This is a genomic window from Pseudomonas sp. NPDC089996, from assembly GCF_044748405.1.
Taxonomy (GTDB): domain Bacteria; phylum Pseudomonadota; class Gammaproteobacteria; order Pseudomonadales; family Pseudomonadaceae; genus Aquipseudomonas.
This window is the reverse complement of the sequence record NZ_JBIVGA010000006.1, coordinates 1-227,352: the sequence shown is the minus strand read 5'-3', so window position 1 is coordinate 227,352 and position 227,352 is coordinate 1. Positions and strand designations below refer to the sequence as shown.

The 227,352-nt window shown below is 62.6% G+C and carries 205 protein-coding genes and 6 tRNA genes (1 of these 211 only partly in view); 105 read left to right on the top strand and 106 right to left on the bottom strand.

The genetic code is table 11. The features are described 5' to 3' along the window. Window positions 1-351: the 5' portion of a LysR family transcriptional regulator gene (locus tag ACIPW4_RS12920; RefSeq protein ID WP_400658347.1), read on the bottom strand. Its footprint begins 561 nt before the window's first position; the window shows 351 of its 912 coding nt (coding positions 1-351); it begins with the start codon at window positions 349-351; the stop codon falls past the left edge of the window. Between the two features lie 101 nt (window positions 352-452). On the opposite strand from ACIPW4_RS12920, the gene ACIPW4_RS12915 reads away from it, so the two are divergent. Then, window positions 453-896 (top strand): cupin domain-containing protein, encoded by a 444-nt coding sequence (locus tag ACIPW4_RS12915; protein WP_400658345.1) that lies wholly within the window; start codon window positions 453-455, stop codon window positions 894-896. 256 nt (window positions 897-1,152) lie between these two features. On the opposite strand, the gene ACIPW4_RS12910 is transcribed toward ACIPW4_RS12915, so the two are convergent. From ACIPW4_RS12910 to ACIPW4_RS12895, 4 genes are all read right to left on the bottom strand, one after another. Then, on the bottom strand, window positions 1,153-2,550 hold the full coding sequence (locus ACIPW4_RS12910; RefSeq protein WP_400658343.1) for an MFS transporter: 1,398 nt from the start codon (window positions 2,548-2,550) through the stop codon (window positions 1,153-1,155). Window positions 2,551-2,830: 280 nt separating this feature from the next. Continuing rightward, window positions 2,831-3,808: a ketopantoate reductase family protein gene (locus ACIPW4_RS12905; protein ID WP_400658341.1), complete on the bottom strand. Its 978-nt coding sequence runs from the start codon at window positions 3,806-3,808 to the stop codon at window positions 2,831-2,833. A 74-nt stretch (window positions 3,809-3,882) separates the two neighbouring features. Continuing rightward, window positions 3,883-4,671, bottom strand: coding sequence for an HpcH/HpaI aldolase/citrate lyase family protein (locus tag ACIPW4_RS12900; protein ID WP_400658339.1), 789 nt, complete (start codon window positions 4,669-4,671; stop codon window positions 3,883-3,885). 452 nt (window positions 4,672-5,123) lie between these two features. Beyond that, window positions 5,124-5,966 carry an IclR family transcriptional regulator gene (locus ACIPW4_RS12895; RefSeq protein ID WP_400658337.1) on the bottom strand — a complete coding sequence of 281 codons (843 nt, stop codon included), beginning with the start codon at window positions 5,964-5,966 and terminating at the stop codon, window positions 5,124-5,126. A 436-nt stretch (window positions 5,967-6,402) separates the two neighbouring features. Here ACIPW4_RS12895 and ACIPW4_RS12890 point away from each other — a divergent pair, with 436 nt between their 5' ends. The 4 genes from ACIPW4_RS12890 to ACIPW4_RS12875 all read left to right on the top strand — a co-directional run bounded on the left by ACIPW4_RS12890 (window position 6,403) and on the right by ACIPW4_RS12875 (window position 11,606). Beyond that, window positions 6,403-7,431, top strand: coding sequence for a zinc-binding dehydrogenase (locus ACIPW4_RS12890; RefSeq protein WP_088512821.1), 1,029 nt, complete (start codon window positions 6,403-6,405; stop codon window positions 7,429-7,431). Window positions 7,432-7,520: 89 nt separating this feature from the next. Next, window positions 7,521-9,020 carry an aldehyde dehydrogenase family protein gene (locus ACIPW4_RS12885; protein WP_400658335.1) on the top strand — a complete coding sequence of 500 codons (1,500 nt, stop codon included), beginning with the start codon at window positions 7,521-7,523 and terminating at the stop codon, window positions 9,018-9,020. A gap of 182 nt (window positions 9,021-9,202) precedes the next feature. Beyond that, window positions 9,203-10,264, top strand: coding sequence for a tartrate dehydrogenase (locus ACIPW4_RS12880; RefSeq protein ID WP_400658333.1), 1,062 nt, complete (start codon window positions 9,203-9,205; stop codon window positions 10,262-10,264). An 88-nt stretch (window positions 10,265-10,352) separates the two neighbouring features. Further along, the gene (locus ACIPW4_RS12875) at window positions 10,353-11,606 is read left to right on the top strand and encodes an OprD family porin (protein WP_400658331.1); all 1,254 of its coding nucleotides are present in this window, start codon (window positions 10,353-10,355) and stop codon (window positions 11,604-11,606) included. Window positions 11,607-12,143: 537 nt separating this feature from the next. Here the strand turns inward: ACIPW4_RS12875 and ACIPW4_RS12870 are convergent. From ACIPW4_RS12870 to ACIPW4_RS12855, 4 genes are all read right to left on the bottom strand, one after another. Then, on the bottom strand, window positions 12,144-13,457 hold the full coding sequence (locus tag ACIPW4_RS12870) for an MFS transporter (protein WP_400658329.1): 1,314 nt from the start codon (window positions 13,455-13,457) through the stop codon (window positions 12,144-12,146). Window positions 13,458-13,597: 140 nt separating this feature from the next. After that, a complete protein-coding gene (locus ACIPW4_RS12865) occupies window positions 13,598-15,079 on the bottom strand; it encodes an aldehyde dehydrogenase (RefSeq protein ID WP_400658327.1) in 1,482 nt (493 codons plus the stop codon). 106 nt (window positions 15,080-15,185) lie between these two features. After that, entirely contained in the window at window positions 15,186-15,485 is a 300-nt protein-coding gene (locus tag ACIPW4_RS12860) for a YciI family protein (protein ID WP_400658325.1), read from the bottom strand. 114 nt (window positions 15,486-15,599) lie between these two features. Then, on the bottom strand, window positions 15,600-16,364 hold the full coding sequence (locus tag ACIPW4_RS12855; protein ID WP_400658323.1) for an SDR family NAD(P)-dependent oxidoreductase: 765 nt from the start codon (window positions 16,362-16,364) through the stop codon (window positions 15,600-15,602). Between the two features lie 203 nt (window positions 16,365-16,567). Between ACIPW4_RS12855 and ACIPW4_RS12850 the strand changes: the two genes are divergently transcribed. Then, the gene (locus ACIPW4_RS12850) at window positions 16,568-17,497 is read left to right on the top strand and encodes a LysR family transcriptional regulator (protein WP_400658321.1); all 930 of its coding nucleotides are present in this window, start codon (window positions 16,568-16,570) and stop codon (window positions 17,495-17,497) included. Between the two features lie 314 nt (window positions 17,498-17,811). Here ACIPW4_RS12850 and ACIPW4_RS12845 read toward each other — a convergent pair whose 3' ends face one another. Continuing rightward, window positions 17,812-18,153, bottom strand: coding sequence for a hypothetical protein (locus tag ACIPW4_RS12845; protein WP_400658319.1), 342 nt, complete (start codon window positions 18,151-18,153; stop codon window positions 17,812-17,814). A gap of 131 nt (window positions 18,154-18,284) precedes the next feature. Between ACIPW4_RS12845 and ACIPW4_RS12840 the strand changes: the two genes are divergently transcribed. Continuing rightward, a complete protein-coding gene (locus ACIPW4_RS12840) occupies window positions 18,285-18,563 on the top strand; it encodes a hypothetical protein (RefSeq protein ID WP_400658318.1) in 279 nt (92 codons plus the stop codon). Window positions 18,564-18,600: 37 nt separating this feature from the next. Here the strand turns inward: ACIPW4_RS12840 and ACIPW4_RS12835 are convergent, their stop codons facing one another. From ACIPW4_RS12835 to ACIPW4_RS12820, 4 genes are all read right to left on the bottom strand, one after another. After that, window positions 18,601-18,960, bottom strand: a complete 360-nt coding sequence (locus tag ACIPW4_RS12835; protein ID WP_400658317.1) for a hypothetical protein — start codon at window positions 18,958-18,960, stop codon at window positions 18,601-18,603. Window positions 18,961-19,023: 63 nt separating this feature from the next. After that, window positions 19,024-19,752 carry a metallophosphoesterase gene (locus ACIPW4_RS12830; protein WP_400658315.1) on the bottom strand — a complete coding sequence of 243 codons (729 nt, stop codon included), beginning with the start codon at window positions 19,750-19,752 and terminating at the stop codon, window positions 19,024-19,026. Between the two features lie 215 nt (window positions 19,753-19,967). Beyond that, window positions 19,968-20,207 carry a hypothetical protein gene (locus ACIPW4_RS12825; RefSeq protein ID WP_400658314.1) on the bottom strand — a complete coding sequence of 80 codons (240 nt, stop codon included), beginning with the start codon at window positions 20,205-20,207 and terminating at the stop codon, window positions 19,968-19,970. Between the two features lie 59 nt (window positions 20,208-20,266). Then, entirely contained in the window at window positions 20,267-20,797 is a 531-nt protein-coding gene (locus ACIPW4_RS12820; protein ID WP_400658312.1) for a hypothetical protein, read from the bottom strand. Between the two features lie 946 nt (window positions 20,798-21,743). Here ACIPW4_RS12820 and ACIPW4_RS12815 point away from each other — a divergent pair. Beyond that, window positions 21,744-22,208, top strand: coding sequence for a helix-turn-helix domain-containing protein (locus ACIPW4_RS12815; RefSeq protein ID WP_400658311.1), 465 nt, complete (start codon window positions 21,744-21,746; stop codon window positions 22,206-22,208). Between the two features lie 329 nt (window positions 22,209-22,537). On the opposite strand, the gene ACIPW4_RS12810 is transcribed toward ACIPW4_RS12815, so the two are convergent. After that, a tRNA-Ser gene (locus tag ACIPW4_RS12810) sits at window positions 22,538-22,627 on the bottom strand. Between the two features lie 254 nt (window positions 22,628-22,881). On the opposite strand from ACIPW4_RS12810, the gene ACIPW4_RS12805 reads away from it, so the two are divergent. The 8 genes from ACIPW4_RS12805 (at window position 22,882) to ACIPW4_RS12770 (ending at window position 28,818) form a co-directional block, all read left to right on the top strand. Next, window positions 22,882-23,553 carry a Bax inhibitor-1/YccA family protein gene (locus ACIPW4_RS12805; RefSeq protein WP_400658309.1) on the top strand — a complete coding sequence of 224 codons (672 nt, stop codon included), beginning with the start codon at window positions 22,882-22,884 and terminating at the stop codon, window positions 23,551-23,553. 277 nt (window positions 23,554-23,830) lie between these two features. After that, window positions 23,831-25,210: a nucleobase:cation symporter-2 family protein gene (locus tag ACIPW4_RS12800; protein WP_400658308.1), complete on the top strand. Its 1,380-nt coding sequence runs from the start codon at window positions 23,831-23,833 to the stop codon at window positions 25,208-25,210. Between the two features lie 173 nt (window positions 25,211-25,383). After that, window positions 25,384-25,776 (top strand): sulfurtransferase complex subunit TusD, encoded by a 393-nt coding sequence (tusD, locus tag ACIPW4_RS12795; protein WP_400658306.1) that lies wholly within the window; start codon window positions 25,384-25,386, stop codon window positions 25,774-25,776. Between the two features lies 1 nt (window position 25,777). Beyond that, complete coding sequence (gene tusC, locus ACIPW4_RS12790) at window positions 25,778-26,137, top strand: sulfurtransferase complex subunit TusC (RefSeq protein ID WP_400658304.1); 360 nt, start codon at window positions 25,778-25,780, stop codon at window positions 26,135-26,137. Beyond that, complete coding sequence (gene tusB, locus ACIPW4_RS12785) at window positions 26,137-26,433, top strand: sulfurtransferase complex subunit TusB (RefSeq protein WP_400658303.1); 297 nt, start codon at window positions 26,137-26,139, stop codon at window positions 26,431-26,433. Before tusC ends, tusB begins: the two co-directional genes overlap by 1 nt. Next, window positions 26,430-26,765, top strand: a complete 336-nt coding sequence (locus tag ACIPW4_RS12780; RefSeq protein WP_400658301.1) for a TusE/DsrC/DsvC family sulfur relay protein — start codon at window positions 26,430-26,432, stop codon at window positions 26,763-26,765. The genes tusB and ACIPW4_RS12780 overlap by 4 nt, the downstream gene beginning before the upstream one ends. Continuing rightward, window positions 26,762-27,766: a glycosyl transferase family protein gene (locus ACIPW4_RS12775; RefSeq protein ID WP_400658299.1), complete on the top strand. Its 1,005-nt coding sequence runs from the start codon at window positions 26,762-26,764 to the stop codon at window positions 27,764-27,766. Before ACIPW4_RS12780 ends, ACIPW4_RS12775 begins: the two co-directional genes overlap by 4 nt. Before the next feature lie 92 nt (window positions 27,767-27,858). Continuing rightward, a complete protein-coding gene (locus ACIPW4_RS12770) occupies window positions 27,859-28,818 on the top strand; it encodes a glutathione S-transferase family protein (RefSeq protein WP_400658297.1) in 960 nt (319 codons plus the stop codon). A gap of 118 nt (window positions 28,819-28,936) precedes the next feature. Here the strand turns inward: ACIPW4_RS12770 and cysG are convergent, their stop codons facing one another. The 6 genes from cysG to ACIPW4_RS12740 all read right to left on the bottom strand — a co-directional run bounded on the left by cysG (window position 28,937) and on the right by ACIPW4_RS12740 (window position 36,623). Then, a complete protein-coding gene (gene cysG, locus ACIPW4_RS12765; RefSeq protein WP_400658296.1) occupies window positions 28,937-30,328 on the bottom strand; it encodes a siroheme synthase CysG in 1,392 nt (463 codons plus the stop codon). Next, complete coding sequence (gene serS / locus ACIPW4_RS12760; protein ID WP_400658295.1) at window positions 30,329-31,609, bottom strand: serine--tRNA ligase; 1,281 nt, start codon at window positions 31,607-31,609, stop codon at window positions 30,329-30,331. 30 nt (window positions 31,610-31,639) lie between these two features. After that, on the bottom strand, window positions 31,640-32,014 hold the full coding sequence (crcB, locus tag ACIPW4_RS12755) for a fluoride efflux transporter CrcB (RefSeq protein ID WP_400658293.1): 375 nt from the start codon (window positions 32,012-32,014) through the stop codon (window positions 31,640-31,642). After that, a complete protein-coding gene (locus ACIPW4_RS12750; RefSeq protein ID WP_400658291.1) occupies window positions 32,011-33,336 on the bottom strand; it encodes a replication-associated recombination protein A in 1,326 nt (441 codons plus the stop codon). Before ACIPW4_RS12750 ends, crcB begins: the two co-directional genes overlap by 4 nt. Before the next feature lie 12 nt (window positions 33,337-33,348). Then, complete coding sequence (lolA, locus tag ACIPW4_RS12745) at window positions 33,349-33,972, bottom strand: outer membrane lipoprotein chaperone LolA (RefSeq protein WP_400658289.1); 624 nt, start codon at window positions 33,970-33,972, stop codon at window positions 33,349-33,351. Between the two features lie 62 nt (window positions 33,973-34,034). Then, a complete protein-coding gene (locus ACIPW4_RS12740) occupies window positions 34,035-36,623 on the bottom strand; it encodes a DNA translocase FtsK 4TM domain-containing protein (protein WP_400658628.1) in 2,589 nt (862 codons plus the stop codon). A gap of 303 nt (window positions 36,624-36,926) precedes the next feature. Between ACIPW4_RS12740 and aat the strand changes: the two genes are divergently transcribed. From aat to infA, 3 genes are all read left to right on the top strand, one after another. Further along, on the top strand, window positions 36,927-37,607 hold the full coding sequence (gene aat / locus ACIPW4_RS12735) for a leucyl/phenylalanyl-tRNA--protein transferase (RefSeq protein WP_400658288.1): 681 nt from the start codon (window positions 36,927-36,929) through the stop codon (window positions 37,605-37,607). A 55-nt stretch (window positions 37,608-37,662) separates the two neighbouring features. Next, window positions 37,663-38,370 carry an arginyltransferase gene (locus ACIPW4_RS12730; protein ID WP_400658286.1) on the top strand — a complete coding sequence of 236 codons (708 nt, stop codon included), beginning with the start codon at window positions 37,663-37,665 and terminating at the stop codon, window positions 38,368-38,370. A gap of 101 nt (window positions 38,371-38,471) precedes the next feature. Further along, on the top strand, window positions 38,472-38,690 hold the full coding sequence (gene infA / locus ACIPW4_RS12725; protein ID WP_002553999.1) for a translation initiation factor IF-1: 219 nt from the start codon (window positions 38,472-38,474) through the stop codon (window positions 38,688-38,690). A 166-nt stretch (window positions 38,691-38,856) separates the two neighbouring features. Here infA and clpA read toward each other — a convergent pair whose 3' ends face one another. Together clpA and clpS are read right to left on the bottom strand one after the other, a co-directional pair. Next, complete coding sequence (clpA, locus tag ACIPW4_RS12720; protein ID WP_400658284.1) at window positions 38,857-41,127, bottom strand: ATP-dependent Clp protease ATP-binding subunit ClpA; 2,271 nt, start codon at window positions 41,125-41,127, stop codon at window positions 38,857-38,859. A gap of 30 nt (window positions 41,128-41,157) precedes the next feature. After that, window positions 41,158-41,520, bottom strand: a complete 363-nt coding sequence (gene clpS / locus ACIPW4_RS12715) for an ATP-dependent Clp protease adapter ClpS (RefSeq protein ID WP_003251220.1) — start codon at window positions 41,518-41,520, stop codon at window positions 41,158-41,160. Window positions 41,521-41,750: 230 nt separating this feature from the next. On the opposite strand from clpS, the gene cspD reads away from it, so the two are divergent. Continuing rightward, window positions 41,751-42,005, top strand: coding sequence for a cold shock domain-containing protein CspD (cspD, locus tag ACIPW4_RS12710; RefSeq protein ID WP_400658283.1), 255 nt, complete (start codon window positions 41,751-41,753; stop codon window positions 42,003-42,005). Window positions 42,006-42,078: 73 nt separating this feature from the next. Here cspD and icd read toward each other — a convergent pair whose 3' ends face one another. Beyond that, window positions 42,079-43,335, bottom strand: coding sequence for an NADP-dependent isocitrate dehydrogenase (gene icd, locus ACIPW4_RS12705; RefSeq protein ID WP_400658282.1), 1,257 nt, complete (start codon window positions 43,333-43,335; stop codon window positions 42,079-42,081). 413 nt (window positions 43,336-43,748) lie between these two features. On the opposite strand from icd, the gene ACIPW4_RS12700 reads away from it, so the two are divergent. The 8 genes from ACIPW4_RS12700 (at window position 43,749) to ACIPW4_RS12665 (ending at window position 53,878) form a co-directional block, all read left to right on the top strand. Then, window positions 43,749-45,974, top strand: coding sequence for an NADP-dependent isocitrate dehydrogenase (locus ACIPW4_RS12700; protein WP_400658280.1), 2,226 nt, complete (start codon window positions 43,749-43,751; stop codon window positions 45,972-45,974). Window positions 45,975-46,163: 189 nt separating this feature from the next. Further along, window positions 46,164-46,604, top strand: coding sequence for an NUDIX hydrolase (locus tag ACIPW4_RS12695; RefSeq protein ID WP_400658279.1), 441 nt, complete (start codon window positions 46,164-46,166; stop codon window positions 46,602-46,604). A 59-nt stretch (window positions 46,605-46,663) separates the two neighbouring features. Next, window positions 46,664-47,788, top strand: coding sequence for a tRNA 2-thiouridine(34) synthase MnmA (gene mnmA, locus ACIPW4_RS12690; protein WP_400658277.1), 1,125 nt, complete (start codon window positions 46,664-46,666; stop codon window positions 47,786-47,788). After that, window positions 47,785-48,411 (top strand): high frequency lysogenization protein HflD, encoded by a 627-nt coding sequence (gene hflD, locus ACIPW4_RS12685; RefSeq protein ID WP_400658274.1) that lies wholly within the window; start codon window positions 47,785-47,787, stop codon window positions 48,409-48,411. The genes mnmA and hflD overlap by 4 nt, the downstream gene beginning before the upstream one ends. A 249-nt stretch (window positions 48,412-48,660) precedes the next feature. Continuing rightward, window positions 48,661-50,031, top strand: a complete 1,371-nt coding sequence (gene purB / locus ACIPW4_RS12680) for an adenylosuccinate lyase (RefSeq protein ID WP_400658272.1) — start codon at window positions 48,661-48,663, stop codon at window positions 50,029-50,031. A gap of 81 nt (window positions 50,032-50,112) precedes the next feature. Next, on the top strand, window positions 50,113-51,279 hold the full coding sequence (locus ACIPW4_RS12675) for a JmjC domain-containing protein (RefSeq protein ID WP_400658270.1): 1,167 nt from the start codon (window positions 50,113-50,115) through the stop codon (window positions 51,277-51,279). Then, complete coding sequence (locus tag ACIPW4_RS12670) at window positions 51,272-51,700, top strand: GNAT family N-acetyltransferase (RefSeq protein ID WP_085674417.1); 429 nt, start codon at window positions 51,272-51,274, stop codon at window positions 51,698-51,700. Before ACIPW4_RS12675 ends, ACIPW4_RS12670 begins: the two co-directional genes overlap by 8 nt. A 228-nt stretch (window positions 51,701-51,928) precedes the next feature. Further along, window positions 51,929-53,878: a DNA topoisomerase III gene (locus ACIPW4_RS12665; protein ID WP_400658268.1), complete on the top strand. Its 1,950-nt coding sequence runs from the start codon at window positions 51,929-51,931 to the stop codon at window positions 53,876-53,878. Between the two features lie 127 nt (window positions 53,879-54,005). Here the strand turns inward: ACIPW4_RS12665 and ACIPW4_RS12660 are convergent, their stop codons facing one another. The 3 genes from ACIPW4_RS12660 to ACIPW4_RS12650 form a co-directional block, all read right to left on the bottom strand. Next, window positions 54,006-55,103, bottom strand: coding sequence for an extracellular solute-binding protein (locus tag ACIPW4_RS12660; protein WP_400658266.1), 1,098 nt, complete (start codon window positions 55,101-55,103; stop codon window positions 54,006-54,008). Then, on the bottom strand, window positions 55,103-56,212 hold the full coding sequence (gene aguA / locus ACIPW4_RS12655) for an agmatine deiminase (RefSeq protein ID WP_400658264.1): 1,110 nt from the start codon (window positions 56,210-56,212) through the stop codon (window positions 55,103-55,105). Before aguA ends, ACIPW4_RS12660 begins: the two co-directional genes overlap by 1 nt. A 93-nt stretch (window positions 56,213-56,305) precedes the next feature. Then, entirely contained in the window at window positions 56,306-57,193 is an 888-nt protein-coding gene (locus ACIPW4_RS12650; RefSeq protein ID WP_400658262.1) for a LysR substrate-binding domain-containing protein, read from the bottom strand. A 232-nt stretch (window positions 57,194-57,425) separates the two neighbouring features. Here ACIPW4_RS12650 and ACIPW4_RS12645 point away from each other — a divergent pair, with 232 nt between their 5' ends. The 5 genes from ACIPW4_RS12645 (at window position 57,426) to ACIPW4_RS12625 (ending at window position 62,577) form a co-directional block, all read left to right on the top strand. Then, window positions 57,426-58,715: an NAD(P)/FAD-dependent oxidoreductase gene (locus tag ACIPW4_RS12645; RefSeq protein ID WP_400658261.1), complete on the top strand. Its 1,290-nt coding sequence runs from the start codon at window positions 57,426-57,428 to the stop codon at window positions 58,713-58,715. Then, a complete protein-coding gene (locus tag ACIPW4_RS12640; protein WP_400658259.1) occupies window positions 58,708-59,259 on the top strand; it encodes a helix-turn-helix domain-containing protein in 552 nt (183 codons plus the stop codon). The genes ACIPW4_RS12645 and ACIPW4_RS12640 overlap by 8 nt, the downstream gene beginning before the upstream one ends. A gap of 9 nt (window positions 59,260-59,268) precedes the next feature. Further along, on the top strand, window positions 59,269-60,621 hold the full coding sequence (locus tag ACIPW4_RS12635; RefSeq protein ID WP_400658258.1) for a glutamine synthetase family protein: 1,353 nt from the start codon (window positions 59,269-59,271) through the stop codon (window positions 60,619-60,621). A 206-nt stretch (window positions 60,622-60,827) separates the two neighbouring features. Next, window positions 60,828-61,658, top strand: a complete 831-nt coding sequence (locus ACIPW4_RS12630) for an alpha/beta fold hydrolase (RefSeq protein WP_400658256.1) — start codon at window positions 60,828-60,830, stop codon at window positions 61,656-61,658. A gap of 139 nt (window positions 61,659-61,797) precedes the next feature. Continuing rightward, window positions 61,798-62,577: a TSUP family transporter gene (locus ACIPW4_RS12625; protein ID WP_400658254.1), complete on the top strand. Its 780-nt coding sequence runs from the start codon at window positions 61,798-61,800 to the stop codon at window positions 62,575-62,577. Here ACIPW4_RS12625 and nudC read toward each other — a convergent pair. After that, a complete protein-coding gene (gene nudC / locus ACIPW4_RS12620) occupies window positions 62,545-63,375 on the bottom strand; it encodes an NAD(+) diphosphatase (protein WP_400658252.1) in 831 nt (276 codons plus the stop codon). The genes ACIPW4_RS12625 and nudC overlap by 33 nt on opposite strands. A gap of 33 nt (window positions 63,376-63,408) precedes the next feature. Next, window positions 63,409-64,221: a crotonase/enoyl-CoA hydratase family protein gene (locus ACIPW4_RS12615; protein ID WP_400658250.1), complete on the bottom strand. Its 813-nt coding sequence runs from the start codon at window positions 64,219-64,221 to the stop codon at window positions 63,409-63,411. Window positions 64,222-64,382: 161 nt separating this feature from the next. Between ACIPW4_RS12615 and ACIPW4_RS12610 the strand changes: the two genes are divergently transcribed. After that, window positions 64,383-65,018 (top strand): dihydrofolate reductase family protein, encoded by a 636-nt coding sequence (locus ACIPW4_RS12610; RefSeq protein ID WP_400658248.1) that lies wholly within the window; start codon window positions 64,383-64,385, stop codon window positions 65,016-65,018. Between the two features lie 73 nt (window positions 65,019-65,091). After that, window positions 65,092-65,646: a lipocalin family protein gene (locus ACIPW4_RS12605; protein ID WP_400658247.1), complete on the top strand. Its 555-nt coding sequence runs from the start codon at window positions 65,092-65,094 to the stop codon at window positions 65,644-65,646. Here the strand turns inward: ACIPW4_RS12605 and ACIPW4_RS12600 are convergent. Continuing rightward, the gene (locus ACIPW4_RS12600) at window positions 65,643-67,073 is read right to left on the bottom strand and encodes a hypothetical protein (RefSeq protein WP_400658245.1); all 1,431 of its coding nucleotides are present in this window, start codon (window positions 67,071-67,073) and stop codon (window positions 65,643-65,645) included. The genes ACIPW4_RS12605 and ACIPW4_RS12600 overlap by 4 nt on opposite strands. Here ACIPW4_RS12600 and ACIPW4_RS12595 point away from each other — a divergent pair. Next, window positions 67,051-67,971, top strand: coding sequence for an NIPSNAP family protein (locus tag ACIPW4_RS12595; RefSeq protein ID WP_400658244.1), 921 nt, complete (start codon window positions 67,051-67,053; stop codon window positions 67,969-67,971). The two genes, ACIPW4_RS12600 and ACIPW4_RS12595, sit on opposite strands and share 23 nt — an antisense overlap. Before the next feature lie 13 nt (window positions 67,972-67,984). Next, entirely contained in the window at window positions 67,985-68,947 is a 963-nt protein-coding gene (locus tag ACIPW4_RS12590; protein WP_400658243.1) for an MBL fold metallo-hydrolase, read from the top strand. Window positions 68,948-69,103: 156 nt separating this feature from the next. On the opposite strand, the gene ACIPW4_RS12585 is transcribed toward ACIPW4_RS12590, so the two are convergent. Next, window positions 69,104-70,387, bottom strand: a complete 1,284-nt coding sequence (locus tag ACIPW4_RS12585; protein ID WP_400658241.1) for a Zn-dependent hydrolase — start codon at window positions 70,385-70,387, stop codon at window positions 69,104-69,106. Window positions 70,388-70,398: 11 nt separating this feature from the next. Beyond that, entirely contained in the window at window positions 70,399-71,898 is a 1,500-nt protein-coding gene (locus ACIPW4_RS12580; RefSeq protein WP_400658239.1) for an NCS1 family nucleobase:cation symporter-1, read from the bottom strand. Window positions 71,899-72,253: 355 nt separating this feature from the next. Between ACIPW4_RS12580 and hydA the strand changes: the two genes are divergently transcribed. The 3 genes from hydA to preA all read left to right on the top strand — a co-directional run bounded on the left by hydA (window position 72,254) and on the right by preA (window position 76,484). Then, window positions 72,254-73,693, top strand: a complete 1,440-nt coding sequence (gene hydA, locus ACIPW4_RS12575; RefSeq protein WP_400658237.1) for a dihydropyrimidinase — start codon at window positions 72,254-72,256, stop codon at window positions 73,691-73,693. Between the two features lie 148 nt (window positions 73,694-73,841). Further along, entirely contained in the window at window positions 73,842-75,209 is a 1,368-nt protein-coding gene (locus ACIPW4_RS12570; protein ID WP_400658235.1) for an NAD(P)-dependent oxidoreductase, read from the top strand. Beyond that, the gene (gene preA, locus ACIPW4_RS12565; protein ID WP_400658233.1) at window positions 75,210-76,484 is read left to right on the top strand and encodes an NAD-dependent dihydropyrimidine dehydrogenase subunit PreA; all 1,275 of its coding nucleotides are present in this window, start codon (window positions 75,210-75,212) and stop codon (window positions 76,482-76,484) included. A gap of 164 nt (window positions 76,485-76,648) precedes the next feature. Here the strand turns inward: preA and ACIPW4_RS12560 are convergent, their stop codons facing one another. From ACIPW4_RS12560 to gnd, 6 genes are all read right to left on the bottom strand, one after another. Beyond that, on the bottom strand, window positions 76,649-77,269 hold the full coding sequence (locus tag ACIPW4_RS12560) for a TetR/AcrR family transcriptional regulator (RefSeq protein ID WP_400658231.1): 621 nt from the start codon (window positions 77,267-77,269) through the stop codon (window positions 76,649-76,651). Further along, on the bottom strand, window positions 77,269-77,556 hold the full coding sequence (locus tag ACIPW4_RS12555; RefSeq protein ID WP_400658230.1) for a HigA family addiction module antitoxin: 288 nt from the start codon (window positions 77,554-77,556) through the stop codon (window positions 77,269-77,271). Before ACIPW4_RS12555 ends, ACIPW4_RS12560 begins: the two co-directional genes overlap by 1 nt. 15 nt (window positions 77,557-77,571) lie before the next feature. Next, the gene (locus ACIPW4_RS12550) at window positions 77,572-77,850 is read right to left on the bottom strand and encodes a type II toxin-antitoxin system RelE/ParE family toxin (RefSeq protein ID WP_400658229.1); all 279 of its coding nucleotides are present in this window, start codon (window positions 77,848-77,850) and stop codon (window positions 77,572-77,574) included. A gap of 106 nt (window positions 77,851-77,956) precedes the next feature. Further along, window positions 77,957-79,753, bottom strand: a complete 1,797-nt coding sequence (locus tag ACIPW4_RS12545; protein ID WP_400658228.1) for a glycoside hydrolase family 15 protein — start codon at window positions 79,751-79,753, stop codon at window positions 77,957-77,959. A 143-nt stretch (window positions 79,754-79,896) separates the two neighbouring features. Next, entirely contained in the window at window positions 79,897-81,402 is a 1,506-nt protein-coding gene (zwf, locus tag ACIPW4_RS12540) for a glucose-6-phosphate dehydrogenase (protein WP_400658226.1), read from the bottom strand. After that, window positions 81,402-82,382 (bottom strand): phosphogluconate dehydrogenase (NAD(+)-dependent, decarboxylating), encoded by a 981-nt coding sequence (gene gnd, locus ACIPW4_RS12535; protein WP_400658225.1) that lies wholly within the window; start codon window positions 82,380-82,382, stop codon window positions 81,402-81,404. Before gnd ends, zwf begins: the two co-directional genes overlap by 1 nt. Before the next feature lie 203 nt (window positions 82,383-82,585). Here gnd and ACIPW4_RS12530 point away from each other — a divergent pair, with 203 nt between their 5' ends. From ACIPW4_RS12530 to ACIPW4_RS12470, 13 genes are all read left to right on the top strand, one after another. Further along, on the top strand, window positions 82,586-82,753 hold the full coding sequence (locus ACIPW4_RS12530) for a DUF6026 family protein (protein WP_400658223.1): 168 nt from the start codon (window positions 82,586-82,588) through the stop codon (window positions 82,751-82,753). A 132-nt stretch (window positions 82,754-82,885) separates the two neighbouring features. Next, the gene (locus ACIPW4_RS12525; protein WP_400658221.1) at window positions 82,886-83,395 is read left to right on the top strand and encodes a sigma-70 family RNA polymerase sigma factor; all 510 of its coding nucleotides are present in this window, start codon (window positions 82,886-82,888) and stop codon (window positions 83,393-83,395) included. Next, window positions 83,392-84,318 carry a DUF4880 domain-containing protein gene (locus ACIPW4_RS12520; RefSeq protein ID WP_400658220.1) on the top strand — a complete coding sequence of 309 codons (927 nt, stop codon included), beginning with the start codon at window positions 83,392-83,394 and terminating at the stop codon, window positions 84,316-84,318. The genes ACIPW4_RS12525 and ACIPW4_RS12520 overlap by 4 nt, the downstream gene beginning before the upstream one ends. 65 nt (window positions 84,319-84,383) lie before the next feature. After that, entirely contained in the window at window positions 84,384-86,711 is a 2,328-nt protein-coding gene (locus ACIPW4_RS12515) for a TonB-dependent siderophore receptor (protein WP_400658219.1), read from the top strand. Between the two features lie 10 nt (window positions 86,712-86,721). After that, window positions 86,722-87,552, top strand: coding sequence for an alpha/beta hydrolase (locus ACIPW4_RS12510; RefSeq protein ID WP_400658217.1), 831 nt, complete (start codon window positions 86,722-86,724; stop codon window positions 87,550-87,552). 585 nt (window positions 87,553-88,137) lie between these two features. Continuing rightward, complete coding sequence (gene glgA / locus ACIPW4_RS12505) at window positions 88,138-89,697, top strand: glycogen synthase GlgA (RefSeq protein WP_400658215.1); 1,560 nt, start codon at window positions 88,138-88,140, stop codon at window positions 89,695-89,697. A 13-nt stretch (window positions 89,698-89,710) separates the two neighbouring features. Beyond that, entirely contained in the window at window positions 89,711-91,453 is a 1,743-nt protein-coding gene (gene treZ, locus ACIPW4_RS12500; RefSeq protein WP_400658214.1) for a malto-oligosyltrehalose trehalohydrolase, read from the top strand. Further along, window positions 91,450-93,519, top strand: coding sequence for a 4-alpha-glucanotransferase (gene malQ / locus ACIPW4_RS12495; RefSeq protein WP_400658212.1), 2,070 nt, complete (start codon window positions 91,450-91,452; stop codon window positions 93,517-93,519). Before treZ ends, malQ begins: the two co-directional genes overlap by 4 nt. Continuing rightward, complete coding sequence (locus ACIPW4_RS12490; protein WP_400658211.1) at window positions 93,516-96,290, top strand: malto-oligosyltrehalose synthase; 2,775 nt, start codon at window positions 93,516-93,518, stop codon at window positions 96,288-96,290. Before malQ ends, ACIPW4_RS12490 begins: the two co-directional genes overlap by 4 nt. Before the next feature lie 14 nt (window positions 96,291-96,304). Further along, a complete protein-coding gene (locus tag ACIPW4_RS12485) occupies window positions 96,305-96,571 on the top strand; it encodes a DUF2934 domain-containing protein (RefSeq protein WP_400658209.1) in 267 nt (88 codons plus the stop codon). A gap of 152 nt (window positions 96,572-96,723) precedes the next feature. Beyond that, window positions 96,724-98,877, top strand: coding sequence for a glycogen debranching protein GlgX (gene glgX / locus ACIPW4_RS12480; protein ID WP_400658207.1), 2,154 nt, complete (start codon window positions 96,724-96,726; stop codon window positions 98,875-98,877). A 55-nt stretch (window positions 98,878-98,932) separates the two neighbouring features. Further along, window positions 98,933-99,727: an endonuclease/exonuclease/phosphatase family protein gene (locus ACIPW4_RS12475; protein ID WP_400658205.1), complete on the top strand. Its 795-nt coding sequence runs from the start codon at window positions 98,933-98,935 to the stop codon at window positions 99,725-99,727. A 320-nt stretch (window positions 99,728-100,047) separates the two neighbouring features. After that, on the top strand, window positions 100,048-101,127 hold the full coding sequence (locus ACIPW4_RS12470) for an autotransporter domain-containing protein (RefSeq protein ID WP_400658203.1): 1,080 nt from the start codon (window positions 100,048-100,050) through the stop codon (window positions 101,125-101,127). 124 nt (window positions 101,128-101,251) lie between these two features. Here the strand turns inward: ACIPW4_RS12470 and glgB are convergent, their stop codons facing one another. The 3 genes from glgB to ACIPW4_RS12455 all read right to left on the bottom strand — a co-directional run bounded on the left by glgB (window position 101,252) and on the right by ACIPW4_RS12455 (window position 108,968). Next, window positions 101,252-103,462 carry a 1,4-alpha-glucan branching protein GlgB gene (glgB, locus tag ACIPW4_RS12465; RefSeq protein ID WP_400658201.1) on the bottom strand — a complete coding sequence of 737 codons (2,211 nt, stop codon included), beginning with the start codon at window positions 103,460-103,462 and terminating at the stop codon, window positions 101,252-101,254. Further along, window positions 103,459-106,779, bottom strand: a complete 3,321-nt coding sequence (gene treS, locus ACIPW4_RS12460) for a maltose alpha-D-glucosyltransferase (protein ID WP_400658199.1) — start codon at window positions 106,777-106,779, stop codon at window positions 103,459-103,461. Before treS ends, glgB begins: the two co-directional genes overlap by 4 nt. 170 nt (window positions 106,780-106,949) lie before the next feature. Next, window positions 106,950-108,968 carry an alpha-1,4-glucan--maltose-1-phosphate maltosyltransferase gene (locus tag ACIPW4_RS12455; RefSeq protein WP_400658197.1) on the bottom strand — a complete coding sequence of 673 codons (2,019 nt, stop codon included), beginning with the start codon at window positions 108,966-108,968 and terminating at the stop codon, window positions 106,950-106,952. Window positions 108,969-109,109: 141 nt separating this feature from the next. On the opposite strand from ACIPW4_RS12455, the gene ACIPW4_RS12450 reads away from it, so the two are divergent. Continuing rightward, window positions 109,110-109,271, top strand: a complete 162-nt coding sequence (locus ACIPW4_RS12450; RefSeq protein WP_181004509.1) for a hypothetical protein — start codon at window positions 109,110-109,112, stop codon at window positions 109,269-109,271. 91 nt (window positions 109,272-109,362) lie between these two features. Beyond that, window positions 109,363-109,605, top strand: a complete 243-nt coding sequence (locus ACIPW4_RS12445; protein ID WP_400658195.1) for a hypothetical protein — start codon at window positions 109,363-109,365, stop codon at window positions 109,603-109,605. A gap of 130 nt (window positions 109,606-109,735) precedes the next feature. On the opposite strand, the gene ACIPW4_RS12440 is transcribed toward ACIPW4_RS12445, so the two are convergent. Further along, window positions 109,736-111,418 carry an AMP-binding protein gene (locus tag ACIPW4_RS12440; protein ID WP_400658194.1) on the bottom strand — a complete coding sequence of 561 codons (1,683 nt, stop codon included), beginning with the start codon at window positions 111,416-111,418 and terminating at the stop codon, window positions 109,736-109,738. 205 nt (window positions 111,419-111,623) lie between these two features. Between ACIPW4_RS12440 and ACIPW4_RS12435 the strand changes: the two genes are divergently transcribed. The 4 genes from ACIPW4_RS12435 to ACIPW4_RS12420 are packed head-to-tail and all read left to right on the top strand — an operon-like array spanning window position 111,624 to window position 117,182. After that, a complete protein-coding gene (locus ACIPW4_RS12435) occupies window positions 111,624-112,787 on the top strand; it encodes an isovaleryl-CoA dehydrogenase (RefSeq protein WP_400658192.1) in 1,164 nt (387 codons plus the stop codon). Window positions 112,788-112,806: 19 nt separating this feature from the next. Beyond that, on the top strand, window positions 112,807-114,414 hold the full coding sequence (locus ACIPW4_RS12430) for a carboxyl transferase domain-containing protein (RefSeq protein WP_400658190.1): 1,608 nt from the start codon (window positions 112,807-112,809) through the stop codon (window positions 114,412-114,414). A 3-nt stretch (window positions 114,415-114,417) separates the two neighbouring features. After that, a complete protein-coding gene (locus tag ACIPW4_RS12425) occupies window positions 114,418-115,233 on the top strand; it encodes a gamma-carboxygeranoyl-CoA hydratase (protein ID WP_400658188.1) in 816 nt (271 codons plus the stop codon). Then, window positions 115,230-117,182, top strand: coding sequence for an acetyl/propionyl/methylcrotonyl-CoA carboxylase subunit alpha (locus ACIPW4_RS12420; RefSeq protein WP_400658186.1), 1,953 nt, complete (start codon window positions 115,230-115,232; stop codon window positions 117,180-117,182). The genes ACIPW4_RS12425 and ACIPW4_RS12420 overlap by 4 nt, the downstream gene beginning before the upstream one ends. A gap of 133 nt (window positions 117,183-117,315) precedes the next feature. On the opposite strand, the gene ACIPW4_RS12415 is transcribed toward ACIPW4_RS12420, so the two are convergent. Beyond that, complete coding sequence (locus ACIPW4_RS12415; RefSeq protein WP_400658184.1) at window positions 117,316-118,023, bottom strand: LexA family transcriptional regulator; 708 nt, start codon at window positions 118,021-118,023, stop codon at window positions 117,316-117,318. A gap of 88 nt (window positions 118,024-118,111) precedes the next feature. On the opposite strand from ACIPW4_RS12415, the gene ACIPW4_RS12410 reads away from it, so the two are divergent. Continuing rightward, window positions 118,112-118,423, top strand: coding sequence for a DUF6124 family protein (locus ACIPW4_RS12410; protein WP_400658182.1), 312 nt, complete (start codon window positions 118,112-118,114; stop codon window positions 118,421-118,423). A gap of 445 nt (window positions 118,424-118,868) precedes the next feature. Next, window positions 118,869-119,384 carry a DUF4880 domain-containing protein gene (locus ACIPW4_RS12405; RefSeq protein WP_400658181.1) on the top strand — a complete coding sequence of 172 codons (516 nt, stop codon included), beginning with the start codon at window positions 118,869-118,871 and terminating at the stop codon, window positions 119,382-119,384. On the opposite strand, the gene ACIPW4_RS12400 is transcribed toward ACIPW4_RS12405, so the two are convergent. Next, window positions 119,364-119,681 carry a hypothetical protein gene (locus tag ACIPW4_RS12400; RefSeq protein ID WP_400658179.1) on the bottom strand — a complete coding sequence of 106 codons (318 nt, stop codon included), beginning with the start codon at window positions 119,679-119,681 and terminating at the stop codon, window positions 119,364-119,366. The genes ACIPW4_RS12405 and ACIPW4_RS12400 overlap by 21 nt on opposite strands. Before the next feature lie 228 nt (window positions 119,682-119,909). On the opposite strand from ACIPW4_RS12400, the gene ACIPW4_RS12395 reads away from it, so the two are divergent. Next, a complete protein-coding gene (locus ACIPW4_RS12395) occupies window positions 119,910-121,058 on the top strand; it encodes a M14-type cytosolic carboxypeptidase (protein ID WP_400658177.1) in 1,149 nt (382 codons plus the stop codon). A gap of 313 nt (window positions 121,059-121,371) precedes the next feature. Here ACIPW4_RS12395 and ACIPW4_RS12390 read toward each other — a convergent pair whose 3' ends face one another. Genes ACIPW4_RS12390 through ACIPW4_RS12360 form a run of 7 tightly spaced genes read right to left on the bottom strand, consistent with a single transcriptional unit; the run spans window position 121,372 to window position 127,704 of the window. Beyond that, the gene (locus tag ACIPW4_RS12390) at window positions 121,372-122,337 is read right to left on the bottom strand and encodes a spore coat protein U domain-containing protein (protein ID WP_400658175.1); all 966 of its coding nucleotides are present in this window, start codon (window positions 122,335-122,337) and stop codon (window positions 121,372-121,374) included. Continuing rightward, window positions 122,334-124,727: a fimbria/pilus outer membrane usher protein gene (locus tag ACIPW4_RS12385; protein ID WP_400658173.1), complete on the bottom strand. Its 2,394-nt coding sequence runs from the start codon at window positions 124,725-124,727 to the stop codon at window positions 122,334-122,336. The genes ACIPW4_RS12390 and ACIPW4_RS12385 overlap by 4 nt, the downstream gene beginning before the upstream one ends. Before the next feature lie 12 nt (window positions 124,728-124,739). Beyond that, window positions 124,740-125,510, bottom strand: a complete 771-nt coding sequence (locus ACIPW4_RS12380; RefSeq protein WP_400658171.1) for a molecular chaperone — start codon at window positions 125,508-125,510, stop codon at window positions 124,740-124,742. A gap of 39 nt (window positions 125,511-125,549) precedes the next feature. Beyond that, window positions 125,550-126,053 carry a spore coat U domain-containing protein gene (locus ACIPW4_RS12375; RefSeq protein WP_400658169.1) on the bottom strand — a complete coding sequence of 168 codons (504 nt, stop codon included), beginning with the start codon at window positions 126,051-126,053 and terminating at the stop codon, window positions 125,550-125,552. 3 nt (window positions 126,054-126,056) lie between these two features. Next, window positions 126,057-126,590: a spore coat protein U domain-containing protein gene (locus ACIPW4_RS12370; protein WP_400658167.1), complete on the bottom strand. Its 534-nt coding sequence runs from the start codon at window positions 126,588-126,590 to the stop codon at window positions 126,057-126,059. A gap of 19 nt (window positions 126,591-126,609) precedes the next feature. Then, window positions 126,610-127,146 carry a spore coat U domain-containing protein gene (locus ACIPW4_RS12365; protein ID WP_400658165.1) on the bottom strand — a complete coding sequence of 179 codons (537 nt, stop codon included), beginning with the start codon at window positions 127,144-127,146 and terminating at the stop codon, window positions 126,610-126,612. Between the two features lie 30 nt (window positions 127,147-127,176). Then, a complete protein-coding gene (locus ACIPW4_RS12360) occupies window positions 127,177-127,704 on the bottom strand; it encodes a spore coat U domain-containing protein (protein WP_400658163.1) in 528 nt (175 codons plus the stop codon). A gap of 282 nt (window positions 127,705-127,986) precedes the next feature. Between ACIPW4_RS12360 and ACIPW4_RS12355 the strand changes: the two genes are divergently transcribed. From ACIPW4_RS12355 to ACIPW4_RS12345, 3 genes are read left to right on the top strand one after another with little or no spacing between them, the layout of a single operon-like run. Continuing rightward, window positions 127,987-130,236 (top strand): ATP-binding protein, encoded by a 2,250-nt coding sequence (locus ACIPW4_RS12355; RefSeq protein WP_400658161.1) that lies wholly within the window; start codon window positions 127,987-127,989, stop codon window positions 130,234-130,236. A gap of 15 nt (window positions 130,237-130,251) precedes the next feature. Then, window positions 130,252-130,713 carry a response regulator gene (locus tag ACIPW4_RS12350; RefSeq protein WP_079227241.1) on the top strand — a complete coding sequence of 154 codons (462 nt, stop codon included), beginning with the start codon at window positions 130,252-130,254 and terminating at the stop codon, window positions 130,711-130,713. Between the two features lie 13 nt (window positions 130,714-130,726). Beyond that, a complete protein-coding gene (locus ACIPW4_RS12345) occupies window positions 130,727-133,114 on the top strand; it encodes a response regulator (protein ID WP_400658626.1) in 2,388 nt (795 codons plus the stop codon). 141 nt (window positions 133,115-133,255) lie between these two features. Here the strand turns inward: ACIPW4_RS12345 and ACIPW4_RS12340 are convergent. After that, window positions 133,256-133,330: transfer RNA gene (locus tag ACIPW4_RS12340), tRNA-Gln, on the bottom strand. Between the two features lie 269 nt (window positions 133,331-133,599). Between ACIPW4_RS12340 and ACIPW4_RS12335 the strand changes: the two genes are divergently transcribed. Both ACIPW4_RS12335 and zapE read left to right on the top strand, forming a co-directional pair. Further along, complete coding sequence (locus tag ACIPW4_RS12335) at window positions 133,600-133,842, top strand: hypothetical protein (RefSeq protein WP_400658159.1); 243 nt, start codon at window positions 133,600-133,602, stop codon at window positions 133,840-133,842. A 106-nt stretch (window positions 133,843-133,948) separates the two neighbouring features. Further along, a complete protein-coding gene (gene zapE / locus ACIPW4_RS12330) occupies window positions 133,949-135,034 on the top strand; it encodes a cell division protein ZapE (RefSeq protein ID WP_400658156.1) in 1,086 nt (361 codons plus the stop codon). A gap of 51 nt (window positions 135,035-135,085) precedes the next feature. On the opposite strand, the gene ACIPW4_RS12325 is transcribed toward zapE, so the two are convergent. Continuing rightward, window positions 135,086-136,975 carry a propionyl-CoA synthetase gene (locus ACIPW4_RS12325; RefSeq protein ID WP_400658153.1) on the bottom strand — a complete coding sequence of 630 codons (1,890 nt, stop codon included), beginning with the start codon at window positions 136,973-136,975 and terminating at the stop codon, window positions 135,086-135,088. A gap of 180 nt (window positions 136,976-137,155) precedes the next feature. On the opposite strand from ACIPW4_RS12325, the gene ACIPW4_RS12320 reads away from it, so the two are divergent. Beyond that, window positions 137,156-138,022 carry a LysR family transcriptional regulator gene (locus ACIPW4_RS12320; RefSeq protein WP_400658150.1) on the top strand — a complete coding sequence of 289 codons (867 nt, stop codon included), beginning with the start codon at window positions 137,156-137,158 and terminating at the stop codon, window positions 138,020-138,022. Here ACIPW4_RS12320 and ACIPW4_RS12315 read toward each other — a convergent pair. The 5 genes from ACIPW4_RS12315 to ACIPW4_RS12295 all read right to left on the bottom strand — a co-directional run bounded on the left by ACIPW4_RS12315 (window position 137,996) and on the right by ACIPW4_RS12295 (window position 142,001). Next, a complete protein-coding gene (locus ACIPW4_RS12315) occupies window positions 137,996-139,153 on the bottom strand; it encodes an HPP family protein (protein WP_400658147.1) in 1,158 nt (385 codons plus the stop codon). The two genes, ACIPW4_RS12320 and ACIPW4_RS12315, sit on opposite strands and share 27 nt — an antisense overlap. Window positions 139,154-139,392: 239 nt before the next feature. Next, window positions 139,393-140,712, bottom strand: coding sequence for a sensor histidine kinase (locus ACIPW4_RS12310; RefSeq protein WP_400658144.1), 1,320 nt, complete (start codon window positions 140,710-140,712; stop codon window positions 139,393-139,395). Continuing rightward, on the bottom strand, window positions 140,709-141,377 hold the full coding sequence (locus ACIPW4_RS12305; RefSeq protein ID WP_400658141.1) for a response regulator transcription factor: 669 nt from the start codon (window positions 141,375-141,377) through the stop codon (window positions 140,709-140,711). Before ACIPW4_RS12305 ends, ACIPW4_RS12310 begins: the two co-directional genes overlap by 4 nt. A 1-nt stretch (window position 141,378) precedes the next feature. Next, window positions 141,379-141,693, bottom strand: coding sequence for a PepSY domain-containing protein (locus tag ACIPW4_RS12300; RefSeq protein ID WP_400658138.1), 315 nt, complete (start codon window positions 141,691-141,693; stop codon window positions 141,379-141,381). Continuing rightward, the gene (locus ACIPW4_RS12295; RefSeq protein WP_400658135.1) at window positions 141,693-142,001 is read right to left on the bottom strand and encodes a PepSY domain-containing protein; all 309 of its coding nucleotides are present in this window, start codon (window positions 141,999-142,001) and stop codon (window positions 141,693-141,695) included. Before ACIPW4_RS12295 ends, ACIPW4_RS12300 begins: the two co-directional genes overlap by 1 nt. Before the next feature lie 152 nt (window positions 142,002-142,153). On the opposite strand from ACIPW4_RS12295, the gene ACIPW4_RS12290 reads away from it, so the two are divergent. Continuing rightward, complete coding sequence (locus ACIPW4_RS12290; RefSeq protein ID WP_400658132.1) at window positions 142,154-143,233, top strand: patatin-like phospholipase family protein; 1,080 nt, start codon at window positions 142,154-142,156, stop codon at window positions 143,231-143,233. 51 nt (window positions 143,234-143,284) lie between these two features. Continuing rightward, on the top strand, window positions 143,285-143,641 hold the full coding sequence (queD, locus tag ACIPW4_RS12285; RefSeq protein ID WP_012271598.1) for a 6-carboxytetrahydropterin synthase QueD: 357 nt from the start codon (window positions 143,285-143,287) through the stop codon (window positions 143,639-143,641). Between the two features lie 10 nt (window positions 143,642-143,651). Here the strand turns inward: queD and ACIPW4_RS12280 are convergent, their stop codons facing one another. Then, a complete protein-coding gene (locus ACIPW4_RS12280) occupies window positions 143,652-144,134 on the bottom strand; it encodes a DUF1289 domain-containing protein (RefSeq protein ID WP_400658624.1) in 483 nt (160 codons plus the stop codon). Window positions 144,135-144,539: 405 nt separating this feature from the next. On the opposite strand from ACIPW4_RS12280, the gene acnB reads away from it, so the two are divergent. Next, on the top strand, window positions 144,540-147,149 hold the full coding sequence (gene acnB / locus ACIPW4_RS12275; protein ID WP_400658622.1) for a bifunctional aconitate hydratase 2/2-methylisocitrate dehydratase: 2,610 nt from the start codon (window positions 144,540-144,542) through the stop codon (window positions 147,147-147,149). Window positions 147,150-147,256: 107 nt separating this feature from the next. Here acnB and prpD read toward each other — a convergent pair whose 3' ends face one another. From prpD to ACIPW4_RS12245, 6 genes are all read right to left on the bottom strand, one after another. Beyond that, on the bottom strand, window positions 147,257-148,741 hold the full coding sequence (prpD, locus tag ACIPW4_RS12270) for a 2-methylcitrate dehydratase (RefSeq protein WP_400658130.1): 1,485 nt from the start codon (window positions 148,739-148,741) through the stop codon (window positions 147,257-147,259). Between the two features lie 156 nt (window positions 148,742-148,897). Further along, entirely contained in the window at window positions 148,898-150,088 is a 1,191-nt protein-coding gene (gene prpF / locus ACIPW4_RS12265; protein WP_400658128.1) for a 2-methylaconitate cis-trans isomerase PrpF, read from the bottom strand. 13 nt (window positions 150,089-150,101) lie between these two features. Further along, entirely contained in the window at window positions 150,102-152,690 is a 2,589-nt protein-coding gene (gene acnD / locus ACIPW4_RS12260) for a Fe/S-dependent 2-methylisocitrate dehydratase AcnD (protein ID WP_400658126.1), read from the bottom strand. A gap of 124 nt (window positions 152,691-152,814) precedes the next feature. Further along, window positions 152,815-153,942 (bottom strand): 2-methylcitrate synthase, encoded by a 1,128-nt coding sequence (gene prpC, locus ACIPW4_RS12255; protein WP_400658123.1) that lies wholly within the window; start codon window positions 153,940-153,942, stop codon window positions 152,815-152,817. Between the two features lie 62 nt (window positions 153,943-154,004). Continuing rightward, window positions 154,005-154,895 (bottom strand): methylisocitrate lyase, encoded by an 891-nt coding sequence (prpB, locus tag ACIPW4_RS12250; RefSeq protein WP_400658121.1) that lies wholly within the window; start codon window positions 154,893-154,895, stop codon window positions 154,005-154,007. Next, window positions 154,892-155,608 (bottom strand): GntR family transcriptional regulator, encoded by a 717-nt coding sequence (locus tag ACIPW4_RS12245; RefSeq protein WP_400658119.1) that lies wholly within the window; start codon window positions 155,606-155,608, stop codon window positions 154,892-154,894. Before ACIPW4_RS12245 ends, prpB begins: the two co-directional genes overlap by 4 nt. A gap of 300 nt (window positions 155,609-155,908) precedes the next feature. On the opposite strand from ACIPW4_RS12245, the gene ACIPW4_RS12240 reads away from it, so the two are divergent. The 5 genes from ACIPW4_RS12240 (at window position 155,909) to ACIPW4_RS12220 (ending at window position 161,361) form a co-directional block, all read left to right on the top strand. Next, window positions 155,909-156,445, top strand: a complete 537-nt coding sequence (locus ACIPW4_RS12240; RefSeq protein ID WP_400658116.1) for an ATP-dependent zinc protease — start codon at window positions 155,909-155,911, stop codon at window positions 156,443-156,445. 5 nt (window positions 156,446-156,450) lie between these two features. Continuing rightward, window positions 156,451-157,986 carry an inactive transglutaminase family protein gene (locus tag ACIPW4_RS12235; RefSeq protein WP_400658113.1) on the top strand — a complete coding sequence of 512 codons (1,536 nt, stop codon included), beginning with the start codon at window positions 156,451-156,453 and terminating at the stop codon, window positions 157,984-157,986. Next, complete coding sequence (locus ACIPW4_RS12230; RefSeq protein WP_400658111.1) at window positions 157,986-158,966, top strand: alpha-L-glutamate ligase-like protein; 981 nt, start codon at window positions 157,986-157,988, stop codon at window positions 158,964-158,966. The genes ACIPW4_RS12235 and ACIPW4_RS12230 overlap by 1 nt, the downstream gene beginning before the upstream one ends. A gap of 226 nt (window positions 158,967-159,192) precedes the next feature. Next, complete coding sequence (gene pabB / locus ACIPW4_RS12225) at window positions 159,193-160,536, top strand: aminodeoxychorismate synthase component I (RefSeq protein WP_400658110.1); 1,344 nt, start codon at window positions 159,193-159,195, stop codon at window positions 160,534-160,536. A 90-nt stretch (window positions 160,537-160,626) separates the two neighbouring features. After that, on the top strand, window positions 160,627-161,361 hold the full coding sequence (locus tag ACIPW4_RS12220) for a phosphoadenylyl-sulfate reductase (protein WP_400658108.1): 735 nt from the start codon (window positions 160,627-160,629) through the stop codon (window positions 161,359-161,361). Between the two features lie 124 nt (window positions 161,362-161,485). Here ACIPW4_RS12220 and cysB read toward each other — a convergent pair whose 3' ends face one another. The 3 genes from cysB to ACIPW4_RS12205 all read right to left on the bottom strand — a co-directional run bounded on the left by cysB (window position 161,486) and on the right by ACIPW4_RS12205 (window position 164,138). Further along, on the bottom strand, window positions 161,486-162,460 hold the full coding sequence (gene cysB, locus ACIPW4_RS12215) for an HTH-type transcriptional regulator CysB (RefSeq protein WP_027919642.1): 975 nt from the start codon (window positions 162,458-162,460) through the stop codon (window positions 161,486-161,488). Between the two features lie 128 nt (window positions 162,461-162,588). Beyond that, on the bottom strand, window positions 162,589-163,086 hold the full coding sequence (locus ACIPW4_RS12210; RefSeq protein ID WP_400658105.1) for a universal stress protein: 498 nt from the start codon (window positions 163,084-163,086) through the stop codon (window positions 162,589-162,591). A 104-nt stretch (window positions 163,087-163,190) separates the two neighbouring features. Beyond that, entirely contained in the window at window positions 163,191-164,138 is a 948-nt protein-coding gene (locus ACIPW4_RS12205; RefSeq protein WP_400658103.1) for a putative 2-dehydropantoate 2-reductase, read from the bottom strand. A 234-nt stretch (window positions 164,139-164,372) separates the two neighbouring features. Between ACIPW4_RS12205 and ACIPW4_RS12200 the strand changes: the two genes are divergently transcribed. Next, the gene (locus ACIPW4_RS12200) at window positions 164,373-165,449 is read left to right on the top strand and encodes a 3-deoxy-7-phosphoheptulonate synthase (RefSeq protein ID WP_400658101.1); all 1,077 of its coding nucleotides are present in this window, start codon (window positions 164,373-164,375) and stop codon (window positions 165,447-165,449) included. A gap of 67 nt (window positions 165,450-165,516) precedes the next feature. Here ACIPW4_RS12200 and ACIPW4_RS12195 read toward each other — a convergent pair whose 3' ends face one another. Further along, window positions 165,517-165,798 (bottom strand): GNAT family N-acetyltransferase, encoded by a 282-nt coding sequence (locus ACIPW4_RS12195; protein ID WP_023379662.1) that lies wholly within the window; start codon window positions 165,796-165,798, stop codon window positions 165,517-165,519. 522 nt (window positions 165,799-166,320) lie between these two features. On the opposite strand from ACIPW4_RS12195, the gene oprI reads away from it, so the two are divergent. Beyond that, on the top strand, window positions 166,321-166,572 hold the full coding sequence (gene oprI / locus ACIPW4_RS12190) for an outer membrane lipoprotei OprI (RefSeq protein WP_003259780.1): 252 nt from the start codon (window positions 166,321-166,323) through the stop codon (window positions 166,570-166,572). 134 nt (window positions 166,573-166,706) lie between these two features. Here the strand turns inward: oprI and ACIPW4_RS12185 are convergent, their stop codons facing one another. From ACIPW4_RS12185 to ACIPW4_RS12175, 3 genes are all read right to left on the bottom strand, one after another. Continuing rightward, the gene (locus ACIPW4_RS12185) at window positions 166,707-167,684 is read right to left on the bottom strand and encodes a L,D-transpeptidase family protein (protein ID WP_400658095.1); all 978 of its coding nucleotides are present in this window, start codon (window positions 167,682-167,684) and stop codon (window positions 166,707-166,709) included. A 131-nt stretch (window positions 167,685-167,815) separates the two neighbouring features. Next, complete coding sequence (locus ACIPW4_RS12180) at window positions 167,816-168,097, bottom strand: hypothetical protein (RefSeq protein WP_027919636.1); 282 nt, start codon at window positions 168,095-168,097, stop codon at window positions 167,816-167,818. A gap of 58 nt (window positions 168,098-168,155) precedes the next feature. Next, on the bottom strand, window positions 168,156-168,761 hold the full coding sequence (locus ACIPW4_RS12175; RefSeq protein WP_400658093.1) for an arylesterase: 606 nt from the start codon (window positions 168,759-168,761) through the stop codon (window positions 168,156-168,158). A 10-nt stretch (window positions 168,762-168,771) separates the two neighbouring features. Between ACIPW4_RS12175 and ACIPW4_RS12170 the strand changes: the two genes are divergently transcribed. Then, the gene (locus ACIPW4_RS12170) at window positions 168,772-169,455 is read left to right on the top strand and encodes an ABC transporter ATP-binding protein (protein WP_400658091.1); all 684 of its coding nucleotides are present in this window, start codon (window positions 168,772-168,774) and stop codon (window positions 169,453-169,455) included. Next, on the top strand, window positions 169,455-171,962 hold the full coding sequence (locus tag ACIPW4_RS12165; RefSeq protein WP_400658090.1) for an ABC transporter permease: 2,508 nt from the start codon (window positions 169,455-169,457) through the stop codon (window positions 171,960-171,962). The genes ACIPW4_RS12170 and ACIPW4_RS12165 overlap by 1 nt, the downstream gene beginning before the upstream one ends. 125 nt (window positions 171,963-172,087) lie before the next feature. Here the strand turns inward: ACIPW4_RS12165 and greB are convergent, their stop codons facing one another. From greB to ACIPW4_RS12150, 3 genes are all read right to left on the bottom strand, one after another. Beyond that, complete coding sequence (greB, locus tag ACIPW4_RS12160; RefSeq protein ID WP_400658088.1) at window positions 172,088-172,561, bottom strand: transcription elongation factor GreB; 474 nt, start codon at window positions 172,559-172,561, stop codon at window positions 172,088-172,090. A gap of 11 nt (window positions 172,562-172,572) precedes the next feature. Continuing rightward, complete coding sequence (locus ACIPW4_RS12155) at window positions 172,573-172,881, bottom strand: hypothetical protein (RefSeq protein WP_400658086.1); 309 nt, start codon at window positions 172,879-172,881, stop codon at window positions 172,573-172,575. 189 nt (window positions 172,882-173,070) lie between these two features. Beyond that, window positions 173,071-174,477, bottom strand: coding sequence for a transglycosylase SLT domain-containing protein (locus ACIPW4_RS12150; protein ID WP_400658084.1), 1,407 nt, complete (start codon window positions 174,475-174,477; stop codon window positions 173,071-173,073). Window positions 174,478-174,635: 158 nt separating this feature from the next. On the opposite strand from ACIPW4_RS12150, the gene ACIPW4_RS12145 reads away from it, so the two are divergent. From ACIPW4_RS12145 to ACIPW4_RS12135, 3 genes are all read left to right on the top strand, one after another. Then, entirely contained in the window at window positions 174,636-175,433 is a 798-nt protein-coding gene (locus tag ACIPW4_RS12145) for a TatD family hydrolase (RefSeq protein ID WP_400658082.1), read from the top strand. An 88-nt stretch (window positions 175,434-175,521) separates the two neighbouring features. After that, the gene (locus ACIPW4_RS12140; protein WP_400658080.1) at window positions 175,522-176,850 is read left to right on the top strand and encodes a methyl-accepting chemotaxis protein; all 1,329 of its coding nucleotides are present in this window, start codon (window positions 175,522-175,524) and stop codon (window positions 176,848-176,850) included. A gap of 87 nt (window positions 176,851-176,937) precedes the next feature. Continuing rightward, window positions 176,938-177,306, top strand: coding sequence for an Mpo1-like protein (locus ACIPW4_RS12135; protein ID WP_400658077.1), 369 nt, complete (start codon window positions 176,938-176,940; stop codon window positions 177,304-177,306). Window positions 177,307-177,327: 21 nt separating this feature from the next. Here the strand turns inward: ACIPW4_RS12135 and ACIPW4_RS12130 are convergent, their stop codons facing one another. From ACIPW4_RS12130 to ACIPW4_RS12120, 3 genes are all read right to left on the bottom strand, one after another. Beyond that, window positions 177,328-178,125 carry an acyl-CoA thioesterase gene (locus tag ACIPW4_RS12130; RefSeq protein ID WP_400658075.1) on the bottom strand — a complete coding sequence of 266 codons (798 nt, stop codon included), beginning with the start codon at window positions 178,123-178,125 and terminating at the stop codon, window positions 177,328-177,330. 75 nt (window positions 178,126-178,200) lie between these two features. Next, a complete protein-coding gene (locus ACIPW4_RS12125; protein ID WP_400658072.1) occupies window positions 178,201-178,980 on the bottom strand; it encodes a CHAD domain-containing protein in 780 nt (259 codons plus the stop codon). A 14-nt stretch (window positions 178,981-178,994) separates the two neighbouring features. After that, window positions 178,995-179,273, bottom strand: coding sequence for a hypothetical protein (locus ACIPW4_RS12120; protein WP_400658069.1), 279 nt, complete (start codon window positions 179,271-179,273; stop codon window positions 178,995-178,997). Between the two features lie 153 nt (window positions 179,274-179,426). Between ACIPW4_RS12120 and ACIPW4_RS12115 the strand changes: the two genes are divergently transcribed. Then, complete coding sequence (locus ACIPW4_RS12115; protein WP_400658067.1) at window positions 179,427-180,467, top strand: patatin-like phospholipase family protein; 1,041 nt, start codon at window positions 179,427-179,429, stop codon at window positions 180,465-180,467. An 83-nt stretch (window positions 180,468-180,550) separates the two neighbouring features. Here the strand turns inward: ACIPW4_RS12115 and ACIPW4_RS12110 are convergent, their stop codons facing one another. The 7 genes from ACIPW4_RS12110 to ACIPW4_RS12080 form a co-directional block, all read right to left on the bottom strand. Further along, window positions 180,551-182,422: a SurA N-terminal domain-containing protein gene (locus ACIPW4_RS12110; protein ID WP_400658064.1), complete on the bottom strand. Its 1,872-nt coding sequence runs from the start codon at window positions 182,420-182,422 to the stop codon at window positions 180,551-180,553. A 183-nt stretch (window positions 182,423-182,605) separates the two neighbouring features. Further along, a complete protein-coding gene (gene hupB, locus ACIPW4_RS12105) occupies window positions 182,606-182,878 on the bottom strand; it encodes a nucleoid-associated protein HU-beta (RefSeq protein WP_060507983.1) in 273 nt (90 codons plus the stop codon). 151 nt (window positions 182,879-183,029) lie between these two features. Next, window positions 183,030-185,426 carry an endopeptidase La gene (lon, locus tag ACIPW4_RS12100; RefSeq protein ID WP_400658062.1) on the bottom strand — a complete coding sequence of 799 codons (2,397 nt, stop codon included), beginning with the start codon at window positions 185,424-185,426 and terminating at the stop codon, window positions 183,030-183,032. Between the two features lie 165 nt (window positions 185,427-185,591). Beyond that, the gene (gene clpX / locus ACIPW4_RS12095) at window positions 185,592-186,875 is read right to left on the bottom strand and encodes an ATP-dependent Clp protease ATP-binding subunit ClpX (RefSeq protein ID WP_400658060.1); all 1,284 of its coding nucleotides are present in this window, start codon (window positions 186,873-186,875) and stop codon (window positions 185,592-185,594) included. Window positions 186,876-186,983: 108 nt separating this feature from the next. Beyond that, complete coding sequence (gene clpP, locus ACIPW4_RS12090) at window positions 186,984-187,625, bottom strand: ATP-dependent Clp endopeptidase proteolytic subunit ClpP (protein WP_003259400.1); 642 nt, start codon at window positions 187,623-187,625, stop codon at window positions 186,984-186,986. A 91-nt stretch (window positions 187,626-187,716) separates the two neighbouring features. After that, window positions 187,717-189,030, bottom strand: a complete 1,314-nt coding sequence (tig, locus tag ACIPW4_RS12085; protein WP_400658055.1) for a trigger factor — start codon at window positions 189,028-189,030, stop codon at window positions 187,717-187,719. Window positions 189,031-189,280: 250 nt separating this feature from the next. Beyond that, entirely contained in the window at window positions 189,281-189,580 is a 300-nt protein-coding gene (locus tag ACIPW4_RS12080) for a DUF6388 family protein (protein WP_400658054.1), read from the bottom strand. Between the two features lie 191 nt (window positions 189,581-189,771). Between ACIPW4_RS12080 and ACIPW4_RS12075 the strand changes: the two genes are divergently transcribed. Both ACIPW4_RS12075 and ACIPW4_RS12070 read left to right on the top strand, forming a co-directional pair. Then, complete coding sequence (locus ACIPW4_RS12075) at window positions 189,772-190,140, top strand: type II toxin-antitoxin system RelE/ParE family toxin (RefSeq protein WP_400658052.1); 369 nt, start codon at window positions 189,772-189,774, stop codon at window positions 190,138-190,140. After that, entirely contained in the window at window positions 190,137-190,442 is a 306-nt protein-coding gene (locus tag ACIPW4_RS12070) for an XRE family transcriptional regulator (protein WP_400658050.1), read from the top strand. Before ACIPW4_RS12075 ends, ACIPW4_RS12070 begins: the two co-directional genes overlap by 4 nt. Before the next feature lie 61 nt (window positions 190,443-190,503). On the opposite strand, the gene ACIPW4_RS12065 is transcribed toward ACIPW4_RS12070, so the two are convergent. The 4 genes from ACIPW4_RS12065 to ACIPW4_RS12050 all read right to left on the bottom strand — a co-directional run bounded on the left by ACIPW4_RS12065 (window position 190,504) and on the right by ACIPW4_RS12050 (window position 190,961). Continuing rightward, window positions 190,504-190,579: transfer RNA gene (locus ACIPW4_RS12065), tRNA-His, on the bottom strand. Between the two features lie 45 nt (window positions 190,580-190,624). Then, window positions 190,625-190,709, bottom strand: a tRNA-Leu gene (locus tag ACIPW4_RS12060). Between the two features lie 56 nt (window positions 190,710-190,765). Next, a tRNA-His gene (locus ACIPW4_RS12055) sits at window positions 190,766-190,841 on the bottom strand. A gap of 43 nt (window positions 190,842-190,884) precedes the next feature. Next, window positions 190,885-190,961 (bottom strand) — tRNA-Arg (locus ACIPW4_RS12050). 270 nt (window positions 190,962-191,231) lie between these two features. On the opposite strand from ACIPW4_RS12050, the gene folD reads away from it, so the two are divergent. Next, window positions 191,232-192,086, top strand: a complete 855-nt coding sequence (gene folD, locus ACIPW4_RS12045) for a bifunctional methylenetetrahydrofolate dehydrogenase/methenyltetrahydrofolate cyclohydrolase FolD (protein ID WP_400658047.1) — start codon at window positions 191,232-191,234, stop codon at window positions 192,084-192,086. A 177-nt stretch (window positions 192,087-192,263) separates the two neighbouring features. On the opposite strand, the gene ACIPW4_RS12040 is transcribed toward folD, so the two are convergent. The 7 genes from ACIPW4_RS12040 to ACIPW4_RS12010 are packed head-to-tail and all read right to left on the bottom strand — an operon-like array spanning window position 192,264 to window position 198,400. Continuing rightward, the gene (locus ACIPW4_RS12040) at window positions 192,264-194,003 is read right to left on the bottom strand and encodes a carbohydrate ABC transporter substrate-binding protein (protein ID WP_400658044.1); all 1,740 of its coding nucleotides are present in this window, start codon (window positions 194,001-194,003) and stop codon (window positions 192,264-192,266) included. A 39-nt stretch (window positions 194,004-194,042) separates the two neighbouring features. Then, entirely contained in the window at window positions 194,043-194,315 is a 273-nt protein-coding gene (locus tag ACIPW4_RS12035; RefSeq protein WP_400658042.1) for a DUF2160 domain-containing protein, read from the bottom strand. Window positions 194,316-194,327: 12 nt separating this feature from the next. Continuing rightward, on the bottom strand, window positions 194,328-195,128 hold the full coding sequence (locus tag ACIPW4_RS12030) for a carbohydrate ABC transporter permease (RefSeq protein WP_400658040.1): 801 nt from the start codon (window positions 195,126-195,128) through the stop codon (window positions 194,328-194,330). 3 nt (window positions 195,129-195,131) lie between these two features. Beyond that, window positions 195,132-195,995: a carbohydrate ABC transporter permease gene (locus tag ACIPW4_RS12025; protein WP_400658037.1), complete on the bottom strand. Its 864-nt coding sequence runs from the start codon at window positions 195,993-195,995 to the stop codon at window positions 195,132-195,134. Continuing rightward, window positions 195,992-197,089, bottom strand: a complete 1,098-nt coding sequence (locus tag ACIPW4_RS12020) for an ABC transporter ATP-binding protein (RefSeq protein ID WP_400658034.1) — start codon at window positions 197,087-197,089, stop codon at window positions 195,992-195,994. Before ACIPW4_RS12020 ends, ACIPW4_RS12025 begins: the two co-directional genes overlap by 4 nt. Continuing rightward, window positions 197,089-198,183, bottom strand: coding sequence for an ABC transporter ATP-binding protein (locus ACIPW4_RS12015; protein ID WP_400658033.1), 1,095 nt, complete (start codon window positions 198,181-198,183; stop codon window positions 197,089-197,091). Before ACIPW4_RS12015 ends, ACIPW4_RS12020 begins: the two co-directional genes overlap by 1 nt. Before the next feature lie 10 nt (window positions 198,184-198,193). Further along, a complete protein-coding gene (locus ACIPW4_RS12010; RefSeq protein WP_400658031.1) occupies window positions 198,194-198,400 on the bottom strand; it encodes a hypothetical protein in 207 nt (68 codons plus the stop codon). Between ACIPW4_RS12010 and ACIPW4_RS12005 the strand changes: the two genes are divergently transcribed. From ACIPW4_RS12005 to ACIPW4_RS11975, 7 genes are all read left to right on the top strand, one after another. Next, on the top strand, window positions 198,399-200,174 hold the full coding sequence (locus tag ACIPW4_RS12005; protein WP_400658029.1) for a sigma-54-dependent Fis family transcriptional regulator: 1,776 nt from the start codon (window positions 198,399-198,401) through the stop codon (window positions 200,172-200,174). The genes ACIPW4_RS12010 and ACIPW4_RS12005 overlap by 2 nt on opposite strands. A gap of 199 nt (window positions 200,175-200,373) precedes the next feature. Further along, entirely contained in the window at window positions 200,374-201,438 is a 1,065-nt protein-coding gene (locus tag ACIPW4_RS12000) for an ornithine cyclodeaminase (protein WP_400658027.1), read from the top strand. 196 nt (window positions 201,439-201,634) lie between these two features. Next, entirely contained in the window at window positions 201,635-202,117 is a 483-nt protein-coding gene (locus ACIPW4_RS11995; protein ID WP_400658025.1) for an Lrp/AsnC family transcriptional regulator, read from the top strand. Between the two features lie 310 nt (window positions 202,118-202,427). Continuing rightward, entirely contained in the window at window positions 202,428-203,738 is a 1,311-nt protein-coding gene (locus ACIPW4_RS11990; protein WP_400658024.1) for a C4-dicarboxylate transporter DctA, read from the top strand. Between the two features lie 44 nt (window positions 203,739-203,782). Beyond that, entirely contained in the window at window positions 203,783-204,487 is a 705-nt protein-coding gene (locus tag ACIPW4_RS11985; protein WP_400658022.1) for a FadR/GntR family transcriptional regulator, read from the top strand. Window positions 204,488-204,503: 16 nt separating this feature from the next. Beyond that, window positions 204,504-205,184, top strand: coding sequence for a GntR family transcriptional regulator (locus tag ACIPW4_RS11980; RefSeq protein WP_400658020.1), 681 nt, complete (start codon window positions 204,504-204,506; stop codon window positions 205,182-205,184). Window positions 205,185-205,252: 68 nt separating this feature from the next. Next, window positions 205,253-206,317: a hypothetical protein gene (locus ACIPW4_RS11975; RefSeq protein ID WP_400658018.1), complete on the top strand. Its 1,065-nt coding sequence runs from the start codon at window positions 205,253-205,255 to the stop codon at window positions 206,315-206,317. Window positions 206,318-206,329: 12 nt separating this feature from the next. Here ACIPW4_RS11975 and ACIPW4_RS11970 read toward each other — a convergent pair whose 3' ends face one another. Next, on the bottom strand, window positions 206,330-206,758 hold the full coding sequence (locus ACIPW4_RS11970) for a PACE efflux transporter (protein ID WP_400658016.1): 429 nt from the start codon (window positions 206,756-206,758) through the stop codon (window positions 206,330-206,332). Window positions 206,759-206,859: 101 nt separating this feature from the next. Between ACIPW4_RS11970 and ACIPW4_RS11965 the strand changes: the two genes are divergently transcribed. From ACIPW4_RS11965 to ACIPW4_RS11955, 3 genes are all read left to right on the top strand, one after another. Then, window positions 206,860-207,738, top strand: a complete 879-nt coding sequence (locus ACIPW4_RS11965; protein WP_400658014.1) for a LysR family transcriptional regulator — start codon at window positions 206,860-206,862, stop codon at window positions 207,736-207,738. Window positions 207,739-207,878: 140 nt separating this feature from the next. Continuing rightward, complete coding sequence (mcpA, locus tag ACIPW4_RS11960) at window positions 207,879-209,765, top strand: methyl-accepting chemotaxis protein McpA (RefSeq protein WP_400658012.1); 1,887 nt, start codon at window positions 207,879-207,881, stop codon at window positions 209,763-209,765. Between the two features lie 213 nt (window positions 209,766-209,978). Continuing rightward, window positions 209,979-210,764, top strand: a complete 786-nt coding sequence (locus tag ACIPW4_RS11955; protein WP_400658010.1) for a sulfite exporter TauE/SafE family protein — start codon at window positions 209,979-209,981, stop codon at window positions 210,762-210,764. Between the two features lie 19 nt (window positions 210,765-210,783). Here ACIPW4_RS11955 and ACIPW4_RS11950 read toward each other — a convergent pair whose 3' ends face one another. Then, complete coding sequence (locus tag ACIPW4_RS11950) at window positions 210,784-211,323, bottom strand: histidine phosphatase family protein (RefSeq protein WP_400658620.1); 540 nt, start codon at window positions 211,321-211,323, stop codon at window positions 210,784-210,786. Between the two features lie 141 nt (window positions 211,324-211,464). On the opposite strand from ACIPW4_RS11950, the gene ACIPW4_RS11945 reads away from it, so the two are divergent. Further along, complete coding sequence (locus ACIPW4_RS11945; RefSeq protein WP_400658008.1) at window positions 211,465-212,052, top strand: biliverdin-producing heme oxygenase; 588 nt, start codon at window positions 211,465-211,467, stop codon at window positions 212,050-212,052. A gap of 97 nt (window positions 212,053-212,149) precedes the next feature. Next, the gene (locus tag ACIPW4_RS11940) at window positions 212,150-213,241 is read left to right on the top strand and encodes a pyridoxal phosphate-dependent aminotransferase (protein WP_400658006.1); all 1,092 of its coding nucleotides are present in this window, start codon (window positions 212,150-212,152) and stop codon (window positions 213,239-213,241) included. Between the two features lie 33 nt (window positions 213,242-213,274). On the opposite strand, the gene ACIPW4_RS11935 is transcribed toward ACIPW4_RS11940, so the two are convergent. The 4 genes from ACIPW4_RS11935 to ACIPW4_RS11920 are packed head-to-tail and all read right to left on the bottom strand — an operon-like array spanning window position 213,275 to window position 217,697. Next, on the bottom strand, window positions 213,275-213,604 hold the full coding sequence (locus ACIPW4_RS11935; RefSeq protein ID WP_400658004.1) for a DUF3325 domain-containing protein: 330 nt from the start codon (window positions 213,602-213,604) through the stop codon (window positions 213,275-213,277). Beyond that, on the bottom strand, window positions 213,601-215,115 hold the full coding sequence (locus ACIPW4_RS11930) for a PepSY-associated TM helix domain-containing protein (RefSeq protein WP_400658001.1): 1,515 nt from the start codon (window positions 215,113-215,115) through the stop codon (window positions 213,601-213,603). The genes ACIPW4_RS11935 and ACIPW4_RS11930 overlap by 4 nt, the downstream gene beginning before the upstream one ends. After that, window positions 215,112-215,399 carry an iron transporter gene (locus tag ACIPW4_RS11925; RefSeq protein ID WP_400658000.1) on the bottom strand — a complete coding sequence of 96 codons (288 nt, stop codon included), beginning with the start codon at window positions 215,397-215,399 and terminating at the stop codon, window positions 215,112-215,114. The genes ACIPW4_RS11930 and ACIPW4_RS11925 overlap by 4 nt, the downstream gene beginning before the upstream one ends. 57 nt (window positions 215,400-215,456) lie before the next feature. Continuing rightward, a complete protein-coding gene (locus ACIPW4_RS11920; RefSeq protein WP_400657997.1) occupies window positions 215,457-217,697 on the bottom strand; it encodes a TonB-dependent siderophore receptor in 2,241 nt (746 codons plus the stop codon). 229 nt (window positions 217,698-217,926) lie between these two features. Here ACIPW4_RS11920 and ACIPW4_RS11915 point away from each other — a divergent pair, with 229 nt between their 5' ends. The 4 genes from ACIPW4_RS11915 to ACIPW4_RS11900 all read left to right on the top strand — a co-directional run bounded on the left by ACIPW4_RS11915 (window position 217,927) and on the right by ACIPW4_RS11900 (window position 220,882). Next, window positions 217,927-218,391, top strand: a complete 465-nt coding sequence (locus ACIPW4_RS11915; protein ID WP_400657995.1) for an antitoxin Xre/MbcA/ParS toxin-binding domain-containing protein — start codon at window positions 217,927-217,929, stop codon at window positions 218,389-218,391. After that, window positions 218,373-218,867 (top strand): RES family NAD+ phosphorylase, encoded by a 495-nt coding sequence (locus ACIPW4_RS11910; RefSeq protein ID WP_400657993.1) that lies wholly within the window; start codon window positions 218,373-218,375, stop codon window positions 218,865-218,867. Before ACIPW4_RS11915 ends, ACIPW4_RS11910 begins: the two co-directional genes overlap by 19 nt. Window positions 218,868-218,877: 10 nt before the next feature. Further along, window positions 218,878-220,161 (top strand): arsenic transporter, encoded by a 1,284-nt coding sequence (locus ACIPW4_RS11905; protein ID WP_400657991.1) that lies wholly within the window; start codon window positions 218,878-218,880, stop codon window positions 220,159-220,161. A gap of 406 nt (window positions 220,162-220,567) precedes the next feature. Beyond that, window positions 220,568-220,882: a helix-turn-helix domain-containing protein gene (locus ACIPW4_RS11900; protein ID WP_400657989.1), complete on the top strand. Its 315-nt coding sequence runs from the start codon at window positions 220,568-220,570 to the stop codon at window positions 220,880-220,882. A 74-nt stretch (window positions 220,883-220,956) separates the two neighbouring features. On the opposite strand, the gene ACIPW4_RS11895 is transcribed toward ACIPW4_RS11900, so the two are convergent. Both ACIPW4_RS11895 and ACIPW4_RS11890 read right to left on the bottom strand, forming a co-directional pair. After that, window positions 220,957-221,160: a hypothetical protein gene (locus ACIPW4_RS11895; RefSeq protein WP_400657987.1), complete on the bottom strand. Its 204-nt coding sequence runs from the start codon at window positions 221,158-221,160 to the stop codon at window positions 220,957-220,959. Window positions 221,161-221,332: 172 nt separating this feature from the next. Further along, window positions 221,333-222,604 carry a Y-family DNA polymerase gene (locus ACIPW4_RS11890; RefSeq protein WP_400657985.1) on the bottom strand — a complete coding sequence of 424 codons (1,272 nt, stop codon included), beginning with the start codon at window positions 222,602-222,604 and terminating at the stop codon, window positions 221,333-221,335. A 138-nt stretch (window positions 222,605-222,742) separates the two neighbouring features. Between ACIPW4_RS11890 and ACIPW4_RS11885 the strand changes: the two genes are divergently transcribed. Next, the gene (locus ACIPW4_RS11885) at window positions 222,743-223,945 is read left to right on the top strand and encodes an MFS transporter (RefSeq protein WP_400657984.1); all 1,203 of its coding nucleotides are present in this window, start codon (window positions 222,743-222,745) and stop codon (window positions 223,943-223,945) included. 6 nt (window positions 223,946-223,951) lie between these two features. On the opposite strand, the gene ACIPW4_RS11880 is transcribed toward ACIPW4_RS11885, so the two are convergent. Continuing rightward, complete coding sequence (locus ACIPW4_RS11880) at window positions 223,952-224,383, bottom strand: LexA family protein (RefSeq protein WP_400657981.1); 432 nt, start codon at window positions 224,381-224,383, stop codon at window positions 223,952-223,954. A gap of 102 nt (window positions 224,384-224,485) precedes the next feature. Here ACIPW4_RS11880 and ACIPW4_RS11875 point away from each other — a divergent pair, with 102 nt between their 5' ends. After that, window positions 224,486-225,190 carry an SOS response-associated peptidase family protein gene (locus ACIPW4_RS11875; RefSeq protein WP_400657979.1) on the top strand — a complete coding sequence of 235 codons (705 nt, stop codon included), beginning with the start codon at window positions 224,486-224,488 and terminating at the stop codon, window positions 225,188-225,190. A gap of 138 nt (window positions 225,191-225,328) precedes the next feature. Here ACIPW4_RS11875 and ACIPW4_RS11870 read toward each other — a convergent pair whose 3' ends face one another. Continuing rightward, complete coding sequence (locus tag ACIPW4_RS11870) at window positions 225,329-227,134, bottom strand: ABC transporter ATP-binding protein/permease (protein WP_400657977.1); 1,806 nt, start codon at window positions 227,132-227,134, stop codon at window positions 225,329-225,331. Window positions 227,135-227,352 lie beyond the last annotated feature (218 nt).

The window sequence follows — 227,352 nt, the reverse complement described above, 5'->3', positions numbered from 1 at the left end:
AAGCACCGCTTTGAGTCGCGGCCAAATCACCTGGCGGGCTGCAAATTCATCAGCCGTTATGCGCACCGTCCCGGAAGGTCGCTGCCGATATTCAGCCAAAGCTCCAAGATGATTCTCGATTTGATCCAGCAGCGGAGAAATTTCTTGCAGCAGCTTCTCTCCGGCTTCAGTGCGGGTCACGCTGCGGGTGGTACGTGTCAACAGCCGAACACCCAGCCGCTCCTCAAGGCCGCGAATGGTCTGGCTCACGGCAGATGGTGATACCCCAAGATAAGCCGCAGCACGCGTGAAATTTTTTTCTCGCGCAACCGCAACGAAGACCACCAAATCACCCAAGCTATCTGTCAGCATTGTTAAGTATCACTTCAAACCGATTTAACCACTTTGCGGATTATCATATTAAAGCGCTGAAGCTAGAGTCTTGTCACTACAATCGCAATGAGGTGCCTGAGATGAGTGACATCGATTTGACCACCGCCGATATGCAAATCCAAAGGGCGGGTTCGAGCAAAGCGATCCCCGGCCCAGCCGAGTGGTTCACAGGTCGCGTCCGCATCGACCGAATTTTCACGGCCCCTGCGCCTGCACGGGTTGGCGTGGCAGTCGTCAACTTCGAGCCAGGTGCTCGCACGAATTGGCACACCCACCCTTTGGGCCAAACTCTGCTGGTGACCGATGGCGTGGGTTGGACTCAATGCGAAGATGGCCCAAGAACCGAGATACGGGCGGGAGACCTTATTTGGTGTAACTGCGGACGCCGGCATTGGCATGGTGCTACCGACACGACAGCAATGCAGCACGTAGCGATTAACGAATCGCTTGATGGTAAGCCAGTCGAGTGGCTTGAGGCAGTGACGGATGAAGTGTATCTGAGCGGGCCCGTTAAAAAGGATTGAGTAACGAGGCTGATTATCGGCACTCCGAGTCCGCCAGCGGCTTACTTCTTACAGAAGGCAATTAAACCGCACTCACAATTGATCTGAATCAGTCACTCGCCTCACCGACAACTGTACTCAGCAGCAACCTGTTGAACCCGGGAGGCTGATGAAAAATGTGTACCTTTTACTGATAGCTTGCAGCATCTAGTTCCGACAGTCAGGCTAAAGGCACTCACGCTAGCGCCAATAGCCTGACTTTACAAGGTCGAGACTATTACTTTAGAGATGTAGCAGGGGTATGACTCACCTTGGACTCATTATTTTCGTCATGCGGATCTTCGACTGGAATCGGTTTAGTGAGATTCCCAGCGAGAATCATTAGCAGCGTAACGAAAATGTACATGCCGGAAATGGCACCAATAACTCCACCAATTCCGTAATTATTGAAGAGCCCAAGCACCACGAACGGTGAAACGATCAGACCGAGTCGACCGCAGGTCTGAGCCACACCGCCGCCCCGGAAACGGTAGGCCGTAGGGAAGAACTCTGGAGTAGCACCCAGGCTGAGCACCAGGAACGAGGCCACCATTGCCACCAGGAAGAAACCACAAATCAGGACGAATGTCGGCGTGGCCATGAAGGGATAGATACCCGCCATGATCGCGCAAAGGGTACCAAACATCACGATGCCCCAACGCCGACCGATGCGGTCACCAATGAACATGCACAGCAGTGGCCCCGCGACATAACCTGCCATCATGGCCGCATTGAAGCCCAGAGACTTCGAGATGGTCATGCCTTGGCTGACAAAGAAGGTCGGCATCCAGCCGGTTACGCTGTACGAACCAAATAGGCATGTAACCGCCAAAATGATCGCCATCAAGGTACGTGGGAAGACCTTCCGGGTAAGCAATACAGTGATCGGCACCCACTTCGCCGGAGCTGCATAGCCAGGGGTTGCACTGGCACTGACCGGTACCGCATCAGGTGCCGGTGAGGTTACCCCAGCTTCCTTCTCGATCTTCTGCATTACCGCTTCGGCTTCATCGTAGCGACCGCGAGATTCAAGCCACCGCGGCGATTCTGGCAAGGAACGACGTAGCCACCAGACGATGAGGGTGCCAATACCAGCAATGATGAACATTGCACGCCAGCTGAAAGCGGGAATAACCCACATGCTGATCAGCGACGTCATGGACACCCCGGCACCGGCGAAGATACCGAGCATACCCAAGTAGCGGCCTCGCTTGTGAGGTGGGAAAAACTCGGTGATCAGGCCATAGCACATCACGTACTCAGCCCCCATGCCTACACCCTGCAGCCCTCGAATCGCAATCAACCATGGCATGGAAGGAGCAAGCGAACAACAGAGCGCCAAGATACCAAATAGCGCCAGGTTGAACTGGAAGGCGAAACCGCGTCCGAATCGATCACTCATCCAACCGGCAAGTGCCGCACCAATCGCCAGGCCTATAAAGGTTGCCGACAGGAACATGGAGTTGAGCTCGAGCGTGGAATAGCCAGATTGCAGCAAGGACGCCAATACGGAGCCAGCAAGGGTGTTGTCGAAGGAATCGAAGAACATTCCCAGACCAACGAGCCAAATCACTCGACGGTGGAATCGGCTGATCGGCAGGTTATCCAGTCGAGCAGCGGCGTTAACGATTTTCATGGACGACCTCCAAGGCTAACCACCACTTGAAACTCGCTGAGCTCATTTCGTCCAGTGCGGCTCTGCGCAGCGCATCGCTGCGAAGGGGGTTTGGAAGAAGAATACATTGTCATGCGTCTCTCCAGATTTTTTGTTGTTGTTGTGTAGGGCGGCATCCCTGCTGCAGCCGATTGATTTCAACTGCATTTACTTGCGATCTCTGCGACCGCTTTTCTGGACATACAAGGACTTATGGCACCGCCGGCAGAGCCGAGCAGCGCTTTCGCTTCATGCGATTTTTTCAACCTGAGTACAGACCGGCAGCCCTCGCGCGCTGAACCGCCAAGCCGATCACTAAATCCAACTTCGGGGTTTCAACACCTGCTAAGCGAGCAAGCTCCAAAGGCATCTGCAACATGGCATCGACCTCCATAGAGCGCCCAAGCTCCAGGTCTTGCAGGATGCTTTGCTTGTGTTTTGAAACAGAGAGCTTGGGCAAGCCAACGTATGGATCGCCAGGATCACAACCCAGCGCTCGCGCGATGGCTGCACCCTCCTCTGCCATTCCCCGAGCGAAGCCCGCCACAGCGTCGTTGCACAATGCATCCTTCATCGCCGACCCAGTCAGGATGCCCAACGATCCTCCGACCAAGTTCATCAAGAGCTTGGCCCATACGGCATCACGGATTTTCGGGGTTACTTCAGCGTCCATTCCTCCATCTCGAAGAACAGACGCAAGAGCCTCAAGCCGCTCATCTGCGACTCCGTCGGGACGGCCGAACACCAGACGATTTTGAGGGTTCTGCACGGTGATGTGCCCGGGGGCTGTAACCGTACAAGCCGTGTAGGCCACGGCTCCAACCGCCCGCTCTGGACGCACCGTATTCCAAAGCGCTGCATTGGGATCGATGCGTGGCAATTGAGTGCCATCCAGTGGCCCGCCGCTGCCATGGAAAAACCACCAAGGAATGCCATTCATCGCGAACAACACCAATGTGTGGTCACCCAGGAGAGGGGCAATGCCTTGAACCATTTGTTCGAGGGCTGGGGCCTTCACAGCCACGATTACCACGTCTTGCGGCCCTACATCAGTCGCCGACTCACTGGCGAATGGATGAACGTGAAGCAAACCTTCAGGAGTCTGTACACGAAGCCCATCGACTTTGATTGCAGACAACTGACTACCGCGGGCAATGACCGATACTTCAGCCCCACCTTTGACTAATCTCGCTGCCAGGTGACCGCCGACAGCGCCGGCGCCATAAACACAAACTTTCATAATTCCTCACCCTTTCGAAGAGCCTGCTTGAGCGTGCAGGAGCACATCAAACACGAGCAGAAAGCGTTACTGGGTCACGCAAACTGCATGCGTTTTTGAGTGGCCGCAGCCACGAGGAAAGTGATGTCATTACCCGTTGAGACATACTGGGCTCCCATCGCAAGCAGCTTCTTCATCTGCTCAGGATGATTACCAAGGCCACCCACACCAAGCACCTTCTTATGCGCACGGCAGGCCTCCAGGGTTCGCAAGAAAGCTTCTTGCACTTGGGGGTGGTCGACTTGCCCTGGCAAGCCCAACGCGGTACTCAAGTCACTTGCGCCAACCAGAAGGATGTCGATGCCCTCGACCGCCGCAATTTCGTCAACGGCGGCCAGGCCTTCTGGCGACTCGATCATCGCAATGATCAAGCTGGCATCGTCCAGCTGACGCGTTGTCTCTGCTGACGGCATGGAACGGTAATGCATTTGTGGTGGCGCACCGGCGACTGAGCGAAGCCCAAGCGGCGGATGCTTGGCAGCTCGAACCACCGCTTGAGCGTCTGCTGCCGACTGCACACTCGGTACAACAATGCCCATGGCACCCGCGTCCAGCACACGCGTGATGAAATGCGGGTCGACACCAGGTACACGAACTAAAGGTGTGACACCCAAGCCAATGCAAGCCATGCAGATATGGCCAGCGGCATCCAGAGGGAAACTGCTGTGCTCCATGTCGATGTAGATCGAGTCAAAACCAGCCGTGTAAGCAATGCTGGCAATGTCGACTGTGCGCACCAGCCGCACCGTCATCGAATAGACAGGTTCGCCGCGGGCGAGCTTTTCCTTCAGAGGATTGCGAAGGCGTTTGTCTGCTGAATTCATTTTTCTTGTTCCCGTCAGCAACGAAGATGAGAGCCACAAACACCCTGGGCTAGGTCGTGAGGTACGTAACCCAGGGGCCGTGGCGCGCGACTAGCCGGTAGCAGTAACCCGCTGAGAACGACTACCCGCCGCGCAAATTCAATATATCTCGCATAATGGGATTTAGTCAATTGCATGTGCGATCAAAAAATACCTTCATAGGCGCATATCCAATGCAAGACATTGAGTATCTAACTGTTTTTGTTGATTTTTTTGAAAGGTGCAGCTCGTCAGATCTGAAGGCAGACCAAAAAATCACATTATCTCTAATTGTGACATTGACAGAATTTCTCTGAACGAGAATCGGAGGGCGGCGTTAAGAATCACAGGTAGCCGCTAGCGGGCCGCTGCACGAACGCAGCGACCCAGGTAGGGAGAGGTGATGTCAGCTTTCGCCGACTCGACAGAAGTGATTAGAGAGTCGGCGAATCGGAGAGTAGATGTGGGTTTGCCTGTGCAAGCCGATTCGAGATCTCACGAGCTGCACGCTTCACTGAAAGCACTGCTCGCTTGAAGTCGACATCTCGGCGCTCGCGCTCATCCCAAGCTACGCCCAAGCTACCCAAAACTGCGTTGTGGTCATTAAAGATCGGGGCCGCTACCCCAAAGACGCCGGGATTGAACTCTCCCTTAGTAACCAGGTGACCATCCTTGCGGATTTTGCTCAGGCCGCTTCGAAACTCATCCCAGTTCTGCCCCAAGCCTGCTTCCATGATTTCAGCCTGGCTCCGGCTGAAAATGCTCTTCAACCGATGGTGCGGGAAATGCGCCAGGATGACTTTAGACACAGCTCCCTTGAACAGGGGACGACTCTGCCCCCTGCAGAACCTATTTTCTGGGCTGAGTGGAGCACGGTGCTCTCGAATGCACAGGACGGAGTCACGGAATACCGTGCAGAGCAGTGAAGAGTGGCCAATGGTATCGACCAGTTCTTCAAGAACCCCCTTGCTGGCTTGCAGGAGAGGGTCGGTGTTACGGATCTGTAGATCTAATTCAATGATCCGCGGGCCGAGGACGTAGTAGCCGTTCCCTGCGGCGCTCAGCAAACCCGCCGAATGCAGAGCTTTGATGTAGCGATAGCCGGTAGATCGCGAAGTCTCGAGGGCCTCGATGAGCTCAACTGTTGACCAGGCCGGCTTTGACTCGCTGAATAGGTCGAGGATGCTAAGCATCTTGGTAAGACTGCTTCCTCCATCTCGGCCATGATCGCCATTCTCAACCTCAAATTTCTCGTCTTGCACCGCTTCACTCTCCATCGCCACCCCCTCTAAATCGGCTCAGCCGCTCGGATCTTCACCGCACCGTCAGCCTTCAGTCACCGAAGCTAAATCGACCTGCAAGGCATTACCAATGCAGCCGTTTTTGTTGTAGGTAATGCTGCAATATAGGATTTGCACAAACTATAGTCAACGTAAGCTCCATGACCATCATCAGCATGAGCCCGACGTGTGGTTCAGCTGCCGCCATTACTGCCAGCAAAGCCAGTAAATACGGGCTATACAGCCGAGTTAATCACGATAATTAAGGTGGAATCTGCTGCCTTTCCCGGGCATCGTCCACCCGCGAAAAAACGTTTGATAAATCCCAAATGGTGAGTATTATTAAAAAACAGACGTGCCATAGGAAGGATGCTCGCAGCCCTTCACGGCGCATACTGCGAATAAGAACAATTTTTGACTGAAGGAAAACGCGATGAAAGCAGTTGTGTTTCTGGGTGAAGGCAAGCTTGAGATCCGCGAATACCCAGACCCGGTACCGGGCCCAGATGAGGTAGTCATTCGCATGAAGGCCTCTGGCATGTGCGGCAGCGACCTTCACCACCTCCACGGCCCCAAACGCAGCGAATCTCAGATCGTCATCGAAGGCCATGAGCCATGTGGCGTCGTCGAGATGGTCGGCAGCGCTGTTTCGCCAAAAGAAGCCAAAGTCGGCGATCGAGTCATGGTGCACCACTATGACGGCTGCCGCACCTGCCAATACTGCCGTTCCGGCTGGACACAATTCTGCCCCACTGACCGCACCGTTTTCGGCGGACTGGATGGCGATGGCGGTCATGCCGAGTTCATGAAGATCCCCGCCCACACCCTTATCAAACTGCCAGACGAGCTCTCCTTCAAAGCTGGTGCAGCCATCTCCTGCGGTAGCGGCACTGCCTTCGGGGCAATCAAGCGTGTCGGACTGAGCGCTGACGATACCATTGCTATTTATGGACAAGGCCCGGTCGGATTGAGCTGCACCCTCCTCGCAAAAGCTTTCGGTGCGCGCGTAATTGCCCTGGACGTTGAGCCATCTCGCCTGGAAATGGCAAAGAAGTTTGGCGCTGATTACGTCATCAACTCGCGTGAAGAAGACCCAGTGGCCGCAGTACGCGCCCTGACTCGAGGCGGCCAAGGTGCTGACAAGTCGATTGAATGCAGTGCTAATGAAACAGCTCGCCGGCACGCAGTGGAGTCAATCCGCCGCTGGGGCTCAGCCTGCCTGGTGGGTGTATTCGGCAAGTTTGAACTGGACAGTTCGGAAATCATTCTCCTGCAGAAGACTGTCCTGGGCTCGCTGACCTTCAGCAAAAACCTTCAAGAGGAATGCGCCCTGTTCGTTGCAGAGCGCGGCCTGGACGTCGACTCGCTATTCACCCACGAGTTCCGCTTGGAGCAAGCAGAGGAAGCTTACGACCTGTTCGACAAGCGCAAGATTGGTAAAGGCGTGTTCATGTTCGACTAACGCCTCGCTGTTGAAGGCGAGCCATTCCTTAATGGCATCGCCTCCAGAGGCCAAGCCCAAACGAAAAGATCTTGTGCAAGAGGCGAATCATGTCAGCAGACAACCAAACCGTAACGCTGTGCGCTGATGCTCAAGCGTTCCTCTCACGCGAACAGCATGGCTTGTTTATCGATGGCGCGTTTGTAGCCGCAGAGTCGGGCAAGACCATCAGCACAGTGAACCCTAGCAACGGCGAAGTCCTCGCTAAACTGGCCGCGGGGGATAAAGCAGATGTCGAGCATGCCGTAAAAGCAGCACGTCGCGCATTCGAGGGGCCCTGGAGCAACTGGAGCCCGTACCAACGCCAGGAATTGCTTTTCCGTTTACACCAGGTCTTGGATCAACGATTCGAAGAACTGGTGCAAATCGAATCCATGGACATGGGCGCGCCCATTGCGCGCCTGCGGAACACGAAGCCAGCCTTGCTGAAAATGCTTCTGTTCTTTGCAGCACAAGCTGCGAACATCAAGGGTGAAACCTTGATGAACGGCATCCCTGGGCAAGTTGCAACCATGTCGCTGAAAGCACCGGTCGGTGTAGTCGGCGGCATCATCCCGTGGAATGGCCCACTCAACAGCCAGTTCTGGGTTCTTGGAGCAGTATTGGCTACGGGCTGCACAGTCGTTTTGAAGCCTGCAGAAGACGCATCGCTATCCGTCTTGCGAGTAGCTGAAATCCTGCATGAAGCAGGTGTTCCGGCGGGTGTTGTCAACGTCGTAACCGGTTATGGAGCGGAAGCTGGGCATGCTCTCGCCAGCCATCCAGGTGTTGATCGCATAGCCTTCACCGGGTCGACTCAAACTGGCCGCAGCATCATCCAAGCCTCCACTGTGAACATCAAGAAATTGCAGCTGGAATTGGGCGGAAAATCAGCGGATATCATCTTCAAAGACGCCAACCTGGAAAAAGCAGTACCCGGCGCGGCTATGGGGGTTTTCGCTAACTCTGGGCAGATTTGCTTCGCTGGCACCAGGGTGTTGGTGCAACGATCTGTGGTGGACGAATTCTCAGAGCGGCTAATGGGGTTCATGGACACACTACGGGTTGGGCGTAGCTTGGACACTCAATCCAACATGGGGCCCATCATCTCGCAGCGGCAACTCGACAGCGTCATGTCCTACATCAAAATAGGTCAAGACGAAGGTGCCGAGCTGTTGTGTGGCGGCAAGCGCTTGGGCGGCAACCTTGAGGGTGGATACTTCGTGGAGCCAACCGTTTTCACGAATGTGAACAACCAAATGCGCATTGCCCGTGAGGAAATTTTTGGGCCAGTCCTTTCAATCTTGCCGTTTGATGATGAAGAAGAGGCGCTGACAATCGCGAATGACAGCGACTATGGCTTAGGTGGAGCCGTTTGGACTCAAGATATATCCAAAGCACTGCGAGTAGTAAACGGAGTAAAAACCGGAACTATGTGGGTCAACTGCTATGGCTATATCGACCCACTCGTCGGATTTGGCGGTACAAAGATGAGTGGCTATGGCGCCAAAGGAAGTGCGGCGCATCTCGACACCTACCTCTATAGCAAAACTGTTTATATCGAGCTTTAACTTCACAGCAAGACCAGTGCTGTAATTAACACTCTAGGCTCTGCGCATCAGGGCTTGGAGCGTTGATCCATAAGCAGTAAATGAGCAAGTGCACTTAGATCGGGAAAGCTAACCCAAGCTCCGGGGGTTACGCCTGCGTGCACTACTGAAACTTTCAAACAATTAAGTGAGCGAGAAGTAAAATGGCTAAGGTTAAAATCGCCGTAATCCCTGGCGACGGCATTGGTAAAGAAGTTATCCCCGAAGGCATCCTCGCACTGGAAGCGGCCGGCAGAAAATTCGGCGTTGAGTTTGAATGGACGGAATTCGACTGGTCGTGTGAAACCTACCACAAGACCGGGCGTATGATGCCCGAAGATGGCCTGGAGCAACTCAAAAAATTCGATGCAATTTATCTGGGCGCTGTCGGATTCCCTGGTGTTCCAGATCACATTTCGCTCTGGGGCTTGCTGCTTCCTATCCGCAGAGAGTTTTGCCAGTACGTGAACCTTCGCCCCGTGCGTTTGTTTGAAGGTGTTCCCTGCCCCCTCGCAGGCAAGAAACCAGGCGATATTGATTTTTACGTAGTACGTGAAAACGTAGAAGGCGAATACTCTGCCATCGGCGGCATTCAATATGAAGGAACCGAAGACGAGGTAGTTTCCCAGCAGAGCCTCTTCACCCGTAAGGGTACCGACCGCATTCTGCGCTATGCCTTTGAACTCGCACAGCAGCGCCCGAAAAAGCATCTGACATCCGCGACCAAGTCGAATGGCCTCTATCACTCGATGCCCTACTGGGATAAGCGTGTGGCAGAAATGGCTAAGAACTATCCGCAGGTCAATGTGGATCAGTACCACATCGACATCCTGACAGCTAACTTCGTACGCATGCCTGAGCATTACGACGTTGTAGTAGGTTCTAATCTGTTCGGCGACATCCTGTCAGACCTGGGGCCAGGCTGCACCGGTACTATTGCAATTGCACCATCTGCAAACATCAACCCTGACAAGCAATACCCGTCAATGTTCGAACCTGTTCATGGCTCTGCACCAGACATTGCCGGTCAAGGGATCGCCAACCCACTGGGAACCATCTGGGCAGGTGCGATGATGATGCAGCACCTCGGCCATCCGGAAGTTCATGACTGTTTGCTCAAAGCGATGGAAGACGTGTTGAAAGATGGTCGCTCGTTGACACGTGACATGGGCGGCACCGCCAGCACTCGCGAACTGGGCGCAGCTCTCGTAGACAAAATCATGTAAAGAAATCTGTTACTGCGGTGCAGGGGTAGCTTAAGCATAGAGCTACCCCTCGAACACTTTTCATAACAAAAATAAGATAGGTGTCACCATGCGTCCGACCTCCATGAAGTTCGTCCCTATTGTATGCCTTAGCACCCTGAGCATTGCAACGCTCGCAGAGGCCGACATTATAAAAGATAGCAAAGCCAAACTGGATTTGCGAAACTTTTATATGAACCGTGATTTACGTGACAAAAATGCGCCGCAAAGTAAATCCGAAGAGTGGGCGCAAGGGTTCCTTTTCCGGGCCGAGTCCGGCTATACCGAAGGCCCTGTAGGTTTTGGCTTGGACGTGATGGGCTTTATGGGGCTCAAACTGGATTCGAGCCCTGATAACTTTGGAACTGGGTTGCTAAAAGGTGACAAAAGTCGTCATGCCAAAGATGAGTATGGGGAAGCAGGTTTCCTAGCAAAGGCACGGTGGTCAAAAACCGATGTCAAAGTAGGTACGCAAGAGCCTCTTCTCCCTCCACTGGTTCGAAACGACACTCGCTTGCTACCTCAGACATTCCGCGGAGCATCGATCAATACCCGCGACATCGAAGACCTGAACTTGGATATCGCTCGATATGACCGAGTAAACTATCGCGACTCATCAAACAACGAAAAGATGACTGTAAAGCAAAGCGGTGGCAGAAACATTGTCTTGGGACAACAAAAGACAAGTGACGAATTTATCCTTGGCGGCGGTACCTACCAGCTAACCCCAGACCTAGCTGCAAGCTACTTCTACAGTGAGCTGGATGGCCTCTATAAGCAACATTATGGCAGCGTTGTACACACTCTACCGCTAGGGCCCGGACAGAATTTTAAAACGGACATCCGTTTCGCTCGATCGACCGATGACGGCAACAGCAACATCGACAACGATGTGTTTGGCGCACAGTTCAGCTATAAAACCGGCGGTAATATTTTCAGCGTCGCTTATCAACAGCTGAGTGGTGACACAGGCTTCGCTCAAGTCAACGGCACTGATAACAGCTTGGTCAACCAGTCCCAGCTTGGTGATTTTGGCGGCCAAAATGAACACTCCTGGCAATTCAGGCACGACTACAACTTTGCCGCTCTTGGAGTACCAGGCCTTACGTTAATGAACCGATACTTTATCGGCGATCATGCAACCCGTATTAGGCAAGGTGAAGGTAAAACCTGGGAACGAAACTTGATTCTCACTTATGTAGTTCAAAGCGGCCCCTTCAAGGACGTTGCTTTCTCCTGGAGAAACGGGATCACCAGAAGCAACTTCAACAGCGACGTCGACGAGAACCGCTTGATCATCACGTACAGCATCCCCCTGTGGTAACTCCGATATAATTCTGTCACTGTCGAATTAACAGTCTTTTCAATCGAAACCAACGGCTTGAGTCTATGCAAATCCGGACTCAAGCCGCCTGCCCGTTAAAGTCACAACCTCACAGAGACGCTAGATCCGGAAAGCTCGTATACCCTCCTCCTCCTCCTCCTCCTCCTCCTCCTCCTCTTCCTCTTCCTCTCCCGTTTCCTCTTTCCTACCCCTGACACCCAGCACCCGCAGGCGCAACCAGCGCCCCTCCGGCCGTCCAAAACGTCATACAGTCTCAACTAAAACTTGATCCTCATGGTAAATCCCAAAGAGGCTGAGCACTCCATCAACCTTTTCTCCTCTACCACAACCATCTTCAAAATAATTCATTACAAGAGCTAGTGAGGTTCGGTTCCCTCGCTATTGTTGAGAGCCTAGATCGCATACCATGCTAGATGCATGAATCGATTGTGGGCCTTCAGAATCCAAGACACACGAATTAAGAAAAAAAAAGCCGCGGAAGCGTTAACTTCCACGACCGAAAAAAATACCGCTGAATCATGTACCATTCAGCGAAGACTTATAGGTTTCTCGACTAGAGCCAATAGTAAGCGCAGCGACAACCGAGCAGACAGAGGATACAAGAGCAACTGGCCACCACGCATTATCATTCGCCGTCGACAACAACTGAGCAATCAAAGGGGAGAACCCAGTCAATATCAAGCCAATTTGAAGACCTACTGCGAACCCAGTAATACGAAAACGAGTACTGAACAACTCACTGTAAAAGATTGGATAAACGCCATTAATTAAGCCCCACGCTATAGAGAAGCTTAAAAACATTCCAAAATAAACCATTGGAATATTACCCGCAGCGACAGCCCAGAAGTATAGCCATACTGAGAGCGCGCCTATCAAATTCCCTGCTATCAAAATAGGCTTACGGCCTATTTTATCACTCAGGAAACCGCCTAGCGGCAAAAAGATCATCGCTGCAAAATAGCTTACCGCGACGATATTGAGCATTGTTGAGGATGCGATGCCTGCTATGTTGGTGGCGTAGGTTAGACCATACACCGGAACAATGACACTGAGAACAATTTGAAGGGAGCTTGCTATGACGCGCAGAAAGTCTACTGGCTGCTCTCGAAGCACTGAGATGAGAGGTGGCCGAGATACCTGGGCCTCACTTTTCTGTTTCAGAAAAATTTCGGGCTCCTTAATCCACCATCGGACGAAGACCCCCACCACTACCAAAATCAAACTGGAGAGAAATGGAATCCGCCACCCCCACGACAGCATATCTTCTTTGGGGAGAGCTGCTACTGCCATGAATGACAAAGTCGCAAGGAGATACCCGAACACGGCGCCGGTCGCAGATATTGAGGTATAGAACCCTCTATGGCCTTGGGGCGCGTGTTCAGCGGTGAATGAGCAAGAGCTTGCGAGCTCACCACCTGCTGATAATCCTTGAGCGATACGGAACAGCACCAGGAGAATAGGGGCCCATACGCCGATCGAGTCGTAACTCGGGAGGCAGCCGATAGCGAAAGTTGCGAATCCCATTACGAGTAAAATCGCAAGCAGTACCTTTCGCCTTCCAAACCTATCACCAAAATGGCCAGCAAGTACGCCGCCTAAAGGCCTAGCCAAATAAGCGACACCATAGCTGCTGAGCGCCAAGAGCAAACCAGTAGCTCCACTGCTAGGAAAGAATACCGTGCTGAATACAAGCGCTGAAGCAGTGGCGTAGATGTAGAGATCATAGTATTCCAGTGCCGTACCAACAAAGGACGCCACCGTTGCACGCTTCGCTTGATTGGGTTGCGGGTCGGTTTCAACCAATGGCCCGTAGTCGATCTGCGTCGTCATATTCTGTTCCTTGTTCTTATTTTGCACAGTTTTGGCGATTAGGCTGCGGCTCCCAGATGAAACCAGTGTAGGTAGGCGTCCATGCTGTGAGCAGCAGCCGATATTTGATTTTTGCGAGTATTATGCGCCTACCCGGCGCCTCAGCGCGGAACAAATATATTCAAAGGGTGCGATTGCGCAATTGAGATCATTAAGCTCTTGGTTTCCAGGTATTCGTTGATGGCTTCGACACCACTTTCCCTACCAATCCCCGATTGCTTCATTCCACCAAAAGGCATCATATAGCTGTAGGTACGATAGGTGTTGCCCCAGACAGTGCCAGCTTTCAACTCTTTAGAGACTCTAAAGAGTTTACCGACATCCCGCGTCCAGACCCCAGCTGCAAGACCATACAAGGTGTCATTAGCGATTTCGATAGCATGCGCCTCATCCTCGAAGCCGATGATAGATAGTACCGGCCCAAACACCTCTTCCTGAGCGATTTGCATATCATTCGAGACATTCGTGAATATGGTAGGCTCCACAAATTGTCCACCTTTGATGCCTGGCCCCTGGGCGGGCTTCCCGCCCAAAATGCATTTGGCTCCGTCCGAATGGGCAATCTGGATATACTCGAGAACCTTTTGATACTGTGGAGCGGTCGACATGGGGCCCATCTGCGTGGCTGAGTCCATCGGATCGCCGACCTTGACTGACCGGGCCGCTTCCACCAGTAGCTCAGTGAAATGATCCTTGATCGAGTTCTGCACTAGCAGACGTGAACCTGCAGTGCACATTTGGCCTCCACCACCGAAAATGCCAGAAATTGCTCCAGCAACCGCAAGCTCAAGATCTGCGTCCGCGAAAACAATATTCGGCGATTTACCGCCCAGCTCCATGGTGACACGCTTCATCTGGCGCGCTGCAGCTGCATACACATTGGCCCCTGTGATATCGGAACCCGTGAAGGTCACCATCGATACATCGGGATGTTCAACGAGCGGTGCGCCGATGTCTTGGCCCAGGCCGGTCACGACATTGAGCACCCCATCGGGAAGGCCAGCCAACTTTGTGAGTGCGGCAAACTCCAATGAGCTCACCGAGGAGAATTCGGAAGGTTTGATAACCACTGAGCAGCCGGCGGCCAGAGCTGGGGCACATTTCAGTGCTAAGAAATTTAGTGGGGCGTTCCAGGCAGTCAGTGCCAGAACCACGCCGATGGGCTCTCTGGAAGTCAGCCCCATCATTCCGGCTTTTTCTAACGGCATGACCGAGCCTTCAATCTTGTCGGCAAGGCCAGCGTAGTAGTACCAGATCTCAGCTACGTTCTTGACTGCTCCGGTCATTTCGGCCAGCAACTTACCGTTATCCCTTACCTCTAGCTGGGCAAGTCGATCAATGCTTTCGAGTGTAACGTCACCAATACGACGGAGGATTTTCCCTCGTGCGGTAGCGCTCATTGTTGCCCAAGGGCCGCTAACCATAGCTTTCTTAGCTGCGGCCACTGCGGCCGAGGCATCTGCGGTATTTCCGCGTGGGATTCTCGCCCAGGGCTCACCTTGATATGGATCTACGGTATCCAACCAGGCGCTGCTGGAAGGTTCTACGAACTGACCGTCAATCCAGTGTGAATATGTTTTCACCGTACCCACTCCTTACCACTGAGTTTTTTACAATATCGGCGATGAGCTCTATAGTTCTGCGCGCATTCGCCACTACCATCAACTAATTACTGGCAAACCCCATGACCTAAACAGTCACACGTTTATGGTCGAACACAAATTTTTTCCACCGATCAACCTTGTAATCCGAGAACACTCTATGGACAAAGAATGGATCATTCTCGATGTATTCCACCGCTTGCTGACGATTTTCAACGTCAAGGATTATCAACCCACCTACAGGAAAATCGTCCTCGTCTGGAAAGAACCCGCCACTTGCAATAATTTTACCAGCGTTGGCACTCACATATTCAAGATGAACTGCTCGCAGCTCTTTCTTCTTCTCAAAAACGTCTGGATCATCAAAAAAAGAGATCACGTAAGGCATAACACAACTCCTGAACCTGGTGACAAACTGAACACGGTATTTATGTACGCCCGAGTCCAGTGGTACATACCGTTGAAGGCGCCGAACCGACGATCTCGATTAGCACCTTCATGCTTATACCGACGGCAAACAGGCCGTCTGACCGCCATCAACTGCTACTACGGCACCTGTCATGAAGCTTGCATCATCGGTCAATAGGAAGGCGGCCACTGCAGCAACTTCTTCTGGCTGCCCAACGCGCCCAACAGCATGAGCTGCGCCAATACGGTTGGCTTTTTCAGGATCATCCAGCATATAGGCGGTGAATGGAGTCTGAATCATTCCAGGAGCAATGGCATTCACTCGGATTCCGTAAGCTCCAAGCTCTGCTCCCATAGTGCGGGTGATGCCTGAGACGGCAAATTTCGATGCAACATATGGAAGTCGGTTGGGAACGCCCATTACACCAGCGCCTGATGAAATATTCACGATTGCCCGCGAGGTTTCGTCAGATTGAACAGCTCTGGCAAATGCTTGGCACATGAGAAACGTGCCGTCCAGATTCACAGACATGACGTTTTTCCAGTTATCAGATTCACAATCCAAGACGTTCCCAACGCCCTTGATGCCTGCGCAATTGATCAGTCCGTGCAAATACCCAAATCTGCCTTTCGCGATTTCGACAAAAGCTGCCGTCTGTTGCTCGTCCGAGACATCCAGCGCTGACCCGTAAACCCGAGAGTCATCGTTAAGCTCAGCCATCAGGCGCTCGACCCCTGCTTGATCGCGATCAGCCAGCGCGAGTGAGGCGCCCTCTTCCCAAAGTCGTTTTACGCACGCCAGCCCGATACCACTGGCCGCACCGGTGATCACAATCACTTTACCTTCGAAACGTCGCATGTTCGTTATTCCTTGTTGTTGTAGAGTCGCCAAATTTCAGCGTGCATGGCTTATACGAAATTTACGGCCTTTGCATGCTTGTAGGTGATGCTAGGTCTTCAAGGATGCGGAGGCTCACTGCCAGTCTGATAAGGCAGTCGCGGATCGACAAGCGATGCTTTCTAACGTATTATTAAGAAAAACTTTACAATGCGGACTTTAATATGCCGACCCCGAAATTTACCACTCGACAACTATCTGCTTTTATGGCCGTCGCCGATCTGGGAAGTTTTGCAAAGGCGAGCCAGAAACTAAACTTATCCTCCTCAGCCATTAGCCAGTTAGTTAGTGAATTAGAGTCTGCCATTGGTTTTCGCGTGTTCGACAGAACAACTCGCAGCGTATCAATCACATCATCTGGCAGTGAGTTTTATAAGTCCGCAAAAAGCGTACTAACGCACATGGAACTTGCTCAGGCGGTTGCTGACAACGTTCGTGACTCCACGGCGGGAATTGTCAGAGTGGCCGCACCTTTAATTCTCGCTAGCACAGTCTTACCTGCGGTAGTAAAAGCCTTCACATCAGACAAACCGGAGGTGCTGATTCGAATAAAAGATGCCTACGTGGAAAATCTCGTTGAGCATGTTAGTGATGGAGCGGTCGAGTTGGCGATAGGCCCTGACTGGCCGGTTACTGACGATGTTGAACGCCATGATCTTTTTGAGAGTCAGTGGGTACTGTGGCTTTCACCTGATCATTTGCTTGCAAGCTCTAAAGAAATTCCATGGTCAGCGCTAAGAAACCAAGCACTAATTGTTGCAGGCCGCGATTATGAGCGCACAATCTCGCTGGTCTATGCGGACAGTGATAACAATCAAAACATTACTCCTGTGCACGTCGTCGAGCATATAACCACTGCATTCGGAATGGCTGCACAAGGCTTAGGGGTTTTGATAGCACCTGCTTACGTTGGCCTACTAGGCAGCAAATTTGGTTTAATCATGAAACCCATTGCACAACCTTATGTAGTGCGAAAAGTTTGTTTATATAATTCACGCACTCAAACGCTCACAACCGCTGCTCTAGACTTTAGTAAGTTTCTTACCAAGTGGCTAGATGGAAAGGATGACCTCGGAATCTCAGCCAGTGCATGAGCGCGCAAAGCATGGAGATTAGTGCCACTTGTTGAGAGCCTATTCACAGTAACGCAGGGTCTGATTCACGACAGCCACAGGTCATTCACTGCATTGGTGCAGCTCATACCTCACAGGAATGTGGGGAGCCCTTGCCCCATGACGCATGCATCGTCCCGAACTGCAGGTCTCCGGCCGCAACGCGTGTTGAGTCTCCACACATGCTGCAGATGACATATGTGACGGCACCTGGATCTACTTCGCTACCTTCATCTGCTATTCCCTTCCCCACCGTCATGTGGTGAATCACCGGATCAAATGCTCAACTAACAGCGTTAGTGCTGAGCCTTCGAGCCCCCTCTCGCACCATCTGCCGCCCAGTCGCAGATAACGTATACGCTGTTGAGGGTGCAGGCAATCACATAGCCCTGGAGCTCTTCGTAGGACACGATGTTGGAGGTGCGAATGGGATCACCATCATCAAAACGCCGCTCGCGGTCGCCGAAGACCACTCCTCTCAGGAAGAGCTCATGCGGCCCATACTCAACCGAAGACAGATACGCCGTAACCTCCAAATCGAAGTCGATCTGCATCGCCTTGGCGACCGTGCTGGGCATGGCTGATGGCGAGACATCAACAACCTTGGACGTGGAAAGCGGCGCTCGCCGTATAACCATTGTTTACCTCCTAAGCTGTGAAACCCTCGGAAGCTTTCACACGAGATGACCACCTATGGGCTGACCAGCAACCAGCGATTGGATGTGCGCATGCTAGCCTCGCAGCAGATTCAATTTAAGGAACGCTGCAATTGAGAAATCCACCTGTTGCTGGCTACTACGAAATTCTTCTCACTGCTCCTGATTTCTCTGAAGACCCTATTGGGGCTCGCCAGAGTCATCGCTGGCACCTGATCGTTGATGACATTCACCGCAGTACATCTGAAGGTGAACTACGCGAGGCCCGAGGCAAAGCCGAAGGCTACATTCGTGGTCTGGTTGATGCCGGTCATCTCTCCAACGACCGCATTCGTGATTACAAAATCCTGAGTAGTATCCACCGACGCCGAACCTTGCTGCCGGAAGCTTGATCGCAGCATTGTTCATCCAGCGCACGGAAGCGTCTGGCTATTGCGTTGGAATCATCCCCGCAATAAGCGCTCGTAAGCTCGCCCTTCCCATTCCCCGCTTGAAAGACGTCAGCACAAACCGCCCCTCCTCCGTGGTGACCACCCAGTAGCGCCCTACCTTCCTGAGATGCTCGATAGGAGAGGTCTGTAGGATGTGCCCATCCGAACGCTGCTCAAACTGCCCAGGATCGATGTGACCAAAGACGATCCCGACAGCGCACTCCGACGTGATGAAAACATCGCTCAGGTAGCCGGTAACAGGTGATGGGTACCTGAAAGCCATCACCCGTAAGATCCGCTTGAGCTGAAAATCCGAGAGCTCTTTAACGTGGTATTCCATGATGATTTCATCTGGCATTGGTTGTTCCTGCTCCTACTTCTAAGCCCATTGCTGGACGCTCAGCGACGCCTTCTTGGAATGTTATATCTCGATGGTAAAGTCCGGTGAAAATCCAGTCCGCTCACCCGGATAACCTCTTGGGTTGGATACCACCCGGCAGCCGGAAACAAGCGTGTCGACTGCGTGATGAGTGTGACCAAAGATCCAGACATCAGCCTGAGCGACCAGGTCATGCCACTGGTTGAAATACGCTGCGCCCAGATGGCCTTCATGACCATTGCCGGCGACATCCTGGATGGGGCAATGATGGGTGATCACCACGGTCTTGCCGTCGAAATCCTTTCTCAGCTCTGTCATCAAGAAGTTTCGAGTGGCTATGTTTCGAGCGATGAGATCCACGGGCCGAAGCTTGCTGTACCCCGCCCCGATCCGAATCCTCTTGAAGTCAGTCATCCACTCCGCACAAACCCTCATCGCAGCCTTGTAGTCGCCAGTGGCGGTGTAATCCGTCCAGGCTGTCGCGACCAGAAAGCGCGTATTACCGATGATGAGGATCTGGTTATCCAGGATGTGCACGTGCTCCGAAGCCGCGTCTCGCATTTTGGCGAGCGTTCGGTCGATGTGCCCCTTGTAGAACTCATGGTTCCCACAGACGTAGATCACAGGGCATTCGAAGGTGTCGTTCGCCCATGTCACTCCCCGCCCACGCACAGAGATGTCGCCGGCTAGGACAACCAGATCGGCATCTGTCGCAGGAGGCTGGAAGTCCGCGAACTCCACGTGCAGATCTGAATAGGTCAAAATTTTCATCGAGTCAGCAGAGTCCTATCCGAAGGCTGATCGTCTCTCCGGTGACTCCACAGAGACCCGGTTACTGATATTGCTTGAGGATTAAGTAAAGCGCTCGGTGAGCAGCGGCTGTGGCCAGACATCTGATCGGAGCTTCCAGATGAGAAGTCCATGTGGGGCCGCCGGAGAAATGCTCGCTCCTTCGGCTTTAGCCGGCTAGCGCTCGAAGATTCAAGTCACTCCGAGTCACCCCAGGCTCGGCGCATTTCGCCCTCGTCTGCGATGCCCCAGCTATCGTGTCGCATACGTTCAATTAGCTCTGCCCTGAGCTCTTCAAGGCTAACTTGACCGTCTACATACCTCTGCAATCGAGCCATGCGTTCAGCGGCAAGCTTCCCTCCATCCAGAGCTAGACAAGCGATTTCTGCTGCCACTGCTTCACGACGGCGTTCGCGCTCGATCTCATCAATCTCCATGGCACCTCCACATCGGTTAGCCAAAGCCTCCATCGGAATGGAAGCCTGGCAATCGAGCACTACTTGAGGGCTTTGCTGAAACGCTGAGAAAGCTCAGCAACTGCGATCGGTACCCAGCTCTCAACGTCGTTACTCTTCTTAATGAAGTTGATCGCACACCCGATCATGAACACGCCTGCAGCGATACCTTCCCAGAAAGCCCAGATGAAGGTGGTCGGCACCAGGTAGTCCGGATCCTCGCTGCCCGTTACCAGATAGATCAAATATGGAGACGCGAAGCAGCCAATTACGAAGGTGAGAATCATCAGAGGAATCGCTGAAACCATGATCAAGATAGGTACCTTGAACTGAAGCTCCTTTGCCGCAATGAGCAGCCCTCTTTCGCCTTTCATGGCGTAAATGGTGGCCTTGTTCTCCATCTTGTTCTTCTTTTTGGTGAAGAAGCCGTACAGCGTCACGCGCTGGCCTGGCTCCATCTCTTCGTAAACCTTCCCTGGCAAAAGCAGATTCGGCAGCACTTGGCCATCGATGGTCACGTGAGCAGTTACGGTACCCTGCTCGGTAGCGGTGACACGAACCTTGTCGATCACCCCAGTGACCTGCCTGCAATCAAATCTAATCAAAATATGCTCCTGCAATTATTGAGCGCGCAGCCAACCGTACCGCCTGAACGGCAGCGTGCTTGAAGGTGCTGTTTCAGCTACGCGCGAAACGAGAAAAGGTATTCAGTGCCGCTTGCTTACAGCATCGTCGCTGTTGATTTCAAACTTGCAATGGCGGTCATGCGATGAGGTACCAGGCGAAAGGAATACATGGGCTACCTTTGTCGACGAGACTGATCAATTCTTCGTAAGAACCACATCATTTAGGAATTTTCTCCCCTTGGGCCTAACCCCCGATAGCCGTCCCCACGAGCTCTACAGAGTGTGCTCTATGGGCTAGGCGAGCTCGTGTAAACGAGACCTGCACTGGTCACAAATTCGTACACAGGGTTTTCTGCTGTCCCGGCTTGAACGCGAATCTCTGAAAGCAGCTCCATTGCGTAAGCCCCTTGCTTCCTCTTTCCAGGCGACAGGATGATGTGAATATTACTCACGCTTAGGAAATTGCCTCGCTCCGCAGAGCGCATCATCTGGAGACTGGCAACGTCACTGACAACATGGGCAACCGGGCCAATACCTCCATCCTCCAACCCCATCCCCTCGATCAGAAACGAATATTCACACCGACTGATGTCAACCGAATTCCAGAACATCCGAGCACCATCTGGCGCCCTAAACTCGCCCCGCACATTGCTGCTGTAGGTCACAAACACTTTGGTAAAACCTTATTCCATCTCTAGCCCATCGCTAGACCGGCACAGCGCAATCGACCCACGTCGCAATCGAGAGCCTGTCCTGTCTCCATATGCCACCCGTGGGTCAGCATGCCGATCAATGAGATGCCAGCATAAGCAAGCAACCCACTAATAACAATAAATGATATTTATTGGGCCGAAGCATCTGTGGCTCTATCCTTCCTTTTGGAAAGCTGACCGTGAAGGAAGAGCTAGCTATCACTCTTCGGGCCATTCGACGTATGAAGGGAATGGGCTATGAGGCCCTCGCTGGGACTATTAGCCAAAGCAACCTGAGTTTGCTTGAGCAAGGAAAAGTCCAGGCGACGCTGCCGACCCTCCTCAAAATTGCCGACACGCTCGATGTCAGCCTTTTGACCATCATCGCATTGTGCTTGGCGATCCGTGACCACAAGACACCCGAGCGCGAACTGCTAGATGCGCAAGCTGAGCTTCGGAACTTCATAGAGTCAGGCGGCCTGGATCTCATGAAGGATCAAACCCAAGACGGCGTTCTGAAGAAGCGTGAGAGAGGCATTCGAGCGAATGCAGAGAGGATCAGCGCGGTGATTGACCTCAAGCGTCAAGGCATGACGCAAGCAGAAACTGCACGTGAGCTAGGCTTGCCTAAATCTACAGTTCAGCGCTACTGGCAAGAAGATTGAGGTTTCAAATTGACCTGACAGCCCACATAGATCCTCGAAAATAGTGGGCTATGAGGGTTAGGTCTGACGTGACCGGAACGGCTACAAACGCTCCACCCTTCGTCCCAGCCCCCCATTTTTTACAGGTGCTCTAGACGCCAGGGGCACACGGATCCTCATCAAGCATGCATTTGGCCTTCTCGCTCCACCAAGCGTGCATTAGCATGCAGTTGAGGGCAGCTCACGGGATGCATGCTGCGCCCATCGCTACTGCCGTCATCGCAAAAACGCATCAAGCAAGCACAAAAAAAGGGCTTAGATTATCTCTAAGCCCTTGTTTTTACTGATTCTGGCGGGGAACCAGGGATTCGAACCCTGGGAACGCTCTCACGTTCGCCGGTTTTCAAGACCGGTGCATTCAACCACTCTGCCAATTCCCCGATGCTATCGCTAAATTATCCTGAAGTGTGCATCTGGGGACTACCTGAGATAAGAACTCTAGGATAGTTGCCCATCGACGGTTTTCAAGACCGTTGCCTTAAACCACTCGGCCACGCTTCCAGCTCGTTTTGCGGCCGCCATAATACCGTAATGAAACACGCTGTCAAACTCTCTGTGTCGCGGGTTGCGGAGCGTCTGTTAGACTCCGTAGCATCTGAACGTCCAAAACCACGGATCCATAAGGAGTGTCGCCATGCGCGAACAGGATTATGCCGTACACAGCGGCCAGCAAGCCGAGCAGCAGGAGGTCAGCAAGGTCCTGCGCAACACGTACAGCCTGCTGGCGCTCACCCTCGCCTTCAGCGGTGTCATGGCCTTCGTCGCCCAGCAGATGCGGGTCGGTTACCCGAACGTGTTCGTCGTGCTGATTGGCTTCTACGGCCTGTTCTTCCTCACTGCCAAGCTGCGTGATTCGGTCTGGGGCCTGGTTTCCACCTTCGCCCTTACTGGTTTCATGGGCTTCATCCTCGGCCCGATCCTCAACCGTTACCTGGGCATGGCCGGTGGCGCCGAAGTGGTCAGCTCGGCCTTTGCCATGACTGCACTGGTATTTGGTGGTCTGTCGGCCTATGTGCTGATCACTCGCAAGGACATGAGCTTCCTCAGCGGCTTCATCACCGCGGGCTTCTTTGTTCTGCTGGGTGCCGTGGTTGCGAGCTTCTTCTTCCAGATCAGCGGCCTGCAACTGGCGATCAGCGCTGGCTTCGTGCTGTTCTCGTCGGTCTGCATTCTGTTCCAGACCAGCGCGATCATTCATGGGGGTGAGCGCAACTACATCATGGCGACCATCAGCCTGTATGTGTCGATCTACAACCTGTTTATCAGCCTGCTGCAGCTGTTCGGCATCATGGGTCGTGATGACTGATTGATTGCTGCTTGAGAAAGCCCGCTCCGGCGGGCTTTTTTGTGCGTGTTGATATGGCACGGGCTTCGCCCGTGTTCGCGGGCACGCCCGCTCCCACAGGGATCGCGCCAATCTCTGAACAATGTACAGGATGCAGAGAAACACATTCAAAGATTGACTTAAAAGTCAGAAAATCAGGCAAATGGTCGCCGATCATGCCGCCATCGTGCATTCCCCTACCCCAATCGCCTTTCTGCCCGTAGAATGCGCTCCTTTTTCTTCCGGGGCAGCGTCACCGATGAGCTCACACGAACACAGCCCGGGCGCGACAGCGCCTGCCAACGAACTGGTGCTTGGCCTCGAGGACAAGCCACGGCTGTTGATCGGCCTGCTGGCAGCGCTGCAGCACCTGCTGGCGATCATCGTGCCAATCGTCACCCCGGGCCTGCTGATCTGCCAGGCACTGGGCGTTTCGGCGCGTGATACCAACCTCATCGTCTCCATGTCGCTGGTAATCTCCGGTATCGCCACCTTCGTCCAGTGCAAACGTTTCGGCCCGTTCGGTGCCGGCCTGCTGATCGTGCAGGGCACCAGCTTCAATTTCGTCGGGCCGCTGATTGCCGGCGGGGCGCTGATGGTCAAGCAAGGCACGCCAGTTGAAAGCGTGATGGCAGCGATCTTCGGCGTGGTCATTGCCGGTTCGTTCGTCGAGATGGGCGTGTCGCGCATCCTGCCGTTCGTCAAACGCCTGATCACCCCGCTGGTGACCGGTATCGTCGTACTAATGATCGGCCTGACCCTGATCAAGGTCGGCCTGATCAGCATGGGCGGTGGCTTCGGCGCCATGGCCAACGGCACCTTCGCCAATGGCGAAAACCTGCTGCTGTCGGGTGCAGTACTGGCAGTGATCGTGATCCTCAACCGTATCCCGGTGGTGTGGATGCGCAGCTGCGCCATCGTCATCGCCCTGGCGGTCGGCTATGCCCTGGCCGGCTACCTCGGCCGCCTGGACTTCACCGGCATGCACGAGGCTGCGCTGTTCCAGGTTCCAATGCCGCTGCACTTCGGCCTGGGCTTCTCCTGGGCGCTGTTCATCCCGATGCTGGTGATCTACCTGGTGACTTCGCTGGAAGCCATCGGTGACGTCACCGCCACCAGCAAGGTCTCGCGCCAGCCGGTCGAAGGCCCGCTGTGGATGCAGCGGATCAAGGGCGGCGTGCTGGTCAATGGTGCCAACTCGCTGCTGGCTGGCCTGTTCAACACCTTCCCCAGCTCGATCTTTGCACAGAACAACGGCGTGATTCAGCTGACCGGTATCGCCAGCCGTCATATCGGTATCTGGATTGCCGTGATGCTGGTGCTGCTGGGGCTGTTCCCGAGCGTAGCCGGGGTGATTCAGGCAGTGCCCGAGCCGGTGCTGGGTGGGGCGGCCATGGTGATGTTCGGTGCGGTGGCGGCTTCGGGCATCAACATTCTGGCCAGCACTCGCCTGGACCGTCGCGCCCTGTTGATCATCGCTGTGTCGCTGGCGTTGGGCCTGGGTGTGGCGCAGGTACCGGAATTCCTGGCACACATGCCGGCGGCGATCCGCAATGTGTTGGAGTCGGGGGTGGCTACGGGGGGTATCTGCGCCCTGGTGTTGAACTGGTTCCTGCCGGAGAGCAAGGAGCAGGCTTGAGTCCTGTATTCGTCAGTTAGGACCATGGGGCCGCCAGGCGGCCCATCGCCGGCAAGCCTGCTCCCACAGGGATAGCGTCAACCTTTGGACAAGAGGAAGCCCGACCCGCCATGTACAAGCGGGATCGGGCTTTTTTGCTTTATCATGGCGGCATTCCTTTGCACGAGTTGCCCATGAAATTCGCTATCGCGGTTTTTTCCCCGGCCCATGCGCCCTCCTCGCGCCGCGCCCTGCGCTTCGCCGAGGCGGTGCTGGCTGGCGGGCATGAAATTGCCCGGCTGTTCTTCTATCAGGACGGGGTGCACAGCGCCTCGGCCAACGTGGTGGCGCCCCAGGACGAAGAAGACATTGCCGCCCAGTGGCGGGCCTTCATCGACATCAACCGGCTCGACGCGGTGGTGTGTATCGCCGCCGCCCTGCGCCGTGGCGTGCTCGATGAAGCCGAAGCCAGCCGCTACCAGCGCCCGGCTGTGAACCTCCCCAAGCCGTGGGAACTGTCCGGTCTCGGCCAGCTGCATGAGGCCGCACAAACCGCCGACCGCCTGGTCTGCTTCGGAGGCGACTGAAATGGCCAAATCCATGTTGATCATCAGCCGCCAGGCCCCGTGGAAAGGGCCGTCCGCCCGCGAGGCACTGGACATTGCCCTGGCTGGCGGCGCCTTCGACCTGCCGCTGGCGATGCTGTTCCTCGATGACGGCGTGTTCCAGCTGGCGCCTGGCCAGCAGCCCGCCGCCGTGCAACAGAAGAACCTTGCCGCCAACCTGCAGGCGCTACCCATGTTCGGCGTCGAAGAGCTGTTCGTCTGCCAGCGCAGCCTGACGCGCCGGGGCCTGGCCGCCGATGGCCTGGAGCTGCCGGTAGAAGTGCTGGACGATAGCGCCCTGCAAGCCTTGATTGCCCGTTTCGACCAAGTGGTGACGCTCTGATGCCAACCCTGCACGTGTTATCCCACTCCCCGTTCGGCGACGAGCGCCTGGACAGCTGCCTGCGCCTGCTAGGCGCCGCCGACGGCGTGCTGCTGTGCGGCGATGCGGTCTATGCCCTGCGCGACGGCAGTGACAGCCAGCGCCAGCTACAGGCTGCCAACCTGGCCCACCGCCTGTTCGCCCTCGACGAAGACTTGCAAGCCCGCGCCATCAGTAGCGGGCTGGCCAAGGCCGTGGACTACCAGGCCTTCGTCGAACTGTCGCTGCACTACGACAAGGTCAACAGCTGGCTATGAGTACGCTGAACGTTGGCGATCGCGCCATCGCCCTGGACAAGGACGGCTTCCTGGTCGACCTGCAAGACTGGTCGCACCCCGTCGCCGAGGCATTGGCCGAGCGCGAAAGCATTGCCCTGACCGCCGACCATTGGGAAATCCTCGACCTGCTGCGCCAGTTCTACGACGAATACCAGCTGTCGCCGGCCACCCGCCCGCTGATCAAGTACACCGCGCTCAAGCTGGGCACGGAAAAGGGCAACAGCCCGCACCTCAACCGCCTGTTCAATGGCACTCCCGCCAAACTTGCCGCCAAGCTGGCGGGCCTGCCCAAGCCGACCAACTGCATATGACCGACGCCCGCCCGCTGACCCTGGAAACCCCGGCCGAACACCCGTTCGCCGAATTCGTGCGCATCCTTGGCAAAGGCAAACGCGGCGCCCGCGGCCTGACCCGCGAGGAGGCCCGCGCCGCCATGACCCTGCTGCTCGAAGGCAAGGTCGAAGACACCCAGCTGGGTGCCTTCCTGATGCTGCTGCGGCACAAGGAAGAAAGCGCCGACGAGCTCGCCGGCTTCACCGAGGCCCTGCGCGCCCACCTGCAGGCGCCACCTATTGCCGTGGATATCGACTGGCCGACCTACGCCGGCAAGAAGCGCCACCTGCCTTGGTACCTGCTCAGCGCCAAGTGCCTGGCCAGCAATGGCGTACGCATCCTCATGCATGGGGGCGGCGCGCACACCGCAGGGCGCATGTACACCGAACAGTTGCTGGCGCTGCTGGAGATCCCGCTGTGCCGCGATTGGGCCGCGGTCAACCAGGCCCTCGACCAGCAGCGCCTGGCCTTTGCCCCGCTGCACGACTGGGCGCCGCAACTGCAGCGGATGATCGACCTGCGCAACACCCTCGGCCTGCGCTCGCCCATCCATTCGCTGGCGCGGGTACTGAACCCGCTCGGCGCACGCTGTGGCCTGCAAAGCATCTTCCACCCCGGCTACCAGGCAGTGCACCGCGAAGCTAGCCGCCTGCTCGGTGACCATGCCGTGGTGATCAAGGGTGATGGCGGCGAGATCGAGGTCAACCCCGATGTCGTCAGTCACCTGTACGGCACCACTGCGGGCGAGTCGTGGGACGAGGAATGGCCGGCGCTGAGCGAACGTCGCCACGTGAAACCGCCAAGCCTGCAACCCGAGCAACTGCTGGCGGTATGGCGTGGCGAGGCCGAGGACAGCTACGGCGAAATGGCCGTGGTCGCCACCATGGCCCTGGCGTTGCGCGGCCTGGGCCAGGATCGCGACCAGGCTTTCGCCACGGCACGCGGTTATTGGGGAACACGCAACCAATCGAATAAATAGATATTTTTGGGGCATTCTTTGCGCTAGTTGTTCGAACGATTTTCCCTAGACTGGGCTCCAACGACAAACAACTTTGTTCCGAGGAGCTCACCATGGGCCTTTTGATCGACGGCCGCTGGCATGATCAGTGGTATGAAAACGGCAAGGACGGCACCTTCAAACGCGAGAACGCCCAGCGCCGCAATCAGCTGCCCGCTCCCGAAGCCGGCCGTTACCACCTTTATGTCTCGCTGGCCTGCCCATGGGCCCACCGCACCTTGATCCTGCGTGCTCTCAAAGGCCTGGAACCGTTGATCGACGTGTCAGTGGTGAGCTGGCTGATGCAGGACCATGGCTGGACTTTCGACCAGCAGCAAGGCTCCAGCGGCGACCACCTCGACGCGCTGCAGTACCTGCACCAGCGCTACACCCAGGATGACCCGCACTACACCGGCCGGGTGACCGTACCCGTACTGTGGGACAAGCAGGAGAAGCGCATCGTCAACAACGAGTCGTCTGAGATCATCCGCATCTTCAACAGCGCGTTCAACGAGCTGACCGGCAATATGCTGGACCTTTACCCAGAGCCGCTGCGCCCGACCATCGAGGCGCTGAACGAGCGAATCTACCCGGCGGTGAACAACGGCGTATACCGCGCAGGTTTTGCCACCACGCAGGATGCCTATGAGGCGGCGTTCGATGAGGTGTTCAACGAGCTGGATCATCTGGAGGCACTGCTGGGCCGCAATCGCTACCTGGCTGGCGAGTACCTGACCGAGGCCGATGTGCGCCTGTTCACTACCCTGGTGCGCTTCGATGCGGTGTACCACGGGCACTTCAAGTGCAACCTGCGGCGCTTGAGCGACTACCACAACTTGTCCAACTGGCTGCGTGAGCTCTACCAGTGGCCGGGGGTGGCGGGCACGGTGGATATGGAGCATATCCAGAAGCATTACTACATGAGCCACAAGACCATCAACCCGAACGGGATCGTCCCCAAGGGGCCGCTGCAAGACTTCAACTTGCCGCATGATCGGGAGCGGTTGATGGGGAAAGGGATTTACCAGGGTTGAGATCGCCGGGGCTGCTTCGCAGCCCTTTCGCGACACAAGGCCGCTCCTACAGGAAATGCGTGATCCCTGTAGGAGCGGCCTTGTGTCGCGAAAGGGCCGCAAGGCGGCCCCAACGGCTTCAGCTGTTCTGCGCCCCTTCGAACCAGGCCAGCTTGTCGCGCAGTTGCACCACTTCCCCGACAATCACCAGGGTCGGCGCATGCACTTCATGCTCGGCCACCAGCTGCGGCAGGTCCGCCAGGGTGCCGGTGAACACCCGCTGATTACGCGTGGTCCCCTGCTGCACCAAGGCCGCCGGCGTACTGGCCGCCCGGCCATGACGAATCAATTCGGCACAAATGGTCGGCAACCCCACCAGCCCCATGTAGAACACCAGGGTCTGGGCAGGTGCCACCAGGTCATCCCAAGGCAGGTTGCTGGTGCCATCCTTCAGATGCCCGGTGACGAAGCGCACCGACTGGGCATAGTCCCGATGCGTGAGCGGAATTCCGCCATAGGCGGAACAACCACTGGCCGCAGTAATCCCTGGTACCACCTGGAACGGGATGCCCTGCTCGGCCAGTTCCTCGATCTCTTCGCCACCCCGGCCGAAGATGAACGGGTCACCGCCTTTGAGGCGCAACACACGCTTGCCCTGCTGGGCGAGGTCGACCAGCAGGCGGTTGATCTGGTCCTGCGGCACGGCATGGTCGGCGCGGCGCTTGCCAACATAGATACGCTCGGCATCACGCCGGCACATCTCGATGATGGCCGGGGCCACCAGGCGGTCGTACAGCACCACGTCAGCCTGCTGCATCAGGCGCAAGGCACGGAAGGTCAGCAAGTCCGGATCGCCCGGCCCCGCCCCCACCAGATACACCTCACCGCCCTGCTGCACCGGCGCACCGTCGACCATTGCCTGCAACAAGCGCTCGGCCTCGGCACCCTGGCCTGCCAGCTGGCGTTCGGCGATCGGCCCCTGGAACACGGTTTCCCAGAAGCCACGGCGCTGGTTGACGTCCGGGTACAGGGATTTGACCTTGTGCCGGAACCGCGCAGCCAGCCCGGCCAGTTCACCATAGGCCGAAGGAATCCAGGCCTCCAGCTTGGCGCGGATCAACCGCGCCAGCACCGGGGCATCACCGCCACTGGACACCGCGATGACCAACGGTGAACGGTCGACGATCGCTGGGAAGATCACCGTGCACAGGGCCGGGGCATCCACCACATTGACCGGCAGGTTCAGCGCCTGCGCATCGGCCGAAACCTGGGCGTTGAGCCCGGAGTCGTCGGTGGCCGCGATCACCAGCCGGCAGCCGGCCAGGTCGGCCGCCTGATAGCCACGCACCAGCACCTCGCCGCCACCTTCCCGGGCCAGCGCGGCCAGCTGGCCGTCGACATCCGGGGCCACCACGCGCAGCGCGGCGCCGGCATCCGCCAGCAGGCGCGCCTTGCGCAATGCGATCTCACCGCCGCCGACGACCAGTACCCGGCCACCCTGCAGCTTGTGGAACAGCGGCAGGTAATCCATTTAGCGGATGACCTCGACGCCGCCCATGTACGGCTTCAGCACTTCAGGTACGCGGATCGAACCGTCGGCCTGCTGGTAATTTTCCAGCACGGCCACCAGGGTACGGCCCACGGCCAGGCCGGAGCCGTTGAGGGTGTGCACCAGCTCAGGCTTGCCGGTTTCCGGGTTGCGCCAGCGGGCCTGCATGCGGCGCGCCTGGAAGTCACCGCAGTTGGAGCAGGAGCTGATTTCGCGGTACTTGTCCTGGCTCGGCACCCACACTTCCAGGTCGTAGGTCTTCACGGCGCCGAAGCCCATGTCGCCGGTGCACAGGGCCAGCACGCGGTACGGCAGCTCCAGCAGCTGCAGCACGCGCTCGGCGTTGGCGGTCAGGCCTTCCAGGGCTTCCATCGACTTGGACGGCTCGACCACCTGGACCATCTCGACCTTGTCGAACTGGTGCTGGCGGATCATGCCGCGGGTATCACGGCCCGAGGCACCGGCTTCGCTGCGGAAGCACGGAGTGTGGGCGACCAGTTTGAGCGGCAGCTGCTTGGCGTCGAGGATCTGCTCGGCGACCAGGTTGGTCAGCGACACTTCGGCCGTCGGGATCAGGTAGAAGTCGGCTTCGCCTTCGCGGGTGATCTTGAACAGGTCTTCCTCGAACTTCGGCAGCTGGCCGGTGCCCTGCAGGGCCGGGGCCTGCACCAGGTACGGGGTGTAGTGCTCCTCGTAGCCGTGCTCGCCGGTGTGCAGGTTGATCATGAACTGCGCCAGGGCGCGGTGCAGGCGGGCGATCGGGCCGCGCAGCACGGCAAAGCGTGCGCCGGACAGCTTGGCGGCGGCTTCGAAGTCCAGGCCACCGCTGACTTCGCCCAGGGCGACGTGGTCCTTGATCTCGAAATCGAAGGCGGTCGGCGTGCCCCAGCGGCGCACTTCGACGTTGTCGTCTTCGCTGGCACCGACTGGCACGCTGGCGTCTGGCAGGTTGGGGATGGTCAGCAGGATGCCGTCCAGTTCCGCCTGAATACCGTCCAGCTCGCTCTTGCCAGCCGCCAGCTCATTGGCCATGCGCTCGACGTCGGCCATCAGCGGGGCGATGTCCTCGCCCTTGGCCTTGGCCTGGCCGATCGACTTGGAACGGGCGTTACGCTCAGCCTGCAGCTGCTCGGTGCGGGTCTGCACCGCCTTGCGGCGCTCTTCCAGTGATTCGATGCGCGCGACATCCAGGCTGAAGCCACGGGAGGCCAGGCGTTGCGCCACTTCCTGAAGTTGGCCGCGTAACAGTTTGGAATCGAGCATATCGTTCTCTCGTTATAGGTAGGTGTTGGTTCAGAAACGGGTCAGGGACAGGCCGGCCCAGGTGGCCAGAAGCCCGCCCACCACGCTGATACTGGTATAGCCCACGGCAAGGGGCACTTGCCCACTTTCGATCAGGCGCACGGTATCGAGCGAGAAGGAGGAAAAAGTCGTCAGGCCGCCGAGAAAGCCGACGATCAGGCCGGCGCGCAGTTCGACCGGCGCCAGCGGCTTGTGCAGGAACAGGCCATAGAGCAGGCCGATCAGCAGGCAGCCGATCAGGTTGACCGCCAGCGTACCGAGATAGAAGTGCCGTGGCCAGTGGGCCGCGACCCAGTTCGCGGTGGCAAAACGCAACAAGGTCCCAACGGTACCGCCCGCGCTGACCGCGGCAATCAATGCAATCACGGTTTTCTCCGCTGGCGGGGGCTATTGCGGTCGAGGTCGGCCAGGTGGCGCAGCTTCTCGCCGATCTTCAATTCAAGGCCACGTGGCACAGGCTGGTAGTACTGGCGCGGTTCAAGCGCCTCGGGGAAGTAATCTTCGCCAGCGGCATAGGCATCGGGCTCGTCATGGGCGTAGCGGTACTCATCGCCGTAGCCGAGTTGCTTCATCAGCTTGGTCGGCGCATTGCGCAGGTGCAGGGGCACTTCCAGCGAGCCATGCTCGGCGGCCTCGCGCAACGCGGTCTTGAAGCCCATGTACACCGCATTGCTCTTCGGCGCGCAGGCAATGTAGGTGATCGCCTGAGCCACTGCCAGCTCGCCTTCCGGGCTGCCCAGGCGCTCCTGCACGTCCCAGGCCGCCAGGCACAGGCTCAAGGCGCGCGGGTCGGCATTGCCGATGTCTTCGCTGGCCATGCGCACCACGCGGCGGGCGATATACAGCGGGTCGCAGCCGCCGTCGAGCATGCGTGCGAACCAGTACAGGGCACCATCCGGGTTGGAGCCGCGCACCGACTTGTGCAGCGCGGAAATCTGGTCATAGAACGCCTCGCCGCCCTTGTCGAAGCGACGGCGGCTGTCGCCGAGCAGGCTTTGCAGCATCTCGACGTCGATCTCGCTGCCATCTTCGGCCAGATCCGAGGCGTTTTCGAGGAAGTTGAGCATGCGCCGGCCATCGCCATCGGCGGCAGCCATCAGCATCTTGAAGGCATCGTCACCGACGCGCAGGTTGCGCTTGCCCAGCCCGCGTTCTTCCGTCAGCGCACGGTCGACCAGCTTGCGCAGCGCCGCTTCGTCGAGACTCTTGAGCACGTACACCCGCGCCCGCGACAGCAGCGCGTTGTTCAGTTCGAACGACGGGTTCTCGGTGGTGGCACCGATGAACAGCAAGGTGCCGTCCTCCACGTAGGGCAGGAAGGCATCTTGCTGGGACTTGTTGAAGCGGTGCACTTCGTCGACGAACAGGATGGTGCGCCGACCGTACTGGCCGGCCTGCTGCTTGGCCACCTCGACCGCCTGGCGGATCTCCTTGACCCCGGCCAGCACCGCCGACACCGTCTCGAAGTGCGCATCGCAGAATTGCGCCAGCAGCCGCGCCAGGGTGGTCTTGCCCACCCCCGGCGGCCCCCAGAAAATCATCGAGTGCAGCGCACCCTGCTCCAGCGCCTCGCGCAGCGGCTTGCCACGCGCCAGCAGGTGCTCCTGGCCGACATACTCGTCCAGGTTGGACGGGCGCAGGCGGGCGGCCAGGGGCTGGGCGACGGGTTCACTTCGAAACAGGTCCATGACGGGCTCTGGTTACTCCTTGATCACGTCCGCGCCTTTGGGGATGTCGAACTTGAACGTGCTGTCCGGCACCGCCTGGTTGGCCTTGACGCCATTGAACAGGATGTTGGTGCGCTGGCCGACGCTGTCGATCAGCTGCATATCATTGATCAGGCCCTTGCGGAACGACACGCGCAGCGAGTCGAACAGGGTGTCCTTGGTTTTCGGCTTGAGGGTGAAGTCCATCACTTCGCCCTGTTCCTTCGAGGCGATGTCGAAGCTCTGGCTGATTTTCGACACATCACCGGACAGCAGCAGCGCCGGCGTCTGGTTCAGGCGCACGTCAAGCTTCTTGATGGTGGCCTGCTCCAGGTCCGGGTCCCACAGGGTGACGTTCTTGCCATCCGACACCACGACCTGCTCCTGCGGTGCATCGGTGTGCCAGTAGAACAGGCCTGGGCGCTTGACTGTCATCTTGCCCGAGGTTTCCTGCAGGCTGGTGCCGTCGGCGCCCAGGGTCAGCTGGGAGAAATTGGCCTGGATGGTCTGGGATTTTTCCAACAGCTGGGTCAGGCGCTGTACGTCTTGCTCACCGGCATAAGCAGTAACCGAGCCCAGGGTCAGGGCAGAAACCAACAGCATGCGAATCGCGCGCATGGGAATCCTCATTGAGCATTGAAAAGGCCGGGCGCCTCCGTTGGCGCCCGGCAAGGTGTTCATCAGTCGCGCGGGCCGCCCGGGGCAATCACTTCCCGCGAGCCGTTGCTGTTCATCGGGGTGACCACGCCGGCCATTTCCATCGACTCGATCATCCGCGCCGCGCGGTTGTAGCCGATCTTCAGCTTGCGCTGCACCGCCGAGATGGACGCGCGACGGCTTTCCAGCACGAACTGCACGGCCTCATCATACAGGGCATCGGTTTCGGCATCGTCGCCATCGCCACCGCCGCCGCCGCCGTCGAAGCCGCTGCCGGCCTCTTCCACGCCGTTGAGGATGTCGTCGTTGTAGTCCGGCGCGCCACGCAGCTTCCACGCCTCGACCGTGCGGTGCACTTCATCGTCGGACACGAAAGCACCGTGCACACGGATCGGCAGGCTGGTGCCCGGTGGCATATACAGCATGTCACCGTGGCCGAGCAGCTGTTCGGCGCCGCCCTGGTCGATGATGGTCCGCGAGTCGATCTTGCTCGACACCTGGAACGCCATGCGGGTCGGGATGTTGGCCTTGATAAGGCCGGTGATCACGTCCACCGATGGGCGCTGGGTGGCGAGGATCAGGTGGATACCGGCGGCACGCGCCTTCTGGGCGATACGGGCGATCAGCTCTTCGACCTTCTTGCCGACGATCATCATCATGTCGGCGAATTCGTCGACCACCACAACGATGGTCGGCAGGGTCTTCAGCGCTGGCGGCTCGTCGTCCATGCTCTCGCGGCGGTATAGCGGGTCATGGATGATCTCCCCGGCTTCCTGGGCGTCCTTGATCTTGCGGTTGAAGCCGGCCAGGTTACGCACACCCATGGCCGCCATCAGCTTGTAGCGCCGCTCCATCTCGGCCACGCTCCAGCGCAGGGCGTTGGCGGCGTCCTTCATGTCGGTGACCACTGGGCACAGCAGATGCGGAATGCCCTCGTAGATCGACAGTTCGAGCATTTTCGGGTCGATCATGATCAACCGCGCGTCTTCCGGGCTGGACTTGAACAGGATCGACAGGATCATCGCGTTGACACCCACCGACTTACCGGAACCGGTAGTACCGGCCACCAGCAGGTGCGGCATCTTGGCCAGGTCGGTGATCACCGGCTTACCGCCGATGTCGTGGCCCAGGGCCAGGGTGACCGGCGACTTCTGCTCGTCGTACTGCGGTGTGGCGAGCACTTCCGAGAAGCGCACCATCTGCCGGTTTTCGTTGGGAATTTCGATACCCACGGTGGTCTTGCCGGGGATCACTTCGACCACCCGAACGCTGGTCACTGCCAGCGATCGCGCCAGGTCCTTGGCCAGGTTGGCGATGCGGCTGACCTTGACGCCAGCGGCCGGCTGAATTTCGTAGCGGGTAATCACCGGGCCTGGGTGGATGGAGTCTACCGAGACTTCCACGCCGAACTCCTTGAGCTTGATTTCCAGCAATTGGCCGACACCGGCCAGGGACTCTGGCGAGTACTCGATCTTCTTCTGTTCGGCCGGGTCGAGGATGGAAATCGACGGCAAGGTGCCTTCCACGGCGCTGTCGATGAACAGCGGCGCCTGCTTTTCCTTCATCACCCGCTGGCTCGGTTCCGCCGCCTTGGCCGCGGCCGGTGGCACGATGGTCGGCGATGCAGCAGGCTGCACGCGAGGCACAACGGGCTCTCGTGGCACAAGGGGTTCGCGGGCGAGGGTCGGCTCGCGTGGTGCTGCAGGCTCGCGGGCGAGCGTCGGCTCACGGCCAAGGGTAGGCTCGCGGGGTTCAACTGGCTGGGCCGGCGCCTCTTCGCGCTTGAAAATGCGCTCGCGAAGGGCCGGTTTGGCCGGCTCGCGCTTGTCGGCGGCCTTCGGCGCAAGGTCGAATACCGGGTCGTCGACTTCACGCAGTTGCGCTTCTAGACGCTTGCGCTCGTTGCGCGCCTCCCACCAGCGGCTGGCCGCACCCTGCACCAGCTCGAACAGATCGAGGGTGATCTTGCCGGTCATGTCCATCACCTTAAACCACGACAGGTCGGTGAACACGGTCAGGCCGAACAGGAACAGGGCAATGAACATCAGCGTGCTGCCCTGCACGTTCAGCAGGCTGCGCGCGAGGTCGCCAAGGCTTTCGCCCAGCGCACCGCCTGCGGAAAACGGCAGGCTCGCCGGCGGGTGGAAATGGATATGCGCCAGGGCCGCGCCCGACAGCACCAGGAACACCAGGCCGATCAGCCGCCAGGAGAACAGCCAGCCGCTCCACTGCCACGGCTGGTGCCGTTCGCGGAAGATCTGCCAGGTCTTGATGGCCAGCAGCAGCGGGAAGATGTAGGCGAAGTAGCCCAGCACCATGAACAGGATGTCGGCGAAGTACGCACCGGCACGGCCAGCGGCATTCTGCACCTGGTCGATGTTGCTGGTGTGGCTGAAGCCCGGGTCGGAGGTGTCGTAGGTCAGCAGCGCCATCCACAGGTACAGGCACAGGGCGCCGACAGCAATCAACGCACCTTCCTTGAGGCGGTAATGCAGCTGCTGCCGCCACAGGGGCACGGGCAATGGAGCTGGAGTTGCGGTGGATTTCTTCAAAACGCGTCTATTCCTGCGCGTGCTGCGCGTCCAGTAGTGATCGGCAGGTGTCTGGCCAATGAACCACTACTTTTAACATTACTGCCCGCCAGCCGCCATGACGGCACGCCGTATGGCTCTTGCGTGGGGGCGACTTTCATATGGGATGCAATTTGAGCATGCATTTTCTTTCGTGACAAAGGCTTATGCTGTGTTTTTGCACAGGTGTGACAGCAAATGTAGCGGATGGTGCCTATGGTTTCATGAATGTGTAGGAAATTGCCTATTCTGCTGCCCGTCAATGACACCTGCCCCTGCCAGCATTGACCCCGCAAGCCCTGCGCGCCATGCTGCCCTCTCCCCTCCCCCACCGCACGATAGACCATGCTCACCTGGCTGACCCGCGACTCGCTGACCTTCCCGCCCCTGGAAAAGGCCCTGCACGACCCCAACGGTCTGCTCGCCGCTGGTGGCGACCTGAGCCCCGAACGCCTGGAGCAGGCCTATCGGCATGGCTGCTTTCCCTGGTACCAGGACGGCCAGCCGATCCTCTGGTGGTCGCCCGACCCGCGCACGGTGCTGTTCCCGGACGAACTGCATGTTTCGCGTTCGCTGGCCAAACTGATGCGCCAAGGCCGCTACCAGGTCACCTTCGACAGCGACTTCCCGGCAGTGATCGCCGCCTGCGCGGCCCCACGCGATTACGCTGACGGCACCTGGATCACCTACACCATGCGCAATGCCTACTGCGAACTGCATCGGCGCGGCATCGCCCATTCGGTGGAAGTGCGCGAGAACGGCGAGCTGGTCGGCGGCCTGTATGGCCTGGCCATCGGCCAGTTGTTTTTCGGCGAATCGATGTTCAGCCGCGCCGACAACGCCTCCAAGGTCGGCTTCGTGACACTGGTCGAGCATTTGCGCCAGGCCGGCTTCGTGCTGATCGACTGCCAGATGCCGACCAATCACCTGCACAGCCTTGGCGCCCGCGCCATCAGCCGTGCCCGTTTCGCCGATTACCTGGCACGCCACCTCGACCAGCCCAACAGCGCCACCTGGGTTTGCTAGGCGAGTTCTGCCAGCTGGCTTACACTTAAAGCAAAGTCTCACCGAGGGGTTGATCATGACAGAGTTGGCGCGGTTGAAGTTCTATGCCACTCAACCCCACTCCTGCAGCTACCTGCCGGACGAACAGGCCACCACGCTGTTCCTCGACCCCAGCCAGCCGATGGACGTGCACGTCTATGCCGACCTGTCGGAAATGGGCTTTCGCCGCAGTGGTGACCACCTGTACCGCCCGCACTGCCAGAACTGCAATGCCTGCGTGCCGGCACGCATCCCCGCTGCGCGCTTCATTCCCAACCGCCAGCAGCGGCGCATCCTAAAGCGCAACGCCGACCTGACCGTGACGGCCGCCCGGCCGGCTTTCAAAGAAGAGTATTTCGACCTTTACCGGCGCTACATCGAGACCCGCCACGCCGATGGCGACATGTACCCGCCGAGCCGTGACCAGTTTTCCACCTTCCTGGTTCGCGACCTGCCGTTCTGCTGGTTCTACGAGTTCCGCCTGAATGGCCGCCTGCTGGCAATCGCCGTCTGCGACCTGTTACCCAACGGTCTGTCGGCGGTATACACCTTCTACGAGCCTGAAGAAGAGCGCCGTAGCCTCGGGCGCTTTGCCATCCTCTGGCAGATCACCGAAGCCCTGCGACAGGACCTGGAGGCCGTCTACCTGGGTTACTGGATCAAGAACTGCAAGAAAATGAACTACAAGACGCAGTATCGGCCTATCGAGTTGTTGATAAACCAGCGCTGGGTCACCCTTAACTGAAAGCATTGGCTTGACACGCAGTTTTCGGGCATAATCCACGCCACTTTTTTGCCCGGTGCGGTTATGCGTCGGGCCAACACTGGATCCGAGGGTTCTACTGCATGTCGAAAGAAGACAGCTTCGAAATGGAAGGCACTGTCGTCGACACCCTGCCCAACACCATGTTCCGCGTGGAGTTGGAAAACGGGCACGTCGTAACCGCGCACATCTCCGGAAAGATGCGCAAAAACTACATTCGCATTCTCACTGGCGACAAGGTCCGCGTCGAACTGACGCCTTACGACCTGAGCAAGGGCCGCATCACCTACCGTGCGCGCTAAGCTCTAGCCATGAAAAAGCCCGGCAATGTGCCGGGCTTTTTTGTGCCTTCAAGGTTGTAGGGGGCTGCGTTGCAGCCCTTCGCGGGCACGCCCGCTCCCACAGGGGTTAGCTATTACCTGTGGGAGCGGGCGTGCCCGCGAAGGGCCGCAAAGCGGCCCCGTACAATCAGGCAACCTCAGCCGTGGTCTCGAAGTCGAACACCAGTTCGCCATCGCGCAGGTCGACGTGCACCACGCCACCATGCTCGGCCAGTTCGCCAAACAGGATCTCCTCGGCCAGCGGCCGCTTGATCTTGTCCTGGATAAGCCGTGCCATTGGCCGTGCCCCCATCTGCACGTCGTAGCCGGAAGCTGCCAGCCAGCCGCGAGCGGCATCGCTGACTTCCAGTAGCACACGCTTGTCTTCCAGCTGCGCCTGCAGTTCGATGAGGAACTTGTCGACGATGCTCTTGATCGTCTCGGTGCTCAGGCGGCCAAACTGGATGATGGTGTCCAGACGGTTGCGGAACTCCGGCGTGAAGCTCTTGCGGATGACTTCCATGGCATCGGACGCGTGGTCCTGATGGGTGAAGCCGATCGAGGCCCGCGCGGCGGTTTCGGCACCGGCGTTGGTGGTCATGATCAGGATCACGTTACGGAAGTCGGCCTTGCGCCCGTTGTTGTCGGTCAGGGTACCGTGATCCATTACCTGCAGCAGCAGATTGAAGACTTCCGGGTGAGCCTTCTCGATTTCATCGAGCAGCAGCACGCAGTGCGGTTGCTTGGTGATCGCTTCGGTCAGCAGGCCGCCCTGGTCGAACCCGACATAGCCTGGAGGTGCACCGATCAGGCGCGACACGGTGTGGCGCTCCATGTACTCGGACATGTCGAAACGTACCAGCTCGACGCCCAGCGCCTTGGCCAACTGCCGCGCCGCCTCGGTCTTGCCCACACCGGTAGGGCCGGCGAACAGGAACGAACCGACCGGCTTGTCTGGCGACTTGAGGCCGGCCCGGGACAGCTTGATGGCGGTGGCGAGCGAATCGATCGCCTGATCCTGGCCGAATACGGTCAGCTTCAGGTCACGCTCGAGGTTACGCAGCAGCTCCTTGTCGGAACTGCTGACGTGCTTCGGCGGAATCCGTGCGATCTTGGCAACGATGTCCTCGACCTGCGGCACGTCGATGCGCTTGACCCGATTGGCCTCAGGCTGCAGGCGCTGGTACGCACCCGCCTCGTCGATCACGTCGATGGCCTTGTCCGGCATGTGCCGGTCATTGATGTAGCGCGAGGCCAGTTCAGCGGCGGCGCGCAGGGCTTCGTCGCTGTACTCGATGTTGTGGTGGCTTTCGAAGCGGCCTTTCAGGCCACGCAGGATACCGACGGTGTCTTCGACCGATGGTTCGCTGACATCGACCTTCTGGAAGCGCCGCGCCAGGGCACGGTCCTTCTCGAAGATGCCGCGAAACTCCTGGAAGGTGGTAGAGCCGATGCAGCGGATTTCACCGGACGACAGCAGCGGCTTGAGCAGGTTGGACGCGTCCATCACCCCGCCCGACGCCGCACCGGCACCGATGATGGTGTGGATCTCGTCGATGAACAGAATCGCCTGCGGGCGTTTCTTCAGCTCACCCAGCAGCGCCTTGAAGCGCTTTTCGAAATCACCACGGTACTTGGTACCGGCCAGCAGCGCACCGAGGTCCAGCGAATAGACCACGCTCTGTGCCAGCAGGTCAGGGACCTGGCCGTCGACGATACGCTTGGCCAGGCCTTCGGCGATGGCGGTCTTGCCGACGCCAGCCTCACCTACCAGCAGCGGGTTGTTCTTGCGCCGGCGGGCGAGAATCTGCGCCACACGCTCGACTTCCTGCTCGCGCCCCACCAACGGATCGATACGGCCGGCACGGGCCAGCTCGTTCAGGTTGCTGGCGTAGGCGTCCAGCGGGTTGCTCGAAGAGGAGGTTTCGCCGCCCTCTTCGTCCTGCATTTCCTGATCGCTATCGGCGTGCGAACCATGGCCCGGCACTTTGGAGATACCGTGGGCGATGTAGTTGACCACGTCGATACGGGCCACGCTCTGCTGCTTGAGCAGGAACACGGCCTGGCTTTCCTGTTCGCTGAAGATCGCCACCAGCACATTGGCACCGGTGACTTCGCGCTTGCCGGAACTCTGCACATGGAACACGGCACGTTGCAGCACGCGCTGGAAGCCCAGGGTCGGCTGGGTTTCGCGGTCTTCGTCATTGACGGGGATCAGGGGTGTAGTGGAATCGATGAACTCTTGCAGGTCATGCTTGAGTTTGTCGAGATTGGCGCCACAGGCGCGCAGAACGGTCGCAGCAGCCTCATTGTCAAGGAGTGCCAGCAGCAGATGTTCGACGGTCATGAACTCATGACGCTTCGAACGGGCCTCCTTGAAGGCAAGATTGAGGGTGACTTCGAGCTCGCGGTTTAACATAGCTTCACCTCATACCCAAGTGGTCGGCGATTAACCGTCCTTCTCGATTTCACAGAGTAGCGGATGCTGGCTTTCCCTGGCGTATTGGTTGACCTGCATGGCCTTTGTTTCGGCGATGTCACGGGTAAACAATCCGCACACTGCCCGCCCTTCGGTATGGACGGTCAGCATGATCTTGGTCGCCAGCTCGCGGTTCAGACTGAAGAACGTTTCGAGCACTTCGACGACGAAATCCATCGGCGTGTAGTCATCGTTGAATAAAACCACCTTGTACATCGGTGGCGCCTGCAGGATCGGCTTGGCTTCCTGTACCGCAAGCCCTGAGCCGTCGTCCTCATTCGATTGCGGGCGATCCTGATTGAATGTTAGTCGAATCTCACTGGGTGCATGCATGGAAAGAAATTCATCATGATCGACAGGTTAAGGTTGTGGGTTGACTGCATTTGCGGCCGCTGGCGCACGCGCCACCTGACCTTGACTATCGGCAAAACGGTGTTACAACCAATAAGAACCCACCGTGGTCGATAAAGATCCGCGCAGTCAACCAGATTTTTCGCATGGTTCGTATGCGGATGAAGTGGATGATACTCCAGTGATGGAGTCCTTTGCAGAGGGACATAGGGATGGCAAGCGGTAAAGTCAAGTGGTTCAACAATGCCAAGGGCTACGGATTCATCAATGAAGACGGCAAAACCGAAGACCTGTTCGCCCACTATTCGGCGATCCAGATGGACGGTTACAAAACGCTGAAAGCCGGCCAGTCCGTGACATTCGACATCATTCAGGGCCCAAAGGGCTTGCATGCGGTCGCTATCAGCAGCGCCTCTGTCAGCACTTCAACTGGAGCAGGTCAATCGCCCACGACCGTTACAGCCTGAACCTGTGTTTTCTACCGGCATACGAAAAACCGGTCGCCCAATTTAGCCGGGCGACCGGTTTTACGTTACTGCGCTACATATGCTTGATCATCGCATCACCAAAGCCTGAACTACCCACCAGCGTGGCGCCATCCATCAAGCGCTCGAAGTCATAGGTCACGGTCTTGGCCGCAATCGCACCATTGGTGCCTTTGATGATCAGGTCGGCCGCTTCGGTCCAGCCCATGTGGCGCAGCATCATCTCTGCCGAGAGGATCACCGAACCCGGGTTGACCTTGTCCTGCCCGGCGTATTTCGGTGCAGTGCCGTGGGTGGCCTCGAACATGGCCACGGTATCCGACAGGTTGGCGCCTGGCGCGATGCCGATGCCGCCCACCTCCGCTGCCAGGGCGTCGGACAGATAGTCACCGTTGAGGTTCAGAGTGGCAATCACGTCATATTCGGCCGGACGCAGCAGGATCTGCTGGAGCATGGCGTCGGCAATGGCGTCCTTGACGATGACTTCACGGCCGGTCCTGGGGTTCTTGAACTTCATCCAGGGGCCGCCATCGAGCAGTTGGGCGCCGAACTCGTCGCGGGCCACCTCGTAGCCCCAGTCCTTGAAGGCACCCTCGGTGAACTTCATGATGTTGCCCTTGTGCACCAGGGTCAATGACTCGCGGTCGTTGTCCACCACGTACTGCAGGGCCTTGCGTACCAGGCGCCTGGTGCCCTCGCGGGAAACCGGCTTGACGCCAATGCCGCAGTCCTGGTCGAAGCGGATCTTGGTGACGCCCATTTCCTCCTTGAGGAACTTGATCACCTTGTTCGCCTCGGGCGAGCCGGCCTTCCACTCGATACCGGCATAGATGTCCTCGGAGTTTTCGCGGAAGATCACCATGTCGACATCACCCGGCTTTTTCACCGGGCTCGGCACGCCCTGGAACCACAACACCGGGCGCAGGCACACATACAGGTCGAGTTGCTGGCGCAGGGCCACGTTGAGCGAACGGATGCCGCCGCCGACCGGCGTGGTCAGCGGCCCCTTGATCGAAACCACGTAGTCTTTCACCGCATCCAGGGTTTCCTGGGGCAGCCAGGTGTCCTGGTCATACACCTGGGTGGCCTTCTCGCCGGCATACACCTCCATCCAGGCGATCTTGCGCTTGCCGCCATAGGCTTTTTGCACGGCGGCATCGACCACCTTGATCATGACCGGCGAAACATCGACGCCAATCCCGTCGCCTTCGATATAAGGAATGATCGGGTTGTCAGGCACGTTGAGCGAATGGTCTGCATTGACGGTGATCTTGGTGCCGTCGGTCGGAACCTTGATTTTCTGGTATCCCATGCTTGCACTACTCCGCTGTCGGGTGTGATTGGACATCATGCGATGCAATGAGCCTAAACCACATCTGCGGACCTGCAAGGCATGCGACATCGCGCCACATTGCCCCTACGTCTTTGGTCTTATAAATGGCAACGATGTCACTTGGCCTTGCTGATTAGCCCGAATGGTTTGGTATACTCCGCCGCGACCGAAGGGTCATCGGGGCGACTCCCAGGAAAATGCGGACCGCCCTTGGCCATGAATGGCCTAGAAGTCTGGGTTGTTACCGCAGCTCAGCATTGACGCTCGACTGATGCATCCACCATCACAGCTCGCAGCCTCTCGACTTTCCGCTCATGGCATTGCCAGGGCGATGCGCCTACCCTGCGCAACACGAGACTCGAGCACGCTCAGCACACAGAGAGTTAACCCGCATGCCCACCCGTTCCAAGATCATCTATACCTTCACCGACGAAGCCCCCGCCCTCGCCACCTACTCGCTGCTGCCGATCGTCGAAGCATTTACCGCTTCGGCTGACATCGCCGTCGAAACTCGCGACATCTCCCTGGCTGGCCGCATCCTCGCCGCCTTCCCGGAGCAACTGGGCGCAGAGAAGCAAGTAGGCGATCACCTGGCGGAACTGGGCCAGCTGGCTACCACCCCTGAAGCCAACATCATCAAGCTGCCGAACATCAGCGCCTCGGTACCGCAGCTCAAGGCCGCGATCAAGGAATTGCAAGGCAAGGGCTTCAACATCCCTGACTACGCCGACGAGCCGGCCACCGAGGCCGAGAAAGAATCCCGCGCCCGTTACGACCGCATCAAAGGTTCGGCCGTGAACCCGGTGCTGCGCGAAGGCAACTCCGACCGCCGCGCCCCGCTGTCGGTCAAGAACTACGCGCGCAAGCACCCGCACAAGATGGGCGCCTGGGCCGCCGACTCGCAGTCGCACGTTGCCCACATGAGCAACGGCGACTTCTACGGCAGCGAAAAAGCCGCACTGATCGAGGCTGACGACAGCCTGCGCATCGAACTGGTCGGCAAAGATGGCAGCACCACCGTGCTCAAAGCCAAGACCGCCGTCAAAGCCGCTGAAATCGTCGACTGCGCCACCATGAGCCGCAAGGCCCTGAAAGCCTTCATCGCCGAGCAGATCGCCGATGCCAAGGCCTCCGGCGTGCTGCTGTCGGTGCACCTGAAAGCCACCATGATGAAGGTCTCCGACCCGATCATGTTCGGTGTCATCGTCGAAGAATTCTACAACGACGTGCTGGCCAAGCACGCCGCTGCGCTGGCTGAAGTCGGCTTCAACGCCAACAACGGCATCGGCGACCTGTACGCCCGCATCAAGGACCTGCCAGCCGACAAGCAGGCCGAGATCGAAGCCGACATCCAGGCCCTGTACGCCGAGCGTCCGGCCCTGGCCATGGTCAACTCCGACAAGGGCATCACCAACCTGCACGTGCCGAGCGATGTCATCGTCGACGCCTCGATGCCAGCGATGATCCGCGACTCGGGCAAGATGTGGAACACCGCCGGTGAACTGCAGGATGCCAAGGCGATCATCCCGGATCGTTGCTACGCCGGCATCTACCAGGCCACCATCGAAGACTGCAAGGCCAACGGCGCCTTCGACCCGACCACCATGGGCAGCGTGCCGAACGTCGGCCTGATGGCACAGAAGGCCGAAGAGTACGGTTCCCACGACAAGACCTTCCAGATCCAGGCCGACGGCGTGGTGCGTGTGGTCGATGGCAAGGGCAAGGTCGTTCTGGAGCAGAACGTCGAAGCCGGTGACATCTTCCGCATGTGCCAGACCAAAGACGCGCCGATTCAGGACTGGGTCAAGCTGGCCGTCAACCGCGCCCGCCTGAGCGACACCCCGGCGGTGTTCTGGCTGGACCCGGCCCGCGCCCACGACGGCGTGATGATCGAGAAGGTGCAGCAGTACCTGAAGGATCACGACACCGCTGGCCTGGACATCCGTGTGCTTGCACCGGTCGACGCCATCAAGTTCTCCCTGGCCCGCATCCGCGAAGGCAAGGACACCATCTCGGTGACCGGCAACGTGCTGCGTGACTACCTGACCGACCTGTTCCCGATCATGGAACTGGGCACCAGCGCCAAGATGCTGTCGATCGTGCCGCTGATGAACGGCGGTGGCCTGTTCGAAACCGGCGCCGGCGGTTCGGCACCCAAGCACGTGCAGCAACTGGTGGAAGAGAACTTCCTGCGTTGGGACTCGCTGGGTGAATTCCTGGCCCTGGCCGCTTCCCTGGAGCACCTGGGCAACACCTACGACAACCCGCGCGCCAAGGTCCTGGCCAACACCCTGGATCAGGCTACCGGCAAGTTCCTCGACACCAACAAGTCGCCTTCGCGCAAAGTCGGTGGCATCGACAACCGCGGCAGCCACTTCTACCTGACCCTGTACTGGGCCCAGGCCCTGGCTGCCCAGAGCGACGACGCTGCCCTGCAGGCACGCTTCGCCCCACTGGCCAAGACCCTGACCGAGAACGAGGAGACCATCGTCGCCGAGCTCAACGCCGTCCAGGGCAAGCCGGCCGACATCGGTGGCTACTACGCCCCGGATGACGCGCTGACCGCCAAGGTGATGCGCCCGAGCCAGACCCTGAACAGCGCCATTGCCGCACTGTAAGGTTCGCTTGAAGTAACAGCACAAACCCCGGCCACGCACCGGGGTTTGTGCTTTCTGGACATTGGGGCTGCTTTGCAGCCCTTTCGCGACACAAGGCCGCTCCTACAAGAGATCGCGGCACCTGTAGGAGCGGACTTGTGTCGCGAAAGGACCGCAAAGCGGTCCCGGCAATCTCAAAGGACTCCGCAAATGACCTGGCAACCCCACATCACCGTCGCCACCGTCGTCGAACACGAAGGCAAATTTCTCTTCGTCGAAGAATTCAAAGCCGGCCAGCACGTCTTCAACCAGCCCGCCGGCCACCTCGAACCCAACGAAACCCTGCCCCAGGCCGCCCTGCGCGAAACCCTGGAAGAAACCGCCTGGGAAGTCGAACTCACCGGCGTGGTCGGCATCTACCTGTACACCGCCCCGAGCAACGGCGTGACCTACCAGCGCATCTGTTTCGCCGCCCGCCCCCTGCGCCACCACCAAGACCTCGCCCTGGACAGCGACATCGTCCGTGCCGTATGGCTGACCCGCGACGAACTGCTGGCCGACCCCACCCGCTGGCGCAGCGAACTCGTCCCACGGTGCCTCGACGACTACCTGAAAGGCCCGCTGCACAGCCTCGAACTGCTACGCGACTGACGCGCCGCGCCGGTTTTGATAGAATCGGCGTTTTTCCCCCTTGATACACACCGGTAAACATGACCAGCCCAGCACTCAAAGACCCCGCCAAGACCCGCGTCATCGTCGGCATGTCCGGCGGCGTGGACTCTTCCGTCTCCGCCCTTCTGCTCATCGAACAGGGCTACCAGGTGGAAGGGCTGTTCATGAAGAACTGGGAAGAAGACGACGGCACCGAGTACTGCACCGCCCGTGAAGACCTGGCCGACGCCCAGGCCGTGTGCGACCGCATCGGCATCAAGCTGCACACCGCCAACTTCGCCGCCGAATACTGGGACAACGTGTTCGAGCACTTCCTCGAGGAATACAAGGCCGGCCGCACGCCCAACCCGGACATCCTCTGCAACCGCGAAATCAAGTTCAAGGCCTTCCTCGACTACGCCCTGTCGCTGGGTGCCGACCTGATCGCCACCGGCCACTACGTGCGTCGCCGCGACACCGGCGCGCTCACCGAGCTGCTCAAGGGCCTGGACCCGAACAAGGACCAGAGCTACTTCCTGCACGCTGTCGGCGGCAAAGAGATTGCCCGCACCCTGTTCCCGGTCGGCGAGCTGGAAAAGCCGGAAGTGCGCGCCATCGCCGAAAAACACGGTCTGGCCACCGCCAAGAAGAAGGACTCTACCGGCATCTGCTTCATCGGCGAGCGCCGTTTCAGCGACTTCCTCAAGCAGTACCTGCCCGCCCAGCCGGGCGACATCGAGACCACTGATGGCGAGGTGATCGGCCGCCACCACGGCCTGATGTACCACACCATCGGCCAGCGCCAGGGCTTGGGGATTGGCGGCCTGAAGGACGCCGGTGACGAGCCGTGGTACGTGCTGCACAAGGACCTGACCCGCAACGTGCTGGTGGTCGGCCAGAGCAACGAACACCCGTGGCTGTTCTCCCGCGCCCTGCTCGCCTCGGAAATATTCTGGGTCAACCCGATCGACCTGAGCAGCCCACGCCAGCTGACGGCCAAGGTGCGCTACCGCCAGAGCGATCAGCAGTGCACCCTGGAGCTGACCGAAACCGGCTATCGCGCCGTGTTCGACGAGCCGCAGCGCGCCGTGACCCCTGGCCAGTCGGTGGTGTTCTATGACGGCGAGGTGTGCCTGGGCGGCGGCGTGATCGAAACTGCCGAGCCGTGGAGCCCGCGCACATGAGCAACCTGCAGGAGCAGCTGATTGCCCTGGGTGGCGTGTTCCAGGCCGCCGTGCTGGTCGACCGCATCGCCCGTACCGGCCAGGCCAGCGAAGCCAACATCGGCTGCATGCTCGGCAGCCTGCTGGTACGCGACCCCAAGGACACCCTGGAGGTGTTCGGCGGCGACGACCTCAACTTGCGTGATGGTTACCGCGCCCTGGTCGGCGCCCTGGAGCGCGACCCCAGCAGCCTGCAACGAGAGCCGCTGCGCTACGCGCTGTCGATGCTCGGCCTTGAGCGCCAGCTGAACAAGCGCGGCGACCTGCTCGACACCATTGGCAATCGCCTGCCGCAAATCCAGTCCCAGGCCGACCATTTCGGCCTGGTTCACGAAAACGTCATCGCTTCCAGTGGAGCCTTGTACCAGGACACGCTCAGCACCTTGCGCCAGCGGATCCAGGTGCATGGCGACATGCGCTTCCTGCAACAGCCCAACAACGCCTCGAAAATCCGTGCGCTGCTGCTGGCCGGCATCCGCGCCGCACGCCTGTGGCGCCAGCTGGGCGGGCATCGCTGGCAGCTGGTGTTCAGCCGGCGCAAGCTGCTCAACGAACTGTACGACATGATGCGTTCGCCTTCCTGATAGGCGACACCTGACCCTGTGTAGGAGCGGCCTTGTGTCGCGAAAGGGCCGCAGCGCGGCCCCGGGATTTCGAGCCGGACTCAAGATTGCCGGGGCTGCTGCGCAGCCCTTTCGCGACACAAGGCCGCTCCTACACAGGGACCGCGACATGCCTTTCAACGGCCGACCTTTGGTCAGCCACCCGACTCGGGCGCGAAATTCATGTATGATATGCGCCCTTCCAAAAGCCTGACTGTCCGAGAACACCCCATGCAGCTTTCTTCGCTCACTGCGGTTTCCCCTGTAGACGGCCGTTACGCCGGCAAAACCCAGGCCTTGCGCCCCATTTTCAGCGAATTCGGCCTGATCCGTTTCCGCGCCCTGGTCGAAGTGCGCTGGCTCCAGCGCCTGGCCGCCCACCCGCAGATCGGCGAAGTGCCGGCGTTCTCCGCCGAAGCCAACGCCCTGCTGGACAACCTGGCCACCGACTTCAAGCTCGAGCACGCCGAACGCGTCAAGGAAATCGAGCGCACCACCAACCACGACGTCAAGGCGATCGAATACCTCCTCAAGGAGCAGGCCGCCAAGCTGCCTGAGCTGGCCAAGGTCAGCGAGTTCATCCACTTCGCCTGCACCAGCGAGGACATCAACAACCTGTCCCACGCCCTGATGCTGCGTGCTGGCCGTGACGACGTGCTGCTGCCGCTGATGCGCCAGATCGCCGACGCCATCCGCTCCCTGGCCCACGCCCACGCCGACGTGCCGATGCTCTCGCGCACCCACGGCCAGCCGGCTTCGCCGACCACCCTGGGTAAAGAGCTGGCCAACGTCGTGTACCGCCTGGAGCGCCAGATCGCCCAGGTTGCCGCCGTGCCGCTGCTGGGCAAGATCAACGGCGCCGTGGGCAACTACAATGCCCACCTGTCGGCCTACTCGCAGATCGACTGGGAAGAAAACGCCCGCGCCTTCATCGAAGACGAACTGGGCCTGCAGTTCAACCCGTACACCACCCAGATCGAGCCGCACGACTACATCGCCGAGCTGTTCGACGCAATCGCCCGCTTCAACACCATCCTCATCGACTTCGACCGCGACGTCTGGGGCTACATCTCGCTGGGCTACTTCAAGCAGAAGACCGTTGCCGGCGAAATCGGCTCCTCGACCATGCCGCACAAGGTCAACCCGATCGACTTCGAAAACTCCGAAGGCAACCTGGGCATCGCCAATGCGCTGTTCCAGCACCTGGCCAGCAAGCTGCCGATCTCGCGCTGGCAGCGTGACCTGACCGACTCCACCGTGCTGCGCAACCTGGGCGTGGGCTTCGCCCACAGCGTCATCGCCTATGAAGCCAGCCTGAAAGGCATCGGCAAGCTGGAAGTCAACCAGGCTCGCATCGCCGCCGACCTGGACGCCTGCTGGGAAGTACTGGCCGAGCCAATCCAGACCGTGATGCGCCGTTTCAATATCGAGAACCCCTACGAGAAGCTCAAGGAGCTGACCCGTGGCAAGGGCATCACGCCAGAAGCGCTGCTGACCTTTATCGACGGCCTCGACATGCCTGCCGACGCCAAGGCCGAACTGAAGCTGCTGACCCCCGCTACCTACATTGGTAATGCGGCAGCCCAGGCCAAACGCATCTAAGCTGACCGTCGCGTTCAACGCCCGGCCTGGCCGGGCGTTTTTATTCCCGGACGAAAATTACGTTTTTTCAATAGGTTGAACATGAATCCTGATACTCCACTGCAGCTGCTCGGCGGCATCTCGGCCCGCGAATTCATGCGCGACTACTGGCAGAAGAAGCCACTGCTGGTGCGCCAGGCCTTCCCGGACTTCGAAAGCCCGATCGACCCCGACGAGCTGGCTGGCCTGGCCCTGGAAGAGGAAGTCGAGTCGCGCATCGTCCTTGAACACGGCGCCCACCCATGGGAGCTGCGCCGCGGCCCGTTCAGCGAAGACACCTTCGCCGAGCTGCCGGAGAAGGACTGGACCCTGCTGGTGCAGGCCGTCGACCAGTTCGTCCCGGAAGTCGCCGAGCTGCTGGAGCACTTCCGCTTCCTGCCAAGCTGGCGTATCGATGACGTGATGATCAGCTTTGCCACCCCGGGCGGCAGCGTCGGCCCGCACTTCGACAACTACGACGTGTTCCTGCTGCAGGGCCACGGCGAGCGCAACTGGAAGATCGGCCAGATGTGCAACAGCGACAGCCCGCTACTGGAACACGCCGACCTGCGCATCCTCGCCGAATTCGAGCAGAGCGCCGAATGGACCCTGGAACCGGGCGACATGCTCTACCTGCCGCCGCGCCTGGCCCATTACGGCGTGGCCGTGGACAACTGCCTGACCTATTCGGTCGGCTTCCGCGCCCCTAGCGCTGCCGAAGTGCTGACCCACTTCACCGACTTCCTCGGCCAGTTCCTGCCGGACGAAGAGCGTTACAGCGACGCCGACGCACTGCCTGCCAGTGACCCGCACCAGATCCAGCATGACGCTCTCGACCGCCTCAAGGCGCTGATCGACAAGCACACCAACGACAAGGACCTGCTGCTGACCTGGTTTGGCCAGTTCATGACCGAGCCGCGCTACCCGGAGCAGGTGGTCGGTGAAGAGATGGACGAAGACGAGCTGATCGAGGCCCTGGAAGACGGCGCCATCCTGATCCGCAACCCGAGCGCCCGCATGGCCTGGTCCGAGCTCAACGACGACCTGATGCTGTTTGCCAGCGGCCGCAGCTGCCCGCTGCCCGCCAAGCTGCGCGAACTGTTGAAGCTGGTCTGCTCGGCCGACGCGTTACACATCGACAACCTTGAGCAGTGGTTACAGGACGAAGATGGCCTTATGCTGGTACAGCAGCTGATCAAACAAGGAAGCCTGGGATTCGCCAATGAATAAGATTCGTGTGCGCCTTGCCGACTGGCACAAGGACAACGCCGATATCCGCCGTATCCGCGAAGCCGTGTTCATTGCCGAGCAGCATGTACCGCCAGAGCTGGAATGGGATTCGGACGATCCGGGCGCCGCGCACTTCCTGGCCCTGGAAGGCGACTACCCGATCGGCACCGCCCGCCTGCTGCCTGACGGCACCATCGGCCGGGTTTCGGTGCTCAAGGACTGGCGCGGCCTGAAAGTGGGCGATGCGCTGATGAATGCGGTGATCGTCGAAGCGCAGGACCGTGACCTGAAGCAGCAGATGCTCAGTGCCCAGGTGCATGCCACGCCGTTCTACGAGCGCCTGGGGTTTCGCGTAGTCAGCGAGGAGTTCCTCGAAGCCGGCATCCCCCACGTGGACATGGTGCGCGACTCGCGCGCCTGATCCCAACCTGCACTGGCCTCTTCGCGGGCACGCCCGCTCCCACAGGTACTGCACAGCTTGCAGAATTTGTGCGGTTCCTGTGGGAGCGGGCGTGCCCGCGAAGAGGCCAGCACAGGTAAAGACACTCCCCCTCACAAAAACCTGTACATCCATCCAGATAAAACTTGCCTCCGCGCCCCCGCTTGCGCATTCTAGTGCCCATCACTCCCCGACGAAGCGTTCCCGGCCATGCGCCTGTTCCTCTGCGAAAAACCTTCCCAGGCCAAAGACATCGCCAAGGTGCTCGGCGCCAACCGCAAGGCCGACGGCTGCTGGCAAGGCACCGACGTCTGCGTGACCTGGTGCATCGGCCACCTGCTGGAAACCGCCCCGCCCGACAGCTACGACGACCGCTACAAACGCTGGAACCTCACCGACCTGCCGATCATTCCGGAAAAGTGGAAGATGCTGGTCAAGCCCAAGACCGCCAGCCAGTTCAAGGCGGTCAAGCGCCTGCTCGGCGAAGCCCGCGAACTGGTGATCGCCACAGACGCCGACCGCGAAGGCGAGATGATCGCCCGCGAGCTGGTCGAACACTGCCGCTACCGCGGCCCGATCCAGCGCCTGTGGCTGTCGGCCCTGGACGACGCCTCCATCCGCAAGGCCCTGGCACGCCTGCTGCCCGGACAGGAAACCTTCAACCTCTACCACTCGGCCCTCGGCCGCTCCCGCGCCGACTGGCTGATCGGCATGAACATGAGCCGGCTGTTCACCTTGCTTGGCCGCCAGTCCGGTTACCAGGGCGTGCTGCCGGTCGGAAGGGTGCAGACCCCGACCCTGCGCCTGGTGGTGGACCGTGACCGCAGCATCGCCGACTTCGTGCCCGTGCCGTTCTGGGCCATCGACGTGCAGCTTGAACAGGCTGGCCAAACCTTCAATGCCCAGTGGCGCGCACCGGAAGACACCTGCGACGACCAGGGCCGCTGCCTCAACCAGGCACTCGCCCGGCAGGCCGCTGCCGATATGGACCATGCCGGTACGGCGCGGGCACTGAAGGTCGCCACCGAGCGCGTGCGCGAGGCCGCACCACTGCCCTTCGACCTCGGTACCCTGCAGGAACTGTGCTCGAAAAAATTTGGCCTCGGCGCCCAGGAAACCCTCGACATCGCACAGGCGCTATACGAAACCCACAAGCTGATCACCTACCCGCGCAGCGACTGCGGTTACCTGCCCATCAGCCAGCACGCCGAAGCGCCAGCCATCCTCGCGGCGCTGCAGCGGGCCGATGCCAGCCTGGCGCCGCTGCAAACACACCTGGAGCCGCAGCGCCGCTCACGCGCCTGGAACGACGCCAAGGTCAGCGCCCACCACGGCATCATCCCGACCGCCGCCGCCAGCGACCCTGCACGCCTGCCCGCCAAGCACAAGGCAGTCTACACACTGATCCGTGCACGCTACCTTGCGCAGTTTCTGCCCAACCATGAATACGACCGCACCCAGGCCGAGTTCGATTGCGCCGGGCATGCACTGCGCGCCGTCGGCAAACAGATCGTCGAACCCGGCTGGCGCCGCGCCCTGCCCGAGGCACTGACCCCGGCCAAGGGCCGCGAGGCTCAACCCGCCCAGGTGCTGCCGGCCCTGCGTGAAGGCCAGGACTGCAACGTGCACGCTGTTCAGTTGAAGGACCTGTGGACCCAGCCGCCCAAGCCTTTCACCGAAGGCGACCTGATCAAGGCGATGAAGAACGTCGCCAAGCTGGTGGACGACCCGCGGCTCAAGCAGAAGCTCAAGGAGACCACCGGCATCGGTACCGAGGCCACCCGCGCCAGCATTATCCAGGGCCTGCTCGACCGCGGCTACCTGGTGAAGAACGGCAAGGCCCTGTCTGCCACCCCGGCCGCTTTCAGCCTGATCGACGCCGTGCCCCGCGCCATTGCCGACCCCGGCACCACGGCAATCTGGGAGCAGGCGCTGGACATGGTGCAGAGTGGCGAGATGAGCCTGGAAGAATTCGTTGCCCGGCAATCGGCGTGGATGGGCAAGCTGGTGGAGCGTTGCCGCGGGATGCGCATGACCATTACCGGGCAGGCAGTGGGCAAGGCGGCGCCTTGGAAGAAAAAGCGGCGCGGTACCGGGAAAGGCAAGGTGGCTGATGGCAAGACGGCTGTCCGCAAGCCACGGCGCAAAGCTTCAAGTTGAGGGTTTGCCTGTACCGGCCCTTTCGCGGCTAAAGCCGCTCCTACAGGGACCGCGCCGCCCTCGGCCCTGTGCAATTCCTGTGGGAGCGGCTTTAGCCGCGAAGAGGCCGGTACAGTCACCACAAAAGCTAAGTACCACTCTTCAGTCGGCTGAATGCCCGGGTCAGCTCGCGGTTGAAGGCCTTGCCATTGTCATTCTTGCCATACAACCGCGCCCGCACTTCAGCCGGCGGATACGTCCCAGGCGCATTGCGGATCTGCGCATCCACCAGCCCATCCGCCGCCGTGATCGCATTGGCGTAATGAATGGTGTCGGTGATCGGTGCAATCACTTCCGGCCGCATCAGGTAATCCACCAGTTTCCATGCAGCCTCCGGATGCGGCGCGTCCTTGGGCACCACCAGCGCATCCAGCCAGATCAACGTGCCTTCCTTCGGGATGCTGTAGTCCAGCTTAAACGCCTTGCCCGCCTGCCGCGCCTGGCCCTCGGCGATGGCCACGTTGCCGTTCCATGACATCGCCACGCAGGTTTCGCCATTGGCCAGGTCATTGATGTTGCGGTCATTGTCAAAGTAGCGAATGTACGGGCGCACCTTGCGCAGCTGCGCCTCCGCCGCTTTCAGGTCCTCAAGGCGCTGCTGGTTGATGTCCAGGCCCATGTAGCGCATCACTGCGGCAAATACCTCGTTGGGGTCATTGAGCAGGCTGACCCCACAGTCGGCAAATTTTGCCACCACTTGCGGGTCGAACAGCATCGCCCAGCTGTCCAGCGGTGCATCGCCCATTCGCGCCGTCACGGCCTGCTGCTGGTAACCCACGCCCGTGGTGCCCCAGGCATAGGTCCCGGCATAGCGGTTGCCGGGGTCGAACACCGCCATGTGCTGGCGAAACTCCTCGCCGACACCCGCCAGGTGCGGCACCTGGGCCTTGTCCAGTGGCTGCAGGGCGCCGCTGGCAATGGCCCGGCTCAGGTGCTGGCCGGCGGTCAGCACCACGTCGTAACCACTGCCACCGGTCAACAACTTGGTCTCGGCGGTTTCCAGCGAGTCGAAGTGGTCTGCGACCACCTGAATACCCGTTTCCTTCTCGAAGTTCCTCAGGGTATCCGGGGCGATGTATTCGCCCCAGATATACAGGTTGACCGTCGGCTGTCGGGCGTCGGCCGCCTGAACTGCCGACGCCGTACAGCCCAGGGCGAGCGCAATTGCCAGCGCGCGCCGTTTCATCAGCGACGACCCCCGGCGTACTGAGGCATGGTGATGCAGGCAACATTGCCGCCACCGAGGAGAATCTCGCGGGAGTTCTCGACACCGATGATGCGGTGATCGGGGAACAGCTCTGCCAGGGTCGCCTGGGCAATGGCGTCATTGCGGTCGCCAAACAGCGGGACGACGATGGCCGTGTTGCCCGCGTAGTAGTTGATGTACGAGGCGCAGATGCGCGTACCGGCCTCGCGCAGGTGGGTACCGTCGACCTGATCCAGCCCGGCTGCTTCTTCGGCAGTCCACTCCAGCACATCAGGCTGCAGCAGCTTGTGCACCTTCAGTTCACGGCCGCGGGCATCGCGGGTGCTGCGCAGGATGTCATAGGCTTCCTGGTAGATTTCCCACTGCGGGTCGTCACGGTTGTCGGTCCATTGCAGCACCACTTCACCGGGGCGCACGAAGCAGGCCAGGTCGTCGACGTGGCCATCGGTCTCGTCGAACTTGCAGCCACGCGGCAGCCAGATCACCTGCTCGGCACCAAGGTAGTCTTCAAGGCGACGCGTGACCTCGGCCTTGCCCAGGTGCGCATTGCGGTTGCGGTTGAGCAGGCATTGCTCGGTGGTCAGCAGGCTGCCCTGGCCGTCACTCTGGATGCCGCCAAGCTCGGCGATCAGCGGGGCACGGTAGCGGTCCAGGCCTTCGATCTCGAGGATCTTCTGGGCGATCTGGTCGTCCTTGTCCCACGGGTAGTAGAGGCCGCCATCGAGGCCACCGTACGCGTTGAACTCGAAGTCGACGCCACGGACTTCACCACTGTCGTCATTGACCACGAAACAGGCGCCGCTGTCGCGGAACCAAGTGTCGTTGCAGGTCATTTCCACCACCCGCACCTGCGCCGGCAGCAGGCGCCGGGCGTTGGCATACTGGGCAGCAGAGGCGCAGACGGTGACCGGCTCGCTGGAGGCGATTGCAGTGACGATCTCGACCCAGACTTTCTGCGCGGGCTTGGCACCATTGCGCCAGACATCCGGGCGCTCTGGCCAGCCGAGCCAGCAGCCAGCCTTGCGCTCGAATTCGCCAGGCAGGCGGAAGCCATCGGCCTTGGGGGTGGTGCTGAGCGAACGTGCCATAGGTCAACCTCGTGTCGGTGAGTGATGACTGCACGCTACGCCGGCCCGCTTGCGGCATCCAACGATGAAAACTCAGCGATAGCTGAATTGAATTCAGCTATCGCCCAGCTGTTCGATGAACCATTCAATGAAGTCGGCCACCGGCGCCCGCTCCAGGCGCAGCCGTTCGCACACCAGTGCGTACTGCCCCTGAGCCGTCACGCTAGCGCTGAACGGGCGCACCAGCCGGCCGCTCAGCAGGTCGGCGTGGCAGGTCAGGTTGTCGCCCATCGCCACGCCCTGCCCCAGCAGCGCGGCCTCCAGCGCCAGCGCGGCGTGGGGGAAATACAGCTGGCGGGTGGGCAAGGCATCCTCGGCGTGGGTGGCCAGCCAGGTGGTCCAGGTACGGCCATCCTGGTCGTCGTGCAGCAGGCAGTGGCGCACCAGGTCGCGCGGGCGCTTGAGGCCGCCCTGGTTGAACAGGCCCGGGCTGCATACGGGGAAGAACTGCAGCAGCGGCAGCGGCCGGACGAAGTGGGTGCTGGCGTCCAGGGCGCTGGTGCCGTAGGTAATGGCCAGGTCGACGTCCAATGCCGGGGCGCCGGCATCGATCGGCTGATCGTGCAGGTGCAAGGTGATGTGCGGGTAACGGCTGCTGAAATCGGCCAAGCGCGCGACCAGCCATTTTTGCGCCAGCTCTGCCGTTACCGCCACGCGCAGCACCGCCTGGGAGGCCGGGTCACGCAGTTCGTCGCAGGCCTTGCCGATCAGTTCGAAGGCCTGTTGCAAGTGATGCAGCAGGCGTTCTGCTTCGGCAGTGGGGCGTACCTGACGGCCTGCGCGCTCGAACAGGGCGACACCGAGCTGATCCTCAAGCTGGCGAATCTGGTGGCTGATGGCGCTGTCGGTGACGCACAGCTCGGCGGCGGCACGGCCGAAATGGCCATGGCGGGCGGCACATTCGAAGGTGCGCAGGGCGGTCAGGGAAGGCAGGCGGCGCATGGGTTTTCCTGTTGGGGCCGAGGGGGCCGCTTTGCGGCCCTTTCGCGACGCAAGGCCGCTCCTACAGGCGTTCGCGTATCCCTGTAGGAGCGGCCTTGCGTCGCGAAAGGGCTGCGCAGCAGCCCCCGGATCATATAACCAACCCCCCAGGAAGACGAACGGCCTGACGTCATGAAAATTACCTGCTAAATTTTCATGAAAATAAGCACAATAAATTTCACGAGGCCAAGGCATGCTCAAGCAATCCGCCCAACACGTCGCCAGCTACTACGCCCGGACCTACCCCGCCAGCATCCCCTTGCGCCCTACCCTGCAAGGCCCGCACGACACCGATGTGCTGATCATCGGCGCCGGTTTCAGCGGCCTGCACACCGCCCTGCGACTGGCCTTGGCCGGCAAGCGCGTGACCCTGCTGGAAGCCAGCCGGGTCGCCTGGGCCGCCTCCGGGCGCAACGGCGGTCAGGCGCTACTGGGCTGGTCGTGCGACATGCCGCCCCTGGAAAAAGCGCTGGGTGTAGAGCGCACCCGTCGCCTGTGGGACAGCATGTGCTGGGCTGCCGACGAGATGCGTGAACTCCCCCTGCGCCATGGCTTCGACATCGACTATCGGCTCGGCAGCCTGTGGACGGCCGTGCTGCCCCGGCGGATAAAGATGCTCGAAGAAGCCCTGCACGACGCCGAACACAAGTGGGGCTACGACGCCCTGCGCCTGATCGGTCGCGACGAGCTGCCACAATGGATCGACAGCCCGCGCTACCAGGCCGCGCTGTACGACGCCAGGGGCGCGCACCTCAACCCGCTGAAACTGGCCCAGGGCCTGGCGGCCACGATCGAAGCCCATGGCGGACGTATCTTCGAGCAGAGCCAGGTGCTCGACTATCAGCCCAGCACCAACGGCTACGTGGCCCGCACCGAACACGGCGAGGTGCGCTGCGAAGTGCTGGTGCTGGCCTGTAACGCTTACATCGACCGCCTCGACCGCGGCCTGTCACGCCGCCTGCTGCCGGTCGGCTCGTACCAGGTGGCCACTGCACCGCTGGAAGCCGAGTTCGCCCGCTCGCTGCTGCCGCGCAACAGCTGTGTGATCGACAACCAGTTCGTGCCCGACTACTTCCGCCTCACCCCCGACCACCGCCTGCTGTTCGGCGGTGGTTGCACTTACCTGGGCGGCATCCCCAAGGACGTCGCCAGCGCTACCCGCCCCTACCTGGAACGGGTGTTCCCGCAACTGGCGGGTGTGGCCATCGACTATGCCTGGGGCGGCCACATCGACTGCAGCATCCAGCGCACCCCGGACGTCGGCCGCGCTGGCCAGCGCTACTGGCTGCAAGGTTTCTCCGGCCATGGCGTGCTGCCGACCCTGGCCGCGGCACGGGCGGTCAGCGATGCGATTCTTGGCGACGACGATCTGCTGGCGCTGTATCAGGGCATCGACAATGGCCGCTTCCCGGGCGGTGACCTGCTGGCCGCACCGCTGGAGGCAGCGGCAAAAGCCTGGTACCGGATGCGCGATCATGTCTGAAGACGCCCAGGGCCTGGCCCTGCTGATCCGCGACCTGCGCAAGCACCGCGGGCTGACCCTCGATGAACTGGCGGGCAAGGTCAAACGCTCGCTGGGCTTTCTGTCCCAGGTCGAACGCGGTCTGTCACAGCCGACCGTGGCCGACCTCACGGCCATCAGCGAAGCCCTGCAGGTGCCGACCACCTACTTTTACCAGGCTAGCCAGCCACCCGCGCTGGACTGGGTCACCCGCCCCGGCGAGCGGCGCACGATCTACTACGCCGAAGGCATCAGCGACGTGCTGGTGTCGCCAACGCTCAACGGCCGTTTCGCCATGCTCGAAAGCTACCTCGCACCCGGTGCCAGCAGTGGCGAGGGGCACCTGGACGACAGCTCCGAGCAAGGCGGCTTCGTCCTCGAAGGTGAACTGACCGTCTGGCTCGCAGACGATGAGCACGCCGTGACCCTGGCGCCCAACGACAGCTTCCAGCTGCCGCCCAACCGCCACTTCCGCTACGCCAACCTGACCGACCAGACGACCCGCGTCCTCTGGGTTTTCCGATGAGAGCACAGCATGACCCTAACAACAGGCTTTCCCGATCTGCTCAGTGAAGTCCGCGCGTTCCGTGCCCGCTACCCCGAGGTCAGCCATGTCGACCTGCTCAGCCTGGACATTCCCGGGCATTTCTACGGCAAGCGCTACCCCATCGACATGCTGGAAAAGGTCGCCGCCGGCAGCCCGCTGAAACTGCCGCAGAACTGCGTACTGCTGGGCGTACAAGGCGGGCTGTTTCCGATTGGCGACTACTGCTTCAACGACGGTGACCCCGATGCCATCCGTCGCCTGATCCCCGGTACGCTCAAACCAGTGACCTGGGAGCGCGAGCCACTGGGGCAGATGCTGATCAGCTCCGACGGCACTGCCGCGCCGATCGAGTTCGAACCCCGCGAAGTCCTCGCTCGTGTGCTGCAGCGCCTCGAGGGACGCGGCATACGCCCGGTGGTGGCATTCGAGCTGGAGTTCTATCTGTTCGACCGGGCGCTCAAGCAGGGCCTGCCACAGTTCCCCCGCGACCCGCTCAGCGATGACCCGGACGACCAGCCCAACATGCACATCGAACGGCTATCGCGCTTCAGCGATGTGCTGCACGACATGGTCAAGACGGCCAATGACCAAGGGGTCGATGCCAACGTCATCACGGCAGAGCTGGGCCCTGGCCAGTTCGAGATCAATTTCGGCCACTGCGACGATGGCCTGCAAGCCGCCGACTGGGCTGCCCTGTTCTGCCGCAGCACCCGGGGGGTGGCGCTCAAGCACGGGCTGCGCGCCTCGTTCATGAGCAAGCCCTACCTGCAAGCCCCCGGCAGCGGCATGCATGTGCATGTGAGCCTGTACGACCAGGCCGGCAACAACCTGCTGGCCGCCGACCAGCAGCGCCCACTGCGCCATGCCGTGGCCGGCTGCCTGGCACTGCTGCCACACTGCATGCCGATTTTTGCCGCCAACCACAACGCGTTCCGCCGCTATGGCGCCATGGTCAACGCCGCCAGCCGTGCGAGCTGGGGCTTCGAAGACCGTGATGCGTGCATTCGCATTCCTGAGTCGGATACACGCAACTTGCGTATCGAGCATCGGCTGGCGGGGGCGGATGCCAACCCTTACCTGGTGCTGGCGGCGATCCTGTGTGGCATGGAGCATGGGCTGGACGCCGGGCAGGAACCGATTGCGCCGCTGAATGAAGATCGCGGCAGTGGCATCGACTTCCCCATGGACATGCTCGGCGCAGTCACGGCCATGCGCAGCCACTCGGCGGTCAACGAGGGGTTGGGTGAGGAATTCGTGATGGTCTATTGCGAGAACAAGCGCCAGGACCATCTGGCGTTCATGCAGGAAGTCAGTGCGCGGGAATATCGCTGGTTCCTGTAACATCGGTGATGACCTCTTCGCGGGCACGCCCGCTCCCACAGGTACTGCGCTAGCCTCAAGGCGTGTGCAATACCTGTGGGAGCGGGCATGTCGGGGCGCCGAACCGCCGCGAAAAGGCCGGTACTGCCAACACATTTCCCGATGCCGAACGAAATCCCTCCTATCCTCATAGCTCACTTCGGTTCCTGCACTGAGGAGGCACGGTCATGAGCTACGTAACCACGAAGGATGGCGTTCAGATCTTTTACAAGGACTGGGGCCCGCGCGATGCGCCAGTCATCCACTTCCATCACGGCTGGCCGCTGAGCGCCGACGACTGGGACGCGCAGATGCTGTTCTTCCTCGCCAAGGGCTTTCGCGTGGTCGCCCACGACCGCCGTGGCCACGGGCGCTCCAGCCAGGTGTGGGACGGCCATGACATGGACCACTATGCCGACGACGTAGCCGCCGTGGTCGAACACCTCGGCACCCAGGGCGCGGTGCATGTCGGCCATTCAACCGGCGGTGGCGAAGTGGTGCGCTACATGGCACGCCACCCGGGTGACCCGGTGGCCAAGGCCGTGATGATCGCCGCCGTGCCGCCGCTGATGGTACAGACACCCGGCAACCCCGGCGGCCTGCCCAAGTCGGTGTTCGACGGGTTCCAGGCCCAGGTCGCCAGCAATCGTGCGCAGTTCTACCGCGATGTGCCGACGGGGCCTTTCTACGGCTACAACCGGCCGGGTGTGGAGGCGTCGGAAGGGATCATCGGCAACTGGTGGCGCCAAGGCATGATCGGCAGCGCCAAGGCGCATTTCGATGGCATCGTGGCGTTCTCGCAGACCGACTTCACCGAGGATCTAAAGGGCATCAAGCAGCCGGTGCTGGTGATGCATGGGGATGACGACCAGATCGTGCCCTACGCGAATTCCGGGCCGCTGTCGGCCGAGTTGCTGCCCAATGGCACCCTGAAGACCTACAAGGGCTACCCGCATGGCATGCCGACTACCCATGCCGATGTGATCAATGCGGATCTGCTGGCGTTCATACAGAGCTGATGGGGTTTGCCGTACCGGCCTCTTCGCGGGCAAGCCCCCACAGAGGCCGGCACTGGCAACCGTTTGCGCCCAGGCTTACCATGTCTCCCTTCCAGCGCGGCCATTTGCCGCATGCCCTGCCCTCTATCAGCCAGCCCCCATGCCCTTCGAACTCACCGTAGAACCCCTCACCCTGTTGATCCTCGCCCTGGTCGCCTTCGTCGCCGGGTTCATCGATGCCATCGCCGGTGGCGGCGGCCTGCTGACCACCCCGGCGCTGCTCACCGCCGGCATGCCACCGCACCTGGTACTTGGCACCAACAAGCTCAGCTCGACCTTCGGCTCGGCCACCGCCGGTTTCACCTACTACAAGCGCAAGCTGTTCCACCCGGCGCAATGGCGCCCGGCGTTGTTCGCCACACTGGTCGGTGCCTCGATCGGCGCGGTGGTGGCTCACTACATGCCGGCCGAATGGCTGAACAAGATGCTGCCGGTGATCGTCTTCGCCTGCGGCATCTACCTGCTGTTCGGTGGCACGCCCAAGGCACCGCTGGACGCCGATGCGCCGATCAGGAAGAAATGGCAGTTCCCGCAAGGCTTCACCCTGGGCTTCTACGACGGCGTGGCCGGCCCCGGCACCGGCGCGTTCTGGACCGTGAGCACGCTGCTGCTCTACCCCATCGACCTGGTCCGCGCCAGCGGCGTGGCGCGCAGCATGAACTTCGTCAGCAACATCGCGGCGCTGACGGTGTTCATCATTTCCGGGCAGGTGGATTACATCGTCGGCCTGTGCATGGGCCTGTCGGTGATGGTCGGCGCCTTCTTCGGCGCACGCACGGCGATCAGCGGCGGCAGCAAGTTCATCCGCCCGGTGTTCATCACCGTGGTGCTGGCGTTGACCGTGCGTCTAGCGTGGCAACACTGGTTCGGCCAGGCCTAATCGACGGGCAACGTACAAATCGATCAGATAGCGGGCGATGGAGCGTCCGGCCGGCAGCGGCGGCAGGTCATGCACGCTGAACCACTGGGCATCCTCGATCTCGTCCGGCTGCATGACGATCTCGCCCCCGGCATATTCGGCATGGAAGCCCAGCATCATCGAGTGCGGGAACGGCCAGCATTGGCTGCCGACGTACTGGATGTTCTGCACCTCGACCGCCACCTCTTCGCGCACCTCGCGCACCAGGCAGTCCTCGGCGGACTCGCCCGGCTCGGCAAAGCCCGCCAGGGTGCTGTATACGCCCGTGACGAAGCGCGGCGAGCGGGCTAACAGGATTTCGTCGCCACGGGTCACCAGCACGATCATGCTCGGCGAAATGCGCGGGTAGCTGCGCAGGTCGCAGGGTTGGCAGTACATTGCCCGCTCCCAGCGAATCTGCGCCATGGCCTGGCCGCAGCTACCGCAGAAGCGGTGCTCGCGGGCCCAGGTGCCGATCTGCGCGGCATAGCCGAGCACTTTGTAGAGGTCGAAGTCACCTTCGAGCATGAACGCTCGCAACCCGCGCCAGCTGCAGCCCGGCACCTCGGTCGCGCTGCGCAGCTCGAACAGGAACACGGGCTCGCCGTCGAAGTGGCCGATGCCATGCTCGCACAGCACGTCCAGGTCCTGACGCTTGAGCCAGTCGCGGGGGAACAGCGCGCCGTTGGCGTCAACCAGGAACCCTTCCGGGCTGCGGGCCACCGCCAGCCCCCCGGTGATCTGTGGGTCGAGTACTGCGGTAGTCCAGCGAGCTGACATGTCGGGGTTCCTTTGCTGCGTCCCCCGGCCCGGTCAGTCGGCGAACGTCGGTTTCTGTTTGCTCATGTGCGCCGCCACGGCCACGCGCAAGTCTTCGGACTGCAGCATCGCGGCGTTCCAGGTGGCGATGTAGTCCAGGCCATCGTCGATGCGATGGTCACGCATGTAGCTGAGCATTTCCTTGGTGCCGGCCACGGCGATCGGCGATTTTGCGGCAATCTCGCGGGCAATGGCAAAGACCCCGTCGAGCAACGCGGCCTGATCATCATAGACCCGGTTGACCAGGCCGATGCGCAGCGCCTCACTGGCTTCCACATTGCGCCCGGTGTAGGCCAGCTCACGCATGATGCCGTCGCCGATGATGCGTGGCAAACGTTGCAGGGTGCCGACATCGGCGGCCATGCCCATGTCGATTTCCTTGATCGAGAATTGCGCATCGCTGCTGCAGTAGCGCATGTCGCAGGCCGAGATCAGGTCGATGGCACCGCCGATGCAATAACCCTGGACCGCCGCCAGTACTGGTTTGCGGCAGTTGTCCACGGCATTGAAGGATGCCTGCAGGCGCTGGATGGTCTTGCGCAGCACGCGTGCATTGCGACCGATATCCTTGCCCATCTGCCCGGCCAGGGAAGCCAGCATCATCAAATCGATACCGGCAGAGAAATGCTTGCCGGCGCCGCTGATCACTACCGCACGCACGGCATCGGTGTCGTCGATCCACTGGAAGATGTCGACGATCTCCGCCCAGAAGGCCGCGTTCATCGCGTTGATCTTTTCCGGGCGATTGATCTGCACATGGGCGATGTTGTCGGTCAGTTCGACCTTGAACGCGGTGTACTCGGTCACGGGCGGCACTCCTGTGGGGAAAGGGTTCACAGCGTGGATGGTAACCCAGGCGGGTGACCGTGCTTGTGCCAAAAACGGGACTGCGTGCCCTGTCGAAATCACCGCGCGCCGTTCGACCATAGGTGAATCACCCATCCCGGCATGCCTTTCAGGAGAGCCCCATGCGCAAACTCATCGTTGCCGCCTTCGTCAGCCTCGACGGCGTCATGCAGGCCCCCGGCGGGCCACAGGAAGACACCAGCGGCGGTTTCGCCTTTGGCGGTTGGCTCGTGCCCCATGCCGAGGAAGTATTCGGCCAGGCCATGCAGGCGCTGTTCAGCGAGCCTTTCGAGTTGTTGCTGGGGCGGCGGACCTACGACATTTTTGCCGGGTACTGGCCGAAGGTGAAAGATGATACCGAAGATTTCTCCATCGCCAACCTGTTCAACAGCGTGGCCAAGCATGTCGCCACCCATGACGCGAACAGCCTCGACTGGCATAACAGCCATGCACTGGGTGCGGATATCGTCGCGGCGGTACGTGGCCTCAAGCATCAGGATGGTGCTGATCTGCTGACCCAGGGCAGTGCCGACGTGGTGCAACAACTGCTCGCCGCCGGCCTGGTTGATGAACTTCAGCTGCTCATTCACCCCGTGCTGCTGGGCCATGGCAAGCGCCTGTTTGACGACAATGCTGCACCTGTGGCGTTCACCCTGAAGCATTCGCAGGTGACGCCCAAGGGCGTGGTCATCGCCCGCTATGTGCGCGCAGGCGAAGTACAGACCGGCTCATTCGCCCCGCCACCGGACATTGCCTGAACCGATACAACTTTTGCGCTGTTCCGGTATCGAACCAAAGGTGAGCCCCACACTCGCTGACAGGAGGTTTGCCATGGCGATGCGCACGGCCCTGATATTTTCCTGCATGACCCTGGCCCTGATGGGCTGCGTCGGTTCCAGCGACGATCACCGCTCCCCGCCCACCACCGAACAGGTCGACCTGCAACGCTACCAGGGCACCTGGTACGAACTGGCTCGCCTGCCGATGTTCTTCCAGCGCAACTGCCTGCAATCCGAAGCCCATTACGCCCTGCGCGAGGATGGCCGCATCGACGTGACCAACCGCTGCAAGGAAAAGGACGGCGAATGGAACGAAGCGCGCGGCATCGCCCAGGCTCAGGTGCCCGGCAAGACCGACAAGCTGTGGGTGCGCTTCGACAACTGGTTCAGCCGCCTGGCGCCAGAGCTGACCAAGGGTGAGTACTGGGTGCTGTACCACGACAAGGACTACCGCGTGGCACTGGTCGGCCACCCCAACCGTGAATACCTGTGGCTGCTGTCGCGCACACCGGCGATCACCGACCAGACCCGCGACCAGCTGGTGGCGATCGCCCAGAAGCAGGGGTACGACACCAGCAAGCTGATCTGGAGGGATAATGCTCGTTAGTTAAGACACAATCCCGTAGCAGGCACTACTCCACAACTACACCGGGGAATGAAGCGGCGACTGGACCGGTGCACGAGAGGAATTAATCTATTCCCGTGATAACAGCAACCATGTACACAGCTGGCCCTCTCATGAGTGCTGCTAATCTGCCAGCCGCTAATTACAGCCTCACCCTCTGCATCCTCCGATGGAACACTGCGATAGCACCCAGGGAAGGTTGAACGAACCATAAGCCCATTATTTCCAGCTTGGGGGGTTGAAAGATCAGTAATCGCGCCTCCGTGATGGGGCGCCACGATACCCGTCAGATCATTCCGGCAGTACCGAGGTATGGAAGGGTAATCAGCATCTCCCGTCAGCAGCACCCGTGCTTCGTGCCCCTTCAATTGCGCCAAGAGCACCAGCGATTCGTTGTTTCTCAGATAAGATGCGCGAATCAACGTCATGCGTTCAGGCGGGCTGCACCGGACGATGCTGTAGTTGCGGAATGCAATCTTCGCACGATTGGCGGGCCAGAAATTCAAGACGTTGCGCCCATCAGGTTGACGCGTTCGGCTCAATTCGAGCACGAAATGAATATGTGTCGCTGTCAGCTTGTGACGATGAAATTTAGGCCGTCGGATCAGCCAGGGCCGTTGCAGCGCCTCTTGCTTATAAACGACCTCGGTAAGCCAGTGCTCCTTTTTCGAATCGTATCTTGCACGCCCCGACTTGTAAGCAAAGCCCCAGTGATCCCAGTCCAGATGAGACAAGACAACCGGCTGCGCGCGCTCACGCTGTAGATCAGCATCCAGAGGCTCGAACGCTCCGCCTACGCGATATGACTTGCTGAAAAACGGCAGCGGCCAGCCTAGATCAAAGAACATCAGCGGGTGTTCGGCACCGTCGACCAACGCACTCATATTGGCCTGCCCAACATCGTAAACTGCGACGCCTGCAGCCCGATGCGCGCAATCGAACTGCTGCAAATCCTGCTGAGATGCATCAGCAACTGCCTGAAACTTTGAGAGCGCCGCAAGCGCGCTTAAATTGCGTTTGGCAAGGGCTGACGACTTCACCGTAACCCAGAAGGTCGGCTGGGCACCTTCGTCTTCTCCGTCACCAAAACTGATTGCAGAGGCTTCAAAGCTCTCCTCATTCGCGGGTCGCTCGGTGCCAATCGATAGTTCAACCCAGCCAGGGTTGTCGACAAGCGCCCCGGCGACTCTTGAGGGGAGGACAGCCTTCAAAAGCAGTACGGGAAAATGACTGTTCAGATCCTCAATGATCTGCTCGTATCCAAGCTGCTTCATCGCCGCCACAGCGGTTTTGGGCACGGCATCAATGATCACAGTCTGGAACCGTGCGGGGCCCCCATCATCCACCACGGCTTCGATTGATGCGTAATAATTCACCGCATCATGTGTGCGGCCATCCCTGCGGTTCATCTCGCGTCCCTTTCCAATCAGCAGGCATCAGCCTATCAAGCATTGGCATCAATACGCCATCACCCGAAAAACGGTACCTCATGAAAATGGCGGCAGGTCGACGATACAACCCGTGCAAGCTATCGTGTGCCCCCCATACCTCGAAGGAACGAGCGCCTTGATCACCTGCCACGTCAAATACGTCATTGATCCCTACAAACTTGCTGAATTTGAGGCCTATTCACGCCTGTGGATGAAATTGGTCACACGCATGGGCGGCACGCATCATGGATACTTCCTGCCCGGTGAAGGTGCAAACAACGTTGCATATTGCCTGTTCAGCTTCTCTGATCTCGCCACCTATGAGCGCTATCGCAAACAGGCAGAAAGCGACCCGGAATGCATAGCTGCAGTGGCCCAGGCGACAGAGCGGCGTTTCATCCTCAGCTATGAGCGCAGCTTCCTCAAGCCACTGCCTGCCCCGCGCATCCGCTCGCTGGCGCTTTGCGTGTTTCACCATCAGGGCAAGATCCTGGTCAATGTCTTCAACGATCCTGTTTCGCAACGAACACTCAGCCGCCCACTAGGCGGTGGTATCGAATTTGGCGAACTTGCCCACGACGCTGTCATGCGCGAAATACAAGAAGAAATCGGGCAGTCGATCAGCGATGTTCGCCTGATAGGAACGCTGGAGAGTCTGTTCACCTACTCGGGCATACAGGGTCACGAAATTGTTCAGGTGTTCGATGCACGTTTCGATGACGCCAGCCTTTATCAGCAACCTTGGTTGGAAGGCCGGGAATCAGACGGTAGCCCCTTCAGAGCCAAATGGTGCGACAGTCACGAATTCGATAGCACCTGCCCTCTGGTCCCGGCAGGACTGTTGGAATTGCTACGTGGCCAGTCGCTGCTGAATTGAAAGGAGCCGTAACGTGGACCTGCAGTTTCTGGGCACCTCCTCCGGGGTGCCCACAAAAGCCCGCAACGTCAGCGCCACCGCCGTCATCGAAGCCAGCGGCAAGCACTGGTACCTGGTCGATTGTGGCGAAGGCACCCAGCACCAGCTGCTGCGCAGCTCGCTGTCGGCCCGCGACCTGCGTGGCATCTTCATCACCCATGTGCATGGCGATCATTGCTTCGGCCTGCCGGGGCTGCTGGCCAGCGCCGGGATGGGCGGGCGCAGCGAACCGCTGGACCTGATCCTGCCCGCCGCCTTGCAGGACTGGGTACGCCTGAGCCTGGCAGCCAGCGAAACCTACCTGCCATTCGAACTGCGCCTGCTGCCGGTCGAGAGCCTGGGGCAATGGCACAGCGATAACATCCAGGTCAGTACCGTGCAGCTGTCACACCGGGTGCCAAGCGTGGGCTTCGTGTTCACCGAACTGAACCCCGAACCCCGCCTGGATGTTGAGCGGCTGGACGCCGAAGGTATCCCGCGCGGGCCGTTGTGGGGTGAGCTGGCCAAGGGGCTGGCGGTCGAACATGACGGGCAGCGGCTTGAGCCGCGTGACTACCTGAAAGCCTCGCGGCCGCCGCGACGGGTGATCGTCTGTGGCGACAACGACAACCCGGCATTGCTGGCCGAGGTTGCCAGGGACGTGGATGTGCTGGTGCATGAGGCAACCTATACCCAGCCCATCGTCGAGGGCAGCGGCAATGCGTTTGGCCACAGCACGGCGGCATCGGTGGCGCAGTTCGCTGAAGCAGCGGGGGTGCGCAACCTGGTGTTGACGCATTTCAGTGCGCGGTATCAGGGGGATCCGAAACGCAGCCCGTGCATTGATGATGTGCGTGATGAGGCGCTGGCTCATTACACCGGGCACCTTACCTTGGCGCAGGACCTGCAGCGTTACCATATCGGCCGAGATGGGTGCCTGGTTCACGTCATCACTTGATGATTACCCAGGTTGCAGGCGAACCGCGATCGACGGTAGGAGCGGCCTTGTGTCGCGAAAGGGCCGCAGAGCGGCCCCAGGATTTCAGCGTGAAGCTGATCTTGCTGGGGCCGCTCTGCGGCCCTTTCGCGACACAAGGCCGCTCCTACAACGCTGCTATGCCGCCAGGCGCCCGCTGGCGATGGCCTCGGACGCCGCCAGCATGGCCCGCAGCAGCACGGCACAACCCGCCGCCAAGTCCTCCGGCGTGGCGTTTTCGATCTCGTTATGGCTGATGCCATTCTCGCAAGGTACGAAGATCATCCCCGCCGGCCCCAGCTCGGCAAGGAAGATCGCGTCATGCCCTGCCCCGCTGACGATGTCCATGTGCGGCAACCCCAGCGCCTGCGCCGACTCGCGCACCGCATCGACGCAACCGCGGTCGAAATACAGCGCCGGGAAGTCCGCCGTGGGCACCAGTTCATGGCTCAGGCCATGCTTGGCACAGGTGGCATCGATCACCGTGCGCACATCAGCGATCATCGCATCCAGCTGATCGCCCTCCAGGTGACGGAAGTCCAGGGTCATGCGCACCTCGCCCGGGATCACGTTACGCGAACCGGGGTAGGCCTGCAGGCAACCGACCGTGCCACAGGCATGGGGCTGATGGGCATGGGCGGTGCGGTTGACCGCTTCGACCACGGCTGCGGCACCTACCAGGGCGTCCTTGCGCAGGTGCATCGGGGTCGGACCGGCATGGGCTTCGACGCCGCGCAGGGTCAGGTCGAACCACTTCTGCCCCAGGGCACCAAGCACCACGCCGATGGTCTTGGCCTGGTCTTCGAGGATCGGCCCCTGCTCGATATGCGCCTCGAAGTAGGCTCCTACCGGGTGGCCGAGCACCGCGCGCTGGCCGGCATAGCCAATGGCGTTCAGCGCCTCACCGACCGACACGCCCTGGGCATCACGCTTGGCCAAGGTGTCTTCCAGGGTGAACTTGCCGGCGAATACACCTGAACCCATCATGCAGGGCGCGAAGCGCGAGCCTTCTTCGTTGGTCCACACCACCACTTCCAGCGGTGCTTCGGTCTCGATGCCCAGGTCGTTGAGGGTGCGCAGCACTTCGAGCCCGGCCATGACGCCGAAGCAGCCATCGAACTTGCCGCCGGTGGGTTGCGTGTCGATATGGCTGCCGGTCATCACCGGTGGCAGCTTGGGATTACGCCCAGGGCGGCGGGCGAAGATATTGCCCACCCCATCGACACTGACGCTGCAGCCCGCGGCCTCGCACCACGTCACGAACAAGTCACGGGCCTGGCGGTCCAGATCGGTCAGGGCCAGGCGACAGACGCCTCCCTTGGCCGTGGCCCCCAGGCGGGCGAGGTCCATCAGCGATTGCCACAAGCGCCCGCTGTCGACATGACGCTCGGTGGATGTCAGCACATGCTGGGATGGGGTCATGGTGTTTCTCCTCAGGCATTTTTATTGGTTTGTACTGGCGCGGCGGCCGGCCTGCGCACCGCCATGCCACCCAGGGCGTAGTACAGCGCCCCGCCCAGCAGCGAGCCGGTGAACCAGCCATAGTCGTAGAACCAGCTGAAACTGCTGTTGCCGATGGCCAGCACGGTCAGCGCCACCGGCAGGGCAAAGGCGGCAAAACCCGGCCAGTTCCAGGCCGGGTACACGTCATCGCGGTACAAGCCGGCCAGGTCCAGTTGCTGACGGCGGACCAGGAAGTAGTCCACCACCATGATCCCGGCGATCGGCCCCAGCAGGCTGGAGTAACCCAACAACCAGTTGGAATAGACGCTCTCAAGGCTCAGGTCGGAAACGATCCAGCCAAGCTTCTTCAGCAGTTCGTGGCTCATCAGCGCCAGGCCGATGAAGCCCGTCAGCCACACCGCGCGGCTGCGCCCGATCAGGCGCGGAGCGATGTTCTGGAAGTCATTGGTCGGCGAGACAATGTTGGCGGCGGTGTTGGTCGACAGTGTGGCGATGACGATCAACGCCATGGCCAGCGCCACCCAGCCGGGGCTGTGGATCTTGCCGATCAGGCTGACCGGGTCGGACACCGTCTCACCCACCAGCGATGCCGAGGCGGCGGTCATCACCACGCCCAGTGCGGCGAACAGGAACATGGTCAGCGGCAGGCCGAAGATCTGCCCGAGAATCTGGTCATTCTGGCTTTTCGCATAGCGGCTGAAGTCCGGGATGTTCAGTGACAAGGTGGCCCAGAAACCGACCATGGCGGTAAGCCCGGCGCAGAAGTAACTGACTACGCTGGCCCCTTCCGGGCGCTTGGGTGGCTGCGCCAGCAGCTCGGTCATGGACATGTGCGGCAGGGCCCAGAACAGCAGGCCGAAGCCGACCGCCACCAGCAGCGGTGCCGACAGCGTCTCCAGCCACTTGATCGACTCGGCGCCGCGCAGCACTACCCACAGGTTCAGCGACCAGAAGACCATGAAGCCAATCACCTCGCCGGTGCCGCCCAGCGCCCGCCAGCCGTCGAAGATCGAGCCGAGGAACAGGTGGATGGCCAAGCCGCCAAACATCGTCTGGATGCCGAACCAGCCACAGGCCACCACCGCGCGGATCAGGCATGGCACGTTGGAGCCGAGGATGCCGAACGACGAACGCAGCAGCACTGGAAACGGGATGCCGTACTTGGTGCCGGGGAAGGCGTTGAGGGTCAGCGGGATCAGCACGATGAGGTTGGCCAGCAGAATCGCCAGCAGCGCCTCGCCCACGCTCAGGCCGAAGTAGGCCGTGAGCACGCCGCCGAGGGTGTAGGTGGGCACGCAGATGGACATGCCCACCCACAGCGCGGTGATGTGCCACTTGTTCCAGGTACGCTGGTGCACCTTGGTCGGCGCGATATCGTGGTTGTAGCGTGGGCTGTCGAGGACGTCACTGCCTGCGGACAGCTCGAACAGGCCTGCCTGCTCGACCACTTCCGATCTGCTCTGTTGCATGGGGCCTTCTCCAGATTTTTCTAATTGTTTGCTCATCGGGCTAATGCGATGGCCGGAGTACACACACGCGTTGAAACGGCTGGATTCGCGTAGAAAATCTCGCCCAAATTCTGAAACTGTCAAGTTCGACAACATGAGTATCGAGCAGAACTGACAGTATGAATTTCATTTTTATTCATATATATCAGCACTTTAATGACCATAAATTTTATCTGGATTATTTTCTTGCTCAATTTACGATCAGCAACTAGCCTCGATTCTTGTCAGGCCTGACAGGATTGAACTCTCCCAGGTCGAGACCATTACAACAATTCCAAGAACCGGCACAGACCGGTCAGCCTGCGAGGAAAACGGCATGTCCCTGTTGATCCGTGGCGCCACCGTGGTTACCCATGAAGAGCAATATCCCGCCGATGTCCTGTGTATCGATGGCCAGATCCGTGCCATCGGCAAAGACCTCGAAGCCCCTACCGACTGCGAAATCCTCGACGGCAGCGGCCGGTACCTGATGCCCGGCGGCATCGACCCGCACACCCACATGCAGTTGCCCTTCATGGGCACGGTCGCCAGCGAGGACTTCTTCAGCGGCACCGCCGCAGGGCTGGCCGGCGGCACCACCTCGATCATCGATTTCGTCATCCCCAACCCGCAGCAGTCGCTGCTGGAGGCCTTCCACACCTGGCGTGGCTGGGCGCAGAAGAGTGCCTCCGACTACGGCTTCCACGTGGCCATCACCTGGTGGAGCGAACAGGTCGCCGAAGAGATGGGCGAGCTGGTGAACCAGCATGGGGTCAACAGCTTCAAGCACTTCATGGCCTACAAGAACGCCATCATGGCGGCCGACGACACCCTGGTGGCCAGCTTCGAGCGCTGTCTGCAGCTGGGGGCAGTGCCTACCGTGCATGCCGAAAACGGTGAGCTGGTGTATCACCTGCAGAACAAGTTGCTGGCCCAAGGCCTGACCGGGCCTGAGGCGCACCCGCTGTCGCGCCCCTCGCAGGTCGAAGGCGAAGCCGCCAGCCGCGCTATCCGCATTGCCGAAACCATCGGCACGCCGTTGTACGTGGTGCACATCTCCAGCCGTGAGGCGCTGGACGAAATCACCTACGCCCGGGCCAAGGGCCAGCCGGTGTACGGCGAAGTGCTGCCGGGCCACCTGCTGATCGACGACAGTGTCTACCGCAACCCCGACTGGGCCACGGCCGCCGGTTACGTGATGAGCCCGCCGTTCCGCCCGCGCGAGCACCAGGAAGCGCTGTGGCGCGGGCTGCAATCGGGCAACCTGCACACCACCGCCACCGACCACTGCTGCTTCTGCGCCGAGCAGAAGGCCATGGGCCGCAACGACTTCAGTCGCATCCCCAACGGCACCGCCGGCATCGAGGACCGCATGGCGGTGCTGTGGGATGCCGGGGTCAACAGCGGACGCCTGTCGATGCATGAATTCGTCGCGCTGACGTCGACCAACACGGCGAAAATCTTCAACCTGTTCCCGCGCAAGGGTGCCATCCGCGTCGGCGCCGACGCCGACCTGGTGCTGTGGGACCCGCAGGGCACGCGCACCATTTCCGCCCAGACCCACCACCAGCGGGTCGACTTCAACATCTTCGAAGGCCGCACCGTGCGCGGCATCCCCAGCCACACCATCAGCCAGGGCAAGCTGCTCTGGGCCGATGGCGACCTGCGCGCCGAGCCTGGTGCCGGTCGGTACGTGGAGCGCCCGGCCTACCCCTCGGTGTACGAGGTGCTGGGCCGGCGCGCCGAGCAACAGCGCCCGACACCCGTTCAGCGCTGAGGCCATCGGGGGCTGCTTTGCAGCCCTTTCGCGACACAAGGCCGCTCCTACAGGCGATCGCGATTCCTTGTAGGAGCGGCCTTGTGTCGCGAAAAGGGCGCGCAGCGCCCTCATTCCAAGCCCCACATAAAAAAGAGAGGCTACAACCGTGATCGATGCCCTGAACCATCTGCCGCGCCCACGCGCCGGCAGCGACCAGCTGGCCGAGCGCTTCACCGACCTGGCCCCACCCCTCACCGCCCGCCAGGCCGCCGTCGAGAGCGCCCGCTGCCTGTACTGTTACGACGCCCCTTGCGTGAACGCCTGCCCCAGCGAGATCGACATTCCGTCGTTCATCCACCGCATCAGCGACGAGAACCTGCAAGGCGCCGCCGAGCGCATTCTCTCCGCCAACATCCTCGGTGGCAGCTGCGCCCGCGTGTGCCCCACCGAAATCCTCTGCCAGCAAGCCTGTGTGCGCAACAACGCGCAGGAGTGCGCACCCGTGCTGATCGGGCAACTGCAGCGCTATGCCCTGGACAATGCCCACTTCAGCGAACACCCCTTCAAGCGCTCGCCCGCCACCGGCAAGCGCATTGCCGTGGTCGGCGCCGGCCCCGCCGGGCTGTCCTGCGCCCATCGGCTGGCCATGCACGGCCATGACGTGGTGGTGTTCGAAGCCTGCGACAAGGCCGGTGGCCTCAACGAATACGGCATCGCCCGCTACAAGCTGGTGGACGATTACGCCCAACTCGAAGTGGAATTCCTGCTCGGCATCGGTGGCATCGAAATTCGCCACGGCCAGCGCCTGGGCGCCAACCTCGGCCTCGGCGAATTGCGCGAGCAGTTCGCCGCGGTGTTCCTCGGCCTGGGCCTGAACGCCGTGCGCCAGCTCGGCCTGGCCGACGAAGAAGCCCCCGGCCTGCTCGCCGCCACCGCATACATCCGTGAACTGCGCCAGGCCGACGACCTGGCGCAACTGCCACTGGCCGAGCGCTGCCTGGTGATCGGCGCCGGCAACACCGCCATCGACATGGCCGTGCAGATGAGCCGCCTGGGCGCCCGCGACGTCAACCTGGTGTACCGCCGCGGCCACGCCGACATGGGCGCTACCGGCCACGAGCAGGACATCGCCAAGGCCAATCAGGTCAGAATCCACACCTGGGCCCGCCCCGACGTCGTGCTGCTCGATGACGACGGCCGCGTGCGCAGCATGCGCTTCATGCGTACCGAACTGGCCGACGGCCGCCTGCGCGATACCGGTGAAACCTTCGAGCTGGCCGCCGACGCCATCTTCAAGGCCATCGGCCAACGCTTCGACGACGCCAGCCTCGCCGACCCGGTCGCCGCGCAACTGGCGCGCGACGGCGAGCGTATCCGTGTCGACCACAACCTGTGCACCAGCCTGGCAGGTGTGTATGCCGGCGGCGACTGCACAGCGCTGGGCCAGGACCTCACCGTCCAGGCCGTGCAACACGGCAAGCTGGCCGCCGAAGCCATCCATGCCCAACTCATGCTCAACGTGGAGGCAGCGTAAATGGCCGACTTGTCCATCGAATTCGCCGGCATCAAGGCGCCCAACCCCTTCTGGCTGGCCTCCGCGCCACCGACCGACAAGGCCTACAACGTGGTCCGCGCCTTCGAGGCCGGCTGGGGTGGCGTAGTCTGGAAGACCCTGGGCGAGGACCCGGCAGCGGTCAACGTGTCATCACGTTACTCCGCGCACTACGGCCCCAACCGCCAGGTGCAGGGCATCAACAACATCGAGCTGATTACCGACCGTTCACTGGAGATCAACCTGCGGGAAATCACCCAGGTGAAAAAGGACTGGCCCGACCGCGCACTGATCGTGTCGCTCATGGTGCCGTGCGTGGAGGAATCGTGGAAATTCATCCTGCCGCTGGTGGAAGCTACCGGCGCCGATGGCATCGAGCTGAACTTCGGCTGCCCGCACGGCATGCCTGAGCGCGGCATGGGCGCGGCGGTCGGCCAGGTGCCGGAATACGTGGAAATGGTCACCCGTTGGTGCAAGCAGCACTGCTCGCTGCCGGTGATCGTCAAGCTTACGCCGAACATCACCGACATTCGCCAGTCTGCCCGGGCGGCTCACCGAGGTGGCGCGGATGCGGTGTCGCTGATCAACACCATCAACTCGATCACCAGCGTGGACCTGGACCGCATGGTCGCCCACCCCATCGTCGGTGACCAGAGCACCCACGGCGGGTATTGCGGCTCGGCGGTCAAGCCGATCGCCTTGAACATGGTCGCCGAGATTGCCCGCGACCCGGAAACCCGCGGGCTGCCGATCTGCGGCATCGGCGGGATCGGCAACTGGCGCGATGCCGCCGAGTTCATCGCCCTGGGCAGCGGTGCGGTGCAAGTGTGCACGGCGGCGATGTTGCATGGCTTTCGCATTGTCGAAGACATGAAGGATGGCCTGGCGCGCTGGATGGACCAGCACGGGCACCGCAACCTGGAGGCGTTCCGCGGACAGGCCGTGGGGCATACCACCGACTGGAAGTACCTGGACATCAACTACAAATCGGTGGCGCATATCGACCAGGATGCGTGCATTGGTTGTGGGCGTTGCCACATCGCCTGCGAGGACACCTCGCACCAGGCGATTGCCAGCACCTTGAAGGCTGACGGGACCCATGCCTACAGCGTGATCGAAGACGAATGCGTGGGCTGCAACCTGTGCCAGATCACCTGCCCGGTGGAGACCTGCATCGAGATGGTGGCGCAGGATACCGGCAAGCCTTACCTGAACTGGACGCAGGACCCGCGCAACCCCTACCGCGAGGCCAGCTGAGGCAGCTTGATGACTGGCCTTGTGGGAGCGGCCTTGTGTCGCGAAAGGGCCGCAACGCGGCCCCGGCAATTCTTCGGGCGAAGCTGAAATTCTGGGGGCGCTTCGCGCCCCTTTCGCGACACAAGGCCGCTCCCACAAAAGATCGCGTCAGCCTGCACGCCGCTTCAGGGCTCCAGCCCTATTCCCCGCAAGATCACGCAGGTCACCGTCTGCACGGCACTTTCGAACGCCATGTCCGACAATGGCTGGCCCTCGTTGAGCAATGCCACCTGGTAACCAAAGTCGGCATAGTGCTGCGTCGACGCCCAGATCATGTAAAGCAGTGCCGAAGGCTCCACCGGCAATATGCGCCCTTGCTCAACCCAGCGGCGGATCTTGTCTTCCTTGAGCTTCGCCCAGGGCACCAGGCTCTCACTGAGATTCACCCCCAGCACCGGCGCCCCATGCAACATCTCCTCGGCCCAGATCTTCGAGCCCAGCGGCCGGGAACGCGAATGGCCCATCTTGGCGCGGATGTAGCTGGTCAGCACCACCCGCGGGTCGTCGAAGTTCTCGAAGCACAGCGCATCCTGCTTCCACACATCCAGCAGGTCTTGCAGCACGGCGCGGAACAGTTCGTCCTTGGTGCTGAAGTAGTAATGCAGATTGGAGCGCGGCAGCTCGGCCTGCTCGGCGATGTCGCCCATCGAGGTGGCGCCATAGCCCTTCTCGGCGAACACCTTTTCGGCGGCGACGAGGATCTTTTCAGTGTTGCGGCGACGGATTTCGATCTTGTGGTTGGTCATCAGGCAGCCTGAAACAAGCGAGTGATTGTAGGCTGCTGGCGATGGCGCGCCTGCCAGATGTCATAGTCGGCCTGAATGGCGAGCCACATCCGGGCTGTACTGATACCTGCCATCTCCAGGCGCAGCGCCAGGTCTGGCGACATGGCCGCGCGGCCATGCAGTACCCGCGAAAGCGCTTCACGAGAAAACCCAAGATGCGCTGCGAAGGCTTTCACCGTGAGACCAAGCGCTGGCAATACATCCTCACGCAAGGTTTCGCCGGGATGCGGCGGATTGTGCAAAGGCATGATCAGCCCTCCTGTTCAGTGATAATCAAGGTAATCGACACATTCGACATCCGAACCCACGAAACGAAAGATCAACCTCCAGTTACCGGAATCACTCATTGACCAGAAGCCTGAAAGCTCGCCCTTGAGCGGATGCAGTTGCCAGCCTGGCAGGTTCAAGTCCTGCGCGACGATGGCGCGATCCAGAAACTGCAGCTGTCGCTTCAGACGTTTTGCGTGGCTGGCCTGAATACCCCGGGTATTACCCGTTTCGTAAAAGAATCGCAGTCCCTTGTGTCGAAAACTGATGATCATGGGTAGCTCGCCGTGTCCATTTGGGAGACAGCCAGAGTGTGATCCCATGCATCACACGAAGCAAAGTATCATGTGTGACGCAATGCGTCACACATTAGATTGCTCCCTAGCCACAACGTGCCCGATCACGCACCGGGCACTGTGCCCGGTGCAGGTTCAGCGCCGTGTTGATGATGCCGATATGGCTGAACGCCTGGGGGAAGTTGCCGAGCATGCGTTTACCGGCGGGGTCGTACTGCTCGGCCAGCAGGCCGACGTCGTTGCACAGCCCGGCCAGCTTTTCGTACAGCGCCTGGGCCTCGGCCTCGCGCCCCAGCAGCACATACACATCAGCCAGCCAGAATGAGCACACCAGGAATGTGCCCTCCCCCGGCGTCAGCCCATCGCTGCAGCTGTCGCTGTCGTAACGCATCAGCAGGCCGTTCTTCAGCAGGCGCTGCTCGATCTGCGCCAGGGTGCGCTGAAAACGCAGGTCTTCGGCCGGCAGGAAACCGGTCAGGGCGATCTGCAACAGGCTGGCGTCCATTTCGGCCGAGCCATAGGCCTGGACGAAATGCTGGCCCCCCGCGTCCAGCCCGCGCTCACAGACTTCCCGATGGATCTCCTCGGCCACCTGCCGATAATGCCGGCCCCGTTCGCGGCCTTCCTCGGTGGTGTCGGCCAGCCCTGCAGCGCGGTCGAAGGCGACCCAGGCCATGACCTTGGAATGGACGAAATGCTGGCGGCCACCACGCACTTCCCAGATGCCTTCGTCCGGCTCACGCCAGATACGCTCGACGTAAGGCAGGATCAGCCGCGAGATCGCCGCACTGCGTGGATGGCGTGGCAAGCCGCCCTTGATGGCCTGGGTCATGGCATCGGCCAGTTCGCCGTAGATGTCCAGCTGCATCTGCGCCGAGGCGGCATTGCCGACCCGCACCGGCTGCGAGTGTTCGTAGCCGGCCAGCCACGGCAAGGTGTACTCGGTGAGGTCACGCTCGCCCGCCAGGCCGTACATGATCTGCATTTGTTCAGGGTTGCCGGCCACCGAGCGCAACAGCCATTCGCGCCAGGCCTGGGCTTCGTCGAAATAGCCGAGGTTCATGAACGCCAGCAAGGTCATGGTGGCGTCGCGCAGCCAGCAGAAGCGGTAGTCCCAGTTGCGCTCAGCGCCGATGCGCTCGGGCAGCGAAGTGGTGACGGCGGCGACAATGCCGCCGGTTGGCGCGTAGGTCATGGCCTTGAGGGTCAGCAGCGAGCGGCGCACCAGCCCCGTGTAGGGGCCGACCTGCGGGCAACGGTCGGCAAACGCCTGCCAGTGGGTCAGGGTGTGTTCCAGCGCCTGGTCGATGTCGCAGTCGGGCTGCACCGGCAAGTGCGAGGGCTGGTGACGCAGGCTGAAGACCTGGCGCTCGCCGGCACCGACGCGAAAGCGCGCAACCGTATGATGGTCGAGGCCGTGGGGCGCCACGCTGGCGCACAGGATCATGCGGTCAGGGCCGGCCACGGCGCTGAGCGTCAGCGGGTCGAGCTTTTCCACCCAGGGCACGCTGCGGCCGTAGTCAAAGCGCATCACCAGGTCCATTTCGAAGTTTGTCTCGCCAGCCAGGCCCTCGACGATGCGCACCACCGAATTGGCCTCGTCCAGGGGCATGAAGTCGAGCACCCGGGCGCGACCGCTGGCAGTGACCCAGGTGGTTTCCAGTACCAGGGTGTCGCCCAGGTACTCGCGGCTGCTGTGCTCCACGGGGTCACTGGGCGCCAGGCGCCAGCGGCCGTTGTCTTCATTGCCCAGCAGTGCGGCGAACACCGCCGGGGCGTCGAAGCGCGGCAGGCACAGCCAGTCGATGTTGCCGTCGCGGCTGACCAGGGCGGCACTGCGGCAGTTGCCGAGCAGGGCGTAGTCTTCGATATGGGCGGGCATTGCACCTCCTTCATGAGGTTGCCTGTACCGGCCTCTTCGCGGGTGAACCCGCTCCCACAGGGATATCACCACCTCGAAGCTGGTGATGCCCCTGTGGGAGCGGGTTCACCCGCGAAGAGGCCCGAGCAGGCAACAAAGAACCTTCATCCCAATTTGTGCCACTCGCGCTTGTCGCGGGTCAGCAGTTCATCGCCGGCAGCAGGGCCGTCCTCACCTGCCGGGTATTCATGCACCTCGCCATCGTTGGCCCAGGCATCGAGAAACGGCTGCACCGCGCGCCAGCCGTTCTCGATATTGTCAGCCCGCTGGAACAGGGTCTGGTCACCGGTCAGGCAGTCGTAGATCAGCGTTTCATACCCGGTGGCCGGGGTCATCTTGAAGAAATCCTTGTAGGCAAAGCCCAGCTCGACGTTTTCCATCACCAGCTCCGGCCCCGGTCGCTTGGCCTGCAGGTCGAACCACATGCCTTCATTGGGCTGGATCTGGATCTTCAGGTAATTGGGCTTGGGCCGCTCCAGCTCCGACTCGCGAAACTGCGCGTAAGGCGCCGGCTTGAAGCAGATGGCGATCTCGGTGTCGCGCACGCTCATGCGCTTGCCGGTGCGCAGGTAGAACGGCACCCCGGCCCAGCGCCAGTTGTCGATCATCACTTTGAGCGCCACGTAGGTTTCGGTCTGGCTGTCGGGCGCGACGTTGTTTTCCTGGCGATAGCCCGGCAGCGGCTTGCGACCCTGCTTGCCTGCCGTGTACTGGCCACGCACCGAGTTTTTCAGGGCCATCTTCGCCGTCCAGGGGCGGATGGCACCGATCACCTTGGCCTTCTCGCCACGCACGGCATCGGCGCCGAACGCCGCCGGCGGCTCCATGGCCACCATCGCCAGCAGCTGGAACAGGTGGTTGGGCACCATGTCACGCAGGGCGCCGGTGTTGTCGTAGAACGCGCCGCGGGTCTCGACGCCGACCGTTTCGGCAGCGGTGATCTGCACATGGTCGATGTAATGGTTGTTCCAGAACGACTCGAACAGGCCGTTGGAGAAGCGGCTGACCAGGATGTTCTGCACCGTTTCCTTGCCCAGGTAATGGTCGATGCGATAGATCTGCCGCTCGCTCATCACCTTCAACAGGCAGGCGTTGAGCGCTTCGGCACTGGCCAGGTCGGTGCCGAAGGGCTTTTCCACCACCACCCGGCGAAAGCCACCGGCAGACTCGTCGAGCAGGCCGGCCTCGCCCAGGCGCTGAGCCACTTCCGGGAAGAAGCGAGGCGAAGTGGCCAGGTAGAAAATGGCGTTGCCGTGGCTGGTCTTGTCGATGCGCCTGCCCAGCGCCGCGTAAGTGGCAGGGTCGAGAAAATCGCCGGTCTGGTAGTCCAGGCGCTTGGCCAGGCGCGCCCAGAGTTTTTCGTCCAGGCACTTGGTGGCGCCCTCACCGCCCTTGTCGCGCTCAAGCATGAAGGCATGCAGGCGCTCGGCGAACTCAGCGGCCGTGGCCGCGTTGTGGTCGACGCCGACGATGCGCAGGTTGCGGTCCAGCAAGCCGTCGCGGCTGAGGTTGTAAAGCGCCGGCGTCAGCAGGCGCTTGACCAGATCACCGTTGGCGCCAAACAGGAACAGTGTGCAGGGCGGAGCAGCAGGTATGGTCTGTTTGCTCATCAGTCTTTTTTCTCGACGTGGCCACCGAAGCCCAGGCGCATCGCCGAGAGGATCTTGTCGCCATAGGTGCCCTGCTGCTGACGCGAGCGGAAGCGGGCGAACAACGCACTGGACAGCACCGGCACCGGCACCGCCTGTTCGACAGCGGCATCGATGGTCCAGCGGCCCTCGCCGCTGTCGGATACCGAGCCACTGAATTGCGCCAACTGCGGGTCGGCCACCAGCGCATCGGCAGTCAGGTCGAGCAGCCAGGACGTGACCACGCTGCCGCGGCGCCAGACCTCGGCGATCTCGGCCACGTTCAGGTCGAAGCGCTGGTTTTCGGGCAGCTCGTTGCCGCCCTTGCTGCGCAGCAGGTCGAAGCCTTCGGCATAGGCCTGCATCAGGCCGTACTCGATGCCGTTGTGCACCATTTTCACGTAGTGCCCGGCGCCGGGTGGGCCGGCATGGATGTAGCCATGCTCGGCACGCTGGTGCTCACCGCTGAGGCCATGGGTGCGCGGAATGTCGCCGACGCCCGGTGCCAAGGCCTTGAACAGTGGCTCCAGGCGCTCGAACACGTCCTTCTCGCCACCGATCATCATGCAGTAGCCACGGTCCAGGCCCCAGACGCCGCCGGAGGTGCCGACATCCAGATAATGCAGGCCGCGCTTGCCCAGTTCGGCCGCACGGCGCATGTCGTCTTTATAGAAGGTGTTGCCGCCGTCGATGATGGCATCGCCCGGCTCCAGCAACTCGGCCAGCTGGGCAATGGTCTGCTCAGTAGGCTCGCCGGCCGGCAGCATCACCCACACCGCGCGCGGCGCCTTGAGCTTCTGCACCAGTGCGCCAAGGTCGTGGGCACCTTGGGCGCCCTCGCCTTCCAGCCCGACGATGGCGTCACGGTTGCGGTCATGCACCACAGTGCGGTGGCCGGCGCGCATCAGCCGCCTTGCGATATTGCCGCCCATGCGGCCCAGCCCGATGATTCCCAATTGCATGAGCCGACGCTCCCCTTTCGAAATGGATGACAACACAGTTCAACTTTCCAGATTAGTCCAGCACGACGCCCGAGGGTTCAGCGACGAACGGCGTGACAACGTTAAACAAAAAAGTTCCCATGGGCAGAGAAAGAATTCAGAATGCGCGCCGCGTGAAGCGTCTACGCTTTAACTGTCACCAGCCAAAACCGCGAGGTGTGCTCATGGGTACCTTGATGCCTGCTACTCCAACCCAGACCCTCTATGTCTCCGTGCGCCGCGATGAGCTGCGTAAACTGAAGGACGAACGTGACCAGCTGCGCCAGCAGGTCGCTCAGTTGCACATGTTGCTGGAACAGGTGCGTAGCGACGGTAAAGCCGTCAGTCTCTGATTCATCCCCTCCTCTGGTGGGAGCTTCGCGCTCCCACATTGCAGCACCCACTGCGAGAAAAAGTTTGAACTGGGAACGATTCGCGTTTATGGTGCGCGTTTTTTCCCATAACCCTTGCTCCTGGGGCGCTGCATGGCCACGCCTGAAACCGATGCGATCATACCGTTCGAGGTGCTTTACCACACCGAGCGCAGCTGGCTGCACACCTGGCTGAGGCGCTCGCTGGGCTGCTCGCAGCAAGCGGCGGACCTGGCCCAGGACACCTTTGTGCGCCTGCTGGTACGCAACCAACCGATCAGTGCCCAGGCGCCTCGTGCCCTGCTGGCCCGCATCGCCCGAGGGCTGGTGGTCGATCATTGGCGTCGCGACGCCCTGCAGCGAGCCTACCTGCAGGCCCTGGCGCAGCTGCCCGAAACCAGCTATCCGTCGCCGGAAGTGCGTCACGAGGCGTTGCAATGCCTGGAACGCATCGCTCAGTTGCTCGATGGCCTGAAGCCTGCGGTCCGCGAAGCGTTTCTGCTTTATCAGCTCGCAGGTTTGAGCCACGGGCAGATCGCCGCACAGCTCGGCGTGTCCAGCCGCACCATCGAACGCCATGTGGCCAGTGCCCTGATGCACTGCTACCGGGTGTGCTTCGAGTGACGGCCACGCCCGAGCGCGTGCCTGAAGCCATCGTGCGCATGGCTATCGAATGGCAGATGCGCCTGCGTGCCCACCCGGGCAACGTCGAACTGTTCAGCCAATGCCAAGCGTGGCGCCTGCGCGATGCCCGGCATGAGCTGGCCTGGCAACGCATGCAGCAGGTCAGCGGGCATTTCCGTGACAGTCACCTGCCCGATGCCACCCGCACCGCCGCCTTGCTGCGCCAGGCCGATGTCGACCTGAGCCGCCGCCGGACCCTCAAGCTGCTCGGCGTGGGCCTGGCCGCAGGCAGTGCCACGCTGTTGATCGGCACCGCGCCGCCGGCCTGGCGCAGCGACTTCGCCACCCGGGTTGGTGAGCGCCGCCAATGGCTGGTCGATGGCCTGCACCTGCAATTGAACACCGACAGTGCCGTGGATGTGCACGGTCACGAAGTCTTGCTGCGCAGCGGTGAACTGCTGATGGATGGCAGCGCCTGGCAAGTGCGCTGCAAATATGGCGTGTGCGATGCCGCCCGGGCACGCGCGGTACTGCGCGAACGCGACGGATACACCGAGCTGCATGTCGAGCGCGGTGAAGTGCAGGTCAGCGCTGCCAGCGGCACACAGCGTGTGCAGGCGGGCAATGGCCTGGCGCTCTTCCCAGGACAACTGGCAGCGCTGCCGAGCGCCACCCTCGACCCGTTCGCCTGGGCGCGCGGCCTGCTGATCGTCAACGACATGCGCCTGGCGGAGTTCCTCGCCGAGGCCGGGCGCTACCGCCGCGGCTGGTTGCGCTGCGATCCGCAGATCGCCGACCTGCGCCTTTCGGGGGTGTTCCGCCTCGATGAGCCGGCCACGCTGCTGGGCAACATCACCCACCTGCTGCCGGTGCGTATCGAGCAACACACCCGCTGGTGGGTGCGCGTCGTCGCCCAGGCTTGAATTTTTTTGTCGGACTTTGCCGTTTCATCCGGTTAGGGGTAATCACTCCCTGAATGGACCGCTCCATGTTGCCTGTCAACCTGCCGTTGCCCTCCCGTCCCCTGTCCCGTGCCGTGTGCCTGGCGCTGACCCTGCTCGCCACTGGCGTGCAGGCCGCCACAGCGACTGCCCCAAGCATTCCGGCGGGCCCGTTGGGGCAAGCCTTGAGCACCTTCGCCGAGCGCGCCGGCATTACCTTGTCGTTCTCGCCTGAAGCCGTTGAAGGCCTGACCAGCCCCGGCCTGGCCGGCGGCGGGTCGGTGGAGGATGGCCTCACGCAGCTGCTGCGCGGCAGCGGCCTGGAACTGCACAAGACCAGCGCCGGTTTCGTGGTGCTTCCCGCGCGCAGCGAAACCGGCATGCAACTGGACCCGACCAGCATCGACGCCAGCGCCGGGCAAAGCGCCTTCGCCCCGGTACAAGGCTACTTCGCCAGCAACGCCAGCAGCGCCACCAAGACCGACCGGCCGATCCTGGAAACCGCACAGAGCATCAGCGTGGTGACCGCCGACCAGATCGCCGACCGCAAGGTCGACCGTGTCGAGGATGCCGTGGCCTACACCGCCGGCGTGCGGGTCGGTGCCTCGGGCCTGGACCCACGCTTCGACATGATCAGCATCCGTGGCTTCGAGACCACCATCGGCGCCGACTTCCTCGACGGCCTGCGACAGCCTGGCAGCGGCTGGCTGTCGCTGTACCAGACCGAGGCCTACAACCTGGAACGCATTGAGGTGCTCAAGGGCCCGTCGTCGGTGATGTACGGGCAGATCAGCCCCGGCGGCATGGTCAACCGGGTAAGCAAGCGCCCGAGTTTGCAGGCGAAGAACGAAGTGCAGGTGCAGGCCGGCAACTACGACCACCAGCAAGGCCAGTTCGATCTGGGCGGCAAGCTGGATGAGTCGGGAGATGTGCTGTACCGCCTGGTCGGTGTGTACCGCGATGCGGAAAACTACATCGAGCAGCTGAACAACGATGTACGCCTGATCGCCCCCTCACTGACCTGGCAGATCGACCCCGACACCAGCCTGACCCTGCTGGCGCAATACCAGGAACGTGAAACCGCCGCCTCGCCGATGCTCTACCAACAAGGCGATCACCTGACCAACTTCTGGCAGGGCGACGAATACTTCGACAAGCTGCAGCAACGTCAATGGACCTTCGGCTACGAGTTCGAACACACCTTCAACGACACGTTCAGCTTCCAGCAGAACCTGCGCTACGGCCAGGTCGACACCACCAACCAATACCTGCAGCCTTATCAGGAGCGCGAGGGGCACATCCTCGACCGCTATGCCGTAGGCGTATATGAGGACATGGCGACGCTGTCGGCCGACACCCGCCTGGTCAGCCGCTTCGACACCGGCGCGCTGCATCACACCCTGCTCACTGGCGTGGACTATGGCTGGATCGACACCTCACTTCTATATGCCAGCGGCCCGGCGCCGTCGATCGACCGGTTCGCCCCGGACTACCACCAACCGGTGGCCAAGCCCGGCACGCCGCTGGCTGACGAAGACGGCCTGGAACAACGCACCGGCCTGTACCTGCAGGACCAGATCGACCTCGACCGCTGGCGCCTGTCGGCAGGCCTGCGCCGTGATTTCGTGCATGTGCGCCGCAGCGACAACCTCAGCGGTATCAACAGCAAACGCAACGACTCGGCCACCACCGGCTCGGTCGGCGTGCTCTATCTGTTCGACAATGGCCTGGCCCCGTACGCCAGCTATGCCACTTCGTTCCAGCCGCAAAGCGGCACCGGTGCCTACAAGCCCACGGAAGGCGAGCAGTATGAAGTGGGCCTGAAATACCAGCCGCCCGGCACTGCGACGATGCTCACCGCCTCGCTGTACCACCTCACCCAGAAGAACGTGCTGACCCGCGACCTCGCCAACCCGATCAACAGCATCCCCACCGCCGAGCAGGTTTCCAAGGGCCTGGAGCTGGAGGCGGTGTCCGACCTCAGCGACCGCCTGAAGATGACCGCGAGCTACAGCTTCAACGACCCCGAAGTGACCAAGAGCAATGACGGCAATGAAGGCAAGCAGCCACTCAACGTGCCGCGTCACCTCGCCTCGCTGTGGCTCGACTACCGCCTGCCGATGGGCCTGGGGGTGTCCGGCGGTGCCCGCTACACCGGCAGTAACTATGGCGACGCGCAGAACACCGTGAAGAATGAGGCCTACACCCTGGTCGACGCCGGTGTGCACTACGACTTCGGCGGCAGCCTGGACGGTGTGCGCCTGGCGTTGAACGCCCGCAACCTGTTCGACAAACGCTATATCAACTGTCAGCAAGGCTATTGCTACCGGGGTGAAGCGCGCAGCGTGGTCACCAGCCTGAGCTATCGCTGGTAAGGAGCCGATGATGCGCACACTGTTGGTCTGGCTGAGCATTTTGCTGCTCGGTAACCTGGCCCATGCCGCACCGGTGACCCTGGACGGCACCGAACAATGGATGATGAAAAGCGCCGAGGGGCGCGAGTACAGGATCATGGTCAGCCTGCCGGAAGGCGACGTGCCGTGGACCGGCGGCTACCCGGTGATCTACCTGCTCGACGGTAACGCCTACTTCCCGGCCTTCCATGCTGCCAAGCGCGCTCAGGATCGACTGCGCGGTTCGATCCTCGTCGCCATCGGCTACCCGAGCGACACACCGCTGGACTTCGAGCGCCGTGCCTTCGACCTGTCGCCGCCACAACCGGCCGAGCGCAACACACCGCCGCAAGGCGGCCAGGACCTGTTTCTCGATTTCATCGAAAAACGCCTGATGCCGAAGGTCGATGCGCGCTTCAAGGTCGACCAGGACCAGCGCAGCCTGGTCGGGCATTCGTTTGGCGGCATGTTCGGGGTCTACACCCTGTTCACCCGGCCGCAGCTGTTCCAGCATGTGATCGCCATCAGCCCGAGCCTGTGGTGGCGTGACCGTTACTTGATGGCCCCTGAGCGGGCGTTCGTCAAAAAGGCGCATGCCGGGGAGCTGGATCTGACCCACAGCAGCCTGACGCTATTGATCGGGGACCGCGAGATGCCCCAGGAGATCCAGGATGCGCGAGCGTTGCAGCGGCGCCTTGAGGCTTTGTCGCAGTATGGGTTGCGCAGTGATTTCCAGGTCGAACCTGGGGAAGATCACATGTCGATACCCTTTCGCGTGCCGACCCGCGTGCTGGATGAATTGATCAGTACCCGGCGGTTCTAGGTCTCCTGTTCCGGCCTCTTCGCGGGCACGCCCGCTCCCACTGGTACAGCGCCACCTTCGAAGCCTGCGCCATTCTGTGGGAGCGGGCGTGCCCGCGAAGGGGCCGGAACAGATGCACCATATGAGTGCGCGGAAACGTCGCTCGCCGCTCTGTAGCGCACTGCAAAACTCCCTTCGCCCCACCCTCGAACACACCGTTTCACATCCAGTCACACACGCCAACGTTTGCGTCTATCTCGCCTCATAACGAAAGTGACCAGTGGGTCACCTTTTTATCTCCAGCTCTCCTACACTCAGGTTTCGGCCCGTCATTTGCTCAGTGGAAGAGCGACGTAAAAAAGTCGAACTTTTGGAAATGGTGGCGGGTCAGCAACTAAGTAGGCCAAACGCAAAGGGACTTCCCGCGCTGGGCCTGCCCAACCCCAATCAGTCCAATCGCCATCGGCCGGAATGCCGATCGCGTTGTGCCTGCGCGCACGACTCCGGGGCATGGATAGCTTTACGCAACTACAGAATTCAGAGAGACCAACACGAAAGATCGCAACGGGTGCCAGCACCCGACCAAGCATAGGGACGGAGAGAAGTATGATCAGTGCCGCTGTCGAGCCTCACGCAGATTCATTCAAACCGGAAAACCGCGAGCCGCTCACCCCGGACTTCGCCAAGGCAGGCACGACACCCGGCGCCCAGCGCCAGCACAACCCGAACAAGCGCAAGATCCTGTTCGTCACCTCGGAGATTGCCGACCTGGTCAAGACGGGCGGCCTGGGTGACGTGTCGGCGGCATTGCCGCGTGCTCTGGCGCACTTGCACGATGTTCGGGTATTGATCCCGGGTTACCCGCAGGTGATGGAAAGCGACAACCCCATCCACATTGTCGGCGAACTCGGCGGCCATGCAGCGCTGCCACCCTGCAAGATCGGCCGCATGGACCTGCCCGACGGCCTGGTCATCTACGTGCTGATATGCCCGGAGCTGTACCAGCGCGACGGCACGCCCTATGGTGCCAACAACGGTCGCGACTGGCCCGACAACCATATCCGCTTCGCTCGCCTGGGCCTGGCTGCAGCAGAAATCGCCGCAGGCGAAGGCATGATCCACTGGAAGCCTGAAGTGGTGCATGCCCACGACTGGCCTGCCGGCCTGGCGCCGGCCTACATGCACTGGCGCGGGCTGAACACGCCGACCCTGTTCACCATCCACAACCTTGCCTACCAGGGCGTCTACAGCCGTGGCTGCAGCCCGGAGCTGGCGATCCCCGACCATGCCATGCAACAGGAAGGCATGGAATTCTACGGCAAGCTGTCATTCCTCAAGGCGGGCCTGGCCTACTCCAGCCACATCACCACCGTCAGCGCCACCTACGCCCAGGAAATCACCACCCCGGAATTCGGCTGCGGCCTGCATGGTTTTCTTGCCAGCAAGGCCCAGCAAGGCCTGCTCGGCGGCATCCCCAACGGCATCGACGAAAGCTGGGACTCGGCCACCGACACGCATCTGCAGCACAACTTCAGCATCAACGACTGGGACGGCAAGGCACGCAATGCCTGCGAAGTGCGCAAACTGTTCGAACTGGAGCCGTCCGACGGGCCGCTGTTCGCCGTGGTCTCGCGGCTGGTGTACCAGAAGGGCCTGGACCTCACCCTTGGCGTGGCCGATTACATCGTCGAGCAAGGCGGGCAGATTGCGATCATCGGCCGTGGCGAACCTGAAGAAGAACAGGCCATGCGCGAACTGGCCCTGCGCTATCCAGGGCGAATCGGCGTGCGTATCGGCTTCAACGAAACCGACGCCCGGCGCATGTTCGCCGGCAGCGACTTCCTGCTGATGCCCTCGCGCTACGAGCCCTGCGGCCTGAGCCAGATGTACGCCCAGCGCTTCGGCTCGCTGCCGGTGGCACGCAACACCGGTGGCCTGGCCGATACCATCGAGAACGGCGTCACCGGTTTCCTGTTCGATGAATCGACCGTCGACAGCTACCGCGAAGCGCTGAGCCGCGCCTTCTATACCTACGGCAAGAAGGACCTGCTCAACGCCATGCGCTGCCTGTCGATGACCCAGCCCTTCAACTGGTGCCAGGCGGTGGAACCCTATGCGCGCCTTTACGAGGACCTGGTCAAGCAGACGCAATTGAGCCACTACTAAGCGAGGTTCGAAGATGCACAGGCATGGCGCACACCTGCTGGACGCCACGTCGGCGCGCTTCGCCCTGTGGGCGCCAGATGCGCGCAGCGTGAGCTTGGAACTGGAGCAGCAGCCGGCCATCGAGCTGCTGGCCGAAGACGACGGCTGGTACACGGGGGTTGCCCCATGCCAGGCCGGCGACCGCTATCACTTTCGTATCGACGGCGAACTGCAGGTGGCCGACCCGGCATCGCGCTACCAGCCCGAGGGCGTGCACGGGCCGAGCCAGGTGGTGGACGTCAGCGCCTACGACTGGCAGCACCCCTGGCAAGGCCGGCCGTGGCACGAAGCGGTGATTCAGGAGCTGCACGTCGGTGTGCTCGAAGGCTACCAGGGGGTAGCCCGGCATTTGCCGAGGCTGGCCGAGCTGGGCATCAGTGCCGTCGAACTGATGCCGCTGGGCCAGTTCCCCGGCGAGCGCAACTGGGGCTATGACGGCGTGCTGCCCTATGCACCGCAGCACACCTACGGCAGCCCCGAGCAGTTGTGCGCACTGGTGGACCGCGCCCACGGCCAGGGGCTGATGGTGCTGGTGGATGTGGTCTACAACCACTTCGGCCCGGACGGCAATTACCTGCACCAGTACGCCAGCCCGTTCTTCCGCGAAGACCGCCAGACGCCCTGGGGCGCGGCGATCGATTTTCGCCGCCGCGAGGTGCGCGAGTACTTCATCCAGAACGCCCTGATGTGGCTGTGCGACTACCGCTGCGACGGCCTGCGCCTGGATGCCGTGCACGCCATCGACCAGCCTGACTTCCTCGTCGAGCTGGCTCAGCGGGTGCGCGCCGCGGTCGAGCCCGGCCGGCAGGTCTGGCTGGTGCTGGAGAACGAACACAACCAGGCCTCGTTGCTCGAACAGGGTTTCGATGCCCAGTGGAACGACGATGGCCACAATGCCTTGCACGTGCTGCTGACCGGGGAAACCGAAGGCTATTACGCCGACTACCAGGAAAAGCCCATCGACAAGCTGGCGCGCTGCCTGTCCGAGGGCTTCGTCTTCCAGGGCCAGGCCAACCGACACGGCACGCCACGCGGCGAACCCAGCGGGCACCTGGCACCCAGCGCATTCGTACTGTTCCTGCAGAACCATGACCAGATCGGCAACCGTGCCCTGGGCGAGCGCCTGACCCGCCTGTGCCCGCCGTCGGCCTTGCGGGCGGCCACCGGCCTGTTGTTGCTGGCACCGATGATCCCGTTGCTGTTCATGGGCGATGACGACGGCAGCTGCCGGCCGTTCCTGTTCTTCACCGATTTCCATGACGAACTGGCCGATGCCGTGCGCGAGGGCCGGCGCGGCGAATTCGCCCACTTCAAGGCCTTCGCCGACCCCGAACAGCGCGAGCACATACCCGACCCCAATGCCGAGAAGACCTTCGAGGCATCGCGCCCGCACACCCAGGAAGTCATCGCCGGCTGGCACGGCCTTTACCACCAGCTGCTCGATCTGCGCCAGCGCCACGTCATCCCCCACCTGCCCGGCAGCCGCGCACTGGGCGCCGAGGTGCTGGGCGACAAGGCGCTCACCGCGCGCTGGCAGCTGGGCGACGGCAGCACCCTGCGCATCGACCTGAACCTGGCCGCCACGCCCCAGGCGGTCGAACTGCCCGCCGTGCAATGGCGCCTGTTCGACAGCAGCGACACCACCCACCCCGATACCGCGCTGTCCGCCCATAGCTGTGTGGTCAGCCTGTTGTCACCCGGCCAGGAGCGCCCATGAGCGAAACCGCCTTGCACCGACTGGCCGCCCGCGTCGGGTTGGCCCGCGACTGGATCGACGCCAACAACCGGCCGCAGCAGGTCAGCGACGAGGTCCTGCGCAAGGTCCTCGACGGCCTGGGCCACCCCGCCAACGACGAACCTGCCATCCAGGCCAGCCTGCGCGCCGTCGAGGCCGCCGAAGACGCCGAGCACCTGCCCCCGCTGCTCACCGCCGACCTTGATCAGCCGTTGCCCCTGCAGCGCTACTTCCCGCCTGGCAGCGCAGTGCGCTGCACGCTGGAAAGCAACCGCCTGCAATACCTGACACTCGACGCCCAGGGCAACTTGCCCGGGGGCCTGCCGGTCGGCTACCACCTGCTGCAGATCAACGACCGCAGCTTCACCCTCGCCGTGGCACCGCCGCGCTGCTACAGCCTGGATGACGCTGTCGCCGAACCCCCACCACGCTGCTGGGGCCTGGCCGTGCAGCTTTACAGCCTGCGGCGCAGCGGCGATGGCGGCTTTGGCGACTGCCTGGCGCTGGAGCAACTGGCGCGCAGCGCTGCCGAACGCGGCGCCGATGCCCTGGCGATCAGCCCGATCCATGCCCTGTCGGCCATCGACCAGCAACACTACAGCCCTTACTCACCGTCCAGCCGCCTGCTGCTCAACACCCTGTACGCCAGCCCCGCCGCGCTGCTGGGCGAGCGTGCCGTGCGCATGGCTATCGAGGCGTGCGGCCTGGAACAGGTGCTCGAAGACCTGGAACAACGCCCGCTGGTGGACTGGCCGCGCGCCGCCGATGCGCGCCTGCGCCTGCTTGAAGCGCTGTACCAGGATTTCAGCCAGGCCGACCACCCCCTGCGAAAGGACTTCGACAGCTTCTGCCAGGCCCGCGGCCAGGCCCTGGAACACCACTGCCGCTTCGAGGTGCTGCAGGCGCAAGCCGTCGAGCATGGCCTGGGCGCCGACTGGCGGAACTGGCCCAGCGCCTGGCACGACCCGTACCACCCGGAGGTCGAAGCCTTCGCCAACGCCTACCCGGCCAAGGTCGAGTTTCACGCCTTCTGCCAGTGGCTGACCGAACGCAGCCTGCAACGTGCCCATCACGCCGCACGCAGCAGCGGCATGGCGGTCGGCCTGATCGCCGACCTGGCGGTGGGCGCCGACGGCGCCGGCAGCCAGGCCTGGAGCCGCCAGGACGAGCTGCTGGCCGACCTCAAGGTCGGCGCGCCGCCCGACATTCTCAACCGCTCGGGGCAGGACTGGGGCATCTGCGCCTTTTCCCCCGAGGGCCTCAAGCGCAATGGCTACCGCGCCTTCATCGAGATGCTGCGGGCCAACCTGGCCCATGCCGGCGGCCTGCGCATCGACCATGTGATGGGCCTGCGCCGGCTGTGGCTGATTCCCCGTGGCTGCAAGCCCGACGAAGGCGCCTACCTCAACTACCCGGTCGAGGACCTGCTGCGCCTGCTGGCCCTGGAGTCAGTGCGCCACCAGGCGATCATCCTCGGCGAAGACCTCGGCACCGTGCCCGAAGGCCTGCGCGAACAGCTGGCAGCCAAGGCCGTGCTGGGCATGCGCGTGCTGCCGTTCGAGCAGACCCAGCCCGGCCAGTTCAAGGCGATCCTCGACTGGCCGGACGACGCCCTGGCCACCACCGGCACCCACGACCTGGCACCGCTGGCCGGCTGGCTGCAAAGCCGCGACATCGACTGGAGCCAGCGCCTGCAGCTGATCGACGCCGCCACCGAACTGCACTGGCGCCACGAACGGCAGAAGGAACGCGAAGGCCTGCGCCGCACCCTGGAAGCCAACTACGGCCCGCAAAAGGACAACGACGCCTTGATCGATGCCGCCATCCGCTACGTCGGCCACACCCGCGCGCCGTTGGTGCTGATCCCACTGGAGGACCTGCTCGGCAGCGACGAGCAGCCCAACCTGCCCGGTACCACCAGCGGTCACCCCAACTGGCGCCGACGCTTCGCCACGCCGGCGCGCGCACTGCTCGACGACGAAGACGCCGCACGGCGCCTGGAGCTGCTGGCCCAAGCCCGTGAGCAAGCCTGGGAGCGTGACCAATGAAGCCGTTGACCGCGACCCTGCGCCTGCAATTTCACAGCGACTTCAGCCTGGATGACGCGGTGCCACTGGTGCCGTATTTCGCCCAGCTGGGCATCAGCCACCTGTATGCCTCACCCATCCTCAAGGCCCGCGCCGGCTCGCGTCACGGTTATGACGTGGTCGACCCGACCTGCGTCAACCCTGAGCTGGGCGGCGAGGCAGCGTTGCAGCGGCTGGTGGCCGCGCTGCGCCAGCATGGCATGGGGCTGATCCTGGACACGGTATCCAACCACATGGCTGTGGGCGGCGCCGACAACCCCTGGTGGCAGAGCCTGCTGGCCTGGGGCCGGCGCAGCCCCTATGCGGAGTTCTTCGACATCCAGTGGCACTCCAGCGACCCGCTGCTGGCCGGGCAGTTGCTGTTGCCGTTCCTGGGCAGCGACTATGGCACGGCGCTGAAAAGTGGCGAGATTCCGTTGCAGTTCGACCCGCAGGCGGGGCTATTGCAGATTGCCCACTACCAGCACCGCTTCCCGATCTGCCCGGCGGACTATGGCTGGATCCTGGCCCAAAGCCCCGAGCCCGCGCTGCAGGCCCTGGCCGAGCATTTCACCACCCTGGGCGACGCGCCCGATCCGCTGGCCGACGCCCTGCCCCTGCACGCCGAACTGGCGCGCCTGGTGCGTGAAGGCGCGGACCTTGAGTCAGCCTTGATCGCCTTCGACAGCCGCAGCGAAAACGGCCTCAAGCGCCTGCACCTGCTGCTCGAACGCCAGACCTACCGCCTGGCCAGCTGGCGCACCGCGGCCGATGACATCAACTGGCGGCGCTTTTTCGACATCAATGAACTGGGCGGCCTGCGCGTGGAGCGTTCGGTGGTGTTCGAAGCGACCCACGCCAAGCTGTTCGAACTGATCGAGCGGGGCTTGGTGGATGGCCTGCGCATCGACCACATCGACGGCCTGGCCGACCCACGTGGCTATTGCCGCAAACTGCGCCGCCGGGTCGACAGCCTGCTCGCCAGGCGTCCGTTGCAGGCTGCGCTGGAACACCTGCCGATCTACGTCGAGAAAATCCTCGGTGCCGACGAACACCTGCACCGCGACTGGCTCACCGACGGCACCACCGGCTACGAGTTCATGAACCAGGTCTCGCTGCTGCAACACGACCCGGCCGGTGAAGTGCCACTGACCGAGTTGTGGGCCACGGTCAGCGAGCGCCCGGACTTTCCCGAGGAGGTGCGCCTGGCGCGCCACCTGGTGCTCAATGCCAGCCTGGCCGGTGACTGCGAGTCGGTGGCCCAGGCCCTGCTGCAGGTCGCCCGCGACGACCTGATGACCCGCGACCTGACCCTTGGTGCTATCCGCCGCGCGTTGCAGGCGCTGGTTGCGCACTACCCCGTCTACCGCACCTACTTCAACGCCTGCGGGCGACCCGCCGAAGACGAACGTTTCTTCCAGCAGGCCTTGACCAATGCCCGCCAGGACCTGGCCGAAGCCGACTGGCCACTGCTCGAACAGCTGGAGCAATGGCTCGGTGGTCAGCCTTGGCGCCGGATGCCACCCGGCAAGCCGCGCAAGCACCTGCGCCATGCCTGCGTGCGCTTCCAGCAGCTCACTGCGCCCAGCGCCGCCAAGGCCGTGGAAGACACGGCGTTCTACCGCTCGGCGCGGCTGTTGTCGCGCAACGATGTGGGCTTCGAGGCCGAGCGTTTCAGCGCCGGCAGCGAGCACTTCCACAATGAAGCCCAGCGCCGTCTGCGCGACTTCCCCGACAACCTGCTGGCCACCGCCACCCACGACCACAAGCGTGGCGAAGACACCCGCGCGCGCCTGGCCGTGCTAAGTGAGCGTGGCCCCTGGTTCGCCAGCCGCGTAGAGCACTGGCGCGAGCTGGCCGAACCGCTGCGCGAACAGCTGGACGACGGCCCGGCGCCAAGCCCCGGCGACGAGCTGCTGCTGTGGCAGACGTTGCTGGGCAGCTGGCCACTGAGCCTCGACCTGCACGACGACAATGCACTGCGCCAGTACGCCGAGCGCATCCGCCAATGGCAGCAGAAGGCCCTGCGCGAAGCCAAGCTGCGCAGCAGCTGGAGCGCGCCGAACGAAGCGTACGAGGCCGCCTGCGCCGCTTATGTCGATGGCCTGCTGCTGGATCGGGAAAACCAGCAACTGCGCCAGTCGCTGGCCGATGCCGCCCAGCTGATCACCTGCCCCGGCGCCCTCAATGCCCTGGTCCAGACCTTGCTGCGCTTGACCGTGCCGGGCGTGCCCGACCTGTATCAGGGCAACGAATACTGGGATTTCAGCCTGGTCGACCCCGACAACCGCCGCGCCGTGGACTACGCTTGCAGGCGCCGCACCCTGGACGATGCCAGCACGCCCGACGAGCTGCTGGTGCACTGGCGCGACGGCCGCGTCAAGCAAGCCCTGATCGCCCGGGTGCTGGACTGCCGCCAGGCCCACGCCGAGCTGTTCCGTCGGGGTGCGTACCAGCCACTGACCGTGCAAGGCCGGCATGCCGACCAGGTCATCGCCTTCGCCCGCCTGGGTGAAGACGAGCGCGCCATCGTCATTGCCCCACGCCTGGCGAGCAGTTTGCTCGGCAGCGCTGCCACACCCTTGATCCCGGCACAGAACTGGGACGATACCCGGGTGACCCTGCCGTTTGCCTTGTCGCCTGCCACTTGGACTGGACTTTTTGGCACGGCCGCTGTCAGCCCTACAAGAGAGCTGATGTTGAGCGCGGTTCTGTCGCAATTTCCAGTCAACCTGTTGATTGAACATGCATAGCCTTCAGGAGCGTCGTGATGAGTGTCGAAGAAAAACGAGTCCGCGAGTTTGCTTACCAGATCTGGGAATCGGAGGGTAAGCCGGAGGGACAAGAAGAACGCCATTGGGACATGGCCCGCAAGCTCGCCGAAGCCGAGGCGCTTGCGCCCAAGGCCGAACCGCGCAAGCGGGCGCCGGCCAAGCCCAAGGCGCCTGCCGAGCCCAAGGTAACTGCCCTGCCGGCGGCAAAAACGCCTGCCGCCAAGAAGCCCAGAGCGGTGAAGAAGCCGACGGTGGGCTAAGCCTGTACCGGCCCTTTCGCGGGTAAACCCGCTCCCACAGGTAATGCGCTGTGCTTGAGGCGGGTGCAATCCTTGTGGAAGCGGGTTTACCCGCGAAGGGGCCCTGGCAGGCATCCATACCTTCTCTCCCATTCGGCCAATCGAGGACCGCCATGAGCCCGCGCACCCCAAAGAAAACCCGCTCCGTCGCCCCGTCGCGCATCCGCGAAGGCATGCCTTTCCCACTCGGCGCCACCTGGGACGGCCTGGGCGTCAACTTCGCGCTGTTCTCGGCCAACGCCACCAAGGTCGAACTGTGCCTGTTCGACTCCACCGGCGAGCAGGAAATCGAGCGCATCGAACTGCCCGAGTACACCGACGAGATCTACCATGGTTACCTGCCCGACGCGCATCCCGGGCTGGTCTATGGCTACCGTGTATATGGCCCTTGCGAGCCGGAAAACGGCCACCGCTTCAACCCCAACAAATTGCTGATCGACCCCTATGCCAAACAGCTGGTCGGCAGCCTGAAATGGTCCGAAGCGCTGTTCGGCTACACCATCGGCCACCCCGACGGCGACCTGTCGTTCGATGAACGCGACAGCGCGCCCTTCGTGCCCAAGTGCAAGGTCATCGACCCGGCCTTCACCTGGGGCCGCGACCAGCGTGTGCTGATCCCCTGGGAACGCACGATCATCTACGAGGCCCATGCCCGCGGCATCAGCATGCGCCACCCGGCCGTGCCGGAGGAGCTGCGGGGTACCTTCGCGGGCCTGGCCAACGACGAGCTGCTCAAGCACATCAAGGACCTGGGCGTGTCGAGCATCGAGCTGTTGCCGATCCACGCCTTCGTCAACGACCAACACCTGCTGGACAAGGGCCTGAACAACTACTGGGGCTACAACAGCATCGCCTTCTTCGCGCCGCACCCGCGCTACCTGGCCAGCGGCAAGATCGCCGAGTTCAAGGAGATGGTCGCGCACCTGCACGACGCCGGCCTGGAGGTGATCCTCGACGTGGTCTACAACCACACCGCCGAAGGCAACGAGCGTGGCCCGACCCTGTCGATGCGCGGCATCGACAACGCCTCGTACTATCGCCTGATGCCCGACGACAAGCGCTACTACATCAACGATTCCGGAACCGGCAACACGCTCGACCTCAGCCACCCGTGCGTGCTGCAGCTGGTCACCGACTCGCTGCGCTACTGGGCGGGCGAAATGCACGTCGACGGCTTCCGCTTCGACCTGGCGACGATCCTCGGCCGCTACCACGACGGCTACAGCGAGCGCCACGGTTTCCTCGTCGCCTGCCGCCAGGACCCGATGCTCAGCCAGGTCAAGCTGATCGCCGAACCTTGGGACTGCGGCCCTGGCGGCTACCAGGTGGGCAATTTCGCGCCCGGCTGGGCCGAGTGGAACGACCGCTTCCGCGACACCGCGCGGGCCTTCTGGAAAGGCGACGAGGGCCAGCTGGCCGACTTTGCCGCGCGCCTGACCGCCTCGGGCGACATGTTCAACAACCGCGGGCGCCGGCCGTATTCCTCGGTCAACTTCATCACCGCCCACGATGGCTTCACCCTGCGCGACCTGGTGTCTTACAACAGCAAGCACAATGAAGACAATGACGAGAACAACCAGGACGGCACAGACAACAACCTGTCGTGGAACTGCGGCGTCGAAGGCCCCACCGACGACCCCCAGGTCAACGCCCTGCGCATGCGCCAGATGCGCAACTATTTCGCGACCCTGCTGCTCGCCCAGGGCACGCCGATGATCGTCGCCGGCGACGAGTTCAGCCGCACCCAGCACGGCAACAACAACGCCTACTGCCAGGACAGCGAGATCGGCTGGGTCAACTGGGACCTGGACGACCAAGGCAAGGAGCTGCTGGCCTTCGTCAAGCGCCTGACCCGCCTGCGCCTGGCCTACCCGGTATTGCGCCGTTCGCGCTTCCTGGTCGGCGACTACAACGAAGCGATCGGAGTCAAGGACGTGACCTGGCTGGCGCCAGATGGCAACGAGATGAGCGTGGAACAGTGGGAAGACCCGCACGGACGCTGCCTGGGCATGCTGATCGATGGTCGGGCCCAGGTCAGCGGCATTGCACGGCCAGGCGCGGAAGCGACCATGCTGCTGATCGTCAATGCGCACCATGACGTGGTGCCGTTCCTGCTGCCGACTGTGCCGGAAGGCGACTACTGGAGCTGCCTGGTCGACACCGACCGGCCAGAAATGCGCAAACCGCAACACCTGCAGTTCGACAGCACCTTCGAGGTCAAAGGGCGGTCATTGCTGCTGATGGTGCTGCAGCGCGAGGAAGACTGAACCCCCCAGATCGAAGGCGGTCACTTGTGGGAGCAACAACATTTCAGGAGTAGCCGTGAACCTCGAAGCCGGCAGCACGGATTTCGCCAGCACCCGCCAGGCCCCGCCGGTGAAAAGGCTGCGGGTGCTGACGGTGAATACACACAAGGGGTTTACCGCCTTCAACCGGCGCTTCATCCTGCCTGAGCTGCGCGAGGCGGTGCGCAGCACCCAGGCCGATATCGTGTTTCTCCAGGAAGTGCTCGGCAGCCATGACCGGCATGCCGCGCGCTACCCCGGCTGGCCACAGACCTCGCAGTACGAGTTCCTTGCCGACAGCATGTGGAGCGACTTCGCCTACGGTCGCAACGCGGTCTACCCCGACGGCCACCATGGCAATGCACTGCTGTCCAAATACCCGATCATCGAACACCGCAACCTCGACGTCTCGATCACCGGCCCCGAGCGGCGCGGCTTGCTGCACTGCGTGCTCGACGTCCCTGGCGAGCACAAGGTGCATGCTATCTGCGTGCACCTGTCGCTGCTGGAAAGCCATCGGCAGAAGCAGCTGCAACTGCTGCGCCAGTTGCTCGATGCGCTGCCGGGCGATGCGCCGGTGATCATCGCCGGCGACTTCAACGACTGGCAGCAACACGGTAACCGCGCCCTGCGCCGGCAGCGCGACCTGCACGAGGCTTTCGAGCGCCACCACGGGCTGTTGGCCCGCACTTATCCGGCCCGCCTGCCGCTGCTGCGCCTGGACCGCATCTACCTGCGCAACGCCGATAGCCATGCGCCGCAGATTCTGGGGCACAAGCCTTGGACGCACCTTTCTGACCATCTGCCGCTGGCCGTTGAAGTCAGGCTCTAGCAATGATTCGGCATAGCCAGTGGCGCAGAAATAGCGAAGCTCGCTATGCCCGAGCCATTAACTCGGATAATCAACGGGTTAACCTCAACCACGGCGCTTGAACGGGCCTTTCACGCTTTCTTGACGCAGGCGCCGGTCTCTCCTTAGCTGAACAGTACCACGAGATGTTAATACTCGCGCCGGGCCTCTAGCTCGCGCCTTTGTGCGCGCTTGCGAAAGCTGGCGTGCTGGTTTGAGTCGCCCTCTGTTTTTGCCGTAGAGCTCGTGACAACAGGCCAGGTCCTTGGGCTTTACAACAAAAAAACCAGAGGAGATCCGCCATGAAAAGAACCTCGAACCCCTTGCGCTTCGATCGTATTTTCTACGCGGTTTCCACGTCGATGCTTCTGGCAACCCCGGTGGAAACTTTCGCGTTCGAACTGCAGGAAGATCCGATCTCTCCCAATTACCTGCAACAACCGACGGTGCCGACGCTATCGCTCGACCCGGTCACTGCCAGCGGGGTAAACCTCGGAACGCTGAACGCCTTCAGCGAGAAAATGGGCGAGCGGCACAGCCCGGTAGTACCCGACCTGGTAGGCAGCCAGTGGGCGCAGTTCTTTCCTGGCAGCGTACCGCAGCCCGGCGCGCGGGCGCCGGACCAGTTGGAAGCGCCCAGCCAGCAACTGATGATCGGCCCGGACCTGTTCGTGCGTGAAACCGCCGATGGCAACGTGCACCGTGCGGGGATCTTCGTGGGGCACAACAACCTGCAGAGCAGCTTCAACGGTGTGCGGCCGCTGCTGGGTGACAAGCAGCGCAACGCGGTCAACCTCAGCGGCGAGAGCCTGGGGGTGTACTGGAGCATGACCCACGAACAAGGCTGGCACCTGGACGCCGTGGCCATGGGCTCGCGCATCGAAGTGATGGGCCGTGGCGACAGCGGCCAGCGCCTGGATGACAGCGGCCACGCAATGACCTTTTCGGTGGAGGGTGGTTACCCGATCCGCCTGGGCGGAAGTTGGGTCATCGAGCCCCAGGCGCAGTTGATCAACCAGCAGTTCTTCCCGGGCAGCCAGGTGCAGGAAGAGACCTTGCAGGCCTTCGACAGCCAGCCCAGCTGGAGCGGCCGGGTCGGTGCCAAGTTGTCCGGGCGCTACGATGTGAAGGGCATGCCGATCGAGCCGTATGTGCGGACCAACGTCTGGTATGACTTCAGCGACAGTAGCGAGGTGAAGCTGGACCAGGTCGACAAGATTTCCAGCTCGCGTTATTCGACCACGGTGGAGTTGGGCCTGGGGTTGGTGGCGCGGGTGACGCCTTCGGTGGCGCTGTTTGTCAGTGCCGATTACAGCAGTGATGTGGATGGCAATGACATCAACGGGCTGATTGGCAGCCTTGGGGTGCGGATGCGGTGGTAGGCCTGTGCCATTTTGGGGCCGCTGTGCGACCCTTTCGCGACACAAGGCCGCTCCTGCAGGGACCGCGTTCCCTTGTAGGAGCGGCCTTGTGTCGCGAAAGGGCCGCACAGCGGCCCCAGCAATCTCAAGCCGGTTTCATCACCAGCACACCCAACGGCGGCAGGTTCAGGGCCAATGACAGCGGCTGCCCATGGCTGGCCATCTCTTCGCTCTCCACCGCCCCCAGGTTGCCGACGTTCGACCCGGCATACAACCCGGCATCGCTGTTGAGCAACTCCTGCCAGCGCTCGCCGAACGGCACGCCAATCCGGTAGCCCTCGCGCGGCACCGGGGTGAAGTTGGCCACCACCAGCAGCGGCTCGCCCTGGCTGCTCCAGCGCAACCAGGCATACACGCTGTTGTGCGCATCATCACCGATCAGCCACTGGAAGCCCTGGGGCTGACAGTCCTGCTCGTGCAGCGCCGGCAGCTCGCGGTACAGCCGGTTGAGGTCACCCACCAGGCGCTGCACACCCTGGTGCTCGGGGTACTGCAGCAGGTACCAGTCCAGCTGGTGATCGTGGTTCCACTCGCGCCACTGGCCGAACTCACAACCCATGAACAGCAGCTTCTTGCCTGGGTGGGTCCACATGAAGGTCAGGTAGGCGCGCAGGTTGGCGAACTTCTGCCAGCGGTCGCCAGGCATCTTGTCGATCAGCGAATGCTTGCCGTGCACCACTTCGTCGTGGGAGATCGGCAGGATGAAATGCTCGGAGTAAGCGTAGATCAGGCCGAAACTCATCTCGTTGTGGTGATGGGTGCGGTGCACTGGGTCGTTCTGGATGTAATGCAAGGTGTCGTGCATCCAGCCCATGTTCCACTTGTAGGCAAAGCCCAGGCCGCCCTGCTGGGTCGGCTGGCTCACGCCCGGCCAGGCGGTGGATTCTTCGGCGATGATCAGCGCGCCCGGCGCCTCGACGGCGGCGACGCCATTGAGATGACGGATGAAGTCGATGGCCTCGAGGTTCTCACGCCCACCGTGGCGGTTGGGCACCCACTCACCGGCCTTGCGCGAGTAGTCGCGGTACAGCATCGACGCCACCGCATCGACGCGCAGGCCGTCGATATGGAAGTGCTTGAGCCAGTGCAGCGCCGAGGCCAGCATGAAACCGCGCACTTCGTTGCGGCCGAGGTTGTAGATCAGCGTGTTCCAGTCCTGGTGGTAGCCTTCCAGCGGGTTGTCGTACTCGTACAGCGCGGTGCCGTCGAACCGCGCCAGGCCATGTTCATCGGTGGGGAAATGCGCGGGCACCCAATCGAGGATCACACCGATGCCGCCCTGGTGGCAGGCATCTATGAAGGCGGCGAAGTCTTCAGGGGTGCCGTAGCGCGAGGTCGGCGCGAACATCGACAGGGGCTGGTAGCCCCAGGAGCCACCGAACGGGTGCTCCATGATCGGCAGCAGTTCGATGTGGGTGAAGCCCAGCTGTTGCACGTAAGGCACCAGGCGCTCGGCCAGCTCGCGCCAGTTGTAGTAGCGCGACACTTCGCCCAGTTCGTCGAGCTCGCATTGCCAGGAGCCTGGGTGCAGCTCGTAGATCGACAACGGCGCGCTGTAGGCGTGGCGCTGGGCGCGGTGCGCCATCCAGTCGTGGTCGTGCCAGTCGTGGTTCAGCTCGCCGGCCACCTTCGACGCCGTGCTCGGCGGCAGCTCGGTGGCGCGGGCCAGCGGGTCGGCTTTGAGCGGCAATATGCCGTCCTTGCCGAGCACTTCGAACTTGTAGGTTTCGCCCACGCCCAGGCGCGGCACGAACAGCTCCCACACCCCGGCGCTGTGACGCAGCCGCATGGGGTGGCGGCGGCCATCCCAATTGTTGAAGTCACCCACCACCGATACCCGTCGGGCATTGGGTGCCCACACCGAAAAGCACACGCCATCGATGCCGTCTACCTGGGTCGGCTGGGCGCCAAAGCGCCCGGACAAATCGCGATGGTTGCCCTCGGCGAACAGGTAGAGGTCCATATCACCCAACTGCGGGCCAAAGCTGTAAGGGTCTTCGGTCACTTGCTCGCCACCGGCCCAGCCGATCTGCAGCAGGTACGGTTGCGCCTCATCGAGGTGCGCGCTGAACAGGCCGGGCAAGCTGCCCTGCACCATTTCGGCGAGGGTACGCCCATCATGGCGGGCCAGCACCCGCACGTTCAGCGCATTGGGCAGGAAGGCACGGACGTGTACGCCTCCCTGCCCGTCAGCATGGAGACCCAGTACGGCAAAAGGATCGGCGTGCTCGGCGCGGGCCAGGGCATCCAGGTCCCGTTGCCGAAGGCCACCGTTATCACGCGTTGAAACGTTCATTCTGACTCTCCCCAGGTACTGATCAGTCCATGCAGGCCATGCAAGGGCACGGCCAGCCAACTCGGACGGTTCTCGGCTTCGTATGTGATTTCGTAGGCGGCTTTTTCCAGGCAGAACAACTCCAGTGCGGCGCGCTCGCCTTCGGCCTGTTGCCAGGCGTGAGGCATGGCGGCGGTGGCCAGGCCATAGGCTTCGACGAAAGCATGCCGCGACTGGTGCAGGTACTGCCGGGCAACCCGTTGCCGGGCTTGCCGCGCCGGGTCGGAAAGGTCCACGGCAGACGCGCTGCGCAGAATCATCGCAGCAGCATAGTCGAAGGATCGCAACACGCCGCTGACATCCTTGTACGGGCTATGTTTCGCCCGGCGCTCGTCCAGCGGGCGGGCCGGTTCGCCCTCGAAATCGATCAGGTAGGCATCGCCCTGCACCACCAGCACCTGCCCCAGGTGCAGATCGCCATGCACCCGCATCAGCAGGCCGCCCTGGGCCTGCTCGGCGAGTGTGGCGATGTGCTGGGCAAGGCCGTCGCGCTGCTGTTGCAGGTCATCCACCAGGGCCTGGCTGTCGGTGTCGAGGTGTTCGCGGTGCTGGGCCAGCAGGTCGAGGGCACGGTTCAGTTCGGCGCTGATCTGCGTGCCCCAGCGTTGGCTGTCGTCGGCATCGCTTGGGCGTGGCGTGAACGCTTCGTCGCGGGTCGGCGCCGCCAGCAACAGGTGCATCTCGCCCAAGCGCTGGCCAAGCAAGGCGGCGAAGCCGTTGAGCTCGGCCAGCGCGTCGGTGTGCGCTTCGGCGTCGATGCTGATCGGCTCCATCTCATCGCGGATGGCCCGTTCCAGGGTGTTCTGGGTCCAGGCCCAGGCATCGCCCTGATTGCTCAGGTAGCCCTGGGCAATCATCAGCAGGTGTGGCGCACCTTGCTCGTCAACGCGGCTGACCCAGGCCAGCAGCGGCGAGATGTTGGCGAAGCCAGCGGCGGTGAGGTAGGCGCTCATTTCCAGCTCAGGGTGAATGCCCGGGTTGACCCGGCGAATCAGCTTGAGCACCACGCGGTCGTCAATCACCACCGAGCTATTGGACTGCTCGGCGCTGAGGTAGCGCACTTCACTTGCCTCGTTCAGCTCAAGGCCGGCCAGTTGAGGCGTGCACTCGAAGCGCAGCTCGCCCTGGCCGTTGCCGCATGGCAACCGCATGCCATCCTGGCAGGCACGCAATACCGCACGGATGAACGGTTCGAGGACGAAGGCGTCGGTGATCAGCCCAACCTGGCGGCCACGGCGTACCCGCGAAAGCGCCAGCTGCTGCGGCAGTGCGGTATTGATCTGCTCTTCGGGTAGCAGGCCGAACGGCAGCTGGTACTGGTTGGCCACCCCGTCGCTGAGCACTTCGATCTCGCTGAGCAGCACCGGCGTGGTCGCGGTACCGAAGCGCACGCCATAGCGCAGGCGCACCTGGTCGATCGGGCCTTCCTTGCCGGCGAACCAGCGGCGCTTGGGCAGGTATTGCGGCAGGATCGTGTCGTTCAGGGTGTCGCGGGAGGGAGATTCGAGCAGTTCCTCCATGCGTTTGCGCAGCACTAATGTGGTCAATTCCGGCAACCCCTCGGTAGCTTGAATGTGCCAGCTGGGCATCCGGTCGTGGGCAGCCAGCAGGAACCAGTAAAAGGCATAGGGCGGCAAGGTCAGCAGGAACGGCAATTGGCCGATCGGCGGGAAGGCGCTGCCACCGAGCATCTCCACCGGCACTTTGTCAGCATACTGCGACAGTTCAAGCTCGGCGGCCTGGGCGGCGCGCGAAACATTGGCGACGCAGAGGATCACTTCAGTGTTGCCGCCTTCGTCGGTGTACTCGCGGATGTACGCCAGAATGCGCCGGTTACTCGGCGTCAGCGTGCGCAGGCTGCCGCGGCCGAAGGCCTTCTGCTGCTGGCGCACCGCCAGCAGGCGGCGGTTCCAGTTCAGCAGCGAGTGCGGGTCGTGGGCCTGGGCTTCGACGTTGACGGTCTGGTAGCCGTACAACGGGTCCATGATCGGCGGCAGCACCAGGCGCTGCGGGTCGGCGCGGGAGAACCCGCCGTTGCGGTCCGGCGACCACTGCATCGGCGTGCGCACGCCATCGCGGTCGCCGAGGTAGATGTTGTCGCCCATGCCCAGCTCGTCGCCGTAATACAGGGTGGGCGTGCCGGGCATCGACAGCAGCAGGCTGGTGAGCAGTTCGATGCGCCGCCGGTCACGCTGCAGCAGCGGCGCCAGGCGCCGGCGAATGCCGAGGTTGATGCGGGCGCGGCGGTCTTCGGCGTAGTAGTTCCACAGGTAATCGCGCTCGCGGTCGGTGACCATCTCCAGGGTCAGCTCATCGTGGTTGCGCAGGAAGATCGCCCATTGGCAGTTGGCCGGGATTTCCGGGGTCTGGCGCAAGATGTCGGTGATCGGGAAGCGGTCTTCCATGGCCAGGGCCATGTACATGCGTGGCATCAGCGGGAAGTGAAAGGCCATGTGGCATTCGTCGCCATCACCCTCGCCGAAGTACGGGCGGGTGTCCTCGGGCCACTGGTTGGCCTCGGCCAGCAGCATGCGGTCGGGGTAATTGGCGTCGATCTCGGCGCGGATCGCCTTGAGCACCGTGTGGGTTTCGGGGAGGTTCTCGTTGTTGGTGCCGTCGCGCTCGATCAGGTAGGGGATGGCGTCCAGGCGCAGGCCGTCGACGCCCAGGTCGAGCCAGAAGCGCATCACCCCGATCACCGCCTTGAGCACCTGCGGGTTGTCGAAGTTGAGGTCTGGCTGGTGCGAGTAGAAGCGGTGCCAGAAGTACTGGCCGGCGACCGGGTCCCAGGTCCAGTTGGACTTCTCGGTGTCGAGGAAGATGATCCGCGTGCCGTCGTATTTCTGGTCGTCGTCCGACCACACGTAGAAGTCCCGCGCCTTGCTGCCGCGCTTGGCGTGGCGGGCGCGCTGGAACCACGGGTGCTGGTCGGAGGTGTGGTTGATGACCAGCTCGGTGATCACCCGCAGGCCACGCTTGTGTGCCTCGGTGATGAAGCGGCGGGCATCGGCCATGCTGCCGTAGTCCGGGTGCACGGCTTTGTACGCGGCGATGTCGTAGCCGTCGTCACGCCTTGGCGAGGGGTAGAACGGCAGCAGCCATAGGGTGTTTACGCCCAGGTCGGCGATGTAGTCGAGCTTGCTGATCAGGCCGGCGAAATCACCGATGCCATCGTTGTTGGCATCGAAGAACGACTTGATGTGCAGCTGGTAGATCACGGCGTCCTTGTACCACAGCGGGTCGTCGATGAAGGCTGCCGGGCGGGAACGCTTGGCCATGGGTGACTCCTTTCTGTCCTTGGTTCAGCGCGGTCCCCTGTAGGAGCGGCCTTGTGTCGCGAAAGGGGCGCTAAGCGGCCCCAGATTTTCAGCTTCGCAGCAGAAATTGCCGGGGCTGCTTCGCAGCCCTTTCGCGACACAAGGCCGCTCCTACAAGGGACCGCGCCGCGTTAGCGGGCCTTTTCGATGCGCCAGATCCCGAACGGCTGGTGCCAAGGTTCGATGCGCATCCACTGGGTCTTGCCATGCCAGGTCCAGCGGTGGCCGTTCATCAGGTCTTCGCCAAGGGTGTCGGCATCGTCATCGAGCCCCAGCTCCCACAACGGCAGCTCGAAACTGGCCTCCTGAGCGTTGTGCGGGTCGAGGCTGATCGCTACCAGGATGTAGTTGTCGCGCTCGGGCGTGCGCTTGGCGAAGTACAGAATGTTGTCGTTCCAGCAGTTGAAGAACGCCACGCCCAGGTGCGTCTGCAACGCCCGGTTCTGCCGGCGAATGCGGTTGAGCTGGGCGATCTCGGCAATGATATTGCCGGGCTGGGTGAAATCGCGCGGGCGGATCTCGTATTTCTCCGAATCCAGGTACTCTTCCTTGCCCGGCAGCGGCGTGCCTTCGCACAGCTCGAAGCCTGAATACATGCCCCATAGCCCTGAGCCCATGGTCGCCAGTGCGGCGCGGATGAGGAACCCGGCGCGGCCCGAGGTGTGCAGGAAAAAGGGGTTGATGTCCGGCGTGTTGACGAAGAAGTTCGGCCGGTAGCACTGGCTCCATGGCGGCTGATTGAGTTCTTCGAAGTATTCGCGCAGTTCCTTTTTGCTATTGCGCCAAGTGAAGTAGGTGTAGCTCTGCGCATACCCAACCTTGCCCAGGCGCGCCATCATTGCAGGCTTGGTGAAGGCCTCGGCGAGGAAGATCACCTCAGGGTGCTCGCTGCGCACATTGGCGATCAACCATTGCCAGAACGGCAGCGGTTTGGTGTGCGGGTTGTCGACGCGGAAGGTCTTCACACCCTCCTCGACCCAACCGACCACCACATCACGCAGGGCCAGCCACAGCGATGGCACGGCGTCGGCGGCATAGAAGTCGACGTTGACGATATCCTGGTACTTCTTCGGCGGGTTCTCGGCATAGCGGATGGTGCCGTCAGGCCGCCAGCTGAACCAGCCGGGGTGCTCCTTGAGCCAAGGGTGGTCCTGGGAGCACTGGATGGCGAAATCCAGGGCGATTTCCAGGCCGTGCTCGGCAGCGGCGGCGACCAGCCGACGGAAGTCCTCGCGGGTGCCCAGCTGCGGGTGGATAGCGTCGTGGCCACCCTCCGGGCTACCGATCGCATAGGGGCTGCCGGGGTCACCGGGTTCGGCACGCAGCGCATTGTTGCGGCCCTTGCGATGCTGGGTGCCGATCGGGTGGATCGGCGGGAAATACAGCACATCGAAGCCCATGTCGCGGATCATCGGCAGGCGTTCGTGCACGTCGTTGAAGGTGCCGTGGCGCTCGGGGCTGTCGGTGATCGAGCGCGGGAACAGTTCGTACCAGCTGGCAAACAGCGCTGCCGGCCGGTCGACATCGACGGGGAATTCGCGGCTGCGGGTCAGGTAACTGCGGTGCTCGGCTTCCGCCATCAGCCGTGCAGTATCAGGGTGCAACAGCAGCGCCACCTGATCGTCGGGCTTGAGTGAAACCAACTGCTGTTGCAACGCGCTGATTTCCTCGCGCAGCGCGCCTTCGCTGAGGTCGATGCCCTGGCCGAGCATCAGCCGGCCTTCTTCCAGCTCCAGCTTCACTTCGACCCCGGCGTGGTACTTCTTCTCCAGGTCATGGCAGTAAGTGGCGAACGGGTCGATCCAGGCCTCGATGCTGAACAGGTGCGGGCCCAGTTCGGTTGGGGTGAACTCGGCCAGCCACAAGTCATTGCCCGCCGACTGCATCGGCACGCAATGCCAGCGCCGGCTTTGCGCCTGGCGCCAGTTGAGCATCACCGCCAGGCGGTCGTGGCCGTCGCTGTAGACCTTGCTGCTGACGGCGACCGGTTGCCCGCTGACGGCCTTGGCGGCGAAGTTGCCGGCGTCGAGCGAGGGCTGGGTGTCTTCGATCACGATGCGCGGCGCCAGCAGCGCCTGGGACAGGCTGATGGCCTGGTCTGGGTGATCGTTCGCCATGGGCACGCTTTCAAAGGGCTCGTTACGTGACATCGACCTTGCTCCCTCAGGCTGGTGGCGGTAAGGGTTCAGAGCCGGGCACAGGCAGGGGGTTCAAAAAAATTGAGCGAACGGCAGCTGTCAGCAGTCAGAGCCTGCAGCACCTCTTCAAAACCACCCATGCGAGGTCAGGCCATGAACATTCCCATTCCACCGGAAACACCCGATCCCAACATCGACGACCCAAGCTTGCCGCCGCCTGTGCCGGAGGAAGACCCGGACGAGCTGCCGATCAAGCCGACCATGCCGCCGACGGTGGGGGATCCGCCGAGTGATGAACCACCGGTGAAGGCTTAAGGGTAGACCACGGCACCTGATATTTTTGCCAGTGGCAGCGGCAATACATTGCTTCGATGATGAGGCTCCCTATCATTGCAGGAGTGTCACCATGAATGACGAAATGAGCGCCGCTGAGCGGAAACAGTACGAAGGGTACGTTGTGGAGCTTCTGGAGGATGCAGGTGTAGCCGAGCCAACGCCCGGTATGCATCTGCGCGATTTGGATAAACAGAAACTGGACGAGGCAGTAAGTCGGTTGAAGTCGGAAAATGATGTCAGCTTCAAGCTTGACATGAACCTGTCAGTCAGTGGTCTGGCCAGAGAATTCTGGAAAGCTACTCAGTCAAGATGAGCTGACCCGCCTCTTCGCGGGCACGCCCGCTCCCACAGGCACAGCAAAGCATTCAAGGGCACCGCAGTACCTGTGGGAGTGGTTTTTCGAGGCTTCGAACTGACGCGAACAGGCCGGACAAGCCGGCACATTATCCTGCAACGACAGACGAAATCTCCGCCACACTGATCTCGCGCATGCGGAACTTCTGCACTTTGCCCGTCACCGTCATCGGGAATTCGTCAACAAAGCGGAAGTGCCGCGGCACCTTGAAGTGCGCAATCCGCGCCTTGCACCAGCCCTGAAGTTCTTCAACCGTGGCACTGTGGCCCGGGTGCAGCTTGATCCAGGCCACGATCTCTTCGCCATAACGGCTGCACGGAATACCGACCACCTGCGCATCGGCAACCGCCGGATGGGTGTAGAAGAACTCTTCCAGTTCGCGCGGATAGATGTTCTCGCCGCCACGAATAATCATGTCCTTGTTGCGCCCGACGATGCGCACATGCCCCTGCTCGTCCATCACCGCCAGGTCCCCGGAGTGCATCCACCCTGCCGGGTCGATGGCGTCTGCCGTGGCTTGGGGGTTGTCCCAGTAGCCGAGCATCACGCTGTAGCCACGGGTGCACAGCTCGCCAATCTCGCCGCGGACAACGATGCAGCCATCGGCGTCCACCAGCTTGGTCTCCAGCTGCGGCTGGGTGCGGCCAACCGTGGTCACACGCAATTCGAGTTCATCGTCCGGGCCGGTCTGCAGCGATACCGGGCTGGTTTCGGTCATGCCATAGGCAATCTGTACCTCGGCCATATGCATCTGGTCGATCACCCTGCGCATCACCTCGATCGGGCATGTGGCGCCGGCCATGATGCCGCTGCGCAGGGTCGACAGGTCCAGCTGCATGCGCGACGGGTGATCGAGCATGGCGATGAACATGGTCGGCACGCCATAAAGGATGCTGGCGCGCTCCTCGGCCACTGCGCGCAGGGTAAGCTCGGCGTCGAAGGCATCGTTGGGGTAGACCATGGTGCTGCCGTGGGTGATGCAACCGAGGTTGGCCATGACCATGCCGAAGCAGTGGTACAGCGGCACCGGGATCACCATGCGGTCGCGTTCGGTCAAGCCCAGGCTTTCGCCCACCATGAAACCATTGTTGAGAATGTTGTAATGGCTGAGCGTGGCGCCCTTGGGCGCACCGGTGGTGCCGGAGGTGTACTGGATGTTCACCGGCTGGTCGAACTGCAGGCTCTGCTGGCGGGCCGTGTAAGCTTCAGTCGAGGTCTGCCCTGCCTGCCCGGCCAGTGCTTGCCAGGGCAGGAAGCCGCTGGGCGGGTTGGCCGCCAAGCTGACCACCCCGCGCAACTCGGGCAAGCCCTCACTGGCCAGCTCGCCAACGACCGCAGTCGCCAGCTCCGGTAGCAGTTCCTGAACCATGGCATGGTAATCGGACGTCTTGAAAGCATCGGCACACACCAGCCAGCGGCAGCCGGACTGGCGTAGTACGTACTCCAGTTCACCCACGCGATAGGCCGGGTTGATGTTGACCAGGATCGCGCCGACCTTGGCGCTGGCCAGTTGCAGGATGCACCACTGGGCGCAGTTGGGCGACCAGATGCCGACACGGTCGCCGGTGTTCACGCCCAGGGCCATCAGGGCGCGGGCATGCAGGTCGACCTGTTCGGCCAGCTGCCGCCAGCTGTAGCGCAGGCCCTGGTGGCGCACCACCAGTGCTTCGCCGTCGGCGCAGCGGGCCACGGTGGCATCGAAGGCCTGGCCGATGGTCTGGGTCAGCAGCGGTTGGTCCTGGCGGCCGCGGGTGTAGCTTGGTTGACTCATGGGTGTCCCTTCTTGTGGTTGTTCTGGGCACGGCTGAAGCGAGCTGGGAATACTCTGGCGTAGATTTACGTTTACGTAAAGGTGATGAGTCGATTGACACTGAATGAAGGCAGGTTTACGTTAACGTAAAGGTGATTGATGACACCGGCGCAAGATCCGCGAGCTACGGTGTTACCCATATTTCAAGAACAACAAGGTGCCCAGCATGCATTACCCCTCCCTGAACTTCGCCTTGGGCGAAACCATCGACATGCTCCGCGACCAGGTGCGCACCTTCGTTGCCGCCGAACTGGCCCCGCGCGCCGCGCAGATCGACCACGACAACCTGTTCCCCGCCGACATGTGGCGCAAGTTCGGCGACATGGGCCTGTTGGGCATCACCGTCTCTGAAGAGTACGGCGGCGCCGGCCTGGGCTACCTCGCCCATGTGGTGTCGATGGAAGAGATCAGCCGTGGTTCGGCCTCGGTCGCACTGTCCTACGGCGCCCACTCCAACCTCTGCGTCAACCAGATCAACCGCAACGGTACCCACGAGCAGAAGCTCAAGTACCTGCCCAAGCTGATCAGCGGCGAGCACATCGGTGCCCTGGCCATGAGCGAGCCCAATGCCGGCTCCGACGTGGTGTCGATGAAGCTGCGTGCCGAGAAGCGCGGCGATCACTACGTGCTCAACGGCAGCAAGACCTGGATCACCAACGGCCCCGACGCCAACACCTATGTGATCTACGCCAAGACCGACCTCGAGAAAGGCGCCCACGGCATCACCGCATTCATCGTCGAACGCGACTGGAAAGGCTTCAGCCGCAGCAACAAGTTCGACAAGCTGGGCATGCGCGGCTCCAACACCTGCGAACTGTTCTTCGACGGCGTCGAGGTCCCTGAAGAGAACATCCTCGGCCAGCTCAATGGCGGCGTGCGCGTGCTGATGAGCGGCCTGGACTACGAGCGGGTGGTGCTCTCCGGCGGCCCGACCGGCATCATGCAGAGCTGCATGGACCTGGTGGTGCCGTACATCCACGACCGCAAGCAGTTCGGCCAGAGCATCGGCGAGTTCCAGCTGATCCAGGGCAAGATCGCCGACATGTACACCCAGCTCAACGCCAGCCGGGCCTACCTGTATGCCGTGGCCCAGGCCTGCGACCGCGGCGAGACCACCCGCAAGGACGCCGCCGGGGTGATCCTCTACACCGCCGAACGCGCCACGCAGATGGCCCTGGAAGCGATCCAGATCCTGGGTGGCAACGGCTACATCAACGAATTCCCGGCTGGCCGCCTGCTGCGCGATGCCAAGCTGTACGAGATCGGTGCCGGCACCAGCGAAATCCGCCGGATGCTGATCGGCCGCGAACTGTTCAACGAAACCCGCTGAGCAGAGGGGACGGGCGCACATGGCTACCTTGCACACCCAGATCAACCCGCGTTCGGCGGAGTTCGCCGGCAACAGCGCGGCCATGCTCGAACAGGTCCAGGCCCTGCGCGGCCTGCTCGCCCAGGTGGCCCAGGGCGGCGGGCCCAAGGCCCAGGAACGGCACACCTCGCGGGGCAAGCTGCTGCCGCGCGAGCGTATCGACCGCCTGCTCGACCCGGGCTCGCCGTTCCTCGAGATCGGCCAGCTGGCCGCCCATGAAGTCTACGGCGAAGACGTGCCCGCCGCCGGCGTGATCGCCGGCATCGGCCGCGTCGAAGGCGTGGAATGCATGATCGTGGCCAACGACGCCACGGTCAAAGGCGGCTCCTACTACCCGCTCACGGTCAAGAAACACCTGCGCGCGCAGACCATCGCCCTGCAGAACCGGCTGCCGTGCATCTACCTGGTGGACTCCGGCGGTGCCAACCTGCCGCGCCAGGACGAAGTGTTCCCCGACCGCGAGCACTTCGGGCGGATCTTCTTCAACCAGGCCAACATGAGCGCGCTGGGCATCCCGCAGATCGCCGTGGTGATGGGTTCGTGCACCGCTGGCGGCGCCTATGTGCCGGCCATGGCCGACGAAGCGATCATGGTGCGCCAGCAGGCGACCATCTTCCTCGCCGGGCCGCCTTTGGTGAAAGCCGCTACCGGTGAAGTGGTGAGCGCCGAAGACCTCGGCGGCGCCGACGTGCACTGCCGCACCAGCGGCGTCGCCGACCACTACGCCGACAACGACGAGCACGCCCTGGCCATCGCCCGGCGCAGCGTGGCCAACCTCAACTGGCACAAGCTCGGCAAGCTGCAACGTCAGGCGCCGGTTGCGCCGCTTTACGACGCCGACGAGCTGTATGGCGTGGTGCCCGCCGATGCCAAGCAACCGTTCGACGTGCGCGAAGTGATCGCGCGGCTGGTCGACGGCTCGGCGTTCGATGAATTCAAAGCACTGTTCGGTACCACCCTGGTGTGCGGCTTCGCCCACCTGCACGGCTACCCGGTGGCGATCCTGGCCAACAACGGCATCCTCTTCGCCGAAGCCGCGCAGAAAGGCGCGCACTTCATCGAACTGGCCTGCCAGCGCGGCATCCCGCTGCTGTTCCTGCAGAACATCACCGGCTTCATGGTCGGCAAGAAGTACGAGGAAGGCGGTATCGCCAAGCACGGTGCCAAGCTGGTCACTGCCGTGGCCTGCGCCCAGGTACCGAAGTTCACGGTGATCATTGGTGGCAGCTTCGGCGCTGGCAACTACGGCATGTGCGGCCGTGCCTACGACCCGCGCTTCCTGTGGATGTGGCCCAACGCCCGCATCGGTGTGATGGGCGCCGAGCAGGCCGCCGGGGTGCTGGCCCAGGTCAAGCGCGAGCAAAGCGAACGCAGTGGCCAGTTGTTCAGTGCCGAAGACGAGGCCAGGCTCAAGCAGCCGATCCTCGACCAGTACGAGCACCAGGGCCATCCCTACTACTCCAGCGCCCGCCTGTGGGACGACGGCGTCATCGACCCGGCGCAGACCCGCGACGTGCTCGGCCTGGCATTGTCTGCCGCGCTGAACGCGCCGATCGAACAGAGCCGCTTCGGCATTTTCCGGATGTGACCCATGAGCGATTTCAGCACCCTCGAACTGACCCGCGACCCACGCGGCTTCGCCACCCTGTGGCTGAGCCGCGAGGACAAGAACAACGCTTTCAACGCGCTGATGATCCGTGAGCTGATCGTCGCCCTGGATCAGCTGGCCGAGGACGCCAGCCTGCGCTTTCTGCTGCTGCGCGGCCGTGGCCGGCACTTCAGCGCCGGCGCCGACCTGGCCTGGATGCAGCAATCGGCGCAGCTGGACTTCAACACCAACCTCGATGACGCCCGCGAACTCGGCGAGCTGATGTATGCCCTGCACCGCCTCAAAGCGCCGACCCTGGCCGTGGTGCAAGGCGCGGCCTTCGGCGGCGCGCTGGGCCTGATCAGCTGCTGCGACATGGCCATCGGCGCCGAAGACGCCCAGCTGTGCCTGTCGGAAGTACGCATCGGTCTGGCCCCGGCGGTGATCAGCCCGTTCGTGGTCAAGGCCATCGGCGAACGCGCCGCACGCCGCTACGCCCTGACCGCCGAGCGCTTCAGCGGCGTGCGTGCCCGCGAACTGGGCCTGCTGGCCGAGGTGTACCCGGCCGGCGAGCTGGATGCACAGGTCGAAGCCTGGGTGAGCAACCTGCTGCAGAACAGCCCCCAGGCGCTGCGCGCCACCAAGGACCTGCTGCGCGAAGTGGACGACGGCGAACTCAGCCCGGCCCTGCGCCGCTACTGCGAAAACACCATTGCCCGCATCCGCGTCAGCGCCGAAGGCCAGGAGGGCCTGCGCGCCTTCCTGGAAAAGCGCCGCCCCGCCTGGCAAACCGACGACAAGAAGGAGCCGCGCCCATGAGCCGCCCCGCTTTGACCACCCTGCTGGTTGCCAACCGTGGCGAAATCGCCTGCCGGGTGATGCGCACTGCCAAGGCCATGGGCCTGACCACCGTCGCCGTGCACAGCGCCACCGACCGCGACGCGCGGCACAGCCGCGAAGCCGACATCCGTGTGGACCTGGGCGGCAGCAAGGCCGCTGACAGCTATCTGGTGATCGACAAGATCCTCGCTGCGGCCAAGGCCAGCGGCGCCCAGGCCATCCACCCGGGCTATGGGTTCCTGTCCGAGAATGCAGGCTTCGCCCGCGCCATCGAAGCGGCCGGGCTGATCTTCCTCGGCCCACCGGCCAGTGCCATTGATGCCATGGGTAGCAAGTCGGCGGCCAAGGCATTGATGGAAGACGCCGGCGTGCCGCTGGTGCCCGGCTACCACGGTGAAGCTCAAGACCTGGACACCTTCCGCGCCGCCGCCGAACGCATTGGCTACCCCGTGCTGCTCAAGGCCAGCGCCGGTGGTGGTGGCAAGGGCATGAAAGTGGTCGAGGAAGAAAGCCAGCTGGCCGACGCCCTGGCCTCCGCCCAGCGCGAAGCGCAGTCGTCGTTCGGCGATGCGCGCATGCTGGTGGAAAAGTACGTACTCAAACCGCGCCATGTGGAGATCCAGGTATTCGCCGACCAGCACGGCAACTGCCTGTACCTCAACGAACGCGATTGCTCGATCCAGCGTCGCCACCAGAAGGTGGTCGAAGAAGCACCGGCGCCGGGCCTGTCCGCCGAATTGCGCCGGGCCATGGGTGAGGCCGCGGTGCGTGCAGCCCAGGCCATCGGCTATGTCGGTGCCGGCACCGTCGAGTTTTTGCTCGACGCCCGTGGCGAGTTCTTCTTCATGGAGATGAACACCCGCCTGCAGGTCGAACACCCAGTCACCGAAGCCATCACCGGCCTCGACCTGGTGGCCTGGCAGATTCGCGTGGCCTGTGGCGAGCCGTTGCCGATCACCCAGGCGCAGGTGCCGCTGATCGGCCATGCCATCGAGGTGCGGCTGTATGCCGAGGACCCGGCCAATGAATTTCTCCCGGCCACCGGTACGCTTACGCTGTACCGCGAATCGGCACCAGGCGAAGGCCGCCGGGTGGACAGCGGGGTTAGCGAGGGCGACGTGGTGTCGCCGTTCTACGACCCGATGCTGGGCAAGTTGATAGCCTGGGGTCAGGACCGTGAGCAGGCACGTCTGCGCCTGCTGGCGATGCTCGACGAATTCGCCATTGGCGGGCTGAAGACCAACATCGCCTTCCTGCGCCGCATTCTCGCTCACCCATCCTTTGCCGCGGCCGAGCTGGATACCGGTTTCATTCCCCGACATCAGGACGTGCTGCTTCCCGCACCTCAAGCACTGCCTGTGGGGTTCTGGGAGGCTGCAGCCGAAGCCTGGCTGCAGGGCCAGGCACCTCACCAGCGTGCCGACGATGCCCGCTCGCCGTGGGCCGAACGCAATGGCCTGCGCCTGGGATTGCCGGCGCGCAGCAGCCTGCACCTGGTGAGTGGCGGCGCAAGCCAGGCGGTGGCCCTGGAACGCAATGCCGCCTCGACCTGGCAGCTCGAGGGTGAACAGCTTGGCCATGATCAGAGCGGTATCCGCCGACGGCACCTGGCAGTGCGCCGTGGCGACACGCTGTTCTTGAGCTGGGAGGGCGAGATGCATGCGGTGCAGGCGTTCGACCCGATCGCCCAGGCCGAAGCCAGCCACAGCCACCAGGGCGGGCTGGGTGCGCCGATGAACGGCAGCATCGTGCGGGTGCTGGTGGAGACTGGGCAGGTGGTGGAAGCCGGTACGGCGCTGGTGGTGCTCGAGGCGATGAAAATGGAGCACAGCATTCGTGCGCCCCATGCCGGGACGGTGAAGGCACTGTTCTGTCAGGAAGGGGATATGGTCAGCGAAGGGACGGTGCTGGTCGAGCTGACCGAGTAAAGCAACCGGGGGGCCGCTTTGCGGCCCTTCGCGGGCACGCCCGCTCCCACAGGTTCACCGCTGTGCTCGGGCCTTGCGAGACTTCTGTGGGAGCGGGCGTGCCCGCGAATGGCTGCAGCGCAGCCCAAAAACACTAGAAAACACCGTGTACTCTCACGACCACGCCAAGAAATTCGCAGCCCGCTTCGCACACCAACGCCGGATAGCTGCCGTTCAGCGCCTTCAGGTACTGCTGCCCACCCTCCTCGGCCAGCTCACGCAGGATTGCCGTTTTCCCTGGCTGCCGGGCAATCACCAGTCGCCCCGGCTCCGCCTCCAGCCCAGGGTCCACCAGTATCCGCATGCCTTGCGGCACGCTGCGGCCGCTGGACGTGCTCATGGCATCATTTTCCACGGTCAGCCAGAACGCCTTGCCCTGAGCCAGGTAATCGGTCTGTTCGAACACACCAGGCTCGGTCAGCGCTGCAGTGCCCAGCTCATCCCACGCCAGCAGCGGGTAACGGAAGCACACGATGTATTGCATGAGGTCGAGTTCGCCTTCAGCCTCATCCATATCGTAGTTGCCACGCTCTTCGCCCACCTGCCCCTGGATGCGCAGCTGCAGGCTGACACTGTAGTGAGGCATGCCGATCTCGACGAACGTGCGGTTCATCGACTCGATCTTCGGCTGGCGCCGCTTGTTCACCCAATGCCCGACGCTGCCTTGAGACACGCCAACGCGCTCGGCAAGCTGCTCTTGAGTGAGCTTGAGCTCCTCCATCCGGTCACGGACGAGGGCAATCCATTTATCCATATTCATCGCTGGCACGATACGGACTGCCTTCTGACGCTCAATAAACATTCGGTATTATTTATTATCGCTCACAAAAATACTCACGGTATTACTATGAGCCTGAACCCTTTCCCTATTGGCTCTAGCAGGTATCAGGATGAAACCACCGAAAGACGACGTAACAGATCTGGACAGCGAAGCAGCCCGTCGCGCCCTCGACTACTACCTGAACCCCAACCCCACGCGCCCCAGTTTGCACAATCAGATCTGGACGTTGCACCCAAACGTGACTGCCGAGCAGGCTCAGGACCACGCCATCGAGTTGCTCCGCTGCGCCGCCGCAACCGCCCAGGAAACCGCCAGCCACCAGGAAGGCAGCACCCGCGAGCTGACGTTCGCGCTGATGCACATGATCGATATGGCCAGGGCCCTGCTGGAGCACAGGCGCGCGCTGCAGAACGGGTTGTAGGCACTGGAAGAAGGGAGAAGCGTGATGGCCCGCCAGCCATGAAAAGCACCGGCGAAAGGCCCCGCTACGGGGACAAGGAAGCGCATCGGTAAAATTTTTTACCGAATAAATGAAAATTCATTTGACTGGCAAATGATAACGATTATTATTGCACTCAGCTGATCGCGAGATCCGCTGGATAACCTGGAGCTTAGGTCGCTCTCAGATTATCTCCTCATCAGGCTAATCACGGTTTTTGACCCGGCTTTTTGCCGGGTCTTTTTTTTGGCTCTTCAGGCTAATGAAGATCGTTGATGGCGCGCATGATAGCAAAAGTGTTTCAGAGCGTGAACGCTCATTACAAATCTTTGCGGAATCAGCACTTGAGAATCAATCTCGTTTCGCCTACGCTGTTTCTGCGTCAAGGACGATGCCCCCATCCCTACCCCCGAGCAAGGAGCTGTTCATGAGCCGTCTGCTGCTGCCCCTTGAACACCCAACGCCTGCCAGCGAGCATGCTGCCGAGAATGAGCTGCTTCATGCGCTCAAGCGCCTGCCTCGGCGCGTGCAGCAGGTGTTCCTGCTCAACCGCCTGGACCAACTGGACTTTGCCAGTATCGCCAAGCGCCTTGACCTCCCCCTGCTCAGTATCGAACGCAACATGAACCAGGCCCTGCAAGTGACGCAACCGCGCGGGGATGCTTTGGCCGGTATGGCCGTGCAATGGTATGTGCGGCTGCAGAATCCTGAGGTGACCTCGTGCGAGCGCATCGATTTTCGCCGCTGGCTGGATGCATCACCTGCGCACCTGCAGGCGTTTCACGAAACCGAGCTGCGCTGGCGCAGCTTGCTCGCCCCTGCGCGGGAACTGGGGCAGGATGGCTGGTACCAGCAGGGGCGTGCAGCGATTTCGGTAGGTGGGTGTTCGGTGGCGGTTGGTTTGGGCCTGGCTGCGCTACTGCTATTTGGGTATTGGGCCTGAGTCACAAACCCGCTGGCACCGCTCCAAACCTTTCAGATAGATAAGCAAATACCAGCCCGCGAGGCTGCAGGCGATAAAGCCCAGCGCCAGGCTCATTGGCAAGCTGTTCCTTATGGATGCCACCAGCATGCTGGCGCCCCCTGCACTAGCGCCTTGGCTAAGCACGAAGCACCCGCAGCCCACCGCCTGTAGTAAACGAAAGGCCATGAAGCCTTCGTAACTGGTTGCGAAGATGCATCCCGCCGCACCTGCAATGGAAACCACGAGACCAGCAATCAGCAGACGTTTTCGCCCCATCCGGTCGAGAGCGGACCCATGATGGTTTGTGAAAAGGCGACACCAATGGCGAACACGGCATTCAGCAGCTGAGCTGCCATGAATTCCTCAGCCCATTCTGATTTGTTTACTCAAGTTGCAAATCAAAGAGTGATCGCGATCAAGGCAAGCGATCCAGCCCTTCTCCCCACACGCCCCACCCTCAAGCGGTGTACAGTACCCCCACAACAATTCCCAAGGAGCCCGCCAATGACCGTGACGCTGTCCCCCCTGCAAATCGACTGCGATTTCGATTCCGGCAACATCCAGGTCCTGGATGCCAGCAACCCGGTCCAGGTGCGCCTGGCCATCCGCCCGGACACAAATAGCGGCCACTTCCAGTGGTTCCACTTCAAGGTCAGCGGCCTCACCCCGGGCCAGGTCCATCGCTTCAGCCTGGAAAACGCCAGTGAGTCTTCCTACAAGAATGCCTGGAGCGGCTACAACGCCGTGGCGTCCTACGACCAGCAGACCTGGTTCCGTGTGCCCAGCCAGTTCGACGGCAAGGCCCTGTCGTTCGAGCTCGAGGCCGAGCAGGAGCAGGTCTGGTTCGCCTACTTCGAACCCTACCCGCGCGCGCGCCACAACCAGCTGATCGAGCGTGCCCAGCAGATCCCGGGCGTCGAGCTGCTGGCCCACGGGCGTAGCGTGCAAGGCCGGGATATTCCGCTGCTGCGCGCCGGCGATGGCGCCGCAGGCAAGCGCAAACTGTGGCTGATCGCCCAGCAGCACCCGGGTGAGCACATGGCCGAGTGGTTCATGGAGGGGGTGATCGACCAGCTGCAAGCCAATGGCACCGCCGTTCAAGAGCTGTTGAAAAAAGCTGACTTGTACTTGATCCCGAACATGAACCCGGACGGTGCCTTCCTCGGTCACCTGCGCACCAACTTCAAGGGCAAGGACCTCAACCGGGCCTGGCAGGACGCGAGTATCGAGTTCAGCCCGGAAGTGTTCTTTGCCCAGGCGCAGATGAAGCAGTACGGGGTGGATGCGTTCATCGATGTGCATGGGGATGAAGAGATTCCACACGTGTTTACCGCAGCCTGCGAGGGCAACCCGGGGTATACGCCGCGGCTGGCCAGGCTGGAAGAGCAGTTTCGCACGACCTTGTGCAGCGTGACCCCGGACTTCCAGACGGTGCATGGGTATACCCGCGACGAGCCGGGGCAGGCGAATACCACGCTGGCGTGCAATGCGGTGGGGATGGCCTATGACTGCCTGTCACTGACGCTGGAAATGCCGTTCAAGGACCACGACGATGCGCCGGAGCCGGTAGCAGAGTGGTCGGGCGCGCGGTCGAAGGCGTTGGCCGAGGCGGTGCTGGAGACCCTAATGAAGATGGTTGACGATCTGCGCTGAGCAGGAATGCCCTCTTCGCGGGACAAGCGGGCTCTCATGGAACAGATCACAGCTATCTGATTTAACGAGAACTCTGTGGGAGCGGCTTTAGCCGCGAACACCGGCAAAGCCGGTGCCATCCACCGCGTCGCCTGCTTCGCGGCTAAAGCCGCTCCCACAGGTTATGGCGGCGCCCTTGCGGACATTGTTCCGTCTGCGACAGCGCAGCCCGCAGGGCTGGGTAATCTTCCACAGGTATGACACAGACGTTGAGGCAAGTGGACGACCTGTGGGCGGGCTTGCCCCGCGAAGAGGCCAGTGCAGGACTACGCCATCAGAACTGCACATCCAGAATCACATTGTCGAGGTAACTCGCCGCCGGCGGTGTGGCCTGGTCGGTATAGACCTTGGCGTTGTAGTTGAACACCTGGCTGCCAGTCCCGGTCCCATTGCCGGGGTTCACATCGGCATCGCTGCTCGAGCGCCGGGCGGTTGTCAGCGAACCCCAGCGCACCGTGCCGGCACTCTTGAAAATGTCATAGGCCAGGAAGTTGCCCGCCGTGGACTTCATCCGCCGCCGCCCGCCCGATACGTTCTCACCATCATTCAAGCCCACCGTGTAGGCACTGCCTTTGGTGCATGACAGGCTGACGCTCTGGTTCACCGTACCGAACCCGGCCACCACCGGTGCACTGCCGAAGCTGATGCTGGGCGTGGTGATCTGGCAGTCGTTGGTCACGGTCAGCGTTACCCGTAGCGTCTGGGTACCAGCGCCGATATCGCGCCCCAGGCAGATGGCACCAATGCCGATCCCCGAGCAGTAGTTCCAGCTCCACGCCACGGTCAGGGTTTCCTGATAGACCCCGGCGGCGACGTTGCTGCCGATCTGGGTGCGGAAATAGAGCGGCACAGACTTGGGCGTGGTGCCGCCAAGCAGCCCCAGCAGGTCGAGGATGCCGGTGCGGGCGAAATCATAGGCAACGCCGCGGGCAACCGGGTAGTTGGTCGTGTTGTCGCCATACACGGTGTATGGAATGACATCGCCCGTGGGGCCGACCAGCCCACTGCTGGTTGAGGTGATGGTGGCGTAGAAGTGGTCGGTGGAGCTCAGCAGGCTGAGCAACGAGCCCGTGCATTGCAGCCCGGAATTGGTACTCGAAGCATTCTGGACCGCAGTACGTACCAGGGTCGAATTGACCGTGCCGAACGCCGCCGGCGCGGTTGCCACCGACGAGCACAGCGCCCAGGCGGAACCTGCGGGCAGCAACGCCAGCAGAAGACCGCAGAGCAGGCGCCTCATCGGCACACCAGTGGGCCGATCAAGGGGATCGAGCCTTGCGCCTGCGGCAGGTCGAATTCGACCCGGCACAGCCCGCCGTCTTCCAGCGTCACCTGCAGACGGTTGTGCGGCGACAGGTTTTCCAGGTATACCAGGCCATCCCAGCCGACCACCGCCTGGCCGCCGCTTTCCTGATGAAGGACCTTGCTGCCCAGCTTGAGCGGTTGCCGGTCAGCGCCGACCAGCTCGATGCTCGCCGCCAGCACACGCTTGAGGGCAAACTCCAGCAGGTAACCGCTGCCGCGGCGCACCGCCACCCGCTGTTCGACTTCGGCCGCCAGCACATCAGGTGGCAAGTCCATCGGGTCGATTTCATATTTGCCGCGGTAGTAGCCGCTGCTGTAAGGCACCAGCAAATGGCCGCTGCGGTCGGTGCGGCCGATTTCCTGGTTTTCGTAGCGCACCGGCACATCGGCATAACCGCTGGTGCTGACCACCACGAAAGCATCGTCGATGCGGTTGGCGGCGTACACGCCGGCGCCCATCCACACCAGCGAGCCACTGGCGTCGGCCCAGCGGGTCATCTCGCCGCTACTGCCGTATACGCCGGCCTGCACCTGCACCGATTGCAAGCGCCAGGTGACATCGGCCTGGCGATAGGCATCGCGGTCGCTGCTGCCGGCGTAGCCGAGGTTGTAGCCGACACCGCCGCCCACGGGCACGGCGCGGCTGTAGTTGACCCGCTGCAAACGCTCGCCGTCCTTGCTGCGTTCGGTGCTCACCGCCAGGGTGCTGCCGAAGTAGAACGGGATCACCACCTGCGCCTGCACCGCCCAGCTGCTGTCGCCGACCTCACGGTTGGCCGACAGGTACAGGCTGCTGTTGCCCCACAGCGGCTTGCTCCAGCTCAGGTTGATCAGCCGAGTGCGCGTGTCGTCGCCGGCGCGCACATCGAAATAGCCGGCACCAAGGCTGCCGTATTGGTCGAGGTTGACGCTCAGCGTCACCTGTTCGCTGCGCTGGCTCAGTTGCATGTCGGGCATGTCGACCCGGCTCAGGTCGGAATACTCGCCATGGCGCTGCAGGCGCTGGTAGCTGAAGCCGATGCGCTGGCTGTTGTACTGATAGCCGAGGGCGACCTGGTGGCCCTTTTCGCCTTCGAACTGGCTCTGCGCCAAGGCCGCATTGAGCACGCCGAACGTACCCAGGCGCATGTTGCCACCCAGGCCACCATGCAGCAGTGACTCGGCGGTCTCGACATGGGTTTCCAGGGTGAAGTTGTCGCTGATGCCGTGGCGCAGGCTGGCCGAGGCAACACCTGCGCCGTAGCCGAAATCTTCCACGGCATAGTCACGGCGCAAGCTGCCAGCGGCCACCGAAAAGTCCGACAGGCCCTTTTGCAGCAGGCTGCTGGTGACGTAGAACGGCAAGGTGGTGGACACCTGGCGGCCAAGCGCGTCGGTGGTCACCACCACCGCCTCGCCGGCACCGTTGATGAACGGTACGTTGGTCAGGGTGTACGGGCCTGGCTGCAGTTCGGTGGTGCTGGACTTGTAGCCATTGATGAACAGGTCCAGCGAGGTCGGCACTGCTGCTTCACCGGCAAAGGCCGGCAAGGGATAGGTCACCAGGTCCGGACGTGCACCAAAGTCACGCGACAGCTGCAGGCCCCCGACCCGCACCGAACTGGTCCAGGGCAAGGCCCCGGTCACGAAGTCACCCGCCTCGTACGTCAGCAGGCGTTGCTCGTCGGTGAAGCGCCAAGTGGTGTCGTAACGCAGGAAGCCCTGGCGGTTGGCATCGGCCTGCGCGCCATTGAACGACTGGCGCCACTGGCCGGTGGTCGAGAAGGTGCCCCAGCTGTCGAACAGGCGCAGCTCGTTCCAGGCTGCCAGGTACGTGCCCCCGTCATCGGTGTCGTTGAGGTAGAGGTCGTAGTTGAACAAGGCACCAAAGCTGCTGCGCGCCTCGCTGGCAGGGTACAGGTTGCGCTCGCCGACCTGCTGGTCCGGCAGCCAGGCCGGCGGCACCTGCAGCAGCAAGCGCTGATTCTGGCTGTCGTAATCGGCATGCAGGCCGGCCACATCGTCCAGCGCCACCTCACCCTGCGGGTCGCCCGGCAGCTTGACATCGAGCTTGCGCAGCTCCTCGCTGTCCAGGTACAGGCGCCCGGCGCGTTGCTGCACCGGTACCAGCTCAGCCCTGGGCATCTGGTTCACCAGCAGGTCGAGGTACAGCGTGGCGTCGGCGACGGCGGTGGTTTCGCTGGGCGGGGGCGGCAGGTCGTCGGCCAGCGCAACGCAGGGGCCGAACAAGGTCAGCCCCAGGCACCAGCGGCGCGACGCCCGCGACAGCCATCTCACACACGGATTCCGACCATTGCCGGGTCCTCCATGGCCCTTGCCCTTCATTCAGTAACGGGCTCATTGCCCTTGCCGGATCGCTTCGGCCGTTTCCTGGCCGTTCACCCTCCCCTTGATCACGCTGCCAGCGTTCGGCACGACCGGTGCCGGCCAGCGCATGCTGGCACCTGGCAATACATAGCCGAGCAGGCCTTCGGCCAAGGGCTTGCCCTGGCCGCCGTGCTGCACCACCACATCGGTCAGGCGCGCATGCACAGGGCCGGTATTGCGCATTTCCACATAGGGTTTGCCCTGCACCGTCACCGGACGCCAGCTGAGCTGCGGCTTGCCCACACCGTCGCGCTGGCCTTGCGGGTCGGCCTTGCCCCATAAGCCTTCGCCATAGACGAACAACGGCACCGAATAGCGCATCTGCAGGCGGATCGCCGCCGTGGTGCCCTGGCTGCCGGCATCGGCGGGCAATGGCGAAGGGATTTCGTCGATGATGATGCGATAGGCCTGTTCCTGGCCGACCGGTGAGCTAGCGGTGCGGGTCAGGCGGATCAGCTGCTTTTGCCCTGGGGGGATGTTGGCCACTGGCGGGCTGCCGATGATTTCGCGCTGGGCCTGAAACTGCTCCTGGTAGTCGCCCTGGCGCCAGGCGAACACCCGTACCTGTAGGTTGGCCGGCGCCGTGCCGCGGTTTTCCAGCCACAGTGCACCGGCCTTCTGGTCCGCCTCCAGGACCGGATCGATCGGCCAGATCAGCACCGACGTGGCCGCGCCCACCGGTAGGCTCGCCAACAGCGTCAGCCCGATCAAACCCTGCGCCCACTTCGCGCCTGCCCCCATGCAACCCTCCTTGATTTATTGTTCTCGGTGCCGGCGCGTTCACCAGGTCACCGTCACTTGCACGACATCGGTGTAGGTCCCGGCCGGCAAGTTGCCTGGCAACTGGGTACGGCCATACACCGGCAACTTGATGGCCGTGGCGTCGGTGTAGCTCACCGTGACGTTCTGGCCGATCCCCAGGGCCTGGCTGTAAGCCGCGTCCTGGTACAACTGATAGGCAAGCACCTGGGTGCCGCCGCTACGCTTGAGATTGCGCGTACCGCTGGCGCTGTTCTGCCCAGCATCGAGGCTCATGCTCAGGGCCACGCCCGGGGTGCACTGGAAGGTCACCGTGGTGCCGCCCAGGGAGGTGCTGAGAATGCCGGTGGACAACGCTGACTGGGTGCCGAAGTTGAGCACGCCATAGCTGGTCACCCCGCCCACCACCAGGCAGCCGGCGACAATCTGCGCGCTCACCTGAAAGGTACTGGTGGTTGCCGCATCCAGAGGCACGGCCATCAGCATGCCAACACCGATCAGGCACCCGCCGAAACCGCTGCGCATGGCTCAGAACGACAGCTCGACCGCCACCGTGTCGGTGTACGTCCCGGCAGGCAGGCCTGCCTTGCCCCGCGCCTGGCCGTAAAGGTTGACGGTCTGCGCCACGCCGGTGCTGGTCGGCAAGGTGATAGTGCCGTCAATGGCCAGCAGCGTGGTGCGCCCGGCATCGGTGTAGAAGTCGTACGGGACGAAGTTGCCGGCACCATCGGCCAATGCGCGGGTACCTCCAGTCGACTGGCCGTCATGGGACCCGGCGCGCACGCGGATCGCCGGCACCGTACCGGCCGAGCAGAGGATGCTCATCGCACCGCCACCACCGCCCAGCACCTGGCCGTTGGCCGTGGTGAACAGGGCTTCCTGGGTACCGAAGTCCAGGGCACCGAAGTTCAACCCCGAAGTACCGCCAGCGCCATTGACCTGGCACGCCGAGGTCAGGGTCAGGGTCGAGGTGATGGTCCCGGTCACCGTGGCGGCCTGGGCGTGAGCAGCCATGGCCAGGCCGAGGCCGGCGAGCATGCAGCGGGTGAAAGTCGTTCGCATCGGAGTCTCCTTGCGTCGTTTACCAGTCCAGGGTCACTCTCAGGGTGTCGCGGTACAGCCCGGCCGGCAGTGAGCGCGGTTGCGCCACCACCACACCGAAGATGGGAATGGGGATCTGCTCGGTACTGCTGATGATGAAGGCGCGGGCCTGGCCGATGCCGTAACGGCTGTTGCCGCCGGGGTCGACCGCCAGTTGGTAGGGGATCATTTCGCGGCCGTTGCTCAGCCGTCGCACGCCATCGTCGCCATTCAGGCCACCGTTGATGCGCACGTTGAACGCCCGCACCTCGGGGGTGCAACTGATCTGCAGGCCGCCCTCGCCGCCCGCCTCGTCGACCCGGCTGCGCAGCGGCGCATCCCAGTTCGGGCCGCGCTGGCCGAAGTCCATCAGCCCGGGGTTGCCGAGGGTGGCAGGCGGCTGGTCGCCGCTGTCGATCTGGCAGGCGGCGCTGATGACCAGCCGCGCCTCGATGAAGCCAGTAGTGGTGCCATGCACCGCGCCACTGGGCAATAGCAGCGGGCCGAGGCTGAGCAGCAGGAGCGAAGTGCGCTTCATGGCGTGACGTCCTTGTGCATGGCGGCCTCGTTACCAGGTGACCGTGACTGTGAGCAAATCGGCGTATTGCCCGGCGCGTGGCACCCAGGCCAGCTTGTCGATGCGGGCGTAGAGCGGCAGCGCCACTGAACCGCTATCGGGTACACGTGCGGCATGCGGCTCACCGACGGCCACAGGCTCGCGCCAGGCGGCATCGCGGAACAGCCGATAAGGGATCGGCCTGGCCTTGGCGTCGCCACTGGCCAGGAAGCGCAGCTCGCCGACACCGCCATGCTGGCCACCGTCGACCCGCACCTGATAAGGCGTATCGGGGTTGCATTCGAGGCGCGGCGGGCGTTTGTTGAGCAGTACGCCACTCAATGGCGCATTCACACCGTCCAGGCGAGCGACAGCGCCCAGGTCGATCCGACCCAGCGCCTGGGCACCAGCGTCACGTTGCTGGGTGACCAGCATGCAGCCGCGCTGCACCAGCACCCGCACCTCGACCAGAAAGTCTGCCGCCACGGCACTGCCGCTCAAAAGCAGGCCAAACAGCGCGGCCACCAAGCGTTCCGTCACTGGATGTTCCTTGTTCCTCTATCATCAATCTGAGCGTAGCAGCAGGTGACGGAGCCGTGATGGCGGGGTGCCATTCTTTTGTGTTAACGACAAAGTTTCATCTTGCCCGCCAGCGCCGGCCCAAGAATTTTCTGCGCAGCAGCGAACCCTCGCCCATCATGCGCCTCCAATGGCAAAGAGCCGGCAAGACGGCCCACATTTCTGTTACGGTGTCCGGCGGCCAACAGCCGGCACCAGACGCATGCGGCACGCATGGAAGAACATCACAGGAGCGTTTCATTGATGACTGCACACAATGCGCTCGCCGCCGCCGTTGAGCGCTGCGCTCAGGAGCCGATCCAGGTGCCCGGCAGCATCCAGCCGCACGGCTTTCTGCTGGTACTGGATGAAGGCGACCTGCGCATCCTCCAGGCCAGCGAAAACGTCCAACGCTGGTTGGGCGTATCAGCGCAAGAGCTGCTTGGCAGCACCTTTGCCGACGTGGTCAGCGCAAGCTTCGACTTGCGCGCCCAGCTCGAACGCCTGCCCGACGAGGAAGCCTTTCCGTTTCATATCGGCGATGTGCGCCTGCGTCAGGGTGCTCCGTGCGGCGAGCCCCTACGCCTGCTGACCCACCGCCACGATCAGGTGCTGATCGCCGAATTCGAGCCCTTCCGTCTGCCTGCGGACCTGGCCGGGCAAGGCGACTACTACCCGCTGGTGCGTGGCTTCGTCAGCAGCCTGCACAATGCCGGCAGCCTCGAAGAACTGCTGCAGCAATGCGTGCTGCAGGTCAAGCGCATCACCGGGTTCGGTCGGGTCAAGGCATACCGCTTCGATGCCGAGGGCAATGGCCAGGTGCTCGCCGAGCTGGCCGATGACGGTTACCCGCGCTACCTCGGCCTGTGTTTCCCGGCCTCTGACATTCCGCGCCAGGCCCGCGACCTGTACCGGGTCAACCGCATCCGCGTGATCGAGGATGCCGACTATCAGGCCTCCCCGCTGGTGCCTGCGACCAACCCGCGCACCGGCAAGCCTCTGGACATGAGCTTCGCCGCCCTGCGCAGCGTGTCGCCGGTGCACCTGCAGTACATGCGCAACATGGGCACCCTGGCCTCGATGTCGCTGTCGATCGTGGTCGATGGCCAGCTGTGGGGCCTGATCTCCTGCCACCATGCCGAGCCGCGCGCGGTCGAATTCCGTACCCGCACCGCCTGCGAACTGCTGGCCAGCGTGCTGTCGCTGCAGATCGAGACCCGCGAGTCCCACGCCAGGACCCGTCAGCTGCTCGACCTGCGCCAGCACATCGTACGCATGATCTCGTCGATGGCCGACCACGACAGCGTCAGCGACGGCCTGCGCGAGCTGCCCGAGGTGCTGCTGGCGTTCGCCAATGCCAGCGGTGTGGCGGTGATTTCTGCCGAACGCTGCGACCTGATCGGCCAAACCCCGCCGCCGGCCCAGATCAATGCACTGGTGCACTGGCTGGGCCAGCGCGGCGAAGACACGGTGTTCCACAGCGACAACCTGCGCCGCGACATCGATGAGCTCCCGGAGCTCGCGGCCCATGCCGGTGGCGTGCTGGCGGTCGCCATCTCCCAGATTCATTCGCACTACCTGCTGTGGTTTCGCGCAGAACAGGTGCGCACGGTGGACTGGGCCGGGCGGCCAGACAAGGCAATCGGCCCCCAGGGCGCGCTCAACCCACGGCACAGCTTCGAGCACTGGCAGGAGCAGGTCAGTGGCTATTGCGAGCCCTGGAACCCGCTGATCATCGAAGGCGTGATCGAACTGCGCACGGCCGTGCTCGGCATCGTCCTGCGCAAGGCCGAGGAGCTGGCGCAACTGGCCAACGAGCTGCGCCGCTCGAACAAGGAGCTCGAAGCCTTTTCCTACAGCGTGTCCCACGACCTGCGCGCGCCGCTGCGGCACATCGCCGGCTACACTGAACTGCTGGGCGAAATGGAGGGCCAGGGCCTGAGCGAACGCGGCCGACGCTTCCTGCAGCACATCGAAGAGGCGGCGCACTTTGCGGGCAGCCTGGTGGACAACCTGCTGAATTTTTCGCAGATGGGCCGCTCGGCGCTGCGCCTGTCGGATGTCGACCTCAATGCGCTGGTCGACGCCATCCGCCAGGAGCTTGCCCCCGACTACGAAGGCCGCGATATCGTCTGGGACATCGAGCCACTGCCCAAGGTCATCGCCGACCCGGCGTTCATCAACATGGCCCTGCACAACCTGATCGCCAACGCCATCAAATACACCCGTGGCCGTGAGCCCGCCCACATCACGATCAGCGCCCGGCATCACCAGAACGAGACCGAGGTGTACATCCGTGACAATGGTGTAGGCTTCGACATGGCCTACGCAGGCAAGCTGTTCGGGGTGTTCCAGCGCCTGCACCGCATGGAAGACTTCGAAGGCACCGGGATCGGCCTGGCCAGTGTAAGGCGGATCATCGAGCGCCATGACGGCCGAGTCTGGGCCGAAGGCCAGGTCGATCAGGGCGCCAGCTTCCACTTCACCCTTCCCCGTCACCCGGCAACCACCTGAGGCACCCGAATCAAAATGCTCAAACCTATCCTGCTGGTCGAAGACAATCCTCGGGACCTGGAGCTCACGCTCCTGGCCTTGGAGCGTAGCCAGTTGGCCAACGAGGTCATCGTTTTGCGCGACGGCGCCGATGCCCTCGACTACCTGCTGCGCCGCAACGCCTACGCCAACCGCGACGATGGCAACCCGGCCGTCCTGCTGCTGGACCTGAAACTACCCAAGGTCGATGGCCTGGAAGTGCTCAAGGAAGTGCGCGCCACCGCTGAGCTGCGCAGCATCCCGACGGTGATGCTGACCTCATCGCGTGAAGAACCCGACCTGCTGCGCGCCTATGAACTGGGGGTCAATGCCTACGTGGTCAAACCCGTGGAGTTCAAGGAGTTCGTCGCGGCGATTTCCGACCTGGGGGTGTTCTGGGCGGTACTCAACGAGCCGCCACCCGGCTCGCTGCGCCTGAACCGTCGTGGCAGCAACTGAGGCCCGCGCACCGATGTTGCCGACACCGCTCAAACTACTGATGGTCGAAGACAGCTCGATGGACGCCGAGCTGACCCTGATGCGCCTGGAGCGCAGCGGGTTGCAGGTGCAATCGCAACTGGTGTTCGACCACATCGGCGTCGAGCACGCGCTGCAGCAGGCCAGCTTCGACCTGATCCTGTGCGACTGCGTGCTGCCGGGCTCGTCCGGCACCGAGGTGCTGGCCATCGCCCAGCGCCTGGCGCCCGACACGCCGTTCATCTTCCTCTCGGGCATCTACGGCGAAGAAAACGCGGTGGAGATGATCCGCCTGGGCGCCACCGATTATGTGCTGAAGAAGAACCTGCCACTGCTACCCAAGGCCGTGCGCCGGGCGCTCACCGAGGTGCAGGAGCGCCAGCGCCGCCGGCGTGCGGAGGAAGCCCTGGCCGATGTCGAGGCACGCGCGCGCATTGCCATCGATGCCGCCGGCATGGGCACCTGGGACTTGCGCCCGCTAGAGGGCCAGCTGGTCTGGGACGACCGCTGCAAGACCCTGTTCGGCCTGCCGGTCGACACCGAGATGAACCTGCAGGTGTTCTATGCCGGCATCTACCCCGAGGACCGGGCCAAGGTGCGCGAAGCGGTCGAGCACGCCATGCGCCCGGACAGCGACGGCCTGTACCGGGTCGAGTTCCGCATTGCCCAGCCCAACGGCCTGGAGCCACGCTGGCTGCTCAGCAGCGGCCAGTGCCAGTTCGTCGACGGCCAGTGCACGCGCTTCTCCGGCGTGCTGCAGGATATCCATACCCAGCGCCAGGCGACCCAGGCGCTCAGGCAGCTCAACGAGATGCTCGGCGAACGGGTCGAGCGCCGCACCCGAGAACGCGACCGTGCCTGGGAGCTGTCCCAGGACTTGCTCGCAGTGCTCAACAAGGACCTGACCCCGGTGGCCCTCAACCCGGCCTGGGAAGCCAGCCTGGGCTTCACCCGCGAGCGGCTCAGCCAGGCCTCGCTGTTGCACCTGTTGCCCGAAGCGGACCAGGAAGCGCTGCTCACCGAGCTGGCCGCGCTCGCCCACGGCCGCACCAGCGCCCGTTTCGTCGGCCGTATCCAGCATGCCAGCGGCCAGTTGCGCTGGCTGTCCTGGGTGGTGGTGCCGGAAGACACCTTGCTCTACGTGGTGGCGCGGGACATCACCAGCGAGCGCGAAACGGCCCTCGGCCTGGCCGAGGCCAATACCCGCCTGCGTGAACAGATCACCGAACGAGAACGCATTGAAGCCGCGCTGCAACAGATGCAGCGGCTGGAGGCCGTCGGCCAGCTCACCGCCGGGGTCGCCCACGACTTCAACAACCTGCTCACGGTCATCCTCACCGGCGCCAGCTTCCTTGAGCGCGACCTGGCCAAAGGTGACCTGGACAAGGCCCGCAGCCGCCTGACGCACATCCGCGAAGCCGGTGAACGCGGCGCCAAGCTGACCTCCCAGCTGCTCGCCTTCTCCCGTCGCCAGCGCCTGGAGCCGGTGCCGCTGGACCTCAACCGCACCCTCAGCGGCCTGGAAGAGCTGTTGCGCCGCACCCTCGGCGGCAACATTCTGGTGCGCCTGGACCTGGACCACTGCCTGTGGCATGCGCTGACCGACCCGACCCAGACCGAGATGATCATCCTCAACCTGGCGATCAACGCCCGCGATGCCATGCCCGAAGGTGGCCAGCTGACCCTGTCGACTCGCAACACGCGGATCAAGGCCCGCCCGCAGCGCCCGGAAGATCCGGAAGCCGGCGAATACGTGATGCTGAGCATCCGCGACACTGGCTGCGGCATGAGCGAAGAGGTGCTGGCCAAGGTGTTCGAGCCGTTCTTCACCACCAAGGATATCGGCAAAGGCTCCGGCCTCGGCCTGGCCCAGGTGTTCGGCTTCGCCAAGCAGTCCGGGGGTGGCGTGCGCATCGATACCGAGCCTGGCCATGGCACCCAGGTCGCGGTGTACTTCCCGGCGGTGAAGCAGGAAATCGCCGTCGACCCTGTCTCGCCGAGCGCCACCCAGACATTCGACATCACAGGCCGGGACCGCACGGTATTGCTGGTGGACGACGACCATCTGGTGCGCGACATGCTCGGTGACGTGCTGCGCCAGTATGGCTATCAGGTGCGCCAGGCGCACAGTGGCGAGCAGGCCCTGGCCCTGCTGGACGACGGTATCGACCTGCTGCTGACCGACTTCGCCATGCCTGAATTCAACGGCGGGCAACTGGCCCTGGCGGCGCGCGAACGGCATCCGCAGTTACCGGTGGTGTTCCTCACCGGGTATGCAGAACTGGAGGGCCTGGAGCTGCCGGGGAGCCTGGTGATGCAGAAGCCGGTGCAGGCCGACGAGCTGGCGCGGGTGTTGAATGAACTGCTGCGGGTGGCCGGATAGGTTTGCTTTGCCTGTACCGGCCCTTTCGCGGGCAAGCCCGCTCGTACAGCGAAAGGGCCGGTGCAGGCAAACGGAAACGACAAAACCCAGCGCCGACTGTTGTCTGCACTGAATCAGGAATACGTATTTGAAGAGAGAAAATGGCAGGGGCGGCTGGATTCGAACCAACGCATGGCAGGATCAAAACCTGCTGCCTTACCGCTTGGCGACGCCCCTGTATCGGATGCAGCTGTTGCTGCTCTGACAATTCCAATTGAGTGACAACTGGGTTGTTGTCTTGGAATGCGCGGCACTTTAACACATTGATTCGGCCTGTAAACCCCTAGCGTAAAAAAAAATGCTTTAAAACAGCAAGTTAGTGTCAAAAGCCGATTTCACAGGCCGTCCACGCAACCATCCGTCGGTTTTCCACCCACTCCCTTCAACACAATCGCATTCCTCCCTTCCAATCAGGTAAGCGAACTGCATTCACCAAGGAGGACCCCATGCCCGTTTCCCACGACCTCTATCAGGACCTGCACTACCCGCGCGAAATCGTCCAACAGCGCCGCCAGCAGGACAAGACCCTGGATCGCCTGCTCGACGAGTACATGGACATCGACAACCAGGTGCTGGCCGCCGAATCGATCTCGGCAGGCAATTTCGTCGACGAAGACCTGCGCCACCTCAAGGAACGCCGGCTGGCCGTGAAGTACATGATCGAGCGCCAGCTGGAACGCAAAGCCTGATCCATCTCGCCAGCCGATCATTGCCAGGTACTTTTTCCATTGGTCAAAATGGCCGCCCTCGGGCAAGCTCCACGCTGCCCTGCCTTTGTCCAAGGAGCTTATGCTTTTGTCTGCCTGGATCCCCTCCCCATTACGTCAGCTCGGCCAACGCTTGCGCGGTACGTCGCCCAACCAGAACGAGCTGCTCGGCTGGTTCGAGGACAAGGCGCACAGCCGTGGCTATCAGCTGAGTGACGGCCAACGGCGGGTCATCGACCGCATGGCCGGGCAGCTTGCGCAACTGGAAGGCGGCCAGCCACGCAGCCTTTACCTGCATGGCTCGGTCGGCCGCGGCAAGAGCTGGCTGCTCGATGGCTTCTTCCAGGCGGTACCCGTAGCGGCCAAGCAGCGCCTGCACTTCCATGACTTTTTCGCCCGCCTGCACCAGGGCATGCACCAGCACCGGCAACTGGACGACGCCCTGGGCGCGACCCTCGATGAACTGCTGGGCGACTGCCAGGTGCTGTGCTTTGACGAGTTCCATGTGCATGACATCGGCGATGCCATGCTGCTGACCCGCCTGTTCAACGCCCTGTTCGCCCGTGGCATCTTTTTGTTGCTGACGTCCAATTACGCGCCTGAAGGCTTGCTGCCCAACCCGCTGTACCACGAGCGCTTCCTGCCGGTGATCCGCCTGATCAACAGCTCGATGGACGTGCTCGAAGTCGGCGGCGACACCGACTTCCGCAGCCTGCCGGCCAACCGCGAGCACCAGCGTTTCACCCAGGGGCACTATGCGTGGCCCGGGGATGCGGCACAGCGTCAGGCGCTGAACGTACCGGCTGAGCAACCGGTCGTGCTGCAGGTGAACAAACGCCCGTTGCGCGCGCTGGCCATCGAAGGCCGGCGGGTGGTGCTGGCCTTTGACGATCTGTGTGAGAAGGCCACGGCAGTGATCGACTACCTGGTGCTGGCCGGCCAGTACGACGAGTGGATCATCGATGGGCTGGATGATCTGGCCGAGTGCTCGCTGGCGGCGCAGCAGCGCTTCGTCAACCTGGTGGATGTGCTGTATGACCAGGATCGGCAGGTGACAGTGATCGGGCGCAGGCCACTTGAAGAAAGCCTCGGCGGGCCGCTGGCCGACCTGATGCGGACCCGCAGTCGCTTGGGGCAACTGCACCAGATCGGGCCTGATCGCTCTATGGCCTGATCGGGCCTCTTCGCGGCTAACGCCGCGAAGAGGCCGGAACAGGTCAACCCATCAGCCAGCCCGTGGCAGATCCGCCAGCACCGCCTCTATTTCCCCAAGCACCACCGGGTCATCCAGGGTCGATGGCGGCACATAAGCCTGCCCATCGGCAATCTTGCGCAGCACCGCACGCAATATTTTCCCCGAACGGGTCTTGGGCAAGCGCTTCACCAGGCGTACCCGGTTGAAACACGCCAGCGCACCGATCGCCTCCCGCACACTGCCGACCAGGTCCACCAGCAACTGCGCCTCGGCAATGCCTTCGCCATCCTTGAGCACCACCAGCGCCAGCGGCACCTGCCCCTTGATCTCGTCATGCACGCCGATCACTGCACACTCGGCCACCGCCGGGTGGCGTGCGACCAGGTCTTCCATCTCTCCCGTGGACAGGCGGTGACCGGAGACGTTTATCACGTCGTCGGTGCGGCCCATGATGTAGACAAAGCCCTCTTCATCCAGATAACCGCCGTCACCGGTGTGGTAATAGCCTGGGTAAGTTTGCAGGTAGGCCTGCAGGTAGCGGTCATGGTCGCCCCACAAGGTCTGGCTGCACCCCGGCGGTAGCGGCAGGGCAATGACGATGGCGCCCTGCTGGTCGGGCCCCAGCAGGTGCCCGTCGTCATCCAGCACCCGCACGTGGTAGCCCGGCACCGCGCGGTTGCTGGAACCCGGCCGCGCCGCACTGCCCTCCAGCCCCACGCAAGGCGCGGTCACTGGCCAGCCGGTTTCGGTCTGCCACCAATGGTCGTGCACCGGTTTGCCGGTGACCCGCTCCAGCCACTGGTGGGTGCTGGAATCGAGCTTTTCCCCGGCCAGAAACAGCTGGCGCAGCGAGCTCAGGTCATGCTTGCCGATCAACACGCCATCGGGATCTTCCTTGCGGATTGCACGCATGGCGGTCGGCGCACAGAACAATGCATTGACCCGGTACTGCTCGACCACCCGCCAGTACGCCGAGGCGTCCGGCGTGCGGATCGGTTTGCCCTCGTAGAACACCGTGGTGCAGCCGCTCATCAGCGGCCCGTAGACGATCAGCGAATGGCCGACCACCCAGCCGACATCGGAAATACCCCACCACACATCGCCAGCCTGCATGCCGTAGATATGCCGCATCGCATAACAGAGCGCGACGGCGTTGCCACCGTTCTCGCGGACGATGCCTTTGGGTTTGCCGGTGGTACCGGAGGTGTACATGATGTAAAGCGGGTCGCCGGCATCCAGCGCCACAGGCTCCGCGGGCTCGGCACCGGCCAACGCCTGCTGCCAGTCCAGATCACGGCCAGGTTGCAGCTGCGCGGGGACCTGGGCCCTTTGCAGCACCAGCACGTGCCGTGGTTGATGGCGGGCCACCTGCAGGGCGCGGTCGACCAGCGGCTTGTATTCGATCACGCGGTCGAACTCCAGGCCGCAGGACGCAGTGAGCAATAGCGTCGGCCGCGCATCGTCGATGCGCAGCGCCAGTTCGTTGGCGGCAAACCCGCCGAACACCACTGAATGCACCGCACCGATCCGCGCACAGGCGAGCATGGCCATGGCCGCCTGGGGCACCATCGGCATGTAGATGACCACCCCGTCGCCCTTGCCTACGCCCAACTGCCGCAACAAGCCGGCCAGGCGTGCCACTTCGTCGCGCAGCTGGTTGTAGGTGAAGGTCTGCTGCGCGCCGGTCACCGGTGAGTCGTAGATCAGCGCCAGCTGCTCGCCGCGGCCCAGTTCTATCTGCCGGTCAAGGGCCAGGTAGCAGCTGTTCAGGCGGCCGTCGGCGAACCAGCGGTGGGTGCCGTCAGGGTTGTCCTGCAGGGTCAGCGAAGGTTTGCGATACCAAGCCAGGGATTCGGCCTGTTCGGCCCAGAAGGCAGCAGGGTCGGCAATGGATTGGGCGTAGCTGTGCTGGTAGGTCATGGTGGTGAAAACCCGGTACTTGTTGTTATTGAAGGGCGAACAGTGAGTATGGCCCGCACCACCGGGGCTGCCATGGGACTAAAGTCACAACGGACCTGCAAATTTGCAGACACGGCAAAAACGCCCCACAACGGTGCAAAGCCTCTAGACTAGGCGCTCCTCCCCGCCACAGAGCAGCTCATGGACATCGATCAGGCCCGAACATTTCTGGAAATCGTGCGGTGCGGCAGCCTGGTCGCCGCCGCCGAACGCCTGTGCGTGTCGCAGACCGCCATCACCGCCCGCGTGCAGCGCCTTGAGCAGCAACTGGGCTGCCAGCTGTTCGTGCGCAGCCGCAACGGCGCCAGCCTGACCAGTGATGGCGAAGCCTTCGTCAGCTATGCCAACCAGCTGGTGCAGACCTGGGAAGCCGCACGCCGCGACCTGCCGCTGCCCGAAGGCTGCCAGCAGGTACTGCATGTGGGCGCGGAAGTGAGCCTGGGCAACCCGATGCTGCTCGACTGGGTCAGCGACCTGCACCGCGAGCTGCCCAGCCATGCCATCCGCAGCGAGGTGAGCGATGGCGAGTCGCTGCTGCGCAAGGTGGAAATGGGCCTGCTCGACGCCGCACTGGTGTACCAGCCGACCTACGGCCCAGGGCTGCAGGTGGAGCAATTGATGGAAGAAAAGCTGATCCGCGTGCGCCGGGTCGAGCAGCCCGAGCCGTACATCTACATCGACTGGGGCGAAGCCTTCCGCCGCCAGCACGACGCGGCCCTGCCCGACTGCGCGCGCCCGGCGCTGAGTTTCAACCTGGGGCCGCTGGCCCTGCAGTTCATCCTCGATCAAGGGGGAAGTGGCTACTTTCGGACCCGCGTGGTGCAGGCCTACCTGGACAGCGGCGTGTTCGAGCGGGTGCCACAAGCGCCGGAATTCACTTACCCGACTTTTCTTGTCTACCCGCGCAAGCGCGACAGCGAAGCCCTGCAACAGGCTTTCGCAGTGCTGCGCCGGCTGGTGGCAGCCGGCGCCAGCGATTGGTCACAACGCTGGGACCCGGTTATCTGAAGCACTGCTGGCGGCGCTGAGCAACTGGCGTTTGAGGCCGGCAATCAGGTCAGTCTGAGTGACCACACCCACCAATTGGTCGCCCTCGAGCACCGGCAGGCAGTGCAGGCCTTGTTCACACAGCAACGGCAGCAGGCGTTCCAAAGGGTGTTGGCTGCTGACACTGACCACTCGCCGGCTCATCACCTGCTCCATGCGCACCGCTTTGCGGCCGAACAGGCCACGCCAACTGAACTGGCCGCGCTGCATCGCCGGGCCGACCAGGTCGCTGAGGCTGACGATGCCCACCAGCTTGCCCTGCTGCAGCACCGGCAGCGTTTTCAGGTGGTGGCTGGCGAGCATTTTCCAAGCCTGCTCCAGCGTCGTATCCGGGGAGGCGAACTGCACGTCACGGGACATCACCGACGCTGCAGTGATACCGCCGAGGCTGCGCTGCAGCGCGTGCTGTTCCGTGGCGAGGATGATGCGTTCCAGCTCATCGCGGGTGACATCGACAAACTCGCCCAGCTCTTCCAGCGCCTGGTCCAGGTCGGCGCCGCTGATGCCAACGCGCTCGCTGGGCAGCGGGTCGTGGGTGTGGTGCAGGTCCTTGCGCGGCGCCACCCCTTTCGGGTAGCGCACTCCGGTCAGGCGGTTGTAGAGCACCGCCACGCTCACCAGGATCAGGGCATTGAGCAGCACCGGTTGCAGCAGGTGGTCGCCCATGGCCGTCAGCCCCGAGTCGGCCAGCACCGCGCTCACCGCCACGCCACCGCCCGGCGGGTGCAGGCAGCGCAGCAGGCACATGAGCACAATCGAGATGCCCAGGGCGGCAGCGGCCACCCACAGCTCGGGGCCCAAGCCCTGGCGCATGGCCAGGCCGACCGCGCCGGCCAGGGCATAGCTGCCGAGCACTGGCCACGGCTGCGCCAGCGGCCCGGAATGCACGGCAAACACCAGCACCGCCGATGCGGCCAATGGGCCAAGCAGGTGCAGGGCGATGCCCGAGCCATAGGCCAGGCTGGTCAGCCAACCGGCGAGGAACAGGCCAAGCAACGCGCCTATACCGGCACGCAACCATTGCCTGGGGGGAATATTCAGGGGCGCTGGCAACAGCCGCTGCAGACGACTTTCGGAACGCATGGCAGACATTTGAGTAATCAGGATCTGTAGTTTTTTTAGTTAAAAAGAAAGCCCAGCCGAAAGGGCCTGGGCCTGGTATTGCAGATGCAATATCACAAGGGGCTCCGTCCGTGGAGAGATGGAAACCGCAGGGTTTCGTGAGAGGGATTGTGCCGGGAAGGGCGCGTGTGGACCAATTCAAAAAAATGCGGCTGTACTGCAATTTTTTTGCAGTGCAGAGAAGATCGAGGGGCTTGGCGCCCCCGGCGCTACCGAGCCTTGCGCGGCAATTCGATGCTGACCCGCAACCCGCCCAGGCCACTTTCCAACAATGCCAGGCGCCCGCCCCAGGCCTCGACGATATCGCGCACAATCCCCAACCCAAGCCCGTGCCCATCGACCTGCTCGTCCAGCCGTGAGCCGCGCTCAAGCACCTGCAGCCGCTGGCTTTCGGGAATCCCGGGGCCGTCATCCTCGACCCACAGCCGATAGCCCTCGGCGGTCGGCGCGATGCCCAGGCGCACTTCGCGGTCGGCCCACTTGCAGGCGTTGTCCAGCAGGTTGCCGAGCAGCTCGAGAACATCCTCCCGGTCCCACGGCAGCAGCAAGCCCGGCGCTACATCGCGCTCAAGCAGCAAGCCTTCGCCATGGATCATGCCTAAGGTCGCGAGCAACCCCGGCAGCTCGGCATCGCAATCGAACTGCGCCCCAGGCAAGGCATCGCCGGCCAGGCGCGCCCGATTCAACTCGCGGGCCAGGCGCTGCTGAATCTGCTCCAGCTGTTCACGCAACTGCGCCTGCACCTCTGGCAGGCCTTTCAATCGCTCGCTGGCAGCCAGGCTGAGCAGCACCGCCAGCGGCGTCTTCAGCGCATGGCCAAGGTTGCCCAAGGCATTGCGCGAGCGGCGCAGGCTGTCTTCGGTGTGGTTGAGCAGGTGATTGATCTGGTCCACCAGCGGCGCCAGCTCGCTGGGCACTTCGGCATCGAGCTGCGAGCGCTGGCCTTGCTGCAGCTGGGCGATCTGCTGGCGCGCGCGCTCCAGCGGGCGCAGCGAGCGGGTGACGGTGATGCGCTGCAGTACCAGCACCAGCAGCAATGCTACCAGGCCCATGCCCAGGCCGATCTGTTGCAGGCGACGAAAGCCGTCGCGCACCGGCGAATAGTCCTGCGCCACGCTGATCGAGATGTTCTGCCCCAGGCGCCGGTAATCGGCGCGCAACGCCAGCAGTTGCTGCCCTTCCGGGCCCAGTTCGTGGCTGTCGGACAACCCCGGCGCAGCGGGCTTGGGCATGTCCAGGTCCCACAGCGAACGCGAGCGCCAGGTGCCCTGCTCGAAATCGATACGGAAGTAGTAGCCCGAAAAAGGCCGCTGGTAGGCAGCGGAGACACGCCGCTCGTCCAACTGCAGGCCGGACGGCCCGCGTACCAGCGCCACCAGCAGGTTCTCGCTTTCCTTGCGCAGGCCGTTTTCCAGGTAGCGCTGCATGCCTGCCTCGAACAACCACAGGGTCAGCTGCGCGAGCATCGCGCCGACCACCACCAGCACGGCGACCAGGCCCAGGCTAAGGCGTGCCTGGATGGACTTCACCCGGCGCTCCCGGCATAGATATAGCCCTGCCCGCGACGTGTTTCGATGACGCTGCGCCCCAGCTTGCGGCGCAGGTGGTTGACGTGCACCTCCAGCACGTTGGAATCGCGCTCGGTCTCGCCGTCGTACAGGTGCTCGGCCAGGTGGCTCTTGGACAGGATCTGCTGCGGGTGCAGCATGAAGTAACGCAGCAGGCGGAATTCCGCGGCCGTGAGCTGGATGTCGACACCGTCGCGGTTCACGCATTGGCGGCCTTCATCCAGGTGCAGACCTGCAGCTTCCAGCGTCGGCTGGTTGGCCAGGCCGCGGGCGCGGCGCAGCAGCGCCTGGATGCGCAGCTGCAATTCCTCGGGGTGAAAAGGCTTGCTCAGGTAATCGTCGGCCCCGGCTTTCAGGCCTTCGATACGCTCTGCCCACGACCCTCGCGCGGTCAGGATCAGCACCGGTGTGGCCAGGCCGCCGGCACGCCACTGCGCCAGCACCTCCAGGCCCGGCAAGCCCGGCAGGCCGAGGTCGAGGATGATCAGGTCATAAGGTTCGCTCTGGCCCTGATACACCGCATCGCGGCCATCGGCCAGCCAGTCCACGGCATAGCCCTGACGCTTCAAACCGGTGGTCAGTTCATCGGCCAGAGGCACATTGTCCTCGACAAGCAACAGGCGCATTTCAGTCGTCTTCCTCGTCTTTGAGCAGGGCGCCGGTAGTGGCATCGAGCTTGATTTCGCGCACCACGCCTTGTGGGGTCAACAACTCGACTTCGTACTCGTAGCGGTCATCATCCTCTTCAAGCTCGGCCTCCAGCAAACGCGCCCCGGGGTAACGCCCCAGGGCGGTTTCCAACAGTTGTTCGAGTGGCAGGATGATGCCCTTTTGACGCAGCTTCAGCGCTTCATCCTGGTCCAGGTCGCGGGCAACGGCCAGCGAGCACACGGCCAGCAGCGACAGCGCCAGGTACCGCGCCGGCCGGGGCAAGTGAATCATCAGTTGTCCCGCTCGTCCTTCAGCACTTCGCCGGTCTTGGCATCCAGGTCGACATCCCACTCGACGTTCTGCGTGTCGCGCAGTTCGACCTTGTAGATGTAGCGGCCGTATTCGTCTTCCAGCTCGGAGTCCTTGACGGTGGCGCCCGGGTGCTTGGCTACGGCGGTGTCCTTGAGTTCGTCCAGCGGCTTGATGGTCTTGGCATTGACCAGCTTGACCACTTCGTCAGGCTGAACGTCCTTGGCGAAGGCAGCGTTGGCGCCCAGGGCGAGGGCGGCGGCGGTGAACAGGGCGGTCATGGTTTTCATGGTGGCTCTCCTGAGCGACGTTGAAGTTGTTTACGGGGTCAAGACTAAACATCAGGCCTTAATCCAACCTGAAAACAGCTGGCGGCATGATAGCGCAGCCGCAGCGGCATCAAGGTCCTATAATGGCCGGCAAGTTGCCTGCGAGATCCGTCATGAGCGCCATTCACATCAAATTCCCTGCCCTGACCTTCAAGGCAGGCCGTCGTGCCCTGCGCCAGATTCGCGAAAAGGGCCTGCAGGCTGCCGACGTCGGCGTGCTGCCCGGCGCGGCAGGTGGCCCCAAGCCGCTGGGCATCCAGGGCCTGGACCTGGCGCTGTTCGGCGAATGGCTGCCATCGGCACCGCGGCAACGCTCACTGATCGGCGCTTCGATCGGCTCCTGGCGCTTCGCCAGTGCCTGCCTCGATGACCCGGTCGCCGGCATCCGCCGCCTGGGGGAGCTGTACACCGAGCAGGATTTCGCCAAGGGCGTCACCCCCGCCGAGATCAGCCGCAGTTGCCAACGCATGCTTGACGACCTGCTGCAGGGACGCGACGGGCAGATCCTCGCCAATGCGCACTATCGCCTGAACATCCTGGTGGTAAAAAGCCACGGCCATCTCGCCCATGATCACCGAGGTCGCCTGGGCATGGGGCTGGGTTCGGTGATCGCCAGCAATCTGTTGGGGCGTGCACGCCTGGCCCGGCACTTCGAACGTATCATCCTGCACGACGAGCGCAGCGCTCCGCCGCTCGACGCCCTCACCGACTTTCCCTCGCGCTGCCTGCCGCTGGGCCTGGCCAACCTGCGCCACGCCCTGCTGGCCTCGGGCTCGATCCCGATGGTGATGGAAGGTGTGCGCGACATCCCCGGTGCAGGCGCCGGCACTTACCGCGACGGCGGCCTGCTCGACTACCACCTCGACTTGCCCTACCGCGGTGATGACCTGGTGCTGTACCCGCATTTCACCGACAAGGTGGTGCCCGGCTGGTTCGACAAGGCACTGCCTTGGCGCAAGGGCGACGCCACGCGCCTGCAGAACGTATTGCTGATGACCCCCTCGCCGCAGTACCTGGCCGCCCTGCCCTTCGGCAAGCTGCCGGACCGCAACGATTTCAAGCGTTTCTTGGGCGATGCGCCAAGCCGTAAACGCTACTGGTACAAGGCTATTGCCGAAAGCCAGCGGCTGGGTGACGAGTTGCTGGAGCTGATCGCCACCGGGCGGTTGCATGAACGCCTGCAAGCCTTGTAGGAATCATGCTGGTAGACTGCGCGCATTATTGATTCACGCAGAGTTATGACAGTGGAAATCTTCAAGGAATTTACGTTCGAATCGGCCCACCGCCTGCCCCATGTTCCTGAAGGGCACAAGTGCGGCCGCCTGCACGGCCACTCGTTCAAGGTCGGCCTGCACCTGACCGGCCCGCTGGACCCGCACACCGGCTGGATCCGCGACTTCGCCGAGGTCAAGGCAATCTTCAAGCCGATCTACGAGCAACTGGACCACAACTACCTGAACGACATTCCGGGCCTGGAAAACCCCACCAGCGAAGTGATCGCCAAGTGGATCTGGGATCAGGTCAAGCCATTGATGCCAGAACTGTCGAAAGTGCGCATCCACGAAACCTGCACCAGCGGCTGCGAATACACTGGCGACTGAACCGCGCCGCTCACTGGCCCTGCGCGCTGCCCATGGCATCGCGCAGGAAGTGGGGGGCGATGTAACGTTGGTAGTGCGCTTCGGACAGCAGGAAGAACTCGCGGTCGATCGCATCGCGCAACTGTGGCAACTCCCAGTTGCGAAACTCTGGCAGCAGCACCATGCCATAGGCCTCCACGTCGCGAATCATCCGCGCGCCGCGCGCGATCAGCTGGTACGCCCAGCAATATTCCGACTGTTGCTCGACGAAGCGGATCGAACGCTGCTGCAGCTGCTGGCGCAGCAGGTTTTTGTCAAAGACTTCAAGCTTGGCCATCATCACCTGCGCCAGCAACTGCTCCAGGCGCAGCCAGACGGCACGCTTCTGCTCGTCGTCATACCCGTTCCAGTTGATCACTTCATGATGAAAACGCTTGCAGCCACGGCACACCGTGTCTCCGTACACCGTGGAGCAGAGGCCGACGCAAGGGGTTTTGATGGACTGGTTGGACATTGAAAACAACGGCTTGGCGGTGGAACACAGAGGCATGTTAGCCCTTTGTCTAACCAGGGTCACCCGTTAAAGTCATGTTCAGCGCCTTACCTTCGGGCATTTTTTGCCGTAGAATCATCCCGCCTTTTCAAGGCAACAATGTCCGTTGGAAGCTGTTTTCAAAGCGTCACGAGCACAGTTCATCCGGTAGAACGGCGTTGGCCCGGGCCATGCATCCCTCGCATGCCCGCGCCAGCCCTCATCAGCTCCCGTTCTGCAGGCGTAAAACTTTGAAAGCAGCTTCTGTAAGGATTCTTTGCGACTCTGGCTGGGCGGCCCACAAAGCCGCGGCAGTGCATGGGTGCATCGAATGCTGGATGAGCGTCCCGGACACCCTATTTGGGACCACTGATGAGGGTAATAACTGTGCTTGAAGCCTACCGCAAACACATCGAAGAGCGTGCCGCCCTGGGTATCGTGCCCCAGCCGCTGAACGCCGAACAAACTGCAGGCCTGGTCGAGCTGCTGAAAAACCCGCCGGCCGGCGAAGAAGCCTTCCTCGTAGACCTGATCACCAACCGCGTTCCACCAGGGGTCGACGAAGCTGCCTACGTCAAGGCCGCTTTCCTCTCCGCCGTGGCCAAGGGCGAAGCCAAGTCGCCACTGATCGACCGCAAGCACGCTGCCGAACTGCTGGGCACCATGCAGGGCGGCTACAACATCGAAACACTGGTCGCGCTGCTGGACGACGCCGAACTGGGCGCCGTCGCGGCCGAACAGCTCAAGCACACCCTGCTGATGTTCGATGCCTTCCACGACGTGGCCGAAAAAGCCAAGGCCGGCAACGCTCACGCCAAGGCCGTGCTGGACTCCTGGGCTGCCGGCGAGTGGTTCACCTCGCGCCCGGCGATCGCCGACAAGTACACCCTGACCGTGTTCAAGGTGCCAGGCGAGACCAACACCGACGACCTGTCCCCTGCTCCGGACGCCTGGTCGCGCCCTGACATTCCGCTGCACGCCCTGGCCATGCTGAAAATGGCCCGTGACGGCATCGAACCGTCCCAGCCGGGTTCGGTCGGCCCGCTGGCGCAGATCGAAGCGGTCAAGGCCAAGGGCTTCCCGGTTGCCTACGTCGGTGACGTGGTCGGTACCGGTTCTTCACGCAAATCCGCCACCAACTCGGTGCTGTGGTTCTTCGGCGACGACATCCCGTACGTGCCGAACAAGCGCGCCGGTGGCTTCTGCTTCGGCACCAAGATCGCCCCGATCTTCTACAACACCATGGAAGACGCCGGCGCCCTGCCGATCGAATTCGACTGCACCAACCTGGCCATGGGCGACGTCATCGACGTCTACCCGTTCAAAGGTGAAGTGCGCCGTCACGGCAGCGACGAGCTGGTCACCGAATTCGCACTGAAAACCGAGGTGCTGCTGGACGAAGTGCGCGCCGGCGGCCGTATCCCGCTGATCGTCGGCCGCGGCCTGACCGAAAAGGCCCGTGCCGAACTGGGCCAAGGCCCATCTGACCTGTTCAAGAAGCCAGAGCAGCCAGCCGACACCGGCAAGGGCTTCACCCTGGCGCAGAAGATGGTCGGCCGTGCTTGCGGCCTGGCAGAAGGCCAGGGCGTGCGCCCAGGTGCTTACTGCGAGCCGAAGATGACCACCGTGGGTTCGCAAGACACCACCGGCCCGATGACCCGTGACGAGCTGAAAGACCTGGCTTGCCTGGGCTTCTCCGCTGACCTGGTAATGCAGTCGTTCTGCCACACCGCGGCCTATCCGAAGCCGATCGACGTCACCACCCACCACACCCTGCCAGATTTCATCCGCACCCGTGGCGGCGTGTCGCTGCGCCCGGGCGACGGCATCATCCACAGCTGGCTGAACCGCATGCTGATGCCTGACACCGTGGGTACCGGTGGCGACTCGCACACCCGCTTCCCGATCGGCATCTCGTTCCCGGCCGGTTCCGGCCTGGTGGCCTTCGCCGCCGCCACCGGCGTCATGCCGCTGGACATGCCAGAGTCGATCCTGGTGCGTTTCAAGGGCAAACTGCAGCCAGGCATCACCCTGCGTGACCTGGTCCACGCCATCCCTTACTACGCCATCCAGAAAGGCCTGCTGACCGTCGAGAAGAAGGGCAAGAAAAACGCCTTCTCCGGCCGCATCCTGGAAATCGAAGGCCTGGACGAACTGACCGTCGAGCAAGCCTTCGAGCTGTCCGACGCCTCGGCCGAGCGTTCCGCTGCCGGTTGCACCATCAAGCTGCCGGAAAAGGCCATCGCCGAGTACCTGCAGTCCAACATCACCCTGCTGCGCTGGATGATCGGCGAAGGCTACGGCGATGCCCGCACCCTGGAGCGCCGCGCCCAGGCCATGGAAGCCTGGCTGGCCAAGCCTGAGCTGCTGTCGGCCGACGCCGATGCCGAATACGCCGAAATCATCGAAATCGACCTGGCCGACGTCAAGGAGCCTGTGCTCTGCGCACCGAACGACCCGGACGATGCCCGCCTGCTGTCTTCGGTACAAGGCGAGAAGATCGACGAAGTGTTCATCGGTTCGTGCATGACCAACATCGGTCACTTCCGCGCTGCCGGCAAGCTGCTGGACAAGGTCAAGGGCGGTATCCCGACCCGTCTGTGGCTGGCCCCGCCAACCAAGATGGACGCTCACCAGCTGACCGAAGAAGGCTACTACGGCATCTACGGCAAGGCCGGTGCGCGCATGGAAATGCCAGGCTGCTCGCTGTGCATGGGTAACCAGGCACGTGTGCAGACCGGTTCGACCGTGGTCTCCACTTCGACCCGCAACTTCCCGAACCGTCTGGGCGACGCCACCAACGTGTACCTGGCATCGGCCGAGCTGGCCGCTGTCGCTTCGATCATCGGCAAGCTGCCGACTGTCGAAGAGTACATGCAGTACGCGAAAGACATCGACAGCATGGCTGCAGACGTCTACCGCTACCTGAGCTTCGACCAGATCGCCGAGTTCCGCGAAGCGGCTGCCAACGCCAAGATCCCGGTGGTTCAGGCGTAAGCTGAGCGGCAAGTTGTTAGCTGCAAGCTACAAGTAAAAGCCCCGGCAGCGATGCCGGGGCTTTTTGTTTCGGCCTGTGCCCCGCGAAGAGGCCGGTACAGGACACCTCAAATCACGAACAGATCCACAAACCTGTGCACCGCCATCTGCTCCAGCTGTTGCTGGTCCTTGCACAGCCCGACTATCTGCTCACACCGCTGCCGCACAAAGCGCGTCGCCAGGTTCTCTCTGAACTTGGCTTCCAGCAACGGTATCCCCTCCTCTCGCCGCCGCCGATGCCCGATCGGGTACTCCACCAGCACCTGCTCGGTACTGCTGCCATCCTTGAAGAACACCTGCACGGCATTGGCAATCGAGCGCTTGTCGGCCTCCAGATACTCGCGACTGAAGCGTGGGTCTTCGACGACCTCCATCTTCTCGCGCAGGCGATCGATGCTCGGGTGATTGGCATGGAAGGCATCTTCATAATGCTCGGCCACCAGGTGACCGAAGATCAGCGGCACCGCCACCATGTACTGCAGGCAATGGTCACGGTCAGCGGCGTTGGCCAACGGGCCGCTCTTGGAAATGATGCGGATTGCCGATTCCTGTGTGGTGATGACGATGCGGTCGATTTCATGCAGGCGGTTACGTACCAGCGGATGCAGGGTCACCGCCGCCTCGCAGGCCGTCTGGGCGTGGAACTCGGCCGGGAAGCTGACCTTGAACAGCACGTTCTCCATCACATAACTGGCCAAGGGTTGCGGCAGGCGCAGCTCATACTGGCCGGTCGGCTTTACCGCCAGATCCTTGTTGGTGTGGCTGAACGAGACGTCATGGAACCCCCACTGCGCCGCCGTCAGCACACCCGGCACGCCCATTTCGCCACGCAGTGCGATATCGGCCAGGCGCACGCCGCGGCTGGAAGCATCGCCGGCCGCCCAGGACTTGCGTGAACCGGCGTTGGGCGCATGGCGATAAGTACGCAGTGCCTGGCCATCGACGAAGGCATGAGACAAGGCTGAAAGCATCTGCTCGCGGTTGGCACCCATCAGCCTGGCGCACACGGCTGTCGAAGCCACCTTGACCAGTATCACGTGATCGAGACCGACACGATTGAAGGCGTTTTCCAGCGCCAGCACGCCCTGGATCTCGTGGGCCATGACCATGCCTTCGAGCACCTCGCGCATCAGCAGCGGTGCTTCGCCGCTGGCCACACGTTTCTGCGAGAGATGGTCGGCAACCGCCAGGATGCCGCCAAGGTTGTCCGAGGGGTGGGCCCATTCCGCGGCCAGCCAGGTGTCGTTGTAGTCCAGCCAGCGCACGGTGCAGCCGATATCCCAGGCAGCCTTGACCGGGTCGAGGCGGTACGCGGTGCCGGGGACCCGCGCACCATTGGGCACCATGGTACCTTCCACCAACGGACCGAGGAGCTTGGTGCATTCAGGGAAGCGCAGGGCCAGCAGGCCGCAGCCGAGGGTGTCCATCAGGCAGTTACGGGCGGTATCCAGGGCTTCGGGGGATTCGACCCGGTATGTGAGGGCGTAGTCGGCGAGGGTTTGCAGCACCCGGTCGTAGTCCGGGCGATCGTTCAGGTCCACGTTGGCGCTCATAGCCAGCTCCCTTCAGAATGGCCGGGGGCGCTTTGCGCCCCTTTCGCGACGCAAGGCCGCTCCTACAAGGGTACGCGATACCTGTAGGAGCGGCCTTGCGTCGCGAAAGGGCTGCAAGGCAGCCCCAGCGAACTAAAGCCGAGCGCCAGTGGTGCGTTAGAAGCTATTGCCAGGCACGCGAACCCAGCCCTCCATCAGCACGCGAGCACTGCGGCTCATGATTGCCTTGGTCACCGTCCACTGGCCATCCACCTGACGCGCCTCGGCCCCGACCCGCAAGGTGCCGGACGGATGGCCGAAACGCACGGCACTGCGCTCGCCCCCGCCAGCAGCGAGGTTGACCAGCGTGCCCGGGATGGCTGCAGCAGTGCCGATGGCCACAGCTGCGGTCCCCATCATCGCGTGGTGCAGCTTGCCCATGGACAAGGCACGCACCAGCAGGTCGATGTCAGCGGCCGCAACCGCCTTGCCACTGGACGCAGTGTAGGTGCTGGGCGGCGCAACGAAAGCCACCTTCGGCGTGTGCTGACGCCCGGCAGCCTGGTCGACATGCTCGATCAGGCCCATGCGCACGGCGCCGTAGGCGCGGATGGTCTCGAAACGCTGCAGCGCCTGGGGGTCGCCGTTGATCGCATCCTGCAATTCAGTGCCGGTGTAACCGATGTCGGCGGCATTGACGAACACGGTCGGGATACCGGCGTTGATCAGGGTCGCCTTGAAGGTGCCGATGCCCGGCACTTCCAGGTCGTCCACCAGGTTGCCAGTGGGGAACATCGCGCCACCGTCGCCATCCTCGTCAGCAGCAGGGTCAAGGAACTCCAGCTGCACCTCGGCGGCCGGGAAGGTCACGCCGTCGAGCTCGAAGTCACCGGTTTCCTGCACTTCGCCGTCGGTGATCGGCACATGGGCAATGATGGTCTTGCCGATGTTGGCCTGCCAGATGCGCACGGTGGCGATGCCATTGCGCGGGATGCGCGCCGGCTCGACCAGGCCGTTGCTGACGGCGAACGAGCCCACTGCGGCAGAGAGATTGCCGCAGTTGCCGCTCCAGTCGACGAAGGCCTTGTCGATGGCGACCTGGCCAAACAGGTAGTCGACATCGTGCTCAGGCTTGATGCTTTTCGACAGGATGACCGTTTTGCTGGTGCTGGACGTGGCGCCACCCATGCCGTCGATCTGCTTGGCGTAAGGGTCGGGACTGCCGATTACCCGCAACAGCAAGGCATCGCGAGCCGGGCCAGGTACCTGAGCCGGCTCTGGCAGGTCTTGCAGGCGGAAGAACACGCCCTTGCTGGTGCCGCCACGGATATAGGTGGCGGGGATTTTTACTTGCGGTACATGTGCCATGTTCAAGTCCTGTTCAAGCGCTGGCTTCGAGGAAGTCCTGGGCAAAGCGCTGCAGCACCCCGCCCGCCTCATAGATCGACACTTCCTCGGCAGTGTCCAAGCGGCAGGTGACCGGCACTTCGACACGCTCACCATTGCGCCGCGTCACCACCAGGGTCAGTGTCGCCCGCGGCTTGCGCTCGCCGAGCACGTCGTAGGTCTCGCTGCCATCCAGGCCCAGGGTCTTGCGGTCGGTGCCCGGTTTGAACTCCAGCGGCAACACGCCCATGCCCACCAGGTTGGTGCGGTGAATGCGTTCGAAGCCTTCGGCGACAATCGCCTCGACCCCCGCCAGGCGCACGCCCTTGGCTGCCCAGTCACGGGATGAGCCCTGGCCATAGTCGCCACCGGCGACGATGATCAGCGGCTGCTTGCGCTCCATGTAGGTCTCGATGGCCTCCCACATCCGCGTCACCTTGCCTTCCGGCTCGATGCGCGCCAGCGAACCCTGCTTTACGCTGCCGTCATCCTTGCGCACCATCTCGTTGAACAGCTTGGGGTTGGCGAAGGTGGCACGCTGGGCGGTCAGGTGGTCGCCGCGGTGCGTGGCATAGGAATTGAAGTCCTCTTCGGGCAGGCCCATCTTCGCCAAGTATTCGCCAGCGGCGCTGTCGAGCAGGATGGCGTTGGACGGCGACAGGTGGTCGGTGGTGATGTTGTCCGGCAGCACCGCCAGCGGGCGCATGCCACGCAGGGTGCGCTCACCGGCCAGGGCCCCTTCCCAGTAAGGCGGGCGGCGGATATAGGTGCTCATCGGGCGCCAGTCGTACAGAGGCGCGACTTTCGGCCCGCGGTCTTCCTCGATGGCGAACATCGGAATGTAGACTTTGCGGAACTGCTCGGGTTTGACGGCTGCACGCACGACCGCGTCGATTTCCTCGTCGCTCGGCCAGATGTCCTTGAGGCGGATTTCCTTGCCATCGACCACGCCCAGCACGTCCTTCTCGATGTCGAAGCGGATGGTACCGGCAATGGCGTAGGCCACCACCAGTGGTGGCGAAGCGAGAAACGCCTGCTTGGCGTAAGGGTGGATACGCCCGTCGAAGTTGCGGTTGCCCGACAGCACGGCGGTGGCGTACAGGTCGCGATCGATGATTTCCTGCTGGATCACCGGGTCCAGCGCACCGGACATGCCGTTGCAGGTGGTGCAGGCAAAGGCGACGATGCCGAAGCCCAGTTGCTCCAGCTCCTTTTCCAGGCCCGCCTCTTCCAGATACAGCTGCACGGCCTTGGAGCCGGGTGCCAGCGATGACTTGACCCAAGGCTTGCGGTTGAGGCCGAGCTTGTTGGCGTTGCGCGCCAGGAGGCCTGCGGCAATCACGTTGCGCGGGTTGCTAGTGTTGGTGCAGCTGGTAATGGCGGCGATGATCACCGCGCCGTCGGGCATCTGCCCCGGTACTTCTTCCCAGGTACCGGCGATGCCCTTGGCGGCCAGTTCGCTGGTGGCGACGCGGGCATGCGGGTTGGACGGGCCGGCCATGTTGCGCACCACGCTCGACAGGTCGAAGCTCAGGGTGCGTTCGTACTCGGCCTTGGCCAGGCTGTCGGCCCACAGGCCGGCGACCTTGGCGTAGGTCTCTACCAGCTGCACCTGCTGGTCATCGCGACCGGTCAGCTTGAGGTAGTCGATGGTCTGCTGGTCGATGGCGAACATCGCTGCTGTAGCGCCGTACTCCGGGGCCATGTTGGAAATGGTGGCACGGTCGCCCAGGGTCAGGGCACGCGCACCTTCGCCATGGAACTCAAGGTAGGCGCCGACGACTTTCTGCTTGCGCAGGAATTCGGTCAGGGCCAGTACCAGGTCGGTGGCGGTGATGTTCGGTGCCAGCTTGCCGGTCAGCTCGACGCCGACGATTTCTGGCAGGCGCATCCACGAGGCACGGCCGAGCATCACGTTTTCCGCTTCCAGGCCGCCGACACCAATGGCGATCACGCCCAGCGCGTCGACATGCGGGGTATGGCTGTCGGTGCCGACGCAGGTGTCCGGGTAGGCCACGCCGCGATCGTTATGGATGACCGGCGACATCTTCTCCAGGTTGATCTGATGCATGATGCCGTTGCCGGGCTGGATCACGTCGACGTTCTTGAACGCCTTCTTGGTCCAGTTGATGAAATGGAAACGGTCTTCATTGCGGCGGTCTTCGATAGAGCGGTTCTTCTCGAACGCCTGGGGGTCGAAACCACCGCACTCCACAGCCAGGGAGTGGTCGACGATCAGCTGCACCGGCACCACTGGGTTGACCTGGGCCGGGTCACCGCCCTTGTCGGCGATGGCATCGCGCAGGCCGGCGAGGTCGACCAGGGCGGTCTGGCCGAGAATGTCATGGCACACCACGCGGGCCGGGAACCACGGGAAGTCGAGGTCGCGCTTGCGCTCGATCAGCTGGCCCAGGGAGGCGTCGAGGGTGGCCGGGTTGCAGCGGCGCACCAGGTTTTCGGCCAGCACGCGGGAGGTGTACGGCAGGCTGTCGTAGGCACCGGGCTTGATGGCCTCGACGGCGGCGCGGGCATCGAAGTAGTCCAGGGCTGTGCCTGGCAGGTTCTTGCGGAATGCGTTGTTCATATCGTTATCAGGCTCGGTCACGGTATTCGGTGTGCAGGTCTGGCCCTTGGGGGCGCTGCGCGCCCCTTTCGCGACGCAAGGCCGCTCCCACAGGGGCTGCGCAGCAGCCCCGGCGATCTACGACTCAGCGCTGCTCGATCGGCACGAACTGGCGCTGTTCGACGCCGACATACTCGGCGCTCGGGCGGATGATGCGGTTGTTGGCGCGCTGCTCGAACACGTGAGCAGCCCAGCCGGTCAGGCGCGAGCAGACGAAGATCGGGGTGAACAGCTTGGTCGGGATGCCCATGAAGTGGTACGCCGAGGCATGGTAGAAGTCGGCGTTGGGGAACAGGCGCTTCTGCTCCCACATGGTCTTGTCGATGGCCTCGGAAACCGGGTACAGGACCGTGTCACCGACCTGGTCGGCAAGCTGCTTCGACCAGCCCTTGATGACCTCGTTGCGCGGGTCGGACTCTTTGTAGATCGCATGGCCGAAGCCCATGATCTTGTCCTTGCGCTCGAGCATGCGCAGCAGTTCGGCAGTAGCCTCCTGCGGGCTCTGGAAGCGCTCGATCAGCTCCATAGCCGCTTCGTTGGCACCGCCGTGCAGCGGGCCGCGCAGCGAGCCGATGGCGGCGGTGACGCAGGAATACAGATCGGACAGGGTCGAGGCGCAGACCCGCGCAGTAAAGGTCGAGGCGTTGAACTCGTGCTCGGCATAGAGAATCAGCGACACGTTCATCACCTTGACATGCAGCTCGCTCGGCTTCTTGCCGTGCAGCAGGTGCAGGAAGTGGCCGCCGAGGGTATCTTCGTCGCTGGTGCAGTCGATGCGCACGCCGTGGTGGGTGAAGCGGTACCAGTAGCACATCACCGCCGGGAACAGCGCCAGCAGGCGGTCGGTCTTCTCGCGCTGGGCATCGAAGGTCAGCTCCGGCTCCAGGGTACCCAGCACCGAGCAACCGGTGCGCATCACGTCCATCGGGTGGGCATCGCGCGGGATGCGCTCTAGCACTTCCTTCAGCGCCTGCGGTAGGTCACGCAGGCCCTTGAGTTTGCGCTTGTAGTCTGCCAGTTCGGCCTTGCCCGGCAGCTCGCCGTACAGCAGCAGGTAGGCGACTTCTTCGAATTCGGCACCGGCGGCCAGGTCACGAACGTCATAGCCACGGTAGGTCAGGCCGGCACCGGCCTGGCCCACGGTCGACAGTGCAGTCTGGCCGGCCACTTGGCCACGCAGGCCAGCGCCACTGAGTACTTTTGCTTCGGCCATGGTGTTTCTCCTTTCTTGAACTTGTTATAGGAAGCGTTCTGGCTAATACGGGAGCGGTTCGCTCAACCTTTCTTCTGCGCGAACAACGCATCGAGGCTCTGCTCGAAGGCGTGGTAACCAATGGCATCGTAGAGCTCCATGCGGGTCTGCATGGTGTCGATCACGCTCTTCTGGGTGCCGTCGCGGCGCAGCGCGGTGTAGACATTTTCCGCCGCCTTGTTCATGGCGCGGAATGCCGACAGCGGGTACAGCACCAGCGACACATCGACCGAAGCCAGCTCTTCGGTGGTGTACAGCGGCGTGGCACCGAATTCGGTGATGTTGGCCAGGATCGGGGCCTGCACCCGGTCGGCAAAGGTCTTGTACATCGACAGTTCGGTGATGGCTTCCGGGAAGATCATGTCGGCACCCGCCTCGATGCACGCGGCAGCACGGTCCAGGGCAGCATTCAGGCCTTCCACCGCCAGGGCGTCGGTGCGTGCCATGATCACGAAGCTGTCATCGGTACGGGCATCCACCGCGGCCTTGATACGGTCGACCATCTCCTGCTGGGTGACGATTTCCTTGTTCGGACGGTGGCCACAGCGCTTGGCACCCACCTGGTCCTCGATGTGGATGGCCGCAGCACCGAACTTGCACATCGAGCGCACGGTGCGGGCGACGTTGAAGGCCGACGCGCCGAAACCTGTGTCGACATCCACCAGCAAGGGCACGTCGCAGACGTCGGTGATGCGGCGCACATCGGTCAGCACGTCATCCAGGCCACTGATGCCCAGGTCAGGCAGGCCCAGGGAGCCAGCGGCAACGCCGCCACCGGACAGGTAGATGGCCTTGAAACCGGCACGTTTGGCCAGCAGCGCATGGTTGGCATTGATCGCGCCGACCACCTGCAGGGGGTGTTCGGCGGCAACGGCGTCGCGAAAACGCTGACCGGGGGTGCTCTTCACAGTCATTTCTCACCTCGTGGGCTATTGTTGTTGGCGTCCAGGTAGTGACGCTCGATGTTGCGCTTGGACGCGCCGATGTGGCGGCGCATCAGGAGTTCGGCCAGCTCGCCGTCACGGCCTTCGATGGCATCGAGAATGCGGTGGTGTTCGGCAAAGGCCTGGCGTGGCCGGTTGGGCGTGGCGGAAAACTGGATGCGGTACATGCGCACCAGCTGGTACAGCTCGCCGCAGAGCATCTTGACCAGGGTCTGGTTGCCGCTGCCCTGGATGATCCGGTAGTGGAAGTCGTAGTCGCCTTCCTGCTGGTAATAGCCAAGCCCGGCCTGGAACGCGGCATCGCGCTCGTGGGTATCGAGCACCCGGCGCAGCTCGTCGATGTCGGCCTGGCTCATGCGCTCGGCGGCCAGGCGGCAGGCCATGCCTTCGAGCGATTCGCGAATTTCGTACAGTTCGATCAGCTCGGCGTGGTCGAGCGACACCACCCGCGCCCCTACATGCGGCACGCGCACCAGCAGGCGCTGGCCCTCGAGCCGATGAATGGCTTCGCGCAGCGGGCCGCGGCTGATGCCATAGGTGCGCGCCAGCTCCGGCTCGGAGATCTTGCTGCCCGGAGCGATGTCGCCCTTGACGATCGCCGCCTGGATACGCCGGAAGACATGCTCGGACAAGGTTTCCGTTTCGTCTGTCTCGGCGGGGCTCGGGGTGGTGAGGTCCAGCATATTGTCGACACCTTACTAATCGCTTGAGCAGAAATTAGCGAATCAAAGCCATCCAGTCAAAGACAAAATGAACATTGTCGACAATCGTATAAGAGCGAACTTACCCAGTGAGGGCGTTGTCAGATCGCGGCACGCTGGCGTCAAGACGTCGGCGTGATAGAATGCCGCGCCTCCAATGGAGTATGGATAGTGTGTCTGTCTTCAATTCATGTTGTTGACAGATAAACGAGGAAGCTTGCGCAGTCGTTGCCAGTCACCTTTGCCCCCGAACCCTGCACAGCTCAGTACCGCGCCAGGATTATGAGACTTACACCCGTATTATTGCTGTTATGCCTCACGCTGCTGCCGGCCCTTGGCCAGGCGGCAGGCAAGACCGTGTACGGTCTGAACGAATACGCCCGGCTCGGCGACCTCGACCTGGAAGTGGCCGCCAAGCTCGACACCGGGGCCAAGACCGCGTCGCTCAGTGCCCGCGACATCAAGCGTTTCAAGCGCAACGGCGAAAGCTGGGTGCGCTTCTACCTGGCCATCGACGCCGCCCATTCGCACCCTATCGAACGCCCGCTGGCGCGCGTGAGCAAGATCAAGCGCCGCGCCGGCGACTATGATGCGGATTCGGGCAAGGCTTACACCGCCCGCCCGGTCATCGAACTTGAAATCTGCATGGGCCAGGCCCGGCGCACCATCGAAGTCAACCTCACCGACCGCAGCGCGTTCCAGTTCCCGCTGCTGATCGGCTCCGAGGCGCTCAAGCACTTCGACGCGCTGGTCGACCCAAGCCTTAAATACGCGGCCGGCAAACCTGCCTGTGCCACCGACGCTCCCAAAGCAGAGTAATCCCGATGCGCTCTCTTACCCTCCATCTGAAAGTCCTGATCACCGTGCTGGTGCTGCTCGGCGTGGCGGTCACGGCTTATCAGATCTTCGCTCTCGGCATCCCGGTGACCGAGGACGAGACCGACGACTTGTGGAACATCGACGCCAAGGTCGAGTTCGTCGCCAGCACCAAGGACCCGGTCAAGATCCAGATGTTCGTGCCGCCGCTGAACCGTGACTACGTCAGCCTCAATGAGAGTTTCATCTCCAATAACTACGGGGTCAGCGTCAACCGTGCCGACGGCAACCGCAAGGTGACCTGGTCGGCGCGCCGCGTCAGCGGCAACCAGACCCTGTACTACCGCCTGGTGCTGACCAAGCGCTACAGCAACGAAAAGACCGCCATCAAGGGCCCGACCTTCCGTGACAGCCTGGCCATCGACGGCCCGGAAAAGATCGCCGCCGAAGCCCTGATGGCACCGATCCGCCAGCACTCGGCCGACGTCGAGACCTTCGTCAGCGAGACCATCAAGCGGGTCAACAACCTCAATGACGACAACGTCAAGCTGCTGCTGGCCGGCGACACCTCGCCGATGAAAAAGGCTCAGGTCATCGACCTGCTGCTGTCGATCGCCCATGTGCCGATGGAAAAGGTCCACACCATCCGGCTTGTGGCCGACACGCCGCAGACCCCGGAGCTGTGGCTGCGCAGCTTCAACGGCAACGACTGGCTGTACTTCAACCCGGACACCGGCGAGCAGGGCCTGCCGGCCGACCGCCTGTTGTGGTGGACCGGTGACGACAACCTGATCACCGTCGATGGCGGCAAGAAGGCCAACGTCACGTTCAGCATGAACAACAGCGAGATGAATGCCATCCGCCTGGCCAAGCTGACCGACGAGAACACCGACGCCGACTTCCTCGAATACTCGCTGTACAGCTTGCCGCTACAGACCCAGCAGACCTTCATGATCATGGTGATGATCCCGATCGGCGTGCTGGTGATCCTGGTCCTGCGCAACCTGATCGGCATCCAGACCCTGGGTACCTTCACCCCGGTGCTGATCGCCCTGGCCTTCCGCGAAACCCAGCTGGGCTTCGGTATCGTGCTGTTCACGGTGATCACCGCCCTGGGCCTATCGCTGCGCTCGTACCTGGAGCACCTGAAGCTGCAGATGCTGCCGCGCCTGTCGGTGGTGCTGACATTCGTCGTGGTACTGATTGCCGCCATCAGCCTGTTCAGCCACAAGCTGGGCCTGGAGCGGGGCCTGTCGGTGGCACTGTTCCCGATGGTGATCCTGACCATGACCATCGAACGCCTGTCGATCACCTGGGAAGAGCGCGGCGGTGGCCATGCCATGAAAGTGGCGATCGGCACCCTGTTCGCTGCCTCCCTGGCGCACCTGCTGATGATGGTGCCGGAGCTGGTGTACTTCGTCTTCACCTTCCCGGCTGTGCTGTTGATCCTGGTGGGCTTCATGCTGGCGATGGGCCGCTACCGCGGCTACCGCCTGACCGAGCTCGTGCGATTCAAGGCATTCCTGAAGAAGGCTGACGCCTGATGTTTGGCCTGATCAAGACGTGGAAAGCCCTGGAAGCCCGGGGCATCATGGGGATCAACCGCCGAAACGCGGACTATGTGCTGAAGTACAACAAGCGCAGCCTGTACCCGATCGTCGACGACAAGATCATCACCAAGGAACGCGCCCTGGCCGCCGGCATCCATGTGCCGGAGATGTACGGCATCATCGAGACCGAGAAGCAGATCGAAAAGCTTCACGAGATCATCGGCGGGCGCAACGACTTCGTCATCAAGCCGGCGCAGGGCGCCGGCGGTGACGGCATCCTGGTGATCGCCGACCGCTTCGAGGACCGCTACCGCACGGTGTCGGGCAAGATCATCAGCCACGAGGAAATCGAACACCAGGTGTCGAGCATCCTCACCGGCCTGTACTCGCTGGGCGGGCACCGCGACCGCGCACTGATCGAGTACCGGGTGACTCCGGACCAGATCTTCAAGAGCATCAGCTACGAGGGCGTGCCGGACATCCGCATCATCGTCCTGATGGGCTACCCGGTCATGGCCATGCTGCGCCTGCCGACCCGCCAGTCCGGCGGCAAGGCCAACCTGCACCAGGGGGCCATCGGCGTGGGCGTGGACCTGGCCACTGGCGTGACCCTGCGCGGTACCTGGCTGAACAACATCATCAGCAAGCACCCGGACACCACCAACGCGGTGGACGGCGTGCAGCTGCCGAACTGGGACGGCTTCATGAAGCTGGCGGCAGGCTGCTATGAATTGTGCGGGCTGGGCTACATCGGCGTGGACATGGTGCTGGACCAGGACAAGGGGCCGCTGATTCTCGAACTCAACGCCCGGCCTGGCCTGAACATCCAGATCGCCAACGATACCGGGCTGACCCAACGCACCCATGCCATCGAGGCGCACATCGAAGCGCTGGCCAAGGAAGGGATCACCGAGGACGCCGAGCAGCGCGTGCGGGTGACTCAGGAGCTGTTCGGGCACGTGCATCCACGTTGAAAAGCCGGGGCTGCCGCGCAGCCCTTTCGCGACACAAGGCCGCTCCCACAGGTACTGCGCTGTATTCACTGGCGGCGCTGTACCTGTGGGAGCGGCCTTGTGTCGCGAATGGGCCGCAAAGCGGCCCCAGTGCAAACACGACCTTTGAATGTCGCATCAAAGCTAGGCGCATTTCCTGCACAGGTCTACAATCGCCCTCCTCGCTTTTACATCGCCGTCCACACTGATGCCGACCTGTACGCTTCACCCCCTGCCCTACCAGCCCGACCCCGCTGCCTTTTTCGCCCGCCTGCGCCAGGCCCCCGGTGCGATCATGCTCGACAGTGCCCGCCCCGGCGCCGAACGCGGCCGCTTCGACCTGCTAAGTGCGTGGCCCGTGCAACACCTGCAGGCGCAGCCCGACGAAGACGGCCGCGCCTTCCTCGAACGCCTGCGTGCCAGCTTGGCACAACTGGGTGAAGCGCAACTGCCTGAGGGCATCGAGCTGCCCTTCGCCGGCGGCCTGATCGGTTACCTGAGCTATGACTTCGGCCGTCGCCTGGAACAACTGCCCAGCCTGTCGAGCGACGACCTGGGCTTGCCCGATGCGCAACTGGGCCTGTATGCCTGGGCCGTGGTGACCGACCATCAGCTTGGCAGCAGCCAGCTGGTATTCCATCCAGACCTGGCGCATGAAGAACAGCTTCGCCTGAGGGCACTGTTCGAGACTGTCGACACTTCGACGTGCGGCAACTTCCAGCTGCTCGCCCCCATGCAGGGCGACTTGCAGCCTGAACAGTACAAGGCCGCCTTCGACCAGGTGCAGCGTTACATCCAGGCCGGCGACTGCTACCAGATCAACCTCACCCAGCGCTTTCGCGCCCCCTGCCAGGGCGACCCATGGCACGCCTACCAGGCCTTGCGCAAAGCCTGCCCGACGCCGTTCTCCGGCTACCAGCAACTGGCTGATGGCAGTGCACTGCTGAGCTTTTCCCCGGAGCGCTTCATCCGCGTCAGCCAAGGCCAGGTGGAAACCCGCCCTATCAAGGGCACCCGCCCGCGCTCGGCCGACCCCACCGAGGACGCACGCAATGCCGAGGAGCTGCGCCACAGCCCCAAGGACCGCTCGGAAAACCTGATGATCGTCGACCTGCTGCGCAACGACCTGGGGCGCACCTGCGAGATCGGCTCGGTAAAGGTACCGGAGCTGTTCAGCCTGGAAAGCTACCCCAACGTCCATCACCTGGTCAGCAGCATCACCGGCCAGCTGGCCCGCGACAAGGACGCCCTGGACCTGATCGGCGACAGCTTCCCTGGTGGCTCGATCACCGGCGCGCCAAAGATCCGTGCGATGCAGATCATCGACGAACTGGAGCCCAGCCGTCGTGCGCTGTACTGCGGCTCACTGCTGTACGTGGACGTGCGTGGCGAAATGGACAGCTCCATCGCCATTCGCAGCCTGCTGGTAAAGGATGGCCAGGTCAGTTGCTGGGGCGGCGGCGCGGTGGTGGCCGACTCGGACTGGCAGGCCGAATATGAAGAATCGATCGCCAAGGTGCGGGTGCTGATGGAAACGCTGCAGAGCCTTTGAGGCTCATCGCCAGGCGTCTACCCCGCCATTTTTTGTTACCATCACCCCATTACGAGCGCACAGCGCCACAGCCAAGATGGAAACCGCCTGATGAGCCAACCCTTCGACGTCGCCGCCCTGGCCGCGACCTATGCCAACAAGTCCCCGCAGGACATTCTCAAGCTCGCCTTCGAACACTTCGGTGACGACCTGTGGATCTCCTTCAGCGGCGCCGAGGACGTGGTGCTGGTCGACATGGCCTGGAAGCTGAACAAACAGGTCAAGGTGTTCAGCCTCGACACCGGCCGCCTGCACCCGGAGACCTACCGGTTCATCGACCAGGTGCGCGAGCATTACAACCTGCCGATCGAGATCCTCAGCCCGGATCGCGCCAGGCTCGACCCGTTCGTCAAGGAAAAAGGCCTGTTCAGCTTCTACAAGGACGGCCATGGCGAATGCTGCGGCATCCGCAAGATCGAGCCGCTGCGGCGCAAGCTCGCCACCGTCAGCGCGTGGGCCACTGGCCAGCGCCGCGACCAGAGTCCGGGCACCCGTAGCCAGGTGGCGCCGATGGAAATCGACGGCGCGTTCTCCACGCCCGAGCGCACCCTGTACAAATTCAACCCGCTGGCACAGATGACCAGCGAGGAAGTGTGGGGTTACATCCGCATGCTCGAACTGCCGTACAACAGCCTGCACGAACGCGGCTTCATCAGCATCGGCTGCGAGCCCTGCACGCGCCCGGTGCTGCCGAACCAGCACGAGCGCGAAGGCCGCTGGTGGTGGGAAGAGTCGACCCAGAAGGAATGCGGGCTGCACGCCGGCAACCTGATCAGCAAGGCCTGAAATAGCGGGGGCCGCTTCGCGCCCCTTTCGCGACACAAGGCCGCTCCTACAGGGGAACGCGAACTCCTGTAGGAGCGGCCTTGTGTCGCGAAAGGGCCGTGAAACGGCCCCCTGCAGTTGCGGATCAGTGCACCGGCAGCTCGACGCCTTCGAACAGTTCTTCAAGCTCCTGCTTGTTGTGGCACTGGATGGCCTTGGCCATCACTTCACGGGTCAGGTGCGGGGCGAACTTCTCGATGAAATCGCACATGAAGCCGCGCAGGAAGGTGCCACGGCGGAAGCCGATCTTGGTAATGCTGGCTTCGAACAGCTCACTGGCATCCAGCGCCACCAGATCGCTGTCGAGCTTGCTGTCGACTGCCATCTTGGCCACGATCCCCACGCCCAGCCCCAGGCGCACATAAGTCTTGATCACGTCGGCGTCAGCGGCGGTGAACACCACTTTCGGCGTCAGGCCACGGTGGTTGAAGGCTTCATCAAGTTTCGAACGGCCAGTGAAACCGAACACGTAAGTGACGATCGGGTATTCCGCGACGGCTTCCAGGGTCAGCTTCGGCAGCTTGGTCAGCGGGTGACCTTGCGGCACCACCACGCAACGGTTCCACTTGTAGCACGGCATCATGATCAGGTCGCCAAACAGCTCCAGCGCCTCGGTGGCGATGGCGAAATCGACGGTGCCGTCGGCGGCCATTTCCGCAATCTGCATCGGTGAGCCCTGATGCATGTGCAGGGCCACTTCCGGGTATTGCTTGATGAAGCTGCTGATCACCGGCGGCAGCGCGTAACGTGCCTGGGTGTGAGTGGTGGCGATAGACAGCGTCCCTTTCTTCTCGTTGGAGAACTCCTGGGCGATCTGCTTGATGCTCTCGACCTTGCGCAGGATCTCGCCAGCAGTGTTGATGATGCGCTCACCGGCCGGGGTCACGCGGGTCAGGTGCTTGCCGCTGCGGGCAAAGACTTCAACACCCAGTTCGTCCTCGAGCAGGCGGATCTGCTTGCTGATCCCCGGCTGCGAGGTGTACAAGCTCTGCGCCGTCGCGGAGACGTTGAGGTCATGGTGCGCCACTTCCCAGATGTAGCGCAGTTGTTGAAGCTTCATAGGTTTCCCTCGAATCGGCGGTAGGTCAGCGGCAGCAGGCAGCGACGGATATAACTATATTAGTGGTTCTCGAAATAAAACTAGAACTATTTTGTTACACGAACTTCCGAGTTTGCCTACCACCACCCTCACGATTTCCTACGCCCGAGGTGCTGCGAGAGCGGCACCATGTACACCGGCACCTGCGACAGTTGCAGCAAGCGCACCGCCGTCCGCCCGATTGGCACATCCGCCCCGGCACCGGCCGTATGGCTGCCGAAGATCAGCAGGTCGACGCTCAGCCGCTGCGCCTGCTCGAGGATGACCTGGGCCGGGTCACCCTGGCGCACCCGCACCGCCTTGATCAGCGCCAGGTCGGCATCCTCACCCAATTCGTCACGAAAGTTCTCCAGCACCCGCTGTTCGATGTTCGCCATCACCGTATTGACGCCTTCGCTGTGCAATTCATCCAGCGTCTGCTCATCGAGGTAACTCTGCAGCAGGGACTCGGCAAACTGCCCCATGGGTTCCACCGCGTGAATCACGTAGAGCTCTGCGCTGAAGGCGCGAGCCAGGGTCAGGGCGTGCTGCATGACAAAAGGTGCGTACACACCGAGGTCGGTGGCGTACAGCATGGAGCGGATCATTCGACCTCCTCGACTGCCGTTGCGGCAGAGCAAGCTTCAGCTTAGCAGTGCACCGGACCCGCGCTTTGCCGTCCGGCGCACTGCTGCCGCGGCCTGCAGAGGACTCAGCCAGCCCGGTTGGCGCGGTCGATGAAGGCCAGTGCCTGGTGCAGCATGTGCATCCGCGGCATGCTGCAACCGGCTGCCTGCGCACGGGCAAGTGGCTCGGCATAGATCGCCTGCAGCTCGAGCGGGCGTTGCTGGGCATGGTCGTGGTACATGCTCGGCCAGTAATCGGGCATCTGCTCGGTAATGCGGAACAGGTGCTGGGCATAGCCGGCGGGCAGCTCATGCCCGCACGCTGCGGCGCCCTGCACCACCTCGGCCATCAGTGCCTGGATCAGTTCGCGGCTGTCGGCATCGGCCATCAACGGCGTGGTGCTGGCCCCCAGCAGTACCGAAAGGCCATTGTATGGCACGTTCCACACCAGCTTCTGCCAACGCGCCTGACCGAGGTTGGCCATGGCCTGGGAGTCGATGCCCGCAGCACGGAACAGCCCGGCGCCGGCTTCGACGACAGCTGCACCGCCATCTTCCGCTGGCCCACTGTGATAACCGAGATTGACCGCCCCCAGGGCCTGATGGCGGATGACCCCTGGAGCCTGGCGATTGACACAGATAAAGCACAGGCCGCCAAGCAGGTGCAGGTGCGCCGGCAACGCCGGGCGCAACTGCTCTTCCACGCCGAGGCCGTTCTGCAGCAGCACCACTTTGGCATCGGCAGCGGCGGCCTGGGTGATCAACGGCGCCAGCTCGGCATTGCTGGTTGCCTTGGTGCCTATCAACAGCCAGTCACAAGGCGGCATGTCGGCGACACTGGCATAGGCCTGGACCGGCAACTGCAAAGCGCCGTGCACGGCGCTGTCCAGTTTCAGGCCCTGGTCGCGCACCACCTCATATTCGCTGCGCAGCAGAAAATGCACATCGAAACCGGCACGTACCAGCATCAGCCCATAAAAGCCTCCGATCGCACCACTGCCGATAATGCCGATACGCGGTTTACAAGGGGTCATGCTGCTCTCCATCTCTGATTCCAGTGCGCTTTTTTACACCGATTACCGCTTTCTGCGCACCCCGATTGCACGCCGAGCCCCATGCTCCAGGGAAAAACCCTGCATCGCAGGGCTCAGGCCATTGTCGCGCCCCCTGTAACGCGCTAAGGTTCGGCTCCCCGCTGCGAACATTATTGCTGCTGGGCCGCACGGGGATTGCTGGCGGCCGGCACCCGTGACCTGACGAGTAACACGATGGCTGATTTACCGATCGATGACCTTAACGTTGCCTCCAACGAGACCTTGATCACCCCTGATCAGCTCAAGAAGGAAATCCCCCTCAGCGCCAAGGCCCTGCAGACCGTGACTGCCGGCCGCGAAGTGGTACGCAATATCCTCGACGGCAAGGACCATCGCCTGTTCGTGGTGGTCGGCCCCTGCTCCATCCACGACATCAAGGCCGCCCACGAATACGCCGAGCGCCTCAAGGTGCTGGCCGAGGAAGTGTCCGATACGCTGTACCTGGTCATGCGCGTGTACTTTGAAAAGCCGCGCACCACTGTTGGCTGGAAAGGCCTGATCAACGACCCGTACCTGGATGACTCGTTCAAGATCCAGGACGGCCTGCACATCGGTCGCCAGCTACTGCTGGACCTGGCCGAAAAGGGCCTGCCGACTGCCACCGAAGCACTCGACCCGATCTCCCCGCAATATCTGCAGGATCTGATCAGCTGGTCCGCTATCGGCGCCCGCACCACCGAATCGCAGACTCACCGCGAAATGGCCTCCGGCCTGTCTTCTGCGGTCGGCTTCAAGAACGGCACCGATGGCGGCCTGACCGTGGCCATCAACGCCCTGCAGTCGGTGTCCAAGCCGCACCGTTTCCTCGGTATCAACCAGGAAGGCGGCGTGTCGATCGTCACCACCAAGGGCAACCCGTATGGCCACGTGGTACTGCGCGGCGGCAACGGCAAGCCGAACTACGATTCGGTCAGTGTCGCCCTGTGCGAACAGGACCTGGCCAAGGCCAGGATCAAGGCCAACATCATGGTCGACTGCAGCCACGCGAACTCCAACAAGGATCCGGCCCTGCAGCCACTGGTCATGGAGAACGTCGCCAACCAGATCCTCGAAGGCAACCAGTCGATTATCGGCCTGATGGTCGAAAGCCACCTGAACTGGGGCTGCCAGTCGATCCCGAAAAACCTCGACGAACTGCAGTACGGCGTGTCGGTCACCGATGCCTGCATCGACTGGTCGGCCACCGAGAAAACCCTGCGCAGCATGCACGCCAAGCTCAAGGACGTGCTGCCACAGCGCAAGCGTGGCTGAGCAGCAGCGCAATGAAAAACGCCGGGCATTGCCCGGCGTTTTTCATATCTGGCGCTTGCTGCCCCGCTCAGACCTTGCTCGAGTGGCGCTGCTGACGCTCCATGTAGCGTTCCACGTACGAGCAGGAAGGGATCACCGTATAGCCCATCTGGTCGGCGTACTCGAGGGCCTTCTCGGTCAGCGCTGCTGCGATCCCGCGACCACGCAGGGCGTTGGGCACGAAGGTGCGATAGATGTCCAGCGTCTGTTTGCCCAGGTCCATGTACGTCAGGTAGGCACGATGACCGTCCACGTTGGTTTCAAACTGATGACCGGCCTGGTCATGGTGGATGGTCAGCGCTTCACTCATCACTACTCCTCGCAGGCCTTTCTGGCAGACCTTTACCTTAACCGATGTGGTTTATCCGGCGGAGGAACCTCTACGCCACCTCTTGCCCCTTGGACCCCGAGCCTACAGCAATGGTTCGACCGGGCCGGGCACTCCCAAATAGTAGGCGCCGCGAGCGGAATTTCTCAAGGTGGCCAGTGTTAAAAAGTAGCAGGAACCTGCGCCCGACGCTGGCACGCACCGCAATCGCTACCACGCCCCGCAACAGCAACCGGATGTTGTAGTGCTTAAGACGCCGAGGGACAGTTAAAGTCACCCTTAGTTCAACAAAAAAGTTCCCGTACTACAATCGCTTGCGCTCGCTACACGGTTTTTTCACAAAACACCCGCAAACCTTGTCGGCTTCACCCCAGGCAACATTTTTTTTGCAGTTCTTGCGCTCTGTCAGTTTACTTACTACAAGTAATGGGTACTATGTACGCCGGCCAGTTTCTCTTTTCCGAGAGATGGCTATTTAATAGAAAGTCCTTGAAGGGGAACACGATGAACAACGTTCTGAAATTCTCTGCTCTGGCTCTGGCCGCAGTTCTGGCTACCGGTTGCAGCAGCGTATCCAAAGAAACCGAAGCTCGTCTGACTGCGACTGAAGACGCAGCAGCTCGCGCTCAAGCCCGTGCTGACGAAGCCTACCGTAAGGCTGACGACGCTCTGGCAGCCGCTCAGAAGGCTCAGCAGACCGCTGACGAAGCCAACGAGCGCGCCCTGCGCATGCTGGACAAAGCCAGCCGCAAGTAATAGTCCTCACGGATTGTTATGAAGCCGATCCACTTGTGGGTCGGCTTTTTTATTGCCTGGATGAAAGCCACCCGAAAACGAAGAGGCCCGCAGCAGGCATTCAACCTGAGCGGGCCCCGGGCGTCGCTAAAACGTTACTGCAGTTCGGGCGGGATGCTCGTGACCATTGGCGCAACACCCTGGTTATTGGTAGGTACGGCGATCTCCACTGGCATACCGTCTTCCGCGGCAACCACGTCACGCACCATGTCCCAGTTCATGCGCAGGTTGTTGGCCAGGTCTTCACGCTTGAGCAAGGCGTTGATGACCGCCGTGTGCTTGTCGACCACGGAAGGGTTGCCGTTATCATCCAGCGGCGTATGCGCCTCCAGGTAAACCTTGCCACCACTGATGCCGAACTTGTAAGGCTCGTTGATGATGCGCACCGGCGTACCTACCGGGACCATCTTCGACAACTCCAGCACGTTATTGTTGAGCATGCGGAAGCAACCATGGCTGGTGCGCATGCCGATACCGAACTTCTTGTTCGAACCGTGGATCAGGTAGCCCGGCACGCCCAGCGTGAACTTGAACGGCCCAAGCGGGTTGTCGGGGCCGGCAGGCACGACAGTCGGCAGGATGTCACCGTCTGCGGCATGCTCGGCACGAATCGAGGCTGGAGGCGTCCAGGTCGGGTTCGGCGTCTTCGCCGTGATCCGGGTATTGGCAACGGGCGAACCCCAGCCCTCGCGACCAATCCCAAGCGGGAAGGTGTGCACGACATTCTGCCCTTTCGGGAAGTAGTAAAGGCGATACTCAGCCAGGTTGATGACGATACCTTCACGCGGCCCCGGCGGCAGGATGTAGCGGGTCGGCAGGATGATCTCGGTGCCGGCGCCCGGCAGCCACGGGTCGACCCCCGGGTTGGCGGCGATCATTTCCAGATAGCCGAGGTCATTGGCGGTGCCGATGTCGGCAAAGGTGTCTTCGTACTTGGCCTTGATCGTCTGGACCTGGCCAACGACGTCTTCACCGGGTGGTGGCAGTGGCAGTTCCAGCGCAACAGCGGGACCCGCTACCAGCAGGGCGGCCAGGGACAGGCAACGGGTGACGGCGGGAAAGCGCGGCAACATCCGGTAAATCCTTCGAAAGGTGGTCAAGAGGCACGATTGTACACCCGCCTCGCTGCAAGCGGGAGGCATTGGCGCTTTACAAGCATTTCAGATGATGAAAGGTGCGCGCAGTCGCGCGGCAGACATTCATCTCAGAGCTCGGGCCAGACCGGCCGCATGCCGCGGCGCTGGGCATCGAGGATCGCCCGGCACAGGTCGCACAGGCGGCCATCACGGTAGATGCTGCGGGGCACACCGGACCAGCGCGGCTGCGCAGGCAGCAGGCCGCCGCACAAGGTGCGGTCGACCGGCACGCCGAGTTCGAGTTGGCGGGCCACGAGGTGGACGCGGATTTCCTGGCAAGCGAACAGGTCGAGCTGCTCATCGGGCTCGATCAGTTGGTAGGCAAACAAGGACCAGGCAGGGCGCGGCATCGGGGGCTCTCGAAACGGGGGGCGCAACATTAGCCGAAAGCCGCCCCCGTTTAAAGCGTCACAACAAGGGTTTTATCGCCGGCCAGGCATTTTCCAGCAAACGCTGCTGGGCGCCCTGTGCCGGATGAATGCCGTCGGCCTGCATCATGTCTGGCACGCCACCAACCCCTTCGAGGAAAAACGGCACCAACGCCACCTGTTTTTCCGTCGCCAGCTGTTCATAGACGTTGGCGAAGGCCGTGGTGTAGCGCACGCCATAGTTCGGCGGCAGGCGCATGCCCAGCAGCAGCACTTTTGCCCCTGCCTTGCGGGCACTCTCGATCATCGAGGCAAGATTTTGTTGCAATTGCTGCGGAGGCTGCCCGCGCAACCCGTCGTTGCCCCCAAGTTCCAGCACCACCAGGCTCGGCTTGTGCGCTGCAAGCAGCGCCGGCAGCCGCGCCTGGCCGCCTGCACTGGTGTCGCCACTGATCGACGCATTGACCACCTGATCGTCGAAACCTTCGTCCTTGAGCCGGGTCTGCAACAAAGAGACCCACCCCTGGCGGGTATCCAGGCCAAAACCGGCGCTGATACTATCGCCGACAACCAGCAATGTTCCCGCCGCCGCGCTCTGGGCCAGGCAATACAGGGCCAGACCGGCACTCAACCACCACACTCGCATCGGATTCTCCATGGGCCCCAGCATTCTCGTTGCGCAGAACCTTAGCAAAGTGGTCCCCAGCGCGGAAGGTGACCTTGCCATCCTTCACGCCCTTTCCCTCGAACTCGCCCAGGGCGACAGCCTGGCCATCGTCGGGGCCTCGGGTTCGGGCAAGTCGACCCTGCTCGGCCTGCTCGCGGGCCTCGACCGCCCGAGCGCCGGCCAGGTCATCCTCGCCGGGCACAACCTTGGCCCGCTGGATGAAGACCAGCGCGCCAGGGTGCGTGCCGAGCATGTCGGTTTCGTCTTTCAGTCGTTCCAGCTGCTCGACAGCCTCAACGCCCTGGAGAACGTGATGCTGCCCCTGGAACTGGACGGTCGGCGCGACGCCCGCGAACACGCCCGCACCCTGCTCGAGCGGGTCGGCCTGGGCAAGCGCCTGACCCATACACCTCGGCAGCTTTCCGGTGGCGAACAGCAACGGGTAGCCATCGCCCGCGCTTTCGCCGCCCAACCGTCAGTGCTGTTTGCCGACGAGCCCACCGGCAACCTCGACAGCCACACCGGTGAGCGCATCAGCGACCTGCTGTTCGAACTGAACAAGGAACGCGGCACCACCCTGGTGCTGGTCACCCATGACGAGCGACTGGCCCGGCGCTGCCGGCGGCAGATCCGCCTGGAAGCAGGCCGCCTGGTGGCGCCGGTGGAGGCTTGATGAAGCACATGCCGCTGTCCCGCCTGTGCGGCCTGGCGCTGCGCCAGTTGTTGCGCGACATCCGCGCCAGCGAGGTGCGCGTTTTGTTCTTCGCCCTGCTGGTGGCAGTCGCCACCAGTACCGCTATCGGCTACTTCGGCGCCCGCCTGAATGGCGCGATGCAGCTGCGCGCCAGCGAGTTCCTCGGTGCTGACCTGGTGTTGCAAGGCAGCGCACCGGCCCGTGACGAACAGATCAGCGCCGGCAAGGCGCTGGGCCTGCGGCATGCCCAGCTGGTGGAGTTCACCAGCGTGGTGGGCGGCGATGCCGGCATCCAGCTTTCCAGCATCAAGGCAGCCGACGAGGCCTACCCGTTGCGCGGCCAGGTGCGCAGCGCCGCCGCCCCTTATGCCGAAGAAACCCCAGGTGGCGGCCCGGCCCCCGGAGAGGCCTGGGTCGAACCGCGCCTGCTCGCGGCCCTGGGGCTGAAAGTCGGCGACAGCGTCGACGTCGGCATGAAGACCTTGCGGATAAGCCGCGTACTGACCTACGAACCGGACCGCGCCAACAACTTCTACAGCCTGACGCCGCGGCTGATGATGAACCTGGCCGACCTCCAGGCCACAGCCGTCGTCCAGCCTGGCAGCCGGGTCACCTACCGCGACCTCTGGCGTGGCGATTCCGAACCCCTCGCGCAGTACCGCCAGGTCGTGGAAAAGGATTTGGCCGCCAGCCAGCGCCTGCGCGACACCCGCGATGGCAATCGACAGATCGGCGGGGCCCTGGGCAAAGCCGAGCGCTACCTGAACATGGCCAGCCTGGTGGCAGTGCTGCTGGCAGGTGTGGCCGTGGCGCTGTCGGCCAGCCGGTACGCGGCACGCCGCCTGGATGCCAGCGCCTTGCTGCGCTGCCTGGGGCTGTCGCGGCGCCAGGCGCTAGGGTTGTATTGCCTGCAACTGGCGATGCTCGGCCTGGTCGCCGCCCTGGCTGGCGCGCTGCTCGGCTGGCTGGCACAACTGGGCCTGTTCGGCCTGCTGCATGGGCTGCTACCCAGTGCAGTGCCGGCCGGGGGCCTGGTTCCGGCCCTGGCCGGCATCGCCACCGGGCTGGTGGCCCTGGCCGGTTTTGCCTTGCCGCCGCTCGCCGCGCTTGGCCAGGTGCCACCGTTGCGCGTACTGCGGCGCGACCTGCTGCCCGTGCCACCGAGCAGCTGGCTGGTGTACGGCGCCGCTCTGCTCGCCCTGGGCCTGATCATGTGGCGCCTGAGCCTTGATCTGCTGCTGACCTTCGCCCTGCTCGGCGGCGGCCTGATCGCCGCTTTGCTGCTGGGCGGCCTGCTGTTGCTCGGCCTGCAAAGCCTGCGCAAGGCGCTCGCCGGTGCACCACTGACCTGGCGCCTGGGCCTTGGCCAATTGCTGCGCCACCCGATGGCGGCAGCCGGGCAGGCACTGGCATTCGGCCTGATCCTGCTGGCCATGGCCCTGGTCGCACTGCTGCGGGCTGAGCTGCTCAACACCTGGCAGGCACAACTGCCCAAGGACGCGCCCAACCACTTCGCCCTGAACATCCTGCCCGCTGACCGCGAGCCGTTCGCCCAGCGCCTGCACGAGGTGAATGCCAACTCGGCCCCTCTGTACCCGGTGACGCCGGGCCGGCTGATTCAGATCAACGACCAACCGGTGCAGCAGATCGTCAGCAAGGACTCGGCCGGCGAGCGGGCGGTGCAACGCGACCTCAGCCTGACCTGGGCGGCCGACCTGCCAGAGGGCAATACCCTGGACACGGGCAACTGGTGGCAGGCATTGCCTGCTGGCGATGAAACCCCTGGCGTGTCGGTCGAGGCCGAGCTGGCTGCCAGCCTCAAACTGCAACTGGGTGACCTGCTGACCTTCGACATCGGCGGCGAGCAACGCCAGGCGCGGGTCAGCAGCCTGCGCAGCGTGCACTGGGACAGCTTTCAGCCTAACTTCTACATGATCTTCCAGCCGGGTACCCTGCAGGGGTTGCCGACCACCTACCTGACCAGCTTCTACCTGGCCCCCGGCCATGATCTGGACGTGGTCGCACTGTCGCGGACGTTCCCGGCGGTGACCATTCTTCAGGTCGATGCCTTGCTGGAACAGCTGCGCAGCATCCTCGCCCAGGTCACCCTGGCAGTCGAGTATGTCTTGCTGTTCGTGCTGGCGGCGGGGCTTGCAGTGTTGTTTGCCGGCTTGCAGGCGACCCTTGATGAGCGGATTCGCCAGGGCGCCCTGCTGCGCGCCCTGGGGGCCGCGCGCCCTCTGCTGGTTAGAGCGCGGCGGATCGAGTTCGGTTTGCTGGGGGCGGCCAGCGGCGCTTTGGCGGCACTGGGGTGCGAGTTGATCACCCTGGTTCTGTATCGCTACGCCTTCGACCTGCAGTGGAGCCCGCATCCGTGGTTGCTGGTGTTGCCAGTGGCCGGGGCGCTGCTGGTAGGTGGGGCTGGGGTACTGGGAACTCGACGGGCCCTGAATGCCAGCCCGCTGACAGTGCTGCGGGAAAGTTGATATCGACTGTACCGGCCTCTTCGCGGGTAAACCCGCTCCCACAGGTACATCGCCAGCTTCAAAATTTGTGCAATCCCTGTGGGAGCGGGTTTACCCGCGAAGAGGCCGGTACAGGCAGTACTGATTCATAGCCCGTAACGAATGCTGTTCACATACCAGGTCGCCTGACCGGTCGGCGTATTCACCACCACCTCATCGCCCTCCTGCTTCTTCAACAGGGCTCGAGCCATGGGCGAATCGATCGAGATGTAATCGTTGCGGCCATAAATCTCGTCATACCCGACAATGCGAAATTTCATCGTCTCGCCGTCATCGTTCTCGATCTCGACCCAGGCGCCGAAGAACACCTTGCCTTCCTGCTCCGGCGAATAGGCGACCACCTTCACGTCCTCGAGGCGCTTGCGCAGATAGCGGACCCGGCGGTCGATCTCGCGCAACAGCTTCTTGTTGTACTGGTAGTCGGCGTTCTCGCTGCGATCGCCGAGCGAAGCGGCCCAGGTCACTTTCTGGGTGATTTCCGGGCGATACACCCGCCACAGATGGTCCAGCTCCTGCTTCAGGGCCTCGTGACCTTCCGTGGTGATGATATTGGTGCTCAACGGCGCGCTCCTCAGCGTCGGGTAATCAGTCCCTGGCGCGCAATGCGGGTAAGCTGGCCAATGACTTCTGCTGCGTCTTCGCGAACCGGCGCCTGGATCACCGCCAGGTCGAAGCGGTCGTTGCCGAACTGCTCCAGGCGGCAAGCATCTTCGGCGAACTGGATGAGGAACGCGCGAGCCTGCCCCTTGCGGCGCGACAAGCCTTCAAGATGACGCAAGAGCGTGGGCTGATGCTGGCCACCGAGCAGGATGCGCGGTGTGCGGGACGCCTGGCTGGCAGGCAATGGGCTCAAACAGACACTGGTACGTGGGCAACTCATGGAGTTTCTCTCCGCCTCGCGAAACCCGCTGGGCAGCGGTGGGAGGCGTCACCGAACCAGCGCTTTAGCGGTATTTCGGATGACCCGCAGAGGGGGCTATCCCGCGCCCCGCAAGTAGCTGTTTAAATCGGCGCAGGCGGTATCCTAGAGCCTGAAGCGGCAAGCTGCAAGTGGACCTTCATGGATTTGTCAGCGACTGACTACGCGCTCCAGCGCCGTGCGCTCGCGGTTGAACGCCAGGAAGTACTTGTTGACACTGTTGACGAAGTTGACTGGCCCCATGCCCACCTGCTCCATGGCGATGCGCTCGGTCTGGAAGAACCACTGGTTACCATTGAGGCCACGCTTGCGAGCCTCGGCGCGCATGGCCTGCACCCGTTCCGGGCCAAGGTTGTAGGCCGCCAGCACAAACGCCATGCGCTCGCGCTCGTTGATCTGCGGGCTGGCAAAGAACTTGCGGCGGATCAGCGCCAGGTAACGCGCGCTGGCCTGGACATTGCCATCGACCGAGCCGGTGTCACTGACTCCCACCCGTTGTGCAGCCGACGGGGTGATCTGCATCAGGCCATGTGCCCCGCCGCTACCGCGCGCCGCAGGGTTCAGGGTCGACTCCTTGAAGGCCAGGGCCGCCAGGTTCAGCCAGTCGATCTGCTGTGCCTGGCCATGTTTCTGCAACACCGGGCGCAAGGCATTCAGGCGTTGCCGGTCCTTGCGCGCCAGCGGGTTGTGCACCCGGTACTGGCGCCGGTAGATGCGTTCGAAGGCCGCGTCCTGGTTTTCCGGGGCACGATATCCCTGGAGAAAGCGATCCACCGTGGCCAGCAGCATCGTCGCGTCACGCCCCACATACCAACGCATGGCCTGCGCCTGGCCTAGCTGTACCCGGGTGTCCAGGCGCAGTTTCGGCATGACCCTGGCCCAGCGCTGGGCGATCGGGCGCTCCACCATGGTCAACGGATAGATGCCGGCCTGCACCATCTCCAGCACATCTTCCACCGCCAAGGTCGAATCGACCCATTCGATCTTGATCGGAGCCCGCTTGCGCAGCGCCAGTTGCTGGTTGATCTGCTGGATCACCGCCCCTGCCGCGCTGGCGCTGGTCAATGCTACCGTTCGCCCGGACAGCTGCTCGGCACGGGTATAGCTGCGCTCGCCCTTGCGCCCGACCAGCAGCAGCGGCACCTGGTCCACTACCGGCGCACTGCTGTTGACTCCACCTGTCAGCGCCGGGTCGAGCAACTCGCCCGGCGCGGCCAGGTCACCCTCACCGCGCTGCAGGGCGCCCAGCAATTGCTCCTTGGCTCGCGGAATGATCTTCAGGCGAATCTGCTGGCCATCGCCGGCCCGGGCATTGAGATAATGCTCGAGCCCGCGCAGACGGTAATACTCGATACCTACCGGCTCGCCCTTGATCTCGCCCGAGCTGTTGCGGCTCTGGTTGACCAGCACCCGCAGCACCTTGCTGCTGCGGATCTGCTGCAGGTCGCGGGCCTTGTTCGCCGGCACGTTCTGCTGCGGCCCCTGCAGGCGTGCGTAGGCCGGGCCGACGGTGGTCAGGCCGAACATCAGCAACAGGGTCAGCAGGTATCGCAGCATGCGAAATCGGGTCCGTGGTCGGTGGGCGGCAGCCATGGTGATAGGCGCGGTCTTGAGAAATGACGGCAAAAGACCACGGCAAACGCCTGAAGTTCTTGGTTTTTTCCGAATAACACGCTTTTTGCTATGCTGGCCGCCCCGCGGCACGAGGTAGCACCATGCAACTGATCGATATCGGCGTCAACCTGACCAACAGCAGTTTCCATGACCAGCAGGCCGCCATCGTCGAGCGCGCCATCGAGGCTGGCGTGGTGCAGATGGTCCTCACAGGCACCAGCCTGGAAGTCAGCGAACAAGCGCTGGAACTGTGCCAGCAGCTTGATGGCGACGGCCAGCACCTGTTCGCCACTGCCGGCGTCCACCCGCACGATGCCAAGTCATGGGACGCCAACAGCGAGCGGCAACTGCGCCAGCTGCTGAGTGACGCACGGGTACGCGCCGTAGGGGAATGCGGGCTGGATTTCAACCGTGACTTCTCCCCTCGCCCGCTGCAGGAAAAAGCCCTGGAAGCCCAGCTGACCCTCGCGGCCGAGCTGCGCCTGCCGGTGTTCCTGCACGAGCGCGATGCCAGCGAACGCCTGCTGGCCATCCTCAAAGAGTACCGCGACCACTTGCCCGCCGCCGTGGTGCATTGCTTTACCGGTGAGCGCGAAGCCTTGTTCGCCTACCTGGACATGGACCTGCACATCGGCATCACTGGCTGGATCTGTGATGAGCGACGCGGCACGCACCTGCACCCATTGGTGGGCAACATTGCCGAGGGCCGGCTGATGCTGGAGAGCGATGCGCCGTATCTGTTGCCCCGCAGCCTGCGACCCAAGCCCAGGAACGGGCGCAACGAGCCGGCGTTCCTGCCCGAGGTGCTGCGCGAAGTGGCGCTGCATCGCAACGAGAGCATGGAGCACTGCGCCCTTCACACCCGCACCACGGCCAAGGCCTTCTTTCAGCTTCCTTGACGCATGTCATGACCGCTTCTCGAGTGAGTGGGCACAATGATGGCACCTTGCCAATAATGTTTCCGCTCAACTCAGAGAAGACCTGCCCATGGGTGCCTGGCTTAGCAATATTTCCCTGAAGTACAAATTCTGGGCCGTCAACGCGGTGGCCTTTGTCACGACCTTGCTGCTGGTGCTTTACGCCGTGCACCTGGAGCACCGCGCCCGCGCCGATGCCGCCCAGGCCCAGGCGCAAGCCCAGGCCGAACTGTTGGCGGCCTGGCCCGCCGGGCTGCCCCTGCCGAGCCAGGTCAACCTGATCACCCGGCAACCCGACCAGACCCCGACCTACCGCCAGGTGTTCGTCGAACGCTTCGGCAATTACGCCCTCTGTGTGTTGATCCTGATGCTGGCGATGCTCGGCGCCTCGCAGTTGCTGATCCGCTTCCTGCTCAGTCAGCTCAACACCCTCAAGGACGTGATGCTGCACGTGGAGAAGACCGGCGACCTGTCGGCCCGCGTCCCTCTGGCCTGCGGCGACGAGGTCGGCCAGATGGCCGCTGCCTTCAACGCCATGCAGGCCACCTACCACCGCGTGGTCAGCACCGTCGCCGACACCGCCGCGCAGCTGGACGCCGGAGCCGTGCGCCTGGCCGTGAGCATGAACGAAGTGCGCCATGGCATGCTCGGCCAGCAGAGCGAGACCGACCAGGCTGCCACGGCGATCAACGAAATGTCCGCCACCGTGCACCACATTGCCCAGCACGCCGGCGCCACGCGAGACTTGTCGCAGACCGCCGACACCCTCGCCGGCAGCGGCAAGGAAGTGGTCAGCCGCGTGCAGGATTCGATTTCCGGGCTCTCCACCGGGGTACAGCAAACCGCCGAAATGATTCGTCAGCTCGCCGACGACAGCCAGAAGATCAACAGCGTGGTCGGGGTCATTCACAGCATTGCCGAGCAGACCAACCTGCTGGCACTCAACGCCGCCATCGAAGCCGCCCGTGCGGGCGATCTGGGCCGTGGCTTTGCCGTGGTTGCCGACGAAGTACGCAACCTGGCCAAGCGAGTGCAGGCTTCCACCGATGAAATCACCCGCATGGTCGCCGACTTGCAAGCCGGCACCCGTGACGCCGTTGAGTTCATGCAGGAGAGTTCTTTCAAGGCCGACGACTGTGTGCGCCAGGCCCAGGAGGCCGGTGCGGCGCTGGCCGAAATCACCGGCGCAGTCGCGCAGATGCGCGAGAGCAACACGCAGATTGCCGTCGCCGCCGAGCAGCAAAGCCAGGTGGCCGAAGACATGAACCGCGCGGTGGTGAGCATCCGCGATGTCACCGAACAGACCGTGCAGCAGACCGTCGGCTCGGCCACCACCAGTACCCAGTTGGCGACCCTGGCCAGCGAGCTGAGCAAGGCCATTGGCCAACTCAAGCTATAGTCGCCATAGCCAGCCTCGATTGGCCCCGCACCCGGGGCCGCACTAAGCTTTGGGCATGCTTGCGACAAACAGCGCGAGGAACCGCCCATGAACAAACGACTGCCCAACCTGCACGCCTGGCAATGGCGTGGCTACCACCACAATCACCGGCACCCGACCAACCTGGTGCTGCACCTGATTGCCGTGCCGCTGTTCATCCTCGGCGCCCTGCTGGTGCTGTCAGGCCTGTTCGCCCTGGACCTTGGCCAGATCGCCGTCGGCATCATTGCCTTGATCGCCGGCTTGGGCCTGCAACGCCACGGGCATCGCCTGGAAGCCGAGCAGCCCGAACCGTTCGCTAACCGCAAGGACGCGGTGCAGCGGCTACTGACCGAGCAGTTCATCACCTTCCCGCGTTTCGTTCTCAGCGGTGCCTGGTGGAAGGCCTGGCGCGAGCGCCATAAGCACCGCCACTAAAGGTCAACGCTGCAGCAGCGCTCAGGCAAACACGGTGACAGTCTGGCGGCTCAGCGCCAGCAGTTCGCCTTCTGCCGTCCACAGCGCTGCCGACGCATGCCCATAACCATCACGGGCATGTTCGGTCTCGACAAGATAACGGCACCAGTCCAGCGTCGACAGCTTCGCTGTCGGCTGGATGAATTCGATGGTCCAGGTCAACGTACTGCCCGCTGCGGGCTGCTTGAGGAACGGCATCAGGCTCGGCGGCCAGGCGTCCACCAGCGCCAGCAGGTGCGCCTCGCTGACCTGCTCTTCGGCCACGTCACGCAAGCGCACCCAGCCGCCCATGTGCCGTGACGGGTTGCCACTGAACGGCAGGCCGCCCACCGCCCAGCGCAGAGCGACGTGGCGCATGAATTCCGGGGTAACCCCCTTGATGTAGGGCAGTTCCGGTGCCGCCTGTTCGAGCGGTTTCATCTCCACAGCCGGTGCCGCCGCGACATCCACTGCCGATGGCCGACCTGCACCGAAACTCCCCTGCACCAGCGTCACCACCTGGCCATCCTGAATGGCCCGCCCCAACAGCGTACTGACCGCTTTGCCCTCACGCAGCACCTCGACCTCGAAACGAATGGGCACATCCGCCGCAGCCGGGCCGACAAAGCTGATGGCCAGCGAGCGCACCGGGCGATCATCGGAAAGCTTCAGGCGCATGCATTCATGAACCATGGCCGCCATCAGGCCACCGAATACAGCGCGCCCCTGGGCCCAGCTGGGCGGAATGCTGACCGCATCAGGACTTTGCCGCACAGCGTCTAGCAGTTGGTTGAAATTCATCGAACGGCTCCTGCCCACAACGAAAGGTCTGCCAATACTAGCCAGCAAACCTCTGCCGATCAGCCCGCATATCGGTCATTTGCCGGGCTCGCGACGCTTGAGCGCCGCCTGCAGCGCGTCCAGGGTGATATCGGACTTGCGCTCGGTTTCGTGCAGCTCTCGCTCCCAGTCGACCTTGCAGGGAGTCAGGTCCGGGTGCTGCTTTTCCTGCAATAACCATTGCAGGCGGTCGTGCCAGCTGCCGAGGTCGCCCTGGGCCTTCTTCAACAGACGCTGCAGTTTCTTGCCGGCATGAACGAGCTGGGGGTAGGCCTCGTCGCCGTAGCGCGCCCGCTTGATCAGTAGGCGCAGACGATGGCGATCGTGGTCAGGGTCCTGCAGGGCCTTGCGCAGCTTGTGCCACTGCTTGACCAGGCGCTTGTCGACACGCTTGTCCAGCGACTCGATCAACCCTTCACGATCAGCGGCGCGCAAGAACAGCGGGAACGCATCGATGATGGTCAGCACCCGGTTCAGTTGTGGGCTGCCGGCAACGCTGGCAAACGTGCGGTCACGCCCTGCCTGGCGCCGCTGCCCGGCCTCGGGCAAACCGCGCCCGATCAGCTCGGCCGCCAGCACTTCCCGATCCCGCAGCGGCGTGGTCAGGGTACCCAGGGACTTGGCTGCCTCCTCCAACTGCTCTACCCCCGGCAACCCTCTTAACGGCCGCAACAGGCTGCGCAAGCGCCGCAGGCTGGTGCGCAGATCATGCAGGGCCTCACTGTCGGTATCGGCAGCCAGGCGCTCACGGCACGCCAGCAGGCGTATCTGCAAGGCCAGGGTCTGGGCAACGACATGATCGAGCATGGTGGACATGTGACGCTCCTTGGTCAGCGCCCGGCGCGCGATTCACGAATGTAGAAGCGGGCCTTTTCGGCTTTGTTGGTGCAGCTCTCGTAGCCTTCGAACTGCTGCTGGGTCTTGGCGCCGGTCAACAGCGACAACGCCTTGGAGTAGCTCACCGCGCCGGCAAAACCTTCCGCCTTGGCCAGGTCGAGTTCCTTCCAGGCCGCATCCAGTTGTGTCGCGCAGCTCTGCCGATAGGCCGTCTTGCCCGCGCAACCGGCCAGGGCAAGGGCAATCAGGGGAAGGCAGATCCAGGCTTTCATCAATGTGACCTCAGCGATTGTAATAAAGTGGCTGTTCGACGCCCGGGCGGTTGAAAAGTGCCGCGCCCGTCAGGCTTTGCCTAGAGTGTTTATTGAAGCACAGGCAACGCTCGGTGCATTGTAGGACCATGGTTGCAAAACTGGGGAGCGCTCATGAGCAAACGCGTGGCATTGGTGTTGGGATCGGGAGGCGCTCGTGGCTATGCCCATATCGGCGTGATCGAGGAAATCGAGCGGCGCGGCTACGACATCGCCTGCATCGCCGGCTGCTCCATGGGCGCGGTGATTGGCGGTATTTACGCGGCAGGCAAACTCGAACAATACCGTAACTGGATCGAAAGCCTGGACTACCTGGATGTGCTGCGCCTGGTCGACGTCAGCTTCCGCCTCGGTGCAATCCGCGGCGACAAGGTGTTCGGCCAGATTCGCAAGATCGTCGGCGACATGAACATCGAACAGTTGCGCATCCCATACACGGCGGTCGCGACCGACCTTACCAACCAGCAGGAAATCTGGTTCCAGGAAGGCTGCCTGCACCAGGCCATGCGTGCTTCGGCGGCGATTCCGAGCCTGTTCACACCGGTCGTGCAGGGCAACCGGATGCTGGTCGACGGCGGCATACTCAACCCGCTGCCGATCGTACCCGTGGTGTCCAGCCACTGTGACCTGATCATCGCGGTCAACCTCAACGCCACCAACCAGAAGCAGTACCAGCTGCCGGTGATCGAACGGCCAGCAGCCTTCAGGATGCGCTTCGACGCCCTGCTCAGCTCACTCGGCTCACGCCTGCCATTTCGGCGCAAGCCTGCCGAAGAACTGATTCGCATCGAGCAGGAAATCGTCGCCGAAGGGTTGGCACCGCCCAATCCGTGGTTGGCCGACACGGCCGACCCCGAGTCCCAGCAACCCGCTGCGGCGCCCGAGCGTGAAGGCGCACCCAAGTCGGCAACCGGCTCGTTCATCATCGACAACGTCGGGCCGGCCTCGCTGCTCGACCTGATCAACCAGAGCTTCGAGGTGATGCAGACGTCACTGGCGCAGTACAAGATTGCCGGGTATCCGCCGGATGTGCTGATCAACGTGCCCAAGCGGGTGTGCCGGTTCTTCGAGTTCTACAAAGCGCCGGAACTGATCGCGCTGGGGCGGGAGATTGCGCGGGATACGCTGGATAACTATGAGGGAGTGAAGCGCTAGCCTGTGCCCGCGAAAGGGCCGGCACAGGCGGCATAAATGAAACAGGCCGCATTGAGCGGCCTGTTTCGTCATGCATTCATCACTCAGTAGCGAGTGATGTCGGCAGTGCCTTCCAGCTGCTTGCGGTAGGCCGCAAAGTCCTGCTGGCCAGCACGCGATGCGAGGTAGCGGCGGATCTGCTGCTTCTCGTCATCACTGGCGGCGGCGCCTTCATTGACGCCCTTGAGCTGCAGCACGACCAGGCTGCCGTCAGCCAGGACCACACTGCCGTAGACCGGCTTGTCCTTGGCTTGCGGCTTGACCAGGCGGAACAGCGCCTGCAGCTCGGCCGGATCGATACCGTCCTGACCACGGCTCACGGCCTCGTGCGCCTTCCACTCCTGACCGTCGTGAGCACCAGCAGCCGCGATGGAACCGTCACGCAGGCCGGCAATCAGCTTGTCCGCCTTGGTCTTGAGTTCGGCAGTCGCCTTCTCCTTGGCCAGGTGCTCGCTGATGTTCGTGGCCACGGTTTCCAGCGGCAGTTGCTCCGGCTTGCGGTGCTCCTTGACGCGCAGCACCACGGTGGTTTCCGGGTCGAGCTCGATGGCGGTGCTGTTGGCGCCTTCATCCATCACCTCTTCGGAGAACGCGGCCTGGATCACGCCACGGTTGGCGGTGATGCCCTCGCCGCCTTCGCGACCGAACGGAGCGGAGGTGTGCACCTTGAGGTTCAGATCCTGGGCCGGCTGGGCCAGGTCGGAAGCTTCATAGGCAGCATCCTGCAGCTGCTTGCTGGCATCGACGTAACGCTGCTCGACCAGAGGGGTCTTGAGGTCGCGAGTCAGCTTGTCCTTCAGGCTGGCGAAGCTCGGCACTTCCGGCGCCTGCTTGCCCAGCAGCTTGATCAGGTGGTAACCGAACTCGGTACGCACCGGAGCCGATACCTGGCCGTCGTTGAGCTTGTACAGGGCGTCTTCGAAGGCCGGGTCGTACACGCCCGGGCCTGCGAAGCCGAGGTCGCCGCCATTGCTGGCAGAACCTGGGTCCTGGGAGTACTCCTTGGCCAGCCTGGAGAAGTCTTCACCCTTGGCCAGGCGTTGCTCGACCTCTTCGGCCTTGGCCTTGGCCTGGGCGTCGGTGACCTTGTCGTTGACCTCGATGAGGATATGCGCGGCATGGCGCTGCTCGGCGAGGTTGGCGACTTCCTTCTCGTACTGGGCCTTGAGCTCGTCGTCGGTGACCTTGACCTGGTCGAAGAATGCCGACTTTTTCAGCTCGATGTAGTCGATGACCACCTGATCGGGGGTCATGAACTCCTTGGCGTGCTGCTCGTAATGCGCCTTGACCTCGTCATCGCTGACCTTGACCACAGCCGGGTTGGCCTTGAAGGTCAGGGAAGCGAAATCGCGGGTCTGGTTTTCCAGGCGGGCAAAGGCGTCGACCTGCTGGTCGGTGACGAAGCTGCTGCCGGCAATGCCGGTACGCAGCTGGCCGATCAGCATTTCTTCGGCGAGCATGTCGCGGAATTGCATGCGGCCATAGCCCATCTGGCGGATGACCTGGTCGAAACGGTCGGCGCTGAACTTGCCATCGACCTGGAACTCCGGCGTCTGCAGGATCACTTGATCCAGCGCGGCTTCGGAGAAGGCGAACTTGGCGTCTTCGGCACCCTGCAGCAGCAGGTTGCGATCGATCAGGCCCTTGAGCGCAGAGTCGCGCAGCAGTTTTTCATCCAGCAATGCCGGGTCGAAATCCTTGCCAAGCTGTTGCATCAGCTGGCGACGCTGCATGTCGGTGGCCTGGCTCAGCTCATTCTGGCTGATGGTGTGGCCATTCACCTTGGCCGCGTCCTGGCTGTGGGTAGCGGCCTGAAAAATGGCTTCGAAGCCGGTCAACGCCATCAACATGACGATAAGGCCGATGATGGTCTTGGCAATCCAACCTTGTGAATTGTCCCTGATATTTTGCAGCATGCGTCCCCCAGAAACGGCTGTACCACTGCGTCGACAACCGCGGAGCGTGGGTAGAATCCTGATAAAAGAAAGGCGCATCCGAGGATGCGCCTTTTCTTAGCAAACGTGTCAGGCGGGAACGTTTGCGGCCCGCCATCAGCGTGCTCGGACCTGGCCAGGCCCGGTCCGGCTGAAAGAGACGACTTAGTTGACGGCGTCTTTCAGGCCTTTGCCAGCCTTGAAGCCTGGAACCTTGGCGGCTGCGATTTTGATTGCCTTGCCGGTTTGCGGGTTGCGGCCGGTGCGCTCGGCACGCTCTTTGACCGAGAAGGTACCGAAGCCAACCAGAACGACGTCGTCGCCTTGTTTCAGGGCGCCAGTTACGGAGTCGATCACGGCATCCAGAGCTTTGCCGGCGGCAGCCTTGGAAATGTCAGCCGATACAGCGATAGCGTCAATCAGTTCCGACTTGTTCACTCTAAGTCCCCTTATTTCTCTATTGAGTTTGTTTCTAAGTATGTAATGAAAGCTTATGAAACGTGTGCCGGGAGGCAGCCTGACAATAGCGTGCCGCTTTATAGCAAGGCCCCGAAAAAACTGTCAAGGAAAGCCCCCCCGCTAAAAACTACTAGTGCGTGCTAATTCTTTCCTTCGCATCGCCGTCGCGTTTGTCATCTTTCGCGACAATCTCCGGAGCCACATCTGGCAAGGGCTCCGGGGCGTATTGCAGCGCAATTTGCAGGACTTCGTCAATCCATTTGACCGGTTTGATCTGCAGATCCTGTTTGATATTTTCCGGAATTTCCTTCAGATCGCGAACATTCTCCTCGGGAATGATCACCGTCTTGATCCCGCCACGGTGTGCGGCCAGCAGTTTTTCCTTCAACCCGCCAATGGCCAATACCTGGCCGCGCAGGGTGATTTCACCGGTCATGGCCACATCGGCACGTACTGGAATCTGCGTCAGCGCGGACACCAGCGCGGTGCACATGCCGATACCGGCGCTCGGGCCGTCCTTCGGCGTGGCGCCTTCGGGCATGTGGATGTGCACGTCGTGCTTCTCGTGGAAGTCGGCGGCAATCCCCAAGCTACGGGCGCGGCTGCGGACCACGGTCTGCGCGGCAGTGATCGACTCGACCATGACATCGCCCAGCGACCCGGTCTTGATCAGCTGGCCCTTGCCAGGGATCACCACCGACTCGATGGTCAGCAGTTCGCCGCCCACCTGGGTCCAGGCCAGGCCGGTGACCTGACCGATCTGGTCCTGCTGTTCGGCCAGGCCGTAGCGGAACTTGCGCACGCCGAGCAAGTGCTCGAGCTGCTCGCTGGTGACCTTGACCTTGACCTGTTTCTGCCCGGTATGCTCCTTGACCACCTTGCGGCAGACCTTGGCGATCTGGCGCTCCAGGCCACGCACACCGGCTTCGCGGGTGTAGTAGCGGATGATGTCGCGAATCGCCGAAACGTCGATGTCCAGCTCTTCGACCTTCAAGCCGTTGGCCTTGACCTGCTTGGGCGTCAGGTACTTGACCGCGATGTTGATCTTCTCGTCCTCGGTGTAGCCCGGCAGGCGGATGACTTCCATACGGTCGAGCAGCGCCGGTGGAATGTTCATCGAGTTCGAGGTGCACAGGAACATCACGTCCGAGAGGTCGTAATCGACTTCCAGGTAGTGGTCGTTGAAATTGTGATTCTGCTCCGGGTCGAGCACTTCCAGCAACGCCGAAGCCGGGTCACCACGCATGTCGCTGCCCATCTTGTCGATCTCGTCGAGCAGGAACAGCGGGTTGCGTACACCCACCTTGGTCATCTTCTGGATCAGACGGCCAGGCATCGAACCGATGTAGGTACGACGGTGACCACGAATCTCGGCCTCGTCACGCACGCCACCCAGGGCCATGCGCACGAACTTGCGGTTGGTCGCGGCGGCGATCGACTCGGCCAGCGAGGTCTTGCCGACGCCAGGCGGGCCAACCAGGCACAGCACAGGGCCGCGGATCTTCTTCACCCGCTTCTGCACGGCGAGGTACTCGAGAATGCGCTCCTTGACCTCTTCCAGGCCATAGTGGTCGGCATCGAGGATCTCTTCGGCCTTGGCCAGGTCCAGCCGCACCTTGCTCTGGGCCTTCCACGGCACCTGCACCAGCCAGTCCAGGTAGGACCGCACCACGGTAGCCTCGGCAGACATCGGCGACATCTGCTTGAGCTTGTTCAGCTCGGCCTGGGCCTTGGCCAGGGCGTCCTTCGGCAGGCCAGCGGCCTCGATGCGCTTTTTCAGCTCTTCGACTTCGTTGTGGCCTTCGTCACCATCGCCGAGCTCCTTCTGAATGGCCTTCATCTGCTCATTCAGGTAGTACTCGCGCTGGCTGCGCTCCATCTGCTTCTTGACCCGTCCACGGATGCGTTTCTCGACCTGCAGCAGGTCGATTTCGGCGTCCAGCAGTGCCAGGACGTGCTCGACCCGGGTAGACAGGTCGACGATCTCGAGGATTTCCTGCTTCTGCTCGATCTTCAGGGCCATGTGCGCGGCCATGGTATCGACCAGGCGACCAGGCTCTTCGATGCTGTTCAGCGACGACAGCACTTCGGCAGGGACTTTCTTGCCCAGCTGCACATACTGCTCGAATTGCGACAGCAGCGTGCGCACGAAGACTTCCGACTCGCGCTCGGCGGCGTCGGCTTCGTCGATCAGGGAAACTTCGGCACGGATGTGCCCTTCTACTTCGGTGAAGCGCTCGACCGAACCGCGCTGCTCGCCCTCGACCAGCACTTTGACAGTGCCATCGGGCAGCTTCAGCAGTTGCAATACGGTCGCGACAGTACCGACCCGATACAGGGCGTCTTCGCCTGGATCGTCGTCGGCCGGGTTCTTCTGGGCCAGCAGCAGAATCTGCTTCTCGCCCGTCATCGCCGCCTCAAGGGCTTCGATAGACTTCTCACGCCCCACGAACAGTGGGATGACCATGTGCGGATAGACAACGACATCGCGCAATGGCAAAAGAGGCAAGTCGAGGGTGGTCTTCATGATTTCGCCTCTACAGCGGCCTTATGGCCGGAAACCGGTGGAAATGATGCTTGGACCTAATGTGGGGGCACGCCTGGGAAATTACAAGCGCTTGCATAGGAAAAGCAGAAAGGGGCCCGTAGGCCCCTTCCTTGCTTGCTGCCAACATCCGGCATTTACCTGAAATCAGGCGTCGGGCGCGGCCTTGGCTTGCGGCTCGCTGTTCTCGTAGATCATCAGCGGCTGCGAAGTGCCTTCGATGACGCTCTCGTCGATCACCACCTTGCTGACATCCTTCTGCGAAGGAATCTCGTACATGGTGTCGAGCAACACGCCTTCGAGGATCGAGCGCAGGCCACGGGCGCCGGTCTTGCGTTCCAGGGCCTTGCGAGCGACGGCCTTGAGGGCGTCGGTGCGGAACTCCAGGTCCACGCTTTCCATCTCGAACAGCCTGGCATATTGCTTGGTCAGGGCGTTCTTCGGCTCGGTGAGGATCTGCATCAGAGCAGCCTCATCCAGCTCGTCGAGGGTCGCCAGCACCGGCAGGCGGCCGACGAACTCGGGGATCAGGCCAAACTTGACCAGATCGTCCGGTTCGACTTCGCGCAGCGATTCGCCGACCTTCTTGCCCTCTTCCTTGCTGCGTACTTCGGCGCCAAAACCGATGCCACCCCGGGTGGAGCGGTTCTGGATGACCTTTTCCAGGCCAGAGAAGGCGCCACCGCAGATGAACAGGATATTGCGGGTATCGACCTGCAGGAATTCCTGTTGCGGGTGCTTGCGGCCGCCCTGCGGCGGTACCGAAGCAACGGTGCCTTCAATCAGCTTCAACAGCGCCTGCTGCACGCCTTCACCCGAAACGTCGCGGGTGATGGACGGGTTGTCCGACTTGCGCGAGATCTTGTCGATCTCGTCGATGTAGACAATGCCCATCTGGGCTTTTTCCACATCGTAGTCGCACTTCTGCAGCAGCTTCTGAATGATGTTTTCGACGTCCTCACCCACGTAACCGGCTTCGGTCAGGGTGGTGGCGTCAGCAATGGTGAACGGTACGTTCAACAGACGTGCAAGGGTTTCGGCGAGCAGGGTCTTGCCCGAGCCGGTAGGCCCGATAAGCAGGATGTTGCTCTTGCCGAGTTCGACTTCGTCGCCCTTCTTGTCACGCTGATTCAGGCGCTTGTAGTGGTTGTACACCGCTACCGACAGCACCTTCTTCGCGCGCTCCTGACCGATGACGTACTGGTCCAGGATGCCGCTGATTTCTTTCGGCGAAGGCAATTTGTGCGCGCTGCTCTCGGCCTGGGCTTCCTGCACCTCCTCGCGGATGATGTCGTTGCACAGGTCGACGCACTCGTCGCAGATAAATACCGAGGGCCCGGCAATCAGTTTGCGCACTTCGTGCTGGCTTTTGCCGCAGAAGGAGCAATAAAGCAATTTGCCGCTGTCCTCGCCGTTACGGGTGTCAGTCATTCGATCGATCCAATCCGGTAGGCTTGCAACACAAGATGAAGGCAATTGCGGGCTTTTTCAAGTCCGCAGGTAGGCGCTTTCGCTACCTACCTGCTCTGACACCTGGGTTCAGGAGGCCAGTTGCCGCTTGTCGTACACCGAGTCGATCAGGCCATACTCGGCCGCGCGCGAGGCGCTCATGAAATTGTCACGCTCGGTGTCACGCTTGATGGTTTCGAGGTCCTGACCGGTGTGGTAGGCCAGCAGCTCGTTCAAACGCGCCTTGATATTGAGGATTTCCTGGGCATGGATCTCGATATCGGTAGCCTGACCCTGGAAACCGCCCAGTGGCTGGTGGATCATCACGCGCGAGTTCGGCAGGCAGTGACGCTTGCCTTTGGCACCCGCGGCCAACAGGAACGCGCCCATGCTGCAGGCCTGGCCGATGCAGATGGTCGAGACGTCCGGCTTGATGAATTGCATGGTGTCGTAGATCGACATGCCAGCAGTCACCGAGCCGCCTGGGGAGTTGATGTACAGATGGATATCCTTGTCCGGGTTTTCCGCCTCAAGGAACAGCAGCTGCGCCACTACGAGGTTGGCCATGTAATCCTCTACCGGGCCAACCAGGAAGATCACTCGCTCCTTCAACAGGCGCGAGTAGATGTCGTAGGCGCGTTCGCCACGGGCGGACTGCTCGATAACCATCGGGACCAGGCCGCCTGCGGCCTGGATGTCAGAGCTCTGCTGAATATAAGAATTGCGGGACATGTCCTGCGCTCACTCCCAAATAGTCATGGCTTGATAACGCACAAGCCAGCGCGAAGGCTGGCTTGTGGGGGTTTCCTACGAGAGAAGCCTGTTACTCAGCGTCGGCAGGAGCCTGTGCTGGTTTAACGGCATCTTCGTACGAGACCGACTTGTCGGTCACAGTCGCTTTCTGCAGAACAGTATCTACAACTTGTTCTTCCAGCACAACCGAACGCACTTCGTTCAGTTGCTGGTCGTTCTTGTAGTACCAGGAAATGACCTGCTCAGGCTCCTGGTAAGCCGAAGCCATTTCTTCGATCATTTCGCGAACCTTGCCTTCGTCCGGCTTCAGTTCGAACTGCTTGACCACCTCGGCAACGATCAGGCCCAGCACCACACGGCGCTTGGCTTGCTCTTCGAACAGCTCGGCCGGCAGTTGCTCAGGCTTGATGTTGCCACCGAACTGCTGAACAGCCTGCACGCGCAGACGGTTGACTTCGTTTTCCAGCAGGGCCTTTGGCACTTCGATCGGGTTGGCGGCCAGCAGACCGTCCATGACCTGGTTCTTGACCTTGGTCTTGATCGCCTGGCGCAGTTCACGCTCCATGTTCTTGCGAACTTCGGTGCGGAAGCCTTCCAGGGTGGTCTCTTTGATGCCGAACTGGGCGAAGAACTCTTCGTTCAGCTCTGGCAGCGCAGGTGCGGAAACGCTGTTGACGGTGATGGTGAACTCGGCGGCCTTGCCGGCCAGGTCCAGGTTCTGATAGTCCTCTGGGAAGGTCACGTTGACAACGCGCTCTTCACCCGCCTTGGCGCCAACCAGGCCGTCTTCGAAACCTGGGATCATGCGGCCGGAACCCAGTACCAGCTGGGTACCCTTGGCCGAACCACCGGCAAACACTTCACCGTCGACCTTGCCGACGAAGTCGATGTTGACCTGGTCGTCGTTCTGCGCGGCGCGCTCGACAGCCTCGAAGCGGGTGTTCTGCTTGCGCAGGACTTCCAGCATGTTGTCCAGGTCGGCGTCGGCCACTTCGGCGCTCAGGCGCTCGACGTTGATCGAGTCGAAGCCGGCAACGGTGAACTCAGGGAACACTTCGAAGATGGCAACGAATTCCAGGTCCTTGCCCTTCTCGAAGGACTTCGGCTCGACGGCCGGAGCGCCAGCCGGGTTCAGCTTCTGCTCGACGATGGCTTCGTAGAAGGAAGCCTGGACCAGGTCACCGAAAGCCTCTTGACGGGCATCGGCTTCAAAACGCTGACGGATCACGCTCATCGGCACCTTGCCTGGGCGGAAGCCCGCAACCTTGGCGCGCTTGGCAGTCTGCTGCAGACGCTTGTTGACTTCGTTCTCGACGCGCTCGGCCGGAACGGCGATGGTCATGCGGCGCTCGAGAGCGGAAGTGTTTTCAACAGAAACTTGCATGGATATTCCTCGTTGCACAGACGTTAGCCGGCGATAGCCCGACTCCAGAATCAAGGGCAAGCATTCTAGTGAGTCACGCACCAGAAGTCACCCCACCCGGGACGACGGGAAACCACGCCGGTCGATTAACTTGCTATGCCCGCACAATGAAGTGCCAGGCCTCTTTATATAGAAGGCAGCGCAACGCCTGCTGGCGGCACGCAGCCGAAATACCTTGTCAAACAACTACCCGTACGACAGCGACGCCCTGTTATTCGGGATCGATCTCGTTGAACTGGCAGTACTCCTCCCACTCCATACCCAGCGCCTCAGCCACTTCGCGATGGGTTTCCAGGCGCATGTCCCGCAGCTGCTCGGGGCTTTCGGCGATCAACTGCAACGCCAGCTCCCAAGGCTGAATCCCCTGCTCATCGGCAGCATCCTCGAATGCCCACTCGATCTGCTGGGCCTGTTCACGCGCATCCAGCTCGCGGATTTCCTCGAGCAGCTGCGGGTTGGCTTCAGCGAAGCGCTGCAGCGCCAGGGCCTGGCGGGCTTCTTTTGCAATCATCGGGCTGTTCCTCTGCCGGCCAAACGGGCCGGTGTTTCAACCGGCTGAAATCTAACAGCTTTTATTGGGGTGTCACCAGAGGATTGCAAGGGCTCCACGCGATCTTCCTTTTCAAGAGAACACTCCTACCCATCCCAAGGAATGCGCTTCTCGTCAGCAGATCGCGACCCCACTTGAATGGAGAACCTTTTTTGGTACACTTCCATGAACAAAAAAAAGCACCACTGCTGGATGCCTGCTTCTACCGCACAGAAGCAGGCAACGAACCGACCCGCGACTGGCTGACGTCATTACCTCGGGAACAGAAGCGACTGATCGGCACGCAAATCAAGACCGTCCAGATTGGATGGCCAATCGGCATGCCCCTGGTCAGAAAACTGGAAAAAGGGTTATGGGAGACCAGGATCAACCTGGACGACACCATTGCACGAGTACTGTTCACGGTAGCTGGAAGCACAATGGTACTACTGCACGGCTTTATCAAAAAAAGCCAGAAAACACCCGCTTTCGAACTGGATACAGCCAGACAGCGCAAAGCAGCCTTGGAGAAATACACATGAGCAACCCACACATCGGCTCTGGATTTGACGATTTCCTCAGCGAACAGGAGCTGACTGAGGAAGTCAGCGCCGCAGCTCTCAAGCGCGTAATTGCCTGGCAGATCGCTGAAGCCATGAAGAGCCAGAATGTGACCAAAAAGGCCCTGGCCGAACGCATGCATACTAGCCGTACAGCCGTCGACCGGGCGCTGGACCAGAATGATCCCGGCATGACCCTCGCTACATTGGCCAGCGCCGCTCGTGCCCTGGGCCAGCGAGTCGAAGTGCGCCTCGTACCCTATCACTCACCAGCTCTCGCCTGAACAGGCACCCCAAAAACAGCAAAGGCGCCTGATCTCACGATCAAGGCGCCTTCGAAAAATATGGGGTGGACGATGGGAATCGAACCCACGACAACTGGAATCACAATCCAGCGCTCTACCAACTGAGCTACGCCCACCATATTGCGGTGTTGCAGTGTTGCGATACAGCCCCTACAGAAGCATGGTGCGGACGAAGAGACTCGAACTCTTACAGCTTGCGCCGCTGGAACCTAAATCCAGTGTGTCTACCAATTTCACCACGTCCGCGTAACGCTTAAAACAAAGGCGCCAGATCGTACAATCAAAGGCGCCTTCATTGAATATGGGGTGGACGATGGGAATCGAACCCACGACAACTGGAATCACAATCCAGCGCTCTACCAACTGAGCTACGCCCACCATATTGCATTACAGCCTTACTTGCTTGCCCAAGCTGCCTAAATGGCGCACCCGGCAGGACTCGAACCTGCGACCATCCGCTTAGAAGGCGGATGCTCTATCCAGCTGAGCTACGGGCGCTTAAGCGTGAAGCCTAACCGAACAAGGCTTTAACAGGTAACTGCCAAACCACTCATTCTGCCCGACCTCGCCAACCAGTGCTAGGCTGTGCCCGACAAGTGCGGCGAATCTTATAGGCGAGCCCTTGGGTCGTCAACACCTTTCTCCAAAAAATTTAAATTATTTAAGGGGTTAGGGCATTTGCCCGACCACCCGCCTTTGCCCTTGGGCGATGTCGTGCGAGAATACGCCCTCTTTATTGTTCCTTTCTCGATGGTTAATCACGCGTCTATGACTGCACACCTAATCGATGGCAAGGCGATCGCCGCCAACCTGCGCAAGCAGATCGCTCAACGTGTCGAGGAGCGTCGCCAGCAAGGCCTGCGCACGCCGGGCCTGGCGGTGATCCTGGTCGGCACCGACCCTGCCTCCCAAGTCTATGTCTCGCACAAGCGCAAGGACTGCGAAGAGGTCGGCTTCATTTCCCAGGCTTTCGACCTGCCCAGCGATACCACGCAGCAAGCGCTGACCGAGCTGATCGACCGCCTCAACGACGACCCGGCCGTCGATGGCATCCTGCTGCAGCTGCCGCTGCCGGCACACCTGGATGCCTCGCTGCTGCTCGAGCGCATCCGCCCCGATAAAGACGTCGACGGCTTCCACCCGTACAACATCGGCCGTCTGGCCCAGCGTATCCCGCTGCTGCGCCCGTGCACGCCCAAAGGCATCATGACCTTGCTGGAAAGCACCGGTCAGGACCTGTACGGCATGAACGCGGTCATCGTTGGCGCCTCCAACATCGTTGGCCGCCCGATGGCCATGGAGCTGCTGCTGGGCGGCTGCACCGTGACCGTCTGCCACCGCTTCACCAAGGACCTGGCCGGCCACGTCGGTCGTGCCGACCTGGTGGTTGTGGCCGCCGGTAAGCCGGGCCTGGTCAAAGGCGAGTGGATCAAGGAAGGCGCCATCGTCATCGACGTCGGCATCAACCGCCAGGAAGACGGCAAGCTGGTTGGCGATGTGGTCTACGAGACCGCCCTGCCGCGCGCCGGCTGGATCACGCCGGTGCCAGGTGGTGTCGGGCCGATGACCCGCGCCTGCCTGCTGGAGAACACGCTGTATGCAGCCGAAGAACTGCACAAGTAACAGCGCGTGATGTGAAAAAACGGCACCTCTGGCGGGTGCCGTTTTTTTGCCTGTGATTTCTGTGCTGGCTCCTTCGCGGTTAAACCCGCTCCCACAGGTATCGCGGCGCACCCGAGGCAGTGATGATCCTGTGGGAGCGGGTTCACCCGCGAAGAAGCCAGCGCGGTCTTCAACCGCTCACTTCCTCGCGGCTTCCCACGACTTGAGCAGCTCGTCGTAGCTGACCGTCTCGCCCTTGGGCTTCTCGTTGGCCAGCTTCGGCTTCGGAGCACCCGGCTGGTCGAACCAGTACTGCGCATCCCGTTCCGGGTTGAGCTTCGGCGCGCAGGTGGCCTGGGCGTTGGAACGCTGCAGGCGCTCCATCATCCGGTCCTGGTCACGGGCCAACCCGTCCAGGGCTTCCTGCGGAGACTTCTCGCCGCTGGCCACTTCGGCGATGTGGCTCCACCACAGCTGCGCCAGGCGTGGGTAATCAGGCACGTTGGTGCCGGTCGGGGTCCACTGGACCCGCGCCGGGCTGCGGTAGAACTCCACCAGGCCACCCAGCTTGGGCGCAAGGTCGGTCATGGCCTGGGAGTTGATATCCGACTCGCGGATCGGCGTCAGGCCGACAATCGTCTTTTTCAGCGACACGGTCTTGGAGGTGACGAACTGGGCGTACAGCCACGCGGCCAGCCGCTGCTTCTCGGGGGTTGACTTGAAGAAGGTCCAGGAGCCGGTGTCCTGATAGCCAAGCTTCATCCCCTCCTCCCAGTACGGCCCCTTCGGCGACGGTGCCATGCGCCACTTCGGCGTGCCATCGGCATTGACCACTGGCAGCCCCGGCTTGGTCATGTCGGCCGTGAAGGCGGTGTACCAGAAGATCTGCTGGGCGATAGCGCCCTGGGCAGGCACGGGCCCCGCCTCGGAGAAGGTCATGCCCTGGGCTTCCTTGGGTGCGTAGGCGCGCATCCAGTCCACGTACTTCTGTGTTGCATACACTGCCGCCGGGCCATTGGTGTCGCCACCGCGCGTCACGCTGGAGCCCACCGGGTGGCAGTCCTCCACGCGAATCCCCCACTCGTCGACGGGCAGGCCGTTGGGCAAGCCCTTGTCGCCACCACCGGCCATGGAAAACCAGGCATCGGTGAAGCGCCAACCCAGTGACGGGTCTTTCTTGCCGTAATCCATGTGGCCATACACGCGCTTGCCGTCGATCTCCTTGACGTCCTCGCTGAAGAACTTGGCGATGTCCTCATAAGCAGACCAGTTCACCGGCACACCCAGCTCGTAGCCGTACTTTTCCTTGAATTTGGCTTTGAGTTCGGGCCGCTCGAACCAGTCGGCGCGGAACCAGTAAAGGTTGGCGAACTGCTGGTCGGGTAACTGGTAGACCTTGCCGTCGGGCGCAGTGGTGAAGGAAATGCCGATGAAATCCTTGAGGTCCAGTGTTGGCGAGGTGTAGTCCTTGCCTTCGTTGGCCATCAGGTCGGTGATCGATTCCACTTTGCCGTAGCGAAAGTGCGTGCCGATCAGGTCGGAATCGTTGACCCAGCCGTCATAGATGTTCTTGTCCGACTGCATCTGGGTTTGCAGCTTTTCCACCACGTCGCCTTCCTGCAGCAGGTCGTGTGTCAGCTGGATGCCGGTGATCTCGCTGAAGGCCTTGGCCAGCACCTTGGACTCGTATTCGTGGGTGGTGATGGTCTCCGACACCACGTTGATCTTCATCCCGCGAAAGGGCTCGGCCGCCTTGATGAACCACTTGAGTTCGGCCAACTGCTGCTCAGGGGTCAAGGTCGACGGTTTGAACTCGCTGCCGATCCACTTTTTCGCCGCTTCTTCGTACTGATCCGCCCAGGCCATGCCTTGCGTGCTGGCCAGCACCAGCAGCGCGGCCAGGGTCAAATGTCGCCTCTTGTGATTGTTCTGGAACATTGTGATCTCCTGATTGAGTCAATTCACGGGGCCGCTCGCTCAGCCCCAGCGCAGCACTACCACCAGCCACGCCAACGACAGCAGCGAGGCTACCCACAGCGGCCAGTCGCTGAGCCCGACCACCAGCAGGTGCAGGTAGGCGCTAGCCAGCAGGCCGATGAACAAGCGATCGCCACGGCTGGTGACGAGCGGCAGGAAGCCGCGCCGCTCCACGCAGGGGCGGCGCAGTTCGAACAAGGTCATGCACAGCAGCAGCACGCCGACGCCGCTAAAGAACAGCGCCGTGGGCAGGGTCCAGGCCATCCATTCCATCACCCGCCCTCCTCACACCCGGCCAAGGGCAAAACCCTTGGCCACATGGTTGCGCACGAACCAGATCACCAGCATGCCCGGCACAATGGTCAGCACTCCCGCCGCCGCCAGCACGCCCCAGTCGATACCGGAGGCCGACACCGTGCGGGTCATCACTGCGGCGATCGGCTTGGCGTTGACCGACGTCAAGGTGCGCGCCAGCAGCAGTTCTACCCAGGAGAACATGAAGCAGAAGAATGCCGTGACACCAATGCCAGACCCGATCAATGGGATGAATATCTTCACGAAGAACCGCGGGAAGCTGTACCCGTCGATGTAGGCCGTTTCATCGATTTCCTTGGGCACACCGGACATGAACCCCTCCAGGATCCACACCGCCAGCGGCACGTTGAACAGGCAGTGGGCCAGGGCCACGGCGATATGGGTGTCGAACAGGCCAATCGATGAATACAGCTGGAAGAACGGCAGCAGGAATACCGCCGGGGGTGCCATGCGGTTGGTCAGCAGCCAGAAGAACAGGTGCCGGTCACCGAGGAAGCGATAGCGCGAAAAGGCATAGGCCGCCGGCAATGCCACCAGCAGCGAGATCACCGTATTCAGGCCCACGTAGTACAACGAGTTGAGGTAACCGTTGTACCAGCTGGCATCGGTGAAGATCACCCGGTAGTTGTCGAGGGTGAATGCCTGCGGCCACAGGGTCAGGCCGCCGAGGATCTCGCCGTTGCTCTTGAACGACATGTTCAGCAGCCAGTAGATCGGCACCAGCAGAAAGAAGAAATACGCCAGCAGAACCAGTGACTTGCGCGTGCTCATGGGCTAGTCCTTGTCGGCGTGGGTCATGGCTGTATAGAACAGCCAAGACACCAGCAGGATGATCAGGAAGTACACCAGCGAGAATGCCGCCGCCGGGCCCAGGTCGAACTGCCCTACTGCCATGCGCGTGAGGGTCTGGCTGAGGAAGGTGGTCGCGTTGCCTGGCCCGCCACCGGTCAGCACGAACGGCTCGGTGTAGATCATGAAGCTGTCCATGAAGCGCAGCATCACGGCGATCAGCAGCACGTTCTTCAGCTTCGGCAACTGGATATGGCGGAACACTGCCCAGCCCGAGGCGCGGTCGATGCGCGCAGCCTGGTAGTACACGTCGGGGATCGCGCGCAGGCCCGAGTAGCACAGCAGCGCCACCAGTGATGTCCAGTGCCACACGTCCATCACCAGCACCGTGAGCCAGGCATCGAACGGGTCGCCGGCATAGTTGTAGCTGACCCCGAGACTGGCCAGGGTGGCGCCGAGCAGGCCGATATCGGCGCGCCCGAATATCTGCCAGATGGTACCCACCACATTCCATGGGATCAGCAGTGGAATGGCCATGACGATCAGGCACACCGACGCCATGCGCCCCTTGGTCGGCATGGTCAGGGCGATGGCGATGCCCAGCGGAATCTCGATCAGCAGCACGCAGGCGGAATAGATGAACTGGCGCAGCAAGGCGTCATGCAATGCCGGGTCGCGCAGCACCTGGCGGTACCAGTCAGCGCCGACGAAATAGCGGTTGGACGGGTCGAAGATGTCCTGCAGCGAATAATTGACCACGGTCATCATCGGTACCACGGCACTGAACGCCACCAGCAGAAACACCGGCAGTACCAGCCACCAGGCCTTGTTGTTCGGCACCTTGTTCATGGCACGGCCTCCAGCAGCACATCGTCGACGTACAGCATCAGCCATTGCGTCGGCAGGCTGACCCAGGCTTGCCCCGACGGCAACGGGCGGTCCTCGCCCAGGCGGGCCTTCAATGCGACGCCGCCCAGTTCGAGGGTGACGATGCGGTAGGTACCCAGGTCTTCTACATCGCTCACCCGCGCCGGGTAGGCCTCATCGAACGGGCTGTCCCACAGCTGCACGAACTCCGGGCGGATGCCCACCTGCAAACGCCCGCCCGCCGTCGCGGCCAGACGCTCGCGCAAGCCGTCAGGCAAGGCCAGGTGGATGTCGCCGAACGCCACACCGTCGGCGTCGGCGCGTACCTCGATCAGGTTCATCCCCGGGCTGCCGATGAAGTAGCCGACGAAGGTATGCCGCGGCCGCTCGAACAATTCCCGCGGAGTACCAAACTGGACGATGCGCCCGCCGTGCATCACCGCGATCTTGTCGGCGAACGTCGAGGCCTCCAGCTGATCGTGGGTGACGTAGATCATGGTGATGTTGAACTGCTCGTGGATCTGCTTGAGCTTGCGTCGCAGCTTCCACTTCAGGTGCGGGTCGATCACCGTCAGCGGCTCGTCGAAGAGAATTGCCGACACGTCATCGCGCACCAGGCCACGGCCCATGGAGACTTTCTGCTTCTCATCGGCACTGAGGTTGCGCGCTTTCTTGCCGAGCACGTTGGTGAGGTCCAGCACCTCGGCAATCTCCGCTACGCGCTCGCGCACCCGCCCTTCGTCATGGCCCTGGTTGCGCAGCGGGAAGGCCAGGTTGTCGAACACCGTCATGGTGTCGTACACCACCGGGAACTGAAACACCTGGGCGATATTGCGCTGCTGCGGCGACAGCGCATTGACCGGCTTGCCGTCGAACAGCACCTGGCCATGGGAGGGCGTGAGCAGGCCGGAGATGATGTTCAGCAAGGTCGATTTGCCACACCCCGACGGCCCGAGCAAGGCATAGGCGCCGCCCTGCTCCCAGACGTGCTCCAGTTCGTGCAAGGCGTAGTCGCCTTCCGACGTGGGCTGCTGACTATAACTGTGCGCCAGCTGGCGCAGTCGGATCTCGGCCATCAGGTGCTCCTCGCCTGGCGCAGGCCCGGTGCCTGCACCAGCGCCCCGGTGCAGTCGAAAACGAACAACTTGTGGGTGGGAATGAACACGCGGATCGGTGTATCCACCGGGTAATCGTGAACCCCAGGCAAGTGCAGGATCATCCGCCAGTGCCCGTTACGCACGTGCAGAAAGGTCTCCGAGCCGCTGATCTCGGCCAGCTCTACCCGCACTGCCAGCTCCAGGTCATCGTCATGGCTGGGCACCAGGGTGATGTGGCTGGGGCGCACGCCGAAGCGGTAGTCGCCATCGGCGATGCCCTGCAGGTCGGCATTGCGCGCAAAGTGCACGGCCTGGGCCAGGCTGACTTCGTTGCCAGCGATACGGCCGGGCACCAGGTTGATCGGCGGTTCGGAAAACAGCTCGGCGGCCAGCATACTGGCGGGCCGCTGGTAAACCTGCGCAGTCACCCCGCTCTGGACGATGCGCCCTTCATGCATCAAGGTCGTGGTGCCGCCCAACGCCAGCGCTTCATTGGGCTCGGTGGTGGCGTACACGGCGATGCAGTTGCGTGCCGCGAACAGCTCGCGCAATTCCTGGCGCAGCCCCTCGCGCAATTTGTAGTCGAGGTTGACCAGCGGCTCGTCGAAGAGGATCAGCGAAGCATCCTTGACCAGCGCCCGGGCCATCGCCGTGCGCTGTTGCTGGCCACCAGACAGCTCCAGCGGCAGGCGCTGCAGATAGGCTTCGATGCGCAGCATCTCGGCGGTTTCCTGCACCCGCCGGCGAATATCCGCCTCGCCCAGGCGCGCCTGGCGCAGTGGCGAGGCGATGTTTTCAAAGACGCTCAATGTCGGGTAGTTGATGAACTGCTGATACACCATCGACACGTTCCGCTGGCGCACCGGCACGCCGGTCACATCCTCACCGTCCATCAGTACCCGCCCGCGATCCGGTCGGTCGAGCCCGGCCATCAGCCGCATCAGGCTGGTCTTGCCGGCCAAGGTGCGGCCCAGCAGCACGTTGAACGAGCCAGGCTCGAAACGCAGTGACGCATCGGTGATCCACGGCTGGCCATCGACACTGCGACTGACCTGCTCCAGCACCAGGGACATGGCGTGGCCTTCATGTGAGGGTTGTCCCGGCGACACAGCCAGTTCCGTGCCAGCTACGGCGCAGGGCTCTGCCACGCGGGTTGACCGGCACGCGCTGTGGATCGCTGAACAGATTCGCTGAACAACTGAACAGTTGCGGGTTTGACAATGAACAACCCTGAACGACACTGAACAGCGGCCGGCTGAAAACAACAACAATCACCCAGGACAGGCCCATGGCAACCTCCCTTTCGCCCCATGCCCAATTGATCCAGGCGTCCTGGGCCCGCTGCCGCGACCATGGCCTGCAGCCGCAGAGTGCGCCGGATTTCGATTGCTTGACCCAAGCCGAACTGAACGCCCTGCTGGAGCGCCGCCAGGGGCTTTTGCGCCTGACCCGCGACGAAGTACTGCCGCAGTACGCCCACCTGCTGAGCAATGCCAGCTACCTGGTCATGCTCGCCGATGCCAGCGGCTGCCTGCTCGACACCTGGGGTTCGCGGCGCTTCATCGACCCACGCCAGCAGCACGGTTTCTGCGCCGGGGCGCAGTGGCACGAACGCGGCGTCGGTACCCACGCATTGAGCACGGCGCGGGTGTGTGGCGAACCGATCCATGTCGGCCAGGATGAACATTACCTGCGCCAGAACCGCTACATGTCCAGTGCCGCCGCGCCGCTATTCGATGCCGAACGCCGGCTGGCTGGCGTGCTGGATGTGGCCAGTGACGGCTACTTGCCCGCCACCCAGACCCTGGGGCTGGTGCGCATGATGAGCCAAAGCCTGGAAAACCGGCTGATACTCGCCGCGCACGGCGACAGTCACGTGCAGTTGCTGTTCAATAGCGCCAGCGACAACCTCGACAGCCCCTGGGCCGGTTTGCTGATAGTCGATGACGGCGGGCAGGTGGTGGCGGCCAATCACCGTGCAGACAGCCTGCTGGGTGGCAATCCGCTACGGCAGAACCTCGAGCAGCTCTTCCGGTTGCCCATGCAGCAATTGCTGGCGCACGCCCCACAGCAGCCATTCGCCCTTCAGGCCGCCGGGCGCAACCGCTTTCACTGCCAGTGGCAAGCGCCTCGTCAGCCGCAACCTCGGCGCCCGGCGCAGGGTGGCGACCCACAGCTGGAAAAAGCCCTGGCCCAGGCTCGGCTGTTGCTGGAAAAGGACATCCCGGTGCTGGTCCAGGGTGAAACTGGCGTGGGCAAGGAAGTCTTCGTCGAAACGCTGCACCGTACCAGCAGCCGCGCCCGGCAACCGCTGATCGCCGTGAACTGCGCGGCAATACCGGCTGAGCTGGTGGAGTCGGAGTTGTTCGGTTATGACAAGGGCGCCTTCACCGGCGCGCATCACAAAGGCAACCCCGGGCTTATTCGCAAGGCTGACCAAGGCATCCTGTTTCTCGACGAAATCGGCGACATGCCGCTGGCAACGCAAGCTCGACTGCTGCGCGTGCTGCAGGCGCGCAGCATCCAGCCGCTGGGCAGTGGCGAGCCGGTGCCAGTGGACATCCGCGTGGTCTCGGCCAGTAATCGTGACCTGGCGGCCGAGGTGCGCGCGGGGCGTTTTCGCCAGGACCTGTACTACCGTGTCGCCGGGCTGGCGGTGGTGTTGCCGCCGCTGCGCGAACGCGTCGATCGGCGCCTACTGATCAGGCAGACGCACGCCCGCCATCGTGAACCCAACCAGCCAGCGGAAATGCCCGAGGCGATTGTCGAGCTGCTCGACCAACATCCCTGGCCAGGCAACCTGCGTGAACTGGTGAGCGTGCTGCAGGTAGCGCTGGCATTGGCCGGCACGGCGCCGATTGGCATCGAGCACCTGCCGGCGGGGTTTCTGGCCGAGGCGTTGGAGCCATTGCCGGTGGCGGTCGAGCCGGTGGCGGTCGAGCCGGTGGGTGAGGTCGATTTGCAGGCCTTGCTGGTTAGGGCCAAGGGCAATCATTCTGCCGTGGCGCGGGCGTTGGGCATCAGCCGTACCACGCTTTACAAAAGATTGCGTGATGGCGGCTAGGGGTTCGCCTTGACTGATTTGGCGCTTGTGAGACCGAGCGCCTAATCAATCAAGGCGAACACAGCCGATTCCGCTGTCCCCCTCCCGAAATCAGCCACCCCCGCTGCCATCCCCCCTCTCTTCAGCCAGCATCGCAACCCTGCGCGCCTGACAATATCTCCACAACCCTCACTGGAGCGTCGCCGCAAGGAGACCCGTCATGACCCGCTATATCGACGTGCAAGACCTCGCCCGCCTGGTCAACCGCAAGGGCCTGCCTACCTGTCTGGTGGAAATGGCCGAGTACATCCGCCAGGACTACCTGCGCTGGCAGGCGTTCGACAAGTGCGCGCGCGTCGCCAACCATTCGCCGGGCGGGGTGATCGAACTGATGCCGGTGTCCGGTGCCGGCCTGTATGCCTTCAAGTACGTCAACGGCCACCCGCAGAACACCCGCTTCGGCCTGCCCACGGTCATGGCCTTCGGCGCGCTGAGCGATGTCGCCTCAGGTTCACCGCTGCTGCTCAGCGAGATGACCCTGACCACGGCGATCCGCACGGCGGCCACCTCGGCCCTGGCTGCGCGCTACCTGGCCCGTGAAGACAGCCGCAGCATGGCGTTGATCGGCAACGGCTCGCAAAGCGAATTCCAGGCCATCGCCTTCAAGACGCTGCTGGGCATTGACGAAATCCGCCTGTACGACATCGACCCGACGGCTACGGCGAAGCTGGTGGCCAACCTGTCTGGCCGGCCTGGGCTCAAGCTGATCGTCGCCCACTCCGTCGCCGAAGCCGTACGTGGCGCCGACATCGTCACCACGGTGACGGCGGACAAGGCCTACGCGACCATTCTGACGCCAGAGATGATCGAACCCGGCATGCATTTGAACGCCGTGGGCGGCGACTGCCCCGGCAAGACCGAGTTGCACCGCGACATCGTCGAGCACGCCCGGGTGATCGTCGAGTACGAACCGCAAAGCCGCATCGAAGGCGAGATCCAGCAGATGCCAGCCGACTCGCCGGCCACCGAACTCTGGCAGGTGGTCGCAGGCAGCGCGGCGGGCCGTGAAAGCGCCGAACAGGTCACCCTGTTCGACTCGGTGGGCTTTGCCCTGGAGGACTACTCGGCGCTGCGCTATGTACTGGATACCGCACGCCTGCTTGGGATAGGCAAGGACATTGCGCTGGTGCCTGCGCTGGAGAACCCGAAGGACCTGTATTCGCTGCTGCAGCCGCGGGTGGTGGGCATTCGGCCCGACATCAACACCAAAACCATCTGCGCCTGACTTCACGCGGCCTTAGTAGGAGCGGCCTTGTGTCGCGAAAGGGCCGCGCAGCGGCCCCGGCAATATATGCATCACTGCACAGACCCTGGGGCCGCTGCGCGCCCCCTTCGCGACACAAGGCCGCTCCTACACCGAAGACACTCGCTGTGTAAGCGCCTACCCTATCCATGCCCCTCCACTTGAAGAAGTGCCGCGCATGGACACCACCCCTCCCCCGCTGGACCGTATCGACCAGGCGATCATCGACGTGTTGCGCGTCGACGGTCGCATCACCTTCGAAAAACTCTCGACCCTGGTCCACCTCACCCCGCGCCCGTGCCTTGAGCGGGTGCGCAAGCTGGAGCGGCGCGGGGTGATCCGCGGCTACGGCGCCATCATCGACCTGCAGAAAGTCGCCCCAGGCATCTCGCTGATGGTACTGGTGGCGTTGTCCGGGCAGAGCGAGCGGGCCGCGCAGAAGGCGTTCGAGGCCACCATGCAGGCCTGCCCCCAAGTCCTGGAATGCCATCTGATCAGCGGTCACTTCGATTACAGCATGCGCCTGCGTTGCCGTGACCTGGAGCACTATCGCGTGCTCAGTGAAAGCTGGATGAACGACGACGCGCTGCACATCGACAAGCTGGTGGCGCACCCCGAGCTGGCTGCGGTCAAGTGCGGCATCCCACCATTCGGACAATAGCCGCCACTTCGCCTGGCAGGCTGATTGCAACAGGCTGATTGCAAAGAGGCCCTTCGCGTTGGCTGATGCCCGAATTCACCCTGCATAAAGAGTCCGCTATGGACGCTCATGCACCGAACTAGAGCCTGGCCAACGAAAATGCCTCATAACTGGTCAGACCGGTAAGGCCAAAACCCCTTGCATTGTCGGATTTTTCGCGCTTTTATGGTGCTGCGCTGAACATACCGGTAAGACCACAACAATAATGAAGTCCTGCGCTCTTTCGCCCCGTGCGGCACCGAAGCAAGGACACCGATCAGAGATCACTCCCATGCTCAAATGGTGCTCGCGTTCGATCTTCCTGCAAGTCGTGCTCGGCCTTGCCCTTGGCATCGCCTGCGGCCTCAGCTTCCCTGAAGTTTCCTTGCAACTCAAACCCCTCGGCGATGGTTTCATCAAGCTGATCAAGATGCTGATCGGTCTGATCGTCTTCTGCGTGGTGGTCAGCGGCATCTCCGGTGCCGGCGACCTGAAGAAGGTCGGGCGCATCGGCCTGAAATCGGTGATCTACTTCGAGGTGCTGACCACCATCGCCCTGGTGATCGGCCTGGTGTTCGCCTTCAGCAGCGGCATCGGCAGCGGCGCCAATATCCACCTGGACCAGCTGTCCGCCGCCGACGCCAATGGCCTGGCCGAACGTGGCCAGCATATCCATGGTGCCACCGCGTTCTTCATGGACCTGATCCCGACCTCGGTGGTCGGTGCCTTCGCCGACAACAACATCCTCCAGGTGCTGCTGTTCTCGGTGCTTTTCGGTAGCGCCCTGAACCTGGTGGGCGAATCGGCCGCCGGCATCTCCCGACTGATCAACGAGCTGAGCCACGTGATCTTCCGCATCATGGGCATGATCGTGCGCCTGGCGCCGATCGGTGTGTTCGGTGCCATCGCCTTCACCACCAGCAAGTACGGCCTGGAATCGCTGCAGCACCTGGGTGGCCTGGTGGCGCTGTTCTACCTGACTTGCGCCGGCTTCGTGCTGATCGTGCTGGGTACCGTGATGCGCGTGTCGGGCCTGAAACTGCTGCCGTTCATCAAGTACCTGCGTGAGGAACTGACCATCGTCCTCGGCACCGCATCGTCCGACGCCGTGTTGCCGCAGATCATGCGCAAGCTGGAGCACCTGGGCATCGGCAGCTCCACCGTCGGCCTGGTGATCCCGACCGGCTACTCGTTCAACCTCGACGGCTTCTCCATCTACCTGACCCTGGCCATCGTGTTCATCGCCAACGCCACCGGCACGCCACTGGAAATGACCGACCTGCTGACCATCCTGTTGGTGTCGCTGGTGACTTCCAAGGGTGCCCATGGCATCCCAGGCTCAGCGCTGGTGATCCTCGCCGCCACCCTGACTGCCGTGCCGGCAATCCCGGTGGTGGGCCTGGTGCTGGTGCTGGCGGTGGACTGGTTCATGGGCATCGGCCGGGCACTGACCAACCTGATCGGCAACTGCGTGGCCACCGTGGCCATCGCCCGCTGGGAAAAGGACATCGACCTGGAGCGCGCGCAGAACGTGCTCGATGGCAAACCTGGCTTCGCCCATACGCCCCGTAAACAACCTAACGCCCATCAGCAGGAATTCTGAGCCCGCGTGGCCGGCGCCGACGCCGGCCTTTTCAGGAGCAAACCGTGATCAGCTCATCGACCGTCGTCACCTCCGTGGTGGAAAAACTGCGCCAGGCCCTGGCCCGCGGCCAGTGGCGCTCCGGCGACATGTTGCCGGGCCAGCGCGAACTGGCAGAACAGCTCGGCATCAGCCGCCCCAGCCTGCGCGAAGCGGTGACCGTGCTGGAAACCCTCGGCCTGGTGCGCTCGCTGCCGGGCAAGGGCGTGCTGGTGCTGGATGCCGAGGCTGCACCCCAGGACCCGGCCAGCGAAAGCGCCGCCGCCGCCAGCCTGGCCGACGTGCTGGAGCTGCGCTACACCCTCGAACCCTTCATCGTCGGCCTGGTCGCGCAATCGGCCAACAGCCAGGACATCGGCCAACTGCGCCTGACCCTGATGGACATGCGCGAAGCCCTGGAAGCCGAGGACAGCGACGCCGGCGCCAAGGCCTACATCGCCTTCCACGAGGCACTGTTCGCGCTGACCACCAACCCGATCTTCCAGAGCGTGGTGCAGCAGACCGGCAATGCCCTCAAGCAGAGCGCCAGCATGCTGCGCAACTCGCCCGAGCACCTGGCTGCGCGGCTCAAGGAAAACGAAGCCGTGGTGCGCGCCATTCGCGAACGCAACAGTGCCCAGGCCAGTGCCCAGATGCGCCAGCACATCCTCGCCGAGGGCCAGCGCATGGGTATTCAACTCAACATCCCCGACGACCAGCCCGGCCCATGACCCCAGGAGAGCGACCATGACCGCCTGCGCCCACGCCGCCCCCCGCCTGCCTGCCCTGCTCGCCACCGGCGAGACCCGCCTGTCGGCCGAGCAGATCTACCCGCGCCTGTTCGACGCGATCCTCGAACAGCGCCTGCCACCTGGCAGCCTGTTGCCTGAACAGGCCCTGGGCAATGCCTTCGGGGTTAGCCGCACGGTGATCCGCCGGGTGCTCGGGCGCCTGTCGGACCAGCAAGTGGTGGTACAGCGCCCCAGCCATACCGCGCACCTGGCCGCCCCCGATCGCGAGCAGGCGCGCCAGGTGCTCAGCGCCCGGCGCCTGGCCGAAACCACGCTGATCAGCCTGGCCGCCCAGCGCGCCCGGCCGGCGCAGATTCGCCAGTTGCGCCAGCTGGTCGAGCGTGAGCGCCAGCACCACGAAAGTGGCGAGCGTTGCGCGGCGATCCGCCTGGGTGGCGAGTTTCACCTCAAGCTTGCCCAGGTGGCCGCCAATGCACCGCTGGCGCGCTTTCTCAACGGCCTGGTGCCGATGACCTCGTTGATCATCGCCCGCTATGAGTCGCCTTGCTGCGACCACTGCGCCTGGGAAGAGCATGCCGCGATCATCGATGCCGTCGAAGCCGGTGATTCAGGGGCCGCGCTGGCCTTGATGCATGAGCACCTCGACCGTCTGGAAGACAAGCTCGACCTGGACTAAGTCAGGGCCGCTGGGCGGCCCTATACTCGGATAACCACCCAGCCTCTATCCCCCCGGGAGGCAGCCGAGTGAGCCGACGATTGCTGCTTCTAGCTTGCCTTCTGCTGGCCATCGCCGGCTGCGCCGGCAAACGCCCTCCTGCCCCACCCCCTCCGGCGGTGCTCGACCCCGCTGCCTGGCAGCGTATCGACCAGGAACTGATCGAGGCTTCTGTCGGCGCCGCTGGCTCTGCCAACGACTATGCACGGCGCTCCATGCGGGTATGGAAGGAGCAGGTGCAGCAACGCACCGAAAACGACTTCATCCCTTGGTTCACCGGCTACTGGACCCAGCAGTGGCTGACCATGAAGGTGGCCTGGTACAAGCTCGACAGCGGTGAAGGCCGCGAGCCTGCAGAAAAGCGCCTGGCGCTGTACCTGCAGGAGCAGTACCACGAGCGGGTGATCGAGCCGGTGGCCGAACAGATCGACCCCGAGGGCATTCGTGATCGCGCCTGCGAGCTTTACGTGCAACTGTTCGGCCAGCAACTTCCGGCGATCATCCAGCGTTACAACGCCGCCCCCGAACAAGTGAGCCAGCGCCTGAACCGCATCCCGGCCATCCACCTGGGGCCACCCGCCGCACGTAATGCCTCGATGTATGAATTGCTGCGGGCCAAGTCGCTGGACCAGCAGCCGGCCTGGCTGGCGTTGCGTGACCACCTGCACAAGCAGGCCGCCAAAGGCCCTGGGAAAACCGACGTGGGGCTGTCCTCCGTGGCGACCAATGCCAGCGAGAAACTCGGCGCGACCCTGGCTCCACGCGGTATCGCCAGCGCTGTGGCCAGCGCCGTTGGCAAGGTAGCCGGGGCGATGATTTCGATCGTGTCGACCGGCTACGGCATCATGACCCATAACCGTGACCAGCCGCAGATGGTCGAACAGCTGCGGGTGATCCTCAACGTGGCGCTCAATCAGGAGTGGCAGGAGCTGATGGAGAACCGTCAGAGCGGTGCCCTGGCGGGGGTCTACTACCTGTCGGGCCAGGTCGAGGACAACCTGCTGGCCACCATGCCGCAACCCTCGATGGCGCCGCAGACCGAACAGAGCCAGGTACCGGCAAGACAGGAACCTCTACTGATTCGCTTGCCCTAGGCTCGGCCTGCCTCAGGCAGTGGCCATGGCCGAAGTCGGCAAGCCAAAGACCCGGTCGAACGCCCAGTTATAGGCAAAGGTGTAACACGGGATCAGGACGATGAACGCCAGGTCCACCAGAAACGCCTCAACCAGGCTCATGCCCAGCCACCAGGCAATCAGGGGTATCAGGTACACCACCAAGGTCAGCTGAAAGCCGACGGCATGCGCCACCCGCCGCGCCACGCTGCGCCCACGCTTGGCCTGGCGGCTCTCCCAGCGCTCGAACAGGCTGTTGTAGATCAGGTTCCAGAGCATGGCGATGGTGGTGATCATCACTGCCAGCGGCCCGGTGTGCGAAGCCTGAGTGTCCGACAGGTAAGCCAGCCCCAGCGTCGACATGCACAGACCGATCAGTTCATAGAAGGTCACATAGACCAGTTTGCGTTTGACGCCCTGCACGGGTTACCTCATGTGTCGCAATGCAATAGTGTCAAAAGCATGCTTCAATTCCACTGACACCAAAAGTCAGCTGCCTTCAGATTGATTGACAGGATGCCTTCATGGCGCTTTCCAGCGACACCATCCAGCTGTTCCTCGCCGTGCTTGACAGCGGCTCGTTCTCTGCCGCTGCGCGTGCCCTGAACCGGGTGCCTTCAGCAGTCAGCATGGCCATCGGCAATCTTGAGGCAGATTTGGGGTATGCATTGTTCGAACGAGGCCCGCGCGAAGTCCGCGCCACTGCCCAGGCAAAGGCCCTCGAACCTCATGCGCGGTTGATTGCCGAGCAGCTAGGGCTGCTGCAGGTGCATGCCCTGGAATTGTCTCGAAGCCTGGAGAGCACCCTGACAATTGCCGTGATACCGGATATGGGCCATGGTCCACTGCTAGCAGCCATCGCCGCACTCGGCGAGCGTTATCCGCTACTGGACGTACAGCTACTGAGCGCGCCCCATGAGGAAGCTTTGCACCTGCTGGACACCGGTCGGGCTGATCTTTGTCTGGCGTTTGCGGGCCTTCAGATAGACGCTCGACGCGGTTTCCAGCGTATTGGCCAGGAGTCGCTGGTAGCGACCTTGTCTCCTGAGCACCCGGCCTTGATCGCTGGCCGTATCCATTATCTGGAAGACCTGATCAACGTCCGTCAGATAGTCGTTCGCAGCCGCGACCTGCCACTGCTGGACCCCCGCCCGCTGATCGGCGCCACGCACTGGTCTACCGACAGTTTCGACCTGGCCCTGCAAATGGTCGAAGCCGGCCTTGGCTGGGGTGACCTGCCACTGTCCCGGGTCACGCCGCTGGTCGATGCCGGGCGCCTGGTACGCCTGCAGTTTCGCAACACCCATAACGAACTTCAGCTGCCGATCCATGCGTTCTGGCGTAAACAACAACCCCTGCGTCAGGGCGCACGCTTGCTGATCGACCTGCTGGCCGCGGGCTAGCCCACCGTCTGTCGACAGGGTCGGCAAAAAATAGGTAAGTGTTTCAATCTTTTAGCGGCCAAGCCGATATGCCAGAAGACAGGCGCTGTCGCGTCACAAGCGCGTGGCGCCCTCCCCTCCCTGGCTCAAGGTCTCGAAACATGAACCTGAAATTTCGCCACAAGATCCTCCTCAGCGCCTGCGGTGTCGTGGTGCTGGCCTTTGCGCTGTTCACGCTCTACAACGATTACCTGCAACGCAACACCCTGCGCCAGAACATCGAATCCTCCGTGCAACAAGCCGGCGCACTGGCCGCCAGCAGCGTGCAGAACTGGATGAGCGGGCGCATCCTGGTGCTGGAAAACCTGGCGCAGGACATTGCCGAACAAGGGGCGACAGAGACCTTGGGCGGGCTGATCGAGCAGCCTTCCTACACTCGAAATTTCCTTTTCACCTACCTTGGCCAAGCCAACGGGGTGTTCACCCAGCGCCCTGACACGCAGATGCCGGCCGGCTACGACCCCCGTCAGCGGCCTTGGTACAGCAGCGCGGCCAGCGCTGGCCAGACTGTGATCACCGCGCCGTACCAGGGCGCTGTCGGTGGCCTGATGGTGACCATCGCCGTGCCGGTCAAAAGCAAGGCCAGCGGCGAGCTGATCGGCGTGGTGGGCGGCGACCTGACCCTCGACACCCTGGTCGAGATCATCAACTCGGTCGACTTCGGCGGCATCGGCCATGCCTTCCTCGCCGACAGCAATGGCCAGGTGATCGTCAGCCCGGACAAAGCGCAGGTGATGCAGAACCTCAAGGACATCTACCCAGGCGCCGGCCTGCGCGTGGCTGCCGGCATGCAGGACGTCACCCTCAACGGCGAGGAACGGCTGATCTCGTTCGCCCCGGTCGCCGGCCTGCCGTCGGCGCAGTGGTATATCGGCCTGTCGATCGACAAGGACAAGGCCTACGCCGCACTGAGCCAGTTCCGAACCTCGGCGATCATCGCCATGCTCATTGCCGTGGTTGCCATCGCCGTATTGCTTGGCCTGCTGATCCCGGTGCTGATGCGCCCGCTGACCACCATGGGCCGCGCCATGCGCGACATCGCCGAAGGTGAAGGCGACCTGACCCGTCGCCTCGACGTGCAGCACAAGGACGAATTCGGCGAACTGGCCAGCTCGTTCAACCGTTTCGTCGAACGTATCCACACCTCGATCAGTGAAGTATCCTCGGCCACCCGCCTGGTGCACGACCTGTCGGAAAAGGTGGTCAACGCGTCCAATGCCTCGATCATCGGCTCCGAAGAACAGAGCATGCGCACCAACAGCGTGGCGGCGGCGATCAACCAGCTGGGGGCCGCTACCCAGGAGATCGCCCGCAATGCGGCCGATGCCTCGCAACACGCCAGCGGTGCCAGCGAACAGGCCCATGGCGGCCGCGAAGTGGTCGACCAGGCGATCAGCGCCATGACCGCGCTGTCCCAGCGCATCAGCGAATCGTGCGAACAGATCGAAACCCTCAATGCCAGCACCGACGAGATCGGCAAGATCCTCGACGTGATCAAGGGTATCTCCCAGCAGACCAACCTGCTGGCGCTCAACGCCGCCATCGAGGCCGCCCGGGCCGGTGAGGCCGGCCGCGGCTTTGCAGTGGTTGCCGACGAGGTACGCAACCTGGCACACCGCACTCAGGAGTCGGCCGAAGAGATCCACCGCATGATCACCAGCCTGCAGGTGGGCTCGCGTGAGGCGGTGCACACCATGAACACCAGCCAGGTTTCGAGCGAACAGACCGTGCAGGTGGCCAACCAGGCCGGCGAGCGCCTGGCCAGCGTGACCCAGCGCATCGGTGAGATCGACGGCATGAACCAGTCGGTGGCCACGGCGACCGAGGAGCAGACAGCGGTGGTCGAGAGCCTGAACCTGGACATCACCCAGATCAACGCGCTGAACCAGCAAGGGGTGCAGAACCTCAACCAGACGTTGCAGCATTGCGATGACCTGGCGCATCAGGCTGGGCGGTTGAAGCAGTTGGTGGGGAGTTTCAGGATTTGAGGGGGCCTTGGTGCAGGGCGTGAGGTTCATGTCGGGGCAGAGATCAAGCGCCGCCCGCGCGGTGCTCGATCTCCCAGGCGCCAACACGCTCCCGCCCTGCCCCAAAGCCGCACCGGTTATAACCTAATAACGAACAAGTCTATTTGGCTATAAAAACTCCCTATATGCTGGCACCCATCCGATAACGGGCAAAGCTGGGCAGTCGAGTAGCGTATGGATGTAGGTTCTTTCGGTTTCACCCTTGCCGGACTGGTGGTGGGCTTCATCGTCGGCATGACCGGCGTCGGCGGCGGCTCGCTGATGACCCCGATCCTGCTGTGGTTCGGCATCAACCCCGCGACTGCCGTGGGCACCGACCTGCTGTACGCCGCCATCACCAAGGGCGGTGGCATCTGGGTACATGCGCGTAACAAGAACATCGACTGGAAGATCACCGGCCTGCTCAGCCTCGGCAGCGTGCCGGCGGCAGCGTTGACCTTGTGGTTCCTCAGCACCCTGCACACCGACACCACGGCGCTGAACGCCATCATCAAGCAGGGCCTGGCGGTGGTGCTGATCCTCACCGCGCTGGCGATCCTGTTCAAATCGCGCCTGCAAGCGTTCGCCAGCCGTCACGCCGGCGACCACTACCACCTAAGCGACCGCAGCCTGAACACACTCACCGTGCTGACCGGCGTGGTGCTGGGCGTCATGGTCACCCTGACTTCGATCGGCGCTGGCGCATTGGGCACCGTGGCGCTGTTCCTGCTCTACCCGTTCCTCGCCACCCGCCGCCTGGTCGGCACCGAAATCGCCCACGCCGTGCCGCTGACCCTGGTCGCCGGTATCGGCCACGCCGGCATGGGCAACATGGACTGGTCGCTGCTGGGCTACCTGCTGCTGGGCTCGCTGCCCGGCATCTACCTGGGCAGCCACCTGACCGGGCGAATTTCAGACCGCGTGCTGCGCCCTTGCCTGGCGACCATGTTGCTGCTGATCGGCTACAAGCTGGCGTTCTGACCCGGCAAACGGCGCTTGCTCAGCCCAGACGCAAGCGCCACTGCCCGGTAAAACTCAAGGCGACACGCGACAGCGGCAGCACATCGATCCGCTGCGCGGCAGCCAGCGGGCACTCCAGCACCGCCACCAGCGCAGCGCGAATCACCCATGGGTGAGTCACCGCCAGCCATTCACCCGGCCTGTCGAAGGCCAATAACCATGCGCCAACACGCTCGCACAGGTGAGCGAACGATTCACCGCCATGGGGCGCGCTGAACGGGTCGGTGAGCCATTGCTCCAATGCCTGTGGCTGCTCGGCCTGCAACTGCTTGAGCGACATGCCCCGCCAACTGCCGAAGTCGCAATCGGCCAACGCCGGCTCGACCTGCGCCTGCGCGCCCAGCCAGCGCGCCGTATCGCCGGCACGCCGCTCTGGCGCAGCCAGCAGGTGCTGGCCAGGCTCGATGGCCACTGGCGACGCTTCCAGCCGCAACGTGCCGTCATCGGGATGTGCCAGCTGCCCGTGTTTCTGGGCCGGGGTCAGGGCATGGCAGAGCAAGGTCAGGCGCACGGCTTTCACCAGAACAGTCTTCATGGCAGGTCAGGTTGACTGGTTTAACACGCTGGCTGTTTTTTTACCGCAACAAAGTCACGGCAGCGCGCAACCCTGGGTTAGCATGACCACTCCAACCCAGGCAATTCGCCCCTCAGAGCCCTGCCAATGCCCAACCCCAGCACCACCCCCAGCCCTTTGCTGCTTGCCCTGCGCGACGCAACCCGTGACTGCCACAAGGCGCTGGAAGCACGCCTGCCCTTCTTCGACCTTGGCTTCGATACCGCGGCCTACCGCCGTCTGCTCCAGGCCTACTACGGCTTTCATGCCCCACTGGAAAATCAACTGGGCGATTACCAGGGGCCTGAACGCTGCAAGACTGCGGCCCTGACCCGCGACCTGCTGGCCCTGGACCTGACTGAAGCCGAGATAGATGCCCTGCCATTGTGCCAGGCACTGCCGGCCATCAGCGACGAGGCCAGCGCGCTGGGCGTGATGTACGTGCTCGAGGGCTCCACCCTGGGTGGCCAGGTGCTCAAACGGGCCATGGCCGAGCGCTTGGGCATCGGCCACGACAGTGGTGCAGCCTTCCTCGATGTGTATGGCGAAATGACCGGCAGCTACTGGCGCAGCTTCCTCGTACGGCTTGGCCAGGCATCGACCGCCACGCCGGCGCAGGCCGCCACGGTACAGGCCGCCATCGATACCTTCACCCGCTTCGAACAATGGCTCGCCAAGAGCAAAGTCTTGATTTAGAGCCTTGCAGAGGCGCTATTGGGCGGTTGGCCACTCTTAATTTGCAGCGCCGCATCTCGTTCCTTGATGTATCCAATGACAACAAGGACGTCTATTCATGACCGATATGACACGTCGCTCGCTGGTTGGCCTGGGCATGGCCTTGCCACTACTCGGCCAGCTTGGCTGGGCAGGCGAAGCACCGATGACGCCAGCTTCGCAGCATGGTCCGGTACGCATCAATTACAACGAAAGCCCCTGGGGCCCGAGCCCGGCCGCCCGCCAGGCCATGCGTGACGGCATCGAGCAATGCGGGCGCTACCCTTACAAGGCGCAGTACCGCCTGATCGACGCCTTCGCTGCCGAACACGGCCTGGAAGCCTCCCAGGTCCAGATATTCTGTGGCTCGAAACTGGCCTTGCAGCACGCCGTGATGGCCTTCACCGGCCCGCGCAGCCTGGTGCTTGCCGAGCCTTCCTACGAAGCCCCCGCCGATGCCGCAACTGCCCATGGCAGCGCTGTGCATGCAGTGGCCCTGGATGCGCGCCATGCCCATGACATCGACGCCATGCTGGCGGCCGACAACACACCCGGGTTGATCTACCTGTGCAACCCCAACAACCCCACCGGCACCCTCACCCCGCGGCGCGATATCGAACGCCTGCTCAAGCACAAACCCGCCGGCAGCGTGGTGCTGGTGGACGAGGCCTACATCCATTTCAGCGATGCGCAGAGCTGCATCGGCCTGGTCAAGGAGCACCCGGAGCTGCTGGTCCTGCAGACATTCTCCAAGCTCTACGGCATGGCCGGCGCGCGCCTCGGCCTGGCCATCGGCCAGGCCCCACTGCTGGAGCGCCTGGAGGTCTACGACGGTGACAATGTCGCCGCTGCATCGACTTTGCTGGCGGGCTTGGCGAGCGTCGAAGACCGCCAATTGGTGCCACAGCGCAAGGCCGAAAACGCCCGCCTGCGCGACCACACCGTTGCCTGGCTTGGAGCACGCGGCTGGCGTTGCACGGCATCGCAGACCAACTGCTTCATGATCGACATGCGTGGGCCGGCACAGCCGGTGGTGGACCGGCTGGCCACGCAAGGCGTACTGGTTGGTCGCGTATGGCCAAGCTGGCCGAACTGGATGCGCGTGAGTGTCGGCGACGAACAGGACATGCTGCGCTTTCGGGAAGCGTTCGCCAGGGTTGCAGCAGGCTGACCCTGTATCACCCGATCCGGCCCCATTGCCGGATCAGGCCCACCACAGCAGTGCCCACACCGGCACCATGGCTACCAGCGCCACTGCAAGACGCGGCCAATACGGCAGCAACACCACCAGCCCCATCGCCGCCAGCGACATCACCGCAAACCAGGCCACCGGCCCCATCGCCCAGCCCCAGGCCTGGACGCACAGCAGCAGGCTGACCAGCAACGCCGCCCAACCCGCTGCGCGCAATGCCAGGCGCATGCGACGCGAGCAGCCACGATTCCACACCTGCTTGTAGTGCCGCTCCAGCCCCTGGCACAGCCCCAACATGCCGGCATAGGCGAACAGCACACTGCCCAGAATCGGCATCATCATGCGCCCGCCTCCACGCCACGCCTGCCTCGGGCATGCTGAGGTGCCGGCTGCGCATGCAGCACGCGCCAGGCCACCAGGCCGAACAAGCCGCCCAGCACCAGCCCGCAGATCACCACACCCTGGCGCAGGGTATCGTCCATGCCACCGAGCAGTCCCAGACCGATGCACAGCAACGCGGTCAACCCGAGTTGCTCGACCCAGGCCCGCCGCACCGGGCGCATGCCGGCATGCAACAATGCCAACAGCCACACCCCGAAGAACGCCCGCACTTCCCACGCCTCGCGCTGCAGCAGGTCTGCCGGCAGCAAGCGGCTGGCCCAGAGCAAGCCGACGCAGGCCAGCAGCAACCCACTGACGAAACCGACATTGCATACCTCGGCCACACGGTACCAGCGCCCTGCCGCCCGCTTCGCATCAGCGTACTTGCGCCCACGCTTCACGCAGAACAGCACCAGCCCGGTAGCGATCATCACGCAACTGATTACCCCGCACAGGAAGTACAGCCAGCGCATCGGGTAGCCACCGAACTGGGCGAAATGCAGGCCGACCATGACGCGCTGGGTCAACGGCGCCGCGCGCCATTGGGCGACGTCGCTGAGCAACTGGCCAGTCACGCCATCGAAGACCATCGCCTGGCCCTTGGACAGCGCGATGCGATTGCCCAGCGCCGGGCGAATCTCGATACGGGCAGCTGCGGTGTTTGGGTTGCGGATGTTGAAACCGGCAATCGGCCCCAGACGCGCCTCGGCCTGGACAAGCAGCGGGGCGATATCGGCCAGCGCCGCAGGCTGCCTGGCCAGGCCCCGTGGCTGCTCCAGGCGGGCATTGCCCTGGGCCTGGAAGTAGGCACGGTTGTCCCCCGCGAACAATGCATCGACCCCTGCCGGGATGTAGATCAGCATGAAGATCACCAGGCCGGTGTAGGTGATCATCAGGTGGAAAGGCAGCAACAGCACGGCGCTGGCGTTGTGCAGGTCCAGCCACGAGCGCTGGCCTTTGTTCGGCCGGAAGGTGAAGAACTCCTTGAAGATCTTCTTGTGAATCACGATGCCGCTGACCAGTGCCGCCAGCATCACCAGCGCCAGCGCACCGACCACGAAAATGCCCCAGTTGCGCGGCAGGTCGAGGGTGAAGTGGAAGCGGAAGAAGAAGTTGCCACCGACACTGTCACGCACCCCGATGGCTTCGCCGGTCTGCGGATCGAGCTGTACGCCGCCACCATGGCGGCGCTCGGCAGTGGACACACGCAAGCCAGGCGAACGCTCGGTGGGCAGGCTCACGCCCCAGTTGTTCGCCTTGGGTTCGTGGGCTTGCAGATAGGCGATGGCACGTTGCGCGGCATCGGTCTGGGTCACTTGGCGGGCCGGGATCTCCGGCTGCATCCAGTGGTTGAGTTCCTTGTCGAACACCGCCAGGGTGCCGGTGACGAAGATGGCGAACAGCAACCAGCCGAATATCAGCCCACCCCAAGTGTGCAGCCAGGCCATCGATTGCGTGACGGTGTTCTTCATGACAACCACTCCATGGCCTGGGGCCAGAAGCCGATCAGCGCCATGGGCGCTGCCATGGCCAGTGGCAGCCACGCGCGCAGAGCGTCACGGCTGACGAAGGCCCACAGGATCGCGGCGGTGTAGAAAATGAAGGCTGGCAGGGTGGCGACAATCACCGCGTCGGCGGCTGCAAGCGGCAACAGCCGGGCCAGGCAGGCACTGGCAGCGTAGGTGAACGCATAGCCGCCGAGCAGTGCGGCGCTGCCGCGCGAGAGGATCTGCAGCCAGGCGGGTGCTTCGATCATCATCGGGATCCTTGGAGACAGAGGTGCCAATCGGGGCCGCTATGCGGCCCCTTGGGTTCAGAAGGTGATATTCAGCGCAGCGAACAGCGCCCGCCCCGGCTGGTTATAGGTATTGGCACCCGAACTGCTGGCATTGCCACCGCGCAGGATCTGCTTGTCGAACAGGTTGTTCACACCCACTCGCACGTCGTAGTTGGCGTTGAACTTGTACCCGGCACTGACATCCACCAGGCCATAGGCCTCGACGTCCTGCTGCGCCTCGATGTCGTAGTCCTCCTGGGTGCGGTAGTTGTACTGCGGCGACTTCTGCTTGCCGTAGTACGTGCCTGCCACCTGGAACGACAACTGCTCGGTGGCGCGCCAGTCCAGGGTGGTGTTGACCGTGTACTCGGGGATCACCGACAGCGGCTCGCCCGTCTCGCGGCTGTCGTTGTCGAGCATCCAGGTCAGGTTGGTGTTCCAGTCCAGCGCCGGGGTCAGCTCGACGAACAGGTTGCCCTCGATGCCCTCCACCCGGGCCTTGCCAGCATTCTCCCAGCCGGTCACACGGCGGCCGTTGTTGATGGTGTAGAGCACATCGGTGCCACCGATGATCTTGTTCTTGTAGTCATTGCGGAAATAGGTCGCGCTGGTGCGCCAGCTGCCGCGGTCATACAACAGGCCGATTTCCTTGTTGACGCTGATCTCCGGCTTGAGGTCGGCATTGCCCTGCAGGTAGCAGCCACCGGAGTTGCCCTGCTGCACGCTGCAGCCATTGCCACGGCTGTAGAGCAGGTAGTTGGGGTTGGACTGATAGAGGTTCGGCACCTTGTAGGCGCGGGCGATGCCGCCCTTGACCGACAATGCCTCGGTCAGTTTGTGCGACAGGTTGAGGCTGGGGCTGAAGTTGTCGCCAAACATCTCGTGGTGGTCGAAGCGCAGGCCCGGGGTGACGGTGGTGTCGCCGATGATGATGTTGTCCTCGACGAACAGCGCGTAGCTTCGCGCGGTCATCTTCGAGTCGCTGCGGTCGAAGCCGCTGATCACGTCGCTGCCGCCGCCGCTGGGGTCGAAGCTCTGCGGGCGGAACGAGCCCTGGTCGTTGAGCGACTCGTACAGGTACTCGCCGCCCAAGGTCAGCACATGCTCGGTGCTGCCCAAGGCGAACGGCAGGTTGGCTTCGCTGGTCAGGCGCGTGTTGCGCAGCCGCGACATGGCCGCACCACTGTCGTTGATCGCCCCTTCCGGGCCGCCGGCCAGGCCTTCGTTCAGGCGCCAGTTGCGCACATACTCGTAGGCCAGGCTGGTCTTGCTGGTGCCCCAGGTGAAGTCGCCCAGGTGAGTCAGGTCATAGGTGTTGCGCTGCATGACATTGGTTTCGTGGCCATACAGGCTGGAAATCAGTTCAGGGTTGCTGCCACCGTTGCTGTTCATGGTGTCGCCAGCGTAGATGTTGCCCTGGCGGCTGTACCCGGCACTGGCTTCCAGGCGGTGCTCGTCGTCGAGCTTCCAGCTCAGCAGGCCGTTGATGTCCTTGTTGCGCACGCCTTCACGGCCGGCGACCAGGGCGCTGTTGGCGTGGCTGGCATTGATGTCGAGGTCGTCGGCATCGGTCTTGGCCAGGCCACCGTACAAGCGGAAACCGAGGTTGTCGGTCAGGCCGCCACCGAGATTGAAGTTGGCCCGGTGGCTGGCACCCTCGGCGCTGTCTTCGGGCATTTGCGTGTACAGGCTGAGCGTGCCCTTGAGTTCGTCGGTAGGGCGCTTGGTGATGATATTGACCACCCCGCCCATGGCGCCGGAGCCATAGCGCGCCGCAGCCGGGCCGCGAAGGATCTCGATGCGTTCGACCGCCTCGGCCGGTACCCAGTTGGTTTCGCCACGGGTATCGCGGTCACCGTTCCAGCCGTAGCGCACGGCGTTACGGGCACTGGAGGGCTTGCCGTCGATGAGGATCAGGGTGTTTTCCGGGCCCATGCCGCGCAGGTCGACCTGGCGGTTGTTGCCGCGTGCGCCACTGGCACTGTTGCCGGTCAGGTTGACCCCCGGCTCGCGGCGGATGAGCTCGGACAGGTCATTGGCTGGCGGATGGCGCTTGATGTCTTCGGCGGTGATGACCGAGCTGCCCAACGCCTGGCGCGCCTCGCGCTCGGCGGTGACCAGGGTGTCCTGGATCACCAGCGCATCGTCGGCCACCGGCATTTCCAGCACCTCGCCTTCACGCCGCGTTTCGCTTTCCGCGGCAGCGGCCGACATGGCGGGCGTTGCCAGGGCGACGAACGCCAGGGCCAGGCGGTTGGTTGAGGTTCTGGACTGCATCGGTACATCTCCCTGCGATGGATGAGTAAACGGCATACCCCGATCCGGGGCCAACAGGGGTGGTAAATATAGCTATTCTCAAATGTGTTTAAATCTTATTTACGAACTTTACATGTTTGTAACGGGGCTTTGCCGCGCTGGGTGCCAGCCGAAAGGTAGGTGCAATTACGCGCACAGCCGGCCTATACTTCATTTGACGAAAAAATACTGTCAATTGACGGAGGCGTTAATGAGCACCTCAATCGCCGCTAAAGCCAAAGAAGATGTGCGCAGTTCAGGCATCGACGAATTCTGGGCATTCAGCGCCAGCCGCGATGCACTCAGAGAGTCGGAGCGGCTGGTGCAGATCAAGCGTGGCTTTTCTGCCCACCTCTTCCGCGCCGTGCGTTACACGTTCAACCTCGAGGAGCCCAGCCTGGCATTGTTGCTCAATGCCTCGATCTCCACGCTGGAGCGACGCGTTCGGGAACACGAAGTGCTCGATACCGTCGCCTCCGAACGCCTGGACCGCATCGCCTCGGTGTCCCATCAGGCCGAGGAAGTCTTCGAGAGCCGCGACGCCGCTGCGCAGTGGCTGTCGAAGCCGAACAAGGCCCTGGGTGACATTGCGCCGATACTGCTCTGCGAAACCGAAATCGGTGCCAAGCAGGTGCGCCGGGTACTGCAGGCCCTGGAATGGGGTGGTGTTGCCTGATGCGGGGGTGGCGAATAGCGAAGGCGAAACGCGCTACCGACTTGAGCGGCAAGGGTGCGGCCATCGAAGGAGGCCGCTGGAACGACCAGGACGTGCCGGCCGTGTACATGGGCATGACACCGGCAATCTGTTGCCTTGAAACCTTTGTCCATGCGGCTGGCGAACCCACCTTCGCGCTGAAGATCACCTGCTTTGAGCTACCCGCTGATGCTTCACTGTATCTGCAGGTGGATGCTGCGGACCTTCCCGAGGGTTGGGCCAGCCTGCCTGCCGATCGGCCAAGCATGGCATTCGGCACCACCTGGCTGAAGTCGAACAGCCACCTTGGGCTGATCATCCCTTCTGCCGTCCTGCCGCTGGAGCGCAACATCGTGATCAACCCCGGCCATCCGGCAGTCAGCCAGATCCAGGTGGTTGAAACATACGACTTCATGTATGACCCACGGATGTTCCAGGTCGGCTCCCACAATCACTGAACTCCTGCCCATGCTTCCAGCCGCGCTGATCTTCGTGCTTACCCTGACCCTGGTCATCTGGCAGCCCAAGGGCCTCGGCGTCGGCTGGAGCGCCAGCCTCGGCGCCGTGCTGGCGCTGTTGTTCGGGGTGGTCTCGCTGCACGATATTCCCACCGTGTGGGCGATCATCTGGAATGCCACCGCCACCTTCATCGCCCTGATCGTCATCAGCCTGTTGCTGGATGAAGCCGGCTTGTTCGAATGGGCAGCGCTGCACGTGGCGCGCTGGGCGCGTGGTGACGGGCGTCGGCTGTTCGCCTTCATGGTGCTGCTGGGGGCGGCGGTGTCGGCGCTGTTCGCCAATGACGGGGCGGCGCTGATCCTTACCCCGATCGTCATGTCGATGCTGCTGGCGTTGCGGTTCTCCCCTGCTGCGACCCTCGCCTTCGTCATGGGTGCTGGCTTCATTGCCGACACCGCCAGCCTGCCACTGGTGGTGTCGAACCTGGTAAACATCGTGTCCGCGGATTACTTCGGCCTGGGCTTCAACGCTTATGCGTCGGTCATGGTGCCGGTGAACCTGATGGCGGTGGCAGCCACGTTGCTGGTGCTGTGGCTGTACTTTCGTCGCGACATTCCTGCGCGTTACGCCCTCGAAGACCTCAAGCTGCCGGCCCTGGCCATCCGAGACCGCGCCACCTTCCGCGTCGGCTGGGTGGTGTTGGTGGGGTTGCTGGCCGGGCTGTTCGTGCTGGAGCCGCTGGGCATTCCGGTCAGTGCCGTGTCCGCTGCCTGCGCGCTGGTGCTGTTCGCGGTGGCGGCCCGTGGCCAAGTGATCATCACCCGCCGCGTGCTGCGCGAGGCGCCGTGGCACATCGTGGTGTTTTCGCTGGGCATGTACCTGGTGGTCTACGGTTTGCGCAATGCCGGCCTGACCGACTCGCTGACCGGCGTGCTGAAAGGGCTGGCCGAGCACGGCGTCTGGGCCGCCTCGCTCGGCACCGGGCTGATTGCCGCCGTGCTGTCCTCGGTGATGAACAACCTGCCCAGTGTGTTGATCGGCGCGCTGTCGATCCAGGCCAGCGAGGCGCACGGCGTAGTGCGCGAGGCGATGATCTACGCCAACGTGATCGGCTGCGACCTGGGGCCGAAGATTACCCCGATCGGCAGCCTGGCAACCTTGTTGTGGCTGCATGTGCTGGCGCGCAAGGGGGTCACGATTGGCTGGGGGTATTACTTCAAGGTCGGCGTGCTGCTGACGGTGCCGGTGTTGCTGGTGACCCTGGCGGCGCTGGCAGTGCGGTTGAGCCTTTGAGATCTCCGGGCTGCTGCGCAGCCCATCGCAGGCAAGCCAGCTCCTACAAGGCCGGCGCTGTTCCTGTAGGAGCTGGCTTGTCCTGCGATGGGCCGCACAGCGGCCCCCGCGATCTCGGACCAAACCGCCACTTCGGCAACCCTTCGATAAAACCTTCCGCTTCTTGATTCCAGACAAGCAAAGCAAAATATCTACGTCAAAGACGTTGGTGCAGTGATTCCCGCCTCAGGCGGATGCCGCAAGGTACGATGGAGCCTGGACGGCAAAGGCAAGCGAGGCGCCGTCCGTGTCATCTACACCGCTCAGCTCGCCAACGGCGCATTGGTTGCTCTGCTGATCTACTGTAAGAGCGCCACCGAGAACATACCCGCGCACGTGCTGCGCAAGATTGCGAAGGAGCTCAACCATGCCCCTGACTGAAAAAGAACTGATGCTGCGCGATGCTACCCGCAACATCGGTGAAGAATTGCTTGAATCCATCCGCGATGTGAAGGCTGGCCGCTATGGCGCTGTGCACCAGATGGAAGTGACCGAAGCAGCCGAAGCACGTAGCAGGACCGGGCTTTCCCAACTCAAATTCGCTGAGCTGCTGGGCGTCTCGGTACGTACGCTTCAGGAATGGGAGCAAGGTCGGCGCATGCCATCGGGGGCGGCCAGGTCTCTACTGCACATTGCGGCTTCGCGCCCAGATGTGTTTCGTGAAGTTCTTCAGGCTCGTTAGTCGGATTTCGGCCCTCGCTGCCCAAATCCACTCCGAAAACAGAACGGGCCGCGTCTGCGGCCCTACCAACAATCCTACCGCTGCTCCAGCCCTTGGAGCACAGCCTCGGCCAGCGCCAGACCTTTCTCCAGCGAGTTTTCCGTTCCGATAAGCAAGCTGCGCATCGGCTCTTTCGCCTTTTCCAATGCCAGCGCATTGGTTTCATAGGCTGCCTTCAGCGCTGCGACGGCACACACCATCGCGTCCTCTCCATCAACCCCGGCGTGCACCGAAAACATCGGTTTGTGGGAGTCGTGGCAAGTGCCGAAATGGGACTGGACGGTAAACGCGCGGGGCTTACGGGCGCTGACTGCAACGGGATTACCTGCGGCGCGGCAAATGACTCAATGCGTCAAGGTGTGTCAAAAAAATTACCACCATGGCCCAACCAGCACGTACGGATGCGGTTTCTCATCCCGCTCGCCACACCTCCTGCAACCTGGTCGTGTACCCGGCACTCATCAGCTCCCGCCGCATCGCCCACTGCGCCGCAGCCGGCACCGCCGCACTGCGTAGTGTCCCCCTGCCCCAACGCCCGTTGACGCCGTCGATCACCTGCATCACCCGCTCGGCCTTGACGCTCTGGGTCGGCGTAAACAGATCGCCCGTCACCTCCCCGCGCTGGCACAGCTCCATCAGCAGCACCTCGGCCTTGCTGTAGCGAAACCCTTGGCGATACACCCGTTCCACGGCTTCCAGCGCCATGCGTGTCAGCAGCCGCTCGTCATCGGTCGGGTACGGCAGCTGCACCACCACACCGTTGGCGTAACGCGGCTCATCGGGGTTGAACATGCCGGTGCGGATACTTACCCGCATCCGCTGCGCCAGCGAGCGCTGCTTGCGCAGTTTTTCGGCCGCACGCATCACGTAGGTGGCTACCGCTTCCTTGAGCGGAGCCAGTTCGGTCAGGCGCTGGCCGAACATGCGGCTGCAGCAGATTTCCTGCCGGGGAGGTTCCACCTCCTCCAGCCCAAGGCATGGCGTGCCTGCCAGCTCACGGGCGGTTTTCTCCAGCACCACGCTGAACTGGTTGCGCAAGCTCCAGGCGTCGGCGTGGGCCAGGTCCCAGGCGCTGCGGATATCCAGGGCGCGCAAATGCGCGGTCAGGCGTGCACCTACCCCCCACACATCGGACACCTCGCACCGCTTCAACACCCAGTCGCGCTTCACAGGGTCGCGCAGGTCGACCACCCCACCACTGTGATCCGCCCAACGCTTGGCCGCGTGGTTGGCCAGCTTGGCCAGGGTCTTGGTAGCACCGATGCCGACCCCCACCGGGATGCCCGTGTGCTTGAGCACACGGGCACGGATGTCTCGGCCAAGGCGATCCAGGTCACCAGGCATCCCGGCCAGGTCGGCAAAGGCTTCGTCGATGGAGTAGACCTCCAGCGCTGGCACCATGCCCTCGATCACCGTCATCACCCGCTGGCTCATGTCGCCGTACAGCGCATAGTTGGAGGAAAACGCCACCACCCCGTGCCGCCGCAGCAGGTCCTTCACCTGAAAGTACGGCTGGCCCATCTTCACCAGCGGCTTGGCCTCGGCACTGCGGGCAATGACGCAGCCGTCGTTGTTGCTGAGCACGACGATGGGCGTGCGCTGCAGGTCGGGGCGAAACACCCGCTCACAGCTGGCATAGAAACTGTTGCAGTCGATCAGGGCAAAGACAGGAGTGCGATTCATCGGGTAGCGCCAGCGATACTGTATTTATATACAGTTAATCACAACATCCCCGCCGTTGCCTCCCGCCACTCATCCGATTTGCATCCTGCGCACGGGCTCCTACAGTTTCGAACTGTGGCAACCCCGCCGAGGCTCCCCATGCACAGCGCCGAAAAGACCGGGCAAGGCACCACCGCCAAGACCCTGCCGAAGATCCCCCGCAGCGTCTGGGCGCTGGGCTTCGTGTCGCTGTTCATGGACATTTCCTCGGAGATGATCCACGCCCTGCTGCCGCTGTACATGGTCACCGTGCTCGGCACTTCGGTGGTCGCCGTCGGCGTCATCGAGGGCATCGCCGAGGCCACCGCAGCGATCACCAAGGTCTTCTCCGGTGCGCTCAGCGACCGCCTCGGCAAGCGCAAGCTGCTGACGTTGCTGGGCTATGGTCTGGCCGCGTTGACCAAGCCGGTGTTCCCCATGGCCGGCGGGCTGGAATGGCTGACGGCGGCGCGTTTCGTCGACCGCATCGGCAAGGGCATCCGCGGCGCCCCCCGCGATGCACTGGTGGCCGATGTGACCCCGGCCGAGCTGCGTGGTGCGGCATTCGGCCTGCGCCAGGCGCTGGATACCGTCGGGGCCTTCCTCGGCCCGTTGCTGGCGATCGTGCTGATGTGGCTGACGGCGAGCCATTACCAGACGGTGTTCTGGGTGGCGGTGATCCCGGCATTCATCGCCGTGTACATTCTCGTCGCCTTCGTTCGCGAACCCGAGGCGGCGCCCAGCACGCGGCCGCTACGCTCGCCACTGGCTCTGCATGAACTGGCGCGCCTGGGCCCGGCCTACTGGCGGCTGACCAGCCTGGCCATGGTGTTCACCCTGGCCCGTTTCAGCGAGGCATTCCTGCTGCTGCGCGCCCAGGACATGGGCCTGGCGCCACTGTGGGCGCCAGCGGTGCTGGTGCTCATGGCCCTGGCCTATTCGCTGTCGGCCTACCCGGCCGGGGCGCTGTCGGACCGCGTGGGCCGCCGTGGCGTGCTGATAATGGGCCTGGGCCTGCTGATCGCCGCCGACCTGGTGCTGGCCCTGCTGCCAGGCTGGGCCGGGCTGGCAGTGGGGGTTACGGCCTGGGGCCTGCACCTGGGCTTCACCCAGGGTATCTTCGCCGCGCTGATCGCCGACAGTGCACCGGCCGACCTGCGCGGCACGGCATTCGGCCTGTTCAACCTGCTGACCGGGGTGGCGCTGCTGGTGGCCAGCGTGGTGGCCGGGTTGTTGTGGGATGGCGCCGGGTTCCAGGCGACCTTCCTGGTGGGTGCGGGGTTTGCCGGTGCCACGCTGCTGGGCCTGGCGCTGCTGCGCTGAGCCCGTTCAGGCGACCGGGTCATGGCTGCGCACGCTGAAGGTCACCACGCCCCAGATCGTGAAGTCGTCACCCTCCATGATGTAGCGCGGCGCGTAACGCGGGTTTTCCGAACGCAGCAGCACCTGCCCGGCGACGTGCTGCAGCCGCTTGCACAGCGGCTCGCCATTGACGGCGGCAATCACGATATGGCCATGGCGTGCCTCGATCGAGCGGTCGACCAGCACCAGGTCGCCATCGAAGATACCGGCGCCCTGCATGCTGTCGCCGTCTATTCTGACCAGGTAGATGTGCGGTGCGCGCAGGTTGAACAGCTCGTCCAGCGAGATGGGCTGCTCCATGTGATCGGCGGCTGGCGACGGAAAGCCCGCTGGCACGCGGAACAGGTAGCGCGTTACGGCAGCACTGCCGCCTGTGATGGGACCCAGGATGGAAGTCATGAAACGGCCTTGAAATTGAACTGTATGCATATACAGTTAACGACGTAGCGAGTATCCGGTCAATTTCGCCGTAGGATATTTCGACAAGTGGGGGTACATGCCATGTGCGGACGCTTCGCCCAGTACCAGGGCCTGGCCGACTACCTGCGTGAACTGGACGCTGAGCAGGATGTGATCAGCGGCTATGACAACGTGCCGATCGGCCGCTACAACGTTGCCCCCGGCAGCCGCGTACTGATCCTGCATCACGCCGCCGATGGACTGCGCATCGACCCTTGCCACTGGGGCTGGGCACCGTTCTGGGCCACGGGCAAACGGCCGGCACCGATCAACGCTCGGGTCGAGACGGTGACCACCGGCAAGTTCTTCAAGGCACTCTGGCCGCAAGGGCGGGCCTTGGTGATGGCCGACGGCTGGTATGAGTGGGTGGCCGACCCGCTCGATCCCAAACGCAAGCAGCCCTGGTTCATTCGCCTGAAAAACCAGGCGCCGATGTTCATGGCCGCGTTGGCCGAGGTGCATGCGGGGCTGGAGCCCAACGAAGGGGATGGCTTCGTGATCATCACCGCCGCCAGCGATGCGGGGATGGTGGATATTCATGACCGCCGGCCCCTGGTGCTGAGCCCGGAGCATGCGCGGGCGTGGATCGACCCTGAGCTGCCTGCCGAAGAGGCCGAACGCCTGGCGCGGGAGCAGTGCTTGCCGGTGGAGGCGTTCGAGTGGTTTGCGGTGGGCAAGGAAGTGGGGAATGTGAGGAATGAAGGGGCTGAACTGATCGTGATGCTGGATACCGAGCATCAGCCCTGAATCTTTATTGCCAACACTGGCCTCTTCGCGGGCCCGCCCGCTCCCACAGGTACTGCACACAGTTCAAGGCTTGTGCGATACCTGTGGGAGCGGGCGAGCCCGCGAAGAGGCCAGCACCAGCAACCCACCTATCGAGGGTTACGCCAATACCTCCTGCTGGCGCAACGCCCAGCCCCCCTGCCCGTCCACTTCCAGCCGATGGGTATGGAAGTCGGCCAAGGTACTGCGATGCCCCACGCTCACCAGCAAGGTCTCGGGCATTTCTTTGCGCAACAGCGCATACATCGCATGCTCCAGCCCTTCATCCATGGCCGACGTGGACTCGTCGAGGAACACCACCTGCGGCCGGTTGAACAGTACCCGGGCAAACGCCAGGCGTTGCTGCTCACCGACCGACAGAATGTTCGACCAGTCGCAACTCACTGCCAGCCGCTCGGCCAGGTGCGCCAGGTTGACCTCGCGCAGGGCTTGCTGCATGCGTGCTTCGTCCTCGGGCTGGCTGTCGGCCGGGTAGGCAATGGCGGTGCGCAGGTCGCCCAGCGGCAGGTAAGGCCGCTGCGACAGGAACAACGCCTGGGTGCCCAACGGCCGCCGGACTTCGCCCTCGGCGTACGGCCACAACCCCGCCAGGGCGCGCAGCAAGGTGGTCTTGCCACTGCCCGACGGCCCCTTGATCAACAGTGCCTGGCCGCCGTGCAGGCGCAGGTCGAGGTCGGCGATCAGCGCATGGCCATCCGGGCGCAGCACCTGCAGGCCGATGATGTCCAGTGCGCGCGGCTGGTCTTCGGTCAGCACCCGTGGCAGCGCGCTGGCCTGGTCGTTGGCATCGAGAAAGCCGGTCAGACGGTCGAGGGTGGCGCGGTACTGGGCGAAGGTGTCGTAGGACTCACGGAAGAACGACAGCGCATCCTGCACCTGGCCGAACGCCTGGGAGGTCTGCATCACATCACCCAGCTTGATCGCCCCGCTGAAGAAGCGCGGCGCCTGGAGAATGAACGGGAACACCACCGCCACCTGGCTGACACCGAGGTTGAAGCCGCTGAACTTCAGGTTCCTGAACACCAGCGCCCAGGCGTTGACGATCAGCGCGCCGAAGCGCCCGAGCAAGGTCGCCCGCTCGACCGGCGCGCCCTGGTAGAAGGCGATGTTCTCGGCGTTTTCGCGCAAGCGCATCAGCGCGTAACGGAAGTTCGCCGTGAGTTTTTCGTTGAGGAAGTTCAGACGGATCAGCGGCTGGCCCAGGCGGAAGGCGATCCAGGTGGCGATCAGCACATAGACGTACACCGCGAACACCATCGCCCGGGGTATCTCGTACCCCGCCACCGTCAGCGGCGCCGACAGGCCCCAGAGAATACCGGTGAACGCCACCAGCGAGACCAGCGCGCTGACCGCGCCCAAGGCCAGCGACACCGAGTTGGTGACGAACGCATTGACGTCCAGTTCGATACGCTGGTCGGGGTTGTCCACGGGCTCGGCGAGGAAGCGACCGCGGTAGTAGGCATCGCCCTTCATCCAGTCGCGGGTCAAGCGTTCGGTGAGCCAGACCCGCCAGCGAATGCTGAAGGCCTGGGTGACATAGAAGGTAAACAGCGCGCGCAGCACATGAAGGGTGGCCAGCACCGCGAACACCCCCAGCAGGTACCAGAAGGTCGTCTGATCCAGGGCCTGCAGGGCACTGTAGAAGCCGTTGTACCAGAACGAGAACAGCACGTTCATGCGCACCGAGAACAGCGTCAGCACCAGCAGCAGGCCGAACATCAGCAACGGCCGCCAACTGCGGCGCCAGGTGAAATACGGCCCGGCCACCTGCCAGAACTGCCGGCCCCAGCGCGTGTAGCGCACGGCCAGGGTGGCAGCGGCTGTGAAGCCGATGAGGGTGATGAACGAGGCGACTGCCAGCCAGCTCAGGCTCTCTTGCAGGGCCTGGTGCCAGTTCATGTCCATAAGGAATATCCATGCCGAGTGTTTCCGCGAGCGTAGCATCGCGGTGGGGCTCGCCTTGCATAAATGACGGACATTTCATTTTCCTGTTCCGGCCCTTTCGCGGGCTTGCCCGCTCCCACAAGGTGGACTGCCCCCAAGAAGTTGGACAAAAAATCCAACCCTTGGGGGACCTATGGGCAAATACACAGAGCAGTTCAAGCTCACAGCCATCTCAGCCT

What these genes read in the sequence shown, in the direction of transcription:
- ACIPW4_RS12830 (WP_400658315.1), bottom strand. Translation starts at nt 19,752, where the DNA reads ATGAAAATTTTGACCTATTCAGATCTGCACGTGGAGTTCGCGGACTTC.
- cysG (WP_400658296.1), bottom strand. Translation starts at nt 30,328, where the DNA reads ATGGATTACCTGCCGCTGTTCCACAAGCTGCAGGGTGGCCGGGTACTG.
- tusB (WP_400658303.1), top strand. Translation starts at nt 26,137, where the DNA reads ATGCCAACCCTGCACGTGTTATCCCACTCCCCGTTCGGCGACGAGCGC.
- clpS (WP_003251220.1), bottom strand. Translation starts at nt 41,520, where the DNA reads ATGCATGCACCCAGTGAGATTCGACTAACATTCAATCAGGATCGCCCG.
- ACIPW4_RS12220 (WP_400658108.1), top strand. Translation starts at nt 160,627, where the DNA reads ATGAGCCAACCCTTCGACGTCGCCGCCCTGGCCGCGACCTATGCCAAC.
- ACIPW4_RS12780 (WP_400658301.1), top strand. Translation starts at nt 26,430, where the DNA reads ATGAGTACGCTGAACGTTGGCGATCGCGCCATCGCCCTGGACAAGGAC.
- ACIPW4_RS11945 (WP_400658008.1), top strand. Translation starts at nt 211,465, where the DNA reads ATGCCCAACCCCAGCACCACCCCCAGCCCTTTGCTGCTTGCCCTGCGC.
- ACIPW4_RS11885 (WP_400657984.1), top strand. Translation starts at nt 222,743, where the DNA reads ATGCACAGCGCCGAAAAGACCGGGCAAGGCACCACCGCCAAGACCCTG.
- prpD (WP_400658130.1), bottom strand. Translation starts at nt 148,741, where the DNA reads ATGAGCGCCAACGTGGACCTGAACGATCGCCCGGACTACGACCGGGTG.
- ACIPW4_RS12455 (WP_400658197.1), bottom strand. Translation starts at nt 108,968, where the DNA reads ATGTCACGTAACGAGCCCTTTGAAAGCGTGCCCATGGCGAACGATCAC.
- ACIPW4_RS12240 (WP_400658116.1), top strand. Translation starts at nt 155,909, where the DNA reads ATGAGACTTACACCCGTATTATTGCTGTTATGCCTCACGCTGCTGCCG.
- ACIPW4_RS11990 (WP_400658024.1), top strand. Translation starts at nt 202,428, where the DNA reads ATGCTCAAATGGTGCTCGCGTTCGATCTTCCTGCAAGTCGTGCTCGGC.
- ACIPW4_RS12245 (WP_400658119.1), bottom strand. Translation starts at nt 155,608, where the DNA reads ATGCTGGACCTCACCACCCCGAGCCCCGCCGAGACAGACGAAACGGAA.
- ACIPW4_RS11875 (WP_400657979.1), top strand. Translation starts at nt 224,486, where the DNA reads ATGTGCGGACGCTTCGCCCAGTACCAGGGCCTGGCCGACTACCTGCGT.
- ACIPW4_RS12010 (WP_400658031.1), bottom strand. Translation starts at nt 198,400, where the DNA reads ATGGGCCTGTCCTGGGTGATTGTTGTTGTTTTCAGCCGGCCGCTGTTC.
- ACIPW4_RS12035 (WP_400658042.1), bottom strand. Translation starts at nt 194,315, where the DNA reads ATGGAATGGATGGCCTGGACCCTGCCCACGGCGCTGTTCTTTAGCGGC.
- ACIPW4_RS12335 (WP_400658159.1), top strand. Translation starts at nt 133,600, where the DNA reads ATGCCCGTTTCCCACGACCTCTATCAGGACCTGCACTACCCGCGCGAA.
- ACIPW4_RS12805 (WP_400658309.1), top strand. Translation starts at nt 22,882, where the DNA reads ATGCGCGAACAGGATTATGCCGTACACAGCGGCCAGCAAGCCGAGCAG.
- ACIPW4_RS12545 (WP_400658228.1), bottom strand. Translation starts at nt 79,753, where the DNA reads ATGCCCGCCCATATCGAAGACTACGCCCTGCTCGGCAACTGCCGCAGT.
- ACIPW4_RS12770 (WP_400658297.1), top strand. Translation starts at nt 27,859, where the DNA reads ATGGGCCTTTTGATCGACGGCCGCTGGCATGATCAGTGGTATGAAAAC.
- ACIPW4_RS12025 (WP_400658037.1), bottom strand. Translation starts at nt 195,995, where the DNA reads ATGAACAAGGTGCCGAACAACAAGGCCTGGTGGCTGGTACTGCCGGTG.
- ACIPW4_RS12365 (WP_400658165.1), bottom strand. Translation starts at nt 127,146, where the DNA reads ATGAAGCGCACTTCGCTCCTGCTGCTCAGCCTCGGCCCGCTGCTATTG.
- ACIPW4_RS11895 (WP_400657987.1), bottom strand. Translation starts at nt 221,160, where the DNA reads ATGTTTTCGGTGCACGCCGGGGTTGATGGAGAGGACGCGATGGTGTGT.
- ACIPW4_RS12400 (WP_400658179.1), bottom strand. Translation starts at nt 119,681, where the DNA reads ATGGGGCGAAAACGTCTGCTGATTGCTGGTCTCGTGGTTTCCATTGCA.
- ACIPW4_RS11900 (WP_400657989.1), top strand. Translation starts at nt 220,568, where the DNA reads ATGCCCCTGACTGAAAAAGAACTGATGCTGCGCGATGCTACCCGCAAC.
- ACIPW4_RS11905 (WP_400657991.1), top strand. Translation starts at nt 218,878, where the DNA reads ATGCTTCCAGCCGCGCTGATCTTCGTGCTTACCCTGACCCTGGTCATC.
- nudC (WP_400658252.1), bottom strand. Translation starts at nt 63,375, where the DNA reads ATGTCAGCTCGCTGGACTACCGCAGTACTCGACCCACAGATCACCGGG.
- ACIPW4_RS12180 (WP_027919636.1), bottom strand. Translation starts at nt 168,097, where the DNA reads ATGCCGCGCCCTGCCTGGTCCTTGTTTGCCTACCAACTGATCGAGCCC.
- ACIPW4_RS12730 (WP_400658286.1), top strand. Translation starts at nt 37,663, where the DNA reads ATGACAGAGTTGGCGCGGTTGAAGTTCTATGCCACTCAACCCCACTCC.
- ACIPW4_RS12015 (WP_400658033.1), bottom strand. Translation starts at nt 198,183, where the DNA reads ATGTCCCTGGTGCTGGAGCAGGTCAGTCGCAGTGTCGATGGCCAGCCG.
- ACIPW4_RS11955 (WP_400658010.1), top strand. Translation starts at nt 209,979, where the DNA reads ATGGATGTAGGTTCTTTCGGTTTCACCCTTGCCGGACTGGTGGTGGGC.
- ACIPW4_RS12355 (WP_400658161.1), top strand. Translation starts at nt 127,987, where the DNA reads ATGACTGCACACAATGCGCTCGCCGCCGCCGTTGAGCGCTGCGCTCAG.
- cysB (WP_027919642.1), bottom strand. Translation starts at nt 162,460, where the DNA reads ATGAAGCTTCAACAACTGCGCTACATCTGGGAAGTGGCGCACCATGAC.
- ACIPW4_RS12155 (WP_400658086.1), bottom strand. Translation starts at nt 172,881, where the DNA reads ATGAGTTGCCCACGTACCAGTGTCTGTTTGAGCCCATTGCCTGCCAGC.
- infA (WP_002553999.1), top strand. Translation starts at nt 38,472, where the DNA reads ATGTCGAAAGAAGACAGCTTCGAAATGGAAGGCACTGTCGTCGACACC.
- treZ (WP_400658214.1), top strand. Translation starts at nt 89,711, where the DNA reads ATGCACAGGCATGGCGCACACCTGCTGGACGCCACGTCGGCGCGCTTC.
- glgX (WP_400658207.1), top strand. Translation starts at nt 96,724, where the DNA reads ATGAGCCCGCGCACCCCAAAGAAAACCCGCTCCGTCGCCCCGTCGCGC.
- ACIPW4_RS11925 (WP_400658000.1), bottom strand. Translation starts at nt 215,399, where the DNA reads ATGATCGAAGCACCCGCCTGGCTGCAGATCCTCTCGCGCGGCAGCGCC.
- mcpA (WP_400658012.1), top strand. Translation starts at nt 207,879, where the DNA reads ATGAACCTGAAATTTCGCCACAAGATCCTCCTCAGCGCCTGCGGTGTC.
- clpX (WP_400658060.1), bottom strand. Translation starts at nt 186,875, where the DNA reads ATGACTGACACCCGTAACGGCGAGGACAGCGGCAAATTGCTTTATTGC.
- ACIPW4_RS12700 (WP_400658280.1), top strand. Translation starts at nt 43,749, where the DNA reads ATGCCCACCCGTTCCAAGATCATCTATACCTTCACCGACGAAGCCCCC.
- ACIPW4_RS12560 (WP_400658231.1), bottom strand. Translation starts at nt 77,269, where the DNA reads ATGACCAACCACAAGATCGAAATCCGTCGCCGCAACACTGAAAAGATC.
- ACIPW4_RS11870 (WP_400657977.1), bottom strand. Translation starts at nt 227,134, where the DNA reads ATGGACATGAACTGGCACCAGGCCCTGCAAGAGAGCCTGAGCTGGCTG.
- ACIPW4_RS12000 (WP_400658027.1), top strand. Translation starts at nt 200,374, where the DNA reads ATGACCCGCTATATCGACGTGCAAGACCTCGCCCGCCTGGTCAACCGC.
- ACIPW4_RS12445 (WP_400658195.1), top strand. Translation starts at nt 109,363, where the DNA reads ATGAATGACGAAATGAGCGCCGCTGAGCGGAAACAGTACGAAGGGTAC.
- ACIPW4_RS12850 (WP_400658321.1), top strand. Translation starts at nt 16,568, where the DNA reads ATGCCGACCCCGAAATTTACCACTCGACAACTATCTGCTTTTATGGCC.
- ACIPW4_RS12750 (WP_400658291.1), bottom strand. Translation starts at nt 33,336, where the DNA reads ATGGACCTGTTTCGAAGTGAACCCGTCGCCCAGCCCCTGGCCGCCCGC.
- ACIPW4_RS12170 (WP_400658091.1), top strand. Translation starts at nt 168,772, where the DNA reads ATGGGCCCCAGCATTCTCGTTGCGCAGAACCTTAGCAAAGTGGTCCCC.
- lon (WP_400658062.1), bottom strand. Translation starts at nt 185,426, where the DNA reads ATGAAGACCACCCTCGACTTGCCTCTTTTGCCATTGCGCGATGTCGTT.
- hflD (WP_400658274.1), top strand. Translation starts at nt 47,785, where the DNA reads ATGAGCAACCTGCAGGAGCAGCTGATTGCCCTGGGTGGCGTGTTCCAG.
- ACIPW4_RS12775 (WP_400658299.1), top strand. Translation starts at nt 26,762, where the DNA reads ATGACCGACGCCCGCCCGCTGACCCTGGAAACCCCGGCCGAACACCCG.
- ACIPW4_RS12200 (WP_400658101.1), top strand. Translation starts at nt 164,373, where the DNA reads ATGGCTGATTTACCGATCGATGACCTTAACGTTGCCTCCAACGAGACC.
- ACIPW4_RS12440 (WP_400658194.1), bottom strand. Translation starts at nt 111,418, where the DNA reads ATGAGTCAACCAAGCTACACCCGCGGCCGCCAGGACCAACCGCTGCTG.
- ACIPW4_RS12040 (WP_400658044.1), bottom strand. Translation starts at nt 194,003, where the DNA reads ATGTTCCAGAACAATCACAAGAGGCGACATTTGACCCTGGCCGCGCTG.
- ACIPW4_RS12115 (WP_400658067.1), top strand. Translation starts at nt 179,427, where the DNA reads ATGAGCAAACGCGTGGCATTGGTGTTGGGATCGGGAGGCGCTCGTGGC.
- ACIPW4_RS12235 (WP_400658113.1), top strand. Translation starts at nt 156,451, where the DNA reads ATGCGCTCTCTTACCCTCCATCTGAAAGTCCTGATCACCGTGCTGGTG.
- ACIPW4_RS12385 (WP_400658173.1), bottom strand. Translation starts at nt 124,727, where the DNA reads ATGAAGGGCAAGGGCCATGGAGGACCCGGCAATGGTCGGAATCCGTGT.
- ACIPW4_RS12895 (WP_400658337.1), bottom strand. Translation starts at nt 5,966, where the DNA reads ATGGAGAGTGAAGCGGTGCAAGACGAGAAATTTGAGGTTGAGAATGGC.
- ACIPW4_RS12370 (WP_400658167.1), bottom strand. Translation starts at nt 126,590, where the DNA reads ATGCGAACGACTTTCACCCGCTGCATGCTCGCCGGCCTCGGCCTGGCC.
- ACIPW4_RS12625 (WP_400658254.1), top strand. Translation starts at nt 61,798, where the DNA reads ATGCCCTTCGAACTCACCGTAGAACCCCTCACCCTGTTGATCCTCGCC.
- ACIPW4_RS12430 (WP_400658190.1), top strand. Translation starts at nt 112,807, where the DNA reads ATGGCTACCTTGCACACCCAGATCAACCCGCGTTCGGCGGAGTTCGCC.
- ACIPW4_RS11910 (WP_400657993.1), top strand. Translation starts at nt 218,373, where the DNA reads ATGGGGTGGTGTTGCCTGATGCGGGGGTGGCGAATAGCGAAGGCGAAA.
- purB (WP_400658272.1), top strand. Translation starts at nt 48,661, where the DNA reads ATGCAGCTTTCTTCGCTCACTGCGGTTTCCCCTGTAGACGGCCGTTAC.
- ACIPW4_RS12515 (WP_400658219.1), top strand. Translation starts at nt 84,384, where the DNA reads ATGTTGCCTGTCAACCTGCCGTTGCCCTCCCGTCCCCTGTCCCGTGCC.
- ACIPW4_RS12555 (WP_400658230.1), bottom strand. Translation starts at nt 77,556, where the DNA reads ATGCCTTTGCACAATCCGCCGCATCCCGGCGAAACCTTGCGTGAGGAT.
- oprI (WP_003259780.1), top strand. Translation starts at nt 166,321, where the DNA reads ATGAACAACGTTCTGAAATTCTCTGCTCTGGCTCTGGCCGCAGTTCTG.
- ACIPW4_RS12510 (WP_400658217.1), top strand. Translation starts at nt 86,722, where the DNA reads ATGCGCACACTGTTGGTCTGGCTGAGCATTTTGCTGCTCGGTAACCTG.
- ACIPW4_RS12070 (WP_400658050.1), top strand. Translation starts at nt 190,137, where the DNA reads ATGAGCAACCCACACATCGGCTCTGGATTTGACGATTTCCTCAGCGAA.
- ACIPW4_RS12675 (WP_400658270.1), top strand. Translation starts at nt 50,113, where the DNA reads ATGAATCCTGATACTCCACTGCAGCTGCTCGGCGGCATCTCGGCCCGC.
- ACIPW4_RS12670 (WP_085674417.1), top strand. Translation starts at nt 51,272, where the DNA reads ATGAATAAGATTCGTGTGCGCCTTGCCGACTGGCACAAGGACAACGCC.
- prpC (WP_400658123.1), bottom strand. Translation starts at nt 153,942, where the DNA reads ATGGCCGAAGCAAAAGTACTCAGTGGCGCTGGCCTGCGTGGCCAAGTG.
- ACIPW4_RS12870 (WP_400658329.1), bottom strand. Translation starts at nt 13,457, where the DNA reads ATGACGACGCAGATCGACTACGGGCCATTGGTTGAAACCGACCCGCAA.
- ACIPW4_RS11980 (WP_400658020.1), top strand. Translation starts at nt 204,504, where the DNA reads ATGACCGCCTGCGCCCACGCCGCCCCCCGCCTGCCTGCCCTGCTCGCC.
- ACIPW4_RS12665 (WP_400658268.1), top strand. Translation starts at nt 51,929, where the DNA reads ATGCGCCTGTTCCTCTGCGAAAAACCTTCCCAGGCCAAAGACATCGCC.
- ACIPW4_RS12550 (WP_400658229.1), bottom strand. Translation starts at nt 77,850, where the DNA reads ATGATCATCAGTTTTCGACACAAGGGACTGCGATTCTTTTACGAAACG.
- folD (WP_400658047.1), top strand. Translation starts at nt 191,232, where the DNA reads ATGACTGCACACCTAATCGATGGCAAGGCGATCGCCGCCAACCTGCGC.
- tusD (WP_400658306.1), top strand. Translation starts at nt 25,384, where the DNA reads ATGAAATTCGCTATCGCGGTTTTTTCCCCGGCCCATGCGCCCTCCTCG.
- ACIPW4_RS12185 (WP_400658095.1), bottom strand. Translation starts at nt 167,684, where the DNA reads ATGTTGCCGCGCTTTCCCGCCGTCACCCGTTGCCTGTCCCTGGCCGCC.
- prpF (WP_400658128.1), bottom strand. Translation starts at nt 150,088, where the DNA reads ATGGCACATGTACCGCAAGTAAAAATCCCCGCCACCTATATCCGTGGC.
- ACIPW4_RS12165 (WP_400658090.1), top strand. Translation starts at nt 169,455, where the DNA reads ATGAAGCACATGCCGCTGTCCCGCCTGTGCGGCCTGGCGCTGCGCCAG.
- ACIPW4_RS12415 (WP_400658184.1), bottom strand. Translation starts at nt 118,023, where the DNA reads ATGTTTATTGAGCGTCAGAAGGCAGTCCGTATCGTGCCAGCGATGAAT.
- ACIPW4_RS11890 (WP_400657985.1), bottom strand. Translation starts at nt 222,604, where the DNA reads ATGAATCGCACTCCTGTCTTTGCCCTGATCGACTGCAACAGTTTCTAT.
- ACIPW4_RS12825 (WP_400658314.1), bottom strand. Translation starts at nt 20,207, where the DNA reads ATGGAGATTGATGAGATCGAGCGCGAACGCCGTCGTGAAGCAGTGGCA.
- ACIPW4_RS12175 (WP_400658093.1), bottom strand. Translation starts at nt 168,761, where the DNA reads ATGCGAGTGTGGTGGTTGAGTGCCGGTCTGGCCCTGTATTGCCTGGCC.
- ACIPW4_RS12855 (WP_400658323.1), bottom strand. Translation starts at nt 16,364, where the DNA reads ATGCGACGTTTCGAAGGTAAAGTGATTGTGATCACCGGTGCGGCCAGT.
- ACIPW4_RS12390 (WP_400658175.1), bottom strand. Translation starts at nt 122,337, where the DNA reads ATGAGGCGCCTGCTCTGCGGTCTTCTGCTGGCGTTGCTGCCCGCAGGT.
- tig (WP_400658055.1), bottom strand. Translation starts at nt 189,030, where the DNA reads ATGCAAGTTTCTGTTGAAAACACTTCCGCTCTCGAGCGCCGCATGACC.
- ACIPW4_RS12910 (WP_400658343.1), bottom strand. Translation starts at nt 2,550, where the DNA reads ATGAAAATCGTTAACGCCGCTGCTCGACTGGATAACCTGCCGATCAGC.
- ACIPW4_RS12915 (WP_400658345.1), top strand. Translation starts at nt 453, where the DNA reads ATGAGTGACATCGATTTGACCACCGCCGATATGCAAATCCAAAGGGCG.
- zwf (WP_400658226.1), bottom strand. Translation starts at nt 81,402, where the DNA reads ATGAGCAAACAGACCATACCTGCTGCTCCGCCCTGCACACTGTTCCTG.
- clpP (WP_003259400.1), bottom strand. Translation starts at nt 187,625, where the DNA reads ATGTCCCGCAATTCTTATATTCAGCAGAGCTCTGACATCCAGGCCGCA.
- ACIPW4_RS12845 (WP_400658319.1), bottom strand. Translation starts at nt 18,153, where the DNA reads ATGGTTATACGGCGAGCGCCGCTTTCCACGTCCAAGGTTGTTGATGTC.
- ACIPW4_RS12640 (WP_400658259.1), top strand. Translation starts at nt 58,708, where the DNA reads ATGTCTGAAGACGCCCAGGGCCTGGCCCTGCTGATCCGCGACCTGCGC.
- ACIPW4_RS12205 (WP_400658103.1), bottom strand. Translation starts at nt 164,138, where the DNA reads ATGACCCCTTGTAAACCGCGTATCGGCATTATCGGCAGTGGTGCGATC.
- ACIPW4_RS12290 (WP_400658132.1), top strand. Translation starts at nt 142,154, where the DNA reads ATGAGCGCCATTCACATCAAATTCCCTGCCCTGACCTTCAAGGCAGGC.
- icd (WP_400658282.1), bottom strand. Translation starts at nt 43,335, where the DNA reads ATGGGATACCAGAAAATCAAGGTTCCGACCGACGGCACCAAGATCACC.
- ACIPW4_RS12300 (WP_400658138.1), bottom strand. Translation starts at nt 141,693, where the DNA reads ATGATTCACTTGCCCCGGCCGGCGCGGTACCTGGCGCTGTCGCTGCTG.
- ACIPW4_RS12020 (WP_400658034.1), bottom strand. Translation starts at nt 197,089, where the DNA reads ATGGCCGAGATCCGACTGCGCCAGCTGGCGCACAGTTATAGTCAGCAG.
- ACIPW4_RS11935 (WP_400658004.1), bottom strand. Translation starts at nt 213,604, where the DNA reads ATGATGATGCCGATTCTGGGCAGTGTGCTGTTCGCCTATGCCGGCATG.
- ACIPW4_RS11995 (WP_400658025.1), top strand. Translation starts at nt 201,635, where the DNA reads ATGGACACCACCCCTCCCCCGCTGGACCGTATCGACCAGGCGATCATC.
- ACIPW4_RS12600 (WP_400658245.1), bottom strand. Translation starts at nt 67,073, where the DNA reads ATGAACCGCAGGGATGGCCGCACACATGATGCGGTGAATTATTACGCA.
- ACIPW4_RS12305 (WP_400658141.1), bottom strand. Translation starts at nt 141,377, where the DNA reads ATGCGCCTGTTGCTTGTCGAGGACAATGTGCCTCTGGCCGATGAACTG.
- tusC (WP_400658304.1), top strand. Translation starts at nt 25,778, where the DNA reads ATGGCCAAATCCATGTTGATCATCAGCCGCCAGGCCCCGTGGAAAGGG.
- ACIPW4_RS12435 (WP_400658192.1), top strand. Translation starts at nt 111,624, where the DNA reads ATGCATTACCCCTCCCTGAACTTCGCCTTGGGCGAAACCATCGACATG.
- pabB (WP_400658110.1), top strand. Translation starts at nt 159,193, where the DNA reads ATGCCGACCTGTACGCTTCACCCCCTGCCCTACCAGCCCGACCCCGCT.
- ACIPW4_RS12195 (WP_023379662.1), bottom strand. Translation starts at nt 165,798, where the DNA reads ATGAGTGAAGCGCTGACCATCCACCATGACCAGGCCGGTCATCAGTTT.
- hydA (WP_400658237.1), top strand. Translation starts at nt 72,254, where the DNA reads ATGTCCCTGTTGATCCGTGGCGCCACCGTGGTTACCCATGAAGAGCAA.
- prpB (WP_400658121.1), bottom strand. Translation starts at nt 154,895, where the DNA reads ATGACTGTGAAGAGCACCCCCGGTCAGCGTTTTCGCGACGCCGTTGCC.
- ACIPW4_RS12645 (WP_400658261.1), top strand. Translation starts at nt 57,426, where the DNA reads ATGCTCAAGCAATCCGCCCAACACGTCGCCAGCTACTACGCCCGGACC.
- ACIPW4_RS12380 (WP_400658171.1), bottom strand. Translation starts at nt 125,510, where the DNA reads ATGGGGGCAGGCGCGAAGTGGGCGCAGGGTTTGATCGGGCTGACGCTG.
- ACIPW4_RS12470 (WP_400658203.1), top strand. Translation starts at nt 100,048, where the DNA reads ATGAAAAGAACCTCGAACCCCTTGCGCTTCGATCGTATTTTCTACGCG.
- glgB (WP_400658201.1), bottom strand. Translation starts at nt 103,462, where the DNA reads ATGAACGTTTCAACGCGTGATAACGGTGGCCTTCGGCAACGGGACCTG.
- ACIPW4_RS12880 (WP_400658333.1), top strand. Translation starts at nt 9,203, where the DNA reads ATGGCTAAGGTTAAAATCGCCGTAATCCCTGGCGACGGCATTGGTAAA.
- ACIPW4_RS12145 (WP_400658082.1), top strand. Translation starts at nt 174,636, where the DNA reads ATGCAACTGATCGATATCGGCGTCAACCTGACCAACAGCAGTTTCCAT.
- ACIPW4_RS11920 (WP_400657997.1), bottom strand. Translation starts at nt 217,697, where the DNA reads ATGCAGTCCAGAACCTCAACCAACCGCCTGGCCCTGGCGTTCGTCGCC.
- ACIPW4_RS12140 (WP_400658080.1), top strand. Translation starts at nt 175,522, where the DNA reads ATGGGTGCCTGGCTTAGCAATATTTCCCTGAAGTACAAATTCTGGGCC.
- gnd (WP_400658225.1), bottom strand. Translation starts at nt 82,382, where the DNA reads ATGCAATTGGGAATCATCGGGCTGGGCCGCATGGGCGGCAATATCGCA.
- ACIPW4_RS12580 (WP_400658239.1), bottom strand. Translation starts at nt 71,898, where the DNA reads ATGCAACAGAGCAGATCGGAAGTGGTCGAGCAGGCAGGCCTGTTCGAG.
- ACIPW4_RS12605 (WP_400658247.1), top strand. Translation starts at nt 65,092, where the DNA reads ATGGCGATGCGCACGGCCCTGATATTTTCCTGCATGACCCTGGCCCTG.
- ACIPW4_RS12320 (WP_400658150.1), top strand. Translation starts at nt 137,156, where the DNA reads ATGGACATCGATCAGGCCCGAACATTTCTGGAAATCGTGCGGTGCGGC.
- ACIPW4_RS11965 (WP_400658014.1), top strand. Translation starts at nt 206,860, where the DNA reads ATGGCGCTTTCCAGCGACACCATCCAGCTGTTCCTCGCCGTGCTTGAC.
- ACIPW4_RS12420 (WP_400658186.1), top strand. Translation starts at nt 115,230, where the DNA reads ATGAGCCGCCCCGCTTTGACCACCCTGCTGGTTGCCAACCGTGGCGAA.
- ACIPW4_RS12650 (WP_400658262.1), bottom strand. Translation starts at nt 57,193, where the DNA reads ATGCGCCGCCTGCCTTCCCTGACCGCCCTGCGCACCTTCGAATGTGCC.
- ACIPW4_RS12860 (WP_400658325.1), bottom strand. Translation starts at nt 15,485, where the DNA reads ATGCCTTACGTGATCTCTTTTTTTGATGATCCAGACGTTTTTGAGAAG.
- clpA (WP_400658284.1), bottom strand. Translation starts at nt 41,127, where the DNA reads ATGTTAAACCGCGAGCTCGAAGTCACCCTCAATCTTGCCTTCAAGGAG.
- ACIPW4_RS12080 (WP_400658054.1), bottom strand. Translation starts at nt 189,580, where the DNA reads ATGATTGCAAAAGAAGCCCGCCAGGCCCTGGCGCTGCAGCGCTTCGCT.
- ACIPW4_RS12835 (WP_400658317.1), bottom strand. Translation starts at nt 18,960, where the DNA reads ATGCCAGATGAAATCATCATGGAATACCACGTTAAAGAGCTCTCGGAT.
- ACIPW4_RS12885 (WP_400658335.1), top strand. Translation starts at nt 7,521, where the DNA reads ATGTCAGCAGACAACCAAACCGTAACGCTGTGCGCTGATGCTCAAGCG.
- ACIPW4_RS12660 (WP_400658266.1), bottom strand. Translation starts at nt 55,103, where the DNA reads ATGAAACGGCGCGCGCTGGCAATTGCGCTCGCCCTGGGCTGTACGGCG.
- ACIPW4_RS12030 (WP_400658040.1), bottom strand. Translation starts at nt 195,128, where the DNA reads ATGAGCACGCGCAAGTCACTGGTTCTGCTGGCGTATTTCTTCTTTCTG.
- ACIPW4_RS12350 (WP_079227241.1), top strand. Translation starts at nt 130,252, where the DNA reads ATGCTCAAACCTATCCTGCTGGTCGAAGACAATCCTCGGGACCTGGAG.
- ACIPW4_RS11930 (WP_400658001.1), bottom strand. Translation starts at nt 215,115, where the DNA reads ATGAAGAACACCGTCACGCAATCGATGGCCTGGCTGCACACTTGGGGT.
- ACIPW4_RS12695 (WP_400658279.1), top strand. Translation starts at nt 46,164, where the DNA reads ATGACCTGGCAACCCCACATCACCGTCGCCACCGTCGTCGAACACGAA.
- ACIPW4_RS12800 (WP_400658308.1), top strand. Translation starts at nt 23,831, where the DNA reads ATGAGCTCACACGAACACAGCCCGGGCGCGACAGCGCCTGCCAACGAA.
- ACIPW4_RS12875 (WP_400658331.1), top strand. Translation starts at nt 10,353, where the DNA reads ATGCGTCCGACCTCCATGAAGTTCGTCCCTATTGTATGCCTTAGCACC.
- aguA (WP_400658264.1), bottom strand. Translation starts at nt 56,212, where the DNA reads ATGGCACGTTCGCTCAGCACCACCCCCAAGGCCGATGGCTTCCGCCTG.
- lolA (WP_400658289.1), bottom strand. Translation starts at nt 33,972, where the DNA reads ATGCGCGCGATTCGCATGCTGTTGGTTTCTGCCCTGACCCTGGGCTCG.
- malQ (WP_400658212.1), top strand. Translation starts at nt 91,450, where the DNA reads ATGAGCGAAACCGCCTTGCACCGACTGGCCGCCCGCGTCGGGTTGGCC.
- ACIPW4_RS12210 (WP_400658105.1), bottom strand. Translation starts at nt 163,086, where the DNA reads ATGATCCGCTCCATGCTGTACGCCACCGACCTCGGTGTGTACGCACCT.
- ACIPW4_RS12425 (WP_400658188.1), top strand. Translation starts at nt 114,418, where the DNA reads ATGAGCGATTTCAGCACCCTCGAACTGACCCGCGACCCACGCGGCTTC.
- ACIPW4_RS12280 (WP_400658624.1), bottom strand. Translation starts at nt 144,134, where the DNA reads ATGTCCAACCAGTCCATCAAAACCCCTTGCGTCGGCCTCTGCTCCACG.
- ACIPW4_RS12405 (WP_400658181.1), top strand. Translation starts at nt 118,869, where the DNA reads ATGAGCCGTCTGCTGCTGCCCCTTGAACACCCAACGCCTGCCAGCGAG.
- ACIPW4_RS11940 (WP_400658006.1), top strand. Translation starts at nt 212,150, where the DNA reads ATGACCGATATGACACGTCGCTCGCTGGTTGGCCTGGGCATGGCCTTG.
- ACIPW4_RS12295 (WP_400658135.1), bottom strand. Translation starts at nt 142,001, where the DNA reads ATGAAAACCATGACCGCCCTGTTCACCGCCGCCGCCCTCGCCCTGGGC.
- ACIPW4_RS12125 (WP_400658072.1), bottom strand. Translation starts at nt 178,980, where the DNA reads ATGTCCACCATGCTCGATCATGTCGTTGCCCAGACCCTGGCCTTGCAG.
- ACIPW4_RS12150 (WP_400658084.1), bottom strand. Translation starts at nt 174,477, where the DNA reads ATGCTGCGATACCTGCTGACCCTGTTGCTGATGTTCGGCCTGACCACC.
- ACIPW4_RS12135 (WP_400658077.1), top strand. Translation starts at nt 176,938, where the DNA reads ATGAACAAACGACTGCCCAACCTGCACGCCTGGCAATGGCGTGGCTAC.
- ACIPW4_RS12490 (WP_400658211.1), top strand. Translation starts at nt 93,516, where the DNA reads ATGAAGCCGTTGACCGCGACCCTGCGCCTGCAATTTCACAGCGACTTC.
- ACIPW4_RS12635 (WP_400658258.1), top strand. Translation starts at nt 59,269, where the DNA reads ATGACCCTAACAACAGGCTTTCCCGATCTGCTCAGTGAAGTCCGCGCG.
- ACIPW4_RS12230 (WP_400658111.1), top strand. Translation starts at nt 157,986, where the DNA reads ATGTTTGGCCTGATCAAGACGTGGAAAGCCCTGGAAGCCCGGGGCATC.
- ACIPW4_RS11880 (WP_400657981.1), bottom strand. Translation starts at nt 224,383, where the DNA reads ATGACTTCCATCCTGGGTCCCATCACAGGCGGCAGTGCTGCCGTAACG.
- serS (WP_400658295.1), bottom strand. Translation starts at nt 31,609, where the DNA reads ATGCTCGATTCCAAACTGTTACGCGGCCAACTTCAGGAAGTGGCGCAA.
- ACIPW4_RS12120 (WP_400658069.1), bottom strand. Translation starts at nt 179,273, where the DNA reads ATGAAAGCCTGGATCTGCCTTCCCCTGATTGCCCTTGCCCTGGCCGGT.
- preA (WP_400658233.1), top strand. Translation starts at nt 75,210, where the DNA reads ATGGCCGACTTGTCCATCGAATTCGCCGGCATCAAGGCGCCCAACCCC.
- ACIPW4_RS12375 (WP_400658169.1), bottom strand. Translation starts at nt 126,053, where the DNA reads ATGCGCAGCGGTTTCGGCGGGTGCCTGATCGGTGTTGGCATGCTGATG.
- ACIPW4_RS12630 (WP_400658256.1), top strand. Translation starts at nt 60,828, where the DNA reads ATGAGCTACGTAACCACGAAGGATGGCGTTCAGATCTTTTACAAGGAC.
- ACIPW4_RS12610 (WP_400658248.1), top strand. Translation starts at nt 64,383, where the DNA reads ATGCGCAAACTCATCGTTGCCGCCTTCGTCAGCCTCGACGGCGTCATG.
- ACIPW4_RS12005 (WP_400658029.1), top strand. Translation starts at nt 198,399, where the DNA reads ATGGCAACCTCCCTTTCGCCCCATGCCCAATTGATCCAGGCGTCCTGG.
- ACIPW4_RS12450 (WP_181004509.1), top strand. Translation starts at nt 109,110, where the DNA reads ATGAACATTCCCATTCCACCGGAAACACCCGATCCCAACATCGACGAC.
- ACIPW4_RS12890 (WP_088512821.1), top strand. Translation starts at nt 6,403, where the DNA reads ATGAAAGCAGTTGTGTTTCTGGGTGAAGGCAAGCTTGAGATCCGCGAA.
- ACIPW4_RS12900 (WP_400658339.1), bottom strand. Translation starts at nt 4,671, where the DNA reads ATGAATTCAGCAGACAAACGCCTTCGCAATCCTCTGAAGGAAAAGCTC.
- cspD (WP_400658283.1), top strand. Translation starts at nt 41,751, where the DNA reads ATGGCAAGCGGTAAAGTCAAGTGGTTCAACAATGCCAAGGGCTACGGA.
- ACIPW4_RS12905 (WP_400658341.1), bottom strand. Translation starts at nt 3,808, where the DNA reads ATGAAAGTTTGTGTTTATGGCGCCGGCGCTGTCGGCGGTCACCTGGCA.
- ACIPW4_RS12410 (WP_400658182.1), top strand. Translation starts at nt 118,112, where the DNA reads ATGAAACCACCGAAAGACGACGTAACAGATCTGGACAGCGAAGCAGCC.
- ACIPW4_RS12530 (WP_400658223.1), top strand. Translation starts at nt 82,586, where the DNA reads ATGGGTACCTTGATGCCTGCTACTCCAACCCAGACCCTCTATGTCTCC.
- ACIPW4_RS12110 (WP_400658064.1), bottom strand. Translation starts at nt 182,422, where the DNA reads ATGCTGCAAAATATCAGGGACAATTCACAAGGTTGGATTGCCAAGACC.
- ACIPW4_RS12525 (WP_400658221.1), top strand. Translation starts at nt 82,886, where the DNA reads ATGGCCACGCCTGAAACCGATGCGATCATACCGTTCGAGGTGCTTTAC.
- ACIPW4_RS12130 (WP_400658075.1), bottom strand. Translation starts at nt 178,125, where the DNA reads ATGAATTTCAACCAACTGCTAGACGCTGTGCGGCAAAGTCCTGATGCG.
- ACIPW4_RS12325 (WP_400658153.1), bottom strand. Translation starts at nt 136,975, where the DNA reads ATGACCTACCAGCACAGCTACGCCCAATCCATTGCCGACCCTGCTGCC.
- ACIPW4_RS11915 (WP_400657995.1), top strand. Translation starts at nt 217,927, where the DNA reads ATGAGCACCTCAATCGCCGCTAAAGCCAAAGAAGATGTGCGCAGTTCA.
- ACIPW4_RS12345 (WP_400658626.1), top strand. Translation starts at nt 130,727, where the DNA reads ATGTTGCCGACACCGCTCAAACTACTGATGGTCGAAGACAGCTCGATG.
- treS (WP_400658199.1), bottom strand. Translation starts at nt 106,779, where the DNA reads ATGGCCAAGCGTTCCCGCCCGGCAGCCTTCATCGACGACCCGCTGTGG.
- acnD (WP_400658126.1), bottom strand. Translation starts at nt 152,690, where the DNA reads ATGAACAACGCATTCCGCAAGAACCTGCCAGGCACAGCCCTGGACTAC.
- aat (WP_400658288.1), top strand. Translation starts at nt 36,927, where the DNA reads ATGCTCACCTGGCTGACCCGCGACTCGCTGACCTTCCCGCCCCTGGAA.
- mnmA (WP_400658277.1), top strand. Translation starts at nt 46,664, where the DNA reads ATGACCAGCCCAGCACTCAAAGACCCCGCCAAGACCCGCGTCATCGTC.
- ACIPW4_RS12585 (WP_400658241.1), bottom strand. Translation starts at nt 70,387, where the DNA reads ATGACCCCATCCCAGCATGTGCTGACATCCACCGAGCGTCATGTCGAC.
- ACIPW4_RS12315 (WP_400658147.1), bottom strand. Translation starts at nt 139,153, where the DNA reads ATGTCTGCCATGCGTTCCGAAAGTCGTCTGCAGCGGCTGTTGCCAGCG.
- ACIPW4_RS12395 (WP_400658177.1), top strand. Translation starts at nt 119,910, where the DNA reads ATGACCGTGACGCTGTCCCCCCTGCAAATCGACTGCGATTTCGATTCC.
- glgA (WP_400658215.1), top strand. Translation starts at nt 88,138, where the DNA reads ATGATCAGTGCCGCTGTCGAGCCTCACGCAGATTCATTCAAACCGGAA.